General features: G+C 66.9%; 197 protein-coding genes, 1 tRNA gene, 2 pseudogenes and 1 riboswitch (1 of these 201 cut by a window edge). Of the genes and pseudogenes, 105 read left to right on the plus strand and 95 right to left on the minus strand.

Going from position 1 to position 193,709, the window contains the following annotated elements:
* From EV645_RS23630 to alr, 9 genes are all read right to left on the minus strand, one after another.
* Window positions 1–176, minus strand: partial view of an SRPBCC family protein gene (locus tag EV645_RS23630; protein WP_130446130.1) — the 5' portion only. 325 nt of this gene lie to the left of the window's left edge; 176 of the gene's 501 nt are visible here — the first part of the coding sequence; it begins with the start codon at window positions 174–176; its stop codon lies off the left edge, out of view.
* A gap of 37 nt (window positions 177–213) precedes the next feature.
* On the minus strand, window positions 214–1,410 hold the full coding sequence (locus EV645_RS23635) for a molybdopterin molybdotransferase MoeA (protein WP_130446131.1): 1,197 nt from the start codon (window positions 1,408–1,410) through the stop codon (window positions 214–216).
* 68 nt (window positions 1,411–1,478) lie between these two features.
* Window positions 1,479–1,700 (minus strand): formate dehydrogenase subunit delta, encoded by a 222-nt coding sequence (locus EV645_RS23640; protein ID WP_130446132.1) that lies wholly within the window; start codon window positions 1,698–1,700, stop codon window positions 1,479–1,481.
* Window positions 1,697–4,519: a formate dehydrogenase subunit alpha gene (gene fdhF, locus EV645_RS23645; protein WP_130446133.1), complete on the minus strand. Its 2,823-nt coding sequence runs from the start codon at window positions 4,517–4,519 to the stop codon at window positions 1,697–1,699. Before fdhF ends, EV645_RS23640 begins: the two co-directional genes overlap by 4 nt.
* A complete protein-coding gene (locus tag EV645_RS23650) occupies window positions 4,516–6,030 on the minus strand; it encodes a formate dehydrogenase beta subunit (RefSeq protein WP_130446134.1) in 1,515 nt (504 codons plus the stop codon). The genes fdhF and EV645_RS23650 overlap by 4 nt, the downstream gene beginning before the upstream one ends.
* The gene (locus EV645_RS23655; RefSeq protein ID WP_242000597.1) at window positions 6,027–6,521 is read right to left on the minus strand and encodes an NAD(P)H-dependent oxidoreductase subunit E; all 495 of its coding nucleotides are present in this window, start codon (window positions 6,519–6,521) and stop codon (window positions 6,027–6,029) included. Before EV645_RS23655 ends, EV645_RS23650 begins: the two co-directional genes overlap by 4 nt.
* 147 nt (window positions 6,522–6,668) lie before the next feature.
* Window positions 6,669–7,313: a M15 family metallopeptidase gene (locus tag EV645_RS23660; protein ID WP_130446135.1), complete on the minus strand. Its 645-nt coding sequence runs from the start codon at window positions 7,311–7,313 to the stop codon at window positions 6,669–6,671.
* Entirely contained in the window at window positions 7,310–8,275 is a 966-nt protein-coding gene (locus EV645_RS23665; protein ID WP_130446136.1) for a D-alanine--D-alanine ligase family protein, read from the minus strand. Before EV645_RS23665 ends, EV645_RS23660 begins: the two co-directional genes overlap by 4 nt.
* Window positions 8,272–9,408, minus strand: coding sequence for an alanine racemase (gene alr / locus EV645_RS23670; RefSeq protein ID WP_130446137.1), 1,137 nt, complete (start codon window positions 9,406–9,408; stop codon window positions 8,272–8,274). Before alr ends, EV645_RS23665 begins: the two co-directional genes overlap by 4 nt.
* Before the next feature lie 149 nt (window positions 9,409–9,557).
* Between alr and EV645_RS23675 the strand changes: the two genes are divergently transcribed.
* The gene (locus EV645_RS23675; protein WP_130446138.1) at window positions 9,558–10,094 is read left to right on the plus strand and encodes a CGNR zinc finger domain-containing protein; all 537 of its coding nucleotides are present in this window, start codon (window positions 9,558–9,560) and stop codon (window positions 10,092–10,094) included.
* Here EV645_RS23675 and EV645_RS23680 read toward each other — a convergent pair.
* The 3 genes from EV645_RS23680 to EV645_RS23690 all read right to left on the minus strand — a co-directional run bounded on the left by EV645_RS23680 (window position 10,038) and on the right by EV645_RS23690 (window position 12,820).
* Window positions 10,038–10,688: a GNAT family N-acetyltransferase gene (locus tag EV645_RS23680; RefSeq protein WP_130446139.1), complete on the minus strand. Its 651-nt coding sequence runs from the start codon at window positions 10,686–10,688 to the stop codon at window positions 10,038–10,040. The two genes, EV645_RS23675 and EV645_RS23680, sit on opposite strands and share 57 nt — an antisense overlap.
* A gap of 36 nt (window positions 10,689–10,724) precedes the next feature.
* The gene (locus EV645_RS23685; protein WP_130446140.1) at window positions 10,725–11,870 is read right to left on the minus strand and encodes an ROK family transcriptional regulator; all 1,146 of its coding nucleotides are present in this window, start codon (window positions 11,868–11,870) and stop codon (window positions 10,725–10,727) included.
* A 251-nt stretch (window positions 11,871–12,121) separates the two neighbouring features.
* Window positions 12,122–12,820 (minus strand): GAF and ANTAR domain-containing protein, encoded by a 699-nt coding sequence (locus EV645_RS23690; protein WP_130446141.1) that lies wholly within the window; start codon window positions 12,818–12,820, stop codon window positions 12,122–12,124.
* Window positions 12,821–13,558: 738 nt separating this feature from the next.
* On the opposite strand from EV645_RS23690, the gene EV645_RS23700 reads away from it, so the two are divergent.
* The 4 genes from EV645_RS23700 to EV645_RS23715 all read left to right on the plus strand — a co-directional run bounded on the left by EV645_RS23700 (window position 13,559) and on the right by EV645_RS23715 (window position 17,685).
* The gene (locus EV645_RS23700) at window positions 13,559–13,996 is read left to right on the plus strand and encodes a GNAT family N-acetyltransferase (protein WP_130446142.1); all 438 of its coding nucleotides are present in this window, start codon (window positions 13,559–13,561) and stop codon (window positions 13,994–13,996) included.
* Window positions 13,997–14,334: 338 nt separating this feature from the next.
* Window positions 14,335–16,221, plus strand: coding sequence for a Na+/H+ antiporter NhaA (gene nhaA, locus EV645_RS23705; protein WP_198681798.1), 1,887 nt, complete (start codon window positions 14,335–14,337; stop codon window positions 16,219–16,221).
* Between the two features lie 64 nt (window positions 16,222–16,285).
* Window positions 16,286–16,723: a rhodanese-like domain-containing protein gene (locus tag EV645_RS23710; RefSeq protein ID WP_130446143.1), complete on the plus strand. Its 438-nt coding sequence runs from the start codon at window positions 16,286–16,288 to the stop codon at window positions 16,721–16,723.
* A 113-nt stretch (window positions 16,724–16,836) separates the two neighbouring features.
* Window positions 16,837–17,685 (plus strand): SAM-dependent methyltransferase, encoded by an 849-nt coding sequence (locus EV645_RS23715; RefSeq protein WP_198681800.1) that lies wholly within the window; start codon window positions 16,837–16,839, stop codon window positions 17,683–17,685.
* Between the two features lie 30 nt (window positions 17,686–17,715).
* Here the strand turns inward: EV645_RS23715 and EV645_RS23720 are convergent, their stop codons facing one another.
* Genes EV645_RS23720 through EV645_RS23730 form a run of 3 tightly spaced genes read right to left on the minus strand, consistent with a single transcriptional unit; the run spans window position 17,716 to window position 19,889 of the window.
* Window positions 17,716–18,219 (minus strand): tetratricopeptide repeat protein, encoded by a 504-nt coding sequence (locus EV645_RS23720; RefSeq protein ID WP_242000598.1) that lies wholly within the window; start codon window positions 18,217–18,219, stop codon window positions 17,716–17,718.
* A 7-nt stretch (window positions 18,220–18,226) separates the two neighbouring features.
* Window positions 18,227–18,586, minus strand: a complete 360-nt coding sequence (locus EV645_RS23725) for a DUF1622 domain-containing protein (RefSeq protein ID WP_242000599.1) — start codon at window positions 18,584–18,586, stop codon at window positions 18,227–18,229.
* Between the two features lie 16 nt (window positions 18,587–18,602).
* Complete coding sequence (locus EV645_RS23730; protein WP_130446144.1) at window positions 18,603–19,889, minus strand: FAD-binding oxidoreductase; 1,287 nt, start codon at window positions 19,887–19,889, stop codon at window positions 18,603–18,605.
* A gap of 96 nt (window positions 19,890–19,985) precedes the next feature.
* Between EV645_RS23730 and pdxR the strand changes: the two genes are divergently transcribed.
* Both pdxR and EV645_RS23740 read left to right on the plus strand, forming a co-directional pair.
* Window positions 19,986–21,386: a MocR-like pyridoxine biosynthesis transcription factor PdxR gene (gene pdxR, locus EV645_RS23735; RefSeq protein WP_242000600.1), complete on the plus strand. Its 1,401-nt coding sequence runs from the start codon at window positions 19,986–19,988 to the stop codon at window positions 21,384–21,386.
* A 52-nt stretch (window positions 21,387–21,438) separates the two neighbouring features.
* Window positions 21,439–22,173: a GNAT family N-acetyltransferase gene (locus EV645_RS23740; protein WP_130446146.1), complete on the plus strand. Its 735-nt coding sequence runs from the start codon at window positions 21,439–21,441 to the stop codon at window positions 22,171–22,173.
* On the opposite strand, the gene EV645_RS23745 is transcribed toward EV645_RS23740, so the two are convergent.
* Window positions 22,163–23,089: an MBL fold metallo-hydrolase gene (locus EV645_RS23745; RefSeq protein WP_130446147.1), complete on the minus strand. Its 927-nt coding sequence runs from the start codon at window positions 23,087–23,089 to the stop codon at window positions 22,163–22,165. The two genes, EV645_RS23740 and EV645_RS23745, sit on opposite strands and share 11 nt — an antisense overlap.
* A gap of 122 nt (window positions 23,090–23,211) precedes the next feature.
* On the opposite strand from EV645_RS23745, the gene EV645_RS23750 reads away from it, so the two are divergent.
* Window positions 23,212–24,087 carry a LysR family transcriptional regulator gene (locus tag EV645_RS23750; protein ID WP_130446148.1) on the plus strand — a complete coding sequence of 292 codons (876 nt, stop codon included), beginning with the start codon at window positions 23,212–23,214 and terminating at the stop codon, window positions 24,085–24,087.
* The gene (locus tag EV645_RS23755; protein ID WP_130446149.1) at window positions 24,084–24,956 is read left to right on the plus strand and encodes a serine hydrolase; all 873 of its coding nucleotides are present in this window, start codon (window positions 24,084–24,086) and stop codon (window positions 24,954–24,956) included. Before EV645_RS23750 ends, EV645_RS23755 begins: the two co-directional genes overlap by 4 nt.
* Here EV645_RS23755 and EV645_RS23760 read toward each other — a convergent pair.
* Window positions 24,953–25,339 (minus strand): RidA family protein, encoded by a 387-nt coding sequence (locus tag EV645_RS23760; protein WP_130446150.1) that lies wholly within the window; start codon window positions 25,337–25,339, stop codon window positions 24,953–24,955. The genes EV645_RS23755 and EV645_RS23760 overlap by 4 nt on opposite strands.
* A gap of 60 nt (window positions 25,340–25,399) precedes the next feature.
* On the opposite strand from EV645_RS23760, the gene EV645_RS23765 reads away from it, so the two are divergent.
* Entirely contained in the window at window positions 25,400–27,259 is a 1,860-nt protein-coding gene (locus tag EV645_RS23765) for a DUF6807 family protein (RefSeq protein ID WP_198681801.1), read from the plus strand.
* Here EV645_RS23765 and EV645_RS23770 read toward each other — a convergent pair.
* Both EV645_RS23770 and thiS read right to left on the minus strand, forming a co-directional pair.
* Complete coding sequence (locus tag EV645_RS23770; RefSeq protein ID WP_130446151.1) at window positions 27,234–28,007, minus strand: thiazole synthase; 774 nt, start codon at window positions 28,005–28,007, stop codon at window positions 27,234–27,236. The genes EV645_RS23765 and EV645_RS23770 overlap by 26 nt on opposite strands.
* Before the next feature lies 1 nt (window position 28,008).
* A complete protein-coding gene (thiS, locus tag EV645_RS23775) occupies window positions 28,009–28,212 on the minus strand; it encodes a sulfur carrier protein ThiS (RefSeq protein ID WP_130446152.1) in 204 nt (67 codons plus the stop codon).
* A riboswitch (TPP riboswitch) is annotated at window positions 28,205–28,316 on the minus strand. (Overlaps the previous gene by 8 nt.)
* A gap of 91 nt (window positions 28,317–28,407) precedes the next feature.
* Here thiS and EV645_RS23780 point away from each other — a divergent pair.
* On the plus strand, window positions 28,408–29,382 hold the full coding sequence (locus tag EV645_RS23780; protein WP_198681802.1) for a LacI family DNA-binding transcriptional regulator: 975 nt from the start codon (window positions 28,408–28,410) through the stop codon (window positions 29,380–29,382).
* Here EV645_RS23780 and EV645_RS23785 read toward each other — a convergent pair.
* The 3 genes from EV645_RS23785 to EV645_RS41935 all read right to left on the minus strand — a co-directional run bounded on the left by EV645_RS23785 (window position 29,379) and on the right by EV645_RS41935 (window position 33,180).
* Window positions 29,379–31,946: a glycosyl hydrolase gene (locus tag EV645_RS23785; RefSeq protein WP_130446154.1), complete on the minus strand. Its 2,568-nt coding sequence runs from the start codon at window positions 31,944–31,946 to the stop codon at window positions 29,379–29,381. The two genes, EV645_RS23780 and EV645_RS23785, sit on opposite strands and share 4 nt — an antisense overlap.
* Window positions 31,947–32,069: 123 nt before the next feature.
* Window positions 32,070–33,014, minus strand: a complete 945-nt coding sequence (locus tag EV645_RS23790; protein WP_130446155.1) for an ArsR/SmtB family transcription factor — start codon at window positions 33,012–33,014, stop codon at window positions 32,070–32,072.
* 10 nt (window positions 33,015–33,024) lie between these two features.
* Window positions 33,025–33,180: a hypothetical protein gene (locus EV645_RS41935; protein WP_157997143.1), complete on the minus strand. Its 156-nt coding sequence runs from the start codon at window positions 33,178–33,180 to the stop codon at window positions 33,025–33,027.
* A 68-nt stretch (window positions 33,181–33,248) separates the two neighbouring features.
* Between EV645_RS41935 and EV645_RS23795 the strand changes: the two genes are divergently transcribed.
* The 3 genes from EV645_RS23795 to EV645_RS23805 are packed head-to-tail and all read left to right on the plus strand — an operon-like array spanning window position 33,249 to window position 34,672.
* On the plus strand, window positions 33,249–33,650 hold the full coding sequence (locus EV645_RS23795) for a hypothetical protein (RefSeq protein ID WP_130446156.1): 402 nt from the start codon (window positions 33,249–33,251) through the stop codon (window positions 33,648–33,650).
* Between the two features lie 52 nt (window positions 33,651–33,702).
* Window positions 33,703–34,122 (plus strand): pyridoxamine 5'-phosphate oxidase family protein, encoded by a 420-nt coding sequence (locus EV645_RS23800; RefSeq protein WP_157997144.1) that lies wholly within the window; start codon window positions 33,703–33,705, stop codon window positions 34,120–34,122.
* A gap of 31 nt (window positions 34,123–34,153) precedes the next feature.
* The gene (locus tag EV645_RS23805) at window positions 34,154–34,672 is read left to right on the plus strand and encodes a YceI family protein (RefSeq protein ID WP_130446158.1); all 519 of its coding nucleotides are present in this window, start codon (window positions 34,154–34,156) and stop codon (window positions 34,670–34,672) included.
* On the opposite strand, the gene EV645_RS23810 is transcribed toward EV645_RS23805, so the two are convergent.
* Together EV645_RS23810 and EV645_RS43215 are read right to left on the minus strand one after the other, a co-directional pair.
* Window positions 34,669–35,292 (minus strand): G5 domain-containing protein, encoded by a 624-nt coding sequence (locus EV645_RS23810; protein WP_130446159.1) that lies wholly within the window; start codon window positions 35,290–35,292, stop codon window positions 34,669–34,671. The two genes, EV645_RS23805 and EV645_RS23810, sit on opposite strands and share 4 nt — an antisense overlap.
* Before the next feature lie 158 nt (window positions 35,293–35,450).
* Window positions 35,451–35,741: a winged helix-turn-helix domain-containing protein gene (locus tag EV645_RS43215; RefSeq protein ID WP_130446160.1), complete on the minus strand. Its 291-nt coding sequence runs from the start codon at window positions 35,739–35,741 to the stop codon at window positions 35,451–35,453.
* Between the two features lie 91 nt (window positions 35,742–35,832).
* On the opposite strand from EV645_RS43215, the gene EV645_RS23820 reads away from it, so the two are divergent.
* Window positions 35,833–35,905 (plus strand) — tRNA-Lys (locus EV645_RS23820).
* Window positions 35,906–36,150: 245 nt separating this feature from the next.
* Complete coding sequence (locus EV645_RS23825; RefSeq protein WP_130446161.1) at window positions 36,151–37,581, plus strand: helix-turn-helix domain-containing protein; 1,431 nt, start codon at window positions 36,151–36,153, stop codon at window positions 37,579–37,581.
* Between the two features lie 87 nt (window positions 37,582–37,668).
* Here the strand turns inward: EV645_RS23825 and EV645_RS23830 are convergent, their stop codons facing one another.
* The gene (locus EV645_RS23830) at window positions 37,669–38,007 is read right to left on the minus strand and encodes a DUF3024 domain-containing protein (protein WP_130446162.1); all 339 of its coding nucleotides are present in this window, start codon (window positions 38,005–38,007) and stop codon (window positions 37,669–37,671) included.
* Window positions 38,008–38,195: 188 nt separating this feature from the next.
* On the opposite strand from EV645_RS23830, the gene EV645_RS23835 reads away from it, so the two are divergent.
* Window positions 38,196–39,215, plus strand: a complete 1,020-nt coding sequence (locus tag EV645_RS23835; RefSeq protein WP_130446163.1) for a type IV toxin-antitoxin system AbiEi family antitoxin domain-containing protein — start codon at window positions 38,196–38,198, stop codon at window positions 39,213–39,215.
* Complete coding sequence (locus EV645_RS23840; RefSeq protein WP_157997145.1) at window positions 39,118–40,053, plus strand: nucleotidyl transferase AbiEii/AbiGii toxin family protein; 936 nt, start codon at window positions 39,118–39,120, stop codon at window positions 40,051–40,053. The genes EV645_RS23835 and EV645_RS23840 overlap by 98 nt, the downstream gene beginning before the upstream one ends.
* 77 nt (window positions 40,054–40,130) lie before the next feature.
* Here the strand turns inward: EV645_RS23840 and mobF are convergent, their stop codons facing one another.
* A complete protein-coding gene (mobF, locus tag EV645_RS23845; protein WP_130446165.1) occupies window positions 40,131–43,742 on the minus strand; it encodes a MobF family relaxase in 3,612 nt (1,203 codons plus the stop codon).
* A gap of 286 nt (window positions 43,743–44,028) precedes the next feature.
* On the opposite strand from mobF, the pseudogene EV645_RS43420 reads away from it, so the two are divergent.
* The 4 genes and pseudogenes from EV645_RS43420 to EV645_RS23860 form a co-directional block, all read left to right on the plus strand.
* A pseudogene (locus tag EV645_RS43420) lies at window positions 44,029–44,205 on the plus strand (helix-turn-helix domain-containing protein); the annotation flags it as partial.
* Between the two features lie 78 nt (window positions 44,206–44,283).
* A complete protein-coding gene (locus EV645_RS23850; protein ID WP_242000602.1) occupies window positions 44,284–45,225 on the plus strand; it encodes a hypothetical protein in 942 nt (313 codons plus the stop codon).
* A gap of 218 nt (window positions 45,226–45,443) precedes the next feature.
* Window positions 45,444–45,641, plus strand: coding sequence for a hypothetical protein (locus EV645_RS23855; protein WP_130446167.1), 198 nt, complete (start codon window positions 45,444–45,446; stop codon window positions 45,639–45,641).
* 476 nt (window positions 45,642–46,117) lie between these two features.
* The gene (locus EV645_RS23860) at window positions 46,118–46,960 is read left to right on the plus strand and encodes a class I SAM-dependent methyltransferase (RefSeq protein ID WP_242000603.1); all 843 of its coding nucleotides are present in this window, start codon (window positions 46,118–46,120) and stop codon (window positions 46,958–46,960) included.
* A gap of 33 nt (window positions 46,961–46,993) precedes the next feature.
* Here EV645_RS23860 and EV645_RS23865 read toward each other — a convergent pair whose 3' ends face one another.
* Complete coding sequence (locus EV645_RS23865) at window positions 46,994–47,518, minus strand: hypothetical protein (RefSeq protein WP_130446168.1); 525 nt, start codon at window positions 47,516–47,518, stop codon at window positions 46,994–46,996.
* 107 nt (window positions 47,519–47,625) lie between these two features.
* Between EV645_RS23865 and EV645_RS23870 the strand changes: the two genes are divergently transcribed.
* From EV645_RS23870 to EV645_RS23890, 5 genes are all read left to right on the plus strand, one after another.
* Window positions 47,626–47,886: a hypothetical protein gene (locus EV645_RS23870; protein ID WP_130446169.1), complete on the plus strand. Its 261-nt coding sequence runs from the start codon at window positions 47,626–47,628 to the stop codon at window positions 47,884–47,886.
* 16 nt (window positions 47,887–47,902) lie between these two features.
* On the plus strand, window positions 47,903–48,802 hold the full coding sequence (locus EV645_RS23875; protein ID WP_130446170.1) for a DddA-like double-stranded DNA deaminase toxin: 900 nt from the start codon (window positions 47,903–47,905) through the stop codon (window positions 48,800–48,802).
* Window positions 48,799–49,197, plus strand: coding sequence for an Imm1 family immunity protein (locus EV645_RS23880; RefSeq protein ID WP_130446171.1), 399 nt, complete (start codon window positions 48,799–48,801; stop codon window positions 49,195–49,197). Before EV645_RS23875 ends, EV645_RS23880 begins: the two co-directional genes overlap by 4 nt.
* Window positions 49,198–49,386: 189 nt before the next feature.
* Entirely contained in the window at window positions 49,387–49,929 is a 543-nt protein-coding gene (locus EV645_RS23885; RefSeq protein WP_157997146.1) for a GNAT family N-acetyltransferase, read from the plus strand.
* A gap of 164 nt (window positions 49,930–50,093) precedes the next feature.
* Window positions 50,094–50,453, plus strand: a complete 360-nt coding sequence (locus EV645_RS23890; protein WP_130446173.1) for a hypothetical protein — start codon at window positions 50,094–50,096, stop codon at window positions 50,451–50,453.
* A 576-nt stretch (window positions 50,454–51,029) separates the two neighbouring features.
* Here EV645_RS23890 and EV645_RS23895 read toward each other — a convergent pair.
* On the minus strand, window positions 51,030–53,543 hold the full coding sequence (locus EV645_RS23895; RefSeq protein ID WP_130446174.1) for an ATP-binding protein: 2,514 nt from the start codon (window positions 53,541–53,543) through the stop codon (window positions 51,030–51,032).
* A gap of 211 nt (window positions 53,544–53,754) precedes the next feature.
* On the opposite strand from EV645_RS23895, the gene EV645_RS23900 reads away from it, so the two are divergent.
* Together EV645_RS23900 and EV645_RS23905 are read left to right on the plus strand one after the other, a co-directional pair.
* The gene (locus EV645_RS23900; RefSeq protein WP_277877082.1) at window positions 53,755–55,080 is read left to right on the plus strand and encodes a DNA methyltransferase; all 1,326 of its coding nucleotides are present in this window, start codon (window positions 53,755–53,757) and stop codon (window positions 55,078–55,080) included.
* Window positions 55,081–55,251: 171 nt separating this feature from the next.
* Window positions 55,252–56,508, plus strand: coding sequence for a competence protein CoiA family protein (locus tag EV645_RS23905; protein ID WP_130446176.1), 1,257 nt, complete (start codon window positions 55,252–55,254; stop codon window positions 56,506–56,508).
* A 109-nt stretch (window positions 56,509–56,617) separates the two neighbouring features.
* Here EV645_RS23905 and EV645_RS23910 read toward each other — a convergent pair whose 3' ends face one another.
* Window positions 56,618–57,775 (minus strand): serine/threonine-protein kinase, encoded by a 1,158-nt coding sequence (locus tag EV645_RS23910; protein ID WP_130446177.1) that lies wholly within the window; start codon window positions 57,773–57,775, stop codon window positions 56,618–56,620.
* Between the two features lie 882 nt (window positions 57,776–58,657).
* Here EV645_RS23910 and EV645_RS23915 point away from each other — a divergent pair.
* The 3 genes and pseudogenes from EV645_RS23915 to EV645_RS23925 form a co-directional block, all read left to right on the plus strand.
* Window positions 58,658–58,939: a hypothetical protein gene (locus EV645_RS23915; protein ID WP_130446178.1), complete on the plus strand. Its 282-nt coding sequence runs from the start codon at window positions 58,658–58,660 to the stop codon at window positions 58,937–58,939.
* 441 nt (window positions 58,940–59,380) lie between these two features.
* Window positions 59,381–59,590, plus strand: a complete 210-nt coding sequence (locus EV645_RS23920) for a hypothetical protein (protein WP_130446179.1) — start codon at window positions 59,381–59,383, stop codon at window positions 59,588–59,590.
* Between the two features lie 391 nt (window positions 59,591–59,981).
* Window positions 59,982–60,742 (plus strand): annotated as a pseudogene (locus tag EV645_RS23925) (integrase core domain-containing protein); the annotation flags it as partial.
* A gap of 538 nt (window positions 60,743–61,280) precedes the next feature.
* On the opposite strand, the gene EV645_RS23930 reads toward EV645_RS23925, so the two are convergent.
* Window positions 61,281–63,071 (minus strand): GmrSD restriction endonuclease domain-containing protein, encoded by a 1,791-nt coding sequence (locus EV645_RS23930; protein ID WP_130446181.1) that lies wholly within the window; start codon window positions 63,069–63,071, stop codon window positions 61,281–61,283.
* A 1,049-nt stretch (window positions 63,072–64,120) separates the two neighbouring features.
* Here EV645_RS23930 and EV645_RS23935 point away from each other — a divergent pair.
* The 3 genes from EV645_RS23935 to EV645_RS23945 are packed head-to-tail and all read left to right on the plus strand — an operon-like array spanning window position 64,121 to window position 72,791.
* Window positions 64,121–68,239, plus strand: a complete 4,119-nt coding sequence (locus EV645_RS23935; protein ID WP_130446182.1) for an Eco57I restriction-modification methylase domain-containing protein — start codon at window positions 64,121–64,123, stop codon at window positions 68,237–68,239.
* A complete protein-coding gene (locus tag EV645_RS23940; RefSeq protein ID WP_206751450.1) occupies window positions 68,221–71,697 on the plus strand; it encodes an SNF2-related protein in 3,477 nt (1,158 codons plus the stop codon). Before EV645_RS23935 ends, EV645_RS23940 begins: the two co-directional genes overlap by 19 nt.
* A complete protein-coding gene (locus EV645_RS23945; RefSeq protein WP_130446184.1) occupies window positions 71,694–72,791 on the plus strand; it encodes a DUF3320 domain-containing protein in 1,098 nt (365 codons plus the stop codon). Before EV645_RS23940 ends, EV645_RS23945 begins: the two co-directional genes overlap by 4 nt.
* Before the next feature lie 445 nt (window positions 72,792–73,236).
* Here the strand turns inward: EV645_RS23945 and EV645_RS23950 are convergent, their stop codons facing one another.
* The gene (locus tag EV645_RS23950) at window positions 73,237–74,160 is read right to left on the minus strand and encodes a hypothetical protein (RefSeq protein ID WP_130446185.1); all 924 of its coding nucleotides are present in this window, start codon (window positions 74,158–74,160) and stop codon (window positions 73,237–73,239) included.
* A gap of 205 nt (window positions 74,161–74,365) precedes the next feature.
* On the opposite strand from EV645_RS23950, the gene EV645_RS23955 reads away from it, so the two are divergent.
* Window positions 74,366–74,944, plus strand: a complete 579-nt coding sequence (locus EV645_RS23955) for an RNA polymerase sigma factor (RefSeq protein WP_242000604.1) — start codon at window positions 74,366–74,368, stop codon at window positions 74,942–74,944.
* Window positions 74,941–75,771, plus strand: a complete 831-nt coding sequence (locus EV645_RS23960; RefSeq protein WP_130446186.1) for a hypothetical protein — start codon at window positions 74,941–74,943, stop codon at window positions 75,769–75,771. Before EV645_RS23955 ends, EV645_RS23960 begins: the two co-directional genes overlap by 4 nt.
* On the opposite strand, the gene EV645_RS23965 is transcribed toward EV645_RS23960, so the two are convergent.
* Window positions 75,760–76,770 (minus strand): aldo/keto reductase, encoded by a 1,011-nt coding sequence (locus tag EV645_RS23965; RefSeq protein ID WP_130446187.1) that lies wholly within the window; start codon window positions 76,768–76,770, stop codon window positions 75,760–75,762. The genes EV645_RS23960 and EV645_RS23965 overlap by 12 nt on opposite strands.
* Window positions 76,767–77,213: a VOC family protein gene (locus EV645_RS23970; protein ID WP_130446188.1), complete on the minus strand. Its 447-nt coding sequence runs from the start codon at window positions 77,211–77,213 to the stop codon at window positions 76,767–76,769. The genes EV645_RS23965 and EV645_RS23970 overlap by 4 nt, the downstream gene beginning before the upstream one ends.
* Before the next feature lie 146 nt (window positions 77,214–77,359).
* Here EV645_RS23970 and EV645_RS23975 point away from each other — a divergent pair, with 146 nt between their 5' ends.
* Window positions 77,360–77,935 (plus strand): TetR/AcrR family transcriptional regulator, encoded by a 576-nt coding sequence (locus EV645_RS23975; RefSeq protein WP_198681803.1) that lies wholly within the window; start codon window positions 77,360–77,362, stop codon window positions 77,933–77,935.
* Between the two features lie 56 nt (window positions 77,936–77,991).
* Window positions 77,992–78,480: a hypothetical protein gene (locus tag EV645_RS23980; protein WP_130446190.1), complete on the plus strand. Its 489-nt coding sequence runs from the start codon at window positions 77,992–77,994 to the stop codon at window positions 78,478–78,480.
* On the opposite strand, the gene EV645_RS23985 is transcribed toward EV645_RS23980, so the two are convergent.
* From EV645_RS23985 to EV645_RS23995, 3 genes are all read right to left on the minus strand, one after another.
* Window positions 78,452–78,775, minus strand: a complete 324-nt coding sequence (locus EV645_RS23985) for a DUF427 domain-containing protein (protein ID WP_198681852.1) — start codon at window positions 78,773–78,775, stop codon at window positions 78,452–78,454. The two genes, EV645_RS23980 and EV645_RS23985, sit on opposite strands and share 29 nt — an antisense overlap.
* A 2-nt stretch (window positions 78,776–78,777) precedes the next feature.
* Entirely contained in the window at window positions 78,778–79,695 is a 918-nt protein-coding gene (locus tag EV645_RS23990) for an NADP-dependent oxidoreductase (RefSeq protein ID WP_130446191.1), read from the minus strand.
* Between the two features lie 72 nt (window positions 79,696–79,767).
* Window positions 79,768–80,109: a GNAT family N-acetyltransferase gene (locus EV645_RS23995; RefSeq protein WP_198681804.1), complete on the minus strand. Its 342-nt coding sequence runs from the start codon at window positions 80,107–80,109 to the stop codon at window positions 79,768–79,770.
* Window positions 80,110–80,221: 112 nt separating this feature from the next.
* Here EV645_RS23995 and EV645_RS24000 point away from each other — a divergent pair, with 112 nt between their 5' ends.
* Window positions 80,222–80,857 (plus strand): TetR/AcrR family transcriptional regulator, encoded by a 636-nt coding sequence (locus EV645_RS24000; protein WP_198681805.1) that lies wholly within the window; start codon window positions 80,222–80,224, stop codon window positions 80,855–80,857.
* A gap of 2 nt (window positions 80,858–80,859) precedes the next feature.
* Here the strand turns inward: EV645_RS24000 and EV645_RS24005 are convergent, their stop codons facing one another.
* Together EV645_RS24005 and EV645_RS24010 are read right to left on the minus strand one after the other, a co-directional pair.
* Window positions 80,860–81,294, minus strand: coding sequence for an LmrA/YxaF family transcription factor (locus EV645_RS24005; protein ID WP_198681806.1), 435 nt, complete (start codon window positions 81,292–81,294; stop codon window positions 80,860–80,862).
* Between the two features lie 5 nt (window positions 81,295–81,299).
* On the minus strand, window positions 81,300–82,028 hold the full coding sequence (locus tag EV645_RS24010) for a GNAT family N-acetyltransferase (protein ID WP_130446194.1): 729 nt from the start codon (window positions 82,026–82,028) through the stop codon (window positions 81,300–81,302).
* Between the two features lie 140 nt (window positions 82,029–82,168).
* On the opposite strand from EV645_RS24010, the gene EV645_RS24015 reads away from it, so the two are divergent.
* The gene (locus EV645_RS24015; RefSeq protein WP_130446195.1) at window positions 82,169–82,609 is read left to right on the plus strand and encodes a VOC family protein; all 441 of its coding nucleotides are present in this window, start codon (window positions 82,169–82,171) and stop codon (window positions 82,607–82,609) included.
* A 4-nt stretch (window positions 82,610–82,613) separates the two neighbouring features.
* Here EV645_RS24015 and EV645_RS24020 read toward each other — a convergent pair whose 3' ends face one another.
* Window positions 82,614–83,207, minus strand: a complete 594-nt coding sequence (locus EV645_RS24020) for a TIGR03086 family metal-binding protein (RefSeq protein WP_242000606.1) — start codon at window positions 83,205–83,207, stop codon at window positions 82,614–82,616.
* A gap of 52 nt (window positions 83,208–83,259) precedes the next feature.
* Between EV645_RS24020 and EV645_RS24025 the strand changes: the two genes are divergently transcribed.
* The 4 genes from EV645_RS24025 to EV645_RS24040 all read left to right on the plus strand — a co-directional run bounded on the left by EV645_RS24025 (window position 83,260) and on the right by EV645_RS24040 (window position 85,888).
* A complete protein-coding gene (locus EV645_RS24025) occupies window positions 83,260–83,679 on the plus strand; it encodes a MarR family winged helix-turn-helix transcriptional regulator (RefSeq protein WP_130446197.1) in 420 nt (139 codons plus the stop codon).
* 63 nt (window positions 83,680–83,742) lie between these two features.
* On the plus strand, window positions 83,743–84,636 hold the full coding sequence (locus EV645_RS41940) for a hypothetical protein (RefSeq protein WP_157997148.1): 894 nt from the start codon (window positions 83,743–83,745) through the stop codon (window positions 84,634–84,636).
* An 83-nt stretch (window positions 84,637–84,719) separates the two neighbouring features.
* On the plus strand, window positions 84,720–85,229 hold the full coding sequence (locus EV645_RS24035) for a sigma-70 family RNA polymerase sigma factor (protein ID WP_130446198.1): 510 nt from the start codon (window positions 84,720–84,722) through the stop codon (window positions 85,227–85,229).
* Window positions 85,226–85,888, plus strand: a complete 663-nt coding sequence (locus tag EV645_RS24040) for an anti-sigma factor family protein (protein WP_130446199.1) — start codon at window positions 85,226–85,228, stop codon at window positions 85,886–85,888. The genes EV645_RS24035 and EV645_RS24040 overlap by 4 nt, the downstream gene beginning before the upstream one ends.
* A gap of 351 nt (window positions 85,889–86,239) precedes the next feature.
* On the opposite strand, the gene EV645_RS24045 is transcribed toward EV645_RS24040, so the two are convergent.
* Both EV645_RS24045 and EV645_RS24050 read right to left on the minus strand, forming a co-directional pair.
* Window positions 86,240–86,476: a hypothetical protein gene (locus tag EV645_RS24045; RefSeq protein WP_130446200.1), complete on the minus strand. Its 237-nt coding sequence runs from the start codon at window positions 86,474–86,476 to the stop codon at window positions 86,240–86,242.
* A gap of 63 nt (window positions 86,477–86,539) precedes the next feature.
* Entirely contained in the window at window positions 86,540–87,217 is a 678-nt protein-coding gene (locus EV645_RS24050) for an ArsR/SmtB family transcription factor (protein WP_130446201.1), read from the minus strand.
* Between the two features lie 67 nt (window positions 87,218–87,284).
* On the opposite strand from EV645_RS24050, the gene EV645_RS24055 reads away from it, so the two are divergent.
* Window positions 87,285–87,896: a flavin reductase family protein gene (locus tag EV645_RS24055; RefSeq protein ID WP_130446202.1), complete on the plus strand. Its 612-nt coding sequence runs from the start codon at window positions 87,285–87,287 to the stop codon at window positions 87,894–87,896.
* A gap of 5 nt (window positions 87,897–87,901) precedes the next feature.
* Here EV645_RS24055 and EV645_RS24060 read toward each other — a convergent pair whose 3' ends face one another.
* The 5 genes from EV645_RS24060 to EV645_RS24080 are packed head-to-tail and all read right to left on the minus strand — an operon-like array spanning window position 87,902 to window position 91,314.
* A complete protein-coding gene (locus EV645_RS24060) occupies window positions 87,902–88,687 on the minus strand; it encodes an arylamine N-acetyltransferase family protein (RefSeq protein ID WP_130446203.1) in 786 nt (261 codons plus the stop codon).
* An 18-nt stretch (window positions 88,688–88,705) separates the two neighbouring features.
* The gene (locus EV645_RS24065) at window positions 88,706–89,107 is read right to left on the minus strand and encodes a VOC family protein (protein WP_130446204.1); all 402 of its coding nucleotides are present in this window, start codon (window positions 89,105–89,107) and stop codon (window positions 88,706–88,708) included.
* 11 nt (window positions 89,108–89,118) lie between these two features.
* Window positions 89,119–89,469, minus strand: coding sequence for an SgcJ/EcaC family oxidoreductase (locus EV645_RS24070; RefSeq protein WP_130446205.1), 351 nt, complete (start codon window positions 89,467–89,469; stop codon window positions 89,119–89,121).
* Window positions 89,466–90,602: a YbfB/YjiJ family MFS transporter gene (locus EV645_RS24075; protein ID WP_198681808.1), complete on the minus strand. Its 1,137-nt coding sequence runs from the start codon at window positions 90,600–90,602 to the stop codon at window positions 89,466–89,468. Before EV645_RS24075 ends, EV645_RS24070 begins: the two co-directional genes overlap by 4 nt.
* Before the next feature lies 1 nt (window position 90,603).
* On the minus strand, window positions 90,604–91,314 hold the full coding sequence (locus tag EV645_RS24080) for an SDR family NAD(P)-dependent oxidoreductase (RefSeq protein ID WP_130446206.1): 711 nt from the start codon (window positions 91,312–91,314) through the stop codon (window positions 90,604–90,606).
* 106 nt (window positions 91,315–91,420) lie between these two features.
* On the opposite strand from EV645_RS24080, the gene EV645_RS24085 reads away from it, so the two are divergent.
* A complete protein-coding gene (locus tag EV645_RS24085) occupies window positions 91,421–92,332 on the plus strand; it encodes a LysR family transcriptional regulator (protein ID WP_130446207.1) in 912 nt (303 codons plus the stop codon).
* Here the strand turns inward: EV645_RS24085 and EV645_RS24090 are convergent.
* Entirely contained in the window at window positions 92,320–93,099 is a 780-nt protein-coding gene (locus EV645_RS24090) for a GntR family transcriptional regulator (RefSeq protein WP_130446208.1), read from the minus strand. The two genes, EV645_RS24085 and EV645_RS24090, sit on opposite strands and share 13 nt — an antisense overlap.
* 83 nt (window positions 93,100–93,182) lie before the next feature.
* On the opposite strand from EV645_RS24090, the gene EV645_RS24095 reads away from it, so the two are divergent.
* The gene (locus EV645_RS24095; RefSeq protein WP_242000607.1) at window positions 93,183–94,268 is read left to right on the plus strand and encodes a YeiH family protein; all 1,086 of its coding nucleotides are present in this window, start codon (window positions 93,183–93,185) and stop codon (window positions 94,266–94,268) included.
* On the opposite strand, the gene EV645_RS24100 is transcribed toward EV645_RS24095, so the two are convergent.
* On the minus strand, window positions 94,253–96,061 hold the full coding sequence (locus EV645_RS24100; RefSeq protein ID WP_130446209.1) for a glycoside hydrolase family 2 protein: 1,809 nt from the start codon (window positions 96,059–96,061) through the stop codon (window positions 94,253–94,255). The two genes, EV645_RS24095 and EV645_RS24100, sit on opposite strands and share 16 nt — an antisense overlap.
* Window positions 96,062–96,160: 99 nt before the next feature.
* Window positions 96,161–96,895 carry a class I SAM-dependent methyltransferase gene (locus tag EV645_RS24105; RefSeq protein WP_130446210.1) on the minus strand — a complete coding sequence of 245 codons (735 nt, stop codon included), beginning with the start codon at window positions 96,893–96,895 and terminating at the stop codon, window positions 96,161–96,163.
* 180 nt (window positions 96,896–97,075) lie between these two features.
* On the opposite strand from EV645_RS24105, the gene EV645_RS24110 reads away from it, so the two are divergent.
* Genes EV645_RS24110 through EV645_RS24120 form a run of 3 tightly spaced genes read left to right on the plus strand, consistent with a single transcriptional unit; the run spans window position 97,076 to window position 98,865 of the window.
* Entirely contained in the window at window positions 97,076–97,822 is a 747-nt protein-coding gene (locus tag EV645_RS24110; protein WP_130446211.1) for a TRM11 family SAM-dependent methyltransferase, read from the plus strand.
* A gap of 24 nt (window positions 97,823–97,846) precedes the next feature.
* On the plus strand, window positions 97,847–98,194 hold the full coding sequence (locus tag EV645_RS24115; RefSeq protein ID WP_130446212.1) for an ArsR/SmtB family transcription factor: 348 nt from the start codon (window positions 97,847–97,849) through the stop codon (window positions 98,192–98,194).
* A complete protein-coding gene (locus tag EV645_RS24120) occupies window positions 98,191–98,865 on the plus strand; it encodes a cation diffusion facilitator family transporter (RefSeq protein ID WP_242000608.1) in 675 nt (224 codons plus the stop codon). The genes EV645_RS24115 and EV645_RS24120 overlap by 4 nt, the downstream gene beginning before the upstream one ends.
* On the opposite strand, the gene EV645_RS24125 is transcribed toward EV645_RS24120, so the two are convergent.
* The 4 genes from EV645_RS24125 to EV645_RS24140 all read right to left on the minus strand — a co-directional run bounded on the left by EV645_RS24125 (window position 98,833) and on the right by EV645_RS24140 (window position 102,804).
* Window positions 98,833–99,717: an amidohydrolase family protein gene (locus EV645_RS24125; RefSeq protein WP_242000609.1), complete on the minus strand. Its 885-nt coding sequence runs from the start codon at window positions 99,715–99,717 to the stop codon at window positions 98,833–98,835. The two genes, EV645_RS24120 and EV645_RS24125, sit on opposite strands and share 33 nt — an antisense overlap.
* A 5-nt stretch (window positions 99,718–99,722) precedes the next feature.
* On the minus strand, window positions 99,723–100,958 hold the full coding sequence (locus tag EV645_RS24130) for an ATP-grasp domain-containing protein (protein WP_130446213.1): 1,236 nt from the start codon (window positions 100,956–100,958) through the stop codon (window positions 99,723–99,725).
* A 63-nt stretch (window positions 100,959–101,021) separates the two neighbouring features.
* On the minus strand, window positions 101,022–101,768 hold the full coding sequence (locus EV645_RS24135; protein ID WP_130446214.1) for an esterase family protein: 747 nt from the start codon (window positions 101,766–101,768) through the stop codon (window positions 101,022–101,024).
* Window positions 101,728–102,804, minus strand: a complete 1,077-nt coding sequence (locus EV645_RS24140; protein WP_130446215.1) for an alpha/beta hydrolase — start codon at window positions 102,802–102,804, stop codon at window positions 101,728–101,730. The genes EV645_RS24135 and EV645_RS24140 overlap by 41 nt, the downstream gene beginning before the upstream one ends.
* 43 nt (window positions 102,805–102,847) lie before the next feature.
* Between EV645_RS24140 and EV645_RS24145 the strand changes: the two genes are divergently transcribed.
* Window positions 102,848–103,210, plus strand: coding sequence for an MmcQ/YjbR family DNA-binding protein (locus EV645_RS24145; protein WP_130446216.1), 363 nt, complete (start codon window positions 102,848–102,850; stop codon window positions 103,208–103,210).
* Window positions 103,211–103,533: 323 nt separating this feature from the next.
* On the opposite strand, the gene EV645_RS24150 is transcribed toward EV645_RS24145, so the two are convergent.
* Window positions 103,534–104,274 carry a response regulator gene (locus EV645_RS24150; RefSeq protein ID WP_198681854.1) on the minus strand — a complete coding sequence of 247 codons (741 nt, stop codon included), beginning with the start codon at window positions 104,272–104,274 and terminating at the stop codon, window positions 103,534–103,536.
* On the minus strand, window positions 104,271–105,629 hold the full coding sequence (locus tag EV645_RS24155; protein WP_242000610.1) for a sensor histidine kinase: 1,359 nt from the start codon (window positions 105,627–105,629) through the stop codon (window positions 104,271–104,273). Before EV645_RS24155 ends, EV645_RS24150 begins: the two co-directional genes overlap by 4 nt.
* Window positions 105,630–105,805: 176 nt before the next feature.
* On the opposite strand from EV645_RS24155, the gene EV645_RS24160 reads away from it, so the two are divergent.
* The 3 genes from EV645_RS24160 to EV645_RS24170 all read left to right on the plus strand — a co-directional run bounded on the left by EV645_RS24160 (window position 105,806) and on the right by EV645_RS24170 (window position 107,368).
* Window positions 105,806–106,525: a M15 family metallopeptidase gene (locus tag EV645_RS24160; protein WP_130446218.1), complete on the plus strand. Its 720-nt coding sequence runs from the start codon at window positions 105,806–105,808 to the stop codon at window positions 106,523–106,525.
* 20 nt (window positions 106,526–106,545) lie between these two features.
* The gene (locus EV645_RS24165) at window positions 106,546–106,917 is read left to right on the plus strand and encodes a hypothetical protein (protein ID WP_130446219.1); all 372 of its coding nucleotides are present in this window, start codon (window positions 106,546–106,548) and stop codon (window positions 106,915–106,917) included.
* A 64-nt stretch (window positions 106,918–106,981) separates the two neighbouring features.
* Window positions 106,982–107,368 carry a pilus assembly protein CpaE gene (locus EV645_RS24170; protein ID WP_130446220.1) on the plus strand — a complete coding sequence of 129 codons (387 nt, stop codon included), beginning with the start codon at window positions 106,982–106,984 and terminating at the stop codon, window positions 107,366–107,368.
* On the opposite strand, the gene EV645_RS24175 is transcribed toward EV645_RS24170, so the two are convergent.
* Both EV645_RS24175 and EV645_RS24180 read right to left on the minus strand, forming a co-directional pair.
* Entirely contained in the window at window positions 107,365–108,240 is an 876-nt protein-coding gene (locus tag EV645_RS24175; RefSeq protein WP_130446221.1) for a redoxin domain-containing protein, read from the minus strand. The two genes, EV645_RS24170 and EV645_RS24175, sit on opposite strands and share 4 nt — an antisense overlap.
* A 55-nt stretch (window positions 108,241–108,295) precedes the next feature.
* Window positions 108,296–109,006 carry a YqeB family protein gene (locus EV645_RS24180; RefSeq protein ID WP_130446222.1) on the minus strand — a complete coding sequence of 237 codons (711 nt, stop codon included), beginning with the start codon at window positions 109,004–109,006 and terminating at the stop codon, window positions 108,296–108,298.
* Window positions 109,007–109,069: 63 nt separating this feature from the next.
* Between EV645_RS24180 and EV645_RS24185 the strand changes: the two genes are divergently transcribed.
* The 6 genes from EV645_RS24185 (at window position 109,070) to EV645_RS24210 (ending at window position 114,307) form a co-directional block, all read left to right on the plus strand.
* Window positions 109,070–110,083, plus strand: a complete 1,014-nt coding sequence (locus tag EV645_RS24185; RefSeq protein ID WP_130446223.1) for an ornithine cyclodeaminase family protein — start codon at window positions 109,070–109,072, stop codon at window positions 110,081–110,083.
* On the plus strand, window positions 110,083–111,519 hold the full coding sequence (locus tag EV645_RS24190; RefSeq protein ID WP_130446224.1) for an aromatic amino acid lyase: 1,437 nt from the start codon (window positions 110,083–110,085) through the stop codon (window positions 111,517–111,519). The genes EV645_RS24185 and EV645_RS24190 overlap by 1 nt, the downstream gene beginning before the upstream one ends.
* Window positions 111,520–112,040: 521 nt before the next feature.
* The gene (locus tag EV645_RS24195; protein ID WP_130446225.1) at window positions 112,041–112,700 is read left to right on the plus strand and encodes a hypothetical protein; all 660 of its coding nucleotides are present in this window, start codon (window positions 112,041–112,043) and stop codon (window positions 112,698–112,700) included.
* 43 nt (window positions 112,701–112,743) lie between these two features.
* Window positions 112,744–113,091, plus strand: coding sequence for an ArsR/SmtB family transcription factor (locus EV645_RS24200; RefSeq protein ID WP_130446226.1), 348 nt, complete (start codon window positions 112,744–112,746; stop codon window positions 113,089–113,091).
* Window positions 113,088–113,564: an SRPBCC family protein gene (locus tag EV645_RS24205; RefSeq protein ID WP_157997149.1), complete on the plus strand. Its 477-nt coding sequence runs from the start codon at window positions 113,088–113,090 to the stop codon at window positions 113,562–113,564. Before EV645_RS24200 ends, EV645_RS24205 begins: the two co-directional genes overlap by 4 nt.
* Entirely contained in the window at window positions 113,564–114,307 is a 744-nt protein-coding gene (locus EV645_RS24210; protein ID WP_130446228.1) for an SDR family NAD(P)-dependent oxidoreductase, read from the plus strand. Before EV645_RS24205 ends, EV645_RS24210 begins: the two co-directional genes overlap by 1 nt.
* Here EV645_RS24210 and EV645_RS24215 read toward each other — a convergent pair.
* The 4 genes from EV645_RS24215 to EV645_RS24230 are packed head-to-tail and all read right to left on the minus strand — an operon-like array spanning window position 114,304 to window position 118,582.
* Window positions 114,304–115,278, minus strand: coding sequence for an ornithine cyclodeaminase family protein (locus EV645_RS24215; RefSeq protein WP_130446229.1), 975 nt, complete (start codon window positions 115,276–115,278; stop codon window positions 114,304–114,306). The genes EV645_RS24210 and EV645_RS24215 overlap by 4 nt on opposite strands.
* Window positions 115,278–116,432 carry an NAD(P)/FAD-dependent oxidoreductase gene (locus EV645_RS24220; RefSeq protein ID WP_242000611.1) on the minus strand — a complete coding sequence of 385 codons (1,155 nt, stop codon included), beginning with the start codon at window positions 116,430–116,432 and terminating at the stop codon, window positions 115,278–115,280. Before EV645_RS24220 ends, EV645_RS24215 begins: the two co-directional genes overlap by 1 nt.
* Window positions 116,429–117,973 (minus strand): aldehyde dehydrogenase family protein, encoded by a 1,545-nt coding sequence (locus EV645_RS24225; RefSeq protein ID WP_130446230.1) that lies wholly within the window; start codon window positions 117,971–117,973, stop codon window positions 116,429–116,431. The genes EV645_RS24220 and EV645_RS24225 overlap by 4 nt, the downstream gene beginning before the upstream one ends.
* Before the next feature lie 15 nt (window positions 117,974–117,988).
* Entirely contained in the window at window positions 117,989–118,582 is a 594-nt protein-coding gene (locus tag EV645_RS24230) for a hypothetical protein (RefSeq protein ID WP_198681809.1), read from the minus strand.
* An 85-nt stretch (window positions 118,583–118,667) separates the two neighbouring features.
* Here EV645_RS24230 and EV645_RS24235 point away from each other — a divergent pair, with 85 nt between their 5' ends.
* A complete protein-coding gene (locus EV645_RS24235) occupies window positions 118,668–119,144 on the plus strand; it encodes a DnaJ family domain-containing protein (protein ID WP_130446231.1) in 477 nt (158 codons plus the stop codon).
* Here the strand turns inward: EV645_RS24235 and EV645_RS24240 are convergent.
* Window positions 119,137–121,227 carry a thiamine pyrophosphate-dependent enzyme gene (locus EV645_RS24240; protein WP_242000612.1) on the minus strand — a complete coding sequence of 697 codons (2,091 nt, stop codon included), beginning with the start codon at window positions 121,225–121,227 and terminating at the stop codon, window positions 119,137–119,139. The two genes, EV645_RS24235 and EV645_RS24240, sit on opposite strands and share 8 nt — an antisense overlap.
* Before the next feature lie 189 nt (window positions 121,228–121,416).
* Between EV645_RS24240 and EV645_RS24245 the strand changes: the two genes are divergently transcribed.
* Window positions 121,417–122,034: a hypothetical protein gene (locus EV645_RS24245; RefSeq protein ID WP_242000613.1), complete on the plus strand. Its 618-nt coding sequence runs from the start codon at window positions 121,417–121,419 to the stop codon at window positions 122,032–122,034.
* Here the strand turns inward: EV645_RS24245 and ku are convergent.
* Genes ku through EV645_RS24260 form a run of 3 tightly spaced genes read right to left on the minus strand, consistent with a single transcriptional unit; the run spans window position 122,031 to window position 124,603 of the window.
* On the minus strand, window positions 122,031–122,876 hold the full coding sequence (gene ku, locus EV645_RS24250) for a non-homologous end joining protein Ku (protein ID WP_130446234.1): 846 nt from the start codon (window positions 122,874–122,876) through the stop codon (window positions 122,031–122,033). The two genes, EV645_RS24245 and ku, sit on opposite strands and share 4 nt — an antisense overlap.
* A gap of 39 nt (window positions 122,877–122,915) precedes the next feature.
* Entirely contained in the window at window positions 122,916–123,779 is an 864-nt protein-coding gene (locus EV645_RS24255; RefSeq protein WP_130446235.1) for a hypothetical protein, read from the minus strand.
* 32 nt (window positions 123,780–123,811) lie between these two features.
* Window positions 123,812–124,603 (minus strand): sigma-70 family RNA polymerase sigma factor, encoded by a 792-nt coding sequence (locus EV645_RS24260; protein ID WP_242000614.1) that lies wholly within the window; start codon window positions 124,601–124,603, stop codon window positions 123,812–123,814.
* Window positions 124,604–124,933: 330 nt separating this feature from the next.
* On the opposite strand from EV645_RS24260, the gene EV645_RS24265 reads away from it, so the two are divergent.
* Both EV645_RS24265 and EV645_RS24270 read left to right on the plus strand, forming a co-directional pair.
* A complete protein-coding gene (locus tag EV645_RS24265; protein ID WP_130446237.1) occupies window positions 124,934–125,659 on the plus strand; it encodes an NIPSNAP family protein in 726 nt (241 codons plus the stop codon).
* A gap of 149 nt (window positions 125,660–125,808) precedes the next feature.
* Window positions 125,809–126,747, plus strand: coding sequence for a serine protein kinase RIO (locus EV645_RS24270; protein ID WP_242000615.1), 939 nt, complete (start codon window positions 125,809–125,811; stop codon window positions 126,745–126,747).
* Here the strand turns inward: EV645_RS24270 and EV645_RS24275 are convergent.
* A complete protein-coding gene (locus tag EV645_RS24275; protein ID WP_242000616.1) occupies window positions 126,731–127,813 on the minus strand; it encodes an alpha/beta hydrolase family protein in 1,083 nt (360 codons plus the stop codon). The genes EV645_RS24270 and EV645_RS24275 overlap by 17 nt on opposite strands.
* Complete coding sequence (locus tag EV645_RS24280) at window positions 127,810–129,465, minus strand: FAD-binding dehydrogenase (protein ID WP_198681810.1); 1,656 nt, start codon at window positions 129,463–129,465, stop codon at window positions 127,810–127,812. Before EV645_RS24280 ends, EV645_RS24275 begins: the two co-directional genes overlap by 4 nt.
* A 36-nt stretch (window positions 129,466–129,501) precedes the next feature.
* Between EV645_RS24280 and EV645_RS24285 the strand changes: the two genes are divergently transcribed.
* Window positions 129,502–131,364, plus strand: a complete 1,863-nt coding sequence (locus tag EV645_RS24285) for a DUF5107 domain-containing protein (RefSeq protein WP_130446241.1) — start codon at window positions 129,502–129,504, stop codon at window positions 131,362–131,364.
* A gap of 195 nt (window positions 131,365–131,559) precedes the next feature.
* Window positions 131,560–131,958, plus strand: a complete 399-nt coding sequence (locus tag EV645_RS24290; protein ID WP_242000617.1) for a DUF3592 domain-containing protein — start codon at window positions 131,560–131,562, stop codon at window positions 131,956–131,958.
* Window positions 131,959–131,987: 29 nt separating this feature from the next.
* On the opposite strand, the gene EV645_RS24295 is transcribed toward EV645_RS24290, so the two are convergent.
* Window positions 131,988–132,605: a TetR/AcrR family transcriptional regulator gene (locus EV645_RS24295; protein WP_130446242.1), complete on the minus strand. Its 618-nt coding sequence runs from the start codon at window positions 132,603–132,605 to the stop codon at window positions 131,988–131,990.
* Between the two features lie 92 nt (window positions 132,606–132,697).
* On the opposite strand from EV645_RS24295, the gene EV645_RS24300 reads away from it, so the two are divergent.
* Window positions 132,698–133,843, plus strand: coding sequence for a phosphatidylinositol-specific phospholipase C1-like protein (locus EV645_RS24300; protein WP_130446243.1), 1,146 nt, complete (start codon window positions 132,698–132,700; stop codon window positions 133,841–133,843).
* Window positions 133,844–133,850: 7 nt separating this feature from the next.
* Complete coding sequence (locus EV645_RS24305) at window positions 133,851–134,294, plus strand: OsmC family protein (protein WP_130446244.1); 444 nt, start codon at window positions 133,851–133,853, stop codon at window positions 134,292–134,294.
* A 434-nt stretch (window positions 134,295–134,728) separates the two neighbouring features.
* Here the strand turns inward: EV645_RS24305 and EV645_RS24310 are convergent, their stop codons facing one another.
* Entirely contained in the window at window positions 134,729–135,883 is a 1,155-nt protein-coding gene (locus tag EV645_RS24310) for an FUSC family protein (RefSeq protein ID WP_242000618.1), read from the minus strand.
* 137 nt (window positions 135,884–136,020) lie between these two features.
* Between EV645_RS24310 and EV645_RS24315 the strand changes: the two genes are divergently transcribed.
* Window positions 136,021–136,524, plus strand: a complete 504-nt coding sequence (locus tag EV645_RS24315) for a DUF5709 domain-containing protein (RefSeq protein WP_130446246.1) — start codon at window positions 136,021–136,023, stop codon at window positions 136,522–136,524.
* Between the two features lie 157 nt (window positions 136,525–136,681).
* On the opposite strand, the gene EV645_RS24320 is transcribed toward EV645_RS24315, so the two are convergent.
* Both EV645_RS24320 and EV645_RS24325 read right to left on the minus strand, forming a co-directional pair.
* Window positions 136,682–138,007, minus strand: a complete 1,326-nt coding sequence (locus tag EV645_RS24320) for a cytochrome P450 (RefSeq protein ID WP_130446247.1) — start codon at window positions 138,005–138,007, stop codon at window positions 136,682–136,684.
* A gap of 103 nt (window positions 138,008–138,110) precedes the next feature.
* Window positions 138,111–141,125, minus strand: coding sequence for an alpha-mannosidase (locus tag EV645_RS24325; RefSeq protein ID WP_130446248.1), 3,015 nt, complete (start codon window positions 141,123–141,125; stop codon window positions 138,111–138,113).
* A 189-nt stretch (window positions 141,126–141,314) separates the two neighbouring features.
* Between EV645_RS24325 and EV645_RS24330 the strand changes: the two genes are divergently transcribed.
* Entirely contained in the window at window positions 141,315–142,352 is a 1,038-nt protein-coding gene (locus tag EV645_RS24330; RefSeq protein ID WP_130446249.1) for a TAXI family TRAP transporter solute-binding subunit, read from the plus strand.
* Between the two features lie 131 nt (window positions 142,353–142,483).
* Here EV645_RS24330 and EV645_RS24335 read toward each other — a convergent pair whose 3' ends face one another.
* Both EV645_RS24335 and EV645_RS24340 read right to left on the minus strand, forming a co-directional pair.
* Entirely contained in the window at window positions 142,484–143,860 is a 1,377-nt protein-coding gene (locus EV645_RS24335; RefSeq protein WP_242000619.1) for a sensor histidine kinase, read from the minus strand.
* A gap of 3 nt (window positions 143,861–143,863) precedes the next feature.
* Window positions 143,864–144,529, minus strand: a complete 666-nt coding sequence (locus tag EV645_RS24340) for a response regulator transcription factor (protein ID WP_012918592.1) — start codon at window positions 144,527–144,529, stop codon at window positions 143,864–143,866.
* 118 nt (window positions 144,530–144,647) lie between these two features.
* On the opposite strand from EV645_RS24340, the gene EV645_RS24345 reads away from it, so the two are divergent.
* Complete coding sequence (locus EV645_RS24345) at window positions 144,648–146,657, plus strand: TRAP transporter permease (RefSeq protein ID WP_130446250.1); 2,010 nt, start codon at window positions 144,648–144,650, stop codon at window positions 146,655–146,657.
* Window positions 146,654–147,619, plus strand: a complete 966-nt coding sequence (locus EV645_RS24350; RefSeq protein WP_130446251.1) for a TAXI family TRAP transporter solute-binding subunit — start codon at window positions 146,654–146,656, stop codon at window positions 147,617–147,619. The genes EV645_RS24345 and EV645_RS24350 overlap by 4 nt, the downstream gene beginning before the upstream one ends.
* 241 nt (window positions 147,620–147,860) lie before the next feature.
* Here EV645_RS24350 and EV645_RS24355 read toward each other — a convergent pair whose 3' ends face one another.
* The 3 genes from EV645_RS24355 to EV645_RS24365 form a co-directional block, all read right to left on the minus strand.
* Window positions 147,861–148,511: a hypothetical protein gene (locus tag EV645_RS24355; RefSeq protein ID WP_130446252.1), complete on the minus strand. Its 651-nt coding sequence runs from the start codon at window positions 148,509–148,511 to the stop codon at window positions 147,861–147,863.
* A 150-nt stretch (window positions 148,512–148,661) separates the two neighbouring features.
* The gene (mgrA, locus tag EV645_RS24360; protein WP_130446253.1) at window positions 148,662–149,696 is read right to left on the minus strand and encodes an L-glyceraldehyde 3-phosphate reductase; all 1,035 of its coding nucleotides are present in this window, start codon (window positions 149,694–149,696) and stop codon (window positions 148,662–148,664) included.
* Window positions 149,697–149,806: 110 nt separating this feature from the next.
* Window positions 149,807–150,745, minus strand: a complete 939-nt coding sequence (locus EV645_RS24365; RefSeq protein ID WP_198681811.1) for a phosphotransferase family protein — start codon at window positions 150,743–150,745, stop codon at window positions 149,807–149,809.
* A 117-nt stretch (window positions 150,746–150,862) separates the two neighbouring features.
* On the opposite strand from EV645_RS24365, the gene EV645_RS24370 reads away from it, so the two are divergent.
* On the plus strand, window positions 150,863–151,492 hold the full coding sequence (locus EV645_RS24370) for a flavin reductase family protein (RefSeq protein ID WP_130446255.1): 630 nt from the start codon (window positions 150,863–150,865) through the stop codon (window positions 151,490–151,492).
* Window positions 151,493–151,508: 16 nt separating this feature from the next.
* Here the strand turns inward: EV645_RS24370 and EV645_RS24375 are convergent, their stop codons facing one another.
* Complete coding sequence (locus EV645_RS24375) at window positions 151,509–152,459, minus strand: DUF1444 domain-containing protein (protein WP_130446256.1); 951 nt, start codon at window positions 152,457–152,459, stop codon at window positions 151,509–151,511.
* 126 nt (window positions 152,460–152,585) lie between these two features.
* On the opposite strand from EV645_RS24375, the gene EV645_RS24380 reads away from it, so the two are divergent.
* Window positions 152,586–153,116: an acyl-CoA thioesterase gene (locus EV645_RS24380; protein ID WP_130446257.1), complete on the plus strand. Its 531-nt coding sequence runs from the start codon at window positions 152,586–152,588 to the stop codon at window positions 153,114–153,116.
* On the plus strand, window positions 153,113–153,775 hold the full coding sequence (locus tag EV645_RS24385) for a potassium channel family protein (protein WP_130446258.1): 663 nt from the start codon (window positions 153,113–153,115) through the stop codon (window positions 153,773–153,775). Before EV645_RS24380 ends, EV645_RS24385 begins: the two co-directional genes overlap by 4 nt.
* On the opposite strand, the gene EV645_RS24390 is transcribed toward EV645_RS24385, so the two are convergent.
* Window positions 153,772–154,392, minus strand: coding sequence for a TetR/AcrR family transcriptional regulator (locus tag EV645_RS24390; RefSeq protein ID WP_130446259.1), 621 nt, complete (start codon window positions 154,390–154,392; stop codon window positions 153,772–153,774). The genes EV645_RS24385 and EV645_RS24390 overlap by 4 nt on opposite strands.
* 39 nt (window positions 154,393–154,431) lie before the next feature.
* Here EV645_RS24390 and EV645_RS24395 point away from each other — a divergent pair, with 39 nt between their 5' ends.
* The 9 genes from EV645_RS24395 (at window position 154,432) to EV645_RS24435 (ending at window position 160,972) form a co-directional block, all read left to right on the plus strand.
* Window positions 154,432–155,391, plus strand: a complete 960-nt coding sequence (locus EV645_RS24395; RefSeq protein ID WP_130446260.1) for a DMT family transporter — start codon at window positions 154,432–154,434, stop codon at window positions 155,389–155,391.
* Window positions 155,384–155,797, plus strand: coding sequence for a MarR family winged helix-turn-helix transcriptional regulator (locus tag EV645_RS24400; RefSeq protein WP_242000620.1), 414 nt, complete (start codon window positions 155,384–155,386; stop codon window positions 155,795–155,797). The genes EV645_RS24395 and EV645_RS24400 overlap by 8 nt, the downstream gene beginning before the upstream one ends.
* 1 nt (window position 155,798) lies before the next feature.
* A complete protein-coding gene (locus tag EV645_RS24405; protein ID WP_242000621.1) occupies window positions 155,799–157,037 on the plus strand; it encodes a glycoside hydrolase family 3 N-terminal domain-containing protein in 1,239 nt (412 codons plus the stop codon).
* Window positions 157,034–157,366 (plus strand): YidH family protein, encoded by a 333-nt coding sequence (locus tag EV645_RS24410; protein WP_130446262.1) that lies wholly within the window; start codon window positions 157,034–157,036, stop codon window positions 157,364–157,366. The genes EV645_RS24405 and EV645_RS24410 overlap by 4 nt, the downstream gene beginning before the upstream one ends.
* On the plus strand, window positions 157,363–157,671 hold the full coding sequence (locus EV645_RS24415) for a DUF202 domain-containing protein (RefSeq protein ID WP_130446263.1): 309 nt from the start codon (window positions 157,363–157,365) through the stop codon (window positions 157,669–157,671). Before EV645_RS24410 ends, EV645_RS24415 begins: the two co-directional genes overlap by 4 nt.
* Window positions 157,672–157,811: 140 nt before the next feature.
* Entirely contained in the window at window positions 157,812–158,444 is a 633-nt protein-coding gene (locus tag EV645_RS24420) for a DUF47 domain-containing protein (protein ID WP_130446264.1), read from the plus strand.
* A 2-nt stretch (window positions 158,445–158,446) separates the two neighbouring features.
* Window positions 158,447–159,445: an inorganic phosphate transporter gene (locus EV645_RS24425; protein ID WP_130446265.1), complete on the plus strand. Its 999-nt coding sequence runs from the start codon at window positions 158,447–158,449 to the stop codon at window positions 159,443–159,445.
* An 83-nt stretch (window positions 159,446–159,528) separates the two neighbouring features.
* Entirely contained in the window at window positions 159,529–160,725 is a 1,197-nt protein-coding gene (locus EV645_RS24430) for an inorganic phosphate transporter (protein WP_130446557.1), read from the plus strand.
* 13 nt (window positions 160,726–160,738) lie between these two features.
* Window positions 160,739–160,972, plus strand: a complete 234-nt coding sequence (locus EV645_RS24435) for a hypothetical protein (protein ID WP_130446266.1) — start codon at window positions 160,739–160,741, stop codon at window positions 160,970–160,972.
* Between the two features lie 63 nt (window positions 160,973–161,035).
* Here the strand turns inward: EV645_RS24435 and EV645_RS24440 are convergent, their stop codons facing one another.
* Complete coding sequence (locus EV645_RS24440; protein ID WP_198681813.1) at window positions 161,036–161,560, minus strand: hypothetical protein; 525 nt, start codon at window positions 161,558–161,560, stop codon at window positions 161,036–161,038.
* 135 nt (window positions 161,561–161,695) lie between these two features.
* Window positions 161,696–162,442, minus strand: a complete 747-nt coding sequence (locus tag EV645_RS24445; protein ID WP_130446267.1) for a lysophospholipid acyltransferase family protein — start codon at window positions 162,440–162,442, stop codon at window positions 161,696–161,698.
* Window positions 162,443–162,690: 248 nt separating this feature from the next.
* On the opposite strand from EV645_RS24445, the gene thiC reads away from it, so the two are divergent.
* The 3 genes from thiC (at window position 162,691) to EV645_RS24460 (ending at window position 165,601) form a co-directional block, all read left to right on the plus strand.
* A complete protein-coding gene (gene thiC / locus EV645_RS24450; protein ID WP_130446268.1) occupies window positions 162,691–164,313 on the plus strand; it encodes a phosphomethylpyrimidine synthase ThiC in 1,623 nt (540 codons plus the stop codon).
* A 137-nt stretch (window positions 164,314–164,450) separates the two neighbouring features.
* On the plus strand, window positions 164,451–165,050 hold the full coding sequence (locus tag EV645_RS24455; RefSeq protein WP_130446269.1) for a helix-turn-helix domain-containing protein: 600 nt from the start codon (window positions 164,451–164,453) through the stop codon (window positions 165,048–165,050).
* Window positions 165,047–165,601 (plus strand): hypothetical protein, encoded by a 555-nt coding sequence (locus EV645_RS24460; RefSeq protein WP_130446270.1) that lies wholly within the window; start codon window positions 165,047–165,049, stop codon window positions 165,599–165,601. The genes EV645_RS24455 and EV645_RS24460 overlap by 4 nt, the downstream gene beginning before the upstream one ends.
* Before the next feature lie 2 nt (window positions 165,602–165,603).
* Here the strand turns inward: EV645_RS24460 and EV645_RS24465 are convergent, their stop codons facing one another.
* Window positions 165,604–166,149: an RDD family protein gene (locus EV645_RS24465; protein ID WP_130446271.1), complete on the minus strand. Its 546-nt coding sequence runs from the start codon at window positions 166,147–166,149 to the stop codon at window positions 165,604–165,606.
* 6 nt (window positions 166,150–166,155) lie between these two features.
* A complete protein-coding gene (locus EV645_RS24470) occupies window positions 166,156–166,869 on the minus strand; it encodes an RDD family protein (RefSeq protein WP_130446272.1) in 714 nt (237 codons plus the stop codon).
* Between the two features lie 106 nt (window positions 166,870–166,975).
* On the opposite strand from EV645_RS24470, the gene EV645_RS24475 reads away from it, so the two are divergent.
* Window positions 166,976–167,416, plus strand: coding sequence for a DUF2752 domain-containing protein (locus EV645_RS24475; RefSeq protein ID WP_242000622.1), 441 nt, complete (start codon window positions 166,976–166,978; stop codon window positions 167,414–167,416).
* A gap of 49 nt (window positions 167,417–167,465) precedes the next feature.
* Here EV645_RS24475 and EV645_RS42340 read toward each other — a convergent pair whose 3' ends face one another.
* Complete coding sequence (locus tag EV645_RS42340) at window positions 167,466–168,098, minus strand: hypothetical protein (RefSeq protein WP_198681814.1); 633 nt, start codon at window positions 168,096–168,098, stop codon at window positions 167,466–167,468.
* 105 nt (window positions 168,099–168,203) lie between these two features.
* Between EV645_RS42340 and EV645_RS24485 the strand changes: the two genes are divergently transcribed.
* Window positions 168,204–168,764, plus strand: a complete 561-nt coding sequence (locus EV645_RS24485; RefSeq protein ID WP_198681815.1) for a hypothetical protein — start codon at window positions 168,204–168,206, stop codon at window positions 168,762–168,764.
* A gap of 64 nt (window positions 168,765–168,828) precedes the next feature.
* On the opposite strand, the gene pstB is transcribed toward EV645_RS24485, so the two are convergent.
* The 7 genes from pstB to EV645_RS24520 form a co-directional block, all read right to left on the minus strand.
* Entirely contained in the window at window positions 168,829–169,605 is a 777-nt protein-coding gene (gene pstB / locus EV645_RS24490) for a phosphate ABC transporter ATP-binding protein PstB (protein WP_130446274.1), read from the minus strand.
* Between the two features lie 21 nt (window positions 169,606–169,626).
* Window positions 169,627–170,547: a phosphate ABC transporter permease PstA gene (pstA, locus tag EV645_RS24495; protein WP_130446275.1), complete on the minus strand. Its 921-nt coding sequence runs from the start codon at window positions 170,545–170,547 to the stop codon at window positions 169,627–169,629.
* Window positions 170,544–171,533 (minus strand): phosphate ABC transporter permease subunit PstC, encoded by a 990-nt coding sequence (gene pstC / locus EV645_RS24500; RefSeq protein ID WP_422386642.1) that lies wholly within the window; start codon window positions 171,531–171,533, stop codon window positions 170,544–170,546. Before pstC ends, pstA begins: the two co-directional genes overlap by 4 nt.
* A 358-nt stretch (window positions 171,534–171,891) precedes the next feature.
* A complete protein-coding gene (pstS, locus tag EV645_RS24505; protein WP_130446276.1) occupies window positions 171,892–173,004 on the minus strand; it encodes a phosphate ABC transporter substrate-binding protein PstS in 1,113 nt (370 codons plus the stop codon).
* Window positions 173,005–173,405: 401 nt separating this feature from the next.
* Window positions 173,406–173,879: a bifunctional nuclease family protein gene (locus EV645_RS24510; protein WP_130446277.1), complete on the minus strand. Its 474-nt coding sequence runs from the start codon at window positions 173,877–173,879 to the stop codon at window positions 173,406–173,408.
* Between the two features lie 137 nt (window positions 173,880–174,016).
* The gene (locus EV645_RS24515; protein WP_130446278.1) at window positions 174,017–174,895 is read right to left on the minus strand and encodes an NUDIX hydrolase; all 879 of its coding nucleotides are present in this window, start codon (window positions 174,893–174,895) and stop codon (window positions 174,017–174,019) included.
* A gap of 30 nt (window positions 174,896–174,925) precedes the next feature.
* Complete coding sequence (locus tag EV645_RS24520; RefSeq protein ID WP_130446279.1) at window positions 174,926–177,085, minus strand: RNA degradosome polyphosphate kinase; 2,160 nt, start codon at window positions 177,083–177,085, stop codon at window positions 174,926–174,928.
* 117 nt (window positions 177,086–177,202) lie between these two features.
* Here EV645_RS24520 and EV645_RS24525 point away from each other — a divergent pair, with 117 nt between their 5' ends.
* Window positions 177,203–178,258 carry an alpha/beta hydrolase gene (locus tag EV645_RS24525; protein ID WP_242000624.1) on the plus strand — a complete coding sequence of 352 codons (1,056 nt, stop codon included), beginning with the start codon at window positions 177,203–177,205 and terminating at the stop codon, window positions 178,256–178,258.
* 216 nt (window positions 178,259–178,474) lie between these two features.
* Here the strand turns inward: EV645_RS24525 and mshD are convergent, their stop codons facing one another.
* A complete protein-coding gene (gene mshD / locus EV645_RS24530; RefSeq protein ID WP_198681817.1) occupies window positions 178,475–179,383 on the minus strand; it encodes a mycothiol synthase in 909 nt (302 codons plus the stop codon).
* Window positions 179,384–179,490: 107 nt separating this feature from the next.
* Here mshD and EV645_RS24535 point away from each other — a divergent pair, with 107 nt between their 5' ends.
* Together EV645_RS24535 and EV645_RS24540 are read left to right on the plus strand one after the other, a co-directional pair.
* The gene (locus tag EV645_RS24535; RefSeq protein ID WP_130446281.1) at window positions 179,491–181,305 is read left to right on the plus strand and encodes a bifunctional metallophosphatase/5'-nucleotidase; all 1,815 of its coding nucleotides are present in this window, start codon (window positions 179,491–179,493) and stop codon (window positions 181,303–181,305) included.
* Window positions 181,306–181,414: 109 nt separating this feature from the next.
* A complete protein-coding gene (locus EV645_RS24540; protein ID WP_130446282.1) occupies window positions 181,415–181,732 on the plus strand; it encodes a hypothetical protein in 318 nt (105 codons plus the stop codon).
* A gap of 14 nt (window positions 181,733–181,746) precedes the next feature.
* Here EV645_RS24540 and EV645_RS24545 read toward each other — a convergent pair whose 3' ends face one another.
* Complete coding sequence (locus tag EV645_RS24545; RefSeq protein WP_130446283.1) at window positions 181,747–182,454, minus strand: response regulator transcription factor; 708 nt, start codon at window positions 182,452–182,454, stop codon at window positions 181,747–181,749.
* A gap of 161 nt (window positions 182,455–182,615) precedes the next feature.
* Between EV645_RS24545 and EV645_RS24550 the strand changes: the two genes are divergently transcribed.
* A complete protein-coding gene (locus EV645_RS24550; protein ID WP_130446284.1) occupies window positions 182,616–182,855 on the plus strand; it encodes a MoaD/ThiS family protein in 240 nt (79 codons plus the stop codon).
* 43 nt (window positions 182,856–182,898) lie between these two features.
* Window positions 182,899–183,168: a hypothetical protein gene (locus EV645_RS24555; protein WP_198681818.1), complete on the plus strand. Its 270-nt coding sequence runs from the start codon at window positions 182,899–182,901 to the stop codon at window positions 183,166–183,168.
* Window positions 183,169–183,280: 112 nt separating this feature from the next.
* Here the strand turns inward: EV645_RS24555 and arfB are convergent, their stop codons facing one another.
* Window positions 183,281–183,706 (minus strand): alternative ribosome rescue aminoacyl-tRNA hydrolase ArfB, encoded by a 426-nt coding sequence (arfB, locus tag EV645_RS24560; RefSeq protein WP_130446285.1) that lies wholly within the window; start codon window positions 183,704–183,706, stop codon window positions 183,281–183,283.
* 105 nt (window positions 183,707–183,811) lie between these two features.
* Between arfB and EV645_RS24565 the strand changes: the two genes are divergently transcribed.
* From EV645_RS24565 to EV645_RS24590, 6 genes are all read left to right on the plus strand, one after another.
* A complete protein-coding gene (locus tag EV645_RS24565; protein WP_130446286.1) occupies window positions 183,812–184,243 on the plus strand; it encodes a TlpA family protein disulfide reductase in 432 nt (143 codons plus the stop codon).
* A gap of 61 nt (window positions 184,244–184,304) precedes the next feature.
* On the plus strand, window positions 184,305–185,264 hold the full coding sequence (locus EV645_RS24570; protein ID WP_198681819.1) for an RDD family protein: 960 nt from the start codon (window positions 184,305–184,307) through the stop codon (window positions 185,262–185,264).
* 273 nt (window positions 185,265–185,537) lie between these two features.
* Window positions 185,538–185,984, plus strand: a complete 447-nt coding sequence (locus tag EV645_RS24575) for a DUF4395 domain-containing protein (protein ID WP_130446288.1) — start codon at window positions 185,538–185,540, stop codon at window positions 185,982–185,984.
* Between the two features lie 12 nt (window positions 185,985–185,996).
* The gene (locus tag EV645_RS24580) at window positions 185,997–186,845 is read left to right on the plus strand and encodes a sulfurtransferase (RefSeq protein WP_130446289.1); all 849 of its coding nucleotides are present in this window, start codon (window positions 185,997–185,999) and stop codon (window positions 186,843–186,845) included.
* A 3-nt stretch (window positions 186,846–186,848) separates the two neighbouring features.
* On the plus strand, window positions 186,849–187,145 hold the full coding sequence (locus EV645_RS24585) for a DUF1416 domain-containing protein (RefSeq protein ID WP_130446290.1): 297 nt from the start codon (window positions 186,849–186,851) through the stop codon (window positions 187,143–187,145).
* Between the two features lie 302 nt (window positions 187,146–187,447).
* Window positions 187,448–188,674 (plus strand): choice-of-anchor P family protein, encoded by a 1,227-nt coding sequence (locus tag EV645_RS24590; protein ID WP_130446291.1) that lies wholly within the window; start codon window positions 187,448–187,450, stop codon window positions 188,672–188,674.
* An 86-nt stretch (window positions 188,675–188,760) separates the two neighbouring features.
* Here the strand turns inward: EV645_RS24590 and dtd are convergent, their stop codons facing one another.
* Complete coding sequence (gene dtd / locus EV645_RS24595; RefSeq protein ID WP_130446292.1) at window positions 188,761–189,186, minus strand: D-aminoacyl-tRNA deacylase; 426 nt, start codon at window positions 189,184–189,186, stop codon at window positions 188,761–188,763.
* 92 nt (window positions 189,187–189,278) lie between these two features.
* Between dtd and EV645_RS24600 the strand changes: the two genes are divergently transcribed.
* Both EV645_RS24600 and EV645_RS24605 read left to right on the plus strand, forming a co-directional pair.
* Entirely contained in the window at window positions 189,279–190,103 is an 825-nt protein-coding gene (locus EV645_RS24600; RefSeq protein ID WP_130446293.1) for a beta-keto acid cleavage family enzyme, read from the plus strand.
* Window positions 190,104–190,195: 92 nt separating this feature from the next.
* Entirely contained in the window at window positions 190,196–190,498 is a 303-nt protein-coding gene (locus tag EV645_RS24605; RefSeq protein WP_130446294.1) for a hypothetical protein, read from the plus strand.
* Here EV645_RS24605 and EV645_RS24610 read toward each other — a convergent pair.
* Entirely contained in the window at window positions 190,488–191,639 is a 1,152-nt protein-coding gene (locus tag EV645_RS24610) for a molybdopterin-dependent oxidoreductase (RefSeq protein WP_130446295.1), read from the minus strand. The genes EV645_RS24605 and EV645_RS24610 overlap by 11 nt on opposite strands.
* 236 nt (window positions 191,640–191,875) lie before the next feature.
* On the opposite strand from EV645_RS24610, the gene EV645_RS24615 reads away from it, so the two are divergent.
* Window positions 191,876–192,433, plus strand: a complete 558-nt coding sequence (locus EV645_RS24615; RefSeq protein WP_242000625.1) for a hypothetical protein — start codon at window positions 191,876–191,878, stop codon at window positions 192,431–192,433.
* The coding region (locus EV645_RS24620) for a coiled-coil domain-containing protein (protein ID WP_198681820.1) at window positions 192,433–193,709 on the plus strand (1,277 nt) is incomplete at its 3' end. The genes EV645_RS24615 and EV645_RS24620, both read left to right, overlap by 1 nt.

Genomic DNA, 193,709 nt, shown 5'->3' on the forward strand with positions numbered 1-193,709 from the left:
GCCTCGAAGCGGGAACCTTTCTCGATCCGGTCGTCGAGCCAGGCGCCGTAATAGCACTCCGGGCTCCACTCGCCGTACCGGTCGATCGCGGTGATGCCGGACCACAGGTCGCGGATCGGCAGCTTGATCAATACCTCGACGTTGGTGGTCGAGCCGGTCACTCCGTAGTCATTCATGCCCGGTACGTCGGACGCCCCTCGGCGGCCTCGACATTTACGTGATTCCCGGATCGAGGGGGAGGAGCCGGGCCGCGATCGCCTCGGCTGGACCGGGTGCAACTACGGCCAAAGCGTCGCCGACAGCTGGCCCGCGGAGCATGGCGGATCCACCATGGCCGATCGGTACGGCGCCATGTGCCGTGAGCCGGACCGGGACGAGGCGCGTGCTGGTCGGGTGACACCTGACACCACCGGGTACGGCGATGTGGCCGAGCTCGGGGAGCCGGAGGCCTCGCATGCGGGTGATGGTCGCGACGCCGAGCGTCAGGAACGCGACGAGGGCGGCGAACGGATTGCCGGGCAGCCCGAGGACGAGTCGTCCGTCGGCCAATCGCGCCAGGGCTTGGGGATGACCGGGGCGGCAGGCGACGCCGTCCACGACGAACTCGGCACCGAGGGAGCTGAGCGCCGGCCGCAGATGATCGGCGGGTCCTGCCGCCGATGAGCCGGAGACCAGGATCAGGTCGGCCTGCATCTCGCTGAGCGCTTTGGTGAGCTCGTCCAGCGAGTCCGGCAGATGCCTCACACCGGAGCCGACCAGTTGCGCACCTGCGCGCGTGATCAGGCCGGGCAGCATCGGCCCGATCGCGTCCCGGACCCGTCCCGGTCCGGACGGTCCTCGGTGGACCAGCTCGTCGCCCGTCACGAGCGCGGCGACAGTCGATTGGGGGATGACAGTCAGCCGGTTGAGTCCGACGGTCGCGGCCAGCCCGAGCACGGCCGGGCCGACGACCACGCCGGCGGGCAGCAGCTGATCGCCCGGCTGGCACTCCTCACCTGCTCGCCGGATGTGGCGGCCGTCGTCGGCCGGTCCCTCCAGCCGATCGCCTGTCACAACCGCGTCTTCGTAGCGCACCACAGAGCTCGTGCCGGTCGGTATGGCCGCTCCCGTGACGATCCCGGTCGCCTGCCCGTCCGTCAGCGTGCCCGGATCCGCCGCGCCGGCCTCCAGATGGCCGTTCACCCGCCAAGGACCAGGCCCACGTACGGCGTACCCGTCCATGGCGGCCCGATCGACCGGAGGGACTGCGCCCGGCGACACCAACGGCGTACCCAGAACGCATCCGTCGGCTTCGGCCAGCCCGCGCGAAACCGCCTTCCCGGGTCGCGCCGCGGCGTGAGCCAGTACCCGGGCCAGATCCCAGGCCACGGCTGCTCGCCGGGCTCGAAGACCGCGGCCCTCGTCCTCCACACGACTACCCTCTCCAACCCACACCCGGTTGTCGAACGGATCCGGCCCGCCGGACGGTGTGGGATGGGTCACCGAGCGGCCTGGAGGCGGTGGGCGGCCAGCACTGCCGCGGGAGACAGATCGGTGGCGCCGGACTCGGCGTACGTGATCAGCGCCTGCTTCATCCGCGGGTCCCAGGTCGCCTTCACATGGTTGGCGATCACGGTCGCCGCGTCCTCGGGGGAGCGGTGGGCGAACTGGGCCGCGATCTCGTTCGCCAACCGCACGTACGGCGGGACGCCGCCACTCATCGGTTGCCTCCTGCAACGACTGGCTCGCGGACGGCGTCCGCGGCGGCCGAGGCCGGGATGAGGTCCACCTGGACCGCGGTGACCTTGTACTCGGGACAGTTGGTGGCCCAGTCCGAGTTGTCCGTGGTGACGACGTTCGCCCCGCTGACCGGGTGGTGGAACGTCGTGTAGCAGACGCCGACCGGCATCCGGTCAGAGATCTTCGCCCGCAACTCGGTCCGCCCGACGCGACTCGACAGCGCGACCAGGTCGCCGTCCGTCACGCCGCGCACCTCGGCATCGTGCGGATGGATCTCCAGCACGTCCTCGGCATGCCACGCGACGTTCGCCGTACGACGGGTCTGCGCGCCGACGTTGTACTGCGAGAGGATCCGCCCGGTCGTCAGGATCAGCGGGAACTTCCGGGTCGACCGCTCCGACGTCGGCACGTACATGGTCTCCATGAAGCGGCCCTTGCCGCGGGTGAATTCGTCGGAGTGCATGATCGGCGTACCGTCCGGGTGTTCGACGTTGCACGGCCACTGGATCGACCCGAGCTCGTCGAGCTTCGCGAACGAGACCCCCATGAACGTCGGCGTCGTCAGCGCGATCTCGTCCATGATCTGCGCGGCCGAGTCGTAGTGCATCGGGTACCCCATCGCCTGGGCGATCTCGCAGATGATCTCCCACTCCTGCTTCCCGGTCCGCGGCGCCATGATCGGCCGGACCCGGTTGATCCGCCGCTCGGCGTTCGTGAACGTCCCGTCCTTCTCCAGGAACGATGTCCCCGGCAACAGAACGTGCGCGAACTTCGCGGTCTCGTTGACGAAAAGATCCTGTACCACCAGGAGATCCAGCGCACCCAACGCCGCGAACACGTGCTGCGTGTTCGGATCCGACTGCGCGATGTCCTCACCCTGCACGAACAGCGCCTTGAACGATCCGTCGATCGCGGCGTCGAACATGTTCGGGATCCGCAGCCCGGGCTCGTTGAGGATCGGCGTACCCCAGAGGTGCTCGTAGATCGACCGAACGTCGTCGTCGGACACGTGCCGGTACCCGGGGAGCTCGTGCGGGAACGAACCCATGTCGCACGAACCCTGCACGTTGTTCTGACCGCGCATCGGGTTCACGCCGACGCCGGCGCGCCCGATGTTGCCGGTCGCCATCGCGAGGTTGGCCATCCCCATCACCATGGTCGAGCCCTGGCTGTGCTCGGTGACGCCGAGACCGTAATAGATGGCCGCGTTCCCGCCGGTCGCGTACAACCGCGCCGCGGCCCGGATCTCCTCGGCCGGTACGCCGCAGATCTCGGCGACTGCCTCGGGACTGTGCTCGGGCTGCGCGATGAACGCCTCCCAGGTCTCGAAGTCCTCGCACCGGCTCGTGACGAAGTCCCGATCGACGAGCCCTTCGGTGACGATGACGTGAGCCAGCGCATTGATGATCGCGACGTTCGTGCCCGGCCTCAGCTCGAGGTGGTGCGCCGCCTGGACATGCGGCGAGCGGACCAGGTCGATCCGCCGCGGGTCGATCACGATCAGCTTCGCGCCCTGGCGGATCCGCTGCTTCATCCGCGACCCGAACACCGGGTGCGCGTCGGTCGGGTTCGAACCGATCACGAGGATCACGTCGGACTCGTCGACCGACCGGAAGTCCTGTGTGCCGGCGGATTCTCCGAAGGTCTGCTTCAGCCCGTACCCGGTTGGCGAGTGGCAGACCCGCGCACACGTGTCGACGTTGTTGTTGCCGAAGACAGCTCGCACCATCTTCTGGACGGCGTACACCTCTTCGTTGGTCGTCCGCGACGACGTGATCGCACCGATCGAACCCTGGCCGTGCTCCGCCTGGATCTCCCGCAGCCGGCGCGCGGTGAACGTGATCGCCTCCTCCCAGGAGACGGTCCGCCACTCGTCGGCGATCGTGTCGCGGACCATCGGCTCCATCACCCGGTCCGGATGACTCGCGTATCCGAAGGCGAACCGGCCCTTCACGCACGAGTGGCCCTCGTTCGCGCCGCCGTTCTTGTACGGGACCATCCGGACCAGCTCGTCACCGCGGAGCTCGGCCTTGAACGAGCAGCCCACGCCGCAGTACGCGCAGGTCGTCAGGACGGTCCGCGTCGGCATGCCGAGCTCGACGACCGACTTCTCCTGCAGCGTTGCGGTCGGGCACGCCTGTACGCACGCGCCGCAGGACACACAGTCCGAGTCGAAGAACGGCACCCCGGCACCGGCCGCGACCTTGGAATCAAACCCACGCCCCTCGATCGTCAGAGCCAGAGTCCCTTGTACTTCGTCGCACGCGCGGACGCAGCGGGAACAGGCGATGCACTTGGACGCCTCGAAGTCGAAGTACGGGTTGGAGGTGTCGGTCTTGAGATCCATGTGGTTGGCGCCGGCTTCGACGCCCGAGCCGTAGCGGACCTCGCGCAGCCCGGTCACGCCGGCCATATCCTGCAGTTCGCAGTCGCCGTTGGCCGAACAGGTCAGGCAGTCGAGTGGGTGGTCGGAGATGTAGAGTTCCATCACACCGCGGCGCAGCTTGCCGAGCCGCTCGTTCTGGGTGCGGACGTTCATGCCGTCGCGGACCGGCGTCGTACAAGAGGCTGGAGTGCCTTTGACGCCGTCGATCTCGACCACGCACAGCCGGCACGACCCGAACGCCTCCAGGTTGTCGGTCGCGCACAACTTCGGTACGTCGACGCCGGCTTGCTTCGCGGCGCGCATGACCGACGTACCGGGTGGGACTCTTAGGTTGACCCCGTCGATGGTCAGCTCGACCGTTGCCTCGCCCGGGCGGGCCGGCGTACCGAAATCGGGCTCTTTCAGCAGGCTCATGCGGTGAAGTCCTCTCCGAAGTGGCGGACGGCGCTGCGTACGGGCATCGGGGTGAGGCCGCCCATGGCGCAGAGCGAGCCGTCGGTCATCAGTTCGCACAGGTCCTCGAGGACGACCAGGTTCTTGTCGCGTTCGGTGCCTGCCACGATGCGGTCGATGGTCTCGACGCCGCGGACCGCGCCGACCCGGCACGGCGTGCACTTGCCGCACGACTCGGCCGCGCAGAACTCGAACGCGAACCGTGCCATCGCCGCCATGTCCACGGTGTCGTCGAACACCACGATGCCGCCGTGCCCGACCATCGCGCCTGCTTGTGCGAATGCCTCGTAATCCATCGGCAGGTCGAACTGTTCGACCGGGAGGTAGGCGCCGAGCGGGCCACCGACCTGGACGGCTCGCGTCGGCCGTCCGCTGGCTGTTCCGCCGCCGAAGTCGTTCACGAGTTCGCCGAGGGTGATGCCGAACGCGGTCTCGACGATCCCGCCGTGAGCGACGTTCCCGCCGAGCTGGAAGACGCTGGTACCTCGCGATCGACCCGAGCCGTAGTCGGCGTACGTCTTGGCTCCGTGCGTGAGGATCGCCGGGACTGTTGCCAAGGACAACACGTTGTTGACGACGGTCGGTCGGCCGAAAAGCCCTTCCAGCGCAGGGATTGGGGGCTTGGCGCGGACCATTCCGCGTTTGCCCTCGAGGCTCTCGAGCATCGAGGTCTCTTCGCCGCAGATGTACGCACCCGCGCCGACCCGGACATGCAGGTCGAAGCCGAACCCTGAGCCGTGAATGTCCGGCCCCAACCAGCCTGCCGGATGCGCCCGCTCGATCGCTGCCTTGAGAGTCGCGACCGCGTCCGGGTACTCCGATCGCAGGTAGACGTACCCTTCCGTCGCCCCGACCGCGTACGCCGCGATCGTCATGCCCTCGATCAGCGTGAACGGATCGCCCTCGATCAGCATCCGATCCGCGAATGTGCCGGAGTCTCCTTCGTCCGCGTTACAACAGACGAACTTGAGATCCGATTCGGCGCCGAGCACGGTCCGCCACTTGATCCCGGTCGGAAACCCAGCGCCGCCGCGTCCGCGCAACCCCGACTCGACAACAGCCTCGACCACGTCGGCCGGCGTCATCGCGAGCGCTTTCCGCAGCCCGCTCGTCCCGCCGTGCGCTTCGTAGTCCTCGGCCGACAGCGGATCGATCACGCCGACCCGCTTGAACGTCAGCCGCTCCTGCCGCCGCATCCACGGCAGTTCCTCCACCAGCCCGAGACTCTCGCCTTCACCGGCGAGCATCCCGGCGGCGATCAGCCCGTCCACATCCTCAGGCGCCGCCGCGCCGTACCCGACCCGCCCCGCAGCTGTCTCCACCTCAACCAGCGGCTCCAGCCACAACATCCCGCGAGACCCGGTCCGCACGATCTCGACATCGAGGCCCTGCGTCTGCGCGGCGATCCGCTCGGCCACCTCATCCGCTCCCACCGAGCGAGCAGCCGAATCGCGCGATACGAAGATCTTCATCGCGCTTCTCCCAGCAAGGCATCCAGGCGGGCGGGGCTGACTCGCCCGTGCAACTTCTCCCCAACCTGCACCGCGGGCCCCAGCGCGCAATTCCCGAAGCAGAACACCTCGTCGAGCGTGAAGCGCCCATCGGCCGAGGTCTCACCGAACCCGCAACCGGTCCGCAGCCGGGCATAGTCGGCCAACTCGACCGCACCGACGGCCCGGCACGCCTCCGCCTGACAAACGGCCACCGTCGTCCGGCCCGGCGCGGCCCGCCGGAAGTCCTTGTAGAACGTGACCACCCCGTGTACCTCGGCCACCGACAGGTTGAGCACGTCGGCAATCACCGCGACATCGTCCTGAGCGACGTACCCCAACTCCTCCTGCACGGCATGCAGGATCGGGATCAGGGCGCCACGCAACCCGCGCAGTTCACCGGCGATCTCGCGCACTCGTTGGGCACGCCCGGGGACCGGGACGGGGGCGGCGGCCACAACCTCACTCGTCATGTATACAACATTCCGTCGCCAACCCAACCCGGTCAAAGCAATGCTGCCTATCACCTGATAGCCGCCAGCTATCACGCCGCGCGAACTGCAGCTCGACAGGACGTATACGTCCACTGGCCAGGCGCTGTTCGCTCACCTGAGCGCGGATCAGACGTCGATCGACGGACACATCCTGTCGAGCTGCACAGCGGGACCGTAGAGGGCGGCGGGGTGGTTTTCGGTGTGGGCCCAGTAGCGGTCGCCGTAGGACCAGTGCCACCACTCGGTGGGGTAGTTGACTAGGCCGGCGGCGGTGAGTACGTCGGCCAGGAGGGCGCGGTTCGTGCGGGCCTCGCGGCTGATGTTGGTGGCTGCGAAGAAGCAGGCGCCGTTGCTCTGTTCGGGGGTGGAGTCGATCGGGGTGCCCAGGTCGAGTGGGCCGTGGGCGCCTACCAGGGTGAGGTCGACTGCTGCGCCGGCTACGTGGGGCGCGACCTCGACCGGTGACACGAAGCGACTGGCGAGGACGTGCACGTCGTGGTCCGAGATGCCGGGATGGAGCCGCTCCAACTCGGCGCGGTAACCGTCGTAGATCTCCTGCTGGCTCTCGATCGGGCGCAGTCCTTCGACGACATGCAACTGGATGCCAGCCGGCAGAAACGTGTCAGCCAGCGCGAGTCGGTCCGCGACGCTCTCCCGCGCGAACTGGCGACCGGTCGTCGCCACGCCCCGCGTGAACAGCTCGACCAGCGGTTCGCCGTTCTCGATCGCCGGGATGCTGGTGATCCGGTCGTCGCTCAGTAGTACGGTCATCCGCGCGCCACCGCCGTACGGATCAGCGTGTCGACCACCTCGGCGTACGACATCCCGGCCGCGGCCCACATCCGCGGGAACTGCGACGCCGGCGTGAATCCGGGGAACGTGTTGATCTCGTTGACCACCGGCTCTCCATCGCTCGGTACGAAGAAGTCGACCCGAGCGAGCCCCGCACACCCGAGGACCTCGAAGACGTCGATCGCCGTACGCCGCAACCGCCCGGCCAGCTCGGCATCCAGCGGAGCCGGTACGACGAACCGCGTGGCAGCGCTGTCGTACTTCGCGGTGGCGTCGAAGAACGGCTGGTTCGGGTCGGCGTGGATCTCCAACGCCGGCGCGGTCTCGATCCGCCCGTCCGGGAACTCGAGCACGGCCAGGTCGATCTCGCGTCCGACCATCTCGCGCTCCACCAGCACATGCGGATCGAGTACGGCGGCATCCGCGATCGCGGCCAGTAGCGTCGGGAGGTTTGTTGCCCTGGACACCCCGAAACTCGATCCCCCGTTGCCCGGCTTCACGAACAACGGAAAGTCCAGCCCGGCCGCCTTCAGCTTCTGTAGACCTGCTTCGGTGTCGGTCAGCTCGGCTCCGCGCAGCGTCACGCCCGGCGTGACCGCGATTCCGTGCGCTCTCAGGACCGCTTTGGTCAGGTGCTTGTCGAGTCCGACAGCGCTGGCGGCGATTCCGCTGCCGACGTACGGAATGTGCAGCTGCTCGAGGAACCCTTGCAGCCGACCGTCCTCGCCACCCTCGCCGTGCAACGCCGGGATGGTGACGTCGCACGCCTGCAGGATCTCGATCGCCTCATGTTGCCCGTCCACCCAGTTGCCATCAGCATCGATCACCATCGGGATCGCCGTATGGCCGAGGATTTCGACCGCCTTCGCAATCCCCTTGCCGCTGGCAAGCGAAACCTGATGCTCCGGACTCGCCCCGCCCACCACAATCGCGACCTTCATCGGTTGCCCTCCTCGTAGCGACGAGGCACCCGGGACCCGATGCCGCAGTAGATCTCGTGCGGGATGGTGCCCGCCCAGTCAGCCCAATCGGAGGCGGTCGGTTCGCCGGAGGATCCGTCGCCGAAGATCGTTACCAGTTCACCCGGTTCGACCGCGACGTCACCGGCATCGACGACGAACTGGTCCATCGCGATCCGCCCGATCACCGGCATCCGTACGCCGTGGCACAACACACTCGCCTGCCGTACGGCGACCCGCGGAATGCCGTCGGCGTACCCGATCGGGACGAGGCCGATCGTGGTGTCCCGATCCGCCACGAAGTCGTGCCCGTACGAAACCCCTTCGCCGGCGCGGATCCGCCGTACCTGGGTCAGCTTGCTCATCAGCCGCATCGCGGGCCGCAGCCCGAGACCCATCTCGTCGATTCCATAGAGACCCGCACCGATCCGGACCAGGTTGCAATCCGGCGCGTCGAGTGTGATCGCACCGGCCGAGTTCGCCAGGTGTACGACGCCGGGGCGCAGGCCGGCCCGGTGTGCGAGACCCACCCCGGTCCGCAGGAGCTGCAGCTGCCGCGTGCTCTGCACGGCATCGGCGGAGTCGCCGTGCGAGAGATGCGACCAGATCCCGCGGACCGTGACGGCGCCGAGCGCCTCGTAGTGCGCCGCCGTTCGGGTGAGTTCGATCCACTGGTCAGGTGCACTGCCGGCCCGGTGCAGACCGGTGTCCAGCTTGAGGTGCACGTAGTGGACGGATGGGATGGAGACGACCCGCTGCAGTTCGGCGACCGTCGAGACGCTCACGTCGACGTCCACATCGCCGAGCAGCATCAGTTCCGCTGCGTCGTACAACCAGGTCAGGATCGGTACGGTGAGCCCGGCCGCGCGGAGCTGCAACGCCTCGTCGGCGTGCGCGACACCGAGCCAGGTCGCCCCGGCATCGACCGCCGCCCGGGCCACCGGTACGGCGCCGTGCCCGAAGGCGTCGGCCTTGACCACGGCCAGGACGTCCTGCGGCACACGCCGCCGGAACGTCCGGACGTTGTCACGAATGGCGGACAGGTCGACGACGGCCTCCGACAGTCCGGTGATCCCACGTGTCGCCGGGCGGTGGTGGGACTGAACCAGGTACATGTCAGTCATTGTTGTTTCCGGCAACGATCCGCTTCATCGGATCGCGGACGGATGTACGCGGCCGCTGTCTACGACCCTGGTATGACCCACGTCATCCATCTGAATGAACCTGTCCCCGGTCACCGAACTTTCCGGGGGATACTGGAGGAGTGGAGGCCACCGATCACCTGAAGGCGTCGCTGTCCGCGGCGATCGCGCTGGCGAACACTTTCGGATCCGACCCGCGGCAGGGCCGCCCGGCGACGGCCCCCGACGCCGAAGCCGTTCGCGCGGCGCTCCGGCTGACCACCAACCGGGTCCCCGAGATCGACGTCGCCGACTACGCGGCCGGCGCCCCAATCTTGTACGACGCTCTGCGCCGACTGCCGGATGTCGACGGTGCCGTCGACCTGGTGAACGGGTTGCTCCGGGAGACCAAGGCTGCGCCACAACTCGTCCGTCGCGACGGCGCGCCCTGGCACCTGCACTTCGGCAGCCCGGACGAGGCCGCCGGATGGCTGGCCGAGCTCGCTACCGCCGTGGCGATGCTCCTCGGCAGCGACGAGGTCGACCGCCTGCGCCGCTGCGAGGCGGCCCGTTGTGAAGACGTATTCCTCGACTCGACCCGCAACCGCACGCAGCGGTTCTGCTCAACGGCCTGTCAGAACCGCACCAAGGTCGCCGCTCACCGCGCGCGCGTCTCCTGACGCCGTCACCATGGTTGCCTCGGGCAACCAGCCGAGCTTGCGGTAGAGGTGGAATCCGTCGGTGGTCGCCATCAGTAAACCCGTGCTCGCGCCCTGCTCCAGCGCCCGCCGGCTCAACGCCCCCATGATGACGCTGCCGAGGCCGCGCCGCCGGTACGCCGGATCGGTCTGGATGTCATGCATCACTGCATCGTCGCCGACGATTGCCACCATGCCGTGGGCCGCGACCGTGCCGTCGATCAGCACCCGCGCGTACTCCAACGAACCGTCCGACTCGAACTCCGCCGTCGCCAACGGGTGTTCATGCAGGTCGATCGACATCAGCGTCTTCCGCTCCTCGAACGGCCGCGCCCCGGCAGCCGCGAGTCGACGCGCGATCTCGTTACCGGTTTGTGTGGTAACGGTCAGCCAGGTATCCGGGGTCAGCTCGGCCGCGAGCCGGTCCACGGTCTCCGCGTCGTCGCTGCGCGCGAACAGTTCCCGTTCGCGGCCGGGCAAACGCAGTACGGCGGCGTAGGCGTCGTCGTACTCGATCACCGGCTCCAGCCCGCGGCACAGCCGCCAGCCCTCCAGCCATCGCCTCACGATGTCCATGACGGCGAGTGTAACTGTTTATCGCGGATTAGTCAGTTACGTAGTTCCGAGAACGAAGGTCTGGATCGCGACGACCGCGGCGCCGCGGGCCCACTCGCTGAAGTCGGCAGGCTGCAGGACCATCGGTAGCTCCGCGGCCGACGGATGCCGGTCGGCGTGCAGGGCGGCCAGGAGGTCGTCATGTGCGACCTCGGCCAGCCGGACACCTTCACCGCCGAGGACGACGAGTTCGGGCATGGTGAAGTTCGCCGCTGCCGCGATCAGCTTTCCGAGAGCGCGACCGGCGCGGCCGATCACCTCGCGGGCGGCGGGATCACCTTTCGCGGCGAGATCGAGCGCCTCGTCGTACCCGACCGGCCGGCCGATCGCCGTACCGACCTGTTCGGTGATGGCGCCGACGGTCAGCAGGCTGAGCGCACAGCCGCGATGGCCGCGGTCGCAGGTCGGGCCGTCCGGGAGGAGTGGGTGATGACCGATCAGGCCGATGGTGACGTCCGGGCTGTCGACGACCTGGTTGTGGACGACCAGCCCGTACCCGACGCCGGCGCCGATCGTGACCAGTACGAAGCGGTCCGAGTTCCGGCCGGCGCCGAACCAGTGGGTGGCCTCGGTCAGCGAGGTCAGGTCGTTGGTGACCACGATCGGGACGCTGGTGTGCGCCGCGAGGATCTCGCCGAACGGTACGTCGACCCAGTTGAGGTACGGACCCCAGCGGACCTCGGATCCGTCCGCGACGCGGCCGCCGATCGAGACGCCGAGCCCGGTGATCGCCGTACCGCCCGGGACCTGGACCGCGAGCTCGTCCAGGATCTCGAGAACGAGGTCGGCCACCGCGGACGGGGTGGGATCGGTGAGCGGACGCTCGACGCTCGCGATCACGTCTGCCCGCAGAGTCGTGAGTACGCCGATCGCGGAGTCGCCGGTGAGCTTGATGCCGACGAAATGGTGCGCGTTCGCGTCGAGGTCGAGCGGTTGCGACGGGCGGCCGACCCTGGCGTCTGTCGGACCGCCTTCGACCTCGACGAGCAGGCCCGACTCGACCATCGGTTTCGTCAGGCGGGTGAGGCTGCCGGGGGACAGACCGACGCGACGGGAGAGCTCGGCGCGCGACAACGGCCCGTCCAGCAGGATCTCCAACGCCACCTGCCGTGACGGACCGGACAACGGCTGCCAAGCGCCCACTGCGTCAGAGTAGCCGCCGGATCAGCGGACGAGTCGATGGCGCGTTGGGTGAGGGACGCCGGGACGTGACCCGGTCCGCCGTTCTGGCCGCACAAATCCCGGCGTCAAGCTCACCCAATGCCAGTCAGATGTCCACAACCCCTCGAATCGAGTGAACACCGTGGAGGCGCAGTACCCAACTCTCATCGAAGTATGCAACGGATTTCACTCCGCGTTGCCTCGACAACGCTGTCAGAATGCGCCGCGTCCGGTCAGTGCGGGAGCTTCCGGGTATCGATCAGGTGCTGGGCGACGTCGCGGAGCTTGGTGTTGGTGTCCTGCGAGTACCGCTTGAGGATCGCGAAGGCCCGATCGGCGTCCACGTCGAAGCGCTCCATCAGGATGCCCATCGCCTGGCCGACCAGCTTCCGCGCGTCGACCGCCTGCGTCATCGACTCCTCGTGCCGCGCCGACGCCACCGCGACCGACGCGTGCCGCGCGAGAATGTGCGCGACCGCCTCGTCGTCCTCGGTGAACGCGTCCGGGACCGGGCTGTACAACCCCAGTACGCCGACGGTCTGTCGCGTTGCGTCACCGGTTGCGAGCGGTACGTCGAGGACGCTGCGTACGCCCAGCGCCGACACCTTCGCCGCCCACTCGGGCCAACGGTCGTCGGTGGTCGTGTCCCGGATCAGGATCGGAGTGCGGTCGTTGAGCGCAGTGACAAGCGGTCCACTCTCGGTGGTGATCTGCAGCTCGTAGACATCCGCGACGACAGGGTCCGTGACAGCGGCGATCTCCGCCCGCGAACCACGGGTGTACAAGGCCACGCCGGCGTACGTACAACTCAATGCCTGCAGCGCGAACTGCACAACAGCGTCGATCGTCTCCTCGACACCGTCCGCATCGTGCAACTCGATCGCCAGCCGGGCAAACGTATCCGCCGACGTAGCGAAGTCAGGCTCGGTCACAGGGGGCTCCAGGACATGGTCGTGCAACAAGGCACGGCAATCATGCAGCCCACAGCCACCAGAACGTTAGCCAGTCCACCGAAACGAGACCAAGGCCGGAATCCCGGGAGATTATTGGGTACCCCCGCGGTGCAGCGGGCAGCCGACCCAGCGTGCTCGGCGGCCGCTTTCTTCGTCGCTCCGCTCCTCAGCGCACCCGCTCCACACGCACCCCGCCCACCCCCGGGCTCATCGCCCGGAGCATCCCTTCCGGCTAACGCCGGACCTGCGCGCTGCCGCGCGGTCGACCACCCCTGGTCTGGCTGGTCCGCATCTGTTGAGCGGATTGTGGTGAGCCTCCGCGGTGCTAGGCGCGACTCCTTCGTCGCCGTGCTGAGCGCCCGCCCACGGGTTCATAGCCCAGAGACACCTGGCGCGGGGTCACGATTCGTTCGCGTGGTCACACGACGATCACCTACAGCGGAGGGAGACCTTCGACCAACCCACCACCGACGAGCCCCTCACCGAAACCGCCACCTTCGTCAACCAGTAGCCGCGCAGGAGCGCCGAGTCGTGGCAGATGGTTCGCGGCGGGAACGCCCAGTCGTGAGGATTGGCTTGTGAAACGCAGCCGCTTCTCACGACTCGGCGGATTAGTTGCCCTAAGCGCCGGTTGCTCCGTCGAGTTGTTCACGGAGGATGTCGGCGTGGCCGTCGTGGCGGGCCGGGGGGATTCACCAGGGTGTGCAGACTAGGTCGATGTCCGACAACCGAACTCTGATCCGCCCGGCTCGCCTAGACGACGGCGAGCAGGTCTGGCCGCTTGCCCGCGACTTCGCCACCTCGTTCAAGCTCGAGCGTGCTGCATTCGACGCCACCTGGCCACAGCTGGTCGGGGCTCCGCACACGGTTCTGCTCGTTGCGGAGACGGCTGAGCGCGGTGTTGTGGGCTACTTGCTCGGCAACAGCCATCTCACCTTTCTGGCCAACGGCCCCGTCGCGTGGGTTGAGGAGCTCATGGTCGACCAGCAGATGCGACAAGCTGGCATCGGACGCCTTCTGATGGATCAGGCCGAGAACTGGGCCCAGTCCGTAGGTGCCTCCTATCTTGCGCTCGCCAGCCGTCGAGCAGGCGATTTCTACCTCGCCCTCGGGTATGAGGACTCCGCAACCTTCTACAAGAAGACGTTCAACTGAACGACACTCGACCCGGCCACGGCGCCACCTGAGCCGTGTCCGCCAGCGCGAGCGGTCAGCGCGGAAAGTGCCGGCCCGGCCGTGCCAGGCGGCCGGTCGCGCGGGTAGGTGCGGCAGCCCGCCGGCTCCGCAGGTATCCTCGACTCCGGATCCTGCCGCAACTACGGCGCCAGCCGGAAAGACCGGCGGTAGCCGGAGAGGATGCTCCGGGCGATGAGCCCCGGGGGTGGGTGGGGCGGCGCGGAGCACGGCGACGAAGGAGTCGCGTGTAGCACCTCGATGGGCTGTCTTCAGTTACCCCACCTCATTCGCTGGTCGGGCTGGTTACAGTTTCCCGTGTGGCGGACTTGAGTGGTCTGTTCAGTGGGCGGACCAGTTGGCGGCGGGAGGTTGCCGCGCCGATGCGGTCCTTTCTGCGGACCGAAGCGGGGAGTTCTGGCGTACTCGCGGCCGCGATCGTTCTCGCGCTGCTGTGGGCGAACCTCTTCCCGGGTATGTACGACGACCTCTGGCGCACCCATCTGTCGATCGGGCTCGGGGACGACGTACTGAGCCTGGATCTGCGGGAGTGGATCAACAGCGGCCTGATGACGCTGTTCTTCCTGGTGGTCGGGCTGGAGGCGCGTCGGGAGTTCGACCTCGGCGATCTCCGCGATCGCACCCGGTTCATCCTGCCGATGCTCGCTGGGATCGCGGGCATGGTCGCGCCCGTACTGATCTACCTGGCGTTCAACGCGGGCGGACCGGGCTCGCACGGTTGGGGCGTCGCGATGTCCACCGACACCGCCCTCGCCCTCGGCCTGCTTGCGCTGGTCGGTCGCGGCGTACCAGATCGCGTAAGGGTCTTCCTGCTGACCGTCTTCGTCGTCGACGATCTGCTCGCGCTGGTCGTCATTGCGGTCGTCTACAGCGAGGACATCCAGCTGATGCCGCTCGTGCTGGCGATCATCGCGTTCGCGATCGTGCTGGTGCTCTCGCTGTTCCATGTCCGCAGAGCCTGGGTGTACGCCGTCCTCGGCGTCGCCATGTGGGCTGCCCTCCTCAAATCCGGTGTCGACCCGGTCGTGGCAGGACTGGCGATCGGCCTGACCGCGCCGGCGTACTCACCCGGACGAGAAGAGCTCGAGCAGGCGACCGGCCTCTTCCGGCTGTTCCGCGAGCAGCCGACTCCGGAGCTCGCGCGCTCCGCGACCGTCGGCCTGACCACGACGATCTCGCCGAACGAGCGCCTGCAGTACCTTTACCACCCCTGGACCAGCTACCTCATCGTCCCGCTGTTCGGCCTCGCCAATGCCGGCGTGACCATCGACATGGCGTTCCTCGGGCGCGCGTTCACGTCGCCGATCACGCTCGGCATCCTGCTCGGGTACGTCATCGGCAAGCCGGTCGCGGTGACGTCGGTGTCGTGGCTGCTGGAGCGTCTCAGCGCCGGCCGGATCCGGGCCGGTGTCGGCTGGGCCGCGGTGCTCGGCAGCGGGACGATCGCCGGGATCGGGTTCACCGTCTCCTTGCTGATCGCAACGATCGCGTTCGACGGGCCGCAGTTGGCCGAGGCGAAGGTCGGTCTGCTGTCGGCGGTGGTCGTCGCGTCGGCGCTCACCTGGGTGGTGTTCCGCGCGGCCAAACTGCTCTCCCCGCCGAAGAAGGCGTACGCGCTGCTCGGCAACGCGGAGCAGCTGCAGGACCTGACCGACCCGGTCGATCCGGAGCGCGACCACATCCGCGGTCCGAAAAACGCATCGGTGACCCTGGTCGAGTACGGCGACTTCGAGTGCCCGTACTGCGGTCTGGCCGAGCCGATCATCCGCGACGTCATGCAGGACGACGACCTCCGATTCGTCTGGCGGCACCTGCCGCTGTCCGACGTACACCCCAGAGCACAGATCGCCGCCGAGGTGGCTGAGGCGGCGGCCGAGCAAGGCGCGTTCTGGGAGATGCACGACCTGCTGCTCGCGAACCAGGACGACCTGCAGCCGGCTGACCTCATGCGGTACGCACGGGAGCTCGGCCTGGACGCGGACAGGCTCCACGACGATGTGAAGCGCCATGTTGCCGCGGCCCGGGTCGCGCAGGATGTCGAGTCCGCCGACATCAGCGGCGTGTCCGGTACGCCGACGTTCTTCGTGAACGGTCAGCGGCACTACGGCGCGTACGACGTGGAGTCGCTGAAGGCGGCGATCAAGGTGGCGCGGGCGCGGGCCAAGATCACGCAGCATCATGGCTGAATTTTGATGTACTAGGGCATTTCTGCCACTGTTCGCGTACCGCCGGATGGCTGACTCTGGCTGCATGACCAAACAGATCGACCAGGCCGCCGTCGCACACTTCGCGGAGCGGCTGGCGTACGAAACAGACGTGTCGGATGTCGCCTCGGATATCGGCGGCGGGGTGACGGGCTGGGTGCTGATCGACAGCCGCAGTCAGGAGAGCTGGGACCAGGGGCACGTGCCCGGCGCGGTCCACCTGCCGACCAGGGAGATCGCGGCGCGCGCGGCGTCCGTCGTACCTGAAGGTGTGGGTGTCGTGACGTACTGCTGGGGGCCGGGATGCAACGGCGCGACCCGCGCTGCGCTGGAGTTCGCGAAACTGGGATATCCGGTCAAGGAGATGATCGGCGGGTTCGAGTATTGGACGCGTGAAGGGCTGCCGGTAGAGACCGCCGACGGGGTTGATCGCCGGCTACCGGATCCGCTCACCGCGCCACGCGGAGTCGCGTGCGCGTGCTGAAAGCCCTGTGAACGTTGAGGTTTTACACAGATTGAACTCGCCGTGGTGAACCGCTGACTCTCTGTGCGTTACCCTCGTACTGGACGTTAGACGCCTCGACGCGAGGAGACAGTGTGACCGATCAGCCGATGAACGACGGCGGGCTGGTCGCGCACGGGATCGACACCACGCGCCCGAGCGTGGCGCGGGTGTACGACTACGCCCTCGGCGGCAAGGACAACTACGAGTCCGACCGCGCGCTGTACCGGCAGATCATGAAGATCGCGCCGGAGACACCCGTCTGGGCCCGGGCGAACCGGGCCTGGCTCCGCGAGGTGATCACCTGGCTGGCCGACGAGGCCGGCGTACGGCGGTTCATCGACGCGGGCTCCGGCCTGCCGACCGCGGAGAACACCCACCAGATCGCCCAGAAGGTCAACGCCGACGCCTCGGTGATCTACATCGACAACGACCCGTCCGTGGTCGCCCACGGGCGGGCGCTCCTGCTCGACAATGACCGGACGCAGTTCACCGCCGCGGATCTGACCAAGCCCGACGTGGTGCTGGCGGATCCTGCGATCAGGGACCTGCTGGCCGGCGGTGAGCCGGTCGCGCTGGTGATGGCGCTGATGCTGCACCACATCCACGACTACGAGCAGACGCGGGAGATCGCCGCGAAGTACGTCGACGCCCTGCCGCCGGGGTCGTATCTGGCGATCACGCACGCGTGCAACCCGGGCGACGGCGGTCCGGTCGACGTGCTGGTGACCGAGCTGCTCGAGAACGTCAAGGACGCGTTCCCGACCCTGGCGTTCCGTTCGGCCGAGCAGATCTCGTCGCTGTTCGGCGACCTGGAGCTCCTCGAGCCGGGCGTCGTCCCGCTGGGCGAGTGGCACGTCCCCGGCGGTCGCGTCGAGGAGGAGCACCCGGCCGACATCCGCGACGCCATCTACGGCGGAGTCGGCCGCAAGGCCACGAGCTAACCCGGGAGCTGGCCCGCAGCTGATCCGGAGCTAGCCCAGGTTGGCCAGGTAGTCCGCGTTCCCGCGGATCGCGGCCTCGTAGCGCTTGATCTCGGCCGAGTCGACCTTGTCGGCGATCACCAGCAGCAGCGTGGCCAGCGCCTTGTCGTGTTTCCCGGCAGCGTGCAGCGTCAGCGCCTTGAAGACCCGGAGCGAGTCCGATTCCGGATACTCCGCGCACGCGTCCTTGAACACCGCCAGCGACTCGTCGAAGCGGTCGAGGTTGCGCAGCGTGCTGCCGTACTGCAGCAGGCACTTGCGGCGCGTCTCCCCGGTGAGCCCCGGCAGCGCGCGCTCGTAGTACCCGACCGCCTTCTCCTCCTGGCCGGCGGTGTCGTACGACCCACCGACCTCGTAGAGCACGTACGGGTTGTCCGGATGCTCGCTCAGCAGCTTCTCGAAGAAGGCGATCGTCGGGCCCATGTTCGCCCGGTCCCGCTTGGCGAACGCCTCCTCGATCGTCGCAGCCAGCTCCGGCGTCAGATCAGTCGTCACAGCTCCATCATGCCGCGTCGGAGCGGTCGGTCCGCCCTTGCTGCCACGGCCAGGACCCGGAGATCTCCACTTCGAGTGCGAAACTGAGCACCACCCGGATCACCACGATCAGGCCGAGCACCAGCACGCTCTCGACGGAGGTCTCCACGATGATCGTGCGGATGATGTCGCCGACGATCAGGATCTCCAGCCCGAGCAGGATCACCCGGCCCAGATTCACCCGCAGCTGGCTGTAGCTCCCGGCGCCTTTGCGGACCACGTCGTACGCGTACCGGATCAGGACGCCGGCCAGGCCGATGGCCATGATGACCACCCCGGCGCCCTCGATCACCCGGGCCACGTCCGCGAAGACAGACTTGTAGTCCACTCTCCAGAGGTACCAGTCAGGCGGCGCTCTCCGCGCTCGCCTCGCCGGGGCGGATGTTCTGGTTGAGGTGGAAGACGTTCGCCGGGTCGTACGCCGTCTTCAGCGCGACCAGCCGCTCCAGCTTCGCCGGCGGGAACGCGCGCTGGATCGGGTCGCCGTTCAGCGTGTTCATGTACGCCCCGCTCGCGTACGGCGCCAGCGTCGCGGCGTACTCGCGCAGCTGGGTGATCCGTGCCTGATCCTCGTCCGCGTCGTCCCATCGAGTCGCGGTGACGAACTCGAACAACGTTTCCCGGTGGCTGAACGCCGCGTCCCCATCCGGTACGTCGGCGATCGCGCCGCCGTACGCCTGCAGGCTCGCGGACGGGCCCGGCGTACGCAGCAGAGCGCGGATCGCGTCGTCGGGCAGGGACTTGAAGTAGTGCCCCTTCCAGTAGCGCCGGTACCGGTGACCCTGCACGCTGTCGTCGCGGGTCTGCAGCTTCAGGTACGTCGTCTCCTCGACAACCTCATCCACGACCGGGCCGAGCGCGCGGAGCGCCGGCAGCAGGCTGTACCCGCCCTCGCCGACCCACACGTACCCGACCGTCACCGAGTCCGGCTTGATGCTCGCGGTGAAGGTCGCCTCCCGCGGCGCCTGCTCGTTCAGATCGCGCCAACCGCGCAGTACGTGGAAGCCGGCCGATGCCGGGTAGGTCAGCTCGACGATCAGCGCCCGTGTCCCGATCTCGTGCAGCTGGAACTCGAACCGGGTGACGATCCCGAAGTTCCCGCCACCGCCGCGCAGACCCCAGAACAGCTCGGGGTTCTCGTCCGCGGTGGCCCGGACAACCGCACCGTCCGCGGTCACGACCTCGTAGGACACGACGTTGTCGCAGGCCAGTCCGAAGCGCCGGGCGAGCCACCCCATCCCGCCGCCGAGCGTCAGCCCGCCGACGCCGGTGTGCGAGACGTTCCCCGCCGTCGTCGCGAGTCCGTATTCCTGCGCCGCCTTGTCCAGCTCGCCGAGCAGCGCGCCGCCCTGTACCCAGGCACGCTTCTGCGAGGGATCCACATGCACCGCGTTCATCGGCGTCAGGTCGATCATCAGCCCGCCATCGGGGACCGAGAGGCCGGCGATGTTGTGACCGCCGCAGCGGACCGCGATCTCCAGCCCGGCCGCCCGGCCGAACCGCACTGCCTCGACGACATCAGCGGTGCTCGAGCACCGGGCGACCGCGGCCGGACGGCGGTCGATCATTGCGTTCCATACGGTCCGGGCCTCGTCGTAGCCGGCGTCGCCGGTGCGCAGCATCGTGGTCATCGCTCTCAACTCCGTGTCGTTTGATCTGTCGTTTTGGTCTGTCCACAACCCTGACAGCGAAGCGGTACTCCGATAAGGTCCAGTTCCGTGAGCCGAATGAGGACCAGTTCCGGGACGGGTGAACTCCTGGTCGAGCTGCAGCGCGACAACGGCGTACCGCTGCATCAGCAGTTGGAGAGCGGGATCCGGACGCGGATCCGCGCCGGTCTGCTGCGCCCGGACACCGTGATGCCGTCCACGCGGGCGCTCGCGCAGGACCTCGGGCTGTCCCGCGGCGTGGTCGTCGAGGCCTATCAGCAACTCGTCGCCGAGGGGTACCTCGTCAGCCGCGGCGGCGGGTACACGCAGGTCGCGGACATCGCTGTCGTTGAGCCGACCGCCACGCTGAGGTCCGCGAGCGGTCCGCCACGGATCGACTTCCGCTACAGCCGGCCGGACGTCTCGCAGTTCCCCCGCGCCGCGTGGCTCCGATCGATCCGCCGGGTGCTGAACGAGACGCCGTACCGCAGCCTCGCGTACCTCGACGGTCGCGGCACGGTCGAGCTGCGTACGTCGCTCGCCGATTACCTCAACCGGGTCCGCGGTACGGCGGCGCGCCCGGAGAACATGCTGATCTGCAACGGGTTCGCCCAGGGGTCACGGCTGCTGCTACAGGTGCTGGCTGCGCAGGGATACAAGCGGCTGGCCGTCGAGGATCCGTCCGACAACGACCTGCGTGAAGTCGCCGCGGCCGCTGGGCTCGAGGCAATCGGCGTACCGGTGCTCGAATCGGGGGTCGATGTCGATGCGCTCGAGCGGTCGGGCGCGGACGTGGTGCTCGTGACGGCAGCCCATCAGTTCCCGACCGGCGCGGTGACCTCGGCGGAGACGCGGGCGGCGCTGGTTGCCTGGGCTGCTCGGCGTGACGGGCTGGTGATCGAGGACGACTACGACGCGGAGTACCGCTACGACCGCGAGCCGATCGGCGCGATGCAGGGGCTGGCGCCGGAACGCGTCGCGTACGCCGGGACGGCGAGCAAGACGCTTGCGCCCGGGCTCCGGCTGGGGTGGCTGATCCTGCCGGCGTGGCTGGTCGAGCCGATGGCGCACGCGAAGCTGATGGACGATCGCGGGTCGCCGGTCTTCGATCAATTGGCCTTTGCGGATTTCGTCGCGCGGGGTGAGTTCGACCGGCACCTGCGGCGGATGCGGCCGCGGTACCGGCTGCTGCGGGACACACTCGTCGACGAACTGGCGGCGCGGATCCCGGAGCTCGAGCCGGTCGGGGTGTCGGCCGGGCTGCATGTGATGACGTTCCTGCCGCCGGATCTCACCGAGGACGCGGTGCAGACGGCGGCGTCCGAGCGCGGGCTCGGCGTCTACGGACTGGCGCCGTACTGGGTGGCGGGTTCGGGGCCGGCCGGGCTGGTCTTCGGGTACGGATCGCTCAACCAGAAGGAAGTTGTCGAGGGCATCGAACTGCTTGCGGACGCGATCGCGGCGATCCGCGAACGATGAATAAACATCCATTCAATTGCAATTCGATCCGAGCGGTTCTACTCTTGGTGGAGTGATCGCCGAAGCTCGCATGGACTCGCTGATGAATCAGGCCTGGCCCGCCGCCGACAACACCGAGCTTGACGGCTGGCTGGTCCGCCGTAACGCAGGTGTCACCCTGCGAGCCAACTCGGTGCTGCCCGCCAACGCACCGTTCGACGTCCACAAAGCCTTGGATTACGTCGAAAATCTGTACGCCGCGCATGACATCACGCCGTCGTTCCAGATCAGCCCGGCGGTCCAGCCGAGCGACCTGGACGTCCACCTCGAAGCCCGTGGGTACGCGGTTCGCAACCCCACGCTGGTGCAGTGTGCGGCGCTCCCCGACGTGCTCGCGAAGCTGCCGGTGACGGCGGACGAGGTGAATATTTCCACGACCCCGTCCGCCGCCTGGATGGATTGCTGGTGGAGCGTCGACGGCCGGGGCGGCGCGGCCAACCGGGCCACCGCTGAGCAGATCCTTGCCCGCGGCAAGGCTCTCTATGCGACCGTCCCGGACGGCGAACACGCGAAGGCGATCGGTCGGCTGGCGCTCGTCGACGACACCGCCGGCCTGTACTGCCTGGCCGTCGACGAACGCTTCCGGCGCCAGGGCCTCGCCTCCGCCGTCATCCGCGGTTTGTTGCAGGCGGCAACAGCCAAGTGGGTGTGGCTGAGCGTGCTGGAAGACAACGTGCCGGCCCGCACGCTCTACGACAACCTCGGCTTCCGGACCGTCTCGCGTTACCACTACCGCGTCAAAGCGTGACCTGCTGCAGGTGATCGAGGACGACGAACTCGGCGCCGGTCCGCTCCACCGACTGGCGGAGCGGGGTCAGGTCGGTCCAGGGGATACCGGGGTCGTCGAGGGGCTTGTCGAAGTCGTCCCAGTGCGTCGCGATCACCTTGCGCACAGGCTTGATGGTCTGCAGCAGGCGATCGGTGATGCCCGGCTCGCCGCCGGGGGCCGCGAAGATCACGTCGACCTGGAGATCGCGCAAGGCGTTCGGGTCGAAGTTCGCCGTACTCAGGCTGAGGATGCGCAGGCCGCCGATCGTGATCACGAACGCGAGCGTGCCGCCCTCGACCAGGTCCTCGATCACGCGCGGACGCTGCGGTACGTCGTACCGGTAGCCCGGATATGCGTACGTGTGCCGCTTGCCGCTGCAGGAGTGCAACGACGGGAACACCTCGATCGAGAAGCCGTCGAACGGCAGGTACTCGCCGCCGCGGACCGGTGAGAGCAGCTCGTTCGGCGTTCGCATCGCGCGGAGCAGGTTGGCGTGCGTCTCGGTGCACAGCACGGTCGCCTGCGTCTTCTTCGCGACATACGGCACGTCGGCCATGTGGTCGTAGTGCCCGTGATGGACCAGGATCGCGTCGGCTGTGCTCAGGTGCTTGTCGATCACCTCGGGCTTGATCACGAGCTTCGTCTTCGGGTCCGCACCTTCCGGCGTGAACGTGCCGGTCTTGAACCGCGTCAGCCACGGATCGGTCAGTACGACGCTCTTCCCGCACTTGAGCTGCCAAGCGTGTGTCCCGAACCACGTCAGCTCCACCGGCTCGCGCTTGGCCGCCGGCACCGTCGCTGCCTGGCTCCGTCCCTCAAGTCCCACGACACCGGCCGCGCCGACCGCTGCCGCTCCAACCGCGGCCGCGCCGGTCAGCATCCCTCTCCGACTCACCTGCACGCTGTCTCCTCTCGTCGTCCCGGACCAACAGTCAAGGCGAGCGCAGCAGCGGGTGTCGAATATGCTCTCAGGCATGATCCGATTGTCTGGAGATATCACCGCAGGTCAGGTACGTCATGCTGACTGAAAGGCATCTGCAGATTTTCATCGCGCTCGCCGAGGAGCAGCACTTCGGCGACGCGGCCCGGGTCGTCGGCATCACCCAGCCGCCGCTGTCGCAGGGTCTGCGCCGCCTCGAGGCCCTCGTCGGCGCCAAGCTGTTCGAGCGCGGGGCCGGCCGGGTCGAGCTCACTCCTGCCGGAGCCGCCCTGCTGCCGTACGCGCGCCGCGCGCTGACCTCCATCGAGGAGCTGCACCAGGCCGCGGTCGCCCGCGATCCCGAGGGGCCGGAGATCCGGCTCGGCCTTGCGCCCGAAGTCCCGCCCTCAGCGGGTGCTGCCGTGGCCGCCGCATCCGGCGCGGTGATCCCGGGCAGCCGAGTCACAGTCGTCACCGCCTCGACGAGCTCGCTGATCAACCAGGTCAACACGGGTCGGCTGACGTTGGCCGCCGTACTGCATCCCGTTGTACTGGATGGGTTGGAGGCGGGACCGGTCTCCCTGCTTCCGACTTGGGCGCTCGCACCGGCCGGGTTCGTGGACGACGAGGTCGTCGGGTTGCGGCAGCTCAAAGGGTTGCCGGTAGCAATTCGCCCGCGGACGGAGGCTCCGGCGGCCCGCGACCTGTTCGTGGACACGCTCGCCTTGCATCGACCCACCGGCGGGACCGTCGTCGTCACCGATGAGCGCGCCGGGTTGGCGATGACCGCGGCGGGCCAGGCGATCGTGGTGACCGCCGACCCCGCACTGACCGCGCCCGGTGTGACCCGCCATCGACTGGCCGACGATCCGCTGCCGTTGCGGCTGAGGCTCGTGTGGTCGAGGACGCGTACGCCGTTCCTCCGGCCGAACGACGTGATCGCGCAGCTGACCGAAGCGCTGGGGGCGTCGTGAACGCCCGCATCCGCGCGGTCTTCGAGGACGCCGGCGTCCGCGGCTGGCTGCACGCGGTCGCGCTGGACGAGCCCGACTTGACCGTCGAGGTCGACGCGGACGGGATCGTGCCGCTGGCCTCGGTGTACAAGCTGCCGTTGCTGGCCGGGTTCTGCCGGCTCGTCGATCTCGGCGAGCTTGATCCCCGGCAGCAGCTGACGCTCGATCCATCCACGAAGACCGGTGGGCCTACTGGGTTGTCCACCTTCGCGGATCCGGTCACGGCATCGCTGCGGGACCTGGCGCTCTCGATGATGACGCTGTCCGACAACGCTTCCGCGGATGCGCTCCTGGACATCGTCAGGCTGCCGCGGTTGGCCGAGCTGCTCAAGTCATTCGGCCTGCAAAGGACCTGGGTACGCCGCGGTACCGCCGGCAATCTGCGTGACCTGCAACGCCGTACCAGAACGAACGATCCGGATGCTGCCCTCGCCGTACTGGCGGACAACGACCAGACCGATCCTGCTGGGGTCTATGAAGCGGTGAATGCGTCGGCGTCCAGCGCGCGCGACATGACGTTGTTGCTGCGGCGGTTGTGGGCGGGGGAGTTGCTGTCGCCGGAGCAGACCGAGTTCGCCAAGGCAACCATGCATCGGCAGGTGTTCATGCACCGGTTGGCGTCCGGCTTCCCGCACGACGGCGTACGCGTCGCGGGGAAGACCGGGACGTTCGGGGCGTTGCGGCACGAGGTCGGCGTGGTCACGCTGCCGGGCGGTACGGCGTACGCGATCGCGGTCTTCACGCTCGCTGCGCGCGGCGACGTCCGGCAGCCACGCGTGGACGCCGCCATCGGCGAGGCGGCCCGCGTGGCCGTGGACCTCCTGCGTTAGACGATCGCGAACGCTTCGATCTCGAGGAGGACGTCGGGGTTGAACAAGGCGGCCACCTGGACGGCGGAGGCGGCCGGTTTGGTGCCGGGGATGTACCTGTCGCGCACCGCGCGGATCGCCGGCATATGCGCCATGTCGGTGACGAAGATCGTCATCTTCGCGATGTCCTCGAAGGTCGCGCCGGCGCCGGCCAGGCAGCGCTCCAGGTTGGTGAAGACCTGCTCGGCCTGGGCCCCGGGATCACCGACGCCGACGAGCTTCCCGTCGGGGTCGAGGGCGACCTGTCCGGCGATCGCCACCCACTGCCCGTGACCGGTCACGACGTGGCTGTAACCGTTGCCCGGGGCAACTCCAACTGCGCGCGGATACTCCAGGTTGCTCATGCACCAGATATACCCCGGCAAGGGTTGAGAAACCGGTTTCCGTCGGGAGAGGATACAGGGGTGGGCCGGACACCGAAGGATTCGATCACGATCGCCGACGTCGCGCGGCTGGCGGAGGTGTCGCGGGCGACCGTGTCCCGGGTGATGAACGGCCGGCTCACTGTCGCACCCGAGATCGTCGCCCGGGTACGCGCGGCCGCGGACCGGCTCAACTACCGGCCCAGCGACCTGGCCCGCAGCCTGTCCCTCGGCCGGACGAACATGGTCGCGCTGGTGGTTCCCGATCTGGGCAACCCGCTGTTCCAGCAGATCCTTCGCGGCATCACGAACGCGTCCGCGGCGGCGGGGTACCGGGTGCTGGTCGCTGAGACCGACGAGGACCCGACGGCTGAGGCCGCGATCGCGATCGAGGCGCGGCGGCGGTGCGATGCGCTGATCATGGTCTCGCCGCGGTTGGACGAGGAGCGGCTACTGGAGCTGTTGCCGCAGGTGCAGCCGGTCATCCTCGTCAACAGGAAAGGCCCTGAGGATGTCTCGTCGGTGGTGGTCGACTACGGCCGCGCCGTACGGATTGTCGTCGATCACCTGGTCGGGCTGGGGCATCGGCGGCTCGCGTTCCTGTCGGGGCCGGCTGCAAGTGCGTCCAACACGCTCCGGCTGCGAGCTCTCGAGGTCGCGGAGCGGGAGATTCCGGGGCTGGAGCTTGTCCGGCTCGAGTGCGGGCGGTCGATCGAGGACGGGTACGCCGCGGTGGAACGGGTGCTCGAGTCCCAGGTGACCGCGGTGGTCGCGTTCAACGATCTGGTCGCGTTCGGTCTGCTGGCGAGGCTCAACGAGGTCGGTGTCGCCGTACCGGCTGATATTTCCGTGACCGGGATGGACGACATCGGGCTGGCACGGTTCGCTGTGCCGTCGCTGACGACGGTTCGTGTGCCGCAGAAGGACCTTGGGGAGTTGGCGTGGCGTCGGTTGCACGCGTCGATCGCTGCACCGAACGGCGATGCGGACGACGTACCTGAGCTGCGGCTGGCGGTGCGCGCGAGCACCGGGCCGGTTCCGGAGCCGCGGATGCACGGCGGTACGACGGCTGGTCGGCTCGGGTGGCAGCAGCAAGGCGACATCTTCGCGCTCGGGAGCGATTCGGGGATGTTGGCGCGGTACGAGTTCGGGCGCCGGATGCCGCAAGTGCATGCGCCGCGGCCGTACCTGCACCCGGTCCGGACGCTCGGCGGGCACACGTTGACGGAGGTCAGCCCTGTCGACCACCGGCATCACTACGGTGTCTCGTTGGCGGTGCCAATGGTCAACGGCACCTCGCATTGGGGCGGCAGGACATATGTCCGCGATCGAGGACCGACGTTGCTGACGAACCATGGACAGCAGCGCAGCCGCGAGGTTGTCGCTGACGGTGAAAAGCTGATCGACGACATCACCTGGTACGACGAACAAGGCCGGCCGCAGCTCGTCGAACGCCGTCGTCTCGCCGGAGAACTGGCTGCCGGCGGCTGGCGACTCGACTGGCGGAGCGTCCTGACCGCGCGCTACGGCTCGGTGCAGATCGAGAACCCGACCACGGCCGGTCGAGCAGGCGCCGCGTACGGCGGGATCTTCTGGCGGCTGCCTGTGGCGGAGACGACGGTGCTCTCAGCTGACGGCGAGGGCCTCGACGCCGCGTTCGGTTCGACGAGTCCGTGGCTGGCCTTCGTCCAGGGCGACGTGAGTCTGTTGTTGGTGCAGCCCGACGACGTACGGCGGTGGTTCCTCCGCGTCGACTCGTACGTCGGCGCGTGTCCGGCGCTCGCCTGGGACAGCCCGCTCACGCTGCAACCGAACCAGGAGCTGAGGCTGTCGCTCACCGCGCTCCTGCTGGATCGGCCGGTGGATCTGGCCGAGGCTAAGTCGTTGGCAGACCAGTTGTAGGCGACGATGCCAGCGCGGATTGCCAGCGGCGAGGGACTCGGCCGGCGAGACGTGCGGCGCGTCCCGCGGAGACGGCGTCTCGCATCGCGGCGGCCATCAGGGCAGGCTTCTCCGCACGTGTCACCGGCGTCGCGAGCATGACCGCGTCGCAGCCGAGCTCCATCGCCAGCGCGGCGTCGCTCGCCGTACCGATCCCGGCATCGACGATGACCGGAACGTTGGCCGCTTCCGCGATCAGCGCGATGTTGTGCGGGTTGCGGATCCCGAGCGCCGAACCGATTGGTGCGGCCAACGGCATCACGGCCGCGCACCCTGCCTGCTCGAGCCGGCGGGCGAGGATCGGGTCGTCGTTCGTGTACGGCAGCACGGTGAAACCGTCTGCCACCAGGGCTTCCACGGCATCGAGCAGCTCGAACGGGTCGGGCAGCAGCAGGTGATCGTCGGCGACGACCTCGACCTTGATCAGATCGGTCTCCAACGCCTCCCGCGCCAGCTTCGCGGTCAGCACGGCCTCGGCGGCAGTGTGGCAGCCGGCCGTGTTCGGCAGCACGTCGATGCCGTGCTTCTTGAGTACGTCGAGCACCGAGCCTTCGTGCCCCGTGCCGAGGCGGCGCATCGCGACCGTGGTCAACTGGGTGCCGGAGGCAATCAATGCCTCCTCCATCACTTCCAGGTTGGCCGAACCGCCGGTCCCCATGATGAGTCGGGACGTGTACGTCCGCCCGCCGAGCTCCAGTGGATCGTCCATCTCAGCCTCCCTGCGTCGCGCTGACGATCTCGACCCGGTCGCCGCTCCGCAACGCGGTCTGCGCCCATTCGGCCTTGGTCAGCACGTTCTGGTTCACGGCGACCGCGATACCGGTCGTGCGATCGGAGTACTCCGTGATCAACTCGGCCACGGACTTGCCGACCGGTACGTCGACCGCCGTACCGTTCACCCAGACGGATTCCATCGCGCTTCCTCCCTACGCCGGAATTACCCGATTCAGGTTCAGCGGTCGGTGACGGCGTAGTCACCCTCTCAGCCCACTCCCTGCGAGCTCCCGCGGACCTCTCGACTATAGCGCCCCGCGAGCAAGGGGCAGTTATCGTGACCAAAAGTGCCCGGGAGGGGGAGCGTCTTGGCCAAGCGGGTCGGGATTTCGGATGTGGCGGCTCGGGCGGGGGTCAGCCCGACGACGGTTTCGCATGTGGTGTCGGGGCGGCGGCATGTGTCCGAGGTGACGCGTGCGCGGGTGCGGTCGGTGATGGACGAGCTCGGCTGGGAGCCGAACGAGCTTGCGCGCAGCCTGCGGATGCAGCGGACGCAAACGATCGCGCTGATCGTGCCGGACATCACGAACCCGTTCTACCCGTCGGTCGCGCGCGGTCTGCTCGACGTGGTCAGCGAGCCCGGGTACCAGGTGCTGATCGGCAACACGGACGGCTCGCCTTCGGCTGAGAAGGATCTGGTCGCGCGGATGGTGACTCGCAGCGTCGACGCGATCGTGTTCGCCGGCTACTACAGCAAGGCGAGCGACGTCGCGCCTGCCGTGGAGGCGGGGATCCCGGTGGCGCTGATGGGCGGGCGGAAGGCGTCGGCCGGGATCGACGTACTGACGTCCGACGATCTCGCGGCGGGGGAGATCGCCACGCGGTACTTGATCGGGCGCGGCTATCACCGGATCGGATTCATCACCGGTCCCTCCGGAGAAGGTCCGCCCGCGGACCGTGTGAAGGGCTATCGGCGCGCGCTGACCTCGGCCGGGCTGCGGTTCAACAGCCAGCTGGTCGTCCGCGAGGAGTTCTCGCGCGCCGGCGGTGCTGCGGGATTGCAGGAGCTGCTCGAACTGCGCAAGCCGCCGCGGGCCGTCCTGTGTACGAACGACATGGTCGCGATCGGGGCGCTCGACGTCGCTCGAGCCCGCGGTCTTCGCGTGCCCGATGACCTTGCCGTAATGGGTTTCGACGACATCGAGGCCGCCGCGCTCATCTCGCCGTCGTTGACCACGATCGCCGGCGATCCGCGCGAGCAGGGTCGCGCGGTCGGCCGGGTGCTGCTGGGCAGGCTGGACGGGACGACCGCCAGCCTGCCGCAGCGCATTCTGTTCGCGCCTTCCGTCGTACCGCGGGAATCCGCCTAGGGCGCAGTGACCGAGGTGACGGTTGAGCCCGAGATGTACGTCGGCCAGACGCCTACCGTGACTGTGATCTGGCCGTTCGCATTAGGTGTCATCGTGCTGGTCAGACCGTAGAGGCTCGTGACCTGGACGGGGCCGGTCGCGTTGACCGTCACCGTCGTGTTCGATCCGGACGCGGCCCAGATCGCGCGGAACGGCGTACCGTCGTTGCCTGCGTAGACCTGGTCGATCAGGCCGTTGCCCGGGTTCTCCTTGCCGAGGAACGTCGCGCCGCGGAGCTGACGTGCGGCTGTCGCATAGGCGACGTACGACGGCTTGGGGGTGTACTTGCCGAGCGCGTCGGCCTCGTTGTGCACGAGCCCGAAGTTGTTCTCCGCCGCGGCCGGATCGATGCCGTCGTTCTTGAAGTCGTACATGTAGAACCGGTCGACATCGTGCCCGGGGACATTGAGCATCTCGCGGGCCATGTACATCGCCTGGGTTGGCTCGTCGACCGGGACCGCGCTGCCGGAGCCGGTGTACCAGCCGGCCTCGGTGATCCAGATCGGCTTGTCGACACCGCCGTTGTACTGCCGGATCGTCGCCCGCACCTGATCGATCGCCGTACCGAGACTCTCGGGCGCGTGCAGGAAGTTGTACGGGTGGATGGAGACGACATCGAGGTACTTCAGCCCACCGAGCTGGCAGAACGTCTGGAACCAGGCCTGCTGCGTCACGTCGGTGTCGCCGCCGCCGACGATGGTGAGATCGGGATGCGTGGCCTTCAGCTTCGTGTACGTCGCCTTGAGCAGCGCGAAGTAGCTGTCGGGCGACTTGTTCGCGGGACCGGCCGCGTTGACGTCCCACTCGTTCCACACGGCCAGGTTGTGGACCTGCGGGTACTGGTTCGCCAGCGCGTTGGCATAGTTCGCGAACGCGGTCCGGCCGGCGTCGGTGTACGGCGCGTTGAAGAGCTGATCGGGGCAGTCGTAGAGGCAGTTGCCGTAATCCGCGACCATGAGCGGGTCGAGACCGTTCGACTGGTAGGACTGCAGGTAGGTGGTGACCTTGGCCGGGAACGCGTACGTGCCGGCCGTGGTTTCCGCGGCGGACCAGTACGCCTCGTCTCTCGCCGTTCGAGCACCGGCCTGGCTTACCAACGGGATCACGTCGGGCGCCCAGGAGCCGGCGAAGTGCGTGCCGACTCCGTTGTACGTCGTGGGCGTGGTTGCGGCGACCGCGTCGACGTTGACGGAGGCCGTCGTACCGCCGCCGATGATCAGGCTCTTGTCCAGCGTGAGCATGATCGCCTTGGCGGGGCCGTGCCAGACGCCGTCGTCGGCGCCGCCGAAGTGCAGGTAGCCGGTGCCTCCGTTGAAGGTGGTGACATTGAGCTGCTGCCACGCGGTGGAGCCGGACAGCGTGAGGCGTTGCTGGTGGACCTGGCCGGTCGCGTCGGTCAGCCGGAGACCGATGGCTGACAACTGACTCGTCTTCACCCAGAGGCTCAGCGCGGTCAGGTTGATGGGGACGAGGTTGCGCTGGATCGCGACGTAGTTGCCGCCGCCCGTGAAGTCACCAGAGAGCTTCGCGGACTGCGCGCCGGCCTGCAGGTTCGTCGTGTCGTAGGTGAGGCTGCCGGTCGCGCCGGCGAACTCGCTGCCGGGGTAGAACGACCAGCCTTCGGCCGCGCTCTCGTAATCGCCGAGCGGCGTCGTCGGCTTGGTCGACAGGGCGTTGACGGTGAAGTCGTCGAGGCTCACGCTGCTGCTCGTCGCGCCGGTGATCGCGCCCTTGTCGAGAACGACCTCGAGGCCCTTGGCCGGACCGTGCCAGACGCCATCGTTGGCGCCGCCGAAATGGACGTACTGCTTGCCGCCGTCGAACCGGGCGACGCTGAGCGGCTGCCAATCAGTTGCCCCAGACAACGTTAGGCGCTGCTGATGGACCTGGCCGGTGGAGTCGGTGATGCGGAACGTGAGGAAGGACAGGTTCGGGGACTTGGCCCAGAAGCTGACGCTGGACGCGTTGACCGACGGGAGCGTGCGGTTGACGCTCACGTACGCACCGCCGGCGCTGAAGTTGCCGGACAGTTTGCCCGAGCTGGTGCCGGAGTGGTTGTCGGCGGTGTCGAGTGCGAAGCTTCCGGTGGCGCCGGGGAATTCGCTGCCTGGGTAGAAGGTCCAGCCTTCCGCGGTGTTCTCGAAATCGCCGACCCGGTTGGTGGTGAGGCCGGCGATCGACGCCGTACTCAGTGGGCTGAGGATCGCGAAGGTTGTCTGGGCGCTGACCGTGCCGGCTTGGACGGTCAGCTTGTACCAGCCGCGGGTGGTGACCGAGACCTGCAGCGTGCTCGCGGTGGCTTGGCTGCCGGTGGCGACGACGGTGCCGTTGACGTCGGCGGCCGACCAGGTGACCGACGACGCGTCGGTGCTGAGGCCGATCTTCACCTGCTGGCCGTCGGTGAACACGTTGCCGAGGGTGACGGGAGTGAGGGCGAGGGTCGCCGCGTGGGCCGGGGCTGTGGTGCCGATGGTGCCGAAGCAGAGGAGGAGAACTCCGAGAACGATGGCAAGACTACGTCTCATGCCGACTCCTTGAATCAGGGCGGTGTAGGTGAGACGTCGGCTGCCACGACGTAATGCAAATCGATTTGTACTATCGCTGTGGGTGATCGCTGTGTCAACAGCTCGGGTGACCTCGGCCCCGTGTCAGCTGAGCTCGGCTCCGGTCAGGAGGGCTGCTAGCTCAGTCGGGCGGTACAGCACCTGTTTGCCGGTACGTTGCGGCTCGACCAGACCCGTGCGGCGGAGCAGCTGGAGATGCTGGCTCACGGCCGACGGCGTCACCTTCAGCTCGCCGGCCAGGTCGGTCGTAGTACGGGGATGCGTCAGTAGCTCGAGAATGTGCGCGCGCGGCGTACCGATCAATTGGGCCAGATCTTGCTGCGACGGTGGCTCGACGACAGACCACAGGTTGGCTTGGCCTCGAGGTGGGTAGCCCAGTATCGGTTCGGCTCCCGGGTCGAACGGGATGACGGCGTGCGGGCCGAACAGGCTTGGCTGCAGCACGAGTCCGCGACCGTCGACAGCTTCGGTCCGGCTCACGGCTGCTACGCGGTCGACCTTGAGTAGTCCGTCTGCGTACGTGATCGCGGGCGCCAGTCCGTTGAGCATGGCGCCGGTCCCGTGCTGGGTCAGGACGTGGCCGCGGTAGCTGATGTCTGCCGAGAGAAGGGTGCGCATCCGGTCCCAGTACGGCGCCATCATGGCGTCCCAGTACTGGCGGAGTGCTTCTACTGTCTTGTCGATCGTCAGGCCGGTCGGGAGTTCGCCGTTCACCGCGACGAGCTGACGCTCGAACGTTTCCCGGTCCACGGCGGCAATGATCTGGAGCTCATCTGCGAGCTGGGTGAGTGGGGATGTGGGTCGCGGGGTCAGGAAGTCCGGGCTTCCCATCGTGTCGTTGACGAGCCACCGCAGTACGTCCCAGTCGAGCTCCGCCACGCGCGGCTGGACCGCCCTGACCCATCCCAGCTGCAACGGGAACCGGCCCGGCTCCCGCAACGCGCGCAACGACAACACCATCTCCGCGACCGGCGACACCGCAAACCGCGCCTCCGCCAGATCACGCGAAGTCAGCTCGTAAGTCAGCACGGGCCGCTGCTCAGGTCGGCCCGTTGCCGTAGCCGAGGTCGTTGGCGATGTCGAAGCTCTCCGTGCCGTACTGCGTCTGCGGTTCCGCCACGTCCGTCCCCAGGTCGAACCCGACCTCGGTCTCCTCCTCGGTCAGATCCGGCTCGACTGGATCCTGGTCGCTCATCAGCCCTCCTCGCTCCTTGTCGTACGACGGCAGTATGAACCACTGCCCTTGCTACTAGGCTGACCGAGGTGACGTCAGAAGAGCCGCCGGCTGTCTGGTGCATCGTCGCCAACGTCGTCGAGGAGCGACCGTACGGACCTGGTGGCGAAGAGACTCGGCGCGGGCTGAAGATCTTCCCGGCGGGCGCCAAGCTCTACGTCCCGGACGGCTTCGGCGGCATGGGCTGGGAAACCGTCGAGGTAGTCGGCCGCGGCCGGGGTTCCGCACGCTACGTCGGGGCCAGGGTCCAGACCCGGCAGCTGACCAACTGGCGGGTCAAGGCCGTCTACAGCCCGGCTGCCTTGAAGCAGGTAGAGCGAATCCGGGCCGGCCGCCCAGGCTTCTGGCTTGCGCCGACCTCCGCCGATGTCACCAGCCAGGCGTACCACGATGCGCTGCTCGAGGTGGCGGCTGCACTCGCTACCCGCTGAACTGTCGGTGGCTCGTGGAAGGGTCGGTGGCGACTTCACGAGTGGAGGAAGCATGGGTTTTCGCACGATGGAGGACGACGAAGCAGCTGAGTTTCTCGCGCAGCCACTGGTTGCTGTGCTGGCGATCGACGATCCGGGCTGGTCGCCGCATGTGACGCCGGTGTGGTTCCACCACTTGCCCGGAGAGAACAGATTCCAGGTGATGACGCCGGCGAAGTCGAAGAAGGCTCGGCTGCATCGCGAGGGTTCGGGTGAATTGTCGCTCTCGGTGCAGACGGCCGACGGACCGACTGCGAAGTACGTGAATATGCAAGGTGCGGCCCGCCTCCTGCCGCTGAGCCCCGACCTGCTCAACGCGATGGTGGAGAAGTACCTGGCGGAGGAGTTCCGCGCGGCGTACCTGGCCGATCCACCCGAGGACTCGATGTTCGACATCACCCCGCGCCGCATCACCACGGGGGTCATCGGCTGACACTTCGACTCGCTGCCCCGTCGTACCGGGTATGACGACGACACTCAACCAGCTCACCGGTGACTACGTGCTCGACGCCGCGCGGACGCGAATCGGGTTCGTCGCGCGCCACCGGATGGCCACCCGGGTGCGCGGCCGGTTCGACGTGTTCGAAGGCGCCGTACACCTGGACGGCGACGATCCGGCCAGGTCGAGCGCCCAGCTCACGATCCGCGCGGACAGCATCGAGACCGGCGACCGACGCCGCGACGCCCAACTCCGCAAGGACTTTCTCGACGCGGCGACGCACCCGATCATCACCTTCATCTCGACGAAGGTCTCGCAGGTCGGCTCATCCGCCTTCGAAGTAACCGGCGATCTGACGATCCGCGGCATCACACACCCGGTAACGGTCCCGTTCGAACTCGTCTCCACACCCGTCGGCGACATCGCATTCGCGGCCGCACTCACCATCGAACGCGCCCGCTGGCAGGTCAACTGGAACGCCTTCACCACAGCCCTGGTCAGCCCGACCGTGGTCCTGGACCTCCAGGTCTTCGTCGCCGCCTAGTCCTCGCAGGCGATCCCGTCGTGATCGGAGTCCAGACGATAGATATCCGAACCGATCACCTCGATCGGCCCAGCAACGTACTCCGGCCCGTTCCCACTCCCACCCGAACAGTCGACATCACTCGCGATCGGAACGCACCCGGAGTAGTTCGGGTCGCACCCCGACGGCTCTTCCGGCTCGTCAACCTTCGTGCCGACAGCAGTAACCTGCGTCCGCGGCTCCTTCGCCACCTCCTGCCTGAGCAGGTGTTTCGCCGTCTGCACGCCGTTCACGAACGTCACACGGTACGTCAGCCGACGCGTGCCGTTCACGCCTTTGGTGCGGACCGTCTTCTCGCCCTTCGGGAGCGAGCCGTCGGTCACCGTCCTCTTCTTGAACGGAATCGTGCGGAGTTCGACGACCTCCTTCGACGTGGTGGTCGTCGTCGCCTTCGGTGTGGCCTTGGTGATCGGCTTGGGCGCGGTCGTGGGCTGGCTGCTGAACGGCGACGGTTCCGGTGTGGTGGTAACGCGAACGCTGGCGATCGCAGCCGGCTGGTCAGCCGTCGTACCCGAGCCCCCTCCACATCCGACAACAAGCACGCCAACCCCCACGACCAGCGCAGCACGAATCAACAACACGGTCTTCCCCCCAACCCGCCGTCGGTTCCCCCCGCGGCGAGATCGTCAGCACCCGGACAACCCGGGCGAATTCCGATCTGTACCACCACCCCGAACCCACCCGCGAGACCTCACGACCGACCGCGTCGCTTTTGTTACCTACCGTGCAGTACCGGCCTCTAATCGGTGATATGCCCCGACAACAGATGAGCGCCGAGCGGACTGATCGTGTGCCGTACGGCGCCGCCCGCGCGCCGCCTCGTCACCAGCCCAGTCCGGTGCAGCACGCGAGCGTGCTCGCCCGCGCACGCCACCGAAATCCCGACCCGAGTCGCAAGTTCGCTGGTGGAGCCGGCCGCCAGCCGTTCCGCAGGCGTCGCCGCAACCGCCGCCACTCCCGCGTCCAACCCGTCCGCCGGCTCGGCCGGCGTCAGAAAGTCCGGCGAATACCCAACCGGCTGCGCCAGCACAAAGCCACCACACACAGTAACCGCCCTCCAGGATCACCCCCACCAAGCAATCCCACCCCAAACCTGACACACTGTTCCCCTCACCAACTGAGGGCCTCTAGCTCAACTGGCAGAGCAGCGGACTTTTAATCCGCGGGTTGTGGGTTCGAGTCCCACGGGGCCTACCGCTTTCCCCAGGTCAGGCGCAGATCGGCGGCTCGGCCGGGAAAGTTGGGTCTGCGCAAACTCTGCCAATACTCCGAGTGGCTGATACACGCCCGTCTGAGGAGGGTCGGCGGCTCCGTGCAGCCAGCTGGCTGCGCGTTGCTGAGCGACGTATCGCATTCTGTCGCACTGTTCTCGTTTCGTCCGATCTCCCGCTCGCCAAGCCGTTGAGCTGCCACGTGCTGTTGGACTGTGGAGGGCCGAGATGAGCAGACCGCACCTTCCGATCGGAACGTGGGGCAACGTCCGATCCCGTGCTGAGAGGAAGGACGCCGAGGGCAAAGTCGTCTCCTGGCGCGCGTCCACGTACTTCCGTGACCACGACGGACGGACCCGTGAGGTCACCGCCTCCGCCAAGACCAAGGGCGCAGCCGAGCACCGCCTACTCACGAAGCTGCGAGACCGGGCAAAGATCACGCAGTACGGCGAGCTGAGCCCGACGGACAAGATCAACGACCTCATCGACCTGTGGATCGAGAAGTTAGAGGAACGCATCGAAGACGGCCGGCGATCACCGACGACGCTGACGACGTACCGCACAGCCATCAAGAACCACGTACGACCCGCCCTCGGCGAACTCCTGATCGGTGAGGCAACCACACCACGCATCGACAGAGTGATCGGAACCATCAAGCGCACCGCCGGTCGATCCACAGCGAAGATCTGCCGCGCAGTCGTCTCCGGCATGATGCAACTAGCCGTCCGGTACGGCGCCCTGACGGTCAACCCGGTCCGCGAGGTCGAAGCTATCGAGGCCCGCCCGAAGGACCCGCCCCGAGCACTCACCAACGAAGAGATCGCCGGCCTACGGCAACTCCTGACCACCGACGAAGCCGCCGTACGAGCCGACCTTCCTGACCTGGTCCTCTTCATGCTCGGCACAGGCGTCCGAATCGGCGAGTCGCTCGCCGTCCGCTGGTCACAGGTCAACCTCGAGTCCGGCGCAATCGAGATCACTCACACCATGGTTCGCGTCCCAGGCCAAGGCTTGATCCGCAAGGCCCCTAAATCCAAGGCCGGCGAACGCGCCCTACCCCTCCCAGACTGGGCCGTCACCATGCTCCGCCGACGCAACGCAGCCGGCATCCTCCCCGACGAACCCATCTTCGCCGACTCCCTCGGAGGCTTCCGAGACCCCTCCAACGTCCGCCGAGCCCTCCGCCGCGCACTATCCCCCGTAGCCAGCACCGCCCGCCGCGACCTAGGCGAGACTCTCCGATCCGCCCGCCTCCAAGCCGGCCTCACCCGCAAACAGGTCGTCACGAAACTCGGCTGGCCCAAGACCAGGCTCGAGCTGATCGAGAGCGGCCGCATCAAGCTCGACCGCGAACTCGTAGCCACCCTCGTCAAGACCTACCGCATAAACCTCGACGCATCCTCCACCCTCAGCGCCCAAGTCGACCAAGCAGCCCAACCCTCACCCTCAGACGCCCTCACCTGGATCCGCTCCCACACCTTCCGCAAAACCACAGCCACCGCCCTAGACCGTCGAGGCCAATCCGCCCGCCAAATAGCCGACCACCTAGGCCAAGCCCAAGTCTCCATAACCCAAGACGTCTACATGGGCCGCCGAATCCACAACCCCTCCGCCGCAGCCGCCCTGGACCAAGAGTTCGCGGATCTCGACCTCTGGTGAGAGGCCAGTTCGAACGTGCGACGCACTGCTTAGGAAGATGAAGGCACAGAGGGATGCACGACCGACCAACTTGGCCGACCATCGCGGTCATCCCCAGAAGATGCTCGTCGGGTCGCGGTCGATCTCGGTCAGTAGGTCGTCGATACTCTGCGATGGCGCGAGTCTGTCGTAGGTATGGAAGCGCTGGTGCCGGTCGACCCAGTACAACGTCCAGGACTTGTCAGTGGCGTTGTAGCGCAAGCGAGCGATTGCGGAGCTGGTCCAGTCCGCCTGGGTGTCGTCGTGCCAGGGCGGGCGCCGTTCAACGAGCGTCAGGTGGCGTGGGGCGACTTCGCACTCGATACGCAGGTGGTCGCGAGCGTGCTCCGGGACCCGTGCGACGCACCATCGCTGCACGCGTTCGACATCCAGTTCGGACAATGCCATTCAATTCACCAGTCGTGGGGCGACCCTGAGCTGTGCCGATCTGGTCAGCAGCTTGGCCGGTCGGGCGTGCGGAGCAGGCGGTGGGTCGGCTTCTTGACGGACGTGCGACGCCGTACCTCAGACCCTACCGACCGACGGTCGGTCGGATCTGGCCGTTCGCCTCATACAGCGGCCTGGATACTTGAAAAGTGACGAACTCATCGCTGTCGATCTCGGAAAGTAACGCTCAGATGTTACTCTTGAAGAGCAAGGAGGTGAGAATGATGCGTGCGGTTGACGTGCTGGAGTCACTGGAACTGGTTGGTTCCAGCCAGTGGGGACTGGTGACGACGACCCAGGCCCACGAGGCAGGTGTGTCCAAGATGCATCTTTCCCGCCTTGCCGAGCGCGGAACTGTGCAGCGTGTTCGTCATGGCGTCTACGCACTCCCTTCCGCCGACACCGGACCATTGCAGGGGCTGCGCGCAGCCTGGCTAGCCACCGGCAGCCAGCCGGCGGGCAGCCAGCCGTTGGCCGTGGTGTCTGGTGAGTCCGCGGCAGCCGTGTACAGCCTCGGCGATGTGCTGGCTTCCAAGTACGAGTTCACTACCGCAGTACGTCGGCAGACCACGCAGCCGGACATCCGGTATCGCAAGCGCGACCTACCGGACGAAGATGTCGCGTGGGTCGATGGGCTGCCGGTGACTTCAGTCGCGCGCACTGTCAACGACCTGGCCACCGACGGCACCGACTTCGACCACCTCGCTGCAGTGGTCCGCGATGCAGTCGCTACCACCGACGTCAGGTCCGGTTCCCTCGTACAGGCGCTCGAGCCGGTGGCCGAGCGGTTCGGATCTCCGGACGGCAACGCCATGCTCGCGGCGCTCCTGAAGGCAGCTGGCTTCCAGCCTGACACCGGGCTGCTGGAGTTGGCGGTCCCTGAGCTGCGAGAGAAGTTCTTCCGAAAACTCGCGCCCGAGTTCGAAGACATCGTCAACCGGGCCGTTGACGAGCGACTTCGCGAATTGGAGCAAGGGATCGCCTTCACCTCGGCGACTCGACACGTAGTCGACGCAGCACGACCTGACGGAACACGAGATGCCGCAAGCCGGCAGAACAGGAAAATCGACGATGGCGGAGCCGCTGACTCAGCTGGAAGCGAACCGGCTGCGACAGTCCTTGGGGGCCAAGCTGGCCAGCGAGGCCAAGAGCCGCGGCGTCGCGGCTGACCCGATCCGCAAGCAGTACATCTTCACGATCTTCCTCAGCCGCATCTTTCAGGACTCCGACGCCCCGTGGGTGCTACTGGGCGGCAACGCGCTACTGATCCGAACCGGAGGCGGCCGATTCACCCAGGATGTCGATCTTGCTCGCGAGACACCGTGGACCAGTACCGAAGACGCGTTGTCAGAACTGCGGCAGCTGTCCAGCCGTCGGCATCACGGAGACCCGTTCGAGTTCGAGCTGTACTCGATGACCATCCAGCGAGAGGTCGACCCCTATGGTTATGGCGCCGAAACCGCCAAGGTGAAGGCGCGGGCCTTGCTGGGCGGTCGAGAGTTCGAGTCCTTCAGCATCGATCTCACGACCCGGCGACACCTCGATGCCGCGGTCGACCATGTGCCACTCAAACCGATCATCGACCACGAGACCCTGCAAGACCTGCCGTCGGTTCCCACCACTCCGATCGAACACCACCTGGCCGACAAGATCTGCGCTCTGTACGAGCGGCACGGCCAGGACGGTAACGAAGCATCGACCCGCTACCGCGATCTGGCCGACATTGTCCGGATCGTTGCGGCGATCCCGTTCGACGCCGCCAGGCTCACCACGGTCCTCGCGCGGGAAGCCGGCCGCCGCCAGCTGACGCTGCCGAACAAGGTGCATGCGCCGAGCGAGGAATGGGTCGTCGGCTTCCCCCGGTCCGCCGCCGGGTTCGCCGAGTACCCACGTGAATACTGGGACCTGAACACTGCACTGACCTTCTGCAGCACCTGCCTGGACGAGATCCTCAACGCTGAGCGAACCACTGGCACCTGGGATCCAGTCCGTCTCTTGTGGCAGTAGGACTGCGGGGGCAAGACCACAGCGGTGTGCTCCTAATGGGCAAGATCTTCCTTCGGTGCCGGTCCTGCTCATGACTGTCAGTCTGGCTGCGTTGGAGTGATGGATTCGGGCGGCATTGCCGACGGGGCTGTGTGGTTTGTCGGTCGTTCAGTGGCGCCCGATGAGCAGGCAGTGAGGAGGTTCAGGAGCCGGGAGTGTTGACGGCGTCGCACGGCTGCCTTCTCTGGTGGCGCGTCTCCGAGGACCGCAGGCGCATGGATCTGGTAGCGCTCCCTGTAGGCGGCGATCTCGCGCACAAGATCGGCGAGATCCTGGTCCGGTGGGGTACTGGCGACTCGGTGCAGTTCTCGGTACCAGGCAGGCTGCTCGGCTGAGGCTTTGCCGGCCAGCCAATCGGCGCGTTGTGCAATCTGGGATTCGAGCTCGCGGAGTGGGGCGATCAAGGTCGGGTCGCTGACGTGCGTTGCTGGGATTACTAGGCCGGCGACCGCAGTTGGGTGTTCGCCTCGGCGGCGGAGGGCTCTGGAAACCAGGCGATCGACCCTGGCGTGGAGGACAGCTGCGAGGTCGTTGGCGTTCGTCAGAGGCGATTGGTCGACGGCGCGATGGAGAACCTCGGTGACGTCGATGCTGGCGCTCTCGGCGCGGCGGAGCTCGGCGATCAGTGCGCCGTAGGCAGGGGACGCCTGGAGTGCCGCTTGGTCTGCTGGGTCGAGTCCGGAGGCGTCGATGGCCTGCTTGTAGCGGATCTTGGCGTCGAGTTGGCTGAGGTGTTCGTAGATGGGAACGAGACGGTCGAGGCGGGTGGCATTGTCGAGTTCGCGGCGGAGTACTTCGTGTGCGGATTGTTCGACGCCGGGGTCGTTGAGGACGGCTTCGAGGACGTCTTGCATGGTCTGTTCGGGATGCGGCTCGTGGAGATCCGAGGAGCTCTGGTGGGTGGCGACGTACGCCAGGTTGTTGTCGCGGCCGCGGGTCATGCCGACGTACGTCAGGGCTCGGGTTAGTTGCTCGGTGACGAGGAGGTGGGCGGTGTCGACGGTGGTGCCTTGGGCTCGGTGGGCGGTGGTGGCGTAGGCGAGTTCGACGGATTCCTGGACGTAGGCGCTGGGCAGGGTGACCGTGTCCTTGGCGTGGTTTTGGACGGTGAGGGAACCGTCAGGCCAGCGGTGGATGACGGTCCAGTGGTCGCCGTTCTTCACGAACTGGCGCTGACTGTAGGGGAGGCGGCGGCTGTTGAGGCGGGTGACGATGTGGTCGCCTAGGCCGACGTGGTTGCCGTTGTGGAGCTCGATGCCGTCGGGTTCAACCTTGCCGGTGGTGATGCGGTCGAGTCGGGCCCGGGCGTTGAGCCGCGCAACCGTGGTGTTGTCGGCGGCGATCAGGAGGCTGGTCTTGCCCCCGTTGGTGTCGGCGAGCCAGGCCTTGTAGGCGGCCTCTTCCATCTCGTCTGATGAGCCGGAGGTGAGTCGGTCGTGGTTGTCGTAGGCATCGATGGCGCTCAGCTCGCCGCGACGCAGCGCGAGGCTGGCGTCGCGCTCCCATGGGTTCGTGAAGCGCCAGACGTCGGTGAGTTCGGCTGCCTCGGTGTCTTTGGCGATGAGCCGGAACGCGCCGCCGGTGTCGACGGCGGACAGTTGTGCGTCATCACCGACGAGCAGGATCTTCGCTCCAGCCGCATTGGCAGCGCGGGCAAGACTGGCGAGTTCCATGGTGCTGGCCATGGAGGCTTCGTCGATGATGACGAGCTGGTTCTTGTGGAAGGTCCACCGATCGCTCTGAGCTCTAAGGGCTGCGAGCTGAACGATGAGTCGTTCACGGCGGAGACGGCGTCGTGAGCGGCGAGCGAGCTCGGCGGCATGTTCGGTTTGCAGGATCTGTTCGCGGCGTTGTTCGGCGCCGAGACCGGCCGATTCGTAGATCCATTTGGCGATGTTCTCGGTGGGAGCGCCGATGGCATCGGACAGGACGGTTGAGGCGGCTGAGGATGGTGCGAGGGCGATGATCGATCCGTCGCCGTACTTGGATTCCCAGCTGGCGGTGAGTGCGGACAAGAGGCTGGTCTTGCCGGCCCCGGCGGGCCCGATCAGGGCCTCGAGCTTCTGCCCGCTGGTCACGATTCGGAGGAGCGCGTCGGCCTTGTCGGCGGTGAGACCGGTGGTGTTGATCGATGCTGGCGCGATGGTGGGTCCGCTGGCGTCGCGGGCAAGGTCGAGGAGGACCGCCTCGGCGCCGAGGATGACGGGTGAGGTGTAGATCTGGCCGTTGTGGATCGTGAACACGTTCTCGCCGCTGCCGCGGGTGACGGGGATGGTGACCAGTTCTGGTGCGGTCAGGCTGATCGAGTGCTGCTCGGCCCGTTCGACGATCGCTCGCAGTGCGGTCGACCGGTCGTTCGTGGTGACGAATCTGAGCAGTCGGGTCTGGCGTGCGGCCTCGGCGAGGAGGTTCCAGCGTGTCCAGGTGGCGCGTTTGGTTTGCAGCGTCAGGACGGTTGCGGCGCCATACGCGTCGAGCGTTTCTGGGCTCAGGTCTGCCGCAGCCAGCGGACGCTCGCCGGCTGTGTTGAGGGATCGTCGGATGGCGGTGACGGCATCGTGCCCGATGGCTTGGTCGGCGCGCTTTCGCCACTGTGCCATCAGCGTTGCGAGGGGTTGTGCGAGGTGCTTGGATGGGCGGTTCATGAGGGTCGCCTGCTGCCGTAGGGCATACATCTCGCGGGCGTCGGGTGGGCGGATCTGTTCGCCGCGGTCGTCGAGAAGTGCGTTCAGATTGGCCTCGATCCGTGCGGTTCTGGCCGAGAATTCGCGGATCAGGTCGTCGGGAATCGCGTCAATTTCGAACGCCGGATTCCGTCTGGAACCGCGTTCGCGCAGTTCCCAGTTCACGCCGAGACGCCGGGTGAGATGGTCGGCGAGGAGCACGTTGTGGATCTCCGACATTGCGACCGCGGCCCGGTACAGCACACGCCCATCGAGGGTTCGCCATGCTCCGTCCGGGCCCTGGACGCGGTTCGCGACCACCACGTGAGTGTGCAGTTGCGGGTCGCCGCTGCGGCTGTCCCAGTGATCGAATGCGGCCGCGATCACTCCGCGGGTATCCAGTTGCGCGATGCCGCCATCGCCGCTCCTGGTGAACGCCGCGTGCTCCTCGATCAGCGTCAGCACATCCGCGATCGCTTCATGATGGGCGGCGACGATCTGCTCCTGGGTGCCAACATCGGTCGTTGCCCACAGCGCCGATACTGACTTGACCGGAGAGAACGTGAGGTCGAAACCGGCAACAGCCTGACGGGACCTGTTCCGCATCTCCTCCCGCTGAATCCGTGCCACCGCGTGCACGCGCTCGGCATCCGGCAGTGCCGTGTCGAAGTCCCGGATCCGCTCCCGGATGCGCTCCTCCGGGCTCTTGAAAACGCGATACGGCTCGCCGAGCGTCCGGCCGGTGAGCGGATCTTCCGCACGGCCAAACAGCGCAGCCATGTCGATCTCGGTCACCTCGCTGCCGGGCACCAATGCGCCGTCGCCCAGGCCGCGAAGCCCCTGTCCCAACCAGCGGCCAGGCGGGTATCCCGATGCCGTGTAGTACGCCGTCAGCGGTGTAGCCATCCGCCGATCAACGTCCCCGGCAGCGACATGCCGAAGCAGGTACTGGTACCCCTCTCCGGCGTTCAACCGGTGGATACTCATCACAGTTGACCGCCCGGAATTTGGCGGGTGCGTGCGTTCGCCAGCTCGCTCATGCAAGCTCAACGACTGAGCTGCCAAGGGACCGATCGGCGCGGCACATGGCGCGGACCGCCTGGCATGCAAGAGGTGTGATCGAATCAAGGCTGTCGTTTCGCGGCCAGCGACGCTCGTCGACTCACGGCAACGTTGCAGCGCTCGGCGTCAGCGCCTTCACCCATTCGTCGAGATCTGACGAATCACCGCCGGTTAGACTCGTCCTGGCAACGGCACGGAGGGTACACATCGCATGGGTCGGTCGTCGGAGGCGGGTGCGCGGATCGCGGATCTTCGCAAGCGCCGCCAACTCACCCAGCATGGGCTGGCCGCCCGGGCCAACGTGTCGTACAGCTTGCTGACGAAGGTCGAGAGTGGAAGCAGGCCTGCTTCAGAGGCGTTCGTGGCGGCCTGTGCTCGGGCCTTGGGTGTGGACGTAGTCGCGCTTACGGATCAGACGCCCGCGGACGGCTCTACAGACGGTCACCTGGGGGAACTCCTCGTTCGAGTGGAGACCCAGCTGGATCTGTACGACCTGGATCCGGACGAATCGGCTCGACCGCGACCGCTCGATCAGCTGCGCTCCGCTGTGCGGCAGGTCAACCAGGTCGCTCAGGCCGCCAAGTACGAACAGATGGCTGGGCTGTTGCCGAGTCTGTACGCCGAGCTGCATGCCGCGGGCCATCTCTGGTCCGGCCGCGAACAGAGCGAAGCGTGGGGCCTGCTCGCCGAGGCGTACCGCTGCGCTCACACCATTGGTATCGCGACGGGCTATCCGGATCTCTCCCTGATCGCCCTCAGCCGCATGGATTGGGCTGCCCAAAATGCCGCCGATCGAGCTCCGGGCCTGCGTGCTGCTCGTGAGTATCTGCGGGTGACTGCCTACCTGCGCAAACATGACTACGACACCTGCTGGAACCTCAACGCGGCCGGACGGGCACATCTAGAGGGCACCGACGCCAAGACTCCCGGCAGCCTTGTCGCGGCCGGCCAACTCAACCTCGGAGCTGCGGTGCTGGCTGCCCGCACCGGCGATGCCAGCGCCACTAGCGAATACCTGGATGAGGCCAGTCATTACGGCAGGCTGACCGGTGACGATCTCGAGACCTTCTGGTTTGCCTTCGGGCCGACCAATGTGGCAGTCCACCGCGTGATGACCCTGATTGAGCTGGGCGACTACTCCCACGCCGTCCTCCTTGGCGAACAGATGGAGTTCCCAGCCGGTTGGCTGCCCACTCGCATCGGGCACCACCACTTCGACATGGCCCGGGCCTACGAACGGCTGAATCTGCCAGACGACGCCATGCGACATCTGCAGCTGGCCCGCCAAGCAGCTCCCGGCCAAGCCCGTCGTCACCCCACCGTGCGGTCTGTTGTGGCGGACCTGGTGCGGTCCGCTCGCCACCCGTCTGACGCCCTCACCCGATACGCCAATTGGATCGGCCTGTAGGACGCCCTTGCCGAAGACTTGCACACAGGTGTGCAAGTCGGCCCCGTTGCCCGGAGCCAGGATGGTCACGTAGCGCATCGACGCGGCTACCGGCGACCAGACGGTCGCCGCCCCCAACGGGAGCCAGTCATGACAACCGGGTTTTGGATTCTCACCCTCATAGCGGCGGGACTGTATGTCGTTACAGTCCGTGACATCGCGCGGGAGGTGCGGGGCGAGTGACAGCACTTACTGACATCCCACGACCGGCCGCCCGGCGCGTCCGCGTCTGGTTCGGTGAGCATGTCATCGCTGACTACACCGGCGAGCCGGCCGACGCACTCCGGTACCAGGCGGGCATGACGCGGCGCTTCGCAAGCCTGCGCATCACCATCGAGCCGTACGCGGCGGTGGATGAAGATGCTGCCGACTCGTGAACGGCCAGCACAGGCGCGGCCGCTCCGCCACCTGGCCCTGGTGGGAGATCCGGCAGAGGTGCGTGTGCAGTTTGAGCGGGCCACGGGGGCTCGCATCATGTGGCACGAGGTCACCCCATGAACTGGCGGAGTCGGTGGGGAGCCGTGGTCCTCAGCCCCTCACGTGCAGAAGATCGCTGCACACCCATCGGCTCCGCCGTACCGCGGTCTTGTCCGAGTCCTTCTCTCCCCTGTGGAGGACTCGGCCACGGCCGCGCAACGCCGGCTGGCACGGGACGTGGAAGCGAGTCCGCTCCGTGTCAGCCGCTCAAGCACCGAGGCCCGGACGGGTGCCTCGGTCACAGCTGGCTGGGTGGTTGGGGCCTACGTGCCTGGGCGAGCAACCACCCGGGCAGTGCCGTCCAAGACCAGCGGGCGGGCGCACAGCCTGCAGAGCGGACGCCCGCCCGCTGTTCCACCTCGATGATAGGAGCGCTGTGGATACGCCCGTTATCCCGCTGGATCGGCTGACCGTCGATCGGGCAATCGAAGACCACTACTCGAGCCGCTGGGACGAGGCTGCTCGACTGAGCTCGACCGTAAAGGGCCGCTTGGAACAGGCTCGGCTCTACGACTTCCTTGGCCAGTGGTTCCCGCCGCCTCCGGCTCGTGTGGCCGACATCGGCGGTGGTCCCGGTGTCCACGCTGGCTGGCTACGCGACCAAGGGCACGACGTCGTACTACTCGATCCAGTCCAGCGTCACGTCGACCAAGCCAACGCGGCAGGCATCACCGCGGAACTTGGCGACGGCCGCAGACTGCCATGGTCGAACCAGTCGTTCGACGCCGTACTTATGGCAGGACCGCTCTACCACTTGCCGGAGGCAAGCGACCGTCGCCTGGCGCTTCGCGAGGCCTTGCGGGTGTTGCGCCCCGGTGGCGTGCTGGCCGCCGTCGCGATCAACCGAGCAGCGAACCTGATTGGCTCGACGCTGGCCAACACGCTCCTGACGCGTCACGGCGTCGTGCGCGACATCCTGGAGACCGGCCACAGTTCCGCCAACGAGCGGATGGCGCACTGCTACTACCACCGCGAAAGCGAGCTACGCAGCGAACTCGTCAGCGCCGGCCTGCGGCCGGTCAACATCTTCGGTCTCACGGGTCCCGGTGGCTGGCTGACAGTCATGATCGATGCCCACTTCAAGAACCAGCCGTACACCGACAAGCTGGCCGAGCACGACCCGCTCGACACGGCGCTGGAGTGCTCCCGCCTGGCAGACCAGATGCCGGAGCTGGTGGCAGCCAGTTCGCTGTTCCTAGCCGTTGGTCAAAAGGGCTGAGTCATGATGTCCTGCTGCACGGTTGGCGAGATTTCAGCCGAGCTGGCCGTGCAGTTTGACATACTCCTCTTCGGCGCGCAGCACCTTCGACAGCACCGCATCGGCACTCGGCAGCGGATGGAGCGGGAAGTTCGACCCGTCCCACCTCAGCCGGCCGTCTACGGTCATCGAAGGCGGGATGACCACGAGTGTCCCCGGCTCGACGTACTGAACGCCCGTCGCCAGCGGGCCAAGGTCGGTTTCGGGCGGGAGCGTGCAGGTGATCCAGTCGCCATCCGGCAGCTTCATCGTCGGTGGCCAGATCCCAGGTCGATCCTGCTCGTACAGCCGCTTGCCGTACGCGCCGGCGATCCGCGGCAGGCGCCAGATCGCCATGGTCGGGCACGATGTGACACCCAGGTTCGGCGGCTCGGCGACGTCCCAGACGGCGCGGGCGGCATCGACATCGGTGATCCAGCCGCCGTCCGGCGTACCCGCGATAGTTGCCGCCTGCACCGGAATACCACGTTCCACGCAGGCGAGAGCCGTGTCCAACAAGGCGTTCTTGCGTCGAATCATCTGCCTGATCGTCCTCCCGTATCGGGACCATCATTGCCGCGCTACCGCGCGGCTTGTCAATCGGCCCCAGCAGATCGCTGACTGTCTAACCAAGTGAGGAGCCGTACATGTCCCAAGTCGAACAGATGAAGATGCAGCTGCACGGCTTGGCTGACCAATCGAGGCAAGGCGCAGCCAATCTGGCTGGCTTCAAGCAGCGTTTCGAACAGTCCAGCCAGCAGGTTCAGGCCCTCATTCGGGGCACAGCGACGCGGGCTGACCAGGACATCGCGACGATGCTGGATGCGGCTGCCAAGTCGGTTGACCAAGCCGTCCAGTCGTTGCAGATCGCCGAAGCCGGGTGCCGCGGCTACGCCGACCAGATTTAGTTAGCCGAGGCAGCGCATGCCTTCTGAGCTGCAGCGGGTCGCTGATCGGCTGCTCGCCTGCCTGAACGAGGCCCCGCGGGCGGTCGGCTACCTGCATGACCGAGCCAGCAAGTGCCGCGAAGCCGCGGCATGGATCGGGAGCACCAGTAGCAACCCAAGCGCCCGAATGGCCGCCATGCAGCTCGATGAAGCGGCAAGGCGCTGCGAAGAGGCAGCCCGTTACTTGTCTCAGGCTGAGGCTCGAGCGAAGCAGTGGGTCGAGCAGATGGTGAGCGGCATTCGAACCGCCGAACCAAGCGGCGGCTTGAGGGGTGAACGGGCGCTCGGGCCAGGTGGCAGTACGCCTCCCGCGGACCGCCGGCGTGACGACCATGACGACGAACCGGAAGCCAACAAGCCGGACAAGCCCGTGCAGGCCGGCGATGAGACGAGTTCGGAGAAGGATGAACCGCCGTCGCGGGGTACCTTCGAAGATCGGCCGCAGGACGGTAGTGCCGGTGATGAAGCTGAAGATCAGCCGGAGCCCTCTCCGTTCATCGAGCAGATTTTTCGGCGGCTACCCGAGCGGCCGGGAGACGTCGGGCCGACATCCGGAATTCTGACCCGGCCGGACGGTGGAGGCCTGATTCATGTGCGCAGCGGGACGCGGGGACCCGGAGGTACGGCGCCAGGTCTCGGCGGCCGAACCGCCAGCCTTGACGCTGCGCGAGAACACGCGGAGGGCCACGCAGCGGCACTCATGCGCCGCTCGGGAATGCCTCGAGAAATGACTCTGTACGCGAACAAGCGGCCCTGCGGTGGACGGTACGGCTGCGACAACACGTTGCCGTGGCAGTTGCCACCCGGTGCCAAGCTGACGGTCTATTGGCCAGGCGACTATAAGGTCTACATCGGTGATGGGAGAGGACTCGCATGAACGACTTCTTGACGGCCTACTACGACGATGACGCGGGACAGCAGCGCATCGGCAGCCAGGCCGCGCTCGACGACCTGCTTGATCGAGTCGCAAGTCTGCCCCGGCCGACCTGGGTCGAATTGGTCAGTGCGGACGAGCTCGCCACGATGAACATTGGGCTAGGGGCGGCGTTCAGTTCCTTGACGCTCTACGACGACTTCGAGGGCTCCGCAAAGTACCGCTCAGCTGGCACCCTGGATGAGCCGCAGGAGGCCACCTTCGACTACGGCGGCGTGCCGACGACCATGGGCAAAGGCAGCGCGATCACTGTGAAGGAGGCTCGTGCGGCGGCCGGTGAGTTCTTCGCCGCTGGTAGACGTCCTCAGGTAGTGGCCTGGGAGTTGGCAGTCGACTGAGCGCTCACGCGGCGAAGATCGAACATGTGTCTTCTATGTTGTGGCCGTCGAGACTGCGTACTGTCGAACCGTCGCCACTCGTCGCCAGCAATAGGCTGACCGGTCGGGTTGAGCGGCAACGTCTGGCTTCTGGTTCAGCCATTGATGCCTGACCCGAGGACGTCAGCGGCTTGCTCCGAGGGAGAAAGCATGACCCTGACCTTGACTCGCCATCCGGGGATCGAGACCCTCAAACTCATCTCGAGACTCAAGCCGCTCTATGCGAACGCCTACTTCGAACCTCCGTACGACATGTCAGATGAGGACATTGAGCAGTTCGAGATCCGGATCAGGAAGCATGCCGGCATGGACGGCTTCGTCCTGGTCGCCGGAGAGCTCGACGGGCGACTCGTAGGGTTCTCATATGGATTCACCTTCCCTGCTGGACGATGGTGGACCGGTGTCGAGACTGACCCGCCTCCGGCCGACATTGTTTCAGGCCCCCTCTTCGCGGTGATCGAGCTCGGCGTACACACGGACTTCCATGGCCGCGGCTTCTCTCGCCAGCTCGTCGACGCTCTCCTCGCCGACCGACCAGAGGCCTTCGCGAGTCTCATCTCCCGCCCAGGTGCACAGGCTCACGCGATGTATCGACGCTGGGGGTGGAAGAAAGTCGGCACCACGCAGACGTACGCACACTGGCCCGTTGAGGACATCGACGTCCTCCCTTTGCACGACAGCAAGTCTGCCTGACCTCTCGAAGAAAGGCCTCGATCATGAGCAACCGTCGGTTCGGCATGTCCCGCCTCGTGCCGGCCACCGTCGACCAGAGGGCCTCGGACGAAGCGCGCCTCGGCACGCTGTCCGTCGAGCGCTCGCCGCTGTAGGAATCTCACCCGTCCAAAGGAGCAACGCTGTTGTCGAACGAACAGGGCCGCATCTTCCGTGACGCATGGATCGCAGGCCTGACGAAGCACTACTCCGGCGAACCAAAGCCCGGGTACGTCGCACCGTGGGAAGAGACACCCGACTGGGAGCGGGAGAGCGCGGCGGCGGTCTACGAGCAGGTGCGGGCGTTCGTCGAGGTCTCTGAAGGAAACACGAGCAAGCTCAGCCGGGAGCAGAAGGGCCGGTTTGTGGCGCTGTGCTGGATCGCGCAGATATACCGTCACATCCCCGACCCCAAACCCAGCTACGTAGCCGACTGGGACGACATGCCAGCCTGGCAGCGAGAAACTGACGCTGACATCTTTGAGCGGATTGAAAGCGCGAGCTGAGACCCACTGGATCCGTGCAGGGCCTGCTGCGTACGAACGCGGCCGGCCCGCAACACGGGTTGCCGGCAACCATCCTGGCGGACCAGTGTGTCGACTCGACGAGCTCTGACACTTGGTGTGGAAGCCGCGGGTGAGGCTACGTCCGTGCGATCCGTACGTGGAACCACCTGTCTGCAGGATCTCAGCAAGCGTCTCGCGCCGAGCCAGGACTTCAAGGTGATTCGCTCCCTGTCCGAGAACAAGAACATGACTGAGACCGGTTGTCACCTCCGGATCAGGTCAGCCCGAGCTAGTCAGCGCTGCATGCGCCGGTATTGTTCTACTTCTTTGCCGGGCGGATAGGGGACCAATGTGGGCCTGGCGAAGGAGCGTGGAATGGCGTACTCGACGGCCGGGCATCGCTGGCGTTCTTCTGCGCCGAAAGAGCGATTGGCTGGGCAGCGGGCACTATCTATCAGGAGACTCCACATTCAAGATCGGACTCACGCGCCGGACTCCCGATCGGGCTGATCTGGAGTCCGCAGCGGTCGTGGCCTTCAGGTATGTGAGCCGGGATGGGGCGGGATCCTCGACGTGTCAATCGAAGGCAGCCGTTACTCCTGCAGTCAAATGGCTATGCAGCAATGCTGCAAAGTTGTCCAGTTCCTGATCCTGTCGGGACATCGCGTGCATCACTCGCTCAGGAGAAACATTCAAACGTACATCGTTCGCGGCGAGATCGATGTACGCCGGCGCTTGCGTCGTCATTGAGTGGATGTATTCAGTCAGCTCGGCCTCGCGAAGCCGTATTCCCCTATTGCGCAACGTAATGGTGACCGCCGGGATCGTCACCGCATCCTCGTAGCTCTGTTGCAGCTCCTGGATAACATCCAATATCTCGCGGAATGGCGGCTTGCTCTCAGGCTCCGTCATGGCAGCCTCGATCCAATCGCGCACTTCAACTGGCGTGCGACACGTCTCGAAAATCTCGCGCAGGCGCGTGAAGCTCAGCTGCCGGCGGGATGCAACGATCACCAGTAGGGCGAGGTCAACAACCCTGACCGGCGTGATTCTGCCGTCGGCGCGGCACTCCTTTATCAGAGCGGAATTTTCATCACCGGCGCCGTCGAAATCGGGTGCAACGACGATTCCGTAGTCTGCCTTATAGTCTTCGCGGTGGCGAGCCAGACGACTCACACCCACTTTATCCGCGGTGATCCTCTTTGAGCTGCTGCTCTTAGCATCGTAGGTGAAGGAGTAATCAGCCTTCGCTCCCATCTCCCGGCGATATCCGAGTGTCGCGGTCGCCAGCCCATCCGGAGTACCGTTCCCGCCGATCGGACTGACCTCGAAGCCAAGGACCTTGAGTGACTCTTTGACGGCCTCTTCAAGACCCTTCTCGTTGTCGGCTTGGTCAAGGAGGTATTGAGCGATAATTGGTGCACTGCGCCGATCTCTTGCTACGAGTTCGCGGAGGAAAGTGTCGCGTCGCGCCAGGATCCGGTGAGCGGTGCTCGCGTCGACCCCTTCCTCGATCAGGTATGCCTCGGTGAGCACTTCTGCGACCGCAAAAGCATCGAAAATGTCGCGCGACTTCACTAGATCGATGAAGTTGCCGTAAAAGGGGTGCAGTACGTTGACATACACCGTTCGGCGTTGTGCATCATACCGAGAAAGAAAGGCGTCAGCACCGCGCGCCTCTGCCTCGATTGATTCGATTAGCCCATCTTCCGACACGGCGGCCTCGCCGATATCGTCACTGAGCTGCTCCGCCTCTTCTGCTGTTAAGTCGTCCGGCGTGTCAATTAAGGTCAATTGACCCGTCTCGCCCCTGAGAGCACGCTTGACCGCACCGGCTAGAGGTCGCCTAGTGATTGCGCCGTCCGATTTGCCGATGCGCGTACTCAATCGGGCAGCTTTTGTTTCATCCTCGACCCAGGCGTCATAGAGCAGGCGTGCCCGGTTGAACTCCAACTTAAGGTATTCGCGTAGACTGTCGACCGCCGGCGAGTCGGCTATTGACTCGCGACCCGAAGTTAGGTAATTGTCAAGTCCGTCGGCGTATATGACGAGGCGAAATCTGGCGAATGAGGAATGTGAGAGAGGTGTGCGACCAAACAACGGGTCGTCGAGGTTGACCAATCTTCCGCGCACCATCACGAAGAATCCGTGGCTCCGGCCAAGTAAGCGCTCTGCTTTTGTCGTGCCTGGATCAAGCACCTCCTTGTAAATCTCCACAACGCCGTGAAGAGATCCGTTGACACCCTCGATGGTAACCACAGGATTTCCCTGCTTGTCAAAGGTGGCCGCTACCCCTTTTGAGTTGATCGGTCGTTCGCCAATCTTCCAGCTATCCAAAAGGTCAGCTTCAGACTTCTTGGGTACAACCGGCTGGCCATTTAGGCGTAAGGCGAACTGCGGGCTGTTAGGGAGAGCTGTCGACAGTAGCCAGTTCAAGCGGCCCTGCTTGATTTGTGATGCCTTGTCTTTGAGGCCACTCATCGCGACGGCCGTCCATGTGCCGGATCTCGGATCTAATAGGCGCTTCTGGATCGCCTTCCCTCCTGCGAAGGCAGAAACCGGGGCCAACAATCGCCGGAGATCAGTTTCGTTTAACTCGCGAACTGTAAGATCATGAGTCGCGGTCCGTATACCAGGGTCATTCTCCGCATCCAAATTGCCGTAGTCCATAGAGACAGCGAGTACAGCCTGTTCGGTGCGGCAGACATAGGTAACTTGAGAGGCTAGAACGTACGTAGCGAGCTTTCCGATGCCAAACTTGCCGATGGGGGGTCGGTCGGAGTTCTCCTGGGCTCGCTTCGTCGATTCGGCAATCCGCCAAAGTAGGTTCAGCCCTTCCATGTCCATACTCGTGCCGTCGTCGATTACCCAGATCGATGCCTCTGGATTCTCGGGTTCGATGCTCGGGGCCGTGAGGATATCGACCGACGTCGCGTTGGCATCGTACGAGTTGCAGACCAGCTCTTCTATTGCCTTGTGTGGGCTCGAATAGAGACCGGCCGAAAACAGCTCAATAATGCGATAGCTGATCTCGACAGGGACGATTCCCTTTGGTGTCCCTGCATTGATGATCGAGTCGAGCTTCGCCATCCTGAGAGTCCTCCCCACTCAAAGGTCAACCTCGTGCACTGTACGTGATCGAACGCGCTGTGTGAACGACTTTGCTTGATCGGTTGCGCAGCGCGAGCTGCGCGGCGCGTCGGCGTCGGCTGATCCCGCACTCCCGTAGTAGCCTCAGCAGACGCATTAGGGGCTGGTCCACGCGCGTGGACCAGCCCTTCTCGACGTCGAGGAGGGTGAAGTGTCCGCCAAGAGAGGTGACGGCGTCCATCGTGGTGCTCTTGAGCTACCTGCGGGTCCCTTCCCGCGACTCACCCACTACATCTTCCGATACCCTGCGAAGTTCCATCCGCCGGTGGTTACAGCGATCCTGAAGAAGTACACCCGCGAGGGCGATGTCGTGCTCGATCCGTTCGTGGGATCGGGAACCCTGTTGATCGAGGCCGCAGTGAGCGGTCGGATTGGCCTTGGTCTCGACATCGACCCGCTGGCTGTCGCCGTGGCACGAGCGAAGGCTAACAAGTACAACCGGACGAAAGTCCGGCGAGCTGTCGACACCCTGCTGCGACAGCTGGACACGCTAGAGCGGCCAGCCGGTGAGTACGAGCGATTCATGCACCACGACATCACGCCCGAGCAAGCCGAGAAGGTGGCGGCACAGGAGGGCTTGCTGCTGCCGGCTATTCCGAATCTGCAGCACTGGTTTCGATCCTATGTCGTAGTTGACTTGGCGCGCATTCTCGCCACCATCGAGCAACTTGCGATCGACCGGCGCACGCGAGACCTCCTGCGAATCGCGTTCGCTTCGATCATCCGGAACTCTTCGAATGCAGACCCAGTCCCAGTGTCTGGGTTGGAGTACACATCACACATGAAGCAGCGCGACGCAGCTGGGCGGTTAATCAACCCGTTCGCGTTACTACGGATCGGGCTGAAGAAGATGATCGGGGCCGTCGACGAGTGGGGAAGCGCGCTGCCTGAAGGATTTGTTGAACCGCGTGTCTGGGCAGGCGATGCGAAGAAATTTCCTCGCGGCTTGCCGCAGAGCGTTGACGCGGTCATCACCTCACCGCCGTACCACAACGCTGTTGATTACTATCGTCGTCACCAGTTAGAGATGTTCTGGCTCGGGCTGACCGTTAGTCAGCTCGATCGCCTACAGCTTCTCCCGAACTACATTGGGCGACCGAACATTGCAGCAAAAGACCCTTTGCTTCAGGGTCCGTGGAAGCCAGGGCCCCTGGCGGCCAAATGGGAAGAGAGGATTCGGGCCGAGCATCCGAAACGGGCTGGGGACTTTCGTCATTACGTGACCGCGATGAGCAAGGTCTTCGCTCAACTGGCGCCTCGCATGGAGCCCGGATCACCTGCGGTTTTTGTGGTTGGCAAATCTCAGTGGAATGGAGACGTCATTCCGACTGAGCGGCTGTTCACCGAGATGGCGATGGAGCAGTTCACCCTTGATGAAGTGCTAAGCTACCCCATCAAGAATCGTTACATGTCATATACACGACACAATCAAGCGAGCATCGATCGCGAGTACGTGGTTGTGCTCCGACGCCACTGACCGCGGAGGTAGAAGGACGCGGTGCGTCTGTCATTGGACTTGCGAACAATGTTCATCTTTTAGCCGCAGCACGTCAACTCTCGCGAGCTTGCTCTGTGCGTGCCTGCTGCCAGATGTGTCTAACCTATAAGCATGGTCCCCTGCCCGAATGGCGCGGTTAAGGTGTAGCTGATGCCACTGACTGCACGCTTGGGTGACAAGCTCCTCGACGCGACGATCGATGACCTTGGTCTGGTCGGTCAAGGCATAGTCTGGTCCGATGTTTACCGGCAGCGTCCACCTGCTGTACTGGCATGTCGCGCCTGCGATGGGCCGATGTCTGCCAAGATGTCGAAGCTGGGAATGCGGTTCTTCGCCCACCGTCGTCGATCGGAATACTGTTCGGCCGCAGGCGAGACCGCGATACATCTCGAGCTGAAGGCGTTGATCGCAGCCAGGGGTCGCGCTCAGGGATGCATGGTTGAGGTGGAGGCGCCTGGTGATGGTTGGCGCGCGGATGTGCTGACGACCCGTCGCGACGGCCAGCCGATAGCCTGGGAGGTCCAGCGATCACCTATGGCACCGGACGATGTCGCTGAGCGGCTAGCGCGCCACCGAGTGTCTGGCATGATCACAGTTTGGCTCGCCAAGAAGGACTGGCAGTGGTGCACCGGAGCCGGGGCGCTGATCGTGCCGGACAAGCGCATAGCGGATGAGCCCTGGGTGGTCGAGCATGGTGTATGTGGCTGGAGGCCGGTCGAAGACCTCGTTGGTTATGGAGCTGAGTGGCTTCCCCGGCAGTGCGGCCTGACTGTGACCATTGACTTGATATTGCGGGACGAGCTCACCCTGGAACTGACGCGTGCGCGGGATGAGTGGCGAATGACAGAGAAGCTGCGCTGGGTTCCACGTCGTGCACTTGAGGCCTGGGCTGCCTCCTGTGGCCCTATGCCGCCCGCGCTACCGGCTAGCTTGCAGTTGCTAGAAGAGTCGTGCTACCGCTGCGGCCGGCCGACGGCCGCCGTGGTGGGAATTCAGCCATTGAATCCCGTCACAGGGCAGAATTATGAGCCAATCAGCGCCCAGCATGAGGGCGTGCTTGCTCGGATCTGCGACGAAATGATTGGCAGGATCAAACCCAGCCCCGCGCTGCCAATTGGTGTGATCAAGGAGCGTTACAGCAAGGCGCTTGGTCGCAAATACATGTCGAACGGTTGTTACTGGTGCGACGCGCTATTGGGCAATAAGTTCCTATATGGTCTAGGCGCAAGACACTCGAACCTGAGCTGCGAGGACAAGATCGTCGGCCGCGACCCCCGCTTGATCATTGGGCCGGTCCGAGTCGATCGCTTGCGCAAGATGTGTCGCCAAGCTCGCAGTATTGATGGGTCTGCCACCAGGCAGAGGTTTGTCTCGTGGGTCCCGGAGAATTCGGATGACGCGACCTAGGGCGAGGTCGCTAATCTAACAGGAACGGTTCTCCTCTGAGGGAGTAGGGCGCTTCGTCCCATGAAGCCAACCTCTCCAAGCGGCCTGTGGCTCCAATGCGACGCTCTGGCTAACGAATGAGAGCGCCAAAAAGCCTCCGAAGCCGGATCGGTATATCCGTCGCCTTAATCTGGGCACAGTGCTCAGTCACCCGCGTTCCCGAGTTCACCCTGCGAGTCTCAATGTTGGCTTGCGCGGAACCCTGCAGCAAGGTGAGGCACACGTATATCGCTGCACCCTTGCCCGCGATATGCCAACACCGATCATGACCTTGGTGAGCTGAGATTGGTTCGATGTGACGTGGCCTCGACGGAAGACCTCCCAGTTTTGAGTCAAACAGCGACGCCAATGTAAACCGCTCCAATGGGAGGAGGGCCATACCCTGCCGTACTTTGTCAGCCAAGGCCCGGCTTACGTGTGGCGCGATATCACGAATATCTGGGCAATCGCCCGTCTGAATGGCTGCGTCGAGGTCGGCCTGGTGTGTCTGATTGAATGGCATACGCCCAGCGAGGAGTGCGTAGAGGGTGACTGCGGCTGCATAGATGTCAGACGCGACGGTGGCGCGTGTGCCTTGGTAGAACTCAGGTGCCCAGATGCGTGGATCGCCATCTGGAGCGGCCGAACCGGCAGCGTCCATGAGCGCCGCGATTCCGAAATCGCCGAGACGCGCGTCTCCTTCCATTGTGAGGAAGATGTTGTCCGGCTTCACATCGCGATGCAGTAGGCCGCGGCGGTGACAGAGATCAAGTCCGCGGAGAGCCCGTCGAGTCCAGTCGATCGCCAGGCGGGGCTCGACCCCGATCGGTTGCGAGATAGCATCCAGCGAGCACTTGGCCAGAGCTGTATCGAGGTAAGGCACGTCAACCGCAACGTCGGCATTGTTGACGGCCAAGATGTGTGGACTGCTAAGTGCGGTGAGAAGTGACGCCTCATACCACGCTTGACGGCGATCCCGATTGAGAAGTAATTTCAGGGCGATCGTGTGGTTCCGGTACGTGTCGTGCGCTCGCCACACTTCGCCGTAGCCGCCACGGCCCAAGAACTTCTCCAAGCGGTAGCGATCGGCGACCGTCGCGCCGACCGCTCCCAATGCCATACCGCTCAGTGTAGGGTCAGTCGCGTGCATGTTCTCGGATTGCGTGCTGGAACACGAGGTACGAAACGCGTCATCTTCTCGGTAGTAATTGAAGTCAGCGCCGGTGACGTTGTGGACTGCATCGAGCATGTGTGCAATCCGTCCCACGACGAGGCGACTCAGGCTAGGGAGCTGCGGGACGCATTGAACAGCGCTCTAAGCGCGTATCAGGACCTGGCAGTCGCCGTTCTCTTCGAAGCCGATTACAACGCGAAATCGAAGATCAGCAAGGGGACGAAAGATCGGCTCAGGCTCGAAGGAGCTGCGTTGACGGCGTGTTTGGACCGGTCAGAAACCGTTCACGTCATGAACGGCCCGACGCTCGGGCGCGCATGCGGAGGCACCAAGCAAGATGCCTTGGATGCGGCCGAACGCCTAGGCGTGTCAAAGGACTATGTTGAGGCTGCGGCAGCTGCCCTTGGTGCTCGGTCTCTGGCTTAGCCGCAGCTGAGCTCCGACACCGAGTCGAACGTCGGATCGGCGTCTAAGTCATCAAGGTCTGGCCGCACACGGTCGTAGATGATCGCCGCGATCCAGCTTGCGCCTCGGTCACGGAGCTGAAGCCCGCAGGCCCGGGTAGCGCCGCCGGTGACTGTGGCCGCATCGACTAGCCCGACTCTGTCGGTGGTGACAACGTCCGAATTGATCATGCGAATCGTGCCGTCACTTAGAAGCATTGCGGCCGTAACCAGGGGGGCTGCAGCCTGGCTGGCCGGCACAAGCTGACTACACCCCAGTCGCGCGGCCTCATCTACGAGGGAGCGTGCTGCCTCACGTAGTGGCTCGGCCTGCCGCAGCCGAACAGCGGATGCTTCAGCCTGAATCAGTGCCGAGGCAAGCGAGTCTTGCGGCACCCCAATCACCCCCCATGGAGCTATCCACTGCCATGCTACGACCGCCTCCTGGCTGGCTGCAGATCTGAATGTCGGTAACATGTAACAAGATTCATGTTACTAGACAGAGGACTAGCCAATGGACGCCGCGCGGGTCAGCAATGACTTGTTTGGCCGTGCATGTCGCCTTCCTCTTGCCCTCTGGATCCTGAGAAACAACAAGGAGCGCTTCTTCCAATCGGAGCCGCCGCAGATGTTTGGAGGGCGCACCGCGATTCGGCAGGAGCTGGACAGGTTCGTTAACGCCGGTCTGCTGGACATCGAGAGGCCGGACAATGAGAGCCGCGTCTACTACGTTCGGACCGACAGCCCGCTGTGGGAGATCGTGCGCACGGCGAGGGATATCGTCGATCGTCCCTAGCCCCGCTCGACCCCTCACCGGTCCGATCCCGCAGCCACACGGCATCGATCGCCAGCTCCCATACCGGGTCTTTGGGCGCACGACCGCTGTCCAGCGGGACGACACGTTGCCGTGTCAGACCGCTTTGGAAGCGCCGACTTCGCTGCGTTGCTTGGTTCGAGCCGTGGACCACGCCGATGGTGGGCTTTGCCGTAAAGGTCCCTCCTTACCCACCACAATCGACAGCAGGCAGCGAAAGGTGTGCGCCCGAGAGCGCAGGCACCGGGGGTGTTCGGGTCGCCGCTGAGCTTGACCAAACGATGGGCGTCTGCGGGCCGAGATCCGCTGCTAGCGGTGGTTCGCTAGGAAGCTAGGCCCGGTGTTGGATGGCCCCATCCCATCTGCACGAAGACGGTCTGATCTGGACTGCGGCCGCACCCGATCAGGTGAAAGGATGGAGCAATGATCGATCGAGAGTCGGCCAAGGTCGAGGTTGTCTATATCGATGGGGATTCCCCAGCTGAGATATTCCGGGCGGCGGCGCAGTGGGCCGCCGAAAATGACGGCGGTTTCGCTGGCATCGAGGCGCTTGGCTGGGTCGACTACGGACCGTACGAGAACCAGGATGGATTTGGGCTGGCGATCTATTACGAACCTGAGCCGACGAACTGAGCAGTTGACAGGCCACGCGTCAGCCTGTCGGCCAGAACCTGCGGGCGTTCGCCGCCAGCCGCATCTTTCTCCGAACTTACGTGCGAACCGCCACTTGACGGCGATGAGATCCCGCAGGACGCGCATTGCAGTTCGCTCGCGGTGCCCTCAGCGCGGCTGCCGCTGGTTCCGGTACGAGTACGGGTCGTCGGTAGCTGCCACCACGCCAGCCATGTCTGGGGAAGCGGATGTCGGTGGGGCTCAGAGAAGAGGTACTCCTCGAGTGCGACGCCATCCGCGGCCAGGCGCTCGTCGGCGCCGGCCCTACAGTGAGACTCAGCCGAGAGGCGGAGAAAGACAGGATACCGCCGCGCGGATGGGAGCCAGTCGACGATCGGCTTTAGCGTGAGGGTGGCAGATGGACGTGGTCGGCGGCTTCGAGCTGGCCGACGGGCGCCGCGCGAAGGCGCTGACCGGGATCGACGACCACTCCCGGTACTGCATCTGCGCATACCTGATGATCCGAGAGACCGCGCCCAGGGTCTGTGACGGGCTCGCGGCGGCGATGCGGACCTACGGCGTACCGGAGGAGATCCTGACCGACAACGGCAAGGTGTTCACCGGCCGGTTCAACCACCCACCGGTCGAGGTGCTGTTCGACCGGATCTGCCGCGAGAACGGCATCACCCACCGGCTCACCGAGCCCCGCTCACCCACCACGACCGGCAAGGTAGAACGGTTCCACCGCACCCTGCGCGCGGAGTTCCGCACCGACCGGATCTTCCCCGACCTCGCCACCGCACAGGCCGAACTCGACGCCTGGGTGAGTGGCTACAACCAGCACCGTCCCCACCAAGGCATCGGCATGATCCCGCCCGTCGAACGCTTCCAGCGCCGCACTGAACCCACCGGCAACCCACAGCGGCCAGCCCACTCGAGGACCGCACCGGCGGCGACTGGATCGCCCGCCGCGCCGGATCCAACGGCGTCATCTCCGTGTCCTGGCAACAGATCTGCCTCGGCAAGGCAGCCGCCGGCCACAACGTCGACGTCCACGTCACCAACCAGCTCCTCCACATCTGGGACGGCCGCCAACTCCTCAAGACCGTCCCCCGCAGCACCCAAGGACACATCAGGAAGAAACACATATCCATCCCCAGAAACCAGCACTAATCTCAAACCAACGTGTCAACCAACAACCGAAGCCACCACGTCAACGATCACCCGAAGCCAAACAGGCCTACAAGTTTCCGCAGGCCAGGCGCCTATCGGCGTCTCGGCCGGGACCGCCGGGTCTGCATTTTACTCTGCCAATACGCAGAGTCACGACGGGCAGCCGACTGCGCGTTGTTGAGCGACGTTTCGCATCCTGTCGCGCTGCTCTCGTTTCGTCCGATCCCCGGCCCGCCCAGCCGTTGAGCTGTCACGTGCAGCTGGACTGTGGAGGGCCGAGATGAGCAGACCGCACCTTCCGATCGGAACGTGGGGCAACATCCGATCCCGTGGTGAGAGGAGAAGGTCGTCGGTCCGATTCCGAGAGGACGATCCGCCAAACCTCCAGGTGAGGATCGACTTTCCTCGATGCCCGTGGTGCCCCGTGCTTCCTCGCAGCATCCCCGAGGTCTGGTCGATCAAATGCGTCTAGAAGCCACCGTCAACGCAGAGCCGGACCGGCCGCCCCATCGCGAGAACAGAGGGTCGCCCGCCGTCGTCACAGGGCCTGGTAGTAGTTGTGGATGGTCGCCGCCATCAGCTTCCGGCGCTCGACCAAGAACTCTTTGTAACTCCCGGCTGTGACCTGGGCCAACCTGGCCGGGACGGCGTTCTCGGCGAGGTTCGCAGCCAAGTCATCAGGGTCTGTGATCTCTCCGAGGACTAGCTGCGCGGACTCGGTCTGGGTGGCGATCTCGGCCATGTACTGCATCGGCGGCTTGTTGCTGATGCTGATGTTGATCGCCGTCTCAGTGAGCGCGAAGTTCGCGACCTGGTTGTAGTCGCCGCGGTCCGGGTAGCCGTTCTTCTGCAGGTAGTCCTTGGGCACGATGTGGTGAATGTCGCCCGACTGTTGTTGCATGGCCGCGACGGTGATGCCCTTTGACAGAAATCCGCGAGAGTTGTTCGCCACCTGTGCGGCCAGGAACGTCTGGAAGAACGGGCTGACCGTGCTCGTCGTCTCGAGGGCAGCAGGGAGAGCGACTGCCCAGAAGGCGTCCGACAGTTCGGATTCCTCAACCTGCTTGAGGTAGTTCGCGGGTCCTTGTTCGCCGATCCGGCGGATGTCTTGCTCCCAGGTTGACTCGAAGCTGCCGGAGTGGCGGCCGGTGAGCATCGACATCACGAACCAGCGCTTCACGATCCGCTTCCGCTCGCCTTCACTCATGGCCTTGTCCCCGCGCAGGCGGAGGTAGAGGGCGTAGGCGAAGTTGAGGGCGTTCTTCGAGTTCACCATCCCCGGCGTGATGAAGCCCGCGGACTTGATGAGCATCAAGAAGTTGTCGAAGTGGTAGTTGTTTACGATCTGCAGCAGCGCACGCTCGAGCTTGTCGTACGCGACCGGGATCCGCTCCTCGTCGACCCTCCGGGTTTCCGGGTCGCGCCCTGACAGCTCGCTGACGATGCTTGACGCCTTGCCGCGGCTGAAGCCGACGAGGCCGGTGACTCGAATGATGTCGCTGTACTCGGGGTCGTAAAGGTCCTCGGCCTCGTCCTTCAGCCAACTGATGGCCTTGAGGTATGAAGTGCCCGCGAATTCGTGGTCGTTTTCGTTGATGTCGGCGTAGGCGTGGGGTGCGACAGCGAGGTGGCAGAAGTAGTCGATGAGCTTGCGCAGGTTTCGGCCGCGATCGCCGTAGGTCGCGATCTTGCTCATGGCGAAGTCGGCGCTGCTGAGGGGGACGCCCTTGGAGTTGATCCGGATAAAGATCTCGGAGACGGTCTCGACGTCCAGGTCGTCGGCGAGGCCGATGATGCCGATCTGGGCGTTCTTGATGCCCTCGAGCCGGGCCAGGTTCGTCTCGAACGTCTTGGCGTCGACGTCGGGGTTGCGCTCGAGGTACTCACGCGCGAAGGACAACGGCGAGTCGGCGTTAAAGTACTCGCTGATATCGGAGATCCACTGCGGGTTCTTGCCGATGACCGGGGTCAGGGTCGCGAACTCCTCGGTGATTGGGTTGAACGCGATGGTGATCCGAACGGCCTTGTACTTCTTGTTGATCACCTTGAGCCCGGCGACGGCGGCGCGGAGGGCGGTGATCCGCTGTTGCCCATCGATGAGGATCTGCTGGTGGGCTGCGACCTGGCCGCCCTTGAGCTTGGCTCCGACCGACTGCCACGTGATGAGGTAGCCGACGGGGTAGCCCTTGTAGAGCGAGTCCATGAGGTCGCGGACTTTGATGCTGTCCCAGACGAACGGGCGCTGGAGCTCGGGGATGGCGATGCGGTCGCCCTTCACGTCAGTCAGCAACTGCGTGACCGCTGACTGCGTTACCGAGTACTTCGCCATTCATCTCTCCTCTTCGTGCACAGGAAGTTTGGTGGGGACTTCCGACATCCGCACCGGCTAAGTGACGGACTTGGCGGTACTGAACAGGCAACTTGTAAAGCTGTGGCGAGGATTGGAGTTACCCGCCCCCAACTTGGCGGTTACTCGATGAGGCTGTAGGAGCCATCGGGATGACGAACGAAGTACTCCGTGTAGCCCACTGGATTGCCCCGGCGGTGCTTGGGCAGAAAGACACCATATGTGCGATCGGCCCACCCTGGGCAAGCGCGACGCACATCAGCCGGCCGAAAGCGCTCGGGTAAGTCGCCACGCCTGCGCGCAAGGCGGATGTCTTCGACGAGACGGCTCACGACTTCACTGTCGCATGACTTGCTGAATCGCTCCAGTTCACGACCATCACACCGACGGGCTGGAACCTCAGCCACTCTGGGCTGGGTCGTCGAGAACCGCGTGACGATCACGAATGCCACCTTCCCAACGAAGGCGGTGTGTATTAAACCCGGAGTGGCTGAAGATCCGGGCTACAGTCAGTCGCGTCCTGTAGACATTCGGCGCGTGCCAGTTAGTGGCAAAAGGGGCCTCATCTTGAACCGAGAGTCGACAGGTCGCACCGCGCCTACCACTGCAGGCGTCTTGGCGGTCATGCGGAAGCGGCAACACTGGTCCCAAGCCGTCGAGCGCCTTCGGGACCTTGCCGGTTCGCGCGGGGACGGGCCCCATAGGGCCGCTGAAGAGTACGGCGAGGTGTATCGCGGACGCCGCGGGGCGAGCTTCCAGAGCAGATCGGTCACCTCGCACCCTCCCTTGTGCGCTAGTGAACACTTCACTACGTTACGTCACCACGGATCGGTCTGCGCGAACTCTCGTGGTGTCGCGTATCAGACGCTCCTGGTAGCGCCTCTCTTGCACCGTCGGGATCCTGGCGACGGTATGGTCGCCGCCTGCGATCTACGCCGACGTTCGTTCCTTCATCGTCGGCGGCCGCCGATAATCTTTTGACTGGGGGTTGCACGATGGCGTCCCCTGAATCCGAGCCCAGGAGTGCCGCTGTGCGTTTGACTGCCGACAAGGTTGTGACGTGGATCGATGCGTCAGCGCCTGCGGGTGTCACACCCGAGAAGGTCTACCTCGGCCCGGACCCGTTTGGCCTCGGCGGGTTCCAGGTGGCCATGGGGAAAGCCGTGACGGCGCCTTCCCGTCAAGCACTTCGGGACCTCTTCACCGCTCGCAAGGGTAGGACGCAGATCCAGCTTGTTGTCGCGGTGATCCACGACGGGACCGTTCACCTCTTTGGTCCGGATCCACAGGCGCAGCCGATCGAGCTTCCGCTGGAGCAAGCAGAGCGCCAGCTTCAGTCCGTTCTCTCCGAACCGGATCAGATCGCCGCAACCGAGCGGCTTGCCGGCTTCCGCAAAGCCAGCGACTCGATGGGCGTCGCAGGCTTCACCAACAGCGGCCTGTTCGCCTCGCACCACATCACCAGCAACGTGCCGAAGCGCTCCGACTGGGAGGCGCTCGGCAACAGGGCTGGGTCGCTCCTCAGCAGGCGCGGCAAGCAGCTCGTCGAGGCTCTTGGCTTCGGGACGCTGCCCGGGCCGAACGGCACGATGCTGCTGTCCATCGGCGGGCACCCGCCACACGCCGTGGCGGTCCTGCTCGACGACTCCGAGCAATTCGACGCCAAGACCCAGCGCTTCCAACTCTCGCCGGTCGCATTCGGTCTCGCCGTTGCCTCGCGGGCGGAGGTCCCGTGGCTCGTCGTCCTGCGCAAGGATCAAATCCGTCTCTACCCTGGCCGCGATGGCGTCGGTGTCGGCTCGAAGGGTCAAGCCGAGACGTACTTTGAGGTCGATCTGTCGACCATCGACTCGGAGTACGCGGCACTCCTGCCTCTGATCTTCTCTGCTGAAGCACTCGCAGCGGATGGCACCGCCGACGAACTTCTCAGTGACAGCTCGCGTTACGCCAGCGAGCTCGGTGCCCGTCTCCGCGAGCGCATCTACGACGAGATCGTCCCGCCCGTCGCGGTCGAGGTTGCTCAGCGGCTCGCGAAGCACGCGGCTGTACCGCTTGACGCAGATGGTCTGTCGCTGGCCTACAGAGTAACCCTGCGTATCCTCTTCAGGCTTCTCTTCCAGGCGTACGCCGAGGACCGCGGCCTCCTGCCCTCTGGACGGAATGAGGGCTTCGACGCCAACAGCCTCAAAACCAACGCGCGACGCCTGATGGACTCGGAGTCGGATGCGTTCGGCGACTCGTCGACCATCTGGTTCGACCTTGTGCAGGTCTGGAACGCCATCGACCGGGGCAATCAGCAGTGGCAGATCCCGTCCTACAACGGCGGTCTCTTCTCGACCGACTCGGACCGCTCGCCGGAGGGCGCTCTCATCAAGAAGATCGAGCTGCCCGACAGCGTGCTCGGACCCGCGCTGAAGAGCCTCCTCATCGACATGAACAACGACGGCGTGCTTGGTCCGGTGGACTTCCGCTCCTTGAGTGTTCGCGAGTTCGGCACGATCTATGAGGGCCTCCTGGACAGCTCGCTCTCGCGCGCGGACGAGGATCTGACTGTTGACAGCAGAGGCGCCTGGGTACCAGCCAAGCCGGGCGAGCACGTTTACTCACCAGCCGGCTCCGTCTATTTCCACACCGCGTCAGGCGAGCGGAAAGCCACTGGTTCTTACTTCACGCCAAAGGTCGTCGTCGACCACCTCATCGAACGCTCCATCGTGCCGTCGCTCACCGCCCACCTCAAGACGATCGCCGTCTACCTGGCTAGCGGGGACGCCTCAGCCGCCGCACGCCAGTTCTTCGACTTCAGAGTGGCCGACCTCGCCATGGGATCCGGCCACTTCTTGGTCGCCGCGGTCGACAAGATCGAAGCGCTCATGCGCACCTTCCTCACCGAGCACACAGTGCCCGGTGTCACCGAGGAGCTGCTGCGGCTCGCAGTGGTGGCCCGCGACGCGCTTGGCACCGACGACGTGGCTAAGAGCCAGGTCGACGAAGTCGGTCTGCTTCGACGCCAGGTCGCTCGCCGCTGCATCTATGGTCTGGACGTCAATCCGATGGCTGTCGAGCTCGCTCGCCTGGCTCTCTGGATCCACACCTTCGTGCCAGGCCTCCCTATGAGCAACCTTGATCACGGGCTCGTCAACGCCAACAGCCTCACCGGTATTGGCACCATCAATGAAGCGGTCGACGCACTTGTTGGCGCCTCTGAGTCCTTCACGGCGGCTCCTATGGCTGAATCGTCGCCCGACGGCGAAGACGCACTGTTCGACAACCCGGCGGCCCTCTTCGACGGGCTCGCGTCAGGCTCGAAGGTCAGCGGCTATCAGCAGTGGCTTCGTAGCGTCGTCACCGACTACCTCGAACAGGCGCGGCCCATTCTGGTGGACGTTGCGAACGCCTCAGAGGGAACGAAGGCTGAGGTGCAGCTAGCCGCGGAGATGCTTGGGCGGGCACGTGCAGCGGCCGAGCCTGCACGGAAGATCCTTGATGCCGCCGTTGCGATCCGCCTCGGAGCTTGGTCGACGAGCATTACGCGCCCGGAACACCTCGGTAGGCTCACCGACTCGGACGAACCGGGCATTCTCGTTGCGCCGCTCCACCCGGCCCATATGCCGTTCCTATTTCCAGAGGTATTCGTCCGGCCGAATCCGGGTTTCGATGTATTGCTGGGCAACCCGCCGTGGGAGGAACTCCAGGTCGAGGAGCCGAAATTCTGGTTGCGACTCCGGCCCGGGCTGCTGGGCCTGAAGCCAGCCGAGTTGAAGGCAGAGGTCAAGCGGCTGCGCGAAGAGCGTCCCGATCTTCTGCGCGAGCTCGAGCGCGAGAGCGCAGTCGTCGCGGACATGCGCAAGGTACTGCTCGCCGGACCGTACCCCGGTCTCGGGACTGGTGATATCGACTTGTACAGCGCCTTCGCCTGGCGATTTTGGCAGTTGTGCCGAACTGCCGGCTCGGTCGGTGTTGTCATCCCGCGATCGCAGATCAACAGCGCAGGTGGGGCTGACTGGCGGAAGGCCGTGTTCGAGCACGCGAAGGTTGAGATCGTGACACTACTCAACAATCGTCAGTGGGTCTTTCCCATTCATCCGCAATGGACCGTTGCCCTGGTTACCCTCACCAAGGAATCGTCCGATGGCGGGGCCATCAAGCTTGCTGGACCCTTCTTCAACCAACAGGAGTTCATGGCCGGCAAGGACTCGATGGGCGCAACGACGTACGCGACCTTGGCCGCCGCGTCGTCTGGCGCAGCCGTTCCCAATCTCTCCGACGCCGCTTCTGTACCGATCTTTACGAAAATGCGCGAGGCGCCGCGACTGGACGCCCGACGACCCGGCTGGGACTTCCGTCCGGTTGCGGAGATGCACGCCACAAACGATCGCCCGACGTTCGACAGCGGGCTGGGAGAAGGTGACGACCGGATACCGGTCGTCGGCGGTGCTGGGTTCAATATCTGGGAACCGACGACAGGGGAGGTCTATGCCTGGGCCGACCCAAAGAAGGTTGAGGACGCGCTCTTCGGCAAACGTAAGAACCAGACACGGCTGACGCGCTCCGCCTTCTACGGCCTGCCCGCCAGCGTTGTGAACGACCGGAGCAGTCTTTCCTTTCACCAGGCACGAATCGTTTTCCGCGACATCGCCAGGGCTACGGACACTCGTACGTGTATCGCGGCACTCATCCCACCGGAGACGGTGTGTCAAAACAGCGCCCCGTACCTACTTCAGGTGGACGGCGATGGAAAGGAGGCTTCTTATCTGCTCGGTGTTCTGAGCTCCATCCCGCTGGACTGGTACGCGCGGCGGTATGTCGAACTGCACTTGAACCTCCACATCTTTAAGGGACTACCGATCCCTCCCTACGAACCGAGTTCCGCGATCTGTGCTCGCACGGTCCGGATCGCTGCGCGGCTGGCAGCAGTTGACGATCGTTTCGAGGATTGGGCGGCCACCGTGGGAGTCCCGGTTGGGTCGGTCAAAACGCACGTCGAGAAGGCCGATCTGGTGGCCGAGCTGGATGCCCTAGTGGGGCTGCTATATGACCTCACCGAGGAGCAAGTCGAGCATGTCTTCGCGACCTTCCACCGCGGATGGAACTACGAATCGCGCCTCGATGCGGTGCTGAAGCACTATCGAGCATGGAAGGGCCAAACATGACGCAACTTCCGGACTTCGCCACCAACCGCGCACCAAGTGACGCGACGTCGACCGTTGCCGACAAAGTCAACGAGCTGTTCCGCCTTCTACGCGAGAACAAGGTGACGGCTCCGCCCATAGCTATTGCGACGGCGTACATCAACCCTGCTGGGTTCGCGCTGCTGGCCGACGAGCTGGAGACTGCGCCTCGCGTGAGGTTGCTGCTGGGTGCGGAGCCGGTGGAGGATTCGGTCAGGGCTATCACCTTGGGCGACTCGGATCAGGACGCACGTCGGGACGCGGCGATCGCTAACCACCAGGCGTGGCTGGAGGCCGAGCGGGACACGATGGGGTTTGCGCGTGTGCCTACGTCCGATGCAAAGCGCATGGTCGAGTGGCTCCAGAGCGTTGACTCCGAAGGCAGTGCGAAGGTGGAAGTCCGCCGCTATACAGGTGGTTTCCTTCACGGCAAGACGTACCTCGTCGAGGACGGCGCTGCTCAGGCAGCGATAGCTGGTTCGTCGAACATGACCTACGCCGGCCTCGCCCACAACGCCGAGCTGAACCTTGGCACGGGCGGTGGCACCCATTCGGCGGGCAAGGTCCGTGAGTGGCTCGAGCACTTCTGGAGCCTCAGCGATCCCTACGACCTTGCCGAGCTCTATGGCCGCCTATGGGACCCACACACGCCGTGGTCGGTCTACCTGCGGATGCTGTGGGAGCTGTACGGGGAACACCTCGACGCTGACGAGAACCCGAACGTCCGCACGGGCCTGCATCTCACCCGATTCCAGGCCGACGGCGTGGCTCGCATGGAGCGCCTGCTTGATGAGCACGGTGGCGTGCTGGTCGCCGACGAAGTTGGTCTCGGCAAGACCTTCCTCGCAGGTGAAGTCATCTACCGCACCGCGAACGTCAACCGGCAGCGTGTGCTCGTCGTCGCTCCCGCTGCACTGAAGTCATCGATGTGGGAGCCGTTCCTGGAGACCCACGACTTCAGCCGCTGGGTAAAGGTCTATTCCTACGAAGAGGTCCGCAACCGCCTCGACCCCGACAAAGGGCCGATCGATGCGTTCATGCAAGAGGTCGAGGACTACTCACTCATCGTGATCGACGAGGCTCACAACCTCCGCAACTCAGGTGCGCAACGCTCCGGTGCCGTCGACCGCGTGATCACCGCTGGCAGCCCAAAGCGGGTTGTGCTGCTCACGGCGACGCCGGTCAACAACTCACTGAACGACCTTGAGACGCTGGTCAAGTACTTCATTCGCGATGACGCCCGGTTCGCGTCCCTTGGCATCCCGAGCATCCGCGAGTACATCAAGCAGGCACAGGCCATCGACCCCGCCAATCTCACGCCTGAACATCTCTTCGACCTGATGGATCAAGTCGCTGTGCGCCGTACGCGGAAGTTCGTCAAGGAGCACTATGCCAACGAGCTGATCATCGGCCCGGACGGCAAGCCCACGACAATCAAGTTCCCTCAGCCCAAGGTACGCCGCATCGACTACGGCCTCGACGCCGACGGGCTCGCGCTCATCGATGCGATGGTCTATGCGCTCGACGATCCGGCCGACCCTCACACGCCGCGAGCGTGGGAGGATCGCAGCCGCGACCCCAAGCGACTGATGCTCGCGCGCTACCTCTCCAGCATGTACACGGTCGACCACGACTTGCAGGAGTACCAGATCACGAACGCCGGCCTTCTCCGCTCGGGCCTGCTGAAGCGACTGGAGTCCAGTCCGCAGGCGCTGCATGCCTCGCTGGAGAAGATGATCGTGTCCCACGAGTCGTTCCTTAGCGCACTGGGTAAGGGCTTCGTCCTCAAAGGTGAGGCACTCAGTGAGTGGGTGTCATCGGATTCCGACGACCTCGATGAGTTCGTCGCTGAGTTCGACAAGGACGACCAGATCGAATCCGTCGACGGCTACCACTTGTCCGAGCTGCAAGTCGATGTCGACTCCGACATCACGCTGCTGCGAGAACTGAGGGACCTCGCCGAGGTGGTCATCGACGGCATCGAGCCCAAGGCCGAGCGGCTGATCGAAGAGCTGATTCAGATCGCCGCCGAGGCCCAGCGCGTTGACCCGCGCGGGTTGTCCCATGCCGACCGGCGGAAGGTCATCATCTTTTCCGCATTCACGGACACGATCCTCCCGATCCACGAAACCGTGGTGAAGGCGATCGAGAACGCCCCTGCCGGTTCACCATTGGCCGACTACCGTGAACGTGTCGCCCCACCGATCATGGGTTCCTACGCCAGGACCCACGAGCGCGGTGCGAGCGGCGGCGTTGACCAGGGTGGTCGCGCTTCAACCATTGCCGGGTTCGCTCCTGCCACGGCCGGACCGCGCAACGCTGCTGGTGAGCCGTCCGCCAAGGACGAGTTCGACATTCTCTTCACGACCGACGTGCTCGCGGAGGGGGTAAATCTCCAGCAGGCAGGTCAGATGATCAACTACGACCTGCCGTGGAACCCGATGCGCATCGTTCAGCGCCATGGGCGTGTCGACCGCATCGGCTCCAAGCACGACTATGTCTACCTCGGACTGTTCTTCCCGGCCGAACGCCTTGATGCGTTGTTGGAGTTGGAATCACGTCTGGAGGCAAAGCTCGCGCTCGCAGACGCGGCGATCGGTGCCGGTGAAGTCCTGCCGGGACGCGGGCCGGGCCACGAGGTCAATCTCGCCGACGACCAGGTCATCGAGGAGTTTGAGAGGCTTCTCGACGCAGGTGGTTCGAGTGCCTCGCTGTCCGGCGAGGAGTACCGCCGCCGCCTCTTCGGGGCCTTCAGCATGGAACCCGTCCTGAAGTCCGACGTGCTGTCGCTTCCATACGGATCGGGCAGCGGATTCGTGAATCCAGTTGTACACGGCAACGGCTACGTCTTCTGCGTCAAGATCGGCAAGAGCGCGAAGCCGTGGTTCCGCTATGTCCCCGCCAACGACGACTGGTCTCTCCGGCTCACGGAGGACGGCGTACCAATCGTCTCGCAGGACACACTCATCTCGTTGCGCGTCGCCGACCCGCAGAACTCCATCGCCGAGCGATGGCTGCCCGAGGACGTCTATGACCACGCGTTCGACGCCTGGGAGGTCGCCCGTGACAGCGTGTACGCAGCATGGAAGGAACTGACCGACCCGAACGCGTTCCAGCCCGACCTGCCGCTGTCGTTCCGTGACGCGTATTCGCTGGTGCTTCGCAAGGGCGGGTACCTCGGAAGGGACGCTCAGATCGCTCTCGCCAACCGACTGCGCAGCGTCCCTACCGCCAAGGTCGCCCGGCAGGTGCGCAGCGCCCTCAACCAGGGTGCCACCGATGAACAGCGCATCGGGCTCATCGCCGAAGTCCTCGACGAGGCCGGCATCACCGCCCCGCCGCCGCGCGAGCCATTGGCTGACATCGAGAAGCACGAGGTCCGCCTCGTGACGTGGCTGGCGGTCAAGGGAACTAGGTCCGTTGACGGGACCGCCGGATGACCTTTGATGCACGTCACTCAGTCGACAAGGGACTGCATCACCTTGCCGGCCGACTCGACCCGATCATCGGCGCGAAGCTAGGCCCGAGCCTTCGCGGCTTGCCGTGGCCGACGGTACTGACCGAGTTGGACAAGATGCGTGGCAAGCCGCCGAAGTCCTACGTCTCGACCGACCTTCAGGCACAGCTCAAGGCCATCACAGAACGGCTCGGCAACCTCGGCTTCCCGTTCGACGACCACACACGCTTGGTGAGCGCGCTCGGCAGCGAGCTGCGGATTGTCCGTAACCGCTGGGCCCACCACGACGAGCTGACCACGCTGGATGCGTGGCGTGCCCACGACTTCGCAGTTCGACTGCTGGAGCACTTCGGCGACGGCCCGGGTATTGCCGGTGCAAGCAAGTTGAGGGACGAGGCGTTCAACGAGCTGGTTGAGGAGAAGGGCGTCGCTTCGCACGTCGCTCCCGCAACTATGGCGCCTGTTGCGGCTCCGAAGCCCGCCGTGAAGGAGCCCCGCGCCGCTGACGTCGTCCGCCCCGACCCGGCCATGCTCACTCGCGCCGACCCGACCAGCACCCCGACCATCGGAGCGGGCCGTTTCGAGTTCGAGCCGTGGGCAGTCGTGCTCGTAGGCGACGTCTCCGTCCTCGACGACCTCCCCAAGAAGGTTGCAAAGGAAAAGGTCCGCGCCGTCGCGACCGAGATCGCCGAGTTCGAGGGGCCGATCCACATCGACAGGCTGGCGCAGCTCACGGCGGCCTCGTTTGGCGTCCAGCGTCTATGGCCTGCGCGCGAGAAGAGGCTGACCTACCAGATCAGGCAGACCGGCCTGCTGGTCGACGACGAAAGGTTCGTGTGGCCGAGCGAGCTCGACTCGAAAACCTGGCGCGAGTTCCGCCCCAACGACAGCACTGTCGATCGACCGTTCACCGAGATCAGCCCGGTGGAGATCGTGAACGCCATGCGCCTACTGAAGACCGCCACGCCGAGCCTCAGTGACGCCAGCCTCGACGCCGCCACTCTCCAGACTTTCGGGCGCAAGCGCAAGACCAAGCAGTTCGCCGTCCACCTTGACAAGGCGCGGGCACTACTCTGAGGGCCTCAGGTAGCGGAGACCTCAACGGGATGTGGAAATGCTGGCCACCGGCCTGCACTCGTCGCCGTCAGCGGGGGCAGTCTTCAAGGAGGCCAATGAGCGAGAAACGAACTGGCCAGTCGACACGCTCGCGCTTCTCCGCGTTCTTCCACCAGCAGCTGCCGACCGGGGAGACGGCCAACTTCCCGCGATCTCGACCATCTTGAGTTGTTGTCCGCCTTTACTCGGCAAAATCAACGGAAGACGCTGGCTGAGCATGGTCACCAATGAGAAGCCTGGTGCCGTGAATCCGCAGGTCACGGGTAGGTTTCGCCAATTGATGACCAACGATGAGCGTATTCTTGCCAGTTTCCGCGGGTTGTGGGTTCGAGTCCCACGGGGCCTACCTTTGAAGAATGGTCTCTGAGCTGCGTAAGCAGGTTGGAGGCCATTGTCGGGTTTGCGGCTACTCGGCTAGGAGGAGGAATTGGAAGCCGGTGAGGGCTGCGTGGTTGGTTCCGTTGAAGGTGGCCGGGATCTTGCCGTAGGACATCGTCGCGGTGGCTGTGCCGTTGAACTTGCTGAAGCCGTACTGGTAGCCCGTGTCGGTGTCGTGGTCGACGGCGGTGATGATGGTGGCGCCGTTGACGCCGCACTTGTTGACGACCAGGGACTCGTATGCCGCCCAGCCGGATTTCCGGATCAGCCTTACGACCGGCTTTGCCTTGGTGGTGGTGGGGATGTGGATTGTGTAGAGCGCGCCTGCCTTCGTGGTCATGAGGAGGGTGTCGTAGGTCATCTCCTCGCTGATCATGGTCATCGTCTTGAAGCCCTTGAAGCCTGCGAACGAGCCGGCCGACTTGTACCCGGTGCCGTTCGGGGCGTAGCGGTACAGGTTGCCGTTGCTGTTCAGGCCGTACAGGTACGCGGGCCGGGATCCCTTGAGGGGATAGTTCGAGGTGGCGATGGACGTGAAGCTCGCCCAGCCAGTGCCGACCCTGACCGCCGTCGACTGCGCCGGGCTCCGCCCGGAGAGGACGGTCGTCTGCCGGTACAGGTTCGAGCCCAGCAGGAAGAGGCCGAAGGCGTAGTACTGCGTGCCCGCGGCGTTCCACGCCAGGTACCACCTGTCCATGAAGCGGGTGGCGAAGAACTTCGAGTACACGTACGGCGGGTACACCAGCCTCGGCGGCTTGTGCGCGCCGATGTCGACGGTGTCCACGACGTTCGCCTTGGTCGGCCAGACGACCGAGCTCCCGCAGTTCTCGGTCGCGGCGGCGGCTGAGCCGCGCGCGGCGGAGGCCGTTGATGTCGCGCTAGCAGTGGTGGTGGCAGTGGAGGCCAGCAGACCGACACCAGCCAGGACAAGCGCAAGACGCTGCAACTTCATTAAGTAGTCCCCTCCAGAGAAGCACACGACCCCCCAAGGTCGAGCTGACCCTAGCGCCTGCCTCGACAGAACGGTGGACTATTGCAGCTTTGTGCAACGCCCTGTCGCGACAAGGCACCCGTGCAGAAATCCTCTCTGGATCGGGAACCTGCTCGTTCGCACCGACACCTAACGATCGCAAGGGGAATCGTGAGGGGAGTGTGGAGTGGGCGGCGTACGGGCTGTGGCTGCTGTGTCGGACCGGGAGCTGTGGGCTCAAGCCGCGGAGGGCGACTCCGGAGCGTTCGCGCAGCTGTATGACCGGCATGCCCGGGCGATCTACAACTTCCTGCATCGCCGGACCGGGTCCTGGAGTGACGCGGAGGACCTGACGTCCGCGGTCTTCCTGCAAGCCTGGCGGCGGCGGGCTGACGTCGTACTCGATCGTGACTCGGCCCTGCCCTGGTTGCTCCGGACGGCCGACTACACGGTCCGCAACGAGTGGCGGAGCAAGCTTCGCTACCGCCGCGCGCTGGCTGCCGCGCATCTCCTTCACAGGGAGGTCGAGGACCCTGCGGATGACGTGGCGGGGCGTCTCGATGACGACCGCCGGATCCGGGCAGTCCTGGCGTCGCTGGAACGCCTGCCTAGACAGGAACACGAGGTCATCGAGCTCTGCGTCTGGGCCGGACTCGATCAGGCTGCGGCGGCGGTAGCGCTCGACGTACCGATCGGCACGGTCAAGTCGCGGCTGTCCCGCGCTCGAAAGCACCTGCGCGAACTGAATCTGGAGACCCAGGCATGAATATTCTGCTGCCCGACGGCGATCTGCGTCCGTCGACCCGAGACCGTCAGCGCGACGAACTGATCTCGATCCTCGAGAGCGAATTCGGTACGCCGTCACGCCGCCGACTGCTCGTTCCGCTGGCCGCGGTCGCGGCGGTCGTCCTGGTTGCCGCGCTTGGTTTCGTGCTGAGGGACGGCAAGCCGCGCGTTGAGCAGAGTGCGCCAGCGGTCGAGCCCTTGAGCGCCGCGGACAAGGCACATCTCGGTCAGCGCTGCCTGGTCAGCTACAACCTCGCGACGTCCACGGGCCACACGGTTCTCGACGGTTTCCGGTTCGTGAACCCGCCCGGCGACGCGTACGTCCGGACGTGGGTCGTCGGGTACGGCGATGGTCTGTGGGTGAACTGCGGGTTCAACCAGGCCGGAGTCATGGTCTCGGGTACTGCGGCCGCACCGAGGTTGGGGCTGTTCAACGAGGCGCAGCCCGGCGGGCCAGGCAGCGGTGCCTACGTCAAGCCGATCACGCGCATCACCGTCACGCCGCTCGGCGGCGAACCGGTCGAGGCCCTACTCCGCAACGGCTTCTACTACGCCCCGGTGAGGTCGGTGGCGGCCGGCAAGACGCAGACCGACAGCACCCCTCGCCCGTACGTCGTTCGCGCGTACGACGCCACCGGAAACCTCGTCTACACCAGCGCGCAGACCGAGGCCGACCGCAAGGCCGATCAAGTCGCCTGCCGAGCCGACCCGACAGGCCGCACATACGCCTTGATCGGCTCGGAAAGACCCCTCCCCGCTCCCAAAGACTGCCGCCCCAACCTCCCCTGGACCTGGCTACCCAACTGAGCCGACGAGAGCGGCGCCGAAGACCCACGAGGATGTCTGCGCGATGAAGTCGTACGGGAATCCGAGTTCGAACGCGGTGGCCTCGTTCAGGCGGGCGATGGTCTCGGGCGGCAGGACGAGGTCGGCGGCGGCGAGGTTGTCGCGGAGTTGATCGGCGGTCCGCGCTCCGACGATGGGGTGAATCAGGGGCGAACGGCACATCGTCCAGGCGATCGCTACCTGCGATGACGTTGTGCCGAGTTCATCGGCGACGTCTTGCACGACTCGGGCAACGGCGTGATCCCTGGCTGACAGCGATTCTGGGGCCAGTCGGCTTCCGGACGCAGGTGTCCCGAGGGCGTATTTGCCGGACAGTACTCCGCCGCCGAGCGGGCTCCACGCGGTCACGCCGAGGCCGAGCGACTCGGCCATAGGCAGCAGTTCGCGTTCGATGTCGCGCTGGAGCAGGCTGTACGGGACCTGCAGGCCGACGAACGGGCTCCAGCCGCGCCACTCGGCCAATGTGTTGGCGCGGGACACGACCCAGGCGGGTGCGTCGGAGATTCCGACGTACAGAACCTTGCCGGCCTGTACTGCGTCGTCCAGCGCTCGCATGGTTTCCTCGAGCGGCGTGTGCTGGTCCCACATGTGCACCCAGTAGACGTCCAGGTAATCGGTGCGCAGGCGGCGCAGGCTGGTCTCCAGCGATGCGCGGAGGTTCTTGCGGTGGTTCCCGGCGGCATTGGGGTCGGTACGGTCGCGGGAGACGGTGTACTTCGTTCCGAGCACGAACGACTCACGCCGGCCGGACAGCAGTTCGCCGAGGAACTCCTCGCTGGCCCCATCGCGGTAGTTGATGGCGGTGTCGATCATGTTGCCGCCCGCCTCGGCGTACAGGTCCAGCATCTGTCGGCACTCCGTCATCGGTGCGCCGACCCCGCCCTGTTCTCCGAACGTCATCGCGCCCAGGATCAGCTCGGAGATCCGAAGGCCGCTGGTACCCAAGGTGCGATACCTCATGGGGTCGCCGATCCACTGAACAGCTCGGCGGCCCGGGCGGCGATCTCCGCTGGTGACACGTCCTGGACGTGTTGATCCAATGCCCAGCGGTGCCCGGACGGGTCCAGGAACTGGCCGGTGCGATCCCCCCAGAAGGCATCATGGACCGGCTCGTAGACCGTGGCTCCTGCCTGCAGAGCCCGGGCCCAGGCGGAGTCGATGTTGGGGACCTGGATATGCAGCGCGGCCGGCGTGCCGCCGAGCGCGGCCGGAGTGTGCTGGCCCCGGTCGGGCATCTCTCCCGCCACCGCCAGGATGGTGTCGCCGAGGAGGAGTTCTACTGTCAGCGTCCGGCCATCGGGAACGGTGAGGCGGCTCGTCTCTTGTGCGCCCAACGCATCGGCGTACCAAGAGGCGGCCTGGTCCGGGTCATTGACGACCAAATGAATCGCAATCTGAGTCACGCTTGCGACCATACATTGTGTATGGTCGTAGCGTCCATACATAGTGTCCGGACACTATGATGAGTTGCATGCCTTCCAGACGCACTGTGCGCTCTGACCGTCGATCCGCGGCATCCCCGGCCTCCGCGGAGCTGCGGGAGCGAATCTTGTCCGCGACGCGCGAGTTGCTGCAGAACTCCCGCTTCGACAGCCTCAGCGTGGCCGACATCCTCGACTCCGCTGGCGTGTCCCGGGCCAGCTTCTACTTCTACTTCCCGAGCAAACAGGCGGTGCTTGCTGACCTGGTGCGCGAGGCGGTCGCGCAGGGGCAGCAGGCGGCTCGCCCCTGGACCGACCAGGAGCAGGATCCGGTCACCGCGCTTCGGGCCGGTGTGACCGATGGAGCCAGGCTGTGGCGCGACAACGCCGGCGTTCTGATGGCGATCGTCGAGAGTTGGGGATCTGACGAAGAGCTTCGCGAGCTATGGCTCGAGCAGATGAACCTGTTCACCGAGGCCGCCACCGCACGCATCGAATCCGACCCCCATGCGGGCCCGCGACTCGGCTCCACGCACACGCGCGCCGTCGCCGCATCGCTGACCTGGTTGGGGGAACGCCTCTATTACCTGGCCGCAGCCTCGGTCCCGCCGTTCGACGACGAGGAAGTCCTCATCGACACCCTCACCACCGCCTGGACCTCCATCCTGTACGGCGACTCGTCGCGGTTGGAGGGTGACAGCTGAGGACAGCGGGCTGAGACTGCTGGTGCTGGCGTGGCTTGGGTGGGGAGGGGTGTGCGATGGCGGCGGGATGGGTGTTGGCGGCGGCCTCGTTCTTTGCGGGGCTGGCGGCGGGGTTTTTGGGTGGGTTGTGTTTGATTTTGCGGCCGGTGCAGGGGGAGATGGGCGGCCGGGAGTTTCGGGGGTTTATGGAGACGTTTCTTCGGTATGCGGACAACGGCTGGGGCAAGGCGTACAACTACGCCTGGTCGATGGGGATGGGGATCGGCCCGATCGTTGCGCTCGTGCTGCTGCGGGACGATCCCGGCTCCGCGTCGTTCGTGCTGACCGCGATCGGGCTCGGCATCGTGATCGTCGGTGTGTACGTCGTTTCGAACGTCTGGAAAACCCCGCAGTACAAGGTGATCCTGGCATGGGACCCCGACGCGCTCCCCGCGAGCTGGGAGGCGGACCGGCAGCGCTACTTCAACATCAACTGGATTCAGCTGGCGACGACTTGGTCAGCCTTCATCCTGTTCCTCATCGCTCTCCTTGAATTGCCACGTTGACCTGGACGGGGTCGAAGGCTACGTAGCCGGTGAAGTCGCGGCCTACCCGTTCGATGGCGGAGTGCTTCGGGGCGGGGTACGCCCAGGCCGCGTCGGAGAGGGTGCGGCTTGGTGTTGTGACGTCGAAGTACTCGGCGTGGCCCTTCCAGGGACAGACGTAGGGCTTTGGTGAGGGGCGGAGTACGCCGATGGTGAGCGCGGCCTGCGGGAAGTAGTGGTTTCCCTCGATGACGACGACTTCGTTGGCGGGGGCCTCTGCCAGCAGTGTTCCGTCTGCGGTGGCTTTGATGTCCATGCTCACGGCCGCACCCGGATGATCGTCTTGCCTCTGGTGCGCTCGGTCGGGTTGAGGGCGGCGACGGCGTCGTCGAGGGAGGCGACGGTGCCGATGTTCGTGCGCAGGCGTCCGTCGCGCACCCGCTGGACGATCTCGGTCAGCTGGGCGCGGTCGGCCTCGACGACGAAGTCGATCGCCAGGCCGTCGGCGGGGCGTGACTCGGGTGGCCCGACGACGGTCACCAGTGTTCCGCCGGGGCGGACCAGGGCGGCGGACTGCTTCTGGATGTCACCGCCGATGACGTCGAAGACCAGGTCGACTCCGCCGATGTCTGCCAACGAGTCGTTGCCGAGGTCAACAAACTCCTGTACGCCGAAGTCGAGCGCGGCTTCACGATCCGCAGCGCGCCCGGTGCCGATCACGTACCCACCGAACTCACGGGCGAGCTGCGCCACGATCGACCCGACCGCGCCGGCCGCGCCGTGCACGAGCACACTCTGCCCCGACTGAAGGCGGCCGTGCTGGAACAGCCCCTGCCACGCGGTCAGTCCCGAAATCGGCAGGCTCGCTCCGACCGTGAAGTCGACGTCACCCGGGAGCGGTGCGAGGTTGCGCGACTCGATCGCGACGTACTCCGCGAGCGTGCCATCGCGATGCCAGTCCGAGAGGCCGAACACCCGCTGCCCGACAGAGAGTCCCGTCGTGCCGTAGCCGAGCGAGGCGACAACGCCGGCCAGTTCGTGCCCAACGATCGACGGCCTGCGGTCGCGGCTGGCGCGATCGGTCCAGGTCGACGGCCACGTCACCTCGGTGGGTACGTATCCAGACGCGTGAACCTCGACGACGACGTCGTTGATCGCCGCCGGCGGCTCAGGACGCTCGACCAGCGTCATCCCGGCCGTCCCCGCAGCCTCATCCGTCACAACGATCGCCTTCATCACGCACCTCCGGGTTGGGATTGGACCAATTCGTCCACAGTAGTACTGGATGGCTGAGTCGACAAACGGTGGTCAGGACGGGATGTGGCGAGGAGCCCGGTCCGGGACCGCCGCGCCGCCGGGATGCTCAGCGTCGACGAGGGTTTTGTACGACGGGTGGTCGGCGATGTAGTCCGCGATGAACGGGCAGAAGTTCGTCAGGCGCCGGCCGGTGGCAACGATGTCGTCGAGCGCGGCCTGGACGAGTTGGTTCGCGATGCCCTCGCCGCGGTGAGGTTCGTCGACTTCGGTGTGCGTGAGTACGACGCGGTCCTGCCGGAGCCGGTATCCGACCCGCCCGACGACCTCGCCGCCGAGGACGGCTTCGAATTCGCCGCCGGTTGTGTTGTTCCTGATCTGCAGCGCTGTGCTCACCGTGCTGTGCCTTCCGTGCGTCGATGTCCTGTACTGGACTATATAGTCCAGTACAAGGTTACGCCCAGACATTCGATGAGACCGGCACGGTCCGAAAAGGTACCGTGGGATCGTGACTCGACCGGGAAGCGCGACCGTAGCTCCGCCTCGCCAGTTGACGGCGCGCGGCCAGGCGACCCGGGCGCGAATCGTCGACGCGGCGGCGGATCTGATGTACGTGAAAGGCGTGAATGCCACGACGCTCGACGATGTTCGGGCGGCGAGCAGCACGAGCAAGTCGCAGCTGTACCAGCACTTCGCCGACAAGGACGAATTGGTCCGGGCGGTCGTCTCGCGGCGCGCCGGCCAGGTCCTCGAGCGCGAGCAGGGGTACCTGGAGCGGCTGCGTTCGTTTCGCGGCCTCCAGCGCTGGCGGGACGCTTTGGTCCAACGCAACGCCCTGCAGAACGGCGCGTACGGATGCGCGCTCGGTTCGATGGCCAGCGAGTTGTCCGATCAAGATGACGAAGCCCGCCAGACGCTGGCGGAGGCCTTCGCGGAGTGGACCGGCTTGATCGCCGCCGGCCTTCGACGAATGCAGGACGCCGGCTCACTCAGCAATTCAGCCGACCCCGACAAGCTCGCCGTGGGACTGATGGCGGCGCTGCAAGGCGGATATCTTCTCGCTGAGACCCAGCACGACATCACGCCGATGGAGACCGCGCTCGACATGGCGCTCGACCATGTTCGGTCGTTCCTCACCAGGTGAATTCAGCGGTTGGCGAAGGTGTCGATGCGGTCCAGGGCCATGTCCAACGCATCGGCCATGGGCTGGGGGTCGTGCGCGTTCTGAGCGAGGATGTATCCGCCTTGCAGAGCGGCAAGCAGCCCGGTTCCGAGCTTGTGCGGGTCCGCGTCGCTCGTGAGTACGTCGAGGTCGCGTAGGCGTGTCAGTGTCTCGATGAGCAGCTGATGCCACCTGTCGAACGCCGCCGCCAGCGCTGAGCGAGATCGTTCATCGTCGTCGGGCAGTTGGGCGCACAGCGCGCCGAGAGCGCATCCGTAGGAGCCGTCCTGCCGCGTGTTCGCCTGCACGAGCGCGTCGCGCCAGCGCCGCAATCCGCTGAGAGTTCTCACGCTTGCCAGGAGGCCTTCTTCCCTGGTCAGCACCAGCTGCGATTGAGCCTCGATCACATCGCGAATCACAGTCGTCAGACTCGCCGCGGCTGGCTCAGGAGATCGCCGTACGACGGGTTCTTCTCGACGAATCGGCTCACGACCGGGCAGTAGTTCATCACCGTCGGGTACTTCGTGCGGATGTCGTCGAGTGAACCGCCGACGAGTGCCCACGAGAGTCCTCGTCCGCGGTACGTCGGTTCGATCACGGTGTGCGTGATCGACAGGTGCGAGCCGATCACGTGGTACACGAGAAGCCCCGCCTGTTGGCCGTCGACGAGGAGCTCGTAGTACTCGTCCTCTGGATGGTGAACAACGCTGACCGCCGGAGCCTGCGGTGCCGGCTCATCGGCAGTGCGGTCGATGGTCAGGAGGTCGGCCAAAGGCGCCTCCCAGCCTGCATCGAATGCTTCGGTGGGGAGCTCGGCCTGCCAGGTGAGGCTCGATCCGGCGTGATTGCGGAAGCGGAGGATGAGCCGCCAGTCACCCTCGGCGGCGTCTGTATGCAGTCGCACTCGCACGCTACTCGGCAGCGAGTTGAGCATCATCGGCCGCGTCTCCAACGCCAGGACGCTGCGCCCGCCTTCCGACCGTACGTCGCCTGGATCTGCCGTACTCCGGCTGGCCAGCGTCACATCGAATCCGTCGAGCAGGCGCGCGCTGACGCTGGCGTCAACGGTCCCGCCGTCCGCGCCGGCCACGGTCAGCTCACCACCGGCGAGAGAGAAACCCGTTCCATCGGGCCGAACAACTTGATCAGTCATCACTACGTCCTCGTGCCGATCGTGTCCATATATGGACCATATAGTCCAAGGTACCGCGCGGCTCCCGAGGACACCAAGGCGGGTTGTCGGTGGGCTCGGGGACGCTGGGGGTGACGGGTCGCCGGGGTGAAGGAGGAGTGATGGGTGCGGAGTTTCAGTTGGTAGTGGACTGTGCTGACGCTGACCTGATGGCGCGGTTCTGGGGTGGGGCGTTGGGGTATGTGGTTGCGCCGGCGCCGGAGGGGTTTGCCAGCTGGAAGGACTTCTACCGGCGGTTGGGGGTGCCGGAGGAGGAGTTGGGGGACGGAGTGGATCGGATCAGTGATCCGGAGGGGCGGGGTCCGGATATCTGGTTCCATGTGGTGCCGGAGGGCAAGGTCGTCAAGAACCGGTGGCATCTCGACATTCGCGCCAGCGGTGAGTGGTCGGACCCGATCGAGGCGCGGATTCAGCGGGTTGATGCTGAGGCGGCCAGGTTGGCGGAGCTGGGTGCGACCATCACCGGCGCGTTCGAGGAAGGGCTCGACCACTACGCGGTCGGGATGAAGGACCCCGAAGGCAATGAGTTCGACATCAACTGACTGATCAGTTCGGCCAGTTCGGGTTGCGGCCGAGGTAGGCGACGATGCGGTCGAGGGGGTTGTCGCCGGACCAGGGGATGTCGGCGGCGAAAGGGGTGCCGGGGGCGCGGCGGACGTCGCCGGTGGGGACGATCTGCGCGACTGTGGTGGCGGCTTCCAGTGTGGCGGGCTCGAAAGTCACCGTCTTGCCGATGGACTTTGCGACGTCCCAGCTGTGGACGATGTAGTCGATGAAGTGGAAGCTGACAGCCTGAGCTCCCGGGAAGGCTGCGTCGGGCCCGAACTCGGCCAGCGGGAACGTGCGCTCGGCGACGCCGGGCCGGGCGAACGCGTCGAGGACGTGCTCGGCGGACTCGACGTACGCCTTGACCGGGTCGTCGCCGAGGTCGCGGAGCTTCCAGATTGCCGGATCGGACTCGCCGCGGGAGGCGGCGGCGAAACCGTAGTGCTGGGTGGCCATGTGGGCTAGCAAGCCGTACAGAGTCCAGGCGCGGCATGGGGTCGGCTTGGAGAGATCGGCGTCGGTGACGGTGGAGACCAGTTCGATGCTGGTGCGGACGGCTTCGGCATCTAGTGCGATGTAGTCAACGGTAGGCATGCGCATATCGTAAGCCCGCGCATATGATTGCGCCAGTGCTACCTTTTCAACTATGGCAACCGAGCGCCCCGATCTGGCTGCGATGCTTTACCCGCTGGTGCGGGAACTGATCGCGCTCGAGTTGCCGGTGCTCGCCGCACACGAGGTCTCGATGTGGGGCTACTCGGTCCTCACCGCGCTCGACGACACCCCGGTGCGTACCCAGGCCGCCCTCGCTGAGGCGATCGGCGCGGACAAGTCCCGCATCATCGGCACGCTCGACGAGCTGCAGAACGCCGGCCTGATCGAGCGCACCCCGGATCCCGACGACCGCCGGGTGCGGCTGCTGTCCATCACCACCGAGGGCCGCCGCGTTCGCCGCGCCGTCCGTCGGGGGATCCAGGTCAAAGAGATGCAGGTGCTCGAGGGCCTCCTGGTTCCCGACCGCAAGGCGTTCATCCGCATCCTGCAGCAGCTCCACGCTTCACGCTGACGGTGGAGGCCGTTCCCTCGCGCGGGTGATCCGGTCGCGGCCGAGGCTCAACAGACTGGCTGCATGAGGCGAGCGGTGGTCGCGTGGGCGATGGCGTACGGCGGTCTGCGGATCTGGTTCGCAACCGGCCACGCCCCAACCTGGAAGCTCCCCGGCAACGACCTACTCATCCCACCCTGGCTCGCCGTCGCCGGCTGCGCCATCACAGCCCTAGCCGCAATCACCATCCGCGACGAGCGCGACCTGCGCCATAAGCAGGGCCTGCGCGGCCAGCGGCTTGGCGGCCGGGTTTGGGCTGCGCGTTTGTTCTGGGTGTTGGCTGCTGGGTGGGTTGCTGCGGCGGCGTTCATTCTGCTCGACGTTGTTGCCGCTGTCCTGCCAGGGCTCGGCATCCCGTTTGATCCGCTTGGCATGCTCTGCCGGGTTGGCGCAATCCTTGGAGCGGTTCTGCTAGGGCTGACCGCCAAGGCCCACCAATCCGAGGCAAAGCCGTGGCCCCACTGGATCGCGACTCTCGGTGCATGCCTTGCGGTTGCTGGATGTCTCACCAGGCTTGCGGCTCAAGCGGCAGTTGGCTTCGGCACGACGCCGTACGGCGGGGACCTGTCGCTGATCCTCTTCGAGGGCGGCTTCATGCTCGTCGGCACGCTGCTGCCGTTTCTGCTGGTGCATCCGGTCGGGCGGCGGTTCCCGCGGTGGATGCTGCTCGTTCCGGGGTTCACGCTCGGGGCCGCCATGACGGCGTACTTCGGGGTCGGGCTGATCCAGATGGTCGTCGCCGTGGCGCAAGGCAAACCGGTGTACGGCGATGTGGGCCTGCCGGACGCGTTCTTCTGGGTGGCGGTGCCGGCGTACGTCGTCTGGGGCGTCGGCCTCACGCTCGCCTCCCGCGGGTACCAATTCGCGACCCGGAAGGACACCGATTCAGAGCGTGATCTTCACATCATGAACAGTTGAACCAGCCCGGCCCCCAGACAGCTGCTTTGCTTCCTGTGCAGAATGGTGCCGAGTGAGCGATGTCCGACAGAGCAGGAGCGCCGATGGCCGACGACCGGGCGGCGCTGCTGCGCGAGCTGCACGATGTGCACGCTCCCGCGCTGTGGCGGTTCGTCGTGCGGCTGACCGGCGACGATCGGCTGGCCGAGGACGTCGTACAGGAGACCCTGCTCCGAGCCTGGCGCCGGCCGAACATCCTGTCCGAGGACGAGGCGGGTGCCCGGGCCTGGCTGTTCACGGTGGCGCGCAACCTCGTCATCGACGACCGGCGCAGTGCCCGGGTCAGCCGCGAGGTCGCCAGCGACGACCTTCCGGAGAAGCCGAGCGCCGACCACGCGAACGCAGTACTCGACGCGTGGCTGGTGGCGGAATCCCTGGCACAGTTGTCTGAAGAACATCGGCAGGTAATCGTTCGGGCGTACTACGGCCGTCGCACGGTCACCGATATCGCCCAGGAGCTGGACATCCCGTCGGGCACCGTCAAGTCGCGGCTGCACTACGGCTTGCGCGCGCTCAAGCTCGCGCTGCAGGAGAAGGGGGTGACTGGTCAGTGAGCGACCCGTACCGGGAGTGGGATTCGGCGTACGTGCTCGGGACGTTGTCGGCGAAGGACCGCCGCGCGTACGAGGAGCACCTCCGGACCTGCGCAGAATGCTCGGCAGAGGTGGCCTCGCTGGCCGGCGTGCCCGGCGTACTCGCAGCACTTCCGGCCGAGCGGGCCCTGGCGACCATCACGGCCGAGCCGCCGAACTTGTTGCCCGGTCTGGTCCGCAATGTCCAGCGCGATCGGCGCAAGCAACGCATCCGGATCGGCGCGTTGATCACCGGCGTCGGGGTCGTGGCCGCCGCAATCGGCGCAGTCGTCGTGATCCCGCTGACCAACGACGAGCCGCAGGGCGACTACGTCGTCCTCGCGCAAACCGTGAACAGCAAGCTGTCCGCGGATGCCCGGCTGGTGCCGGAGCGCTGGGGTACGACGATCGAGATCAGCTGCCGGTACGACGAACTCGCGACGCCGAGCGAACGCGCCCGCGGATATGAGTTGTACGTCACGGACTCCTCCGGCAAGGCGTCGCTGATCGCGAGCTGGACTTCCTCGCCCGGTACGACGGTGAAACCAGCCGCCACGACGAAGCTGCAGCGTAGTGAGATCAAGGCCCTGGACATCCGCAGTTCGGAAACCGGCCGGATTCTGCTGGCCGTGCACTTCTGAGTCGTTTCCGGGCATGAATGATCACGGGCTGTTGGGGCACCTGAAGGTCACGAACGGTTGTCGCTCGAGAGGCCGCCGATCCAGACCCCGGTGTTCAGGGACGTGCACCGGGGTCGCGGCATGACCTGCCGGACGTGACCTGGTCGGAAGAAAGTTCCGGGGATCCTGTAACACTCACCCCGTTATCGGCGATACACCCTGTGTAACGCCACTGAGGTTCCCGTCCCAGGTCAACCGCCCGAAGGGCCTGGGGCGGGTTCCTCTCGTTCGTCTGAGGCGCCACGGCGGCGTTATACACACGTCGGCCCCCGGTGATGCTCACCCGGGGGCCGACGTGTGTGCGTTCCCTCCCTAGGACGCTCTCTCTGTGCCTTCCGACTCCGGCAAGGCGATCCGGTCCGCCGGCAGGCGTTCCGTCCGCTCGTTACCGTCGTCGCCCTCGTACTGCACCAGGGCGGTCCATCCCGACTCCTCATGGTCGCGGCCGATCAACCAGCCGTGACGCCACTGGCCGTCGACGTGGACGACCACATGGCTGGGCAGAGGGAGACGGGACACCAGCTCTGTGCCGGGCTCGAACTCAGTCATGGCCGAAGGTTAAGTGCTATCGAGGCTGAGCGCTCCCTGAAAGCGTGTTCCCTCATACAGTTCTCAGACTCCGGACGAGAGTCCAAACGCTTGTACTGCGCCGTTCACCTTCAGGGCACGCCCGCCTGGTATGTGACTTACCCAACCCTGCTGCAACGCATGCGAACACAGCGCCGCGCCGACCGCGCCGGCCAGATGCGGTCGCCGTTCGGTCACGTCCAAGCAGGATCTCAAGGCCGGGCGCCCGCGTCGTGCGTCGACCTTGACGCCGAGATTCTCCAACCAGGCTTGGCCTTCCGGCGTCAACGCGATCCCGTCCGACCAGTCGATCAGGCCACGCTCTGTCATCGCATCGGCCAGGGCGACGCCGAGTTTGCCCGCCAGGTGGTCATAGCACGTCCTAGCTCTGGCGAACGCGTCTCGCTTGCTGACTGCTGACAGGCTGTTCGCGACCTCGGCGCGTCGTGGTGCCAGCGCGGCGAGCCCTTCGAGCAACTCGGCCGTATCCGGTCCGGCGAGCTTCACGTAGCGGTGACGCCCCTGCCGTACCTCGGTCAGCAATCCGCCGCCCACGAGCAGGTTGAGATGCTCACTGATCGTCGGCCGCGACACCTTGGCCAACTTCGCCAGCTCGGTCGCCGTCCACGCGCGCCCGTCGAGCAGCGCCAGGCAAACCGTCGCCCGCGTCCCGTCGGCAAGCATCCGCGCCCAGCCGGCCAGCTCCTCACCTTCGGCACTCATACCGCCCATCATGCCTTGGCGACAGTTAGGCGACCGCCGAATCATCCGGTGCCTACTGTCGATTCACATGACCCATCTGACCATCGAACCTTCCATCCTGTACGTCGGAACTCCGGTAGCCCTGCTCAGCACGGTCAACGAGGACGGGACCGTGAACCTCGCGCCGATGTCGTCCGCGTGGGCGCTCGGCGATGTCGTGGTCCTTGGTGTCGGCATGACCGGTCAGACCGCGATCAACCTACGCTCTCGCCCGGACGTGGTCATCAACTTCCCGTCGCCTTCACAGTGGGAGGCCGTCGAGCGAATCGCCGGACTGACCGGTCGCGACCCGGTGCCGGAACACAAGCAGGCCCGCTTCCGCTTCGAACGCGAGAAGTTCGCCGCTGCTGGGCTCACCCCGGTCGCGTCAAAGCTCGTCGCGCCGCCTCGCGTCGCGGAATGCCCGATCCAGTTCGAGGCAACCGTCACCCAGGCCGAGCTAGATGCCAAGGGCAACTTCCTGATCGCCCAGGCCGAGGTACTACGAGTCCACGCCGACGAGACGGTCGTGGTGCCGGGGACATCGCACGTGGATCCTGCAGCTTGGTCTCCGCTCATCTACAACTTCCGCCACTACTTCGGCCTGGCAGAAGAACTGGGCGAGTCCTTCCGGACGGAGACTCCGCGGAAGCGCGCTTAGGCTGGTTACACCAGCCGTAGGCGGTCGATCTCTTCCTCGCTCAGGTGGACGTCGAGTGACGCGAGTACGTCGGGAAGGTCCTGGGCCGGCACGGTGCGCTCCGTCATGCCGCCGTCGGCGTGGTCGACGGTGAGTTTGTCGCCGATCAGCCGTCGTACGACGCCGTCGGCGACCCGCATCACCACCGGGCGGCCGGTGAACGGGGAGTTCGGGTGGGTGGAGACGTAGTGATGGTAGACCTCGTAGTCGATCGGTCGCACCGGCTCGTCGTTGGAGGCGTGTTGCGGCTCCCAGCCCTCCGCTGTCTTCTTAGACAGCGTCCACACATCGCCGTCGAGTGTCAGCCGATGATCCCACCCGGCCTGATCGACCACGACACCGTCCTTCAGCGGAGTCGGATACAGCTGACCGGCCCCGAATCCGACATCAGCCAGGAACCACGACCCATCAACCCCGACCTTCAGCAGGGCGTGCGTACGCGGGCCTGCCTTGTGCGGTTGGACCCGGCCGACCCGCCGTACGACGTCGAACCCGAGCTGCTCGAGCGCCGCGCCGAACAACAGCGCGTGCTCGTAGCAGTACCCGCCGCGCTGCCGACCGACCAGCTTCGCCTGGATCGCGTCGAGTCCGATCCCGGGATGCGTCCCGAGGATCACGTCGATGTTCTCGAACGGAATCGCCAACACGTGCGCGCGATGCAGACTCCGCAACGCATCCGCCGACGGCGCTACCCGCGCGTGCCCGATCCGCGCGAGGTAGGCGTCCAGGTCAAGGCTCTCGATGTTCCACATGATCCCTAGCCCAACACTTCAAGCCTGCTTCAGGTCAAGCTCCGTGAAGAGCGTGAGCTGGATGCCGCCTGGTGTTTCGAGCCGGGCGTTGAGCGAGTTCCACGGCGTACGGGTGGGCTCCGCGATCACCGTCGCGCCGGCGTCGGCGAGCTTCTGCGTCGTCGCCGCGGCGTCCTCCACCTCGAACGCCACCCGGTACTTCCCAGCGACCCGCCGCCCGACCTCGACCGCGTCGATGAAGTCCGCCTGTCCGGGGTCCGCGATCTCGAGCGTGGCCCGCTCGACCTCGAGGATCGTCACCCGCCCGTCCTCCGAGGAGTACGACGCCCGCTCCGGCAGCCCGAGTACGTCGCGGTAGAACGCGACCGCCTCCTCGTAGTCGTCCGCCGTGACCACCAACCGCAGTTCCTTGACCGTCATGCCATCAGTATCTATAACCGCGAGACCTGATAGTGCGAGATCAGCCAGCCATCATCGGTCCGCCGAAGAATGACGAGCAGGTTGACCGGGAGCGTCGGCCGGTCGGTGAAGGTGAAGTCGACGGCCAGATACCCAAGCACCGTGTCGTCGGCGAGTTGGCGGGTTTCGAGCAGGTTGTACTGCGGCGACAGGCCGAGGGGCTGCGATTCGTAGTACTCCGCGACGGCGTCACGGCCCACGCCGTACGGATGCAGGCCTTGGAAGATCGCGTCCTTGGTGAAGAGCGCGGCAGCGCGTTGCGGATCGTGGTCGTCGATGGCTGACTTCCACTGCGCGAGGACGTCGTACAGGATGTTGTTCATGTGAGTTCCTTCGGTTGATGGCGGACCAGGAGCGCTGCGATCGCGGCGAGGGCCACGACCCCGGCGCTGACCAGGAGCGCCTGGTGGTATCCGTTGTGGAGCAGGGGTCCGACCGCCAGCGGCCCGATGATCTGGCCGAGGCTGTAGCCGGTGGTGAGGATGGCGACCGCGTGCGGCACGTCGAGTTCGGCGCCGATCGCGATCGCGAGGTTGGCGACGCCGAGGAACGTCGCGCCGAAGAGCGCGGCGGAGATCAGCGCGGCTGCGATCCCGTGGATGAACGTCGGCAACGCGATGCCGACTGCCTGCAGGAGCAGCGCGACCAGGAGGAGCGTCGATCGCGACCAGGAGCGGCTCAACCAGGCCCAGAGTGCGGTCGACGGCAGGGCGGCCAGGCCGACGATGATCCAGGCGCCGTTGCCGACAGCACCTGTTGCCGTTTCGTTGATCGCAGCAACGAGAAACGTGCCGGCGATGATGTAGCCGATGCCCTCCAAGGTGTAGCTGGCCAGGAGCGCGTTGAAGTGTCGCGATCTGGTGCCTCGCGCAACAGTTGTTGAGCTGGCCGACCCGGTGAGGTTCCAGGCCGGAATTGTGCAGGCGACGGTAAGCAGGGCCGCGAGACACCACGCCGTACGCCAGTTGCCGCCAGCAAGTACTGCGCCTGACAGCGCGATGCCGGCGCCGACTCCGCCGAAAGTCCAGCCGACGTGGTGGCTGTGCAATCGGGGGAGTACGGCGCTGACCGCGATCACGAATACCAGCGCGCTCGCGATCCCCGCGATCAGCCGCAGTCCGATCCAGAGCGCTCCGCTCCGACCGAGCGGCATCAGGGCGAGCGTTGCGGCCAGGACGAGCATCGACAGGCGCAGCGCCCAGCGTGAGTGGATCAACCGCGGTACGGCGATCGCCGCCAGCGCACCGGCCAGGTAGCCGGTGTAGTTGGCTGTCGCGAGCCTGGCGCCGAGATGCGGCGACAGGCCGACCTGTGCGTGCATCATCGGCAGGATCGGTGTGTACGCGAACCGGCCGATCCCCATCCCACCGGCCAACGCCGCCGCCCCTTGCCCGGCCAGCCGCCAAGCGGCGCGACCACCCGCCAACCTCTCCGTGACCGCGACAGTAGTCGACATCTCAGTGGCCGGCCTGCTGCCCGCCGTCTACGTGCAGTACCTCACCGGTGACGAACTTCGCGCTCTCCAAGTAGGTGACCGCGTCGACGATCTCCTCGATCTCGCCCAGCCGGCCGACCGGGTGCAGGGCCGCGAGGAATTCGTGCGTCTCCTCCGGGTGCATCGGCGTACGGATGACGCCGGGCGCCACCGCGTTGAACCTGATCCCGCGCGCGGCGTACTCGGTCGCGAGCGACTTGGTGACCGAGTTCAGCCCGCCCTTGGTCAGCGACGCGAGCGCGGACGGGACCGTGCTGTACGCGTGCGATGCGAAGCTGGTGGTGATGTTGACGACATGGCCGCCGTCCTCGTTCTCCAGCATGGCGGTGATCGCCGCGCGGGTGGTGTCGAAGAAGCCGCGCAGGTTGATCCCGTTGATCCGGTCGAAGTCTTCGTCGGTGTATTCGGTGAACGGCTTCGCGACGAAGATGCCCGCGTTGTTGACGAGCGTGTCGATCCGGCCGAAGGTGTCGAGGCCTTGCTCGATCACGCGCGCGCCGGCGCCCGGCTCGGCGATGTCGCAGGGGGCGGCCAGCACCAACGGGTCGTCGGAGCGCGTGATGGTCCGCGAGTTCGCGACGACGGCATAGCCGAGCTTGCGGTACGCCGTGACCAGGCCCGCCCCGATGCCCTGGGACGCTCCGGTGATCACGGCGACTTTCTGCTGGTTCATGGTTCTCCTTCTCGAGGTTGTTAATTCGATGGTGGTCGAACCATGCGAGCTTTTCCACGACCGCTTTGCTCCCAGCTGGGAGGCTCGGCCTACTACGCTGTGGCACGTGGAGCTGCGGCAGTTGCGGTACTTCGTGGCGGTCGCCGAGGAGCTGAACTTCGGGCGGGCCGCGGCCCGGTTGCACATCGCCGGCCCGTCGTTGTCGCAGCAGATCAAGTCCCTCGAGCGGGACCTCGGCGTGCGGTTGTTCGAGCGCGACCGCCGTACCGTGACGCTGACCGCCCACGGCGAAACCTTGCTGCCGCAGACGCGGGCGTTGCTCGAGCAGGCGGATGCGTTGCGACGTACGGCCCGGGGATTCGCGGCGAGCGAGCCGGTGCGGTTGGGGTACGTGAGCTGGCGGCCGCCGGATCTGGCCGAGCGTGTGTCCGGGGTTGCACAGCTGCTGGTCGACACCTGGGTGATGCCGTCGCACACGCAGGCGGCGCGGGTCGCGGACGGGAGCATCGACCTCGCGATCTGCTGGGTTCGTGCGACCGACCTGGCCGAGCAGGAACTGTCCGGCCGGCTGCTCGGGGCGGATCGGCTGTTTGCGGTCTCAGCCGGCGACGAGACGCCAGTCCGGGCGCGGGACACGGTCGTGCTGGTCGACGCGGACACCGAGGCGTGGGCTTCGTGGAACATCTACGCGGTCGAGTTCGCCCGCGCGACCGGCGCCGCGGTCGAGCGGATCGAGGATCACGGGATCACGGGTCCGGGGTTCTTCGATCACGTACGGCGGTTGGGCCGGCCGATCGTCAGCTCGCCGAAACGGGATGCGACGCCGTTGCCGCGGGGCTTCGTCCGCAGACCGGTGATCGATCCGGTTCCGGTGTGGACCTGGGCGCTGGTGGCGCGGCAGGACGAATCGCGTCCCGCCGTACTCGCGGCTGTTGATGTACTGACCCGGGATGTGAAGGTCGACTTCGACCCGGCGACGTCCTGGTTACCTGCGGACGACCCGTTTCACCAGGCCTGAGAAAGGGCCGTGGTGCTCGGCGTCAGGCGGTAGCCGGCGTTGGCGGAGAACTCTGCGGACAGGGCGAATCGGTCGCCGCGGACGAGGGTGTGACGCCACTCGACCGGACGGTTCTGCGCGGTGCCTTGGCGGACGATCGAGAAGACCGCTGCGTCCGCGGGGCAGTGCAGGAGCGCTCGCTCGGACGGGCTCGGGTTCACGGCGCGGATGTCTTCGCGGCCGTGGTCCAGGTTGATGCCGGTGCGGGTGGAGAGCTCGTTGTACAGGCTGGTGTGGGTGAAGTCGGCGTCGAGCAGCGGTTCCGCGAGGGTCGCGGGGAGCCAGACGCGGTCGAGTGCGAGCGGCTCGTCACCGGCGTACCGGAGGCGCTCGAGGTAGAGCAGCGGAGTGGATCCGTCGAGGTTGAGGCGGGCGGCGATCACGCCGTCGGCGCGGACATCGAGCGCGCGGACGGCGCTGCGCTGCGGGAGGCCGGACTCCTCGACCGAGGAGAACAGACTGTAGAGCGCGCCCATCGGCTGCCGGATCTCCGGCGCGGTCGCGACCCGCGGCTGGCGTCCGCGCTCGGCGATGATCAGCCCGTCGGTCCGGAGCTGACCGAGGGACTGGCGAACGGTGTGCCGGCTGACCTCGTACTCGTCGACCAGCGCGAGCTCTCCGGGGAAGGCGTCATCGAACTCGCCTGAGCGCAGCCGCCGGACCAGATCCTCCTGCAGCTGCTTCCACAGCGGCCCGCCGCCGGCACGGTCCAGCCTGCCCACGCTCATCCGTTCCTTCCGGGTTGCTAAATGTCCGGTCATCTCCTACCGTAAATGTGCGTACATTTCGGCGGGAAGGACCGGGCTCAGTGGTGCACCTTGAGGTTAGGCCACGGCACACCACTACTACTGCTCCGAAGCCGCCGTCCCGGATGCCAGGCCTGGCAGCTGTCCTGGTGATCACCGCAGCGGCGGTCCCGCTCGGGCGGCTGGTGCCTGTCGTGGGCGGTCCGGTGTTCGGGATCGTGCTGGGTGTGATCGCCGGACTGTTCATCCGGCCGCTCCGCAGCGAGGCCTGCCGCCCGGGGTACGACTTCGCCTCGAAGACACTGCTCCAGCTGTCGATCGTCGTACTGGGAACTGGTCTGTCGCTCCAGCAGGTCGCCCGCGTCGGCGCCTCGTCGCTGCCGGTCATGCTCGGGACGCTCGCGCTCGCTCTTGGCGGAGCGTGGTTCTTCGGCCGGCTGCTCGGCGTACGCGGAGACACTCAGACCCTGATCGGCGTCGGTACGGCGATCTGCGGCGGATCGGCGATCGCCGCCGCGACGGCCGCGATCGGCGCTCGGCGTTCGTCGGTCGCCTATGCGATGGCGACGATCTTCACCTTCAACATCGTCGCCGTACTGACGTTCCCCCCGCTCGGCCATCTGCTCGGCATGAGCTCGGAGTCCTTCGGGCTCTGGGCGGGTACTGCGGTCAACGACACGTCGTCCGTCGTCGCGGCCGGGTACGCGTACAGCCAGGCCGCCGGCGACCAGGCGATCGTGGTGAAGCTGACCCGTTCGCTGACCCTGATCCCGATCGTGCTGACGCTCGTCGCGCTGAAGATCCGGCGCGAGAACCGCGCGGCCCGTGCGCTCGACGCCGCGGGGGAGGGCTTGTACGACGGCGCCACGACGTCGATTCGTAAGCCGCTGCCGTGGCGCAAGCTCGTCCCGCTGTTCCTGATCGGGTTCATCGCCGCCGCGGGCCTGCGCTCCGCGGGCGTCGTACCCGAGTCCTGGCTGCCGACCCTCACGATCATCGGCAGCACTCTCATCACCGCCGCACTCACTGCGATCGGCCTGTCGCTGCGGCCGCGCGAGCTGCGCGACGCAGGACCCAGGCCGCTCCTGCTCGGAGCGATCCTCTGGGTCCTGGTCGCGCTCGGCAGCCTCGGACTTCAGTCTTTCTCATAGGCCGCCTGGCGGTCCTGGACCGCCTTGATGCGCGGTACGTCGAGCTTGTCGGAACGGTCGAAGTTGTAGATGCCGTTCTCTTCCTGGAACACGTCGGTCAGCTGCGTGTAGCAGTAGCCGAACATCAGCTCGTTGTCGAGGAGGGCGTCGACCAGACCGGCGAAGCGGCTGTAGAACTCCTCCTCGTCCGCGACGCGCTGACCGTAGCCCCAGGAGTCCGCGGAGTTCCCGCTCTTCCCGGCGGCAGCTTTCTCGGCGTTCCACCAGATGCCGCCGAACTCGCTGCAGAAGTACGGCTGGCCGTCGTACGCGAGGGAGATCGGCTTGCCCTCGGGGCCGCCTGTGTTGCCGTACGGCTTGTTGTTGACCAGGTCCGCCATCTGCTCGGCGAACTTGGCCGGGTCCTGCTCGTAGTTGTGCGAGTCCCAGACGTCGGTCTCCGGCACGCGGTGGCTGTAGCCGGACGCGTCCAGCACGGGACGGCTCGTGTCGGCGGCCTTGGTGGCGAGGAACATCGCGCGGGTGACGTCGTCGAGCTGGGTGATCCGGTCGTGCAGGAGCTGGTGCGTCTCGTTCAGCGGGCACCAGCCGACGATGCTCGGGTGGCTGTAGTCGCGTTCGACCGCCTCGAGCCACTGGGCGACGTACGAGGCCGTCGGTTGCTGGTTGTCGTTGTCGGTGTGGCCGACGCCGGAACCCCAGTCGCCGAACTCGCCCCAGACCAGGTAGCCGAGCCGGTCGGCGTGGTACAGGAAGCGCTCCTCGAACACCTTCTGGTGCAGGCGCGCGCCGTTGAACCCGGCCGCCAGGCTGAGCTCGATGTCGCGGACCAGCGCCTCCTCGGACGGCGCGGTCATCAGGCTCTCCGGCCAGTATCCCTGGTCCAGCACGAGCCGCTGGTACACGTGCTTGCCGTTGATCAGGATCGCCTTGCCGTTGATGCTCACCGAGCGCAGGCCGGCATACGAGTCGGCACTGTCCTCAACGTTGCCGTCGGCATCGATCAGCTCGAGGCGTACGTCGTACAGGTGCGGGTCCGTGGTGTCCCAGAGGCGGACGCGGTCGGCCGGGATCTGCAGGGTCAGGCGCGGGGCGAGGTCGAGGTCGGCGCGTACGTCGGCCGTGGTGACCTCGCCGTCGGCGTCCTTGAGGGTGGCGCGGACCTTGTAGCCGGGCTTGTTCGCGGACACCGGTACTTCGAGGTGGAAGCTCGAGCCGGCGACGTCCGGGGTGATACGCGGGCGCTTCAGGTGGACCGTGGGCACTGCTTCGAGCCAGACGGTCTGCCAGATGCCGGTGGTGCGCGTGTAGAGGCAGCTGTGGTTGAAGTACAACTGGCTCTGCTTGCCGCGCGCCTGCGGACCGCGGTGGCTGTCCCGCGCGCGGACGACGATCGTCGCCTCCTCGCCGGGAGCGGCGACGTGGCGGAGGTTGGCGCTGAACGGCGTGAAACCGCCGCGGTGCCGGACGACCTCGACGCCGTTCACCCAGACGGTCGCGTCGTGGTCGACGGCCTGGAAGTGCAGCACGGCCTCCTTGCCGGCCCAGTCCGCGGGGATCGTGACGGTGGTGCGGTACCAGACCGCCTCCAGGAAGTCGACGTCCTCGATCCCGGACAACTCGGTCTCCGGCGCGAACGGTACGACGATCCGCTGCGGCAGTTCCCGATCCCGCAGCCCGCGCTCCAACCCGGAGTCCGACCGGTCGATCTCGAACTGCCAGTCACCGTTCAGATTCACCCACTCCGGACGAACGAACTGCGGACGCGGATACTCCGCACGAGGCTGCGACATGAACTCTCCCAGATGCTGATCTCGATGGGGACAGCACGACGGTACAACGTTGGAATGAACGCAGCAACGGGCCGTCAGGCACCAAATGGTTCCGGAGCGCTAGCTGCCTTCGGCCGTGAACAGTGCGGCGTTGAGGAAGTCGGGGGCGAAGGTGCCGGAGCGGTCCGGGTTTACGCCGCGGAGTTCGACCGGGCTGAGCGCGCCGAAGATTGTGCGGAGGTCGTCGAGCGAGAACGTCATGCCGCCGTACGTGTCGCCCGTCATGACGACGTCGAGGTCGCTGGGCGTATCCATGCGCTCCGCCGCGAAGGTGACGATGGCGAACCGGCCGCCGGGGCGGACCAGCGGAAGGAGCCGCTGGAGGTACGTGATCCGGCGGTGCGGTGCGATGTGGTGGAAGCAGCCTGAGTCGTACACCACGTCGAACGGACCGGCCGGCAGAGGATCTCGCAGTACGTCGAGCGCCGTCAGCGTGACTGTCGCCGGCATGCTCGGTCGGAGCTTGTCGAGCAGTTCGGCCGCGAGATCGACACCCTCGGCCGTCGCGCCCTGCTCGGCGAACCAGCGGGTGTTGCGGCCTCCGCCGCAGCCCACGTCGAGCACCCGCGCGCCGGAGAGTTCCCCGAGCAGACCGCGCTCGTGCCAGTCGACCAAGGGCTCGTCCGGCAACGGGCTTGTCAGCGGATGCCCGGGCGTGGTCAGCAACCCGGTCCAGTAGTCGGCCGCGGACGCATGAGCCCGATCGCCCCGACCGCTCGCCCCCACCACTCGATCCAGCACCTCGAGCAACTGATCAACCGTGGAGATACGCGCCGCCGTGCGCTCGTCAGTCATCCGGCAACAAAACCAGATGATGGCGGGCGGCGAAACCCAATACGCTGGCGGTGATGGGACGTTTCTGAAGGCGTAGGTACGGCGGGTTGAGGCGGGCTCCGGTGGGAGTCGGCCGGCTTCGTCGTGCGTACGCCGCGCTTCGACTGTTCATGTCGATCGCGAGCCTTCAGGAGCCTTGTCGTGCCCTGCTGTACCGACCGTTTTGTCCTGCACACCATCGACGGCGCCGCCGATCTCCTCATCGAGGAGCTCCGGGCGATGTCGTCCGTCCATTCGATCCGCCAACTGTCCGCCGAGACTGTCGAATGCGCGGTCGACGGCCCGTTGGACGAACTCGTTGCCTGCGCTCTCTACTTCACCGTCATCGGCTCCGGCGATGCGCCGCTGTCCTGGATGCGGCGGTTCGGGCGGCTGGAACGGTTGCCATGGTCAACTAATCCGGTAGTTGCCGAGGTCATCGTCCGGCTGGCGAAGATCCGGCCGGGTCATCACGTCCTCGACCCGTTCTGTGGCACGGGGACGATCCTGCTGGCGGCACGGCGTCGTGCACCCGCCGCACACATCATCGGAACGGATCACGACCCGCGCGCCCTCGCGATAGCAACCGCGAACGGATGTCACGAGCTCGCACAAGCCAAGGCGGACGCGCTTCCACTGCAAGACGGAAGTGTGGATCGCGTCGTCACGAATCTTCCGTTCGGCAAGCAGGTCGGCAGTCATGAGCTCAACCGCACGCTCTACCCGGCCGTCCTGCGCGAGCTCGACCGAGTACTCACCCCCGACGGCCGTGCCGTCCTCCTGACCGAGGACAAACGCCTGCTCCACAACGCGATCCAACGCCAGCGAGCCCTCAAGGTCGTCCGCCAACGCCTCCTCAGATACAACGGAGCGACTCCAACGGCCTATGTCCTCACCCGCCCACGATGAGCTGAGATGCGATAACATCGCCAAATGACGATGAGTGCTGTCGGTGCGGACCTCGCGGTTGCGGCGTGTTTGTTCCATGGGTTCAGTGACGGGTCGCGGTTGGCGATCGTGCGGCATCTGGCGCTGGGTGAGCATCGGGTGGTCGAGCTGACGGAGCATCTCGGACTGGCGCAGTCGACGGTGTCCAAACATCTTGCGTGTCTGCGGGACTGCGGTCTCGTCGAGTCGCGTCCGCAAGGACGGGCGTCGATGTTCAGCCTGTCGCACCCCGAGGCGACGATGGACCTGCTTGCCGCGGCCGAGCGCCTCCTCGGCCTGACCGGCGATGCCGTCGCTCTCTGCCCCAACTACGGACTGACGGCCGCGCCATGACTGAGCCGATGCAGCTCGGCACCGCGGCCTCAGCTTGGGTCGTGGATCCGGCCGAACGCCGCCGGCTAGGCCGCCGCGCGCAGTTGCTGGCCGGCGCCTCCGTCACCTACAACGTGATCGAGGCCGTCGTCGCGATCACCTCAGGTCTGGTCGCCGGCTCGGTGGCCCTCGTCGGATTCGGCCTGGACTCGGTCGTCGAGGTCTCCAGCGGCCTGATCATTCTCTGGCAGTTCCGCCACCCCCTCCCGGAGTCCCGCGAACGCCGCGCCCTCCGCCTCTTCGCCTTCTCCTTCTTCGCCCTGGCCGCGTATGTCGGCTTCGAGTCGATCCGCACCTTGATCACCGGCGCCGACCCGCACACGTCGCCGGTGGGCATCGGCCTCGCGATCGCGTCGCTGATCGTGATGCCGTTCCTCTCCTGGGCCCAGCGCCGTACCGGAAGAGCGCTCGGCTCGAACGCCGTCGTCGCCGACTCGACCCAGACGCTCCTGTGCACCTATCTGTCTGCGGTCCTCCTGGTCGGACTGCTCCTCAATGCAACCCTCGGCTGGTCCTGGGCGGACCCGATCGCCGGCCTGATCATCGCGGCGGTAGCTGTCCGCGAGGGCGTCGAGGCCTGGCGAGGCGAGGGCTGTTGCTCACCCCTCGGCGGCGCCTGCAAGGCCGAGTAGCCGCGCGCCGTTCTCCCAGCACACCGACCGCAGCCAGTCATCGCCGAGCTCCAACGCCTCGAGCACGTCCAGCTGTACGGCGTACTCGTACGGAATGTTCGGGAAGTCGGTCCCGAGCACGATCCGGTCCTGGAGCTCAAGCAGCCGTGGGACCAACGAGCGGGGGAACGGCATCATCGCCTCGGTGAACGGCGTCAGCGCCATCGTCGTGTCCAGATGCACATTCGGGTACGACGTGAGCGCGAGATGCTCGGCGTACTCCGCCATCCCGAGATGAGCGATCACCGCGGTCAACCGGGGATGCCTGCGCAGGACCTCACCCATCGGCCCAGGACCGGTGTGCCGACCTGGGATCGGGCCGGAGCCGCAGTGCACGACGACCGGCGTACCGGCCTCGGCCAGCTGCCCCCACACATCGTCCAACTCACCGGACCGAGGATCGTAGTCGCCGACCTGCACGTGAACCTTGAAGATACGCGTCCCCAACTCCAACGCCTTGCGGACGTATCCGGCCGCTGTGGCCTCGGGAAAGAACGTCCCGCTCGCCACACACCCAGGCGTCACCGCCGCGAAGTCCCGGGCCCACTCGTTCAAGGATGCAGCCATCCCCGGCTTGTGCGGATAAACCAACGCCGGAAACGCCCGAACCCCCAAAGCGTCCAGCGTCTTCAACCGCTCCTCGACCGACGTCCGGTAGGTGATCGGCCACGCGGTCCCGTAATGCTCCGATGCCTGATCGAAGTACGCCCAGACCGCATTCATCACCCGGTCCGGCAGGAAATGCACATGCACATCCACCAGCCCGTCCAACCCGAGCCGCCGCCACCAGTCCGGTACCTCCGCGTCACGCACGCCCTCTAGCCTGCCTGATCGGCCAGCCAGAGGTCGGTCAGGCCCTTGAAGTGAGCGTGGAACTTGTCCTGCTCGTGCTCCGGGTACGTCGCGACGACCGTCTCGCGCAGCAACCGGTCGAAGTCGGGGCCGGCGACCCATTCGCGGACGCGGAGGTCGAAGTCACCCAGGTGAGCGGCACACCATTCCTGGTACTTCGCGGTCTCGAAGTGCTCGTCCGCGAGCGCGAGGTACCCGTCGAGCTTCGCGTCGTAGTCCATGGACTCGTCGTCGGCGATCTCGAAGTAGCGCTCGGTACGGAGGTCGACCTTGCTGCGGCGGCCGGTGGCGAGTGAGAAGACCGACCACTTCACCAGCGCACTGATCGCCCACGGGAAGTAGTAGTGCAGCGACGTGACCGCGACGTCGGGGCAGGCGTTGGCATAGTCGATCGGGTACACCTCGTCGCCCGCGACCAGCATCTCGCAGGAGTTGAACTCCCAGCCGAAGAACGCGTTCACGATCCGGCTGATCGCCACCGTCTGGTGTCCGGCCGACGGCGAAAGGAAGCCGTGCGAAACGGCGTACCGGTTGTGCATCGGCTCGTCGGGGCGGAAGTCCATCACCATCGTCTCGGCGCCGATCGACAGCGCGCGGGCGAACTTGTCGTACTCGACCGTGGCCTGCAGGTGCATCAGCATCTCGTCGGACTCGTCGTACGCGCGGTGCAGGTCGTCACGGTTGTTGATCCGCGACACCCCACGCCACCCGCCGCCGTCGAACGGCTTCATGTACAGCGGGTAGCCAAGGTCGTCAGCGATCGCGTCCAGGTCGAACGGCCGGTTGTACTTCGCCGACGTGTACGCCCAGCGCACGTTGTCGACCGGGTTCTTGTACGGCACCAGCACGGTCCGCGGGATCTTCAGCCCGAGCCGCAGCATCGCGCAGTACGCCGAGTGTTTCTCCATCGCCTGGAACGTGAACGGGGAGTTCAGCAGGTACGTGCCGTTCATCAGCGCGGCCTTCTTCAGCCACTCCCGCGGGTGGTAGTACCAGTACGCGAGCCGGTCGATCACCAGTCCGACCCGGACCGGATCGTTGAGGTCGAACGGCTCGATCGTCAGCCGCCGGGACCCGAACTCGTGCTCGTGGCCGTCGAGCGTGACCGGCCCGACCCGCTGCAGCAACGCCTCGAACGCCTGCGGCCAGTCTTCCTCGGCGCCCAGCAACAACCCGATCAGATGGCGGGAACGGTCAGACACAAGATCTCCTACTGGATCGAGGAAAGGGAAGGAAGGAAAGAGGGGAGGGAGGTGGAAATCTCCTCAGCAGAATCGGGGCAGATGATGGGCGAGCTGCTGACGCCACCACGGCCAGTCGTGTGCTACGTCGTACCCCCACATGTCCAGCTCATGCGGGATGCCCCTGTCGGTCAGCACAGCATCGGTCGCGCGAGCCGACGGCAACGACCCGGTCGGGTTCGTCTCCCAGTCACCTTGACCCACTGTGAGCAGGATGAACAGCCGCCCACGCAAATAGTCCAGATGCTCACCCGACAGGTTGGGCAGGTAGTCGGCCGGATTGTTGAAGTACGTCGCGTCGCCGCGCTCGCCCCACGCGTGCCAGCTGCTCGCGTCGTAGTTCCCGCTCTGACAGATCGCGACCGGGAACAGGTCTGCCCGCTTGAACGCGAAGTTCAACGCATGGAACGCGCCCAGGCTGCACCCGGTCGTGATGATGTCGCTGACCCCGGGCGAGTCGGCCCCGATCGCCGGGACGACCTGGTTCACGATCCAGGACTCGTACAGTTCGTGCCGGCGGGCGCGGTCCTCGAGCTGGATGCTCCGGTCGGACCAGCTGACGTGGTCGTACGAGTCGACGCAGTACAGCTTCACTCGCCCGGCCTCGATCAGGTCCGCGACGGCGTCGACCATGCCGTTGTTCTCGTAGTCCCAGGCCCGGCCCTGCTCGCTCGGAAAGACCAGCATCGGGCGGCCGAAATGCCCGTAGCGGATCACTGTTCCGGGGCGATCAAGCCCCGGTGCCTCCAACTCGGCCTGCTCCCGTTCCATCAGCCCCACCCCAGGTCTGCCGCAGAAGATCCGTCAGATCAGGATGAAGCACATCCCGCCAGGCTGTGAAGTTGTGCATGTCGGGTGTTTCGTCGAGTGTGACCTCGAGGCCGAGCTCGGCCAGCCGGGCGGCCATCACCCGGTTGTTGTGCACGTTCTCCTCGGTCGTCCCGGCGGTGATGCCGACCACCGGCGTACTCGGCGCCGTGGTTGCCGTCAGCACCTGCTCGACGAACGCCGTCACCTCGGCGTAGAACTCGAACCGCGACTCCTGCGGATCGGTCTCCGGCGTGAAGAACGACCCCGACTGCAGGAACAGCCCGTCGAACGTGCCCGGGTGGTTCCACTCCGCATGCAGCGCCGCCAACGCGCCCAGGCTCGCTCCCATCATCACCGGCCTACGGCTCCGGTACTGCGCTTGCACGGCCGGCACCACGTACTGCGTCAAGGCGTCGGCGTACTGCGGATTCGCGGCGTACCAGAGGTTCCGGGCGGTCGGCTCGATCAGCGCGAGCCGGAACGGGGGGAGCGTGGATCCGGCGACCATCGCGCCGGCGTAGTGCAGGAGACCGGCGTACGAGGCGAACTCCGGACCGTCGTGGGCGAGGAGGAGCGGCAGCTCGAACGTGGGTGCGATGCCTTCCGGCGCCCAGACCTGAAGGTTGATCGGGCCGACCGGCGACTCGGCCGTGAGTGGGATCAGCGTCGACGGGATCGGCGGCACGGTGAGCCAGGCGGGTTCGACGTACCCGGGCAAGGGCAACCAGGAATGCTGCCCGAACGCGCCGCCGACGACCCGTGGGTTGGTCGGATCGGTCCGCATCCCCAGGTCGGCGATGTCGAACAGGTACTCCATCCGGTGCACCGACGGGCGCGGCAGCCGCAGTTCCCAGCCGTAGTCGACCGGTTTGAACTCGAGCAGCTCGGCCGGCAGGCCGAGCTCCTGCCACAACCGAACGCCCGTGAACGCATGCGCAGCGTCACCGAGGCGGAACACCACCTCGGCCCCTTCGACCGCGCTCACGACATCAGGCATCCGACCACGGTACTGCCGGAAATCCTGACAGTGGATGTCAGTGATGACGTTCTATCGTGGGAACGTGGTCGATCTCACCGATATCCGCGAAATCACCGCGGACCTCCCGCGCAGCTACGAAGTTCTGGTCCGGGACCGGATCAAGTTCCGCGTCGGCCAGATCGTGTACCTCGCGGTCGCCGCCGACGAGCAGACCATCGGCCTGGGTTTCCCGCGGGAGGAACGCGCCGCCGCGCTGGCCGCCGAACCGGACAAGTTCCTCCCGCCGCGCCCGTCCGACGAACGCTTCCAGTGGATCGAGCTCAACCTGGCGGCCGTCGACTACGACGAACTCCGCGAGCTGATCCTCGACGCCTGGTCGCTGTGCGTTCCGAAGAAGGTCCGCCGCGAGTACCTCGGTGACTAAAGCAGGGGCTCGCGGCAACGACCTCATCCTCAGGTAGTAGGCGAGAACCGTCCTGAAGGCCGATGGGCGGAACGCTTCCGCGAGCAACTCTGGAAGCATGACTGTATTGGATGCCGCCCCTCCGGCGCGGGGGTCATGGGGCTGTAACTCCCGTCCTTCCCTCGTCGCTCCAGTCGCTTCGCTCCCTGCGCTCCTCAGTCCAGGGCGGGAGGCCCCATGACCGGGGACTTCCTACCCCGGCGCCAGAAGGCGTCGGTACTGAGCCAAGCGTTGACCGTTGTGATCCTGCTCGCCGTGGGGGCGGTTGCGCTCTGGCTGTATCTCTAGGAATCCCAGCGCACGTCGGCTTCGCCCGGCCGGACCACGCCGGCCTCGTAGGCGACGACGACGGCCTGGACCCGGCTCGACAGTCCGAGCTTCGACAGGACCGAGCTGACATGGGTCTTGACCGTTGTCTCGCTGACGAACAGCTTCGTCGCGAGATCGCGGTTCGACAGGCCGCGCGCCATCCAGACCAGGATCTCACGCTCCCGTTCGCTGAGCTGGGCGAGCAGTCCGGCCCAGCGCGGATCCGGCTGGGCGGGCGCGGCGTTCGGCGTACCGCCGTCGACCTGGCGCTCGAGCTCCATGCAGCGCTCCAGCAACACCCGTGTCGAGGCCGGGTCGACCAGCGAGTCGCCGCGGTACACGGCGCGGACGGCTGAGACCAGCAGGTCCGGATCGGTGTCTTTCAGCAGGAACCCGGACGCCCCGGCGCGTACGGCGGCCAGCACATAGGCCTCGTCGTCGAACGTGGTCAGCACGAGTACGGCGGGACGTGCGCGTCCGGCCTCCCGGTTGGCGGTGGTGATCCGCTCGGTCGCGACCAGACCGTCCATCACCGGCATCCGGATGTCCATCAGCACGACGTCCGGGTCGTACTGCTCGATCAGCCGGAGCGCCTCCTCGCCGTTCTCGGCCTGGGCGACCGTGGTCAGGTCCGGCTCGTGATCGAGGATCATCGCCAGCCCCATCCGGATCACGCCCTGGTCGTCGGCGACCAGGATCCGGATCGACTCGTTCAGTTCTGCGGCGGCAGCCATGCCTGCACTCTCCATCCACCCAGGGGGCCGGCCGCGACGGCGAGGGTCCCGCCGACTGCTGTGGCCCGTTCCCGCATCCCGATCAGCCCGTTGCCGCGGCCGCTCTCGCTGCGCCGCGCGGTCTCCAGCACGTTCACCGGCGGCGGTCCGCCGTTCCCGTTGTCGTCGATGGTGAGGAGCTCACCCTGCGGTCCACTCTGCCAGGTCACCCGCGCCGCGGTTGCCTTCGCATGCACCATCACGTTGGTCAGCGCCTCCTGGATGATCCGTACTGCGGTCAGGTCGGTCGCCGACGTGAGTTGGCGCTGTCGCGGCGGCAGGTCCATCGTCACGTCGATCCCGACTGCCTTCAGCCGCTCACCCATCCGCGCCACATCGGCCAGATCCGGCACCGGCGCGGTCCCGCCGCCCGACCCGGTGTCGCCGGCGATCTGGGGCGAGGCCGTGTTCAGTACGCGGACCGTCTCCCGCATCGCGGTCAGTGCTTCCTTGCCGCTGGCAATGATCCAGCGGATCGCTTCCCGCAGTACTTCGGGGCGCTGGTCGGCCACCCGGTCGGCCGCCTGTGCGCGGATCACGACGGCGCTGACGTGGTGCGAGATCACATCGTGCAGGTCCCGCGCGATCCGGGTCCGCTCCGCCACGGCCGCCCGCTCGGCCTCGACCGCGCGCAGGCGAACCAGCTCGGCGTTCCGCTGCTCCAGCAGGGCGACGCTCTTCCGGCGTCGCCGGGCGTCGGCGCCCAGCAGCACCATCCCGCAGATCAGCGCCTCCGCGAACACGAACAGCGACACGTCGATATAGCTGTACAAGCTCGGCACGTCGCGCGGGAGGCTCCGGTACCGGTCGCCCAGCAGGACGTCGCGGTTCACGTGGCTCAGGACGAACGCCACGACGGTCGGCAGCCCGATCATGAGCCCGGCCAGGCTGCCCATCGTGAAGAAGAGACAGGTGAAGCGCCGTACGCCGGCCGACGCCGCCAGGTAGCCGACGACGAGCAGCGGGACCAGGTGGATCTCCGACTGCAGCGCTGCGTCGCTGATCTCGGGCTGGCCGAAGATCGTCAGCCCGAGCTGCGCAGCCAGCCCGGTGCCGGCCGCGGCGTACAGGAAGGGGTAGAGGACCGAGACGATCAAGAGCATCGTGCGCGGGATCCGGCGTACGAAGGCGACCGTTGCGACCAGGAAGACGCCGGTCACCACGGAGACGGCGGGGTTGTGCGGGCGGAGGCCGGTGCCGTTGATGAGGTTCAGCGCGGTGAACCAGACCACGCCGATGACCGCAGCAAGCAGCAGATCCTGCTGCCCCTGCGACATCCGACGCCAGATACCCTTCACGTCGCCCAGCGTAGTCAGCTCGAGTTTGCCGAAGCTTCATCTGCCCGGAGGGGCAGTCTCTCCAACTTTTGGAGGAGGCTCGGCGTCCGAACTGATACTCAGGGGCTAGAGGTGGGGCGCGAGGACGGTCCCTGGGACCGATGTGTCGACCGCGCTGATCCGAAAGGCTGTACCCCATGAGGAACGACCTGCCGCCACGCCGTCCCGGCGCGGTGCGGACGCGGTTGCTGTCCGTGATCGGTGTGGTCGGGGTCGGCGCGGTCGCCGGTTCGCTGCTGCTGTGGCATGCGCAGGTCGGGGACTTCCTCGGCCTCGCCGCGGACAAGGAGCCGGTCGTGTCGACCGTGAGCGCGCCGGCGATCGGTGCGCCGCCCGCGAGCACGCCGTCGACCAGTACTCCGACGCCGACCCGCCGCCCGACGTACCCGCCGACCACTCCGCCGAAGACCCCGTCGACGAGTCCTACCAAGAGGAAGACGACGGAGCCGACGACGACGGCGGTGCGGGAGGAGAGCATCAACGGGCTGTCGCCGAAGCTGAAGGCGCGCCTGAAGAAGGCGATGGCGGCCGCGAGGGCCGACGGCATCACGATCAGCATCACCTCCGCCCGGCGCAGCGCGAGCAAGCAGCAGCGGCTGCTGAACGCGGCGATCAAGAAGTACGGCTCGTACAAGGTGGCGACGCGCTGGGTGCTGCCGCCGAAGTACTCCGCTCACGTACAGGGCAAGGCCGTGGACATCGGTCCGGCGGCCGCGATGACCTGGCTGAACAAGAACGGCTGGCGGTACGGCGTGTGCCGCCGGTACGACAACGAACCGTGGCACTTCGAGGCGCTGACCGCGCCCGGTACCAAGTGTCCGCCGCGCGAACCGCACGCGGTCGCCAAGGCTGACTGAAACCCAAGGGGGAACTCACCATGACCATGACCTACGCGCAACCCCTGACCCGGCGCTACACCCGCGCCCGCCTGGCCGTGCCCGCTCTGTGGCGGCAGGTGATCCGCTCCAGCGAGAAGGGAGACGTGACCGCCGTGCGGGAGCCGGACCGGTCCGCGTACACGCAACTCGAGATCTACGACGGCGTACTGGCCGCGTTCGACCGCCGCGACGAGGTGGCCGAGGTACTGCGGGCGTCCGCCGACCGCGACACCGCCGTACGTCGGCTCCGCGCACAGTTCGGACTCAGCCACCTGCAGGCGACCGCACTGCTCGATCTGCCGCTCACGACCGAGTGCCGGGACCGCATCGCGCACCGTGCCGAGGAGCTGCGCAGCGCGCTCGGCCGCTGACCTTCGTCCCCCCGCGGCTCGCCGCGAACCTGCGCTGTTTGCGTGCTGTGGGGAGGATGGAGGGGTGATCACGATCGAGCAGGCCGGACGACTGCGCAAGGCCGGGGTGCTGTGGGCGCCGACGGCAGGGGATCGATTCGTCGTGCCGGACCGGGATATGGACGACGACGTGTTCGTGGTGAGCGACATGACCGTCGAGGTGCACGACTACCAGGGCAGCAAGGTGATCGGCTTCAACGGCACCACCGAGTGGGCCCTGGACAGCATCGAGCAACGCGAGGTGATCTGGCTCCCGCGCGAGGAGCAACTCCGTGCTCTCCTGGGCGAGCACTTCCAGTCCCTCGAGTCGGTCCCCGGCGGCTACCGGGTGAGCTTGAGCGAAAGCAGCCACACCGCCGACGACGCCGAACAGGCCTACGCCCAGGCGGTCATCCACTTGCTCGGCGCTTAGCCGAACGTGAAGACGTAGGCCTCTGCACCGGGTGCGAGGAACGTGAGCTCCACCGTTCGCTCGCCGACTTCGCCTTGCTGGCGGAAGAGCTGGTACAGCCGCCCCTCATCGATGAGACCTTGTCCGTCGGCGGAGACGTCGACTCCGTGTGACTCTCCGGGCGGTTGTCCGTCGATCAGCAGCCGGAACGGGACGGGCTCGGCTCCGCGCGCGAGTACGAGGTTCGCGTCGCGGGCACGGAAAGTGAAGGCGATCTGGCCGCCGGCTTTCGTGAGCACCACCCGCTCCTCCTCGACCTCCCAGTCGCCGGTGAGCGCTTGAGATGCGACCCCGCCGCCGCGCCCGCTGCCGAGGTACGTCTCGGGTGTCCGCAGATTGGCCCAGTCGGCGGCCGCCTCGACGCCGACGCCTGTGACGCTGACGGGTTCGCGGTCGATGCCGAGGAGCCGCTGGATCACTCGCTCCGACTGTTCGTAGCGCCCCTCGCCGAAGTGGGTGTCGCGGATCGCGCCGTTCCGATCGACGAAGTACAGCGCGGGCCAGTAGTGGTTGCTGAACGCACGCCAGACCTCGTACTCGTTGTCGATCACGATCCCGTAGTCGATCTGCCGCTCCTGGGCGGCCCGGCGTACGCGCGCGACGTCGTGCTCGAGCGTGAACTCGGGGGTGTGCACACCGATCACGACGAGGCCGTCGTCGCGATAGGCCTGTGACCAGGCGCGGACGTACGGCAGTTGGCGCAGCCAGTTGATACAGGTGAACGTCCAGAAGTTCACCAGTACGACGCGACCGTGCAACTCATCGGGACCGAGCGGCGCTGAGTCCAACCACTCAGCTCCGGCGAGCGACGGCATCCCTATTGGAGCGTTCATGACCACCCCCATGCTCCCGACGGATCGTACTGCGGAGGCGTGGTGCTTGGGGAGGTCAGGCCGTCGGGCGCCAGTACTGCTTCTTGTCCTTGTCTTTCACGGTGTAGCCGAGGTTGGTGAGCTCTCCGCGGAGCTCGCGGAGGTCGGCTTTGCCCTTGTCGCCTTGGTCGAAAGCCTTCGAGCGGACCTTGAGGATGGCGTTCACCGCGGGCGGGAGGTCGGGGTCGTCCTCGATCCAGCGGCGGAACTCGGACTCGTGCGGGTCGCCGGCATCGGACCACGGGTAGCCGTGGGCGCGGAAGGCGGCCGGGATCTGCTTGGCCTCGGATTTGAGCTGGTCGTGCTTCTCGCGGGCCAGCTCGCGCGACGACCGGTCCTGAAGGACGATCTCCTTGCCGTCGAGGAACGCGACCGCGACCTTCTCCCGCGGCACCGTCACCGTCTTCTGGTTCTTCCCGAACTCGACCGACTGATGGGTGATCGTCACCTTCAGGATGTCGTCGAGCGCGACCGCGGCCAGCAGTACGCCGGCGATCAGTCCGACGAGGACGCAGATCGCGACGACCCACCAGCCGTCCCACGCGGCGATCATCTTCAGCACGCCCTGGAACGGCACCCAGGCCCGCCCGGCCGCCCAGTCGGCGATCCGCGGCAGGAAGAAGCCGAGGACCAGCCCGAGCAGCGGCAGCCCGCCGAACAGCAGCACCTTGTCACCGGCCGAATGCCCGATCACGGTGCGCTGCGGCGTCCCAGTCGTCGACCCCATCAGCTGAACGTAGCGTGACGAGGAGAAACTTAAGTATCAACCGACGACAACCGAAGGAGCCAAGTGGCGGACGGCATCTGGTTGAGGTTCATCAGCGGTCCGGACATCGACACGCTGGGCCTGACCCGGCTGGAGATCGTGGACGCGGTCGAGGAGGCGGTCCGCGAGCACGGAGAGGGACGTACGGCGTTCGAGCCGCGGGTGCACCTGACGCCGGACAACGGCGGCATCGGCCACTTCAACGTCCTCCGCGGCCACCTCGACGGACTCGGTGAGCACGGGATCAGCGGTGTGAAGGTGGTCGGCGACTTCGTCCCGAACTACCAGAAGGGTCTGCCGAGTGAGCTCGCGATGGCGACGCTCTTCGACCCGACGACCGGGATGCCGCTGGCGGTGCTCGACGCGACGATGATCACCGCGGCCCGGACCGGCGCGATGACGACGGTCGGCGCTCGGTATCTGGCGCGGCGGGACAGCAAGATCCTCGCGCATGTGGGGGCGCGGGGTACGGCTTGGTGGAACGTGACGATGCTCGACGACCTGCTTGATCTCGCGGAGATCCGGGTGACGTCTCGGCGGCCGGAGTCGCGGGAGAAGTTCGCTGCGGAGTTGTCGGCCGAGTTGTCCACGCCGGTGCGGGTCTGCGCGACGGCTGAGGAGGCGTTCGATGGAGCCGACGTACTCGTCGAGGCAACCCGCCTGACCGAGCCCGAGCCGCTCCTTCGCACAGCTGCGATCAAGCCCGGCGCCTTCGCCGTACCATACGGTACGGTATCCGCGGTCGAGCTGGATCTGCTCGACGTGATGGACAAGGTGGTCGTGGACGACTGGCGCGAGGCGCAGTCCGGGCGGTTCGGGTCGTTGCGGCGGCACGTGGACACCGGGCGGCTGTCGCCGGAGACGCTGTACGCCGAGATCGGCGAGATCGTCGCGGGGCGCAAACCCGGTCGCGAGAACGATGCCGAGCGCAACCTTTTCTGGCATCGTGGGTTGTCGTTGCTCGACGTCGCGATCGCCCATCTCGTCCTCCGCCGAGCCGAGTCCGCCGACGTCGGCACGATGCTCCGCTTCCACTGATGATCAACGAACCCACAGAACTCGATCCCGCCAGCCCCGAGCCGATCGAGCTGGCGCCGGCGCTGCTCGAGCGGATGGCCGCAATTCGCGCTGCGGCTTTGCACACGCTTGAGTCGGGGGATCCGGTGTACGGCGTCAACACCGGCATGGGCAACCTCAGCAAGGTCCGCCTGAGCGAGGCCGACCAGCGCGTCCACCAACGCAACCTGCTCCTGGGCCGAGCCGTCGGCGGGCCACCCTGGTTGTCACCCGAGGAGTCCCGCGCCGTCCTCATCGGCCGCCTGAAAACCTTCCTCACCGGAGATTCAGCCGTCTCCGTCGGCCTCATCCAGCAACTAGTTGCCCTCATCAACAGCGGCCACACCCCCGCCATCCCCGCCGAAGGAGCCGGCTCCGCCGGCGAAATCATCCCCCTGGCCCACGCCGCCGGCCCCCTCGTCGGCCTCGGCTGGCTCCTCCCCCCAACCACCAGCGCCGACTCGGCTGCTGCAGTCAGCACGGGCGGGTTGCGGGCTGCGGATGGGTTGTTGCCTGCGTTTGAGCTGGGCCCCAAAGAAGGGATTGCCTTGCTTGCTGGGACGCCTGGGGCGGCTGGGCGGGCGGGGCTGGCGGTGGTGAGGGCTCGGCGGTTGGTGGAGCGGTTGAGTGAGGTGGCGGCTGGGGCCGTTGCTGTGGTGGGAGCTAACCGGGATCCGTACGAGCCGGCCGCGGCGCGCGGGGACGACGTACTGGCGGGTGAGTTCGCCCGCCTTCGCCAACTGGCTGGTCCCGAGCCGGAGCCGCGCAGCTTGCAGGCGCCGGTTTCGTTTCGGGTGGCGGGTCACGTGAACGCACATGTTCGGCGGTCTGTGCAGCAGTTGGACGACGCGGTGGATCGTGCGTTCAAGGGCGTGTCCGACTCACCGGCGTACCTGGACGGCGACTTCGTCGGCACCGCGGGCTTTCACGGCATCGACCTCGCCGCGCACTGCGATCACCTGACAACCGCTCTCGCCCACGCCGCCGAGGTCTCAACGGCCCGACTGCACCGCCTCCTCGACCCCAACGTCACGGGCCTGACCGCCCAGCTCGCCCGGGAACCGGGCCCGCAAGCCGGCCTCGTCGCGGTCCACAAACGCGCTGTCGCCACCACCCACCAGCTCCGCCGCCTAACGTTGCCCACAGCAATCAGCACGGCAGAGACGTCCAACGGTCAGGAAGACGTCCAGACCTTCTCCTGGGAAGCGGTCGGCAACCTCGCCGAAGCGATCCGCCTCACCCGCGAGACGACGGCCTGCGAGCTCCTCGCCGTACGCCAAGCCTTCGCGCTCTCAGCAAGAGCGATCCCACCAGGACTCCAGGACCTCATCCAGGGGGTCGACAACGTCGTACCTCCGATCAACGCCGACCGCCCGTTCGGCGAGGACCTCACCCGCCTGCTGACGAACGTGCTCTAGACGTGCAGCTCGACAGGACGTATACGCCCACTGACCCCGTGGCTGAGCCGCGCCACGCGTGCGGGCGGCGGTAGTGGACGTATACGTCCTGTCGAGCTGCACACGCCCGTCGATTGCCTACTCGCGCTGTAGCCGACTCAGCTCTTGCCGGCCAGCGCGTTCTTCAGCATCGGGACGAGCTTCGGCAGCGCGTACTTGATCTGCTGCCGGCGTTGTCGCCGGTGGCTGCGGCGGAGTTCTTGGTGTCGTGGTTCTGGCTGCAGGCGGTGAGGCCGGCGCCGAGCGCGAGTACGGCGACGGCCGTGACGGACCGGATACGGGACAAGGCCGTGGCCGCTGGTTCCTTCGAAAGGCGACGGATGTAGGTAAGCCTGACCTGACTTGCAGGCGTTTGATTCGGGAGGTTGATCGAAAAAGCCAGCCCGACACGCAGGTGACGCCGAGTCGCAAGTAGCCTGCATCGGGTCTGAGTCGTTGGCTTGGGTGCGCGCGCCTGCACGAAGAGCTGGAGGATTTTTCGAGTGAAGCGGTTCGTGGTACCGCCGAACTGGCCGTCCCCACCCCGTCGCAGCTGGGTCCCACCGAAGACGTGGCGACCCGATCCGTCCTGGCCGCCCGCGCCGGAGGGCTGGCGCTTCTGGGCCGACGGCAAAGGCAACCCGGTCCGCGGCCCGATCGGTCAGTACGGCGGTCCGTCGCGCCGCGTCGTGTACGCCGGCGGCGGAGCCCTCGTCCTGTTCCTCGCGGTCAACCTCTGGGCGGTGTCCGCGATCGGCCTGTTCGGCGGGGATTCGGACGATGCGGCCGTGAAGGTCCTCGGCAACCAGTCCCCGTCGCCCACCGCCTCATCCAGCACGACGCCGGCAACTCCCGCCGTACCGCGGCCAACGGTCACGCCGCCGCGCGTCCCGACGACGACTCCCGTGCCGACCCACGCGCCGACGCGGCGGCCGACCCAACAGCCGACCCGGCGTCCGAGCAGCACCAAGACCACCGAGCGCACGCAGACGCCTGATCCGAAGCCGACGCGCACGACGGCCAGCACGAAGACGCCGACGCCGACGCGTCCGACCAGCCGGCCGTCGACCCGCGAGGAGATCCTCCGGCAGTACTGCATCGATCACGGCTGGGACCCGTCCTTCTGCGACCCGGACCGCTGGGAAACGCCGCAGCACCCCTGACCAGGCCTTGACGTCTGACATACCTGGACGCATCCTTAACCATATGGTTCTGAAACCATCTGGTTCTGAAGTTGTGCTGACCGGCGTCTTCGCCGCGCTCGCCGACCCGACCCGCCGGGCGATCCTGACCCGGCTCAAGGACGGTGACGCGACCGTCGCGGAGCTCGCGGCGCCGTTCAGCATGTCGCAACCGGCCGTCTCGAAGCATCTGAAGGTGCTCGAGCAGGCCGGACTGATCAGCCGATCCCAGCGGGCGACGGCGCGGCTGAGTCACCTCGAGGCCGAGCCGCTCCGCGAGGCGATCGGCTGGTTGATGGACTACCGCGCGTACTGGGCGGAGAGCTTCGACCGCCTGGACGATCTGCTCGACGACCTGAAGGAGCAGCCGTGAAGATCGTCGCGGAGCCCGGCGTACCGCAGGTCATCATTGTGCGGGAGTTCAACGCACCGCGAGAACTGCTGTTCCGCGCGTACACCGAGCCCGAGCTGGTGAAGCGCTGGCTCGGACCGGCCGACCTTGAGCTGGTCGTGAACCAGCTCGATCCGCGGCACGGCGGCCGCTGGCGGTGGACGCACTACGACCGGGACGGCAAGGGCTATGCGTTCCACGGGCTGTACCACGGGGAGCCGACGCCGGAGCGGATCGTGCAGACGTACGAGTTCGACCAGGCGCCCGGCACCGTCTACCTGAACCTGATCACCTTCGACGAGGCCGACGGGATCACCACGCTGACCCAGAACACGGTGTTCTTCGCGGTCGAGGATCGCGACCTGTACGTCGCCGGCGGGATGGAGCGCGGGATCCGCGCGTCGATGCAGAAGCTCGACGACCTCGTCACCGAACTGGCCGAGGAGGCCCACTGATGATGCTCACCGACAAACACGCGATCGTGTACGGCGCGGCCGGACCGATCGGCAGCGCGGTCGCTCGTGCCTTCGCCGCCGAGGGTGCGACCGTGCATCTGGCCGGACGTACGGCGGAACGGCTGGAACGGGTCGCCGACGAAATCCGCACCGCGGGCGGGACTGCTGACGTCGCTGTGGTCGACGCGCTCGACGAGAAGTCCGTCGATGAACATGCTGAGGGGGCCGGTCGGATCGACATCTCGTTCAACCTGATCGGCCACCAGCAGTTCTTCGGTACGCCGCTGGTCGACATGCAGCTCGCGGACTTCGAGCAGCCGATCACGACGATGGTCCGCACGTTCTACCTGACCTCACGGGCGGCCGCGCGACGGATGATCCCGCAGGGCTCGGGCGTGATCCTGACCTTCGGCGGGTACGGCGACCCGGCCGCGAACCTCGGCGGATTCCAGGTGGGCTTCGGCGCGGTCGAGGCGCTGCGCCGCGGTCTGGCGCTGGAGCTCGGGCCGCACGGGATTCGCGTGGTCACGTTGCAGACCAACGGAATCCCGGAGGCGGTCCCGGCCGACTTCCCCGAGAAGGCGGCTCAGGCGATCGCGAAGCACACCGCCGACAGCACGATGCTCAAGCGCGCCGCAACCCTCTCCGACGTCGGCACCCTCGCCGCGTTCGCAGCCTCGGACCTGGCCCGCTCCATCACCGGCACCGCTCTCAACCTCACCGCCGGTGCAGTGGTCAACTAACTCAGAAAGTCGATGACCTGCCCGCGCCCACGCGCTGCTTGGAAGACGGGCCACGCGATCGCAAGATCCTGCCAGGGCAACCCGACCGGCGCATAGACCGTGACCTCGTCGTCCGTACGCCGCCCGGGAGCGACACCCGTCAGCACCTCGGTCAACGTTGCGCTCACTTCATCGTTGGATAGTCCAACGTTGCCCAGCGCACCCATCTCCACCGCGAGCCGCCGATCATCAACAACCACCCGCGCCGCGGCCAACAAGTCCGCCGACAACTCCACCTTCCCCGGCTCGTCGGCTCCCAACGTGGTGAGGTGCAGCCCGGGCCGCACATCCCCCGCGCTCAGCAACGCTTCCCGAGACCACGTAGCCAACACAACAACATCCGCCTCCGTGGCTACCGCCCGCGGCGAGCTCGCCACGCTCCCCGGAATCCCTTGCCGAGCAAGAAACTGAGCCGACCGCTCAGCATCCAGGTCATACACAACAAGTCCCTGAACGTCCCGCAACTCAGCCAACCCACCAACAACCATCCCCGCCTGCATCCCCGCCCCAACCACCCCAACAACAAATCCCTGCCCACCACCGAGCCCGCCGACTTGGCCCACCGCACTGGCTACAGGGCATGCGAGGAGGTGGGTGGCTAGGGCGGCGGCTAGGCCTGTGCGCCAAGCGGTGATTGTGGTGGAGTCGAGGACGGCCAGGAGGGTGCCGTCGGTTAGGTCGTGGAGGCAGACGATGCCGCGAAGGGCGGGGGAGGCGGCGGGGAACTTGGCGTTGACCTTCACGGTGTAGGCGGGTATGCCGGGGATGAGGCCGGGTAGCAAGGTGGTCGCTGTGCCTGGGCCGGGGAGGTCGGTGCGGATTCTCAGGGGTTCTATGGCGGTGGCCTGGACGAAGCCCGCGCGCAGGGTATCCAGGGCGCCCGGGATGTTGAGCGCCGCGAGGATGTCGGAGCGGGTCAGTAGGAGCGTCATCAGACGATGTTTCGTTCGGCACGGTTTGCGGAGTGGCCGAAGCGGCCCGCGTCCAGAGGACTGATGTCTACGAAGGGTTTGCGGCCGAGGTACAGCTCTCGGATAACCTCGCCGACGGCGGGGCCTTGGAGGAAGCCGTGACCCGAGAAGCCGGTGGCGTAGAGGAAACGGGACACGTGGTCGGCCTCGCCGATCAGGGCGTTGTGGTCGGGAGTGATCTCGTACAGGCCGGCCCAGCCGCCGGTAAGGCCGACCTCCAGGAGGGACGGCGCACGGCGGGCCATCACGTCGGTCAGGCGCGGGATCCAGGTGTCGGTGCGGTTCACCGAGAATCCGGGCTGCTCGTCAGGATCGGACATTCCCACCAACAGACCGGGACCCTCGCGGTGGAAATAGAACGTGCTGCCGAAATCGATCGTCATCGGCAAGCCGGCCGGGAGATCGGGGATCGCCTCGGTCACCACGATCTGCCGGCGTAGCGGGGTGACCGGCAACTCGACCCCGACCGACGCGGCAAGACCCTCGGACCACGCACCGGCCGCACAGATCACCGTGCCGGTGCGGACAGTACCCAGACTGGTCCGCACTGCGGTCAAATGGTTGCCAACAGCATCGATCCCGATCACCTCGCAGCCGGTGAGCAGCGTCGCACCGAGTCGGCGCGCGGCGGTGGCATACCCGAGTACGACGGACTCCGGCGTACAGTGCCCGCCCGTCGGTGAGAAACACGCGCCGACCAATCCGTCGGGCGCGACGATCGGCGCGAGGGCCACCGCTTCATCGACCGAGATCATCCGGGTCGGTTGGCCGAGCGCGTTCTGCAGTTGCGTGCTCTCGCGGAACTGCTCGAACTGCTCGTCGGTCTCCAGCAGGAACAGATACCCGACCCGATGCAGGTCGATCTCCTGGCCAGGCCGTTCAGCGAACGCAGCGAACGCCTCCAGACTCCTCGCCCCGAGCGCGATGTTCACCGAGTCGGAGAAGTTGGCCCGTACTCCGCCCGCCGCCTTACACGTCGATCCGGAGCCGAGCTGATCCTTCTCCAGCAGCAGAACACGCTCGACCCCGGCCTCAGCCAGATGAAACGCGATGCTCGTCCCCATCACCCCGCCGCCGACGATCACCACGTCGGCGGACTCGGGCACTGTGGTCACGGCAGCTCGAAGGACAGGTCGGCCTCCACCGTCTCCGTGTCCATCTGGGCTTTCTGGAGTTTGCCGGAGTAGTCCCAGTTCATCGACTGCCAGCGGGTGAACTGGTCCAGCACCCAGATCCCGCTCTGCCGCGACCCGTTGCCCGACTTCCCGTTCCCGCCGAACGGCAGGTGCGCTTCCGCGCCGGAGGTCGAGTTGTTCACACTCACCATCCCGGCCGAGATCCCCTGCGCGAACCGGAACGCCTTGTTCGGGTCGGTCGTGTAGATCGAGCTCGACAACCCGTATCCCGACTTGTTGCCCAGGGCAATCGCCTCGTCCAGCTCGGAGTACGGCGTGACCCCGACGATCGGCCCGAACGTCTCGTTCAGGAACAGCTCGTCGTCCGGCTGCACGCCCGCGACGATGACCGGGTGATAGAACAGCCCATCCGACGGATCGCCGACGAACCCGGTCCGCGGATTGTCCGCAGTGACCCGCCCGGTCCGCCCGAGCACCCGGTGATGCGGCTCGATCCATCCCAGCGACTTCTCGAACCCGGCCGCGAACTTCGCGTCCAGCAACGGCCCGAACAACACGTCCTGCGCCGGATCACCCATCGCCGCCTCGCCGACAGCGGAAGCGAACCGGTCCAGGAACTCCTCGTGGACCGAGCGATGCACGATCGCCGTGCCGAGGGATGTGCAGCGCTGCCCCGCCGTACCGAAGCCGGAGAACAATGCGCCCTCGACGGCCAGGTCGAGGTCCGCGTCCTCGGTGATCACCATCGGGTTCTTGCCGCCGAGCTCGAGGCACGGCGTCTGCAGATGCCGCCCGCACAGCTCACCGATTCGCTCACCGACGACGCTCGACCCGGTGAATCCGACCTTGTTGATCAGCCCCGCCTGCAGCGCCTGCTCGAGACCCGTGAACGTGTCCGACCCGTCGGCGTACACGACGTTGAACACCCCGGCCGGTACGCCGGAATGCGCGAAGATCTCGTAGAACGCGTCCGACACGACCGCGGAGTACTCCGCCGGCTTCCAGACGACGGTGTTGCCGCAGAGCAACGCCGGCACGATGTACCAGGACGGGACCGCGACCGGGAAGTTGCCGGCCGTGATCACCGCAACCGTCCCGACCGGACGGCGGAACGTGAACAGCTGCTTGTCCGGCATCTCCGACGGCACGGTCTGCCCGTACAGCCGCCTGCCCTCGCCGAGGAAGAAGTCGCAGGTGTCGATGATCTCCTGCACCTCGCCCAGCGCTTCCGCGAGCGGTTTGCCGATCTCGGCCGTGACGAGCGCGGCGAGCCGCTCCTTGTTCAGGGTCATCAGCCGGCCGACGTTCGAGATGACCTGTCCGCGTTGCGGCGCCGGCGTCGCCGCCCACGCGGCCTGTGCGGAGTGCGCGACCGAGGCGGCCCGGACGAACACGTCCGGCCCGGCGCTACCGACCGTCCCGACGACCTCGCTCAACCGGGCGGGATTGGTCGACGGAGTACGCCGTACCGCTTCTGCCACCCGCTCGCCACCGACAACGGACAGCACCTCAACAGCCATGCGGCATCCCTCTCCTCAGTCGTGAGGATCCACCCTAAGCGGCACTCTGTTGTCCGGGTAGAGATCCGGGATCGGGATCGGCATCCGCCACAGGTGCGAGTCCGGGTGGATCATGCCGTGCCGGATGGCGACGTACCTGAGCAGGCGGAGCGGGCCGGCGATCAGGACGAACGCCAGCGGGAGCTCGACCAGCAGAGCGCTGAGCAGCGCCTGGGTGAGGTCGCCGCCGCGGTGGCTGGTCATCACGTCGAACCAGGCGTCGCAGATCAGCAACACCCCGGTCGCGAACGCGGTCGGGAACACGAACTGCTTGCGCTTCCATCCGGCCAGCGCGGTCAGCACCAGCATCGCGAGCAGCAGGATGTCGAAGCCGACCCAGGTTGCGACCCAGTTCCGCGCGACATAGTGGCTCGGCAGCGTGATCGCCAGATAGACGGTCCACGGGATCAGGGCGGCCGCGCAGACCAGCATCAGCACGGTCCGCCACTTGCGCAGCCGGTCCATGGTTCGCCGGGACGGCAGTCCGCCCGGATGGGGCGCCAGCCGCAGGATCAGGTCCCGCCGCTCGGCCGGTGTCATCGCCGCGATCTCTTCGTCGGTCAGCTGCACATTCCGAGTATGCCTTGTGATTGCATTCACAAGCTAGTAATCTGTCCCGGAAAGCAACTGTCGATGATGACAGCGAGGTGTGGCCATGACCAAGCGCAGACCACCGGGTATGAGTAACCAGGAGTGGGTCGAGTCGCAGATCCAGCTGGCGCAGAACCAGGGCGAGTTCGACAACCTGCCCGGTGCCGGCAAACCACTCAAGCTCGCCGACGGGCACGATCCGGACTGGTGGGTCAAAGACTTCATCCGCCGTGAGGATGTCGAGACCGAGGCGCTGCTGCCGCCGGCGATGCTGCTCCGCAAGGAGAAGCAGCAGGTGCACGAGAAGATCCGCGGGATGCGGCGCGAGTCCGAGGTCCGCGAGTACCTGGCCGATCTGAACAAGCGGATCCGGCTCAGCATCCGTGACACCTCCGGACCGGTCGTGCCGACAGGCCCGGTCAACGAGGACGCGATCATCGCCCAGTGGCGGATGGATCGCCCAGCGACCGAGCCCCGGTCCAAGGTCGAGGAGCACCGGCCGGCCAAGAAGAAGTCGGTCTGGCAGCGCCTGTTCAGCTGAGCAACGAGCGGGCGGCGGTCTCGATCGTCTGCTCACTGAGCAGTACGTCGTGCGCCGCCGCGCCGAGCGGGACGTACGAGTCGTAGCTCGTGACCCGGGCCAGCCGCCCGGTGTAGCCGTGGTCGATCAGCGTGGCCAGGATGCCCTCGGACACGCCGCCGGACCGCCGGGTCTCGTCCGCGACCAGCACCCGCCCGGTGATGTTTGCCTGCAGCAACAGATCCTCGACCGGCAACGGCGCCAGCCAGCGCAGGTCGAGGACGCGGACGCCCGGCACCCGGGAAGCCACCCGCAGGCTCATCGGCACGCCGTTCCCGAACGTGACGATGGTCAGCTCGGTCCCGTCGCCGTACGTCCGGCCGCGCCCGATCGGCACCGGTTCGTCCGGGTACGGCGACAGCCACTGGTCGTCGCCGTCGGCGTACAGATCGCGCCGGTGGTAGAGCGCGATCGGCTCGAGGAAGACGCTGACCGTACCGGACGATCGCGCCGCCGCCGTACATGCATGCAGCATCGCGGCCGCGTCGTCGGGCCTTGACGGTGACGCGATGACGATGCCCGGGATGTCCCGCAGTACGCCGATCGCGTCGTCGTTGTGGAAGTGGCCGCCGAAGCCCTTCTGGTACCCGTACCCGGCGATCCGCAGCACCATCGGGTTCGCGTACTGCTCCTGCGAGAAGAACTTCAGCGACGCCGCCTCGCCGCGGAGCTGGTCCTCGGCGTTGTGCAGGTAGGCGAGGTACTGGATCTCGGGGATCGGCAGCAGCCCGGACACGCCCGCGCCGAGCGCCAGCCCGAGGATCGATTGCTCGTCGAGCAGCGTGTCGAAGACGCGCGCGGGGCCGAAGACCTTCTGCAGGCCACGCGTCACGCCGTACACCCCGCCCTTGCGGCCGACGTCCTCGCCGAAGACCATCGCGTCGGGGTACGACGCGAGCACGTCGCTGAGCGCGCGATTGATCGACTGGCTCAGCGTCAACCGCTCGGTGGAGGGCGTCGGTTTAGGCAGGGCCTTGGCGACAGCCTCCGGTGCTGGGAAGCGGAGCGGGGCCGCGACGGTCTCGGCGGACGAGAGCTGCGGCAGACCGGCGACCTCGGCCGCGATCCGGAGCGCCTCGGCGTGCTTGTCCTCGTACAACTCGATGATCTCGTCGGCCGTGTAGCCGGCACCGAGCAGGTAGCGCGCCGTACCGAGAAGCGGGTCGCGTTCCTCGTCCGCGGCCAGCTCGGCGGGAGAGCGGTACGCCGTCTCGACGTCGGAGCCCGCGTGGCCGAGCAGGCGGACCGTGCGCAGGCGGAGGAAGGCCGGGCGCCGGTTGCGTCGTACGAAGGTCGCCGCCTCGGTCGCCATCGACAGGGCAGCGTCCAGGTCGGTGCCATCCGCGTCGAAGTACCGCAGGCCGGGACGGGAGCCGTACGCCTGCCGGATCCAGCCGTCCGGGGTACGCACGCTGATCCCGATCCCGTTGTCCTCGCAGACCAGCAGCAACGGCATCGGCAGACCTTGGTACGACGCGTGCAGCGCCGCGTTGATCGCACCGGTCGCGGTCGAGTGGTTCGCGGACGCGTCGCCGAAGCTGGTCACCACGATCGAGTCGGCCGGCCACGGCGACGGTACGCCGAGCTTCGCCGACCGGTTCAGCGAGAACGCGACGCCCATCGCGCGCGGCAGGTGGGACGCGATCGTCGAGGTCTGCGGGATGATCGACAGCTCGTGCCGGCCGAACACCTTGTGCCGGCCGCCCGCGATCGGCTCGGTGGTCGCAGCGGCGACGCCGAGCAGGATGTCGCGCAGGCCCTCCTTCGAGCCGCACTGGGCCGCGCGGGTCAGGTAGAAGGCGCCGGAGCGGTAGTGCAGCAGCGCCGGGTCGGTCGGCTCCAGGGCGGCGGCGACGGCCGCGTTGCCCTCGTGACCGGCCGAGCCGATCGTGTAGAAGCCGGTGCCCTGCGACTGCATCCAGCGGGCGGCGAGGTCTGCGTGCCGGCTGCCGAGCTGAGCGTCGTACAGACTGCGGAGCAGCTCTGCGTCGTGCTCCCACGGGGCCGGGGCGAGGCCGCGGACGCGTTCGGCGAAGGTCCTCATCTGATACATGATCCGTGATGACGGTCCGTGCCACAGCTCGGCCCACGGGTTTGAACAGCTCACCTGGTTGGGGCCACGCTGGACGGGGAACGGTGCCGATGGCTCGTTCGTTCGTCGGGGGAGGGGGATCTGGGCTGTGGTGACGGTGAGTGAGTTGCGGTGATGCATCGGTCTGCACTGGTAGAGCGAATGGGGGTCGCGGCGGGTCTCGGAATCGGGACAGCCGGGGCGCTCTGCGGTGTGCTGCTGCTGGGTCCGCTGGCCGCGTCGATCCTGCTTACCGTGGTGTTCCTGCTGGTCTGGCCGCTTGCTGCGGTGGTTAGGCATGTGGCCGACGAAGCGCCGTACGGCTCCTCGGCTGTGATCGCGGCCGCGTGCGCGGCGGCAGTGCTGTGCTTGCCCGGGCTGGTGCGGCTGCTCGCCTGGGGGGCGCTCGGGATTGCGGTGGCGCTGATCCTTGCCGCCTTCTTCATCGTGATCGACCTCGTCGTGCCCGACCGGCCGCCGCGCCGGCGCCGGTCCCGGAAGCAACGCACGCTGGAGCGCCTCACCGAGGCCCAGTTCCTGGACGACGAGCGGCTGATCGAGTCCCTGCAGTGCCCGCTGAGCATCGAGGAGCTCTGCGGCGTCTGGTCCGACACCGCGACGCAACTCTCCCGAGGCGCCGGCCTTCGGGACCGTCAGGCCGTCGCCGAAGTACGACGCATCTGCCTCGACGAGTTCGAACGCCGCAACCCCGGCGGCTTCCACCGCTGGCTAGACGCCGGCGCCCCAGCAAACCCAAGCCGCTACCTTCTCGGCAGCTAGGCAGCTGTCTTCTTCGTTGTCTTCTTCTTGGCCGCGGTCTTCTTCTTGGCGCGCGAGCTGCGGGTCTTGCGGGCTTGCTCGACGCTTGCGCGGAGGGCGGCGACCAGGTCGGTTGGGTTGGTGGCCTGCGGCTCCTCCTCGGAGTACACGATCTCCTTGCCCTGGTGCTTGGACTTGACCAGTTCCTTCACGCGCTCGGTGTAGGTGTCCTTGTAGGCGGCCGGCTTCCACTCGCCGCTCATGGCCTCGATCAGGTCGACCGCCATCGACAGTTGCTTGCCGGCGCCGGACTTGCGCGGCAGCGAGCCGAGCTCCTCGTCCGGGTCGCGGATCTCGTCGGCGAAGAACATCGTCTCGAGTACGAGCACCTGTTTGTCGGACCGGATCGCCGCCAGGTACTCCTTGCCGCGCATCACGAACTTCGCGATCCCGGCCCGGTTGGTCTTCGCCAGCGCGTCCCGCAGCAGGGCGTACGACGAGGCGTTGTCGGAGTCCGACGGCGCCAGGTAGTAGCTCTTCTGGAAGTGCATCGGGTCGATGTCGTCGAGGTCGACGAACGTGTCGATCTCCAGCGACCGCGACTTGCCCGGGGCGATGTCGTCCAGTTCGGCGGGTTCGACGATCACGTACTCGCCGCCGCCGACGTCGTGGCCCTTCACGATCTTCTCGTACGGGACCTCGCGGCCGGTGCGCTCGTTCACCCGCTTGTACCGGATCCTGTCCGACGTCCCCTTCTGGAACTGGTGGAAGTCGATCTCGTGCTCCTGGGTCGCGCTGTACAGCCCGACCGGCACCGAGACCAGCCCGAAGTTGATGTACCCGCTCCAGATCGCCCGTGCCATCGCCGGCTCCTCTCCGCGTCGGCCCGGCCGGTACCCAGTTCAGAGCCGGTTGTACCGTTTCCGCGCCTCGCGGCTTTCCTTCTGGGCTTCGCGGGCGGTGCGGCGGGCCTCGTCGAGGTCGGCGCCCAGGCGGTGGACGAGGGCTTGTGCCTCGGAGAGCGCCTCGCGGGCGTTGTCGAGCTGGGTGTCGAGGTCCTCGACCCTCGCCTCGGCCTCCTGGGCCACGGCGACTGCCTCCTCGAACGCCTGCCTGGCCTTGGCCCGCTCAGCCTCCTCGCGCTGCTTCTCCTCGCGAGCGGCCGCGGCCTCCTCGTCGGCGGCCTCCTGGGCGGCGTCCGTTTCGGCCTGCTGGGTCTTGCGGCGGTCGCGGGCGGCCTGGCGGCGTTCGTCCGTCAGCGGGGTGACGTTGGACGGTTCGCCGTTCTCGTCGACGACGCCGAAGCCGACATGCCGGAGGGCGCTGCTCAGCCGGCCCTCGCGTACCGCGTCGCCCGCGGCCGGGTCGACCAGCGCGGCGTCGAGCGTCTCGCGCAGCTTCTGGCCGACGTCCGCGCTGATCTTCTGGCCGTCCTCGCCCGCCAGCCGAGCAGCTTCCTTGGCCAGCTTGTCCAGCAGTTCGTGCCGCCTCGGCGTCAACTCCCGCAGCCGGTCGCCGTCGAGATCGGCAGTCGCCTCGCGGAACTCGTCGCCGAGCGCGAGCAGGTCGTCCAGCTCGTCCGGCGCCTTGCGGGCGACCAGGTTCGTCACCCAGGCAGCCACGGTCGGCTTGCGCATCGCCTTCAGCCGCGTCGACCCGACCGGGTCGCCGTCAGCCTTCAGCTGCTTGGCGAGCTCGTTGCGAGTAGCAATGAAGTCGGCTGCCGGCGTCGCATACAGCGCATCCGCCGCCTCCTCGAAGTCCACGGAAGCGACGCTACCGCACCTCCCTCGACTTACTACCGGTTCATCGGTACGCCGCTGGCGAGCTCGCCGCGGAGCTTCTCCAGGATCCCGCGGAGCAGGCGGGACACCTGCATCTGGCTGACCCCGAGCTCGTGGCCGATCTCCTCCTGCGTGAATCCGTTGCAGAACCGCAGCTGGAGGATGCGCTTGTCCCGATCGCCCAGGCCGGCTACAGCGGGTGTGAGGGTGTGGACGTCCTCGACCAGGTCGTAGCCGTCCTCGGCGTCGGCGACCGACTCGATCAGGCTCGTCCCGCCCTCCGGCGCACCCGGGGCGTCGAGTGAGAGCGTGCTGAAGCAGCCGCGGACCGACGCGGCCTCGGCGACCTCGGCCGGATCCGTGCCCAGCGCCGCCGCGGTCTCTTCGTCGCTCGGCACGTGACCGAGGCGCTGGATCAGCTCCGGCTCCGCTGCCGCGATGTTTCCCTGCATCTCCTGGACCCGGCGCGGCGGCCGGATCGTCCAGGCGCAGTCGCGGAAGTATCGCTTCAGTTCGCCGCGGATCGTGGGTACGGCGTACGACAGGAAGGCCGTCGATGCGTCCACGCGGTACCCGTTGGCGGCCTTCACCAGGCCCAGGTACGCGACCTGTTCGAGGTCGTCGGAGTCGACGCCTTTGCTGCGGTAGCGCGAGGCGATGGACCTCGCCACCGGGGCATTCAGCAGGATGACCTCGTCGAGGCACGCCTGATGCCGCGGATCAGGGACGGCGTCCGCCTCGAGCAGGAGCTCGTGGGTCGTGTCGGCAATGGTCTGCTTGGAGTCTTCGGCAGCTGCGGTCGTCACGGGAGAAACCTCGTCGTGTCGTCGTGCAGGTCGAGTGTTCCGGAAGCGGCGTAGCTTGACGCTATCGGCGCCCATGCACGCACCTCGCGGCACTTGCCCAGCGCCCACGATGCTCCGCATCGAGGCCACTGCTCAAGCACCGCGATGCACGCACCTGGACACCGCTATCGTTCAAGCTACGCCGCTTCCGGAACACTAGTGGCAGGGGCTGAACCACTACCTCCACCAGATCAAACTCCGCCGGAGCTTTCAAGTACCAGCCTGTTACGGGTGTTTCAAACGACTGTCGCCTGACAGTAACTGTCAGGTTTCGATGCTTGTCTTGCACCTATGAACGAGTGCTGCGCCGTCGTGGACCTGCGCCAGTACACGCTGCACCCCGGGCAGCGTGACACCTTGATCGAGACCTTCGACACGTACTTCGTCGAAGGTCAGGAGGAGACCGGGATGCATATCGCGGGTCAGTTCCGCGATCTGGACGATCCCGACCGATTCGTCTGGGTCCGCGGATTCCCGGACCTGGCCTCGCGGGCGGACGCGTTGAAGGCCTTCTATTACGGCCCGGTCTGGCGCGAGCACGCCGCGGTCGCCAACGCGACGATGATCGACTCGGACAACGCGCTGTTGCTGCGGCCGCTCCGGCTCGACGATCGTTACCCCGAGCGAGACGCTCCCCGACCGCCGATCGGCAGCACTGCTCCCGCGACCTCGATCGTCGCCGGGGCTGTCTATCACCGCGGTTCGGAGGACGACGGGTTCGTCGAGTTCTTCACCGATCACGTCGCGCCGGTGCTCACGGTCACCGGGGCCGAACCGGTCGCCGTGTTCGAGAGCTTGGTTGCCGAGAACAACTTTCCGGCGCTGCCGTTGCGGGACGAGGTGGTGCTCGCCTGGTTCGCGCGGTTCGCCGACGACGCGGCGTACGACGAGCATCGGCGAGCGCTGGCGGGATCCGGGGTGTGGCAGGAGCGGGTACTACCGGAGCTGGTCTGCCGGACCGCGGGGCCGGCGCAGGAACTGCGGCTGCGGCCGACCGCACGTTCTCAGCTGCGTTAAATACGTTGCGGGACCTGGAACGCCCAGGCATGCTGGGTTGACCGAGCGGCGGCGAACGCTGCCTGGACCTAAGGAGGGCTGACGGATGGCCATCTCTGTGCTGCGGCATGTCCGCGTCAGTTTCACCTCTAGGTTCAGGAGAACCCCAGTTGTCTGCAGAGCACGCAGTATCTGATCACGACGGCACTGATAGCTACATTCCCGACTTCGACTCCCGCTGGTCCGAACTCACCGGCGACGAGTCCCAACCGGATCCGTCCGACGCTTTCGTCTTCAAGTTCCACTCGGTCGACGAGGAACTCGGTCCGGATCAACGATGGTCCACCTGGCTGGACGTCGAGCGCGGTTCTCGCGGCCCGGAACCACGCCCCTCGTGGGTTGTGACGGAACAGGCTGCGATCGACACCGAGCTCGGCGTCCTCAAAACCGGTAAGGAAGCAGACGTCTTCCTGGTCGAACGGGCCGTCGAAGCCATCGGCGACAACCCGGGGCGATCCTCCCTGCTGGCCGCGAAGCGGTACCGCACCGAGGAGCACCGGTCCTTCCACCGCAGTACGTCGTACGTCGAAGGCCGGCGTACCCGCAACAGCCGTGACAGCCGGGCCATGCAGAAGAAGACTGCGCACGGTCGCAGCGTTGCGGCCGGCCACTGGGCGTACGCCGAGTGGGACGCGCTGAACCGGCTGTGGAAAGCCGGCGTCCCGGTGCCGTACCCGGTCCAGATCGACGGCATCGAGTTGCTGATGGAATTCATCGACGACGGTGAGGGCGGGGCCGCGCCACGGCTCGCCCAGGTCCGCCCGTCGAAGGAACTGCTCGGTCAGTACTTCGAGCAGCTCCGCGGCGGGATGCGTGAACTGGCCCGGGCCGGGCTGGCGCACGGTGACCTCTCGCCGTACAACGTCCTCGCCCAGGGGGACCGGATCGTGATGATCGACCTGCCGCAGGTGGTCGACATCGTCGGTAACCCCAAGGGTATGGACTTCCTGATGCGCGACTGCCACAACATGGCGACGTGGTTCACCAGCCGCGGGCTGGAGATCGACGATCAGGAACTGTTCGCCGATCTGCTCACGATGGTGTACTGATCGCCTCGCGCAGCAGGGGAACCAGGGGTACCAACCGGTCGGGGTGGGCATCGACGAGACCGTCGAGATGGTTGCCCGCCTCGACCCGCTGGTACGTGTGCAGACCGGTCGATCGGGCCAGCTCCGCGTACCTGTCGGACTGCGTGATCGGGAGGAGACAGTCGTACGTCCCGTGGATGCTGTGCAGCGGCTTGCCGATGTTCCCGGTCAAACCGAACCGCCGGATCGCCTCCTGTGCGTCGGGTCGTTGCGAATAGTCGTAGTCCGCCTCGCTGCCTTGGTACGACGGGTCGAGTTCGCGGATGTAGATCCGTTGGGTCAGGGTCCAGTAGACGGTGTAGTGGTACTCCCACAGGAAGTCCGACGCCGGATCGAAGCCCGGCGCCGTGACCAGCGCCGGAGATTGTTGCTCATAGCCCCTGATCGCCGACGGCAGGGCCGAGAGCGGATTCAGGTCCGAGCTCCACAGCGTGCCTTCCAGGTCGACGCCGCGGGTGTAGAGCTCGGGATGGTTCTCGAGTTGCCACCGCACCAGGTAGCCGCCGTTCGACGCGCCGGCGGCGATCACCTCGTCGGCCGGCTGTCCGTAGTGCTTCTCGACCGTTTCCCGGGCGGCGCGGGCCAGCTCGGTCACGCGTTCGTTCCACTCGACCAGCGCATCGCCCGGCTGTTTGCTGTCCTTGTAGAACTCGATACCGGTGTTGCCCTTGTCGGTGCAGGCGTACGCGTATCCGAGTGAGAGCACATGGTCCGAAATGGCCAGGTCGTTCGAGTACTGCGCTCGCACGCCGGGGGCACCTGAGACGACAAGCCCGCCGTTCCACTCGCGCGGCAGCCGGATGACGAACTGCGCGTCGTGGTTCCAGCCGTGGTTCGTGTTCGTGTGCGAGGTGTCAGGGAAGTACCCGTCGATCTGGGTCCCCGGCACGGCCGGCACCGTCGGCAGACCGGCGTGGGTGACGCCCACGTAGTCGGCCGGGTTGGTGTGGCCGGACGCGACGGTGCCGGTCGTGGTCAGGTCGTCGAGGTGAGCGAGCTCCTCGTACTCCGCGCCCGGGACCGTCACGAGACCGCTTTGGCCGCGGCGCGTCCCGCCGTACGGCCGGTGAAGAGGCAACCGCCGACGAACGTGCCCTCGAGCGAGCGGTAGCCGTGGACACCGCCGCCGCCGAAGCCCGCGACCTCGCCGGCCGCGTAAACGCCGGGGAGCGGCGTGCCGTCATCCCGCAGTACTCGCGAATCCAGGTCTGTCTGCAGGCCGCCGAGGGACTTGCGGGTCAGGATGTTCAGCCGTACGGCGATCAGCGGGCCGGCCTTCGGATCGAGGATCCGGTGCGGTGACGCGACCCGGATCAGCTTGTCGCCGCGGTAGTTGCGGGCACCGCGCAGCGCGGTCACCTGCAGGTCCTTGGTGAACGTGTTGGTCAGCTCGCGGTCCCGCGCGACGATCTGGCGCTCGAGGTCGTCGAGGTTGATCAGGTTCTCGCCGGTCAGGTCGTTCATCCCGCGGACCAGGTCAGGAAGGTTGCTGCGGACAACGAAATCGGCGCCCTTGTCCATGAACGCCTGCACCGGCGCGGTCGCCCCGCCACGAGCCCGGCCGAGCACACCCTTGATGTCCTTGCCGGTCAGGTCCGGGTTCTGCTCCTGGCCGGAGAGGGCGAACTCCTTCTCGATGATCTTCTGCGTGAGCACGAACCAGGTGTAGTCGTACCCGGTCGTCATGATGTGCTCGAGCGTGCCGAGGGTGTCGAAGCCGGGGAACAGCGGCACCGGCAGTCGCTTGCCGGTGGCATCGAACCAGAGCGACGACGGCCCCGGCAGGATCCGGATGCCGTGCATCGGCCAGATCGGGTCCCAGTTCTGGATGCCTTCGGTGTAGTGCCACATCCGGTCGCGGTTCACGTACCGGCCGCCGGCCTGCTCGGTGATACCGAGCATCCGCCCGTCGACATGCGCCGGCACTCCGCTGATCATCCGCTTCGGCGGCTCGCCCATCCGCTTCGGCCACTGCGACCGGACCAGGTCGTGGTTGCCGCCGATGCCGCCCGACGTGACGATCACGGCCTGCGCCGACAGCTGGAAGTCGCCGACCTCGACCCGCGAGCTCGACACCCCACGCGGTACGTCGCTGGGCTCGAGCACCTTGCCCGCGACCCCGTCGACGACCCCGCCGGTGACGGTCAGCTCGTCCACGCGATGGCGGAACCGGAACTCGACCAGACCCTTCGCAACGGCCTCCCGGACCCGCCGCTCGAACGGCGCGACCAGCGCCGGACCGGTGCCCCAGGTGATGTGGAAGCGCGGCACCGAGTTCCCGTGGCCGTCGGCGTTGTACCCACCCCGCTCAGCCCAGCCGACGACGGGGAAGAACCGCACGCCCTGTCCGTGCAGCCACGGACGCTTCTCGCCGGCGGCCCAGTCGACGTACGCCTCGGCCCATTGCCGCGCCCACTTGTCCTCGTCGTCCAGCCGGTCGAATCCGGCCGAGCCGAGCCAGTCCTGCATCGCGAGGTCGCGGGAGTCCTTGATGCCCATCCGCCGCTGCTCTGGAGAGTCGACGAACAGCAGCCCGCCGAACGACCAGAACGCCTGCCCGCCCAGAGACGCCTCCGGCTCCTGGTCGAGCAGCAACACTTTCCGCCCCGCATCGGCCAGCTCCGCAGTCGCAGCCAGCCCCGCCAACCCCGCTCCGACCACGATCACATCAGCGTCCATGTCGACCATGTATAGCGCACTTGCGAAGATGTGGCAGTGACGATCCTTTCTGCGCAAAACCTCGTACTTCCCGCAGCTTCGCTCGGTCCGGAGAACCCGCTCGCGCCGCTCCGGACACAGCGCGAACCGCATCAGGTCGAGAACATCGCCGACCTTCCCGACGAGCTCCGGGAGAACATCGAGTACGGGCGTCTGCACAGCCCGCTCCCGTGCCTGAACCAGGACGGGTACGACCGCACGCTGGCCGAGACCTCGCTCCCGGCGCTCGTGCTCGAGAACGACCACCTGCGCGCGACCGTCCTCCCGAGCCTCGGCGGCCGGCTGTACTCGATCGTCCACAAGGCCACCGATCAGGAACTGCTCTACCGCAACCCGGTGTTCCAGCCCGCGAACCTTGCCCTGCGCAACGCCTGGTTCGCCGGCGGCGTCGAGTGGAACGTCGGCAGCACCGGCCACTGGACCGGCACCTGCGTGCCGATGCACGCCGCCCGCGTCGAAGGCCCGGACGGTACGTCGATCCTGCGCCTGTGGGAGCTTGAACGGACCCGCAACCTCGTCACCCAGCTCGACTTCTGGCTGCCCGCTGACTCCGAGTTCCTGTACGTCGGCGTCCGGCTGCAGAACCCGTCCGACGTCGAGGTCCCGGCGTACTGGTGGTCGAACATGGCGGTCGCGCAGACGCCGGACACTCGCGTGCTGGTGCCGGCGGACCAGGCGTGGCGGTTCGGGTACGGGAGCCGGCTCGATCTGATCGACGTCGACACCGACCTCACCTATCCGATGCGGCATCCGCAGGCTGTCGACTACTTCTTCGAGCCGATGGCGGAGGAGCGCTCGTGGATCGCTTCAGTGGACGGCTCAGGGGCCGGCTTGGTGCAGGCGTCGACCGAGCGGTTGCAGGGGCGGAAGTTGTTCGTCTGGGGTCAGGGGGATGGTGGGCGGCGGTGGCAGGAGTGGTTGTCGCCTGGTCTCTCAACGGATGGGTACGCCGAGATTCAGGCGGGGCTCGCGCGGACGCAGATGGAGCACCTGAAGCTGCCCGCACGCACCGAGTGGCACTGGATGGAGGCGTACGGGCGTCTCTCGATGGAGGCCGGTGCTGCGCATTCCGAGGACTGGCAGACAGCTCGATCAGCGGGGGCTGCTGCGTTGGGTCCGGTGCTGGACGGGTTGGGGGACCGGGAGACCGCGTGGGTCGGTGTTGTGGATGCTCCTCCGGTAGAACGGCTCGCGGTGGGGTCGGGGTGGGGAGCGTTGGAACTGGCCCGGACTGGATGGACAGTGTCAGCAGGTACACCGTTCGAAGACGACATGATGACCGCCCGGGAACGGGCTTGGCTGCCCCTACTCGAGGGGCGGTTGCCGGCCGTTGACGGCGTACCGGATGGGACGTTGGTGGCTTGGCGCGAACTGCTGGAAGCGGCCGAAGATAACTGGCTGGTTTGGTATCACAGGGGAGTCGCCCGGCATTACTACGGTGATGTCGACGGCGCGATCGACGCGTGGAAGCGGTCCGGCGAGAAAGCCTGGGCGCTGCGCAACCTCGGCCTGGTGACGGGCGATCTGTCGTATTACGAACACGCCGTCGATTTGCTGCCTGGCCTGGTTCCGTTGGTGGTTGAGGCGGTAGCGGCCGCCCTCGACTCCGACGCCGCACGGGCGGAACGGCTGCTCGAGCACGCCCCGGACGACCCGCGGATCCAGCTCCTCCGCGTCCGGCATGCCCTGGACACTGGCGATCCGGCTGCGGCACACGACCTGCTGGCCGCCGGTATCCAGCTGGCGACGGTCCGTGAAGGCGCGAATCCACTCACCGACTACTGGGTCGCCGCCGAACAGGCACTCGGCACAGAGCGGCCGGTACCGCCGCAGTACCAGTTCGGAATGGGCGGAATCTGACAACTTCAGGTCAACTCTACCTCTAGCAACACCGCTCCACCGGGCTCTACCATGATGCTGTAGAAAAGAATTTGTACTTACCTGGAACCAAGTGGAATCCGGTGGCGTCTCACCGGTGTGCGGCGAAGGCCGCGCGAGGCAGGAACGACAACAACGACCGCGTCGCTCGCGGGCGGCGCGTCGGGGGTGAGTGCCATGTTGACGATCGTTGTACTAGGTGGGTTCGGCCTGGTGCTGGTGGTTGCAGCTTTCATCGTGACCGATGTTCTGGCCGGAATCCGGCGGAACGAACCCAGCGGCACGGAAGAGAAGACCGCGGGACGAGTGATCCGGGTGCGTGGCCCGGTCCGCGGCCAACTGGAGAGCGGTGCCCCGGCCGTCTACACCGAGGTCATCGTCGAGTACTACACCCGTCGGGGCGAGGGACCGTACGAGGTCGCCCGCAAGTTCCCGGTCGGGAGCAGGATTACTTACGCCAAGGGTGACCGGGTGATCGTCGCGTACGACGTCCGGACTCCCCGCCGGGCCCGTCTGGCCGGCCGGGTCAGCCACTGGCCGGCCCTGGGGCTGCCTTCCGCAGCTCGGGCGGCCTGACCGTTCATCCTGCTTGAGCCACCCCCGGCTCAAGCAGGGAGATGAGGGGCGAGCAGGTTGTACAGCACCGGCCGGCCCTGATCCAGCACGTACTCCGCCTCGTCCGCGGACAACCGATCCGCCAGATGAGCCAGCGACTCGCCCATCGCGATGCTGAGCGTGACGGCCAGGCGGAAGTCCCGCGAGTCCCGCGCGCCGAACCGCGCCGCGAGCAGCTCCGCGAACTCACCGGCGTGCTGATCGTCGAACTCGCCCGGCTTCGACTCCAGCTCCGGATCGCCGAGCCCGCTCAGCACGACCGCCTTGAACCCCGGATCGGTCCGGTGCATCTCCCGGAACGTGTCCAGCGTGACGTCGACCGCCGCGCGCCAGCTCGACACGTCGGCCAGCCGCTCGCTGACCGCCTCGGTGTAGCGCGCCTGGTTCCGCCGCTCGATCGCCTGGATCAGGCTGCGCTTGTCCGGAAAGTACCGGTACACGCTGCCGACCGCGATCTCGGCCCGTTTCGCGATCCCGCTCGTCGATGCCGCGTCGTACCCGCGCTCGACGACCTCGGCACAGGCCGCGTCGAGGATCCGCTCGACCTGCCGGCTGGCCCGGTCCTGGGTCGGCGTACGGCGGAGCGGATACGCCCCCGAAGTCACCATGTCGCTCATTGTCCATCTTCCGGGGGGACAACGTTGCCACCTTCCTATGACAGATTGCCCTCAATCGCAGTCGACGGAGGGGACGCTTTCGCATGCGCATCAGCAGAACCGCGGTGGCCGGCCTGGCTTCGGTGGCCCTCGCCGCGTCCGGGGTCGCCGGTACGGCGGTCAGCAAGCACGACTCGCACGGCGGGGACAACCTGCGGCTGAACCAGATGCAGGTGGTCGGCTCGCACAACTCGTACCACCGGGAGCTCAGCCCGAACGAGCAGAAGGTCCAGCAGCAGCAGAACGCCGGCTCGGTCGACCTCTGGTACTCGCACGCTCCGATCTCCCAGCAACTCGAGGACCAGAACGTCCGCGCGCTGGAGCTGGACCTGTACCCGGACCCGCAGGGCGGCCTGTACACGTACCCGCTGATCCGGAAGCTGACCGGCCAGGGACCGCTGACCGACCCGGCGATGGCCAAGCCCGGGATCAAGGTCATGCACATCCCCGACTTCGACTACAACACCAACTGCGACACGTTCGTGCTGTGCCTGGAGCAGGTGAAGACCTGGTCCGACGCGCACCCGAGCCACGTGCCGATCGCGATCAACCTCGAACTGAAGCAGTCCGACCCGAACGTGGTCGCGGCCGGCGGCGTCGTCGCGCCGCCGTGGGACGCGGGCAACCTGGACGGCGTCGACACCGAGATCCGCTCGGTGTTCAAGGAGAACGAGATCCTCACGCCGGACGACGTACGCAAGCCCGGCCTGACGCTCGAGAAGTCCGTGCTGACCAAGGGCTGGCCGAAGCTGAAGGACGTCCGCAGTCAGGTGATGTTCTACTTCGACAACGGCGGACCGGGCGCGATCCGCGATACCTACACCGCCGGCAAGCCGAACCTGGAGGGCCGGGCAGTCTTCACCCGCGGGCCGGAGGGTGCACCGGACGCAGCGGTCACCGAGGTGAACGACCCGCGCGGTACGGGCCAGGCCGAGATCCAGCGGCTGGTTCGCAAGGGCTACCTCGTGCGGACCAGGTCCGACGAGCCGATGGCAACGATCCGCGACAAGGACTACACGCGGCTCGGGATCGCTCTGGACAGCGGTGCGCAGTGGGTGACCACGGACTTCCCGGTCGCCGGTATGGCTGCCCGCTACGACAGCGACTTCGTCGCGAAGCTGCCCGGGCACACTCCCGTACGATTCAATCCCGTCACCGCAACCGCGAAGACGGCTGTCTCGGAAGGGTGAGCTGAACATGTCGGAGCACGTGGTCGATGTGAGTTGGAGCCGTGGCGAGTACGACTTCGCCTACGACAGCTACAACCGCGACCATGAGTGGCGCTTCGACGGCGGCATCACGGTGCCCGGTTCGGCGAACCCGAAGTACCTGGGCAACCCGGGCCCGGTCGACCCGGAGGAGGCGTTCGTGGCGGCCCTGTCGTCCTGCCACATGCTCACCTTCTTGTCGATCGCGGCCCGGAAACGCCTGGTAGTCGACGCCTACGACGACCACGCAGTCGGCGTAATGGCCCCGAACGCCGCAGGCCGGCTGGCGATCACGCAGGTAACCCTGCACCCCAAGATCGTCTGGAACGGCCCGGAGCCGGACGCCCAGACGATCGAGAAGATCCACCACCTGTCCCACCAGGAGTGCTTCATAGCAAACTCGGTAACCACCGAGATCACCGTCGCCGTTTGACCTTCTCCAGAACCGGAACGAAGCAGACAAAAACCACCCGCCGGACCGGCCTGAGCCTCGCGCAAGCGGCGTCAGGATGGTCGGCGGGTGGTTTTGGGTGCACCTCTGTGGCGGTGCACCGGTAACGGATCCGGCGGCGCCTCGCACTGGGCGCCTCTGCGTTGGTGCGACTTCCGTGCGGTCTAGCTCGGTGGGCAAGACCGTCCGGCGCGCCGCCGGGGATCCGTTCGTCCGGTTCGCGCCTTACTGCTCGGCGGCGGCGTCGCTCCGGTCGTCTGTGGTCTGGTTGTCGACCGCCAGCAGGTCCTCGAGCTCACGGACCTGCTCGTTGGCCATCGTGGTCATCAGTCGGTGGATCGTCATGCCAGTGAGACGCACCCGGTCCGCAGGTATGACGGGAATCCGCGATGTGACCTGGACCACGTAGGGGACAGCTACTTCTCGTCGAGCCCGTCCAGCCGCAGTGGGACGAGTTTCCGGGCGTCGTCGTACGACGTGCCGGTCAGCTCGAGCAGGTCGATGATCGTGGACCGGAGCTGACCCAGTACGACGACCGCGGACAGGCCGTGCGGCAGGGGCATCACCGCAGTACGGCGGCCGAGCTCGCCCAGCACGCGGTGTGCGGCGACATCGGCGGCCGGCTCGAACAGTGACTCGCCGATCAGGCGGGTGCCGTCGGCGAGGCGCTCGAGCAGCATCGGGTACTCCGCGGGCATCGCCTCGTCCCGCCAGACCGACACCGCACAGCGTCGTACCAGGACCCGGATGTTCCGGATCGCGCGATCCAGCGGTATGACGAGATCGGCGATCTCCTGCACCCGCCCGCGGTGCCGCCGGCGGAACGGCGACAGCCGGACGACCGCGATGCCCTCCTCGGCGGCAGCGCGCAGGTCGTCGAGCTGGGACTCGCTCGACCGGGCGCGGCGGAGCGCATCGGTAACCGCTTCCTCGTCGCGAGAGCGGAGCCCTTCGGCGGTCTCGATCAGGATCTCGGCCAGCTCACTCAGTACGCCGGAGGCTTGCTGCCGCGGACGCCTGATCGCAGCGGCCGGGGCGATCGTGGCGGCCGCCAGCGCGACGAGGCCGCCGAGGACCGCGTCCAGCCAGCGGCTGAAACCGGCGCCTGGATTCGGCAGCAGGGTGGTGACGATCGCGGCCTGGACGCCGGCCTGGGTGACCATCAGATTGCCGGCGCCGAGCAGTACGGCGACGCTCATCGCGAGCGCGATCACGAAGACTATCTGCACCACGCCGGTGCCGAACACGCGAACGAACAGGTCGCCGACGCCGACTCCGACGGCCACGCCGACCATCAGCTCGGCGACCCGCCGCAGCCGCTGGCCGAAGCTGAAGCCGAGGCACACCATCGCCGCGACCGGCGCGAAGAAGGGTGCTTTGTGGTCGAGGACGTACCGGCCGAGCGTCCAGGCGACTCCGGCGGCGAGCGCGCACTGGGCGATGAAGAAGGCCCGGCTGCGCCAGCGTTCGATCCGGAGGCGGATCGAGGCACGCGACCTCCGGGCGGCCTGCGGCGCGATATCGTCGCGCAGCTCCCGCAACTGGTCCAACGTCAGTCTGACCGGATCCACCTGCCCCATTCTGCGTCGAGCTTGATTCCATGGCTTGCGACGCGCCAAGGTTGGGCCATGAGCGAGCGGAGCGAGCGAACAGAAAGCAGAGTCGACCTTGCCGGTCAGGCTGGAGCCGAGCGGAGCGAGGTGGAGGCATGAGCGACAACAACCGTGAGGACTACGGCAGCTACTCCGTAGACGACGAGGATCAGCTGCAGAAGGAGGACACCCTGAACGACCGGGGTGTCGACGATCTGCTCGACGAGGGGTACTCGCCGCCGGAGAAGTGGTCCGCGGGCGAAGGATTCGGTACGACGGCCGACGAGGCGCTCGAGGGCGAGACGCTGGACCAGCGGATCGCCCAGGAGGTCCCGGACACCGACCCGTACGCCGAGGATGGCGAGGACGTCGGCGGCCCGGAGGTCGGCGTACGGCGCTCCGGCCGGCTGGTCGCCTCCGACGAGGGCTCGCGCGGCGACGACGACGATGAGCTGTTCGCCGAAGACGTCGGCATCGACGGTGCCGCGGCAGGAGCCGAAGAGGCAGCCGTCCACGTTGTAGACGACGAAGACAACTTCGAGCTCGAGGACGACGACGAGGAAGACCTCGAGAGCTACGACGACGTAGACCTGGGAGACGTCACCGACCCCGAGGACTGACCAACCCACCCCACCCGAGCCCGGCGCCTCGTGACCGTCTCAGGGGTCAACCCCTGAGACGGCCGGTTGCGGGCCGAGAATCCGGCTCCGCAACCGACCACGTGCGGGGTTGACCCCTGAGACGTTCAGCGGGACGGGGCCGCCTGGGGCGGGCGGGCTAGCGGTGGGTGACGGTTACTACTGAGCCGTGGCGCGGGACCAGAGTGACGTTCTTCGCCTGGGGTGGTTCAGGCTTCGGGTGCGGAGCCTGGAAGTTGTAGGCGCTCAGGGCGGCGCGGAGGATCTCCGTGCCTTCCATCAGCGAGAAGCCGGCGCCGATGCAGCGCCGGGCGCCGCCGCCGAAGGGCATCCAGGTCCCTGGCGCCGGCGGGTCGTCGGACAGGAACCGCTGCGGGCGGAACTCCTCCGGCATCGGGAAGTGCTCGGCATCCCGATGGACCAGTCCGATCGCGGCCATGATCGTCGTACCGCGGGGCAGGCGGTAGCCGGCGATGTCGGTGGTCTCGGTGAGGCGGCGGCCGACCTGGTACACCACGGGATGCACCCGCAGCGCCTCCTTGACCATCGCCTCCAGTTCGTCGTCCGCGCCGGCATCCGCGGCCCGCTGCCCGAACGCGAGATCCTCCGGGCGCCGCGCCAGCTCGTGGAACGCCCAGGCCATCGCGGTCGCCGTCGTCTCGTGCCCGGCCAGCAGCAAGGTGACCAGCTGATCCCGCAGCTCGACGTCGGACCAGTTGCCCGCAGCAAGCAGCCGCGAGAGTACGTCGTTGCGTCCGGCAAACGTCTCGCGGCGCTTGGCGATCTCGTCGTACAGGATCTCGTCGACCTTGCGCTGCGTGTCGAGGTATGTCTTCCACGGCCGGATCCGGAGCAGCGGCGGGTAGAAGCCGCCGAGCATGATCACCGGCGACACCGAGACGATCTTGTCCATCAGCGGGCGCAGGGTGTTCAGCCGGTCGATGTCGGTCACGCCGAAGATCACCTGCAGGATGATCTCGAGCGTCAGGTTCCGCATCCGCTGATGCACTTTGAACGGCTTGTCCACCGGCCATTTCGCGACCTCGGCCTGTGCGAGCTCGAGCACCATCCCGGCGTACCCGCGCAGTGCCGGGCCGGAGAACGCCGGCATCAGCTGCTTGCGCATCCGGACGTGGTCCTCGTCGTCGAGCAGCAGCAACGAGTGCGAGCCCATGATCGGTTCGAGCACCGTATTGCCCTCGCCGGCGTGCATCACCGCGGGCGGGCTGCCGAACACCTCGCGGATGTGGTCCGGCCGGCTCAGTACGACGCAGACCCGGCTCGACGGCACCAACCGGATCGTGAACACGTCGCCGTACTTCGCCCGCATCCGCGGGAAGAACGTCCGGCGGTGACTCGCGAACAGCACCGTCTGCACGAGCGTCGGGAGCTTCGGGCCTGGCGGCAACGTGCGGGCCGTCTGCCGGTCGAGAGTCCGGGAACCGAGCAAGGGTGTCGGAGCCATATCTTCACGCTACGTCAGCCGGGTGAACGCCGGGCGGGTCTTACGACAAGAAATGAGGGCCTGCGACAGTCAATAACCTGTCGTAGGCCCCCATTTCCTGTGCTCAGGCCCGCTTGAAGCGGAGGGTGAGGATTTGGAAGGGGCGGAGGTCGAGGGAGACTCCGTTGTTCGCCAGGTCGCGGTTGGCGAGGTGGCGTTCTAGCAGGTCCACCTCGGTGGCCGATGCCGCCTGGAAGGACGGGGTGATGGTGGCGCGGGAGCGGCCGCCGGTGGATTCGTAGAGGCGGACAATGACGTCGCCCGACTTGTCGTCGGCGAGCTTGACGGCCTCGACGACGATGTTGTCGTTGTCCAGGGCAACGATTGGCTCGACGCCGTCGGTGCCGCTGACGACGCGCTCGGGGAGGTTGATCGCGTAGCCCTCCTCGATCGCCTCCGGGATCCCGGCCCCGACGACCAGCGCGTGGTTCACCACGTGAACGCCCTGGTCGGTCTTCGGGTCGGGGAACCGCGGCGCGCGGATCAGCGAGGTCCGGATCGTGGTCGTCGTACCGCCGTCCTCACGCGCGGTCCGGTTGATGTCGTGGCCGTACGTCGAGTCGTTGACCACGGCAACGCCGTACCCGGGCTCGCCGACGTGCACCCAACGGTGCGCCGCGATCTCGAACTTCGCCGCGTCCCACGAGGTGTTCTGGTGGGTCGGCCGGAAGATGTGCCCGAACTGCGTCTCCGACGCCGACCGGTCTGCGTGCACGTCGACCGGGTACGCCGCCTTGAGGAACTTCTCGGTCTCGTGCCAGTCCATCTCGGTCTCGATGTCGACCCGCTTGGTGCCCGGGCGGACCCGCAGCGTCTGGGTGACGGTGGACCGGCCGAACGAGCGCGTCACGACGACGACGGCCTCGTCGTCGTCGGTGCTGAAGTCGACGCTGTCGACCTCGGTGACGTCGCGGACGTTGTTCTTGTAGAACGAGTCGACGTCCCACGCGTCCCAGTGGTTCGGGGTGTCCACGTGCAGCTGGAGAAGGTTGCCCACGGCACCTGGTGCGATGACCTCGCGCTCGGCGTCGACGTCGTACAGCGAGGTGATCAGGCCGCGCTCGTCGATCGTGACCCGGATCAGGCCGTTGTCGATCACGCCGTTCTCGACGGTGACCGCCGGGCCCGCGGTGGTAGCGACGCCCGCGCCGAGGCCGGCGACGCCGTTGCGGCCGTGCGGCGCGGCGTTGAAGACGATCTGCTCGTCACCTTCGCCGACCAGCGCCTGCTGAGCGCGGGAGATGATCGCGTCGAGCTCGTCGGCGATCTTCGCGTAGGTCCGCTCGGCCTCGCGGTGCACCCACGAGATCGACGAGCCGGGCAGGATGTCGTGGAACTGGTGCAGCAGCGCGATCTTCCACAACCGGTCCAGGTCCTCGTACGGGTACGTGTCGAGCTTGCCTGCGACAACGGCTGCCGTGGTCCACAGCTCGGCCTCGCGGAGCAGGTGCTCGGTCCGCCGGTTGCCCTGCTTGGTCTTGGCCTGCGAGGTGTACGTCGCCCGGTGGATCTCCAGGTAGAGCTCGCCGGACCAGACCGGAGCGTGCTCGCTGTACTCCTCCTCGGCGGCGCTGAAGAACTCGGTCGGGGACTCGATCGTCACCTTCGGCGAGGACTCCAGGTCCTTCACCCGGCGAGCGGTCGCGACGAACTCACGGGTGGGGCCGCCACCGCCGTCGCCGTAGCCGAACGGAACCAGCGAGCGGGTCGCGGCGCCGTTCTCCTGGAAGTTCCGCTGCGCGTGCGCGAGCTCACGACCGGACAGGTCGGAGTTGTACGTGTCGATCGGCGGGAAGTGCGTGAACACCCGGGTCCCGTCCAGACCCTCCCACCAGAAGGTGTGGTGCGGGAACTTGTTCTCCTTGTTCCAGGAGATCTTCTGGGTCAGGAACCACTTCGATCCGGACAGCTTCACCAGCTGCGGCAGCGCCGCGGTGTAGCCGAACGAGTCCGGCAGCCAGACCTCCTGGGTGTCGATCCCGTACTCGTCCAGGAAGAACCGCTTGCCGTGCACGAACTGCCGGGCCAGCGCCTCGCTGCCGGGCAGGTTGGTGTCGGACTCGACCCACATGCCGCCGACCGGGACGATGGTGCCCTCGGCAACGGCCTTCTTCAGCCGCTCCCAGACCTCCGGGTAGTTGTCCTTCACCCAGGCGTGCTGCTGGGCCTGCGAGAACGCGAAGACGAGCTCCGGGTACTCCTCGGCCAGGGTGGCGACGTTGGAGACCGTACGGGCGACCTTGCGCCGCGTCTCCCGCAGCGGCCACAGCCAGGCGGAGTCGATATGCGCGTGCCCGACTGCGGACAGCTGGTGCGCGCTCGCGTGCGCCGGACGGCTCAGTACGTCGGTCAGCTGTGCGCGAGCGTCCGCGGCGGTGCCGGCGACGTTCTCGTAGTCGAGCACGTCCAGCGAACGGCTGATCGCGCGCAGGATCTCGCGACGGCGCGGCTCCTGGGCGGACAGCTCGTTCTGCAGGCTGTCGAGCGCCTCGAGGTCGAGGATCAGGTCCCACACCTCGGCGTTGAACACGGCCAGGTCGGCGCGGGCGAGCTGGTAGATCGGGTGGTCGCCGAGCTTGGCGCCGATGTCGACCTTCGCGTAGGCGTTGTCGAGCGGGATCTCCGGGTTCGCGGCGCCCTCGACGTAGAACTCGACGGTGTCGCCGGCCGAGGCCGCCGTACCGTCCGGGCCGAGGATCGACAGCGGGGCGTAGGTCTGCCGCGGGTGCAGGCCCTTCAGCGGCTTGCCGGAGGTGGTGTGCACCAGGCCCTCGGCGGAGAAGCCGGGGCCGCCGCTGAAGCCGAGGTCGATGACCGCCTCGATCTCGCTGCCGGCCCATTCGGACGGGACCTGGCCGCTGAACTTGAACCACGCGGTGCCCCAGGCCGGACCCCACGGCAGGCCGATCTCGGCCTTCTCGTAGGTCTGCGCCAGCGCCTCGGCGGGGGACACGGGCTCACCGGGTGCGTGCCACACCTCGATGTCCAGCGGGACCGCCGCGCCGTAGATCGCGGGGCGGAGCCGCTCCCGCAGGGCGCGCCTGAGCCGCTCCTCGATGAGTTGACGGTCGTCGTGCACGAAATCAGCCTCCGGGGGAGATCCTCACGCGACCGCTACGGCCGCACGGATGACAACGCTGTCACACCTACCCCTGGCCCGTCCAGACGCAGTTTGGCCACGGTATCCAGGCTTACCTGTCGGTAGCGGTTCGGTTGCGGGCGCGGGCGCGGCTACCGCCGAGGCCCGGTTGTTGTCTAGGTTGTCTGCATGGAACGCCCCCGCCTGCTGACCCCTGCCCGGCCGACCGGGATGACCAGACGCAGCGTTCTCGGCTTCGGAGCCGCGGCTGCGTCGGCCCTGCTGGTGCCCGGTTGCTCCCGCGGCCGAGCGGACGAGCCCGCGCCCGCCGAGGCCGGCACCTTCGTCACCGGCAACCCCGGCGGCGTCTACAACGTCTTCGGCGCGGCGCTCAGCGCACTGGTGAGCGAAGTCACCGGCATGGAGCTGAAGCCGGTGCCGAGCAACGGGTCGGTCGACAACCTGGTCAAGGTCGCGACCCGAACCGCCGACCTCGGCTTCTGTACGTCGGACTCGGCGCTCGCGGCGTACGAGGGCACCGGTCAGTTCAGCAAGGGCCCGCTGCGGTTCAGCGCCCTGGCCCGGGTGTACGACAACTATGTGCACGTCGTGGTGCCGATGGCCTCGAAGGCCAAGGAACTGACCGACCTGAACCCGGCCAAGAACGCGCCCAACCAGAAGATGGTCGTCAGCGTCGGGCCGAAGAACTCGGGCACGCAGGTCATCGCCGACATGATCCTGAACGTCGCGAAGGTCGACGTGAAGCGCGTCAACATGACGCTGGAGGAGTCGGTGGCGGCGCTGGTCCCGAAGGGCAGTGCGCGGCGGGGTTCGATCGACGCGTTCATCTGGAGCGGCGGCGTGCCGACCAAGCCGATCGCGGAGCTGCAGGGCACCCTCGGCTTCCGGCTGCTGGACATCGGCAAGGTGGCCCAGACGATCGCGCTGAAGGAGTTCGGCGGTTTCGTCGTGTCGGCGATCCCGCCGTCGCAGTACGGACTGGCCAGCTCGGTGCAGACGCTGGCGGTCCCGAACTACCTGATCGCGAAGCCGGGGCTGTCGGACTCGTGGGCCTGGTGGACGGTCAACACGCTGTTCCGCCGCCAGAACGACCTGATCCTGAAGCACCCGGAAGCCGGCGCCCTCGACCCTCGCTCGGCCATCTCCACGATGCCGGTCCCGCTACATCCCGCGGCCGAACGCTGGTACCGCCAGAACCACATCTGACCCCGTCCCACCCGCCCCTCCCCGTCCCCCGCCCCGCGCTCCTGGCCGCAGGGTGGGTTATCCCGCGGTGTTGCCGGTTGTCAGGTCTTGCCAGGACGGGAGAACCGGCAAGTCGAGGGGATAACCCCTGGTCAGACGTCGTAGTCGTCGATCAGCGGGACGCGGACCTCGATCACCAGGCCGCCGCCGATCGGCGGGCGGGCGACCACGCGGCCGCCGACCCGGGCCGCCTCGGAGCGGACGATCGCCAGGCCGAGACCGGTGCCTGGCATCTCCCGGTGGTGCGCGCTGCGCCAGAACCGCTCGCCGACCTTCTTCAGGTCGCGTGAGCCAAGCCCCAGGCCGTGGTCGCGGACCGACATCACGACCTCGGTGCCGTCCCGCGTGACCGAGACCTCCACCGGCGGAGCGCCGTACTTCGACGCGTTGTCGAGCAGTACGTCGAGGATGTCGTCGACCTCGAGCTCCGGCGCGACCCCACCGGGGATCATCTCGCCGATGATCAGCTCCAGGTCATCCGCGGCGTACACGGCCTTCCAGCCGACCAGGCGCTCCTTCACTGCCTGGGAAAGGTCCAGCGGCTCCTCGCTGCCGCCGCCGTCGTCGCTGGACGGGCGGTCCGAGCCGGCCAGGCGGGACAGTCGCTGGACGATCCGGCCGAGCCGGTCGATATCGCTGAGCGCGAACCGTGCGGTCGGCGACAGCCGGGACAGGCCCTCGATGTGGATCCGGGCCGACGTCAGCGGCGTACGCAGCTGGTGCGACGCGTCCGCGACGAATTCACGCTCACGCTGACGGGCCTGGTGCAGGCTCAGTGCCATCGAGTTGAAGCTGTCGCCGAGGCGGCGTAGCTCTGGTGCACGGCCGTCGGTCGACACCCGGGTGTCGAGCGCGCCGCGGGTGATCTGGTGGGTCGCGTTGTCCAGGTCCTGCAGCGGCCGCAGCACCCAGCGGGTGATCGGCCGGACGATACCGACGATGATCGCGCCGATGCTGATCAGCAGGCCGCCGAGGAGCAGCAGCAGGCCCCGCTGCACCTGGTCGCGGGCGCTCTCGGTCGGCACCCGCAGTACGGCGGCGCCGAGGACGCTGCCGTTGTTGACGACCGGACGGGACACGATCATCTCGCCGGAGCGCCACGGCCACAGCGCGGGCGGCTCAGGCGGCAGCCGACCGGCCAGCGTGCTGTGCAGGGCTGTCGCGATAGCCGGCTCCTTCACGTCCACACCGGACACGGAGGTCGCGATGACGCGGGAGTCGACGTCGACCACGAAGACCGGCGTGTTGTACAGCTCCTGGTACCGGACTGCGAGCTCACGCAGGTTGGCGATGTCACCGGTCTGCAGCGGGGACTCCGCCATGGTGGCGAACCAGTCCGCGTCGTTGCTCCGGGACAGGAACAGCGTGCGCGACGTACTCGTGGCGATGAAGTTCGCCAGCGGGATGACGGCGACGACGGCCAGCGCGACCACCATCGGGACGAGGGACTGCAGTAGTCGACGACGCAACGGTCAGTCCGAACCCAGGCGGTAGCCGACACCGCGGATGGTCTGGACCAGTTCCGGCCGGCCCAGCTTCGCGCGCAGGCTGGCGACGTGGACGTCCATGGTCCGCGAGGACGCCTCGAAGACCGACTGCCAGGCGTACAGGGCGACCTGTTCACGAGGGACCACCCGGCCGTGGTGAGCGGCCAGCACTGCTAGCACGTCGAACTCCTTGCGGGTCAGGCTGATGGGCTTGTCCGCCACCTGAACCGTGCGAGCCTCGATATCCACGGTCAGGTCGCCGACGGTCACCCGGGGGCGGGGCTGCAAGAGACCGGTACGACGTAGTACAGCATCGATGCGGGCCAGCAGTTCGGAAATCGCGAACGGTTTGACCACGTAGTCGTCGGCGCCGCTGCGCAGGCCGCGCACCCGGTCCGCGGCCTCGCCGCGCGCCGTCACCGCGATCACCGGCACATCGGACACCGTGCGGATCTGCCGGCAGACGTTGATGCCGTCCCCGTCCGGCAGTCCCAGGTCCAGCAGGACCAGGTCGCCGGGATCCGCCGCCAGGGCGTCCGCGGCGGTGCGAACGTGCGTCACCATCAAGCCGTAGCGCCGCAAAGCGGGTATCAGGGCATTGGCGATATCGAGATCGTCCTCGACCAGCAGAATCCGGACCGCGCCACTCATGCGGTGATCGTAGGCCAGGTCACGCCCTCATGTGTCAGATCTTGGTAAAGACGTAATCACGCGACTCCGCGCAGTGTTCGGCAACATTAGCCTTCCGACCACAGGAGGGAACCGGTAGATGACTGTCGGTGTTCGTACCGGGGGAAGCGTGACCACGCCCTCCGAGGAAGAACTGGCCGAGTATGAGCAGGAACGCCCCGCTCGGCGGCTCAGGCCTGCCCTGGACCTGGTTGTTTCGGTCTGGTGCGCAATCGTCAGCGTCGGCGTCCTTGCACAGGTTTTCTTCCCACTACCACAAGGCACGCAGTTCTACTTGGTGATCTTTCTCGCAGCGGTTCTGCCGATCACGCTGCTGTGTTATCGCGGGTTTCGTCTTCCCGGCCGGGCCCGCACGCATGACGATCCGGGTGTCGTCGACTGGATTCTCGCTGCTGTCGCGTTGGCGGTCTGCGTCTATCCGCTGTTCGACTTCGACGGATTTCTCGAACGCCGGCAGACGCCGACGACGCTCGACATCGTCGCCGGCGCCCTGCTGCTGATCTTGTTGCTCGAGGCCTGCCGTCGTACGACGGGTTGGGTCTTGCCGGTCTTCAGCCTGGTGTTCATCGCCTACGCGTACTACGGGGGCTACCTGCCCTACACGTGGTCGCTCGCCCATCAGGGCTTCAACTTCGACGCGATCATCGCGCAGTTCACGATGGGCACGGCGGGGTTCTACGGGACACCGCTGAGCGTCGCGGCGTCGTACATCGTGCTGTTCACCATCTACGGCGCCGTGCTCGACTACTCGGGGGCCGGCAAGTTCTTCATCGACCTGTCCTTCGCGGCCTTCAAACGCAGCCGTACGGCGCCGGGCCGAACGGTCACGCTGGCGGGCTTCCTGCTCGGCAGCGTGTCAGGCTCCGGTACGGCGACCGCCGTGTCGCTCGGCACCGTGTCGTGGCCGATCCTGCGCCGGGCCGGCTACCCGCCCGAACCGGCAGGCGGAATGCTCGCCGCATCCGGCATCGGCGCGATCCTGTCGCCGCCGACACTGGGCGCGGCCGCGTTCATCATCGCGGAGTTCCTGCAGGTGTCGTATCTGAAGGTCCTCGGGTTCGCCGTGATCCCGACGATCCTGTATTACCTGGGGATCCTGCTCGCGATCGAGATCGATGCCCGCAAGCACGGTACGACGTCCGCGGAGACGTCGACGGACTCGGCGTGGCGGTTGCTGCTGCGGTTCGGGTACCACTTCCTGTCGTTGTTCGTGATCATCGCGTTCATGGCGGTCGACGTACCGCCGTTCAAGGCTGTCGTCTACGCGGTGATCATCCAGTTCGGGTTGTCGTTCCTGGATCGCGAGCACCGGCTGACGGGTCGGCCGCTGTTCAAGGCGCTTGCCCAGGGCACCCGTTCGGTGCTGCCGGTGGCGGCGACGTGCGCGACCGCGGGCGTGATCGTCGCGGTCACCACCCAGACCGGGCTCGGGCTGAACCTGGCCGAGATCATCGTCAACGCGGCGCAGGGGCTGACCTCGAACCACACCGCGGTGCTGATCCTGACCGTGGTGCTGTCCGGGGTCGCTGTCCTGATCCTCGGGCTCGCGGTGCCGGTGACGGCGTCGTTCATCATCGCGGCGGTGATCATCTCGCCGGCGCTGGTGAACCTCGGGGTGACGCAGCCCGAGGCGTACATGTTCATCTTCTATTACGCCGTACTCTCCGAAGTCTCGCCGCCGACCGCGCTGGCCGCGGTCGCGACGGCGGCGATCACCGGCGGCAAGGTGATGCCGACGATGTGGCAGGCGTGGAAATACACGCTGCCGGCGTTCCTGGTGCCGTTCGCGTTCGTGCTCACCGACAACGGCGCGCACCTGCTCGGTCAGGGATCGTTCGTCGGGATGGTGTGGACCACGCTGGTGTCGATGCTCGCCGTCGCCGCACTTGCTGTCGTGACAGGCGGTTGGGTGTTCGTCCGGGCGACCTGGCTCGAGCGGGCGGTCTGCGTACCTGCCGCGGCGTTGCTGCTCTACCTGGCGCCCGTAACCATCACCGTCGGAATCGGTTTGCTACTTGTTGCCGTCGTCATCAATGTGGTCCGGCGGCAGCGCCAGGCCTCTTCCGTGGAAGGAACCGTCGCCTCATGAGACTCCGCACCACTGTCGTGGCGCTTGTTGCTGTCGTCTCGCTTGCCGCCTGTGGCGGTCAGCGTGAACCTGCCGGGTCCTCGGACGGGGGCGGGCGACTGACGATTGCCACCGGCAACACGACGGGGGTGTACTACCAGCTCGGTGGTGCGCTGGCCTCGGTGATCTCTTCCAAGGTGTCCGGGTATCGCGCGACCGCCAGTGAGACCGGGGCGTCGGTGCAGAACATCCAGGGCCTGGTGGCGGGGAACTACGACATCGCCTTCTCGCTGGGTGACTCGGCATCGGACGCGGTGAAGGGCGAGAACAGCTTCAAGTCCAAGCAGGACGTGGTCGCGCTGACGCGGTTGTACAACAACTACACGCAGGTCGCCGTACGGACGTCGGCCGGGGTCAACTCGATCGCGGACCTGAAGGGCAAGCGGGTCTCGACCGGTTCGCCGAACTCGGGGACCGAGGTGATCGCGCGCCGGCTGCTGGAGGCGGCTGGGCTGGACCCGGCTCACGATGTCACTGCCCAGCGGCTGGGGTTGCCGGAGTCGGTGGACGCGATGAAGTCCGGCTCGATCGACGCACTGGTCTGGTCCGGCGGCCTGCCTACCGGCGGGATCACCGACCTGACCACGAGCCTCGGCAAAGGTGTGAAGCTCTTGCCGATCACGGACCTGTTGCCGAAAATGCAGGAGAAGTACGGTTCGGTCTACACGCAGGCGCCGATCCCCGCAGCGACGTACAAGCAGGCGGCCGACGTACCGACGATCGTCGTGCCGAACGTGCTGCTCGTCCGCAAGGACATGAAGGACGAGCTCGCCGAACAGTTGACGAAGGTCATCTACGACAACATGGATGCGCTGGTCGCGGTGAACGCGGCCGCGAAGGGCATCACGCTCGAGAACGCTGAGAAGACCGACCCGGTGCCGTTGCACCCCGGCGCGAAGAAGGCGATCGACGGGCTGAAATAGCAGCTTGCTGGTTTACCGGGTGGGTACCGGGCCTGAAGGGGTCCGGAGCGGCTCGTGACCAGCTCACAGACCGTCCTCCCCCGCACACCAGGCGCAGCGGGGGAGGACGCAGGGCCCGTCTCCGCACACCAGGCGCAGCGGCGACGGGGCCGATGCCGGCCCCACAACCAGGCGCAGTGAGTGCCGGCAGACCGGGCCTATCCAGCGGAGGCATCCGTCGGGTGGGCCCGGTCACCCTTGTCTAGCGCGGTTCCTCTTCGTGCATCGGTGTGCCGTACAGGTAGTGGGACAGCGCGGAGTCGCGCTTGGGGTGCGCGTGGTACTTGATCGGCACCACGCGTGCCTCGGCGCTGTCCCACGCGTTGTCGGCCATCCGCCAGATCCGGTGCGCGAGCCGGCCGGCCATCCCGGTGTGGGGCGAGGCCGGGTGCGCGCGGGTCGGCGCGACCTCCTCCGCCTCCAGCAGGTCTTCGGTCAGCGTGTTGACATCCAAGCTCTCGAGCTGCTCGCAGATCTGGCGGCTGTACGTCGCCTCCATCTGCTCGTGCTCTCCGAGTAGCCGGTCGATGTGCTGCCACAGGTCGCCGGGCTGGAGATCCAGGAAGCGGCTGTCGCCGTACTGCCGTCCTTTGAGGAAGCGCAGCGAGCGCTCAAGTTCCTTGACGTTGCCGACGTACATGGTGACCATGTGCGCGCCGTCGGGGAGACGCTGGACGTGCGGGAGGAGCACGTCTTCGGCAGCGGCCAGGTGCTGCGCGGCAATTGCGTAGAACCAGTCCGTCTGGTGCCTGTTCTCAGGGTGGGCCGCATCCGGGTGATGCGCCGGCTCGGCCAGCTCCCGGATCTTCGCGTGTTCGTAACGCAGGGCCATTTCGAGCGTCGAAGCGGTCATCTCAACCACCTCCAGAAGGTCTACATCCAGCGTGTGCCCATCCTGGCCGGACCGCAACCACCCCACCCCGCTCCGTAACCTTCTGGCAAGAGAAGCGCCCGCCGCAAGGGGTACGGCGGGCGCTTCGGCCTGGTGGTTCGGGGGCGACGGTCAGCCGTCCGAGCTCTTCTTCCAGAGGTTGATGCCGGCTTCGACGGCGTCGGCGTCGATGGCCTCGAGCTCGTCGGGGGAGAACTTCAGGTTGCGGACGGTGGCGAGGCTGTCCTCGAGCTGGGCGACGCTTGAGGCGCCGATCAGCGCGCTGGTGACGCGGTCGTCGCGGAGCGTCCAGGCGAGGGCCAGCTGGGCGACGGACTGGCCGCGCTCCTCGGCGATCTCGGCCAGCGCGCGGACGTGCTTGAGGGTGTCCTCGGTCAGCGAATCCGGGTTGAGGGACTTGCCCTGCGCCGCGCGGGAGTCGGAGGGGATGCCGTCCAGGTAGCGGTTCGTGAGCACGCCCTGCGCCAGCGGCGAGAACGCGATCACGCCGACACCGAGCTCACCGACGGCGTCGAGGAGGTCCTCCTCGATCCAGCGGTTCAGCATCGAGTACGACGGCTGGTGGATCAGCAGCGGCGTACCCAGCTCGCCCAGGATCCGGGCAGCCTCGCGGGTGCGGTCCGCGGAGTACGACGAGATGCCGGCGTACAGCGCCTTGCCCGAGCGGACGGCCGCGTCGAGCGCGCCCATCGTCTCCTCGAGCGGGGTGTCCGGGTCGAACCGGTGCGAGTAGAAGATGTCGACGTAGTCGAGGCCCATCCGGCTCAGCGACTGGTCGAGCGAGGCGAGCAGGTACTTCCGCGAGCCGCCGCCCTGACCGTACGGCCCCGGCCACATGTCGTAACCGGCCTTGGTCGAGATGATCAGCTCGTCGCGGTACTTGGCGAAGTCGCGCGCGAAGTGCGTCCCGAAGTTGGTCTCGGCGGAGCCGTACGGCGGGCCGTAGTTGTTCGCCAGGTCGAAGTGCGTGACGCCGAGGTCGAACGCCCGCCGCAGGATGTCGCGCTGTGTCACGAACGGCTTGTCGTCGCCGAAGTTGTGCCACAACCCCAACGAGATCGCCGGCAACTGCAGCCCACTCCGCCCGGTCCGCCGGTAACTCATCTGGTCGTCATACCGGCCTTCGGCCGCCACATAATCAGTCACGGAACCCCAGTCTGCCCCATCCCCAACCAATCGCAAACCCCTTGTTTTCAAGCAGAAACCCCACAACTAACACCAAGAACCCCACCTTCTTGATCAGTACTCCGTTGAGGTCAGGCGAGGCCGGGCCAGGGTGGGGGTGGGGTGGTGGTGAAGAAGTGGAGGAGGTTGAGGAGGCGGCTGGTGGTGGGGGCGGTCCAGTGGCGTTGGTTGGGCCAGGGTGGGGCTGGGAGTTTGGCCAGGGCCCAGGAGAGGTGGAACCAGAGGATGGCGGCGGCCAGGTCTTCCTCGGTGTCGGGGGATTGGGCGGCGTACGTGGGGAGGATCTTGGCTACCTGGGTCAGCGGGAGTTTGGCGAACTCCATGGCGCGTGGGGCCCAGGCGGCGTCGCCCCAGTCGATGAGGGCTCGGAGCTCGTTGCCGGGGCCGGCGAGAAGGTTGTGTGCGGCAACGTCTCCGTGGATGAGGACCTTGGGTCCGCTGTCGTCGAAGCGTTCGGCGAGCCGGGTGAACCAACCGGTCAGCCAGCTTGCTGTTGCTGGGTCCACATAACCGCGGGTCGCAAGGTCGTCGACCGTCCGCCACGGGTCGCCCCAGTCGTCCTCCGGCACGCCGGGGAGATCCAGAGCCCGCCGCGGTCGAGACTCGCCGCCATCACCGCGCCGGTCTCCTGGCCGAGCTTCGGTGCGGAGGTCCTGTGGTGTGGGCGCGTCGGCCGGCGTGCGTTCGAGTTGGTGGAGGCGGGCGAGCTCTTCGGCGAGGCCGGTGGGGGCTTCGGTTGGTTCGGCGCCGTGGATGCGCTCCATGACGACGTACGGAGCGGCGAGGAGGCGGTGGGTTTCGTCGTACTCGAGGATCTCGGGGGTCAGGACGCCGACGAGGCGGGCGGCGGGGACGACGTGGGTTTCTTTGCGGAGGTCGTCCTCGTAGCCGGGGCGGGAGGCTCGGAGGAACAGGTCGTCGCCGAGGATGAAGGCGCGGTTGGCCACACCGCCCGCTACCTCTTTCACGTGTTCGGCGTCGACGCCGTGGCGGCGGGCGACAGTGGTCACCTGGTGCAGGAAATCGTGATGCTCGGGCAATCCACTTCTCCGTCGCGCGCGGGAGTCGCCGGCCGGATCCCCGAGGCGGGGTGGGGCGGCATCCACCGAGTTTGATGTACTGCGGGCGTGCGTGTCGATGTAGATCCGGAGACCGTCGGGCGACGAGAGTTCTACGCGCTGCTGAACTCTGTGGTGGTGCCGCGACCGATCGCGTGGGTGTCGAGCCGCTCGGCCGACGGCGTGCTGAACCTCGCGCCGCACTCGTTCTTCACGGTCTCGTGCGTCAGGCCGCCGATGGTCCAGTTCACCTCGGTCGGGCGGAAGGACAGCCTGAACAACGTCGAGGCGACCGGCGAGTTCGTCGTGAACTTCGCCGCGGAACCGCTCTATGAGCAGGTGAACGCCTCCGGGACCAACTTCCCGCCGGAGGTCTCGGAGTTCGAGGCGATCGGCGTGACCACCGAACCGTCGCGAACTGTCTCCGTCCCACGGGTCGCCGAGTCGCCGGTCGCGATCGAGTGCACCCTGCACACCACCCTCGAACTCGGCGACTGCACGCTCGTGATCGGTCAGGTCCGGCACCTCGCGATCGACGCCGCGATGATGGACGGCGATCACCCCGAGGTACGTCGACTCCGCCCGCTCGCGCGTCTCGGCAAGGACGAGTGGACCACCCTCGGCGAGGTCCGATCGATCACGCGCATCCGCCACTCCGACTGGCCTGGTCACTTCACACCTCCTGATACTTCGAGTTAGTTGCTCAGGGCACCTGTCATGACCGCGGCGGCAGCTCCGACGTGGCCAGCACCTTGGTGAGGGTTTCGAGCTCGGAGGACAACCGCAGCGGCGTGTAGTCCGGCGACACCGTCGTAGCCGGAAGCCAACGGAAGTCCGGCGTCACCATGAAGACCTCGGGTGACAGCGGACCAGGATCGTGAGCGTGACTGCGGGCCGCGACGTTGAGCAGCAGACCCAGAGCGGGGATGACGGACAGGTCCCGGATCACGTGCAGCATGAGCGTGTCTCGCGCCGGCACCGCCGCGAGCACGCCGTGTGGTGCATGGTCGACGTGCAGGGACTCGCGGAGAACGGTGTCGAGGACGAGCGCCCGTGAGGCCGCGAACGGCGTCCCGGTGATGAAGTCGACCTGTAGATCCTCGTGTTCGACATGCTCGACGTGGTCGGTCAGGCCGCGGAGATTGGCCAGGCCGAAGCGCTCGGCATCCGCCCAGGTGATGCCCATGTCCGCAGGCTCGAGGAACATCGTCACGATCCCGTCGTCGGTCGTGGACGGCACGGACAGCAGACCGGGCAGGAAGTCGGGCCGGTCCGCGGTCCAGCTGGCAGGCAGCGCGTCGCGAGGGACGAGACGCTGGATCAGCTCGCGCTCCGGATCTGTCGGTGGTGTCGGGGGACCTTGCCGGAGCTGCTCCAGCAGTTGGTCGAAGTGCTCCTCGACGAGCACCGGCCAGTGGGCCTCGTCGAACTGGGCGACGATGCGGGCGAGGTTACTCAGACCGAGCACGGGGTTGTCGGCGGAGCGATCGGCCGGGACCAGAGCCGCGCCGCCCTGGTAGGCGAGATCGAGCCCGAGCTCGGCCGCGGCGGACAGTGCGAGGTGAACGAGTCGGGCGGCCTGGCGGCGGGACAGTGGCGTCAGGATGAGGTCGGGACGGTCGGAGTTGTTGCCTTGGGCATATTCGGTGGCTGCGTCGATGGTCATTGTGGTCCTCCTTCTCGGCAGAGAAAGTACGAGGATCGGCGCCCTCCGGAGACCGCGATTTCCGAATCTGTGGACAACTCCCGGGATACTCTGCGCAGACCCATCAGGGACCCCGAAGGAGCCTGTATGTCCAGCAGCCCGTCGTCGCGGCCGACCTCCGAGACCCGGCTGTCGCTATCGCACATCACCGCCCAGAACGAGACCAATCTGCTCGGGACCGTGCACGGCGGCGTGATCATGACGCTGGTCGACTCGGTCGCGGGCGTCGTCGCTGCGCGCCACTCGGGCGGGCCTGCGGTCACGGCGTCGATGGACGAGATGGTGTTCCTCGTCCCGGTGCGGGTCGGTGATGTCGTGCATTTCAGCGCGCAGGTGAACTGGACCGGGCGCAGTTCGATGGAGGTCGGCGTACGGATCACGGCCGATCGGTGGGACGCGGTGGGTCCGCAGATGCACGTAGCGTCGGCGTACCTGGTGTTTGTCGCGGTGGACGAGGAGGGCAAGCCGCGTGAGGTGCCGCAGGTCGTTCCGGTGACGGACGAGGACCGGCGGCGGTTGCGCGAGGCCGAGATCCGCCGGAGTCACCGGCTGGCCCGCCGCGCGGCCATCATCGCCTCCCGTGAGCAGTCGGGCGAAGAAGCGGACGAGGAGCGATGAAGCTCCTCAGCGGGGCCCGGCGGAACCCGTCGGCCGTGCTGCTCGTCGTGCAGTTGCTCGGCGTGCTGGTCTACCCGGCGATGGAGGGATCACGGCCCGGTCGCGTCGCGTTCGAGATTCTCGGCATCGTCGTACTCGTGCTCGCGGTCTTCTCCGTCCGCGCGACTCCAGGACTCACCTGGGTCAGCATCTGCCTGGGCATCCCGGCCGTCGGACTGTCGTTGCTCGACGCGTTCGATCCGACCGATCCGGTGGTCGCGATCTCCGCAGTACTGCACGCCGCCTTCTACTTCTACGCTGCGTACAGCTTGCTCCGCTACATGCTGTCCGACCATGACGTCAGCGTCGACGAGCTCTTCGCGACCGGCGCGACTTTCACCTTGGTGGCTTGGGGTTTCGCCTACCTGTACGTGTTCGTGCAGGTCCTCGTCCCAGCCAGCTTCACCGCGGCCGTTGACCCAAGCAACGATCGCACGTGGATGGAGCTGCTCTTCCTGAGCTTCACCACGCTCTCCAGCACCGGCCTGAGCGATGTCGTCCCGATCACCTCATGGGGACGATCGGTGGTCATGATCGAGCAGCTGGCCGGTCTCGGGTACGTCGCGATGGTCGTGTCCCGCCTCGTCGGCCTCACTGTCACCAAACGCAGCAACACCTAGACCCGCGGCCACCCGGCCAGCAGATCAGCTGCTGCTCGCGCGGCAACCGCAGGCGCCTCGGTCATCGCCGCGACCCGGTAGCTGACGAGCGCGCCCTCGTGGAGCAGCAGCAGACGATCCGCAAGCTCACCCGGATCTGCGAGACCAGCCGCGCGCGCCTGCGCTTCGAACTCGGACCGCATCCACCGCTTCTGACCAACGATCACAGGCATCGCCGGGTGGTCCGGCGCCGCCAGCTCCACGCTCGCATTGATGAATCCGCAACCGTTGCGCGACCCGGCCAGCCAGTCCGTCAGCGCCGCGAACAACGCCAGGATCACGTCCTCCGGCGTCGCCGGCTGCCGCGCGGTCAGCTGCTCGTCGAGGAACAGATGCCAGGCGCGGTCCCGCTCCTCGAGGTACGCCGCGATCAGCCGATCCTTCGACCCGAACCGGTCGTACAGCGTCTTCTTGGTGACGTCCGCCGCCGCAGCGATGGCATCGACACCGACCGTCCGGATGCCCTGCTCGTAGAAGAGCGTCGACGCGGCCGCGAGAATGCGCTCGCCGGCCGGTGTCAGCCGGGGCGCCGCACGCACCTGCCGATCCACGATCAGTCTCACCTGCTGGTCAAGCATACTGACAGTATACCGACCGGTGTGGTTACCGTCGCTGTCATGACCACGCAGAAGGCGCTCACGCTGGCGGCCGGAGCCGGGTTCGTCGTGTTCTGGAGCTGCGGCTTCATCGGCGCCCGCTGGGGTACGCAGTACACGAACGCGTTCGACCTGCTCGCCTGGCGATTTCTCGTCGCGGGCGCGATCGCCGCTGTCCTCCTTGCGATCAGGCGGCCGCGGATCTCCCGCCGGGATCTTGCGACGCAGATCTCGATGGCATTCCTGACCCAGTTCGTCTACCTCGGCCTGATCTTCACCGGTATCGACCAGGGGATCACGGCCGGCGTGACCGCACTCATCGGCTCGCTGCAGCCGCTGCTGATCGCGACCGTGGCCGGGCCGCTGCTGGACGAACGCGTCAGCCAACGCCAATGGCTCGGCCTGATTCTCGGACTGGCGGGTGTGGGCCTGGTTGTGGCCGACGACCTCGGAGCCGGCCACGGGTCGCCGCTGCTGTTCCTCCTCCCGATCGGTGGCCTCCTCGGACTCGTGGCGGGCACGTGCCTGGAGCGCTCTCGCAAACCGAGCACGAGATCGCTCGATGCACTGGCCGTGCAGAGTCTCGTGTCAGCTGTTCTCTTCACTGCGTTGGCCACCTCGACCCACAGGATGACTGTGCCGGAGCAGCCCGGCTTCTACGGCGCAGTGCTCTGGCTAGTACTGCTGGCGACCGGTGGCGGCTGGGGTTTGTACCTGGTCAACCTCAAACTCTCCGGCGCAACCCGCATCAGCTCACTGCTCTATCTGGTCCCGCCGACGACGATGGTGTTCTCGTTCCTGCTCTTCCACGAGACGATCGGCGCGCTCGCTGTCGCGGGCATGCTGGTGTGTGCGGTCGCCGTACTGCTGATCCGGATCGGTGAACAAGTACGCTGCGGGGATGGCGGAGACCCGGTGGCTGGACCAACGAGAAGCACAGGCCTGGCGCGCGTACATCGCGGCGCAACGAGTAGTGAGTAGCCGCATCGAGCAACAGCTGCAACGCGATGCCGGAATTCCCCACACGTACTACGAGATCCTGGTCCGGCTGTCCGAGGCGCCGGGCAACCGGCTGCGGATGAGTGAGCTCGCGGTCGCGACGCAGGGCTCGCGCAGCCGGCTCTCGCACGCGGTCAATCGGCTCGAGCAGAACGGCTGGGTCAAGCGCGAGGGCATCGAGTCCGACCGCCGCGGCCAGGTCGCGATCCTCACCGAGCTCGGCCGGCAGAAGCTCATCGACACGGCTCCCGGCCACGTCGAGGAGGTGCGCAAGTCGATCTTCGACGCGCTGACGGCGGAGCAGGTCGAGCACCTGTACGACGTGTGCGCAACCCTGGCCCGGCACTCCGGAGACACCGTTGACCGCGCCGCCTGGGAGCGAAACTGAGATGAGGCGACCGGTCGCGCTGATCGCGCTGACTGCTCTCGTGGTCGCCGGCTGCGGCGACAGCAACTCACCAACCGCAGGTCCAAGCACAGTGCCGTCCTCCTCGGTGCCGATCGAGCCGACCGAGCAGCCAAGCGAGGAGCCCAGCAGTCCAGCAACCGAGACCCCACCCCCGACGGCGACCGACACACCGACCGACGCGGTGAACTGCATCGACCAGAAGCTGCAGAGCCTCACACTGCGCGAACAGGCCGCCCAGCTCATCATGACCGGCATCGACGCCAGCGGCATGACATCCGCCCAGAAGGCCGTCGTAGAGCAGAAGTCCGGCAGCGTCTTCCTGATGGGCACCAGCGGCAGCCTCGCCCACACTCGCTCGGCGATGAGCGCGGTCAACACTGCAGCCACAGTGAAGGGCGTCCGGCCGCTCATCGCCGCGGACCAAGAGGGCGGCCAGATCCAGCGTCTCAAGGGCTCCGGCTTCGATCGCATCCCCGCAGCAACGGTCCAAGGCACCTGGTCCAGCTCGAAGCTCACCACACAGGCGCAGGTCTGGGGCAGCCAGCTGAAGCAGGCCGGCGTCAACGTCGACCTCGCCCCGGTGGCCGACGTCGTGCCCAGCTCGCTGAAGTCGCAGAACGCTCCGATCGGCCAGCTCAACCGCGAGTACGGCGACACGCCGGCGGAAGCGAGCCGCGGCGTACAGGCGTTCGTGCAGGGGATGCGCAAGGCCGGCGTCGCGACCTCGGTCAAGCACTTCCCGGGGCTCGGGCGGGTCCGCGGCAACACCGACTTCTCCTCAGGTGTCGTCGACAACGTCACGGTTCGCGGTGACGCCGACCTGCAGCCGTTCGCCGACGGGATCAAGGCCGGTGCGTCGATGGTGATGATCTCGACGGTCACGTACACCAAGATCGACCCCAAGAACCGCGCGATCTTCTCGCCGACCGTCATCCAGGGCATGGTCCGCGGCGACCTGGGCTGGCAGGGCGTCGTGATCACCGACGACGTCGGCGCGGCCGCCGAGGTCGCATCGGTCCCGGCCGGTGCCCGCGCGACGCGGTTCGTGGCGGCCGGCGGCGACATCGTCATCAACGCCAAGGCCGGGCTGACCACGACGATGGTGGACGCACTCGTCGCCAGGGCGCAGGAGGACAAGACGTTCGCCGCGAAGCTGACGAGTAGCGTGCGGCGTGTGCTGACGCTGAAACAGGACCACGGCCTGGTGGGTTGCGGATGACCGAGGAGGAGCCCGACTACCGGTTCACGCTGGCAAACGAGCGCACCTACCTCGCCTACCTGCGTACGTCGCTCGCCTGCTACGCCGGTGGATTGTCCGCGGTGCAGTTCCTCGACCTCGGCCCGGATCGCTGGCCGGCCCGGATCATCGGTGTGATTCTGGTCTGCGCCGGGATCGTCACGACGGCCGGTGCGTTCCGCCGCTGGCAGCAGAACCTGACCGCGATCCGGCGCGGCGGCGCGCTGCCGGTCACCCGGCTGCCGTTGATGCTCGGGGCAACGATCGCGGTCGTCGGCCTGATCGGCCTGCTGTTCTCACTGTGGCGATGAGCACACCGGATCCCGGCCGGCAGCCGGAGCGGACCTTGCTCGCGTGGCGTCGTACGGCGCTCGGCCTGATTGCCAACGGCATCCTGCTGCTTGCCTCCGGCCACGGATCGTCGGACGTCCGCACCGGGCTCGGAATCGTCGTACTGGTGCTGTCTTTAGGCTGCTGGACCGCCGTCAGCGCCGTCTACCGCCGGACAGCCGGCGGCGCGATTCACTTCCTCGGCCACCAGCATGTACTCCGGGTTGCGGCCGGCCTGGTGCTGGTGGTCGGGCTCTTCGATCTGTACGCCGTGATAACACACTGAAACCGATCAGTTACCGACTGTGCAACGCTCAACTGCCCAGTTCATCACAACGCGATACGTTGCCGTGGGCGGATGCCGCATCAACTGGATGTTCCCCCTAGCATGTTCACGGTTTGTCCCTCGTTCACCCGGAGCTTGAAGTGCCGTTACGTCTGCGTCCGAACGACCCGACGTTCTACGACCTTTTCACCGAGTCCGCCAACCACCTCGTGGACGGATCCCGGATCATGGCCGAATTGCTCGGCAGTACGGCGGGCACCGGGCTGTCCGCGAGCCATCAGATCGCCGCCCAGATGAAGGACGCGGAGCACGCGGCCGACGAGACCACCCACTCGATCATCCGCCGGGTGAACTCGACGTTCGTCACCCCGTTCGACCGCGAGGACATCTACCGGCTGGCCTCCGACCTCGACGACGTGATGGATTTCATGGAGGAGGCGGTCGACACCGTCCACCTCTTCAACCTGGAGAAGCTGCCGGAGGAGATCGCCGAGCAGATCGAAGTACTCCAGCGGATGGCGCAGTTGACTGCCGAGACGATGCCCAGGCTGCGGACCATGAAGGACCTGGCCGAGTACTGGATCGAGATCAACCGCCTGGAGAACACCGGTGACGCGGTCCACCGCAGGTTGATCGCGAAACTCTTCAGCGGTGAGTACGAGGCGCTGACCGTGATGAAGCTCAAGACCGTGGTCGACCTGCTGGAGGCCGCGATCGACGCGTTCGAGCACGTTGCCAACACGGTCGAGCAGATCGCCGTCAAGGAGAGCTGAGCGTGGAGCTCGCGCTCGTCATTGTCCTCGTCATCATCGCGCTCGGTTTCGACTACACCAACGGCTTCCACGACGCCGCCAATGCGATCGCGACCTCGGTTTCGACGCGCGCACTCACGCCCCGGGTCGCGCTGGCGATGGCTGCGGTGTGCAATTTCGTCGGTGCGCTGGCCGGCACCGAGGTGGCCGAGACGGTCGGCAAAGGCATCATCGCCGCCCCGGCCGGGACACACGGCCTGGTGATCGTGATCGCAGCGCTGATCGGCGCCATCACCTGGAACCTGATCACCTGGTACTTCGGCCTGCCGAGCTCCTCCACGCACGCGCTGATCGGCGGCCTGATCGGCGCCGGGCTCGCCTCGTCGAGCGTCGTGATGTGGTCCGGCATCCTCGACAAGGTCGTCATCCCGATGGTGCTGTCGCCCGCTATCGGCTTCTTCGGCGCGTTCGCGCTGATGATCGCGATTCTGTGGGCGTTCCGGCGCCGCAACCCCGGCAGGACCACCCGCGGATTCCGGATGGCGCAGTCGTTGTCGGCCGCGGCGGTGGCGCTCGGGCACGGCCTGCAGGACGCGCAGAAGACGATGGGCGTGATCTTCCTGGCCCTGCTCACCACTGGCCATGTGGACCAGAACGACGGTATCCCGCTGTGGGTCAAGCTCTCCGCCGCTACGGCGATCTCGCTCGGCACGTACTCCGGTGGCTGGCGGATCATGCGCACGCTGGGCCGCCGGATCATCCACCTGGACCCGGCCAGGGGATTCGCCTCCGAGGCGGTCACCGCGACCGTGCTGTACGTGATGGCGATCGGCCTGCACGCGCCCGTGTCCACGACGCACACGATCACGTCGGCGGTGATGGGGTCCGGCGCGACCAAGCGGCTGTCGGCGGTCCGCTGGGGCGTCGCGCAGAACATCGTCACCGCGTGGGTGCTGACCATCCCGGCCGCCGGCGTCATCGCGGCGCTGTGTTATTGGCTCGTCCATCTGATCTTCGAGTAGCTTCGGGGCCAGTTGTTCATTTCGAATTCACCCACCAGGCCTACCGTCGATCCACGGTGCACATCGTGGGGGGTTTGATCGAGATGGACCTGTCGTTCCTCGTCGTCGTGGTGATCATCACCGCGTTGGTGTTCGACTTCACCAACGGCTTCCATGACACCGCCAACGCGATGGCGACGTCCATCGCGACCGGTGCACTCAGACCCAAGGTCGCGGTCGCTCTGTCCGCGGTGCTCAACCTGGTCGGCGCCTTCATCTCCACCGCGGTGGCCAAGACGATCTCGGGCGGCCTCGTCGACGACTCGAAGATCACCGTGCCGATCATCTTCGGCGGCTTGGTCGGCGCGATCCTGTGGAACGTGGTGACCTGGTACTTCGGCCTGCCGAGCTCCTCGTCGCACGCCCTGTTCGGCGGCCTGATCGGCGCCACCTGGGTCGCGGCCGGCCGCGACGCGGTGAACTTCCAGAACGTGGTGCAGAAGATCATCATCCCCGCGGTCGCCGCGCCGGTCGTGGCTGGCGGGGTCGCGCTGCTGGGCACCTTCCTGGCCTACAGGATCACCAGGCGGGCTCGGAAGACGTCGGTCCACGACGGGTTCAGGAGCGGTCAGATCGCGTCCGCGTCGATGGTCTCGCTCGCCCACGGCACCGGCGACGCGCAGAAGACGATGGGCATCATCACGCTGGTGCTGATCACCTCGGGCAGCCTCGCGAAGGGTTCGGGGCCGCCGGTCTGGGTGATCATCTCGGCCGGCCTGGCGATCGCCCTGGGCACCTACTTCGGCGGCTGGCGGATCATCCGGACGATGGGCAAGGGCCTGACCGAGGTCGAGTCGCCGCAGGGCTTCGCCGCCGAGACCAGTTCGGCCTCGGTTCTGCTCGCCTCGGCCCACTTGGGCTTCCCGCTGTCCACCACCCAGGTCTGCTCCGGCAGCATCCTCGGCTCCGGCTTGGGCCGGCGTCGCGCGCAGGTGCGCTGGTCGGTCGCCGGGCGGATCGCGATGGGCTGGCTGTTCACGCTGCCGGCCGCCGCGGTCGTCGGCGCACTGTCCGGTGAGGTCGCCAACTCGGGCAACGCCGGAGTCGTCATTGTCGCGGTCGTCGCGGTCGCCGCCGCTGGTGCCATCTACGCCGCCTCCCGGCGCAAGCCGGTGACGGCGGAGAACGTCAACGAGTACCCGAGCCGCGCGCCCGCCACGCCGGCCACGCCGGCCACGCCGGCCACGCCAGCCGACCCGGCCACGCCGGCCACGCCAGCCGACCCGGCCGCGGCCGCCTGAGAGGAGTACGGCGATGCACATCAACTGGAACGCACTGAGTCATGTCGCTCTGGTCAGCGTGCTCTTCGGGGCCGGGCTGCCGATCCTGTTCGCATTCGGTGTGACCGCGATATCACGGCGGGCGGCGGCGATCGAGGAGAAGAAGCCGCCGTCGGTCGTGGACAGTTCGGTGGCAGCGCTCTGCTTCGCCGCCTGTGTGGCGGCGGTGCTCTACGGGCTCTACCTGATGATTCCGCAGTTCCACTGACGCAGGTATGACGGTCGGTCCGCTCGAGGGCTGCCCGTCGTGCGTCTTCTCAGTGGTTGTAGCTCAGCGGTTCCAGCGCCGGACCGACTTGGCCACGTCCTTGGCCCGGATCGAGCCGAGGTTGTACTCCCACGCGGCCAGCAGCCGGTCGCCCAGCACCTCCGCGTCGAGGTACGTCCGCGGTCGTACTGCGACCGCCCACGTCGCCGCGGCGGCGTGGCCCTGCTGATGCAGCAGGTGGTCCACTGTCGCCTCGATGCGGCCCACCTGCTCGTCCCGCAGGCCGTCACAGGCCCACTCCTGCAGGATCCTGGGGTCGTCGGCCGTCATCCGGGCCAGATAGGTCAGCGGGCCGCGCCAGAAGCCCCTGCTACCGATGCTGTCCAGCGTCTCGAGCGGGAACCAGCCGTTCTGGTTGCGCCGGCCGTTCACGGCGGACTCGATCTCGCGGGCGCGATCCTGGTTCAACCCGCGGATCGCCCAGTCGACGAAGAACGCACCGGCGTCCGGGATGTGCTCGGCTACATGCGGCGCCGGAGTCATCGCGCCCGGGTCGAACAGATGCAGCTCTTCGGGTGAATCGAACAAAACCTTCCCCGCCCGCTCGTGTCCGCGGGCCACCGACGCCGGCCCGCCGCACAGGGACCCCCCAGGTTCCTGTTCTTTCAACGAAAGCCTTAGTACCCTCGTTCCGCCCCGAGGGTCAAGGTCCTGTCCGCCGTCTTAACGACGTTTGGCGGCTCGGCGGGCGAGCTCCTCCTGGTCCAGTCGCTCGGCCTCGGCCGGGGTCGGCGCGCTGCCGCCGTACGCCGCGGGCAGCCACCAGGCGCCGGCGGGCTGCTCGGGGTACGCGCGGATGGTCTCGTCGAGCATTCCGGCCATCGTGGATCGCAGCTGTGCGGTCGCCTCGCCCGCGTCGTCGTCCGGTGTCACCGTGATCGGTGCGCCGATGGTGATCGAGATCGGACGGTGCCGGGAGAAGTCCCGTGGCTGGTCCTTGGTGAACATCCGCTGCGTGCCCCACAGGATCATCGGGATGATCGGTACGCCGGCTTCGGCAGCCATCCGGACCGTGCCGGACTTGAACTCCTTCAGCTCGAAGGAGCGGCTGATCGTGGCCTCCGGGAACACGCCGACCACCTCGCCCGCGGCCAGGTACTCCAGCGCCTGCTGGTACGACGCCGCGCCCGCCTCCCGGTCGACCGGGATGTGGTGCATCCCGCGCATCAGCGGACCGGAGTACCGGTTGCGGAACAGCACCTCCTTGGCCATGAAGCGGACCAGTCGCTTGCTCGGCAGCGCGCCGTACCCGCCGAGGATGAAGTCGACGTAGCTGATGTGGTTGAGGGCGATCAGCGCGCCGCCGGTCCGCGGCACGTTCTCCGCACCGGTGATGTGGAGCTTCAGATCCAGGACCTTGAACGAGGTCCGCGCGAAGGCGATGACGGGCGGGTACACGAGGTCTCGCATCCCTAGACGCTACAGGCTTCGTTCAGGGCATGGCTGATGGTTCCCCGCCTACTGCGCGGCACTCGGCACGGCACCTCCTCGCTACGGCGCGGAACCATCAGCCATGCCCTAGGGTGGTCGTGACAACTTGAGATCGCGGGAGCTCGCACCGTAGTGGGCTGAGAGGGCGGCTGGACCAGGAATCGAACCTGGCCGGCGCCGCCGACCGCCGAACCTGTCCGGGTAATTCCGGCGTAGGGAGCACCAGCATGGTGAATGTCAGCACGATCCGTCCGGCCGTCACCACGGGCCCGATCTCGGGCTCGGAGAAGATCTATCGCGGGGAGCTCGGCGTACCGGCTCGCCGCGTACATCTGACCGACGGCGAACACTTCGACCTGTACGACACGTCCGGTCCGTACACCGACGCGTCGGCGCGGATCGACGTACAGGCAGGGCTGCCGGCGTTGCGGCGGGAGTGGATCGCCGGGCGCTCGGACCTGACCCAGCTCGGACACGCGCGAGCCGGGACGATCACCGAGGAGATGAGGTACGTCGCCATCCGGGAGGGCGTCGATCCGGAGTTCGTCCGTGCCGAGGTGGCGCGTGGGCGGGCGGTGATACCGGGGAACCGGCGGCATCCGGAGAGCGAGCCGATGATCATCGGCAAGAAGTTCCTGGTGAAGGTGAACGCGAACATCGGCAACTCCGCGGTCACCAGCTCGGTCGAGGAAGAGGTCGAGAAGCTCGTCTGGGCGACCCGGTGGGGCGCGGACACGGTGATGGACCTGTCCACCGGGAAGAACATCCACGAGACGCGGGAGTGGATCCTGCGGAACTCGCCGGTGCCGATCGGGACGGTGCCGCTGTACCAGGCGCTGGAGAAGGTGAACGGCGATCCGGCCGCGCTGTCGTGGGAGGTGTACCGCGACACGGTGATCGAGCAGTGCGAGCAGGGTGTGGACTACATGACCGTGCACGCCGGCGTACTGCTGCGGTATGTGCCGCTGACCGCGCGGCGCATCACCGGGATCGTGTCGCGAGGCGGATCGATCATGGCGGCGTGGTGCCTCGCGCATCACCAGGAATCGTTCCTGTACACGCATTTCGCGGAGTTGTGCGCGATTCTGCGGGAGTACGACGTGACGTTCTCGCTGGGGGACGGGCTGCGGCCGGGTTGCATCGCGGACGCGAACGACGCCGCGCAGTTCGCGGAACTGCGGACGCTGGGCGAGCTGACCCAGCTCGCCTGGGAGCACGACGTACAGGTGATGATCGAGGGCCCGGGACACGTGCCGATGCACAAGATTGCCGAGAACGTGCGGCTCGAGGAGGAGCTGTGCGGCGAGGCGCCGTTCTACACATTGGGGCCGTTGGCAACTGATGTGGCGCCGGCGTACGACCACATCACGTCGGCGATCGGCGCCGCCCAGATCGGCTGGCTGGGAACGGCGATGCTCTGCTACGTCACGCCCAAGGAACACCTCGGGCTGCCGGACCGTGACGACGTGAAGACCGGCGTGATCACATACAAGATCGCTGCCCACGCGGCGGATCTGGCCAAGGGGCATCCCGGTGCGCAGGCCTGGGACGACACGTTGTCCAAGGCAAGGTTCGAGTTCCGCTGGGAGGACCAGTTCAACCTGTCGCTGGACCCGGACACGGCCCGCTCGTTCCACGACGAGACCTTGCCGGCCGAGCCCGCGAAGACCGCCCACTTCTGCTCGATGTGCGGGCCGAAGTTCTGCTCGATGCGGATCACCGCCGACATCCGCGCGTACGCCGAGGAGCACGGCCTCACGTCGACGGAGGCGATCGAGGCCGGCTTCGCCGAGATGTCGGAGACGTTCAAGGCGTCCGACCAGAAGTTGTACCTGCCGCTGGCTGACTGAGAGCCCTGGTCCGGCCCGGTTCACCGTCCTCCCGGGCCGGACACGGGGAGTAATCGGGTGAAGCGATTCAGGTTTTGTCCTTCACTCTACGTGAATAAGACTGTAGCCTTAAGCCGTTCAGAAGGAGGTGCAGGGCGATGGTCTTCGTTCTCACGGTAGATCAGCGTGGCAGCCGAAGCACGAGCGATCTCGTACCCGAGCTGCTGAACTCCCTGAACCGCCGCCCGCGCCGGGCCGGCCTGCTGCGCAGGTTCGAGCGGACCGCCGGCGACGAGGTGCAGGGCGTGCTCTCCGAGGCCCGGCCCACCGTCGACGTGATCGTCGAGCTGCTGCGCGCGGACTCCTGGTACGTCGGCTTGGGTGTCGGCGAGGTGACCGAGCCGCTGCCCCGCAGTACCAGAGCAGGTAGCGGTGACGCGTTCGTCTTCGCTCGCGAGGCGGTGACACGGGCCAAGTCGAGCCCGCACCATGTGAACGTGGTCGGTGCGGACTCGCGGGTCGCGGAGCAGGTGGAGACGGTGTTGTGGCTGATGGCGTCGGTACTGCGGCGCCGGAGCGAGCGTGGATGGGCAGTGGCGGACCTGTTGGCTGAAGGACTCACCAGGCGGGAGATCGGCGTGAAACTCGGCATCAGCCAGTCAGCGGTGACCCAACGTGCGCAGGCGGCGGGATTCGCCGAGGAGCAGCGCGGACGGGTGCTGGCCGCGGACCTGCTCGGTGCTGGAGTCGCTGCGTGACGGCACTGGTTCTGTCGTTGACCGCTGCCGGATTGATCCTCGCTGTGCTCGCCTGGGTGCCCAGGTCCGGTTCCAACCTCGAGATCGCGATCAGCGGCGTCATGCTCGCCTGTCTGGCCGCTGTCGGCGTTCTGCTGCTCTCGGGCCACGGAGTGGCCGACTGGGCCGAGCGCTGGTGGAACGTGCTGCTCCTGCTCGCCGGAGGGTTAGCAGTGACGGGTGGCGGGCCACTGACAACCTCTGTGCTCGCCCTGGTCGACCGGAACAACACCAGGGCCCAGTCGACCCAGAAGGCCGGCGAGGTACTGCGTGGAGGCGCGCTGATCGGCTCCCTCGAGCGGACTGCGATCTACGCGTCACTGGTGGCGGGCTGGCCGGAAGGCATCGCTGTAGTACTGGCGATCAAAGGCCTCGCTCGGTACCCAGAGCTCCGCAGTCCGGACCAGCCTGCCTCGGTGACTCCGCAGGCCGTCGCCGAGCGGTTCATCATCGGCACTTTCACCAGCGTGCTGTGGGCGGTGACCTGTGCTGGTCTACTGCGTTCACACTGACGTCAGCCGCGGATGACGATGTCGCCGGCGACCTTGTCGTGCCAGGTCTGCTGTTTGTCGTCCCACAACGGCCAGAGCACGTTGAGGACGCAGAGCTGGTTGAAGATCTGGGCGCAGACCTCGCGACCGAGGTTCTTGCCCACGCCGATCAGCTGACCGGTGTGGGCGTCCACGACTCGCAGTCCAGTCACCTTCTTGCCGAACGACTGGCCGGTGCGGCCCTGCTGGACGATGCGGTTCCATACCCAGACACCGAAGGCCACCAGGAACCCGGCGATCATCGAGATCCCGCCGCCGGCCCCCAGCTCCTCCTGGTCGCCGTCGATGACCAGTGCGGCCAGCACTCCGGCGATCGACGGAATGGCCATGATCAGCGTGTCGACCAGTGAGGCACCGACCCGGATCGGCCAGTCCGCCGGCCGGCCCGGTGGCGCGTACCCGTACCCGCCGCCCGGAAAGCCTTGCCCGTAAGGGTTGTAGCCCTGCGCAGGACACTGACCAGGCGGCGGATACTGACCGTCGTACGGCCCTGAGGGAGGGGTGCTCACGTCAGGTCAGAGCTTGATGACGTAGGTGTTGTTGATCTTGTCGGCGAACGTCTGCCGCTTCTCGTCCCACAGCGGCCACAGGTAGCCGATGTAGCAGGCCGCGCCGTCGAGGATGTGGGTCAGCTGACGCAGGAACGTCTTGCCCACGCCGATCGGCTGGCCGGTGTCGGCGCCGACGAGCTTCAGGCCGAGGACCTGCTTGCCGACGGTCTGACCGCTGCCGCCCTGGCGGATCAGGATGTTCCAGATCGCCAGACCGATGCCGGCCAGGTAGAAGATCAGGCCGATGATCGCGAGTGCCGAGTTGTTGGTGTTACCGGCGATCGCGGAGCCGATACCGCTCGGCACACCGATGATCAGCGCGTCGACGAACCAGGCGCCGACCCGGTTCGGCCAGGCCGCCAGGTTGCCGGGGATCCCGCCCCCGAACCCCGGCTGACCGTACGGACCGAAGCCCGGCTGCTGGCCGTACTGCCCAGGCTGACCGTACTGACCCGGCTGCTGACCGTACTGCCCAGGCTGCTGGGGATAACCAGGCTGCTGCCCGTACTGACCGGGCTGCTGACCGTACCCCGGCTGCTGACCGTAACCCGGCTGGCCGCCGTAGCCGGGCTGCTGCCCGTACTGACCCGGCTGCCCGTACTGGCCGGGCTGGCCGTACTGGCCCGGCTGCTGTGGGTCTTGCGGGCCGTAACCCGGCGGTGGCGTCGGATTGCTCACGACGATCCCTTCTACTGAAGACAATGTGAGGAGTGAAATGCAGGCTACGGGTCCGACGGCTCAGACCCATGGACGGATCCCACCGGTTGAGAGTTACCTTTGTGCGGTGAGCGTCTCGCAGAGCGTCGTACTCCGGCCTGCCGGTCCGGTCCAGCCGCTGGACCGCCGGGTGTGGGGCCTGTCCGCGGTCGGTGTCGGCGGGTTCGCGCTGGCCGGGCTGTACCAGCTGTCCGGCGACCGGATCGGCGTACCGTGCATCCTGCACGCCACCACCGGTCTGAACTGCCCGCTCTGCGGATCGACCCGGATGGCGGCCGCCTTGCTCCGCGGCGATCTGGACGCCGCCTGGCACTTCAACCCCGTGATCCTGGTGCTCGGCCCGCTCGTCGGCGTTGCCGTCGGCTACCAAGTGCTTGCCTGGAGCCTCGAGTCGCTGCGGCTGGTCCGCCTGCCCCGGCTGTCGATGAGCCCGCGGGTCGCGGACTGGCTGATCAAGGGCGTCATCGCCCTGCTCGTCGTGTACGGCGTCGCTCGCAACCTGAACTGACCTGCAACGACTCTGCCGCGGGGCCGGGCAGGCCCCGCGACAGAACAGGTCAGTTGGACGCGAGACCGATGATGTAGAACAGCAGGCCGAGGCCGGTCAGCGCGGCTCCGCCGATCCAGGCGACCTTGGCCAGCGTGTCCGAGCGGCCCTGCTCACGGAACTTGCCCTGAGCAATCAGCCCCAGCACGATCGAGGCCGGCGTACAGATCACCAGGCAGACGATGCCGATGATCGCCAGCGTCTGCGGGGTGTTGTTCTGCGGCACGGCGCCGGCGCCGTACCCGTAACCGCCCTGCCCGTACGCGCCGTACTGGCCAGGCTGCTGACCGTAGGCACCCGGCTGCTGCTGGCCGTAACCGCCCTGCTGCTGGCCGTACTGACCCGGTTGCTGCTGGCCGTAGCCGGGCTGCTGCTGTCCATATTGACCAGGCTGCTGGCCGTACTGCCCCGGCTGGCCCGGGTACTGCGGCTGGCCGTACTGCCCCGGCTGCTGCTGACCGTACTGGCCGGGCTGGGGCTGACCGTACTGCCCCGGCTGCTCGGGCTGGCTCGGCTGCTGGGGCTGGCCGTACGGATTCGGCTGACCGTACTGGCTCGGCTGTTCACCCGGGGTCTCGGGAGTGTCCTGCGGCCGGTTCTGGTCGTTCTGGTCGTCGCCGGGAGGTGGCGTCGGAGTGCTCACCGCGGTTCCCTTCTGAGAACGTCGAGGAATCTCCGAAGGCTATCTTTTCCACAGGTTCGCGGTCACGTCCCCACACCGGTCCCTCGAACCCTTAGGGTCTCGTCTGTGACTGAGACCCCTCGTGAACCCGCGCCCGGGCAGGGCCCTGGCGGCGATCCCGACCGCCATCTCCCGGTGCAGTACCCGACGCCGCCCACTTTCGAGGCCGCCCCACCAGCCCAGCCCGGTCCGTACGGGATGCAGCCGGGCGCGTTCCCGCCACCGGTCGGCGGCCCGTACCAGCCGCCGCAGCCCCAGCAGCCGCTGATCGCGTTGCCCGCCGGTCCGGTGCTGGTCACGATCGGCGACATCTCCGTGGAGCAGCAGCGGATCGTCACGCCGGCCGGCGTACTGCCCACCCACGGGACGAACTGGTCGGCGATGGACATGTCGCGGACCGAGGAGAAGATCCCCGGCTGGGCGATCGTGCTGGCGATCATCTTCGCGCTGGCCTGCCTGCTCGGCCTGCTTTTCCTGCTCTGCAAGGAACGCAAGACCACCGGCTTCGTCCAGATCACCGTGCAGAACGGCAACCGCACACACAACACCCACGTCGGCGTGACTTCGCCGCAACAGGTGGCCGACGTGCTTGCCCGGGTCAACTTCGCCCGTTCGCTCTGCGTCTGAAACTCCGACGGCCGCCGCGACGAACCTCGTCGCGGCGGCCGGCAGCAAACCGTCGTACGGCGGATCAGCCGAAGCGGCCGGTGATGTAGTCCTCGGTGGCCTTCTCCGTCGGGTTGGAGAAGATCTGCTTGGTCGGGGCCATCTCGATCAGCCGGCCCGGCTTGCCGGTCGCGGCCAGGTTGAAGAACGCGGTCTGGTCCGAGACCCGGGCCGCCTGCTGCATGTTGTGCGTGACGATGACGACCGTGAACTGGTCCTTCAGCTTCTCGATCAGGTCCTCGATCGCCAGCGTCGAGATCGGGTCCAGGGCCGAGCACGGCTCGTCCATCAGGATCACCTCGGGCTCGACCGCGATCGCCCGGGCGATGCAGAGCCGCTGCTGCTGACCGCCGGACAGGCCCGCGCCGGGCTTGTCGAGACGGTCCTTGACCTCGTTCCACAGGTTCGCGCCGTGCAGGGACCGCTCGACCACCTCGGTCAGCTTCTTGCGGTCCTTGACGCCGTTCAGCTTCAGGCCGGACGCGACGTTGTCGAAGATCGACATCGTCGGGAACGGGTTCGGCCGCTGGAACACCATGCCCACCACGCGGCGGACTGCCACCGGGTCGACGCCGGAGGCGTACAGGTCCTGCTGGTCCAGCATCACCTTGCCCTCGACCCGGGCGCCGGGGATCACCTCGTGCATCCGGTTCAGGGTCCGCAGGAAGGTGGACTTGCCGCAGCCGGACGGGCCGATGAACGCGGTGACCGAGCGGGGCTCGACCGTCATCGACACATCCTCGACGGCCTTGAAATCGCCGTAGTAGACGTTGAGGCCGCTGACCTCGATGCGCTTAGCCATATCGACTCAGAACCTCTCAGACTATTTCGACTTGATGGCGCTGAACCGGGCGACGAGCCGGGCCAGCACGTTGAGGACAAGGACCAGCAGGATCAGCGTCAGCGCGGCCGCCCAGACCCGGTCCGCGGCCGGCTGCAGCGCCAGCTCGGTCCGGTCCTGGTTGATCATCGTCGGCAGCGCGCCCATGAATCCGTTGAACGGGTTCAGGTTGATGTTCTTCGAGTAGCCGACCAGGATCAGCAGCGGCGCGGTCTCACCCATCACGCGGGCCAGACCGAGCATCACGCCGGTGACGATGCCGCCGAACGCGGTCGGCACGACCACCTTCATGATCGTCTTCCACTTCGGCACCCCGAGCGCGTACGACGCTTCGCGCAGTTCGTCCGGCACGAGCTTGAGCATCTCCTCGGTGGATCGCAGTACGACCGGGAGCATCAGCAGCACCAGGGACAGCGACACCGCGAAGCCGACCCGGTTGAAGCCGAAGATCGTGATCCAGACCGCGTAGATGAACAGCGCGGCGACGATCGACGGGACACCTGTGAGGATGTCGATCATGAAGCTGACCACCCGGGCGGCCCTGGTGCCCTTGCCGTACTCGACCAGGTAGACCGCGCCGAGGACGGCGATCGGCACTGCGATCAGGGCGGTGATCAGCGACATGATCAGCGTGCCCATGATCGCGTGGTACGCGCCGCCGCCTTGCCGCCGGACGGTGATGCCGCGCTGCGACTGGCTCCACCAGTCCGCGTTCAGCAGCAGGTGGTAGCCCTTGCTGATCACGGTCCCGAGGATCCACAGCAGCGGGATCATCGCGATCAGGAAGGCCAGCACGATCAGCACGGTGGCCAGCGTGTTCTTGAAGGCGCGGGCTCCGGACTTCCCGGTCAGATCCAGCGCCTGACCGTCGTACGCCGGCTTGTTCTCAGTGATGGCGGTCATGACGATGCTCCTTGGGCTGCACCGGCGCGGCGGTTGCGGCGGGGGCGCTTACCGCCGGGGGCGCTGCGGTCGACGATGATCCGGGCCGCGGAGTTGACCAGGAACGTGACGACGAACAGGACCAGGCCGGCCGCGATGTAGGCGCCGGTCTTCTCCGGCGAGTCGAACTCGGCGGCGTTGTTGGCGATCTTCGACGCGAACGTCTCGCCGCCGGCGAAGATCGACGAGTTCCACGGGTCGTTGCCGTTCGGCACCGACAGGATGATCAGTACGGCGACGGTCTCGCCGAGCGCGCGGCCGAGGCCGAGCATCGACGCGCTCACCACGCCGGAACGCCCGTACGGCAGGACCGACATCCGGATCATCTCCCACTTGGTCGCGCCGAGTGCCAGCGCGCCCTCACGATGCGAGATCGGCGTCTGCGCGAAGATCTCCCGGCTGATCGCGGTGACCACCGGCAGGATCATGATCGCCAGTACGACGGACGCGGTGAAGACCACGCCGACGTTGTCGCCCGGCGGCTTCTCGAACAGCGGGATCCAGCCGAGCACGTCGGACAGGCCGTTGATCACCGGCAGCAGGATCGGGGCGAAGAACATGATGCCCCACAGGCCGTAGATGATCGACGGCACCGCGGCCAGCAGGTCGACGGCGTACGCGACCGGCTGGGCCAGTCGCTTGGGGGAGTAGTAGGTGATGAACAGCGCGACGCCGATCGCGATCGGGACCGCGATCAGCATGGCGATGATCGAGCTGATCACGGTGGTGTAGAACATCGCCGCGATGCCGAACCGGGGCTGGTCGCCGCCGGGCTCCCAGATCCGGGAGAACAGGAAGCTGCTCTTGTCGTCGGCCAGCGACGGGATCGCCAGCGCCAGCAGGAAGATGCCGACGAACGCGACGATCAGGACCACCAGGCCGCCGGAGCCGCGGGCGAAGGCGCTGAAGAGGCGGTCACCGAGGTGACCGACCGGGCCCAGGTCCATCTTCTTCTCGGGCTCCGCCGGGACGGCGGTGGACGCGGCCGCGGATTCGGTGCCGGACTCGGTCATCACTTCGGCGGGCTGCGCCGCTTCGTGTTCGGCGTGTTCCTCGGCCAGGTCCTCGAACCGCGGGGTCGGTCCCGCGTCCTCGTGGACCAGATCTTCGATCGTGGGTTGTTCCTGTCCGGCGGCCGTGCCGTCCGGCCGGTCGGGCGGTGCCGTGCCGTCTGGACTACTCATCGATGGTGCTCCAAGCGCCTGGGTCGTGAATCTGTCACGTCTGGATCTGACGAGGCGAGCCCCGGCCGTCCTCCGATGAACAATCGGACCGCCGGGGCTCGCATCACTTACTGCTTCGAGGTCAGCTGATCGCCTGGATGGCGGCGTCGACCTTCGTCTGGATCTCGGCCGGGAGCGGCGCGTAGTTCAGGTCGGTCAGGGAAGCCTGGCCGTCCTTGCTGACGAAGTAGCTCAGGAAGCTCTTCACCAGCGCGGTCTTCTCGGCCGGGAGGCCCTTGGTGCAGGCGATCTCGTAGGTGACCAGGATGATCGGGTACGCACCCGCGGCCTTGGTCGCGTAGTCCAGCTTCAGCGCCAGGTCGGACCCGGTGCCGGCCGGCTGCGCGGCGGCCAGGGCCTTACCGGCGGAGTCGGCGGTCAGCTCGATCGGGGTGCCCGAGCCGTTGTCGATCTGCGCGATGGTCAGCTTGTTGTCGACCGCGTACGACCACTCGACGTAGGTGATCGAGTTCTTGGTGCTCTTGACGCCCTCGGCGACACCAGCGGACTTCTCCTTGCCGGCGCCGGTGCCGGTCCACTTCTTGGCCGGCTCACCGGTCCAGGCGCCACCGCCCGAGGCCTTCAGGTACTTGGTGAAGTTCTCGGTGGTGCCGGACTCGTCCGAACGGAAGAAGACCGAGATCGGAGCCGACGGGAAGGTGACACCCGGGTTCAGCTTGGCGATGGCCGGGTCGTTCCAGGTCTTGATGGTGCCCTGGAAGATCTTCGCGGCGGTCGGGCCGTCGAGGACGAACTTGTCGACGCCGTCGACGTTGATCGCGATCGCGACCGGGCCGATCACCATCGGCAGGTCGATGGCCGGGTTGCCACCGCAGCGCTTGGTGGCGGCGGTCATCTCGTCGGGCTTCAGGGCCGAGTCGGAGCCGGCGAAGTCGACCTGGTTCGCGTTGAACTGCTTGACGCCCGCACCGGAACCGGTCGGGTTGTAGTTCACCGTGACGTCGGCGCACTTCTCGTTGTACTTGCTGATGACCTCGTCGATGGCGTTCTTCTGGGCCGAGGATCCCTCAGCGTTCAGAGTGCCCTGCGGGCATTCCGCACCGGCGGACGACGTCGAGGAACCGGGGCTCGAGGAGCCGGACGGCTCGGGGTCACTGCCACAGGCGCTCAGAGCGAGGACGCCGAGGGATGCCACGGCGACGGAGCCGACGCGGAGCAGGCGATTGACGGACACGAGAATGTTGCCCTTCTGCGGGAATCAGACTTCTTGAACTTCCACAGACGGTAGGGAGGGCAAGTGACCGAGCGGTCCGTCACTGGTGAACGAGCGGTGAACGGTTCCGGTAGCGTGTGCGACGCCTGGCATGCCGACAGGCAGCCATTAGGTGAACTGAGTTAAGAGCCGTCACACTCTGTCGATGTAAACGGCTGTTGGCTCACGTTGCGGTAACGCTCAGCGCACTGTCAACGTGAACGATCGACTGCCCGTCGTCTGGATCGGCAGCCCGTAATACGTTCATCCCCGGGACGGCAACACGGTACTGCGTGGTCGTGCCGCGCCCGGCAGCCCGGACGTACATCGTTGCCTTACCTTTAGCAACCGGCCGCCGACCGCAGCGCACGGCGGAGGTGGGGTCAGCTGGAGAAGTCCTCCGGGGCGACGCTGTCCAGGAACTGGCGGAAGCGTTCGAGCTCGGCCTGTTCCTCTTCGGGGGTGGCGATGCCGGCTTCGCGGAGCACCTGTTCGGTACAGCGGATCGGCGTACCGAGGCGGACTGCGAGTGCAACCGAGTCGCTCGGTCTGGCGGACACGCGGGTGCCGTTGGCAAGGACGAGTTCGGCGTAGAAGACGGCGTCGCGCAGCTCGACGATCTCGACTGCCTCGATGTGTACGCCGAACGCCTCGATCAGGTCGCGCATCAGGTCGTGGGTGAGCGGCCGCGAGGGGCGCAGGCCCTGCTCCTCGTACGCGATCGCGGTTGCTTCGACCGAGCCGATCGAGATCGGCAGGTAGCGGTAGCCCTCGGTCTCGCGCAGCATCATCACCGGGGCCCGGTTGGGCGATTCCATCCGGATCCCGATCAGTGTCAGTTCTCGCATCATCGTCATGGTGCGCCCCGAACCTCTCCTCAGACCGGCACCCGGTGGGGCGCCGGTTCCTCGGGTAGGAACATACCCGTCACCTCTAGTGTCACCCGGCCGCCCCGTCGGCTGTGCCTGGATCGTCACCGAGCCGTGTCGCAGAGCTACGGCGGACCGAAGCGTTCATGCACCAGCCGGCCGTCAGCAAGCCGGTGCGCGACCAGGAACGACCCGGTGGAGAACTTGCCCACCTTCAGCCCCAGCTCCCGGGACAGCGCAGGCAGCACCGGCCGGTGCGAGCAGATGACGGTCACCTTGCCCGGTCGCCACACCCGCTCCGCCAGGCCGCGCAGTCCGTCCGGATCAGCGTCGTACCCACGCTCGGAGATCTCCGGCCAGAGGTGTATGTGCCGGTCGATAGAGGCGGCGTACGGCGTCACCGTGGCGGCACAGCGCTCCGCGTCGCTGCTGATGATCCGGTTGGCGCCCAGAGCAGCCAGTACGTCGGCCAGCCGCTCCGCAACCGCCTCACCGTTGCTGGTCAGCGGGCGGGCCGTGTCCTTGCCGTCCCAGTCCTTGCGCTTCACCGCCTCCGCGTGCCGAACCACCACCACTGTGGCCACCACGGGCACCGCAGGCTCCAGTGCGTCCAGGATGTCCACGTCACGCGGGTAGCTGAGCTTGTTGCGGGCCTTGTCGACCGGGAGCCAGCTGATTTCGTCGACTTCGTCGTTCGGCTCGAAGTCGCCCTCGTTCAGCGGTACGGCGGACCAGTAGTGGACCAGCTTGTCGGCGGTCCCGCCGTTCTTGCGGACGGCGTACCGTTGCACGCCGAGCGGTGGACCGAGCAGGACCTGGATTCCGGTCTCTTCCTCGATCTCCCGGCGCGCTGCGAGCAGCACGTGCTCATGTGCGGTCAGCTTGCCCTTCGGCAGGGACCAGTCGTCGTACCTGGGACGGTGCACAAGCAGCACCTCACGGGTGTCGCGGCGCTCCCGCCAGACGACACCACCCGCGGCGATAACAGTCGCCGGGTTGCTCATACCTTCACCTTAGGAAGTGTGCTCCGTCGGCTAGCTGATGGGGTCGATCGCCCGGCGGCGTCCGCGTGTCGCGATCAGGCGTTCCTGCAGGTCGCGCAGCGGCTGCCCGTCCGGTCCGTTCAGCTGCGGCTGCCAGGTGTCGTCCGCCTGCAGCCACCAGGAGCCGGTGGTGTCATCCATCGCCAGGTCGAACATCTCGCCCAGCTCGATGACGTGGTCCGGCTCCTTCAGCTGCACGAGCACCTCGACCCGGCGGTCCAGGTTGCGGTGCATCAGGTCGGCCGAGCCGATCCACACCTCCGGCTCGCCGCCGTTCTCGAACAGGAACACTCGGCTGTGCTCGAGGAACCGGCCCAGGATGCTGCGGACGCGGATGTTCTCCGACAGACCCGGTACGCCGGGACGCAGCGTGCAGATGCCCCGGATCCACAGGTCGACGGGTACGCCGGCCTGTGACGCCCGGTAGAGCGCGTCGCACAGGGCCTCGTCGACCAGGCTGTTCACCTTGTAGCGGATCCGCGCGGGGCGGCCGGCCAGGTGATGCTGCACCTCGCGGTCGATCCGCTCGACAAGCCCCCGCCGTACCGACTGGGGCGCGACCAGGATCCGCCGGTACCCGGCGCTGCGGCCGAAGCCGGACAGGTGGTTGAAGAGCAGCGCGACGTCCTCGGTGACCACCTTGTCGCTGGTGAGCAGGCCGAGGTCCTCGTACAGCCGGGCGGTCTTCGGGTGGTAGTTGCCGGTCCCGATGTGCGCGTAGCGGCGCAGGCCGTCGGGCTCGTCGCGGACGACCATCGACAGCTTGCAGTGCGTCTTCAGGCCGATCACGCCGTACACGACATGACATCCGGCGTGCTCCAGCTGACGGGCCCACTTGATGTTGGCCTGCTCGTCGAAGCGCGCCTGGATCTCCACCAGCACCAGGACCTGCTTGCCCGCCTCGGCCGCGTCGATCAGTGCGTCGACGATCGGCGAGTCACCGCTTGTCCGGTACAGGGTCTGCTTGATCGCCAGCACGTGCGGATCGGCGGCTGCCTGCTCGATGAAGCGCTGGACGCTCGTCGAGAACGAGTCGTACGGGTGGTGGACCAGCACGTCGCGCTGCTTCAGCGCGTGGAACATGTCGGCCGGGTTAGCGGTCTCCACCTCAGCCAGGTGCGGATGCGTCGACGGCACGAACCCGGGGTACTTCAGCTCGGCCCGGTCAAGGCTGGCGATCGTGAACAGACCGCGCAGGTCCAGCGGGCCGGGGAGCTCGAACACCTCGGACTCGGTGACGCCCAGCTCGGACAGCAGCAGCGCGCGCACCTGCGGGTCGATCGACTCCTCGACCTCGAGCCGGACCGGCGGACCGAACCGGCGGCGCAGCAGCTCCTTCTCGAGCGCGGCCAGCAGGTTCTCCGCGTCGTCCTCTTCGACCTCGAGGTCCTCGTTGCGGGTCACCCGGAAGGTGTGGTGCTGGGTAACCTCCATACCCGGGAACAGCTGGCCCAGGTGGGTCGCGATGACGTCCTCGAGCGGTACGAACCGGCCCTCGGCGACCTTCACGAACCGCGGCAGCAGCGGCGGCACCTTGACCCGGGCGAAGTGCTCGCCGCCGGTATCGGGGTTGCGGACCACGACCGCCAGGTTGAGGCTCAGGCCGGAGATGTACGGGAACGGGTGCGACGGGTCGACCGCCAGCGGCGTCAGCACCGGGAACACGCGGTCGCGGAAGAAGCGGGTCATGTCCTCGCGCTCGGTGTGCTGCAGCTCGTCCCAGCGGAGGATCTCGATGCCCTGGTCGACCAGCGCCGGCTGGACCGACTTGCGCCAGGACTCGGCCTGGCGGTCCATCAGCTCGCGGCTCCTGGCCAGGCTGCGGTCGAGGACCTCGCGGGGGAGCAGACCACTGGCCGCCCGCACCGCGACGCCGGCCGCGATACGACGCTTCAGACCGGCAACCCGGACCATGTAGAACTCGTCCAGGTTGCTGGCGAAGATCGCGAGGAACTTGGCCCGCTCCAGCAGCGGGATCCGATCGTTCTCGGCGAGCTCCAGGACGCGCTGGTTGAACGCGAGCCAGCTCAGCTCCCGATCGGAGAACCGGTCAACTGGAAGATCGCCGGCCGCACTGATGTCGTACGGCGGCTCGACGTCGTACTCCCGGTTGTGGGATGCCAGCAAGTCTCCAGCCACGCCGTCAAGCATCGCATCCTTTGGTGAACAAGGGGTAGCCGTCCGCGAGTTGGCAGATGTGACGTTTTCGTGGCCCGTTCGTTGCCTGCGGACCGCTTCTGGGGCCGGCTGTTGCTAGCGTCACTCCTTGTGAACTCACGACTGGATTCGGTACTGCGTGACACGGTGACCGGTTTGCAGGCCAACTCCCTGACCCCGCTGTACGCCCTGCCCGCGGCCGTCCGGCGCCGCCTGGCGGGCGCACCGATCCAGATCGACGGCAACCTCCTCGACCCCGACCTCCAGCTGCTCCTCCGGGTCGACAACCTGTTGCCTCGCACAACCAAGACCGACGCGGCCACCGCCCGCGCCCGCTTCCGCAACCTCTGCAAACTGATCCAGGGCACACCCGCCGAACTACAACGAGTAACCGACCTGACCGTCCGCGGCGCCGATGGCCAGTTGGGCGCCCGCCTGTACATCCCGCGCGATGCCGGCCGGGGTCTGCTGGTGTTCTTCCATGGCGGCGGCTGGGTCGTCGGCGACCTCGACACCCACGACGGCCTCTGCCGCGCGATCGCCGCCGACGCCGGGATCCGCGTCCTCTCCGTCGACTACCGCCTCGCCCCCGAAGCCCCCGCACCGACCGCTGCCGAGGACGCGATCGCCGCCTTCACCTGGGCCGTCGAACACGCCGACGACCTGGGCGTCGATCCAGCCCTGGTCGCGGTCGGCGGCGACAGCGCCGGCGGCAACCTGGCCGCCGTAGTAACCCAGCAGACCGTACGCCGAGGCCTCCCGCACCCCGCCCTCCAGGTGCTCCTCTATCCGGCCGTCGACCTGGTAGCCCGCCGCCCCAGCCGAGACCTCTTCTCCGAGGGCTTCATCCTCAGCGAGAACGACATCATCTGGTACCGCGACCACTACACCCCCGACCCCACCATCCGCCCCGACCCGATCGTCTCCCCCATCCGCGCCGACGACCTCACCGGCCTCCCACCCACCTACCTCACCACCGCCGGCTTCGACCCCCTCCGCGACGAAGGCCTCGAATACGCCCAAGCCTTACGCGCCGCCGGCAACCCGATCACCCACATCCCCCACCCCACCCTCTGCCACGGCTACGCCAACCTCCTAACCGTCCCCGGCAAAATCCCCCAAGCCCAAACCCACCTGACCAACCACCTCAGATCAGCCCTGCACTAAGGCTGATTGCTCAGCGGCCTGGGTCGACGAGGACGGGAACGGCTTCGCGTGGATAACGCGGTGAGGGGCCAGGAGCCGCCCGGCTGGGGGGTTAGAGGCTCGGACGGCTCCTGGCTGGTGGTGGGACGGGTGGGGGCGGGGGGTTATGACGCGAAGTGAGGGGACGACTTCGGTGTGAGGTCGTTCACAGGACTGTCAGGCGGAGGCGCGCCGGGGTCAGGCGGGGGCGTATTGGACGTCCAGGGCGGCTGTGGTGAAGGCGAGGGAGGTGTAGAGGGATCGGGCTGCGGTGTTGGTGCCGTCTACGTAGAGGACGATGGAGTCGAGGTTTCGGTCGTCCTGTAGGTGGTGGAGGCCCTGGAGGGTAAGGGCTTTGCCCAGGCCGGAGCCTTGGTGGCTAGGGGAGACACCTACTACATAGACCTCGCCTATGCCGTCCTCGACCTTCGTCCAGTGGAAGCCGGCCAGGGCGCCAGTCGTCGAGTCGACGGCCAGGAAGAAGCCGTTGGGGTCGAACCACGGCTGCTGGATTCGCTCCGTCAGGTCCTCCGCGGTCCAGCTGCCCTGCTCCGGGTGGTCGGCGAAGGCCGCCGCGTTGACCGCTAGCCAGGCGGCGTCGTCCTGCCCGGGGACAAACGTTCGTACGGCGATCCCGTCCGGCCACACCGGTTCGGGCAGCGAAGCCCTGGTACGGCGGAGGAAGTAGAGCTCTCGGGTTACCTCAAGGCCGAGCCGCCGGGCCAGCTGGTCCGAGCCAGGTAGACGTCCGTGGGCCCAAACGCGAGTGCGGGAACCGCCATGGTCGAGCAGCATGCGCAGGAGCGCCGTACCGAAGCCCCGCCGACGGGCCGAAGGGGCGACGACGAGTTCGGCGGAGCCGTCGGGGGACAGGGCGGCGTACCCCACGAGGTTGCGGGCGCTTTGCAGGCCGGTGACCTCGATGGTGCCCGGTTCGCCTTCGTACGCGAGGACGTGGACGTCGCCGGAATGTTCGCCGTCGAGGTGGAGGAGGGTGCGTTCGGACAGCGGGTTCACGCCGTCGCTGTGTGCTGCGGCGCGAGCGAGTTCCGTGACGGCGGCGGCGGTGGCCGAGGGCAACGGTGAGGGTACGGCTTCGAGGGTCACCGGAACACAGTAAAAGAGTTCAGCTGAGTTCATTCTCAGGTTCTGGAAAGAGGGTTTGCTGCTCAGGTAACTTCAGCGAACCCACCAACCAAGACAACGGAGTAGACATGGCGCTGACAGGACGAGACAAAGCGCGGCCGGGGGGACGGCGGGCGGTCGGACTGCTCGCCGCCGGGACGGCCGTTGTGCTCGCCTTGGCCGCGGGGGGATCCGTGAGCCAGGCCGCCGGTACGACGGGGCAGGAGTCGCAGTCCGCCGTACAGGCGAAGAAGCCGAAGCCGACCCACACCCAGATCCAGCTGCTCGCGATCAACGACTTCCACGGCAACCTGGAGCCGGCGACGGGTTCGGGCGGCAACATCAACGGGATCCCGGCGGGCGGCGCGGCGTACCTCGCGACGTACCTGAAGGACCTGCGGGCCGCCGCGAAGGCGAAGGGCCAGGACTCGGTCACGGTCGCTGCCGGTGACCTGATCGGCGCCTCGCCGCTGCTGTCGGCCGCGTTCCACGACGAGCCGACGATCGAAGCGCTGAACGGAATGGGACTCGAGGCTGCTTCGGTGGGCAACCACGAGTTCGACGAGGGCTGGCACGAACTGCTCCGGATGCAGACCGGCGGCTGCCTGCCCGACGGAGACGGGCAGAACAACCAGAACTCCTGCCCGGACCCGAAGCACCCGTTCACCGGCGCCAAGTTCAAGTACCTGTCGGCGAACGTGTTCTTCACCAACACCCAGAAGACCCTGTTCGCGCCGTACACGATCAAGACGTTCGCGGACGGCCAGAAGGTCGGCTTCATCGGCATGACGCTGGAGAACACCCCGAACATCGTCACCAAGTCCGGCGTCGACGGGCTGACCTTCAAGGACGAGGTCGAGACCGCGAACGCCCTGGTCCCGGTGCTGAAGAAGAAGGGCGTGAAGTCGATCGTCGTGCTGCTGCACGAGGGCGGTTTCCCGGCCGACCCGAAGGCGTACAACAGCTGCCCGGGCATCTCCGGCCCGATCGTCGACATCAACGCCGGCCTGGACCCGGAGATCGACGCGATCATCTCCGGCCACACCCACACGGCGTACAACTGCTCCTTGACGGACAAGGCCGGTAAGCCGCGGCTCGTCACCAGCGCGTCGTCGTTCGGCCGGCTCGTCACCGACGTCCGGCTGAGCATCGACAACGCGACCGGCGACGTCGACCGGGTGAACACGCTGGCGAACAACCAGATCGTCACCCAGGACGTGGTGCAGGACCGTAAGACGGCCGAGCTGATCGCGAAGTACAAGACACTGGTCGCGCCGATCGAGACCAAGGTCATCGGCCACATCACCACCCCGTCGGTGGTGCGGACGAACGACGACTCGCTCGAATCCCCGCTGGGCAACCTGATCGCCGACGCACAGCTGGCGGACCCGTCGGTGGTGTCCGGCGGGAAGGCACCGGTCGCAGCGTTCATGAACCCGGGCGGTATCCGTGCGGATCTGGCGTCGACCGGCGGTGCGGTCACGTTCGGGCAGGCGTTCACCGTGCAGCCGTTCAACAACTTCCTGGTCTCGATGGACATGACCGGGGCGCAGATCAAGACGCTGCTCGAGCAGCAGTTCTCCGGGGTGAACGGTCCGGATGCGCCGAAGTTCAAGGTCCTCCAGGTCGCGGGCATCACCTACACCTGGAACCCGGCGGCCGCGGCGGGCTCGAAGATCGTGGCCGGCTCGATCAAGATCGGCGGGCAGCCGCTGGTGGACGGTACGTCGTACCGCATCGTCACGAACAACTTCCTGTCCGACGGCGGCGACGGCTTCCCGGCCTTCACCACCGCGACGAACAAGGTGTTCGGCGGCCTCGACATCGACGCGTTCGCCAGCTACCTGACCGCGCACGACCCGTACACCCCGGTCGCCACCGACCGGATCTCCATCGGTTCCTGAGCCGCGCCGAGAGCCGGTACGTCGCGCACCCTGCGCGGCGTACCGGTTTTTCGTCCTCACCGACCTTCCTGGTACCTTGCGTGCTCAGGCACTTACGGAAGGTGAGTGAATGGCGCACGTTGCTCCGACCTCACATCGACGGGCCCCTCGCGCGTCGCATCGTGGGCACCGCAGCGGTGATGCAGGTGACGGATCGGTCCGGACCGGCAGCTGGCTCGGACTGGCTTTCGCGTTCGTCGTCGGCTGGTTGCTGACGCTGCAATCGCACGTCGGCGTACACGCGGCCGGCGTCACGTTGCTGGTGATGCTGGTGCCGGTCACGGTGGGGACGTTCGTGGCGGGGTTCCGGCAGGGCGTGGGGTCCTGGAAGGCGGCGCTGTGCGCGTTGGCCGGGCTCGCTTTTACGCTGCTGAAGTTCTTCTTCTGAGGACTGAGCCGAGCTCAGGCCTTCGCCTCGGCAGGCTCACGGTTGGTCGGCGGTACGACGAAGCGGTAGCCGACGTTCCGCACGGTGCCGATGAGCGACTCGTGCTCGGGGCCGAGCTTCGCGCGCAGGCGGCGTACGTGGACGTCGACGGTCCGGGTGCCGCCGAAGTAGTCGTAGCCCCAGACCTCCTGGAGCAGCTGCTCGCGGGTGAACACGCGGCCCGGGTGCTGCGCCAGGAACTTGAACAGCTCGAACTCTTTGTACGTCAGGTCGAGCGCCCGCCCATTGAGCTTCGCGGTGTACGACGCCTCGTCGATCACGACGTCGCCGCTGCGGATCAGCGTGGACTCGGGCTCATCGTTCCGCGTCGCGGCGAGACGTCCGATGACGAGTCGCAACCGCGCCTCGATCTCGGCCGGCCCGGCGGTGTCGAGCAGTACGTCGTCCGCGCCCCAGTCGGCGTTGACGGCGGTCAGACCGCCCTCGGTGACGACCAGGATGAGCGGTACGTCGATGCCGGTGGTGCGGATCAGCCGGGAGGCGCTCCGAACGGCGACCAGGTCGCGGCGGGCGTCAAGCAGCACCGCGTCCGCGTCGGGCGCGTCGATCAGCGCGGCGACCTCGGGCGGCAGGATCCGGATCTGGTGCGGGAGCAAGGCGAGCGAGGGCAGGACCTCGGTGGAGGCCTGCAGCGCGTTCGTCAGCAGAAGCAACGTGCTCACGCTGTCTCCTCGTGCTGATCATCGGATCCTGGGGGTGCGATCCGGTCCTCGTGCACGTCAGGCCCCGACGGCGTCGTTGCCGGGGGCCTCAGACACACTGGGCATAACAGCAAGCTGACATAATAGCCGAAGACTTAACCGATTAGTGAGGCGCCGACCAGATGCCGGAAGTCACCATCAGGTACTTCGCTGCCGCGCGTTCAGCCGCAGGGGAGTCTTCGGCGACCGCCGAGGCGGGCTCGATCCGCGACCTGGTCAGCACCGTTTCGACCGACCGGCCCGAGCTGGCGCGGGTCCTGTCGATCTGCACCTTCCTCCTGGACGGTGAGCGTGCAGACCCGGCCACGCCGCTGCAGCACGGCGCCCTGGTCGACGCGCTGCCACCCTTCGCAGGCGGCTGACCAACCCGGCCGGGAAGAGCTTCCCGAGAGGTAGATTCGCCGCGTGGCGATGGAGTCGGGGACGCTACTCACTACGGTGGGGCGGGCGGGGGTCCTGTTCGGCAAGGCCTGGCCGCGCCTGTACGTCGCCATGTTTCTGGTACTGCGTGGTGAGCTGCCCTTCCATCGGCGGGCCGTTGCCGAAGGCATCCTTGCGCCGGACGGCGTGGAGCCTGGCAACGAGCACAAGCCGCTCGATGCGCTCGCTGCTCCCGTTCCTGGCGTTCTACGCGGCGTACAAGTTCCTGCCGCTGATCGACCACGTCCGCAATGAGCGCCCGCGCACCTTCAGATCCTGGAACTCCGGGAGCTCTTCCGGCTCTTCTTGTTCCGACCCCCCGCTCCCCGTTTCCTGCACGCCGGAAGCGTAACCAGCCAGAGGGCCCTCAGTCGTCCGGGCGACCGCGCAGGCGCTTGGTCTGGCCGCGGCGCTTCTTGTCGTCCAAGCGCCGACGTACCGACGCTTTACTCGGCTTGGTGGGCCGCCTCTTCCGGGGCGGCGGTGCGATCGCTTCACGCATCAGCGCGACCAGCCGCTCCCGCGCAGCCTCCCGGTTACGCCACTGCGACTTGTACTCCGAGGCCGCGATCGTCACGACCCCGTCCACCAACCGCGACTGCAGCCGCTCGAGCGCCCGCGCCTTCAGCACGTCGCTCAACGCCGACGTACCCGCCACGTCGAAGCTCAACTCGACCCGGCTGTCCGTGGTGTTCACCGACTGTCCGCCCGGCCCACCCGACCGCGAGAACCGCCACGCCAGCTCCCCCTCAGGAATCACCACCCCGGCCCGCACCACCAACCCAATCTCCACGAGCCCAATTAAGTCAGAATCCGCAGGTGAACGCGCGGCCGTTGCGTTCTCAGTGGGTGGAACGGGTGGTTGAAAGGTGGATGAGGGGTCGTACCTTGGGTAACTGTGAGTCTTGGTGTGTGGGTGCTGGTCGGGGCTGTGGCCGCCGGCGTGGTGCTCAGTGCGCTCAAGGCTTGGGTTGACGGGCGGTTTCGTGGGAAGAGCGAGGACGACGTGGAGCGGGTGACGGCCGCGGAGGTCGGTGGGGAGCTCGGGGAGCGGGCGACCCTGCTGCAGTTCTCGTCGGCGTTCTGTGCGCCATGCCGGGCCACCCGGCGGACGCTGGCCGAGGTCGAAGGCATGGTCGACGGAGTTCGTCACGTCGAGCTGGACGCGGAGTCCCACCTCGAGCTCGTACGCCGGCTCGACATCCTGCGTACGCCGACCACGCTGGTGCTGGACAGCACCGGAGCCGTGGTGAAGCGCGCCAGCGGAGCACCCCGCAAGCCCGACGTGATCGCCGCGCTGGCGACCGCGATCGACCGCCAGGCGAGCTGACCACCGTCCGGTACGTGCCACCGAATGGCGCTTGCACCTGCGCGTAAGCAAGACTCTCCAGGTGAGCTCTCCATCCGGTTGGTACGACGACCCCGCGGACCCGACCCAGCAGCGGTACTGGGACGGCAGCACCTGGACCGATCAGCGCCGCGCGCAGCAGGGCCCACCGCCGTACGAGGGGCAGTTCGGCACCGGACCGGAGTACGGCCAGGCCGCTCAGCACGGCCAGGTGTACGGCGGTGGCGCTGCTCCGAGTGAGCCGACCCGTCCGGCCCAACCGCAGTACGGCCAGTACGCCCCGCCGCAGCAGCCTCAGCAGCAGCAGTACGGGCAGTACGGGCAGTACGCCGGACCGCAGCAGCCGCAGTTCGGCCAGCAGTACGGCCAGCAGCCGCAGTACGGCCAGCAACCGCAGTACGGGCAGCAGCAGGGTTATGGGCACCCGCAGCAGCAGGGCTATGGCTACCCGGGCAAGCGTCCGCACACCACTCCGGACGGTCAGCTGCTCTCGGGCTGGTGGCGGCGGGTGTTCGCGCGCATCATCGACTCGATCATCGTCGGCATCATCGGGCTGCCGCTGACCGGCTACTTCTACTACCAGTACTCACAGGTCCTCTGGGACTACTTCAAGTCCACGATGGACGCAGCCGAGGCCGGCACCCCGACGACCACCACCACATTGCCGCCCGAGGTCTACAAGTGGATGATCCCGGCGGTCCTGATCGGTCTCGTGGTGTCGTTCGCCTATGAGTACCTGTTCCTGACCAAGAAGGGCGCCACCCCGGGCAAGATGGCGCTCGGGATCGCGGTCCGGCTGCGCGAGGTCCCCGGCAACCCGCCCGGTGCGGCGGTGGCGAAGCGGTACGGCTTCGAGATGGGGCTCAGCGTCCTCGGCCTCATTCCGCTGGTCGGCACGCTGGCCGGCTTCATCGCGCTGATCAACTACCTCTGGCCGCTCTGGGACGACAAGAAGCAGGCGCTGCACGACAAGGTAGCGGCAACGAACGTCGTCCGTGTCTGATATCACTATGTGATCAGTTGTCTCATGTAATGGGACCACGGTCGGCAGGCCCGGCCGGGTTCCGTACGCTCGATCCGTGGTTTACACGACATGGCTGACGAAGCGCAGGGCAGTGGACAACTGCCGGGTGCGCTCATCGCTGTGTCGACGCCGCTGACCAGGCGGCGTCCCGAGCGCTGCGGAACCGGTCGCTGAGCACGGTTCCGCGTACGTCGCCTCCCCGCATACCCGGGCGGGTCCGGCTCGACAGCCCTCCTCCTCGCAGGAGTCGTCATGTCCGAATCATCGGCGGCACAGAAGGTTGATCCCCGCGGACTCCGGTTCGCCGCGGGGGTGACCACGGTCGTCCTGGCGTTGACGCTCGTACTGAACAACCCGTGGCCGCTGGCCGTGCAGGCCGTGGTGTTCGCGATCTCGGTCGCGTTCGGCGTGCAGGCCTCGCCGTACGGGCAGTTGTTCAAGCGGCTGATCCGGCCCCGGATCGGTCCGCCGCAGGAACTGGAGGACGCGGCCCCGCCGCGGTTCGCCCAGCTGGTCGGCCTGGTCTTCGCGGTCGTCGGTCTGATCGGGTACCTGACCGGTGTCACCGTGCTGGGCGTGGTCGCCACCGGATTCGCCCTGGTCGCCGCGTTCGTGAACGCGGCCGTCGGGCTCTGCCTCGGCTGCGAGGCCTATCTGCTGATCCACCGCATTCGTACGCCAACCACCGCTACCAACTGAGAGGCAGCACACATGAGCAGGGAATCCGCGCTCGTCTCGGCCGACTGGGTCGAGGAGCACAAGAACGACGACGGCGTTGTCCTGATCGAGGTCGACGAAGACGTCTCGGCGTACGACGCCGGCCACATCGCCGGCGCGATCAAGCTGGACTGGAAGGACGACCTGCAGGACGCGGTCCGTCGCGACTTCGTCAACCAGGAGCAGTTCAGCGCGCTGCTGTCCGAGCGCGGCGTGAAGAACGACGACACGGTCGTGCTGTACGGCGGCAACAACAACTGGTTCGCTTCCTACGCGTACTGGTACTTCAAGCTCTACGGCCACAGCGACGTCCGTCTGCTCGACGGCGGCCGCAAGCGCTGGGAGCTGGACAGCCGCGAGCTGACCGACGAGGTCGTCAAGCGCGACGCGACGGAGTACGCCGCGAAGGCGCCGAACCTGGACATCCGCGCCTTCCGCGACGAGGTCGGCGAGGCCATCGGCGTGAAGAACCTGGTCGACGTCCGCAGCCCCGACGAGTACGCCGGCCGGCTGCTCGCCCCGGCCCACCTCCCGCAGGAGCAGGCCCAGCGTGCGGGTCACATCCCGACCGCGGCGAACATCCCGTGGAGCAAGGCGGCCAACGACGACGGCACGTTCCGCTCCGACGACGAGCTGAAGACGCTGTACGCCGACGCCGGCGTGGACTTCGGCAAGGACACGATCGCGTACTGCCGCATCGGCGAGCGCTCGGCGCACACCTGGTTCGTGCTGCACGAGATCCTCGGCCAGGAGAACGTGAAGAACTACGACGGTTCCTGGACCGAGTGGGGCTCGCTGGTCGGCGTACCCGTTGCCCTCGGCGACGAACCCGGAAAGGCCTGACACATGTGCGGAGCAACGAAGGGCGGCCTCGACCTCAAGGGTGTCGACGTCGACAAGGAAGCCGTGATCCAGGGTCAGGTGCTGCGCGGCGACGAGCCGGTCGGCGGCGCGTACGTGCGGCTGCTGGACTCCACCGGTGAGTTCACCGCCGAGGTGCCGACGTCGGCCACCGGGCACTTCCGGTTCTTCGCGGCGCCCGGCAGCTGGACGCTGCGGACGCTGGCCCCGAAGGCCGACCCGGTCGACCGCCAGGTGGTTGCGCAGTACGGCGAGGTCGCGGAAGTGGCCGTCACCGTCTGAGCACTCGGTCGTTACACAAGGTGCCACCACCACCCATCGGTGGCCCACCCTGAAGTAAGCACGAAGGGCCCGGACCTTGCGCGTCCGGGCCCTTCGGCATGCCCGGGATCGCTTACGGCGCAGGGATTTCCGGTCATCGCAGCCGAGTTACGGGTCGGCGGGGGAAATCTCGTGGGGCGAGCAGCAATGTAACGGTTAGGTCTCAGAGCGCGGTCGGCTCGTCACCTACCGCAATCGGCTGAGTTGTGTCTGTGTCCTGACCCGCGCTTCGGGTCACGTCATCACTCAGGGAGGAGGGGTCAATGCGACCCCGCATCGGATACAAGAAGCTCGCTGCCGTCGGAGTTGCGGCGGTTGTCGGCGTAGCTTCTACGATCGCGCTGACCTCGGGTTCGGCGTCCGCCTCGCCGGTTTTCGGATACAGCGGTTACTCGTACGGCACCGACGTCGAATCCGGCCTGGCGAACAGCGGTCCGCAGGTCATCAGCAAGTTTGGTTGCACCACTGACGCCACCAAGCACGACAAGAACGACCTGTCCACGGCGAACGTGAACAACCAGGCGATCGCACGCTCGGTGAAGACCGACACGCACGCGTTCAACAACAAGGGCGGGACGGGCGTCACCAGCACCGCGACGGCCGCCGACATCCGCGTCGGCAACCTGCTCACGCTGACCGGCGTGAACACCACGACGACGGCCAGGTACTACAAGGGCCAGCTGTCGTACACCGGCAACACCACGTTCGCGGGCGTGAAGATCGGCGCGATCTCGGTGCCGTCGCTGCTCAAGCCGAAGTGGAACACCAAGATCGCGGTTCCGGGTCTCGGTTACATCGTGCTGAACCGGGTCGGCGGCGTGAAGACCGCTTCCGGTATCTACTCCTACGCGCAGGCCGTTGTGCTGCACGCGACGGTGAAGAACCAGTACATCCCGCAGGGCGTCGACGTCGCGGTGCTGAAGACCCGCGCGGAGATCTCGAAGCCGGCGACCGCACTGGTCATCGGTGACGCCTTCGGTACCAAGGCCACGGCCGACAAGCTGGTCGTCTCCGACGCGACGTCCCTTCAGACCACCTGCCAGGGCACTGAGGGCAAGACGGTCCGGGTCGCGGTCGGCGAGCTGAACATCCCGAAGGTTGCCTACGTCGGCGGTGTCTACACCACCAAGAACGGCGCCATCGGTGCGAACAAGTCCTACATCAACTTCACCTCGCACGTCGCGGGCGTGAAGGTGGGCAGCCTGTCCATCGGCGCCATCGAGTCCTCCGCCTCCGCGTGGAAGACCAAGGACAACAAGGCCGGCGTGAGCTCGTCCTCGACGATCGCGTCGATCCGGGTCGGCGGCAAGTCCTACGCGGTTCCGACCGGCGAGAACAAGACGCTGAACATCCCCGGGGTGGCGCGGCTGACCTTCAACCAGGTCATGCGGCAGAAGCGGTACATCTCGGTGAACGCGCTGGTGATCGACGTCTACAGCCTGAACACCAAGGTTGTCGTCGGCCACTCGGCCGCGGGCGTCGTCAGCTGATATTGGCAGACGCCATCTGAGTCGAACCTCACCGGCCCAGAGCACACCGGCCCCCGGATCCCGCACGGATCCGGGGGCCGGTTCCTTTATGCGTCCAGGATGAGAGTTACCGGGCCGTCGTTGGTGAGGGTGACGTCCATGTGGGCGCCGAAACGGCCGCGTTCCACCTTGGCGCCGAGGGCCTCGAGTGAGTCGCAGAAGTTGTTGTAGAGCGGTTCCGACACGGGGCCCGGGGCCGCGTTGTTCCAGGACGGGCGGCGGCCCTTGCGTGTATCGGCGTACAGCGTGAATTGGCTGATCGCGAGGATCGGGGCGTGCTCGTCGGCGGCCGAGCGTTCGCCGTGGAGGATGCGGAGGGTCCAGATCTTGGCGGCCAGCGCGGCCGCCTTCTCGGCGGTGTCGTCGTGGGTGACGCCCAGCAGGACGAGCAGTCCGGGCTCGTCGATGGCTCCGACCACCTCGCCGTCCACGGTGACCGACGCCCGGCTGACTCTTTGTACTACGGCTCTCATGGGTCCATCCTCCCCTGCCGGAGATCGTCCGGTGATCGGACCTCACAACCGGCAAATATCCGCTTTCATGACCGATCTGGCAGGATTCGTCCATGGCGTCGACTCTGATCACTGTTGCTCCCACCGGTGCCGAGACCGCGAAGGCGGACTGCCCGGCGTTGCCGACCACGCTCGACGAGCTGGTCGAGACCGCGAAGCGGTGCGAGGCCGCCGGAGCGGCGATGATCCACATCCACATCCGCGATGGGGAGCACAAGCCGACCCTCGACCTCGGCCGGCTGACCGAGACCGTCGCCGCGGTCCGGGAGAACACCGCGCTGATCGTGCAGCTCTCCACCGGCGGCGCGGTCACCGATCCGTACGATCACAGGCTGCGCGTGCTCGACGCCGTACCAGACTCCTGCTCGCTGACCATGGGCACGGTCAACTTCGGCGACGACGTGTTCATGAACCCGTGGCCGTTCGTCACCCAGCTCTACCAGCTCACCCAGGAGCGCGAGATCGTGCCCGAGTTCGAGCTGTTCGACCTCGGCCATGTCGCTGCGCTGCACCGGCTCCTCGGCAAGTACGGCCTGCCGTACGGCGGACGCGTGCACTGCGACCTGGTCATGGGCGTCCCCGGCGGCATGCCCGGTACGGCGGACGCGCTCGTCGCGGCCGCCAACGCGTTGCCGTCGAGCGTCACCTCATGGTCCGCCACCGGCATCGGCCGTACGGCGCTCACCGTCGCGCTGGCCGCTCTGTCGAAGGGCGGCAACCTCCGCGTCGGCATGGAGGACACGCTGACGCTGGCGAAGGGACAGCCGGTCACTCACAACGCGGAGCTCGTCGAACGCGCCGCAAACCTCGCCACGCTCGCCCAACGACCGCCGATGTCGCCGGACGAAGCGCGTTCCCTGCTGAACGTGAAGCGATGAAGTAGCCGACGATTCCTGCTGCGACGATCGTTGCCTCCAGCAATAACCAGTCGCGGAGGTAGTCGCGGGGGAGGACCGTCGGGTTGGGGCCCTTGCCCTGGCGTAGCAGCAACGGCGCCGCGATCAGGCTGGTGATGCCGACGTACAACAAGGTCGTCCGGATGGTGCCTACGGTCCGATGCCCGTCCGGCCTGCTCGCCCACCGCGTCACCAGCCAGCCGGCGGTGACGGTCAACGGCACCAAGAAGAAGTCGTCCGCCAGGACCGCCCCACCCAGCCACAGGGGCAACCGGACCAAGCCGTGGACGTCGACGGTGGTGGCCAGCTTCCAGACACCCCACAGGCCTAGCAGCACGCCGGCGCCGGCCAATCCCCTTCGGATCTTCATGCGATGACCTCCAGCCGATGGACCCATTTGGTTTGGAGTACGCCGGGGCGGTTGGGCGCGATGATCCGCGCCGGGAACCCGTGGTCCAGCGCTAGCTCCTCACCGTTGAGCCGAAGTGCCAGCAACGTCAGCGGATCGGCTGCGAACTGTTCCGGCAGCTCACTCGTCGCGTAGAACCCGCCCTTCTCCATCGACACCACCCGCACGCGTGAGTGCGCCGGCGCACCACACAGCTCGAGCAAGTCGCGGATCCGCACGCCTTCCCAGCGCCCGCCCTGGCTCCATCCCTCCACACAGGCGATCGGCAATGCCGAGCGACTCTGCGGAAGTTGCTGGAGCTCGTCGAGGCTGAGCGAGAGCTCCTGTGGTCCTTTGATCGTGAAGCGCCAGTTGTCGTCGACGCTGGTGACGCCGGCCGCGTCCGCCGTACGGTTGACCGGCAGCCCTTGTGGGCCGATGTTCGGCTTGCGTGGCGCGAGTACAGCGATCGGGCCGAGCGCCGGCGCTGATTGGCCGACCGAGGTGATGCCTACCAACGCGGCGGCGCCGGCGACCGTACGGAACAGGCCGCGGCGGGTGAGACCGGAGATTGCCGGGGGCAAGGAGTTCGGCACGATCTCGGCGATGCGCCGCCAGTTTGCCCGGATCAGCGGGAGCTTGACGGCGATATGTACGAGGAGCGCCCCGACGATGATCCAGGCGAGCGCGTAGTGCGTCTGGCGGAACGGGAACGGCCAGGGATACCACTGCAGTGTGTTGAGGAATCCGATGAACAGCTCGAGCGCCATCGCCGAGACCAGCACCAGGATCGACGCTCGCTCGAGCATCGTCTCGAGTGCCTTGCGGCTGGGCGGCCATGGAAGCTTCGCGAACAGCTTCGGGTAGACCGTCCACAACTTTGCCAGCAGCAACGGGACGGCAATGGTCCCGCTCAGTACGTGCAGGCCCTGCGTCACGCGGTACAGCGTGGCGGGACGGCTCGGGATGGGCAGCCAGCCCGGGGTGTCCTGCTGGAAGTGGCTGTACAGCCCGGTCAGGAAGCAGACCACGACCGCGGTCCCGAGCCAGCGGCCGATCACCGTCGCCACCCTCGGGTGGTGCAGGGACGACGGGAACGACTTCTCGGTCGGCGGCGCCGGCAGCTTCATGTTTCCACTACAACCCCGCCGGGGACGTCTGTACGGCGTACACCGGTTACTGCTCGCGAACGGCGTATTACTGGTCGCTCACGAGTTGCGCAGGGAACAGTTATCCACAGGTCTGCGTCTGTACGGCGGATGGTGATACCGATCGGGGCATACTCTGAGCGAACTGATCGGCGGCTTGAGTGATTTCCGGGCGGACTGATCCCTCTTGGCGGACGGGGCGAAAGGAGTGAGGCGGAGTGAAGACGCAGGAGCGGTCGTCCGAGGATGACGAGCGTGCGATGGCGGATCTGGCCGAGGTCGCGGACTGGCGATCGGTCTGGGGCCCGCCGGACACCGGCATGGACGCGATCCGTGCACTGGTGAACCGCGTTACCGCCGCCACTGGCTGGCGTCCGTGGGCGCCGGGCAACATCGACCCCGATCGGTACACGTGGGGTTTGGTGACCCAGCGCGAGACGGTGATGCTCGTGTTGCCGGACGCTGTGCTTCCGGAGAGCCCGCGGAGCGGCTGGTCGGCGTACGACGTCGCCTCCGGTGAGCTGCCTCTGGTCGAGGAAGGCCTCGACGAGCACTGGCCCGGTCAGCTCGAGCTCGCGCGCCGCTACTGGGGACCCCCGGTCTTCGTCGGGCCGGGCGCCGATCTCCGCGTTCCGCCGGAGTGGCGCGGCCGCCGCCGGCACCTGGCCGTCTGGCTGCGCCCGGGAGCCGAGATCCACCTGTACGCGTCCCAGCCGGGCCCGGACGACACTGCCGCCGGATTCGGATACTCCGTCTACGCCAGCGAGGTGGCCTGATGGCCGAGGAAGAAAGCGCGGAACATTACCTCCAGGTGATGGCCGGCCATGCCCGCCAGCTCTGGCAATGGTTGCGGGGAGCCGAGCAGCGCGTCCGGCAGATGTTCAGCAACCAGCAGCGTCGTCGAATCATGATCGAAGGCGGGAACTCCCGGCGGAACTGGGACCGCGATCTGGACGTGCAGACGCGGGACATCGACCCGCGCGACCGCACCCGGACACTGGAGAGCGCAGCCGACGCGCAACTGCGGGAAGCGCGTGCCCTTGAGGAGGGCAACCGCGACCTCGAGGTGCAGCGACAAAGTCTTCAGCAAGAGGCGGACGCCTCTGCCGAACGCCTCCGTCAGCAGGAAGCCCAGCTGAACGAGGCCCGCGACCGGGACGCCGCCGAGAAGCAGATCGATGCTAACGACAACGACAAACCCGACTGGGAGGACCGCGAGGACGAGGCCGTCCAGCAGAACGAGGACGAGGAACTCACTGACGACGTCCAGGATCGTCAGGACGAGCAGGCTCGCGAGGACGAGGCGAAGCGCAAGCAGGAGGAGGACCGCCGCCGCGACCAGCAGCGCGAGGACGGCGTCGACGCCGCAGACGCTGTGCCGGCAGCCGTCGGTGCAGCCGAAGCCGCCAGCGCCCTCGACAACGAGCTGAACGAAGACCGCGCCGGCGACCTGCAGGACCCAGCCGCCCAGGCCGAGAACCTGCAGCAAGCCGAGACAGATGTCGCCGAGCAGGAGCAGCTCAACCCAGGCACAGCCGAGCAGTCCGACCTGCAGCAGCAGGACCCGGCAGCCCAGGCCGAGAACCTGCAGCAAGCCGAGACAGATGTCGCCGAGCAGGCCCAGGTCACCCCGGGCGCAGCCCAGCAGGCCGGCCTCGACACGGACCCCCAGCAGAACAACCAACTCCTCGACGGGGACGGCGCCCTCCGCGACTCAACGATCGGCGCCGAGCCCCAACAGCAAGACCCGGACCTCGCCCAGACCGGCGAGTTCGTCGATCAGGACGGCGCCGTACGCAATCAGACGATCGGTGCTGAGGATCAGCAGCAGGACACGGATCTGGCCCAGGGCGGCGAGTTCGTCGATCAGGACGGCGCCGTACGCAATCAGACGATCGGTGCTGAGGATCAGCAGCAGGACACGGATCTGGCCCAGACCGGCGAGTTCGTCGACCAGGACGGCGCCGTACGCAATCAGACGATCGGTGCTGAGGATCAGCAGCAGGACACGGATCTGGCCCAGGGCGGCGAGTTCGTCGATCAGGACGGCGC

This window comes from Kribbella rubisoli (genome assembly GCF_004217145.1).
GTDB classification, from domain to species: Bacteria; Actinomycetota; Actinomycetes; order Propionibacteriales; family Kribbellaceae; genus Kribbella; species Kribbella rubisoli.

What these genes read in the sequence shown, in the direction of transcription:
- EV645_RS23640 (WP_130446132.1), bottom strand. Translation starts at nt 1,700, where the DNA reads ATGAGTGGCGGCGTCCCGCCGTACGTGCGGTTGGCGAACGAGATCGCG.
- fdhF (WP_130446133.1), bottom strand. Translation starts at nt 4,519, where the DNA reads ATGAGCCTGCTGAAAGAGCCCGATTTCGGTACGCCGGCCCGCCCGGGC.
- EV645_RS23650 (WP_130446134.1), bottom strand. Translation starts at nt 6,030, where the DNA reads ATGAAGATCTTCGTATCGCGCGATTCGGCTGCTCGCTCGGTGGGAGCG.
- EV645_RS23655 (WP_242000597.1), bottom strand. Translation starts at nt 6,521, where the DNA reads ATGACGAGTGAGGTTGTGGCCGCCGCCCCCGTCCCGGTCCCCGGGCGT.
- EV645_RS23660 (WP_130446135.1), bottom strand. Translation starts at nt 7,313, where the DNA reads ATGACCGTACTACTGAGCGACGACCGGATCACCAGCATCCCGGCGATC.
- EV645_RS23665 (WP_130446136.1), bottom strand. Translation starts at nt 8,275, where the DNA reads ATGAAGGTCGCGATTGTGGTGGGCGGGGCGAGTCCGGAGCATCAGGTT.
- alr (WP_130446137.1), bottom strand. Translation starts at nt 9,408, where the DNA reads ATGTACCTGGTTCAGTCCCACCACCGCCCGGCGACACGTGGGATCACC.
- EV645_RS23680 (WP_130446139.1), bottom strand. Translation starts at nt 10,688, where the DNA reads ATGGACATCGTGAGGCGATGGCTGGAGGGCTGGCGGCTGTGCCGCGGG.
- EV645_RS23700 (WP_130446142.1), top strand. Translation starts at nt 13,559, where the DNA reads ATGTCCGACAACCGAACTCTGATCCGCCCGGCTCGCCTAGACGACGGC.
- EV645_RS23710 (WP_130446143.1), top strand. Translation starts at nt 16,286, where the DNA reads ATGACCAAACAGATCGACCAGGCCGCCGTCGCACACTTCGCGGAGCGG.
- EV645_RS23730 (WP_130446144.1), bottom strand. Translation starts at nt 19,889, where the DNA reads ATGACCACGATGCTGCGCACCGGCGACGCCGGCTACGACGAGGCCCGG.
- pdxR (WP_242000600.1), top strand. Translation starts at nt 19,986, where the DNA reads ATGAGGACCAGTTCCGGGACGGGTGAACTCCTGGTCGAGCTGCAGCGC.
- EV645_RS23750 (WP_130446148.1), top strand. Translation starts at nt 23,212, where the DNA reads ATGCTGACTGAAAGGCATCTGCAGATTTTCATCGCGCTCGCCGAGGAG.
- EV645_RS23760 (WP_130446150.1), bottom strand. Translation starts at nt 25,339, where the DNA reads ATGAGCAACCTGGAGTATCCGCGCGCAGTTGGAGTTGCCCCGGGCAAC.
- EV645_RS23770 (WP_130446151.1), bottom strand. Translation starts at nt 28,007, where the DNA reads ATGGACGATCCACTGGAGCTCGGCGGGCGGACGTACACGTCCCGACTC.
- thiS (WP_130446152.1), bottom strand. Translation starts at nt 28,212, where the DNA reads ATGGAATCCGTCTGGGTGAACGGTACGGCGGTCGACGTACCGGTCGGC.
- EV645_RS23785 (WP_130446154.1), bottom strand. Translation starts at nt 31,946, where the DNA reads ATGAGACGTAGTCTTGCCATCGTTCTCGGAGTTCTCCTCCTCTGCTTC.
- EV645_RS41935 (WP_157997143.1), bottom strand. Translation starts at nt 33,180, where the DNA reads ATGAGCGACCAGGATCCAGTCGAGCCGGATCTGACCGAGGAGGAGACC.
- EV645_RS23800 (WP_157997144.1), top strand. Translation starts at nt 33,703, where the DNA reads ATGGGTTTTCGCACGATGGAGGACGACGAAGCAGCTGAGTTTCTCGCG.
- EV645_RS23805 (WP_130446158.1), top strand. Translation starts at nt 34,154, where the DNA reads ATGACGACGACACTCAACCAGCTCACCGGTGACTACGTGCTCGACGCC.
- EV645_RS23825 (WP_130446161.1), top strand. Translation starts at nt 36,151, where the DNA reads ATGAGCAGACCGCACCTTCCGATCGGAACGTGGGGCAACGTCCGATCC.
- EV645_RS23830 (WP_130446162.1), bottom strand. Translation starts at nt 38,007, where the DNA reads ATGGCATTGTCCGAACTGGATGTCGAACGCGTGCAGCGATGGTGCGTC.
- EV645_RS23840 (WP_157997145.1), top strand. Translation starts at nt 39,118, where the DNA reads ATGGCGGAGCCGCTGACTCAGCTGGAAGCGAACCGGCTGCGACAGTCC.
- mobF (WP_130446165.1), bottom strand. Translation starts at nt 43,742, where the DNA reads ATGAGTATCCACCGGTTGAACGCCGGAGAGGGGTACCAGTACCTGCTT.
- EV645_RS23865 (WP_130446168.1), bottom strand. Translation starts at nt 47,518, where the DNA reads ATGATTCGACGCAAGAACGCCTTGTTGGACACGGCTCTCGCCTGCGTG.
- EV645_RS23870 (WP_130446169.1), top strand. Translation starts at nt 47,626, where the DNA reads ATGTCCCAAGTCGAACAGATGAAGATGCAGCTGCACGGCTTGGCTGAC.
- EV645_RS23875 (WP_130446170.1), top strand. Translation starts at nt 47,903, where the DNA reads ATGCCTTCTGAGCTGCAGCGGGTCGCTGATCGGCTGCTCGCCTGCCTG.
- EV645_RS23880 (WP_130446171.1), top strand. Translation starts at nt 48,799, where the DNA reads ATGAACGACTTCTTGACGGCCTACTACGACGATGACGCGGGACAGCAG.
- EV645_RS23885 (WP_157997146.1), top strand. Translation starts at nt 49,387, where the DNA reads ATGACCCTGACCTTGACTCGCCATCCGGGGATCGAGACCCTCAAACTC.
- EV645_RS23895 (WP_130446174.1), bottom strand. Translation starts at nt 53,543, where the DNA reads ATGGCGAAGCTCGACTCGATCATCAATGCAGGGACACCAAAGGGAATC.
- EV645_RS23905 (WP_130446176.1), top strand. Translation starts at nt 55,252, where the DNA reads ATGCCACTGACTGCACGCTTGGGTGACAAGCTCCTCGACGCGACGATC.
- EV645_RS23910 (WP_130446177.1), bottom strand. Translation starts at nt 57,775, where the DNA reads ATGCTCGATGCAGTCCACAACGTCACCGGCGCTGACTTCAATTACTAC.
- EV645_RS23915 (WP_130446178.1), top strand. Translation starts at nt 58,658, where the DNA reads ATGGACGCCGCGCGGGTCAGCAATGACTTGTTTGGCCGTGCATGTCGC.
- EV645_RS23920 (WP_130446179.1), top strand. Translation starts at nt 59,381, where the DNA reads ATGATCGATCGAGAGTCGGCCAAGGTCGAGGTTGTCTATATCGATGGG.
- EV645_RS23930 (WP_130446181.1), bottom strand. Translation starts at nt 63,071, where the DNA reads ATGGCGAAGTACTCGGTAACGCAGTCAGCGGTCACGCAGTTGCTGACT.
- EV645_RS23940 (WP_206751450.1), top strand. Translation starts at nt 68,221, where the DNA reads ATGGAAGGGCCAAACATGACGCAACTTCCGGACTTCGCCACCAACCGC.
- EV645_RS23945 (WP_130446184.1), top strand. Translation starts at nt 71,694, where the DNA reads ATGACCTTTGATGCACGTCACTCAGTCGACAAGGGACTGCATCACCTT.
- EV645_RS23950 (WP_130446185.1), bottom strand. Translation starts at nt 74,160, where the DNA reads ATGAAGTTGCAGCGTCTTGCGCTTGTCCTGGCTGGTGTCGGTCTGCTG.
- EV645_RS23960 (WP_130446186.1), top strand. Translation starts at nt 74,941, where the DNA reads ATGAATATTCTGCTGCCCGACGGCGATCTGCGTCCGTCGACCCGAGAC.
- EV645_RS23965 (WP_130446187.1), bottom strand. Translation starts at nt 76,770, where the DNA reads ATGAGGTATCGCACCTTGGGTACCAGCGGCCTTCGGATCTCCGAGCTG.
- EV645_RS23980 (WP_130446190.1), top strand. Translation starts at nt 77,992, where the DNA reads ATGGCGGCGGGATGGGTGTTGGCGGCGGCCTCGTTCTTTGCGGGGCTG.
- EV645_RS23985 (WP_198681852.1), bottom strand. Translation starts at nt 78,775, where the DNA reads ATGGACATCAAAGCCACCGCAGACGGAACACTGCTGGCAGAGGCCCCC.
- EV645_RS23990 (WP_130446191.1), bottom strand. Translation starts at nt 79,695, where the DNA reads ATGAAGGCGATCGTTGTGACGGATGAGGCTGCGGGGACGGCCGGGATG.
- EV645_RS24010 (WP_130446194.1), bottom strand. Translation starts at nt 82,028, where the DNA reads ATGACTGATCAAGTTGTTCGGCCCGATGGAACGGGTTTCTCTCTCGCC.
- EV645_RS24015 (WP_130446195.1), top strand. Translation starts at nt 82,169, where the DNA reads ATGGGTGCGGAGTTTCAGTTGGTAGTGGACTGTGCTGACGCTGACCTG.
- EV645_RS24020 (WP_242000606.1), bottom strand. Translation starts at nt 83,207, where the DNA reads ATGCCTACCGTTGACTACATCGCACTAGATGCCGAAGCCGTCCGCACC.
- EV645_RS24025 (WP_130446197.1), top strand. Translation starts at nt 83,260, where the DNA reads ATGGCAACCGAGCGCCCCGATCTGGCTGCGATGCTTTACCCGCTGGTG.
- EV645_RS41940 (WP_157997148.1), top strand. Translation starts at nt 83,743, where the DNA reads ATGAGGCGAGCGGTGGTCGCGTGGGCGATGGCGTACGGCGGTCTGCGG.
- EV645_RS24035 (WP_130446198.1), top strand. Translation starts at nt 84,720, where the DNA reads ATGGCCGACGACCGGGCGGCGCTGCTGCGCGAGCTGCACGATGTGCAC.
- EV645_RS24045 (WP_130446200.1), bottom strand. Translation starts at nt 86,476, where the DNA reads ATGACTGAGTTCGAGCCCGGCACAGAGCTGGTGTCCCGTCTCCCTCTG.
- EV645_RS24050 (WP_130446201.1), bottom strand. Translation starts at nt 87,217, where the DNA reads ATGAGTGCCGAAGGTGAGGAGCTGGCCGGCTGGGCGCGGATGCTTGCC.
- EV645_RS24055 (WP_130446202.1), top strand. Translation starts at nt 87,285, where the DNA reads ATGACCCATCTGACCATCGAACCTTCCATCCTGTACGTCGGAACTCCG.
- EV645_RS24060 (WP_130446203.1), bottom strand. Translation starts at nt 88,687, where the DNA reads ATGTGGAACATCGAGAGCCTTGACCTGGACGCCTACCTCGCGCGGATC.
- EV645_RS24065 (WP_130446204.1), bottom strand. Translation starts at nt 89,107, where the DNA reads ATGACGGTCAAGGAACTGCGGTTGGTGGTCACGGCGGACGACTACGAG.
- EV645_RS24070 (WP_130446205.1), bottom strand. Translation starts at nt 89,469, where the DNA reads ATGAACAACATCCTGTACGACGTCCTCGCGCAGTGGAAGTCAGCCATC.
- EV645_RS24075 (WP_198681808.1), bottom strand. Translation starts at nt 90,602, where the DNA reads ATGTCGACTACTGTCGCGGTCACGGAGAGGTTGGCGGGTGGTCGCGCC.
- EV645_RS24080 (WP_130446206.1), bottom strand. Translation starts at nt 91,314, where the DNA reads ATGAACCAGCAGAAAGTCGCCGTGATCACCGGAGCGTCCCAGGGCATC.
- EV645_RS24090 (WP_130446208.1), bottom strand. Translation starts at nt 93,099, where the DNA reads ATGAGCGTGGGCAGGCTGGACCGTGCCGGCGGCGGGCCGCTGTGGAAG.
- EV645_RS24100 (WP_130446209.1), bottom strand. Translation starts at nt 96,061, where the DNA reads ATGTCGCAGCCTCGTGCGGAGTATCCGCGTCCGCAGTTCGTTCGTCCG.
- EV645_RS24105 (WP_130446210.1), bottom strand. Translation starts at nt 96,895, where the DNA reads ATGACTGACGAGCGCACGGCGGCGCGTATCTCCACGGTTGATCAGTTG.
- EV645_RS24115 (WP_130446212.1), top strand. Translation starts at nt 97,847, where the DNA reads ATGACGATGAGTGCTGTCGGTGCGGACCTCGCGGTTGCGGCGTGTTTG.
- EV645_RS24120 (WP_242000608.1), top strand. Translation starts at nt 98,191, where the DNA reads ATGACTGAGCCGATGCAGCTCGGCACCGCGGCCTCAGCTTGGGTCGTG.
- EV645_RS24135 (WP_130446214.1), bottom strand. Translation starts at nt 101,768, where the DNA reads ATGGAACGGGAGCAGGCCGAGTTGGAGGCACCGGGGCTTGATCGCCCC.
- EV645_RS24140 (WP_130446215.1), bottom strand. Translation starts at nt 102,804, where the DNA reads ATGCCTGATGTCGTGAGCGCGGTCGAAGGGGCCGAGGTGGTGTTCCGC.
- EV645_RS24145 (WP_130446216.1), top strand. Translation starts at nt 102,848, where the DNA reads ATGACGTTCTATCGTGGGAACGTGGTCGATCTCACCGATATCCGCGAA.
- EV645_RS24160 (WP_130446218.1), top strand. Translation starts at nt 105,806, where the DNA reads ATGAGGAACGACCTGCCGCCACGCCGTCCCGGCGCGGTGCGGACGCGG.
- EV645_RS24165 (WP_130446219.1), top strand. Translation starts at nt 106,546, where the DNA reads ATGACCATGACCTACGCGCAACCCCTGACCCGGCGCTACACCCGCGCC.
- EV645_RS24175 (WP_130446221.1), bottom strand. Translation starts at nt 108,240, where the DNA reads ATGAACGCTCCAATAGGGATGCCGTCGCTCGCCGGAGCTGAGTGGTTG.
- EV645_RS24180 (WP_130446222.1), bottom strand. Translation starts at nt 109,006, where the DNA reads ATGGGGTCGACGACTGGGACGCCGCAGCGCACCGTGATCGGGCATTCG.
- EV645_RS24190 (WP_130446224.1), top strand. Translation starts at nt 110,083, where the DNA reads ATGATCAACGAACCCACAGAACTCGATCCCGCCAGCCCCGAGCCGATC.
- EV645_RS24200 (WP_130446226.1), top strand. Translation starts at nt 112,744, where the DNA reads ATGGTTCTGAAACCATCTGGTTCTGAAGTTGTGCTGACCGGCGTCTTC.
- EV645_RS24210 (WP_130446228.1), top strand. Translation starts at nt 113,564, where the DNA reads ATGATGCTCACCGACAAACACGCGATCGTGTACGGCGCGGCCGGACCG.
- EV645_RS24215 (WP_130446229.1), bottom strand. Translation starts at nt 115,278, where the DNA reads ATGACGCTCCTACTGACCCGCTCCGACATCCTCGCGGCGCTCAACATC.
- EV645_RS24225 (WP_130446230.1), bottom strand. Translation starts at nt 117,973, where the DNA reads ATGGCTGTTGAGGTGCTGTCCGTTGTCGGTGGCGAGCGGGTGGCAGAA.
- EV645_RS24235 (WP_130446231.1), top strand. Translation starts at nt 118,668, where the DNA reads ATGACCAAGCGCAGACCACCGGGTATGAGTAACCAGGAGTGGGTCGAG.
- EV645_RS24240 (WP_242000612.1), bottom strand. Translation starts at nt 121,227, where the DNA reads ATGAGGACCTTCGCCGAACGCGTCCGCGGCCTCGCCCCGGCCCCGTGG.
- EV645_RS24245 (WP_242000613.1), top strand. Translation starts at nt 121,417, where the DNA reads ATGGGGGTCGCGGCGGGTCTCGGAATCGGGACAGCCGGGGCGCTCTGC.
- ku (WP_130446234.1), bottom strand. Translation starts at nt 122,876, where the DNA reads ATGGCACGGGCGATCTGGAGCGGGTACATCAACTTCGGGCTGGTCTCG.
- EV645_RS24265 (WP_130446237.1), top strand. Translation starts at nt 124,934, where the DNA reads ATGAACGAGTGCTGCGCCGTCGTGGACCTGCGCCAGTACACGCTGCAC.
- EV645_RS24280 (WP_198681810.1), bottom strand. Translation starts at nt 129,465, where the DNA reads ATGGACGCTGATGTGATCGTGGTCGGAGCGGGGTTGGCGGGGCTGGCT.
- EV645_RS24290 (WP_242000617.1), top strand. Translation starts at nt 131,560, where the DNA reads ATGTTGACGATCGTTGTACTAGGTGGGTTCGGCCTGGTGCTGGTGGTT.
- EV645_RS24295 (WP_130446242.1), bottom strand. Translation starts at nt 132,605, where the DNA reads ATGGTGACTTCGGGGGCGTATCCGCTCCGCCGTACGCCGACCCAGGAC.
- EV645_RS24300 (WP_130446243.1), top strand. Translation starts at nt 132,698, where the DNA reads ATGCGCATCAGCAGAACCGCGGTGGCCGGCCTGGCTTCGGTGGCCCTC.
- EV645_RS24305 (WP_130446244.1), top strand. Translation starts at nt 133,851, where the DNA reads ATGTCGGAGCACGTGGTCGATGTGAGTTGGAGCCGTGGCGAGTACGAC.
- EV645_RS24315 (WP_130446246.1), top strand. Translation starts at nt 136,021, where the DNA reads ATGAGCGACAACAACCGTGAGGACTACGGCAGCTACTCCGTAGACGAC.
- EV645_RS24320 (WP_130446247.1), bottom strand. Translation starts at nt 138,007, where the DNA reads ATGGCTCCGACACCCTTGCTCGGTTCCCGGACTCTCGACCGGCAGACG.
- EV645_RS24330 (WP_130446249.1), top strand. Translation starts at nt 141,315, where the DNA reads ATGGAACGCCCCCGCCTGCTGACCCCTGCCCGGCCGACCGGGATGACC.
- EV645_RS24340 (WP_012918592.1), bottom strand. Translation starts at nt 144,529, where the DNA reads ATGAGTGGCGCGGTCCGGATTCTGCTGGTCGAGGACGATCTCGATATC.
- EV645_RS24345 (WP_130446250.1), top strand. Translation starts at nt 144,648, where the DNA reads ATGACTGTCGGTGTTCGTACCGGGGGAAGCGTGACCACGCCCTCCGAG.
- EV645_RS24350 (WP_130446251.1), top strand. Translation starts at nt 146,654, where the DNA reads ATGAGACTCCGCACCACTGTCGTGGCGCTTGTTGCTGTCGTCTCGCTT.
- EV645_RS24355 (WP_130446252.1), bottom strand. Translation starts at nt 148,511, where the DNA reads ATGACCGCTTCGACGCTCGAAATGGCCCTGCGTTACGAACACGCGAAG.
- EV645_RS24375 (WP_130446256.1), bottom strand. Translation starts at nt 152,459, where the DNA reads ATGACCATCGACGCAGCCACCGAATATGCCCAAGGCAACAACTCCGAC.
- EV645_RS24380 (WP_130446257.1), top strand. Translation starts at nt 152,586, where the DNA reads ATGTCCAGCAGCCCGTCGTCGCGGCCGACCTCCGAGACCCGGCTGTCG.
- EV645_RS24385 (WP_130446258.1), top strand. Translation starts at nt 153,113, where the DNA reads ATGAAGCTCCTCAGCGGGGCCCGGCGGAACCCGTCGGCCGTGCTGCTC.
- EV645_RS24390 (WP_130446259.1), bottom strand. Translation starts at nt 154,392, where the DNA reads ATGCTTGACCAGCAGGTGAGACTGATCGTGGATCGGCAGGTGCGTGCG.
- EV645_RS24395 (WP_130446260.1), top strand. Translation starts at nt 154,432, where the DNA reads ATGACCACGCAGAAGGCGCTCACGCTGGCGGCCGGAGCCGGGTTCGTC.
- EV645_RS24405 (WP_242000621.1), top strand. Translation starts at nt 155,799, where the DNA reads ATGAGGCGACCGGTCGCGCTGATCGCGCTGACTGCTCTCGTGGTCGCC.
- EV645_RS24410 (WP_130446262.1), top strand. Translation starts at nt 157,034, where the DNA reads ATGACCGAGGAGGAGCCCGACTACCGGTTCACGCTGGCAAACGAGCGC.
- EV645_RS24415 (WP_130446263.1), top strand. Translation starts at nt 157,363, where the DNA reads ATGAGCACACCGGATCCCGGCCGGCAGCCGGAGCGGACCTTGCTCGCG.
- EV645_RS24430 (WP_130446557.1), top strand. Translation starts at nt 159,529, where the DNA reads ATGGACCTGTCGTTCCTCGTCGTCGTGGTGATCATCACCGCGTTGGTG.
- EV645_RS24435 (WP_130446266.1), top strand. Translation starts at nt 160,739, where the DNA reads ATGCACATCAACTGGAACGCACTGAGTCATGTCGCTCTGGTCAGCGTG.
- EV645_RS24445 (WP_130446267.1), bottom strand. Translation starts at nt 162,442, where the DNA reads ATGCGAGACCTCGTGTACCCGCCCGTCATCGCCTTCGCGCGGACCTCG.
- thiC (WP_130446268.1), top strand. Translation starts at nt 162,691, where the DNA reads ATGGTGAATGTCAGCACGATCCGTCCGGCCGTCACCACGGGCCCGATC.
- EV645_RS24455 (WP_130446269.1), top strand. Translation starts at nt 164,451, where the DNA reads ATGGTCTTCGTTCTCACGGTAGATCAGCGTGGCAGCCGAAGCACGAGC.
- pstB (WP_130446274.1), bottom strand. Translation starts at nt 169,605, where the DNA reads ATGGCTAAGCGCATCGAGGTCAGCGGCCTCAACGTCTACTACGGCGAT.
- pstA (WP_130446275.1), bottom strand. Translation starts at nt 170,547, where the DNA reads ATGACCGCCATCACTGAGAACAAGCCGGCGTACGACGGTCAGGCGCTG.
- pstC (WP_422386642.1), bottom strand. Translation starts at nt 171,533, where the DNA reads ATGGACCTGGGCCCGGTCGGTCACCTCGGTGACCGCCTCTTCAGCGCC.
- EV645_RS24510 (WP_130446277.1), bottom strand. Translation starts at nt 173,879, where the DNA reads ATGACGATGATGCGAGAACTGACACTGATCGGGATCCGGATGGAATCG.
- EV645_RS24515 (WP_130446278.1), bottom strand. Translation starts at nt 174,895, where the DNA reads ATGAGCAACCCGGCGACTGTTATCGCCGCGGGTGGTGTCGTCTGGCGG.
- EV645_RS24520 (WP_130446279.1), bottom strand. Translation starts at nt 177,085, where the DNA reads ATGCTTGACGGCGTGGCTGGAGACTTGCTGGCATCCCACAACCGGGAG.
- EV645_RS24535 (WP_130446281.1), top strand. Translation starts at nt 179,491, where the DNA reads ATGGCGCTGACAGGACGAGACAAAGCGCGGCCGGGGGGACGGCGGGCG.
- EV645_RS24540 (WP_130446282.1), top strand. Translation starts at nt 181,415, where the DNA reads ATGGCGCACGTTGCTCCGACCTCACATCGACGGGCCCCTCGCGCGTCG.
- EV645_RS24550 (WP_130446284.1), top strand. Translation starts at nt 182,616, where the DNA reads ATGCCGGAAGTCACCATCAGGTACTTCGCTGCCGCGCGTTCAGCCGCA.
- EV645_RS24575 (WP_130446288.1), top strand. Translation starts at nt 185,538, where the DNA reads ATGTCCGAATCATCGGCGGCACAGAAGGTTGATCCCCGCGGACTCCGG.
- EV645_RS24580 (WP_130446289.1), top strand. Translation starts at nt 185,997, where the DNA reads ATGAGCAGGGAATCCGCGCTCGTCTCGGCCGACTGGGTCGAGGAGCAC.
- EV645_RS24585 (WP_130446290.1), top strand. Translation starts at nt 186,849, where the DNA reads ATGTGCGGAGCAACGAAGGGCGGCCTCGACCTCAAGGGTGTCGACGTC.
- EV645_RS24590 (WP_130446291.1), top strand. Translation starts at nt 187,448, where the DNA reads ATGCGACCCCGCATCGGATACAAGAAGCTCGCTGCCGTCGGAGTTGCG.
- dtd (WP_130446292.1), bottom strand. Translation starts at nt 189,186, where the DNA reads ATGAGAGCCGTAGTACAAAGAGTCAGCCGGGCGTCGGTCACCGTGGAC.
- EV645_RS24600 (WP_130446293.1), top strand. Translation starts at nt 189,279, where the DNA reads ATGGCGTCGACTCTGATCACTGTTGCTCCCACCGGTGCCGAGACCGCG.
- EV645_RS24610 (WP_130446295.1), bottom strand. Translation starts at nt 191,639, where the DNA reads ATGAAGCTGCCGGCGCCGCCGACCGAGAAGTCGTTCCCGTCGTCCCTG.